This is a genomic window from Streptomyces sp. NPDC013317 (assembly GCF_055563155.1).
Map to the genome: position 1 here is coordinate 680,983 of NZ_JBVHDX010000001.1, position 229,160 is coordinate 910,142.

Consider the following 229,160-nt stretch of genomic DNA (forward strand, 5'->3'; position numbering starts at 1 on the left):
TCGGCGAACCCGACCCCAACACCCGTGCCTACGTGCTCGATGCGGCGCTCCGCCTCGTCCCCGTCGGCACCGAAGGCGAGCTGTACGTCTCCGGACGCGGCCTCGCCCGCGGCTACCTGGGCCGGCCGGGCCTCACCTCCGAGCGCTTCGTCGCCGACCCGTACGCCGACGAGCCCGGCGCGCGGATGTACCGCACGGGCGACCGCGTCCGCTGGAGCGCCGACGGCAACCTGGAGTTCCTGGGACGCGCCGACGGCCAGATCAAGATCCGGGGCCACCGCATCGAGCCCGGCGAGATCGAGAGCGCCTTCATGGCCTGCCCCGGCGTCGCCCAGGCCGCCGTCCTCGTCCGTGAGGACCACCGGAGCGCCAAGCGGCTCGTCGCCTACCTCGTCGCGGAGGCCGGTACGGACCCGGAGGCCTCCGTCGCCGAGGCGCGGGCCCGGATCGCCGGGACACTGCCCGACTACATGGTCCCCTCCGCCGTCGTCCGGCTCGACGGGCCGCTGCCCCTGACGCCCAACGGCAAGCTCGACAGCCGCGCCCTGCCCGAGCCCCGCTGGACCGCGACGGCCGGTGGCGACGCGCCCACCACCCCGGCCGAGACCGCGCTCGCCGCGCTCTTCGCCGAGGTGCTCAGTCTGCCGTCGGTCGGGGTCCACGACAGCTTCTTCGAACTGGGCGGCGACAGCATCGTCGCGATCCAGCTCGTCAACCGCGCCCGTGAGGCCGGGCTCGTGATCACCCCGCGCGACGTCTTCCGGCAGCGGACCGTGGCGGCGCTCGCCCGGTCCGCCTCGGACACCGCCGAGGCGGCCTCCGAGGCCCCCCGGGCCGTGGAGCTCGACGCGGACGCGCTGCCCGTCTCCCCGCTCCAGGAAGGTTTCTTCTTCCACGCCGAGTTCGACCGGGAGGCCGCCGACCTCTACGTCGTCCAGGAACTCCTCGACCTCGAGGGCACGGTCGACCCCGACCGGCTCAGGCAGGCGCTCCAGCTGCTCCTCGACCGGCACGCGCTGCTGCGCGCCTCCTTCCGCCAGCTCCCCGGCGGCGAGGTCGTCCAGCGGATCTCCGACCGCACCGACCTGCCCTGGCGCGAGGCCGACACGGCCCGCACCCCGGTGGCGGACATCCTGCGGGACGACCGTGCCGAGGGCTTCGACCTCGCCCGGCCCCCGCTGATGCGGGCCACCCTGATCCGGGACGGGCAGCGCCACCGCCTGCTGCTCACGCTGCACCACATCATCGCCGACGGCTGGTCGGTCTCGGTCCTGCTGCGCGAACTGACCGCCGCCTGCGCGGGCGACGCCCTGCCCGAACCGCCCGCCCCGGACGCGTACCTCGCCTGGCTCGCGAGCCGGGACCTCGACGCCGCCCGCGACGCGTGGCGCCAGGCCCTGGCCGACCTGGACGGTCCGACCCGGCTGCCCGCCCTCGCCTCCGCCGTGGGCGAGCAGGCGGCGCCGGCCGCCCGGCCCGAGCACGTCGACGTCCGGCTGCCCGAGTCGCTCACCGCCGACCTCGCGGCCCGCGCCCGCAGCCACGGGCTCACCCTCAGCACCGTTCTGAACGGCGGCTGGGCCCTGCTCCTCGGTGGTCTGACCGGCAGCCGGGACGTGGTGTTCGGCACCACCGTCTCCGGACGTACGACCGAGGTCAGGGGGCTGGACTCGGCGGTCGGCCTGTTCATCAACACCGTCCCCGCCCGGGTCACCCTGCACGGTGGCGAGACCCTCGTCGAGCTGCTGCGGCGCCTCCAGGACGAGCACGCGACCCTCCTGGACCACCAGCACCTCGGGCTCGCCGAGATCCAGCGGATCGCCGGTGGCGGAGAACTCTTCGACACGCTCGTGGTGTTCGAGAACTTCCCCTCCGGCGAGCTCTCCCCGGCACCGCGCCAGGAGACGCTGCGCGTCACCGGCGCCGAGGTCTTCGACGCCGTCCACTACCCGCTCGCGCTGATCGTCGAGCACGACGGCGACCACCTCGCCCTCAGGTTCAAGTACGACGCGGCCCGGCTCGACCAGCTGACCGTGGCCGTCGTCGCCCACCGGTTCGAGGCACTGCTGCGGACACTCGTCGACGATCCGGCCCGGCCCGTCGCCCGTGTCGGGACGCTCTCCGGCCGGGAGGAGGAGCGCCTCGCCGGGCTGAACGCCACGACACACCCGCTCCCCGACCCGGACGCCACCCTGGCCTCCCTCTTCGCCGCACAGGTCGCCCGGACGCCGGACTCCCCGGCCGTCGTCTTCGAGGGCACCACGCTGTCCTACGCCGAACTCGACCGGCGCGCCGAGGCGCTGGCCCGACGGCTGCGGGCGCGGGGCGCCGGCCCCGAACACTTCGTCGCGGTCGCGGTGCCCCGCTCCGCGGAGCTCATGGTCGCGCTGCTCGGCGTCCACAAGGCGGGCGCCGCCTACCTGCCCCTCGACCTCGACTACCCCGCCGACCGGGTCGCGTTCATGCTCGCCGACTCGGGTACCCGTACGGTCGTCACCACCGCCGCCGCGTCCGTCCGGCTGCCCGACGTCCCCGGACTCGCCCACGTCCTGGTGGACCGTGACGAGGAGACGGCCGGCACACCGACCGCGCACGCGGGTCCCGACCACCCCGCGTACCTCATCTACACCTCGGGGTCCACCGGCCGCCCCAAGGGCGTCGCGGTCACCCACCGCGCGATCGTCAACCGGCTCGCCTGGATGCAGGACGAGTACGGGCTCACCGTCCACGACCGCGTGCTCCAGAAGACGCCGTCCAGCTTCGACGTCTCCGTCTGGGAGTTCTTCTGGGCCCTCGTCGAAGGCGCGACCGTCGTCCTCGCCCGGCCCGACGGCCACCGCGACCCGGCGTACCTCGCCGAGCTGATCGCCACCGAGCGGATCACGACCACGCACTTCGTGCCCTCGATGCTGGCCGCGTTCGTCCAGGTCATGGAGGCCGCGCAGGAAACCCCCGAGTGGGCCAGGAGCCTGCGCCGCGTCTTCTGCAGCGGCGAGGCCCTGACCGGAGCCGACGCCCGCCGCTGGGCGGAGCTGACCTCCCGCCGAGGCCACGGCCCGGTGCCGCTGCACAACCTCTACGGCCCCACCGAGGCCGCCGTCGACGTCACGTACTTCCCGTACGAAGGGGACGACGAACTCGCCGTTCCGATCGGCCGCCCCGTCTGGAACACCCGCCTGTACGTCCTCGACGCCTTCCTGCGCCCCGTCCCGGACGGCGTCCCCGGCGAGCTGTACCTCGCCGGCGTCCAGCTGGCCCGCGGGTACCACGACCGGCACGGGCTGACCGCCGAGCGGTTCGTCGCCGACCCGTTCGGGGAGCCCGGTGCCCGCATGTACCGCACCGGCGACCTGGTCGCCCGGCGCCCCGACGGCGCCGTCGACTACCTCGGCCGCACCGACCGCCAGGTCAAGGTGCGCGGCAACCGCGTCGAACTGGGCGAGATCGAGGCCGCCCTGGCCGCGCTCCCGGGGGTCGCCCGCGCCGCCGTCGTCGTCCGCGACGGCACGCTCCTCGGCTACGCCGTCCCGGCGCCGGGCGGCTCCGGCGCCGTGACCGCCCTCGACGGCGAAGCCCTCCACGCGGCGCTCGCCGACGCGCTGCCCGCCGCGATGGTGCCGGCGGCCGTCATGGCCCTCGACACGCTGCCGCTGACCCCCAGCGGCAAGCTCGACCAGAACGCCCTGCCCTCGCCGACCGTCGCCCCCAGGGCCGGCGGACGCGCGCCCCGCGACGAACGCGAGCGCGCCCTCTGCGAGATCTTCACCGACGTCCTCGGTATCGCCGGGATCGGTGCCGACGACGACTTCTTCGTCCTGGGCGGCGACAGCCTCACCTCGATCGCCGTCGCCACCCGGGCCCGTGAAAGGGGACTGACCATCAGCCCGCGCGATGTGTTCGAGCACCGTACGCCCGCCGCGCTCGCCGCGACGGCCGCGGAGGTGCCGGACGGACCCGCCGTCGAGACCGCTCCCGAAGTGCCCGCCGCCGGGGTGAGCATGTCCGCCGCCGACGCCGGGCAGGCCGCCGCCGCCCTCCAGGCGATGCTCGCCGCGCAGGCGCAGTCCGGCGCCGCCGTCGACCCGGCCCTCCAGGCGCTGCTCGCCCAGCTGACCGCCGGCGCCCCCGCCGAGCCCCCGGCCCCGGCGCCGCTCGGCGGCCTCGAACTGACCGCCGAGGAGACCGCCCGCGTCGCAGCCGTCGCGGGACTCCCGGTCGCCGACGTCTGGCCGCTCTCCCCGCTCCAGGAGGGCATGTACTTCCACGCCACCTACGACACCGGCGACGCCCTCGACGTCTACCTGTCGCAGGAGACCCTGGACTTCGACCGCCCTCTGGACGCCGACCGGCTGCGCGCCGCCTGCCGGGCGCTCCTGGAACGCAACGCGAGCCTGCGCGCCGGGTTCACCAGCGACGGCCTGCCCCGGCCCGTCCAGTTCATCGCCGACGGCGCCGAGATCCCGCTGACGGAGACCGACCTCTCCGAGCTGTCCGCCGAGGAGCGGCGCGCCCGGGTGGACGCGCTCCTCGCCGCCGACCGCCGGCAGCGCTTCGACCTGTCCGCCCCGCCGCTCTGCCGCCTCCAGCTGATCCGGCTCGGCGACGGGCGGGACCGGCTCGTCGTCACCCACCACCTCATCCTGTGGGACGGCTGGTCCGCCTGGCTCTTCCTGGAGGAGCTGTTCACGCTGTACGAGCGGGCCGGCGACACCACCGGTCTGCCCGCGCCCGGCTCGTACCGCGACTACCTGGCCTGGCTCGACCGGCAGGACACCGGCCAGGCCCTCGACGCCTGGCGCGGCGCGCTCGCCGGCTTCGACGAGCCGACCCTCGTCGCACCGACCGGCCGCGACGCGGGCCCGGTCATCCCGGCCGACTTCGACGCCGTACTCACCAAGGAGACCAGCGACCGCCTCCGCGCGCTGGCCCGGCAGCACGGTCTCACCCTGAACACGGTGCTCAACGCCGCCTGGGGCCTGGTCCTCTCGGCGATGACCGGCCGTGGCGACGTCGCCTTCGGCACCGCGGTCGCCGGCCGCCCCGCGGACGTACCGGACGTCGCCGGCATCATCGGCATGTTCCTCAACACCATCCCCGCGCGTGTCGCGTTCGCCCCGGACGAGCCGCTGCTGGACCTGCTGCGCCGGATGCAGTCCGAGCGCGCCTCGGTCATGCCGTACGAGTACGTCGGCCTCGGGACCCTCCAGCAGGAGACCGGCCACCGGCGGCTGTTCGACACCCTCTTCGTGCTGCGCTCCGCCGACGGCGAGGACCGTGCCGCGGAGCTCCGGCAGCGGCACGGCATCACCGACGTCTCCAACGTGGACGGCACCCACTTCCCCCTCACCCTGATCGTCACTCCCGAGACCCGGCTGCGGGTCACGCTGGCGGCGCGGCCCGACCTGTTCGACGCGGAGGCCGCGCACACGATCCTCGGCCGGTTCACCACCGTCCTGGAGCGGCTCGGCGAGATCCTCGCCCGCCCGGACGCCGTCACCGCCCGCACCGTCGGCGTGGACCTCCTGCTGCCGTCCGAGCACGCCGCCCTGGCGGCCGAGGTGGCCGGCAGCCGGGAGCCGGTGCCGAACGAGACCATCGCCGACATGCTCACGGCCCAGGTCGCCCGCACCCCGGACGCGGTGGCGCTCGTCTTCGGCGAACGCGCCCTCACCTACGCCGAACTGGACGCGCACGTCAACCGGATCGCCCGGCTGCTCCTCGCCAGGGGAGCGGGCCCGGAGAAGGTCGTGGCGCTCGCCCTGCCCCGCTCCATCGACATGGTCGCCGCGCTCTTCGCCGTCCTGCGGACCGGCGCCGCCTATCTGCCGCTCGACCTGGACCACCCGGCCGACCGGCTCCGCCTGATGGTCGAGGACACCGGACCCCTCTGCCTGGTCACCACCACCGCGGTCGCCCCCGCACTCAGGGCACCCGAGGGCCCCGTCGCCCCCGAACTCCCGCTGGACGACGAGACCGTGGCCGCCGAACTGGCCGCCCTCCCCGGCGGGGAGATCACCGACGCCGAGCGGCCCGCCTTCGCCCACGACGTCGAGGACCGGCTCGAACACCCCGCGTACGTCATCTACACCTCCGGCTCCACCGGCCGGCCCAAGGGCGTCGTCACCCCCTACCGGGGTCTGACGAACATGCAGCTCAACCACCAGAAGGAGATCTTCGACCCGGCCATCGCCTCTGCCGGAGGCCGGCGACTGCGCATCGCCCACACCGTCTCCTTCGCCTTCGACATGTCCTGGGAGGAGCTGCTCTGGCTCGTCGAGGGCCACGAGGTCCACGTCTGCGACGAGGAGCTGCGCCGCGACGCGGAGGCGCTGGTCGCCTACTGCGACCTGCACCGGGTCGACGTCGTCAACGTGACCCCCACGTACGCCCAGCTGCTCATCGAGGAGGGCCTCCTCGACCACGACGAGGCGGCCGGGAAGCACCGCCCCGCGCTGGTCCTGCTCGGCGGCGAGGCCGTGTCCGACACCGTGTGGAGCACGCTGCGCCGCACCGAGGGCACCTACGGCTACAACCTCTACGGGCCGACCGAGTACACCATCAACACCCTCGGCGGCTCCACCACGGACAGCGCGACCTCCACCGTCGGCATGCCCATCCGGAACACCCGCGCCCACGTCCTGGACGCCATGCTGCGCCTGGTCCCGCCCGGCTGCCCCGGCGAGCTGTACATCGCCGGCACGGGCCTGGCCCGCGGCTACCACGACCGGCCCGGCCTCACGGCCGAGCGGTTCGTCGCCGACCCGTTCGGCGAGCCGGGGGAGCGGATGTACCGCACCGGCGACCTCGTACGGCAGCGGCCCGACGGGCTGCTCGACTTCCTGGGACGCACCGACGACCAGGTGAAGATCCGCGGCTACCGGATCGAACTCGGCGAGATCTCCACGGCTCTGTCCTCGCACCCCGAGGTCGCCCACGCGGCCGTCGTCGTCAACGAGAGCACCGGCACCAAGCGTCTCGTCGGCTACTTCGCACCCGAGGACGGCACCGCGCCCGGCGAGGAGCTGCTCCAGCGGCTCCGCGACCACCTGAAGGCCGCGCTGCCCGACTACATGGTCCCCTCCGCGCTCGTCCCCGTGGACACCCTCCCGCTCACCGTCAACGGCAAGCTCGACGTACGAGCCCTGCCCGCACCGGACTTCGCCGGAACCGGCACGAGCCGCGCCCCGCGCACGCCGCGCGAGGAGACGCTCTGCGCGCTCTTCGCCGAGGCGCTCGGCCTGCCGGAGGGCAGCGTCGGCATCGACAGCGACTTCTTCGAGCTCGGCGGCCACTCGCTGCTCGCCACCCGGCTCGTCAGCCGGGCCCGTACCGCGCTGGACGCCGAACTCGCCATCCGCGACCTCTTCGAGGCACCCACGGTGGCCGAGCTGCTCGAGCGCGCGGACCGCTCCGGCGGCGCCGCACGGCCGGCTCTGACCGCGGGGGAGCGGCCCGACGAACTCCCGCTCTCGCACGCCCAGCAGCGCCTGTGGGTCATCCAGCAGATCGAGTGCACCTCGGCCGCGTACAACTTCCCGCTGGTCATGCGGTTGCGCGGCGCCCTGGACGTGGCGGCGTGGGAGACGGCGCTCGCCGACGTGACCGCCCGGCACGAAGCCCTGCGGACGGTCTTCGTGGAACACGAGGGTCAGGCCGTCCAGCGCGTCCTGCCCGTCGACGAGGCCCGTCCCGTCGTGGAGCGGCTGCACGCCACCGAGGACCAGGTGCCCGACCTCGTCGAGGCCGCCGTCAACCGGCCCTTCGACCTCGCCGCCGAACTGCCCGTGCGCGCCACGGTCGTCGAGCTGGCAGCCGAGGACCACGTGGTCGTCCTGCTGCTCCACCACATCACCACCGACGAGTGGTCGGACCGTCCCTTCCTCCGCGACCTGGCCACCGCCTACGCGGCCCGCGTCGACGGCGAGGCCCCGCAGTGGGAGCCCCTGCCCGTCCAGTACGCCGACTACGCCCTGTGGCAGCAGCGGCTGCTCGGCGACCCGGCGGACACGGAGAGCCTGGCCGCCCGCCAGCTGGAGTACTGGCGCACGACCCTGGAAGGCGCACCCGAGGAGCTGGAACTGCCCACGGACCGGCCCCGCCCGGCCCGGCCGGCGTTCACCGGCGCCGAACTGGACATCGCCTTCGACGCCGACGTCCACGAAGGCCTGAAGCGGCTCGCCCGCGAGACCGGCGCCAGCATGTTCATGGTCGTCCACGCGGCCGTGGCCGCCCTGCTGCACCGCATGGGCGCCGGTACGGACATCTCCGTCGGCTCGCCCATCGCCGGGCGCGGCGACGAGGCCCTCGACGACCTCGTCGGCTTCTTCGTCAACACCCTGGTGCTGCGGACCGACCTGAGCGGCGACCCGAGCTTCACCGAGCTGCTCGCCCGGGTGCGGGAGACCGACCTCGCCGCCTTCTCGCACGCGGACGTTCCCTTCGAGTCCGTGGTGGAGAAGCTCAACCCGACCCGTTCCCTCTCGCGGAACCCGCTGTTCCAGGTGATGGTCGGCTACCACGCCCGCACGGGCGACGGCCTGGAACTGACCGGTCTAGGCGTCGAGTACGTCCCCTTCCGCATCCGCTCGGCCAAGTTCGACCTCGTGTTCAGCTTCACCGAGCACACGCCCGCCGACGGCGGCACCGGCTCCCTCGGCTGCCGTCTGGAGTTCGCCACCGAGCTGTTCGACCACCGGACCGCCGAGCGTCTCGGCGAGGGCCTCCGCACCCTCGTCGCGGCCCTCGTCGCCGCGCCCGGGCAGCCCGTCTCGCGGGCCGAGATCCTCGGCGACGACGAGCGGCGGCTGGTCCTGGACGGCTTCAACGCCACCTCCCGCGAGGTCGACGAGGAGTCCTTCCCGGCACTGTTCGCCCAGCGGCTCGGCGAGCGCCCCGACGCCGTCGCCGTCGTCGACCGAGACCGGTCCGTCACCTACGCGGAGCTCGACGCCCGCGCCAACCGCCTCGCCCGACTGCTCGCGGCACGCGGAGCCGGTGCCGAGAGCGTGGTCGGCGTGGCCGTCCCCCGCTCGGTCGACATGGTCGCCACGGTGCTCGCCGCGCTGAAGCTGGGCGCCGCGTTCCTCCCGCTCGACCTGGTCCACCCGGCCGACCGCCTCACGTACATGATCGAGGACTCGCGGGCGGCGCTCGTCGTCGGCACCGAGCCGGTCGCCGGGAAGATCCCCGAGGTGGCGGGCGTGCCGGTGGTGCTGCTCGACGAACCGTCGGTGGCCGCCGAGCTGGAGACCCTGCCGGAGACCGCGGTCGGCGGGCGGCCGGTCCTTCTCGACCAGGCGGCGTACGTCATCTACACCTCCGGCTCCACCGGACGGCCCAAGGGCGTCGTCGTCCCGCACGAGGGGATCTCCAGCCTCGTCGCCACCGCCGTCGACCGCATGGGGCTCGAACACGACAGCCACGTCCTGCAGTTCGCCTCGATCGGCTTCGACGTCTTCGCCTTCGAACTGTCCATGGCACTCTGCCACGGCGGCCGGCTCGTCCTCATCACGGACGAAGCACGGGTCGCGGGACCGGCGCTCACCGACTTCCTCGCGGAGCAGCGGATCACCCACATGATCCTTCCGCCGTCCCTCGTGTCGGCCCTGCCTCCCGGCTGCGAGCTCCCGGAGGGGTCGACCGTCCTCGTCGGCACGGAGACCGTGCCGCCGGACGTCTTCGAGCGGTTCGGTGCCACGGCCCATCTGATCTGCGCCTACGGACTCACCGAGGCGACGGTCAACTCCACGCTCTGGCCCTCGCGCGAGCACGGAGGCCGCCCGTCCGGCCGGGTGCCGATCGGCCGGCCCGACCCGAACACCCGCGCCTACGTCCTGGACGAGCACCTGCGGCCGGTCCCGCCCGGCGTCGTCGGCGAGCTGTACGTCTCCGGACGCGGCCTCGCCCGCGGCTACCTCGGCAAGACCGCGCTGACCTCCGAGCGGTTCGTCGCCGACCCGTACGCCACCGAGCCCGGCGCGCGGATGTACCGCACCGGCGACCGCGCCCGCTGGCGCGCCGACGGCAACCTCGACTTCCTCGGCCGCGTCGACACCCAGGTCAAGGTGCGCGGCTTCCGCATCGAGCTGGGCGAGATCGAGGCGGCCCTCGCCGGTCACCCCGCAGTCGCCCAGGCAGCCGTGCTGCCCGACCGCGACGGCGACATCGTCCGCCTCGTCGGCTACGCCGTCCCGGAGGCGGGGGAGTCCGTGGAGCTCGACCCGCAGGAGCTGCGCGCCCACGTGGCCGGGCTGCTGCCCGAGTACATGGTCCCCGCGCTCGTCGTGCCGCTGGACGGCCCGCTGCCGCTGACCCCGAACGGCAAGCTGGACCGCAAGGCGCTGCCTACACCCGACTGGGCGTCGATGACCGGAGACGCGTCGCCCGTCAACGAGACGCAAGCCCGGCTGGCCGCCCTGTTCGGTGAGATCCTCAAGCTGGAGCGGGTGGGCGTCCACGACAACTTCTTCGCGCTCGGCGGCCACTCCATGGCCTCCATGCGGCTCCTGGGCCGCATCCGGGCCGAGTTCGGCGTCGAGCTCAGCATCAGGGACGTCTTCGACGCGCTGACCGTCGCCGGCATCGAGGGCAAGCTCAAGGGAGCGTCGACGGCCCGCCCGGCACTGCGCCCGGCGGAAGTCCGGCAGGAGTCGCACCGACGGGAGGGCCACCGTGAGGAGGACCACCGCCAGGAGGAACTCCTCGCCGCGCCCGTCCAGCGCTGGCAGTGGGACGCGTACCGCCGTACCCCCCGCTTCGACCACGCGCTGGTGCTGCGCGCGCCCGGAGGCCTGGACGCGGACGTGCTGTCCGCGGCCCTCGCCGACGTGGCGGCCCGGCACGAGCCCCTGCGCACGGCGTTCACGGAACGCGGCCGCACGCTCCACCACCGGGCCGTCCAGCCCCCGGTGCTCGTCCTGGAGGAGTGCGCCGACCTGGACGCGCGCCTGACCGAACTGGCCGGCGGAGCACCGGATCCCGGCCGTGCGGCACCGTTCGGCGCCCGCCTGCTGACAGCGCCCGACGGCGCGCAGGCGCTGCTGCTGACCATGCACTACCTCGCCGTGGACGAATGGTCGGTGGTCCCGCTCTTCCGTGACCTGACGGCGGCCTACACGGCGCGTTCGGAAGGCCGCGCCCCCGCGTGGCGGCCGCTGCCCGTGTCGTACACCGACTACGCCCGGTGGGCCCGCGAGGTCCTGGGCGACCTCGACGCCCCGGGCAGCCGCGGCGGCCGGCAGCTCGCCTACTGGCGCGAGACGCTGAAGGACGCACCGGCCGAGCTGGCCCTCCCGGCGGACGGCCCGCGCTCCTCCACGCCCGGTGCGGACCATGTGGGCTTCGTCCTGGACGAGCGGCTGCACGCCGCCGTGGACGAGCTCGCCCGGACGACAGGCACCAGCATGTTCATGGTGCTGCACTCCGCCCTGGCGGCCCTGCTCACCGCCCACGGCGCCGGCACGGACCTGCCCATCGGCACCCTGGTCGCGGGTCGTACGGACGACCAACTGGCCGACCTGGTGGGCTGCTTCTTCAACACGGTCGTGCTGCGCACCGACACCGCGGGTGACCCGACCTTCGCGGAGCTGCTCTCCCGCGTACGGGAGGCCACGCTCGGCGCCCTCGACCGGCAGGACGTGCCGTTCGACGAGGTCGTCCGGGTTGCCGGACTGCCCCAGGAGGGCCCGCAGGTCATGGTGATCCACCATGAACAGGCGGACCTGGAGCAGCTGGAGGGCGGGGTCGGCTCCCTCGAAGCCGTACCGACCGGGTCCACCAGGGCGCGGCTGACCCTCAGCTTCTACGAGCCGCAGGGTGACGGGCCCGTCCACTGCGGACTGATCCACGCGACCGACCTGCTCGGCACCGCGAAGGCGCGGCGACTCGCCGACGAACTTCAGAGGCTGCTGCACGCCGTGGCAGCCGACCCCGGACAGCCGCTCTCCGAGCTGTTCACCGCCATGACCGCGCGTTCGACAAGGAGTGACAACGCATGAGCACCAACCCGTTCGAGGACCCGCAGGGCCGCTTCCTGGTCCTCGTCAACGACGAGAACCAGCACTCGCTGTGGCCCTCGTTCGCCGAGGTACCGGCCGGCTGGCGGACGGTCTTCGGCGAGGAGACGCGTGAGGCGTGCCTGGCGTACGTCGAGGAACACTGGACGGACCTCCGCCCGGCCAGCCTGGCGGCCCAGCAGTCCTGACCGTCACGACCCGACGCCGCCGCCCCGGAGCCCCGCTCCCGGGGCGGCGGCGTTTGGCCGTGCGCCGCCCCCTCGCCTTGTGGGCAATCGTCCCGCAGGGCGGGACGACTGGGCACACGGGACGGCGCCCCTGCGGGCGCGTTCCGCACATGGCCCCCCGGTACCGACGAGGCCGTCGCCTTGACCAGGGACCCACGCGGTGAACGCAGGGGCACGGGGCGGACGGGCCCGCAAGGGCGCCGTCCCGTTGTGCCCACCCTCCCCGACTTCGTCCGGGGGACCCCCACGCCCCAGCGGAACGATTGCCCACAACGCGCAAGGCTCCCGCCCGGAGATCCCGGGAGGGAGCCTTCTTCGACGCGGCGCGCAGCCTACGCCGGGACCGACGGTTCCCGGCGGCTGTCCGACCAGGCCGACCACAGCTCCGCGTACCGTCCGCCCGCCGCGACCAGTTCCTCGTGCGTGCCCGTCTCCACGACCCGCCCCCGGTCCAGGACCACGACGCGGTCGGCGGTCGCCGCCTGGGGGAGGCGGTGGGCCACCATCAGGCCCGTACGGCCCTCCAAGGCGCGCAGCGCGGCCGTCTCGAGGACGCGGGCGCCCGCGCTGCCGGCGTCGGCGGTTGCCTCGTCGAGGATCGCGATCGGCGGGTCCGTGAGGACCAGCCGGGCCAGGGCCAGGTGCTGGGCCTGGGTCACCGTGAGGCGGTGGCCGCCCTCGCCCACGACCGTGGCCGCCCCCTCGGGCAGCGCGTCGACCCACTCCAGGGCGCCGACACGGTCCAGCGCGGCGCGCAGCTCCTCCTCCGTCGCCCCGGGGCGGGCCAGCCGCAGGTCCTCGGAGAGCGGTCCGGCGAAGACGTGGACCTCCTGGCTGATCAGGGTGACCGCCCGCCGGACCCCGGCCGGGCCCAGCTCCCGGGAGTCCACGCCACCCAGGGAGATCGCGCCGGTCGACGGGTCGTGCACACCCGCGATCAGCTTCGCCAGCGTGGTCTTGCCCGCGCCGCTGGCACCGACGAGGGCCACCCGCTCGCCCTCCCGGACCTCCAGGTCCACCGAGGCGAGCACCGGGTGGCCGTCCACGTACGCGTGGCCGAGGTCCGTCACCTTGACCGAGCCGTCGACCGGCACGGCGGCCCGCTCGTCGGTCTCCCGCTCGGCCGGGAGGCTCGACACGCCGACCAGGCGGGCGAGGCTCGCGCCGGCCGACTGGGCGTCGTCGATGAGGAAGAGCGCGGCGTTGATCGGGTTGAACAGACCGTGGAAGTAGAGCGCCGCAGCCGTCGCCGTACCGATGCTCACCGCGCCGTTGTCGACCAGGAAGAACCCGGTGACGAGGATCGAGGTCATGCCGATGAACTCGGCGATGTTGAGACGCGAGAAGAACCCCGAGACCAGGCGCATACCGCGCGCCGCCAGGTCCACCGCCGTCTGCGAGCGCTGCTCCAGGAGTTCCGCGTGCCGGCCGTTGAGACGGAACGCGCGGACCGTACGGACGCCGCCGATGCTGTCGAGCAGCTGGTGCTGCAGCGCGCCCGTCGCCACCCGGTGCTCGCCGTAGATGCTCGCGGCGCGCGGGATGTACCAGCGCACGGTGAGGACGTGGACCGGGACGGCGATCAGCACGGCGAGCAGGAAGCGCCAGTCGAGGACGGTCAGACCCACGAGGGTGAGCACGATCGTGAGGAAGGCGCCGGCGAACTCGGGAAGCGCCTGCCGTACCGCCCGCGCGATCAGGGTCACGTCGCCCGTCACCCGCGAGGTGAGGTCGCCCGAACCGGCCTGCTCGACCCGTTCGAGCGGCAGCCGCAGTGCCCGGGCGATGAACCGTTCCCGCAGGTCCGCCAGGACCGTCTCGCCGAGCCTGGCGACGAGCGACTTGCCGATCGCGGTCGCGATGCCGCGGGCGACGGCGACCGCGAGGAGGAGCAGCATCGGGACGGTCAGCGCGGACGCGCCGCGCTTCTCCACGACGAGGTCCACGATCCGGCCCAGCAGCGGCGCCGTCAGCAGCCCGATGGCCGTGCCGACGACGAGGACGGTCACCGCGCCCACGGCGAGGAGCCGGTGACGGCGCACCAGCTCGCGGACGACGGCGAGGGTCCGGGCGCCGCTCGCGGTGGGCAGCAGCTCGCGTTCGGGTGTGCCGGGTCCGCTCATCGTCCGTCCTTCGTCCTGCGGGTCTCGGTCCTGCGGGTCTCGGTCCTGGCCGGCCCGGTCCGGGGCGGTCGTCATGCCAGCACCGCCGAGCGGTACGTCTCGTGCTCGGCGACCAGCTCCGGGTGGCTGCCCTCGGCGGTCACCCGGCCGTCGTCGAGCATGACGACCACGTCGGTCCCGGCGAGCAGCGCGGGGCTCGTGGTGACCAGGACCGTGGTGCGGCCGCGGCGCAGGTCCCGCAGCCGGCCGGCGATGCGGGCCTCGGTGACGGTGTCGACGGCCGTGGTCGGGTCGTGGACGACGAGGACCGGCGGGTCGGCGGCGAGAGCCCTGGCGAGCGCGACGCGCTGGCGCTGACCGCCGGAGAGCGACTTGCCGCGCTCGGTGAGGACGGTGTCCACGCCGTCGGGCAGCGCCTGGGCGACGTCGTCGGCGGCCGAGGCGGCGAGTGCCGGACCCAGGTCCGCGCCGTCGAGCTCCGCCCCGGCGCGCACGTTGGCGAGCAGGCTGTCCTCGAACAGGTCGGCGTCGTGGTGCGCGACCAGGATCGCGCGGCGGGCGTCGTCCGGGCCGAGGTCGGTCAGCGGTACGCCGTCGAGCTCGACGCTCCCCTCGGCGGGGTCGAGTTCGCGGCCCAGACAGAGCAGCAGGTCGTTCGCGGCGGCCGCGTCACGGGCGACCACGCCGACGAGGCTGCCGGGCGCGATGTCGAGGTCGACCCCGCGCAGCGCGCCCTGGGTGACCCCCCGGAGCCGCAGCCGCCCGGCGACCGGGTCGGCCAGGGTGACCGTGCCCGCGGGGACGGCGGGCGGCGAGGCGAGGACCTCGGCGATCCGCTCGGCGGAGGCCCGGCCCTGGGCGAACTCGCCGTTGACGTAGGTGAGGAGCTGGAAGGGGCCGAGGAGGTACTGGGCGAGGCCGACGGCAGCCACCAGCTCGCCCACGGTGATGCTGCCGTTCATCGCGAGGTGCGCCCCGACGAGCCCGATCGCCGCGATGAAGATGCCCGTCAGGGCGAGGATCGCGCCGTCGTGCCACGCCCGGCTCGTCGCGGCGCGCAGCGCCGAGGCCAGCGAGCTGCGGCTCGTCTCCCGGTACCGGGAGACCGCCGCCGCCTCGGCCCCGATGCCCTTCAGCACGCGCAGGCCGGCGACCAGGTCGGCGGCGACCCCGGAGGCGTGGGCGGCGTGCTCCTGCTCCGCCTCGCTGCGCCGTTCGAGCGGGCGGCTGATGACATGGCCGAGCCACAGCAGCGGCGGGACGCCGAGGAGGACCAGCAGGCCGAGCGGTACGGAGATGCGGAGCAGGGCCACGGCGCTGATCGCCAGCCCGGCGACGGCGGACAGGGTGTACGGGAGCGCGGCGGCGACCGATCCGACCCGCTTGGCGTCGCCGGTCGCGACGGCGGTCAGCGCTCCGGGCAGCCGCCCGCTGTCGGCGCCGCCCCGTGGGTCGAGCACCCGGGCGGCGAGGTCCTGCCGGATGCGGTGCGCCGCCGACTCGCCGGCGCCCTCGGCGAGCCGTGCCGAGTTGCGGTAGCAGGTGGAGAGTACGAGGAAGAGGCCGGCGAGCACGAGCAGCCACCGCAGCAGGGCGCCGGAGGAGCCGGTCGCCACCGCCTCGTCGATGACCAGACCGATGACGACCGGGACGAGAGCCTCGCACACCTGATGCGCCATGCCGAGGAGCGAGGCTCCGGTGACACGGCGCCGTTGATCGGCGAGTGCTCTGCGGAGGACGAAGCCTCCCGTTGGTCCTCCAGCGGGCATGCGACGCCTCCACAGAAACAGAGCTGGATTATTAGGTAAGGCTACCTTAAACACCGCCGGTGCCAAGGGTGCCCGGGGGCTCTCCCGGCGCGTGCGCGTGTGGCTGAAATGCCATGCTGCGCAGCCACGTTGACCTCTTCACGGCTGTACGGTTAGGCTCACCTAAGTTCGATTGGCGGTGTGTCATGTCGCGTGCCGCACCACCGTGTTCCACGCTTCGCGCCGCTCGCGGAGCGCTCGATTCCGCCGCCAGGGGAGTGGTCGTTGTCCGTCGAAACCCGGGCGGCGCCCGGAAGCGAGAGCGCGGGTCCCGCCGATCCGGTCGCGCCCACGGCGCGTCCGGCCGCGATGGCCCTGCGGAGCCTCGGACTGCTCGTGTCGCTCGGCGCACTGGTCCTCGTCTCGCTGCTCAGTGTCTGGGTGGGCACCCGCGGCATCCCGTTCGCCGCGACCTGGGACCTTCTCTGGGCTCCCGACACCTCGGAAGCCGCCACCATCGTCCATGAGTACCGGATCCCCCGGACCCTCCTCGGACTGCTCGTCGGCGTGGCCCTCGGGCTCTCCGGGGCCCTGATGCAGGCACTGACCCGCAACCCGCTCGCCGACCCCGGACTGCTCGGCGTGAACCTGGGCGCCTCCGCGGGCGTCGTCGTGGCCGTCGCCTTCCTCGGTGTCGCCCAGCCGCTCGGCTACCTGTGGTTCGCCCTCGCCGGCGCCGCCGTCGCGTCGGTCGGCGTCTACCTCCTCGGCTCCTCAGGGCGGAAACTGGCCACCCCCGACCGGCTCGTCGTCGCGGGCGCGGCGGTCACCGCCGTCCTGTACGCCTTCAACTGGGCGGTCCTGCTCTTCGATCCGGAGGCGTTCGACCAGTTCCGCTTCTGGACCGTGGGGTCCCTCGCGGGCCGGTACTACGACATCGTCCTGCTCGTCGTGCCGTTCGTCGTCGTCGGGCTGGTCGTCGCCTTCCTGCTGGCCCCCTCCTTGAACGCCCTGGCCATGGGCGACCAGATGGGCCGCGCCCTCGGCGTCCACGTCGGCCGGACCCGCGTGCTCGCCGCGGTCGCCGTGATGCTGCTCTGCGGGGCGGCCACCGCGGCCGTCGGTCCGATCAGCTTCGTCGGCCTGGCCGTCCCGCACATCGCCCGCTTCATCGTGGGGGCCGACCAGCGCTGGGTGTTCGCGTACTCGATGGTCCTCGCCCCGGTCCTGCTCATCGGCTCGGACGTCATCGGCCGCGTGCTCGGCGCGCCGGGCGAGGTGCAGGTCGGCATCGTCACCGCCTTCATCGGGGCCCCCTTGTTCATCGCGCTGTGCCGTCGTCGAAAGCTGGTCATGCTGTGAGCGCCGTAGGGGAGTCGACCGGCTCCGTGCCCGTGTCCACCAAGGACCACGCCCCCCGGGCCCCCCGGGTCATCAGCGGCCGCGTCGTCCGGACGGGCGCGGTCTCGCTCCGCGTCCAAGGCCGCACCCTCGCCGTCACCACCCTGCTGGCCGCCCTGCTGGTCGTCGTCATGGGCATCACCCTGACCACCGGCGACTTCCCGCTCACCGTCGGCGAGGTCGTCGGGGCGCTGACCGGAAACGGGTCCGGCGCCGCCGACTTCGTGGTCAACACCTTGCGGATGCCGCGCCTGCTGACCGCGGTCTTCGTCGGCGCGGCCCTCGCCGTGAGCGGGGCGATCCTGCAGAGCCTCACCCGCAACTCCCTCGGCAGCCCCGACATCATCGGCTTCACCAACGGCTCGGCCGTGGGCGCGCTCGTCGTCATCATCCTGCTCCACGGCAGCATGACCCAGATCGCGTTCGGCGCGCTCGTCGGCGGCCTCGCCACGGCCCTCGCCGTCCATCTCCTGATGATCGGCCGCGGGCTGCAGGGCTTCCGGCTGATCGTCATCGGCATCGGCGTCAGCGCCCTGCTGCTCGCCGCCAACTCGTACCTGATCACCCGGGCGACCTTCCAGGAGGCCCAGGAGGCCCAGGCCTGGCTCATCGGCAGCCTGGGCAACCGGCTCTGGACGCACGCCAACGCCATCGGCATCGCGCTCGCCGTCCTGCTCCCGCCGGCCCTCCTGCTCTCGCGCCGGCTCGCCATGGTCGAGATGGGCGACATCACGGCGACGGCCCTCGGCGTCGACGTGGCCCGCACGCGCACGGTCCTCCTCGTCATCGGCGTCGCCCTCGCCGCGTTCGCCACCGCCGTCACCGGCCCCATCTGGTTCATCGCCCTGGCCGCGCCGCAGGTCGTCCGCAGACTCACCGCGTCCTCCGCGCCCTCGCTGCTGTCCTCCGCCTTCATGGGCGCCCTCCTGCTCGTCGTGAGCGACCTCGTCGTGCAACGGGTCTTCGCGCCCGCGCTCCTCCCGGTCGGCACGGCGACAGGCGCCATCGGCGGGCTCTACCTCATCTGGCTGCTGATCACCGAGTCGCGAAAGAGCCGCGCATGACTGGAACCAACGCCCCGCAGCCCCGGCTCCGCGCCGAGGAGCTGACGCTCTCCTACGACCAGCGGACCGTCGCCTCGTCCCTGAGCGTCGACATCCCCGACCGCTCCTTCACGGTCATCGTCGGACCGAACGCCTGCGGCAAGTCGACGCTGCTCACGGCGCTCGCGCGGATGCTCAGGCCCAAGGCCGGGCAGGTCTACCTCGACGGCGCGGCCATCGCCTCGTACCGCTCCCGCGAGGTGGCCCGGCGGCTCGGTCTGCTCCCGCAGACCTCCAGCGCTCCCGGCGGCATCACCGTCGGCGACCTGGTGGCCCGCGGCCGCTATCCGCACCAGCGGCTCCTGAAGCAGTGGTCCGCCGAGGACGAGACGGCCGTCGTCGAGGCGATGCGCCAGACCGGTGTGCTGGAGCTCGCCGACCGCCCCGTCGACGACCTCTCCGGCGGTCAGCGGCAGCGCGTCTGGCTCTCCATGGTGCTGGCGCAGCAGACGTCCATCCTGCTGCTCGACGAGCCGACCACCTTCCTCGACATCGCCCACCAGGTCGAGGTGCTCGACCTCTGTGCCGAGCTGCACGCCCGCAAGGGCCACACCGTGGTCGCGGTCCTGCACGACCTCAACCAGGCGTGCCGCTACGCGACGCACCTGATCGTGATGCGACCCGGCGGAACCATCGCCGCCGAGGGCGACCCGGCCACCGTCATGACCGCCGACCTCGTCGAGGACGTGTTCGGCCTGCCGTGCCGGATCATCGACGACCCCGAGACCGGAACCCCGCTCATGATCCCGGCCGCGCCCCGGCGCTTCGAGCCCGAGCCCGACGCCGCCCCGGCCTGGGACGCGGCCGACGACGCCGTACTCGCCGAGACCCCCTAGGACGGACTGCGCATGATGCTCTGCACGAGGCTGACGAACGCGCGCATCCTCACCATGGACCCCGACCACCCCGTCGCCCACGACCTGGGCATCTGGCAGGGCAGGATCGTGGGCCTCGACGAGGCCGTGACCTCCCTGCCGGCCCGTGAGGTCGTCGACCTGCAGGGCGCCACCGTCCTGCCCGGCTTCATCGACAACCACGTCCACCTGTCCTGGACCGGCCTCAGGGCGAGCTCCCCGAGCATCGCGGGCCTCGACCGCGTCGAGGACGTCCTCGACGTCGTGGCGGAGGCCGCCTCCCGCAGGAACACCCCCGGCGCGTGGGTCAGCATCGGCGGGTACGACCAGCGGACCCTCGGGCGGCACCTGACGGCCGAGGACCTCGACCGGGTCGGCCAGGGCCACAAGATCTTCGTGATGCACGACTCCGGTCACGCCTGCGTCGTCAACAGCGCCGTGCTCGACCTGCTCCCGCCGGAGGTGCCGCACGACAACGGGGTCCTCGTGGAGAGCGCGATGGGCGCCGTACGCAGGCTCCGGCTGCCGTACGCGCAGGAGGAGCTCGCCGACGCCATCGAGTACGCGGCCCGCGTGTGCCTCGCCGAGGGCGTCACCGCCTGCGCCGAGGCCGGGATCGGCGGGGGCCTGCTCGGGCACAGTCCGGTCGAGCTCGGCGCGTACCAACTCCTGCGGGACCAGGGCCGTCTGCCGCTGAGGGTCCAGCTCATGCCCGGCGGCGACACGCTTCGGCCGCAGGGCGCGCACGAGCGCGACGGCATCCCGCGCGCGCTCGACCTCGGCCTGCGCACCGGGTTCGGCGACGACTGGCTCTCCGTCGGCGCCCTGAAGATCTACACCGACGGCGGCATGATGGCCCGTACGGCCGCGCTCACCGCCCCGTACGAGGGCATGGACCACACCGGCCAGCTCCAGGACGACCCCGAGCGCCTCACCTCCCTCATCGTCGACGGCCACCTCGCCGGATGGCAGCTCGCCGTCCACGCCATCGGCGACCGGGCCGCCGACCTCGCCCTGGACGCCGTCGAACGGGCCCAGGAGCTGCGACCCCGCACCGACGCGCGCCACCGCATCGAGCACGCCGGGCTCATCAGGCCCGACCAGCTCGCGCGCTTCGCCCGGCTCGGGCTCAGCGCCGTCGTCCAGCCCAACTTCCTGCGCTACTTCGGCGACGACTACGCGACGATCATGGGCCCCGAGCGTGCGCCCTGGATGTACCGCGGCCGGGGCTTCCTCGACCACGGGGTGACGCTCGTCGGCAGTTCCGACCGGCCCGTCACCGACGGATCGCCCCTGCGGGCCGTCCAGTTCATGGTCGAACGTGCCTCGGTCTCGGGGCGGCTCATCGGCCCCGACGAGGCGATCACGGTCGACGAGGCGCTGCGCGCCTACACTGTCGCCGGTGCGTACGCCTGCCGCTGGGAGGACAGCGCCGGCACGCTCAGCCCCGGCAAGCGCGCCGACCTCGTCGTCCTCGGCGACGACCCGCACCGCGTCGACCCCTCGCGGATAGGCGACATCGAGGTCCTCGCGACCTTCGTGGACGGACGAGAGGCGACGGAGGGGCGGAAGCTGTGAACAGGCGGACCGACGCCCTGGCAGTCCACTCCGACCTGTGGGAGGTCCCCGCGGTTCCGCCCCGCTGGGTCGTCTGGCACGTCCGCGAGGGTGAAGTCCTCGTCTTCGACCGTGAGTTGAACATTCCGGTCGACGTGGACGACGCCGCTCTGGCGGAGGTCGTCCGCCGGATGCGCGAGGCCGGTGCGCCCGAGAGCCACGACTACCCGGGCCGTCCGTGCTGACCGGGGCGACCCCGGCCCGCCTGGGCGAGGACCCGCTGCCGGGACCCTGGCGGTCCGGTCAGGGGCCGCGGCTCTGGATCGTGCCCGTGGGCGCGTACGGGCCGCGGGCGGACGACCTGCGCGAGCTGCTCGACGAGGGCGAACGGACCCGCCTCCAGGGCTTCGTACGGGCCGCCGACCGCGCCCGCTACCGCGTCGCCCATGTCGCTCTGCGGCAGCTCCTCGGCGCGTACCTGGACACGGACCCGGCGAAGGTGGGCTACGTCCGCGAGGCGTGTCCCGGGTGCGGCGGCCCGCACGGCCGCCCGGCCGTGGCCCCCGCCCTGCGGTCCGTTCCGCTCCACTTCTCGCTCTCCCACTCCGGCGACGTCGTCCTGCTGGGTTTCGCGGACACGGCGGTGGGTGTCGACGTCGAGGCGGTACCGGCCCCGGACGTGGCGGCCGAGGTCGCCGGGCTGCTCCACCCGGTCGAGCGGGCGGAGCTCGCGGCCCTGCCGGAGCCGGCCCGCGCCGTCGCCACAGGGCGCTGCTGGGCCCGTAAGGAGGCGTACCTCAAGGGCGTCGGCATCGGCCTCGGCGAGGATCCCTCCGTCACCCGCGTGGGGGCGGGGGCCGCTCCCGCCGCTGTACCCGGCTGGTCGGTGAGCGACGTGCCCGTGCTTCCCGGATACGCGGCGGCGTGCGCCGTCCGGTCGGCGGGCGGGCCGGCTCCGGACGCGTCGACTTGGTCCTCAACTTAGCCAAGGCTACCCTTAGTTCGACTGTTCCACCGGGTTGGGCGGCGACCCCACCGCCCCTTCGCGCACGGTGGAACCGAGGAAGGAAAGCCTTGACCACGGCCCCGCCGCGCCAGGCCACGCTGTCGCCTCGCGTACCCGCCACTCCCGGCCATCCCCCGCTCTCCCTGCGACCCGCCCGGCCCGAGGACGCCTCCGCACTCGCCGCGCTCTCGCGGCCCTTCGTCCGCTCCGGAGCCCTTCGCGCCCGCCCGCTCTCCCTGTACGCCGACCGGGCCGCCGACTTTCTCGTCGCGGAGACCCCCGGCGGCACGCTCGACGGCTGCATCGGCCTCCGCGCCCACCCGCTCGGGGCGGGCGTCCTGTACAACTTCTGCGTCGCCGGCCGCCGTCAGGGATGCGGCCTGGGAGCACGGCTGCTGACGGCCGCCCTCGCGCGGGCCGGGAACGAGTCCCTCCGATCCCTGTTCACGGCCACGACCGGCGGGGGCCATCTCTTCCTCCGCCACGGCTTCGCGCCGTCCCGCGCGGACCTCGCACCGGCGGCCTGGGCCCGCTCCCTCGACCCCCGCCGCAACGCCCGGATCCTGGCCCGCGCCGTCCGGTCCGATCCCTGACGTCACTGCTTGGGGGCGCACGACGCCACCGGCTTGGCCGCGCCGAGGAGTTTCAACGGCACCGGCACCTCGCCGCTCTCCGTCTTGAGGACCAGCGTTCCCCCGGTGATCCGCACCACCGTCCCGCAGGTCGTCGTGGAGCCGTGTTCGACGCGCAGCGCCGGCTCGTCACGGGGCGGCCCGTACCAGGTGGTGGCCACCGCTGCGACGAGCAGCGCCGCGCACGCGGAGGTGGCGACGACGCCGCGCCTGAGCGCGACCACCGAGTCCAGTGCCTCTGAGTGGGCGCGGACGGCGGCAGGTGGCAGGTCACGCAACGGGACGACGCCGAAGCGGCCGTGTGCCGCCCGCAGCAGCAGGGCCGCACCACAGCCGCCGCAGGCCAGCGCCGCGAGGAGCATGGCGCCGACCGCCTCGGACCAGCCCTCGGCGAGCTGGCCGACGTCGGACCGGCCCTTCACGAGGCCGAACCCGACGAGCCCGGCGAGCAGGGCTCCCAGGCCGTTGCGCCACGCGAGGGCGGCGGACCTGATGCGGGGCAGTTCGCCGCGGATCAGCTCCTCCCGCTCCTCGGCGCGGCGCAGGTCCTCGGGTGTCGCGGCGGGGCCCGGCCTCGGTCGGCGGGTCACAGCAGGAAGTTCCAGTAGGCACCGCATCCGGTGCGGCCGTCCGGGCGTCCGGGGTGTTCCTCGCGGCAGTCGCAGACCACCAGCAGAGGGTCGGCGCCGCCGACGCCACGGACCACCTCGTCGAAGGCGGGTATCTCCAGGGAGACGCCGCATCGCGGGCACGGCCCGCGAAGTACCGTGGCACCGTCGCCGTAGTCCTCGACGGTGAACACCGCGGCCGCCGTCGAGGCGTAGGAGGGATCGTTCGACAACTGGTACTGCAGGGGAAGATGGCTCACGCTTCAAGGTCCTGTGTGGGTGAAGGGGATCCAGACGCTCGGCCGGTCGCGGTGGCGGTCGCGCAGCCGGACGAGGGCGGAGTGCAGTGCGCGGGCGGCGGCGTCCGTGTCCAGCCCGTCGTCCCGCTTCAGCTGTCGGTACACGTGGTCGGAGACGAATGCAGCGGCCGGGTCGTACACGGACCAGAGAGTGGCGATCACATGCCTGCATCCGGCGTGGTGGAGCGCCGCCGCCAGCGTGATCATCTCGTCGGAGAGCCACACGCCACCGGTCGCGGTCTTGCACGCGGACAGGAAAGCGAGGTCCGTCTCCAGAGGGCCCGCCAGCAGGTCGGTCACCGACAGCATGCCATCGGCGAGCAGGAGCCCGGCGCGGGACGGCATGTTGAGATTCTGGGTGCCGTGACAGCTGAAATGGACGTACTGATGAGTCCTCAGGTTCGCCAGGACCTCCCCGGTGACGGCCTCCGACTGGCTGAGGACCGTGCACCGGTTCTCACCGAAAAGGCCTCTCAGCAGAGCCCGTTCGGATGCCACGTTGGGGAGCGGGGCCTGTCCCGGCGTCTGCTCCATCGCGACGACGAGCATGCGACCGCCGTCCGCCACCCCACGCCGCCTGGCATGGTGCAGCGCACGTAAGGACGGCGTGTACGAGGATACGACCGAGTCGAGCACACTACGACCGGGCTGGTCGTGATGACCGGCCGCGTGGAGCGGGAGGAGCGCGAGCTGTCCGGTGGGGCACCACCACAGCCGGGGCGGAGTCCCGTCCGGTCGGGCAGCGAGCCGCAGGCCGGCCAGGACCGGGCCGGCGACCCGGTCCCACAGCCGGCCGAGAGTGCCCCGCAGGCCCGCCTCGGTCACGAGCCGCAGCTCTGCGAGTACCCGCTGGGCATCCTGATACGCGTGCAGGTCCTCCGAAGCCGGAACACCCTCCAGCAGTCGGCGACGCAGGGACGAGACCTCTGCCTGCGCTCGTTCCAACCCCTGCACCATGCGCAGATAGTCCAGGGCTTCCCGCTCCACCTCGGCACGGGTCAGTCCCGGCAACTCCAGGGAACGCACGCCGTCGCCGGACACGACGAGGGCGTCACAGCGCTCGCGTCCGACATTCAGAATGACCACCGGCCCGTCGGCCGCGGGTCTCAGCGTGTCGATCCGCAGCGGCCGCAGGAAGTTCTCCAGCCCTTCCACACCGCGGATCTCCCCGAGCAGCGCCTCCCACTCGGCTGCTGCCGCGATCCGGTCGTCCAGCTCTTCGCTCATTGGCCCACGCTCCCCCCAAGCGGCCCGCTACAAAAGAACATTACGGCCCGAGGCCGGACAAGGACGGGGGATTCGTCATGACGTACTCCGATGAAAACGGCGAACTCAGCGAAGCGGCGTTGCTCTCGGGCGAAGGCGCGGCCGCCTTCGCCCGCTCACTGGAGAGCGGCGACCCCGCACAACTGGTGGAAGCCGTCGCGAGCTTGGACCGCGCGGCTCGTCTGTGCACCGAGGACGATCCCGCGCGGTCGACGGTCTTCCACAACCTGAGCCAGGCCCTGCACACCTGCCACCGCGCTTTCGGCGAGCCGGTCATGCTGGCCAGGGCGGTGTCAGCGGCTCGCGCGGCGGTGAGCCACCTCGACGACCATGACCCGACCGCCGGTCTCGTACTCACCCATCTCGTGCGCGTCCTTGGGGTGTCGTTGTCTACGGGGACGAAACAACCGAGGGTGCTGAGTGAGGCGCTGCGCGCCGCCCGGCGGGCGGTACGCCTCACTCCCGCCGACTCGCCGCACCTCGCCGCCCGCCTCGAGGACCTCGTACGGCTGCTGTACGTCGCTGTTCGAGACGGGGGCGGCAACGACGTCCGTGCCGAACTCGTCGCCGCGCTCGGTCGACTGCTCGACGCCCTGCCCGCTTCCCATGCCCACCGCCCAGCCGTCCTCGCCCCACTCCTCCAGGAGTTGAGGAGGCAGTACGAGATCACGAAGGATCCGGCCGCCCTCGAGGCAAGCATGCCGGTGGGAAAGGAACTCGCATACGGGTTAAGGGAGTCCGCCCCCGAGCGGTACGCGGCCGCATTGAGTCTCGTGGCCGTCACCGCCGGGGACCTCTACCGCACCACCGGGCTCCGTCCGTGGCTCGTCGAATCCATCGCCCTGTGGCGCGAGACCCTCGCCGCAGCACCCGAAGGACCGCACACCGTGGTGGGCCACATGGAGCTCTGCGCGCACCTCGTGGAGTCGGGGCGTCTCGACGACGACCGCGAGGCGTTGGAGGAGGCGGTCCGAGCCGGCAGGAATGCCGTGGCGGGCGGTGGCGGTGCGGAGGCGAGTGGGCGGCTTGGCGCCGCCCTGGCCGCGCTCGGCGATCCGACAGCCGCCCAGCGGCACTACCGTGACGCGATCCGCGCGAGTGGCACAACAGGCGCGCACACCGCCCGGTGGCGGTCCGAACTGAGCGAGCTCATGGCCGAGTCTGGTCAGGGGGACGCGGCCCTCGGTCTCGCCCGTGCGGCTGCGGAAGGGTACCGGGGCCGGCTCGGCGAAGTCGTCGCGCTCGCACGGCTGACCGGTCTGCTCAGCCGGCTGGCACGCGAACGCGATGATGTCGGGCTGATGAGGGAGGCCACCGCCACGGCCCGGCGGATGGCCGCTCTCGTACCGGCGGAGCAGCCCGGCAGGATGACCACGCTGCACGAACTCGGGCAACAGCTGTTCCTGCACTACAAGTCGGAGCCGGACCGGGCGCTGCTCGACGCTGCGGTGACCGCCGGGCGGCAGGCTCTGGAGGCGTATCGGGGCGAAGTGCCGGGCGAACAGGCTCCCGTCGCTGTCGTCGAGGCAGGGCTGGGCCGCTCGCTGCATCTGCTCGCCCGGCTCACCAAGGACGAGCAGCTGCTCGACGAAGCGGCCGGACTCCTGCGTGAGGCCATCGCCACCCTCAAGGCCGGACATCCGCTGCTCACCTCTTTCCGGGCGGAGCTGGCCACGGTGCTGGCCGGGGCGGCGGACGGCTCGCTCCGTGAGGAACACCAGATCCGGGAGGCCGTCGAGGTGGCACGGGTGGCCGCCCTGGAGGGCGGCGTCGAGGGACTCAACGCCCTCGGTGGAGCCCTGACCCAACTGGCGCGGGCCACGCACGATCAAGCCGTCGTGGACGAGGGGATCGACGTGATCACGCGCGCCATGAGCGTCCACAACCGCGCGTCGTCGGGACGCGCGGGGCACAGCGTGCAGGGGGGTGCACTGCTCGCTCCGTGCGGACCTGCGCGTCCTCCGTTACGAACACACCAACGCCACGGCGGATCTGAACGCCGCTGTCGACGGGTACGAGGAGGCCTCCGCCATCGTCCCTCGGGACCATGTGAGCCGGCCGTACCTGGCGGCGATGCGCTGCTCGCTGTCGGGACAGAGGTGGGCCGTCGCGGGGAGGTCGGAGGACGAGGAGAAGATGCTCCGTGCCGGACGCGAGGCGCTCGCGCTCACCACCGATCCCCACCTGTCGTCATCACTGCGGTGCGCTCTCTCCGACGTACTCCAGCACAGGAACAGCCGCACCGGCGATCCCGGCGACCTGGACGCCGCCATCGACCTGTGCGAGAAGCCCCTTTCCCTCGGCGGTCTTCCGGACGCCGCCCGGCTGCCGCTCCACGCACAGTTGTGCTACCTCCTGCGGGTCAAGTACAGCCGGACCGGGGCCCGCGCCGACATCGACGAGGCCGTGGCCCACGGTCAGGCGGCCGTCGCCTTCCAGGGCGAGGCACCCGCGGAACTGCCCCGCTGGCGGTCGTACCTGAGCGCCGCGCTGCGCGAGCGGTCCGAGAGCACCGGCTCTCACGCGGACATCGACGAAGCTATCGAACAGGGCCGGATGGCGGCCGAAGGCGGAGAGACGGACGGCGTGGGTCACCACGGCTCGGCGGTGCTCCAGCGGTACCGGACCCTCGGGAAGCTCGACGACCTGCACCGAGCCGTCCTGCTCGCGCGCGAAGCCGTGACAAGCGTCGATACGGACGCGGGGGCGGCTCTGTCCAATCTCGGCTCCTGCCTGGCCCAGCGGCATCAGGAGATGGGCACCTCGGAGGACCTGGACGAGGCGATCGCCTCGTTCCGAGAGGCGGTGGAACGGACCGACCCGCAGCACCAGGCCCGGCCCAACCGGCTGATCAACCTCGCTCTGAGCCTGAGCGAGCGCTATCGGCAGCAAGGTGCCGAGGCCGACTTCCGGTCTGCCGAGGCTGCTGCGCGCGAGGCCGTCGGCCTCGCCCCCACCGCCCACCCGCTCAAGGCCCGCGCCTTGGACACGCTCAGCCACGTCGCGGCACAGCGGCATTCCAGAACCGCTTCTCCGGCCGCCCTGGACGAGGCGATCTCGGCAGCTCGCAGGGCCCGGGACGTCAACGACCATCCGGCCCTGGGACAGATGGTGCACAACCTGGCCGTCTACCTGCTCTCCCGGTTCAACCTCACCAGGGCCGTGGAGGACCTCGACGAATCGATCGACCTGTGCAGGGAAGGGCTCGAATTCGATTCCCAGGCCACGGTGAACCTGCGCTACACCCTGGGGCAGGCGCTGGCCGCACGGTCCGACCTCACGGGCGACGCCGACTCGGCACGGGAGGCGATCGAGGTGTGGCGCGCAGGGGCCACGGCACCCACGGGACGGGCCGAGGCACGTCTGGCCGCGGCGGTCGAATGGGCCCGGTTCGCCGAACGACGCTCGGACGCCTCGGCCTTGGAGGCATATGGCCAGGCCATCGCCCTGCAAAGGATTCTCGTCTCACTGGGGGCGGCCCGCTCCGACCGCGAAAGGTTCCTCACCCGATGGCGCGGACTCGCCGGAGACGCGGCAGCGGCGGCCCTCGACGCGGAGCGTACCGAGACCTCGGTCGAGCTGCTGGAGCAGGGGCGCAGTGTCCTGTGGTCCCAGTTGCTGGATCTGCGCTCCGACCTCACCGAGGTGCGGGAACGGGCCCCGGAGCTCGCCCGGCGCCTCATCGCGGTCCGTGAGCGGCTCGACCGTCCGCCCAGTCGCCCCTGATCACCGCTCGCGGGCGGCGCCCCCGCCGGCCGGTACGGCTCAGGGCCCGCCGCCCGCGTGCAGGTGGCGCGGTGGGCGTCAGGCGGCGTCCAGGATCGACGGGAACGCCTTCACCAGCTGGTCGACCTGGTGCTCCGTCACCGTCAGGGCGGGAGCGAGGCGTACGAGGCCCGGTCCCGCCGCGTTGACCAGGAACCCGGCGTCCCGCGCGGCCCGTTGGACGGACGCGGCGACCGGCTCGGTGAGGACGACCGCCAGGAGCAGGCCCGCACCCCGGACCTCGGCGACCCGGGGATGCGCCGCCGTCTCGATGCCGCGGCGCAGCCGCTCACCCGTCCGTACGACGCGGGCGAGCAGCCCCTCGGCCTCTATGGCGTCCAGCACGGCCAGACCGGCCGCGCACGCCACCGGGTTGCCGCCGAACGTCGAACCGTGCTGCCCGGGCTCCAGCAGCTCCGCGGCCCGGCCGAAGGCGACGGTCGCGCCGATCGGAAGCCCGCCGCCGAGCCCCTTGGCGAGGGTGATCACGTCCGGATCCACCCCCGCGTCCGCCTGGTGCGCGAACCAGCGGCCCGTGCGGCCGATCCCCGTCTGCACCTCGTCGAGGACGAGCAGGCTCCCGGCCGCCCGGGTGATCTCGCGGGCGGCCCGCAGATACCCCTCCGGTGCCGGGACGACTCCGGCCTCGCCCTGGACCGGTTCGAGCACGACCGCCGCGGTGTCCCGCGTCACGGCGGCGCGCAGCGCCTCGACGTCCCCGAACGGCACGTGCGTCACATCGCCGGGCAGCGGCAGGAAGGGTGCCTGCTTCGCCGGCTGGCCGGTGAGAGCCAGCGCCCCCAGCGTGCGCCCGTGGAAACCGCCCTGCGCGGCGACGAGGTGAGGGCGCCCCGTCCGGCGGGCGATCTTGAAGGCGGCCTCGACCGCCTCCGCACCGGAGTTGGCGAAGAACACCCGTCCGCGCTCCCGCCGGCCCAGGAGGGCGAGCAGCCGTTCGGCCAGCGCCACCGGCGGCTCGGAGACGAACAGGTTCGACACGTGCGCCAGCCGTCCGACCTGCGCCGTGACGGCCGAGACGACGGCGGGGTGCGCGTGGCCGAGCGTGGTGACCGCGATCCCGCCGGTGAAGTCCGTGTAGGCGCCGCCCGACTCGTCCCAGACCGTGCTGCCCTCACCCCGGACGAGCGCCAGCGGCGGCGTGCCGTAGGTGTCCATCATGACCTCGCTCCAGCGGTGCGCGAGGGGTGCGGCGCCGTCGGCGGTCGTCATGCGCGGGCCTCCTCGGTCACCCGGGTCTCCCCGGACGGCTGTGACGTCTGGAGCTCCTCGGCCCCGGCGACGGGGTCGGGGACGATCGTCGTACCCGGTGCCGCCTCCGCGAAGACGCCGCACAGCAGCGCGTGCGGCACCCGGCCGTCCAGGACATGGGCCCGGCGGACCCCTTCGCGGACCGCTCGCAGGCACCCCTCCATCTTGGGGAGCATCCCGCTCGTGAGCCCGGGCAGCAGGGCGCCCAGTTCGGCGGCCGTGAGCCGGGAGATCACCTCGGTGCTGCGCGGCCAGTCCGCGTACAGGCCCTCGACATCGGTCAGCACCACCAGCCGCTCGGCACCGAGCGCGACGGCCAGTGCCGAGGCCGCGAGGTCGGCGTTGACGTTGTAGATCTCCCCGTCCACGCCGCGTGCCACCGGTGAGACCACCGGGATGCGGCCCTCGTCGAGCAGCGTGCGTACGGTTCCTGGATCCACGGCGACGACCTCACCCACGAGGCCGATGTCCACGGGGCGTCCGTCCACCCAGGCCGGGCGTCGCACCGCCGTCATGGTGTGCGCGTCCTCGCCCGACATGCCCACCGCGAACGGCCCGTGGGCGTTGAGGGCGCCGACGAGGTCCCGCTGGACCTGGCCCGTCAGCACCATGCGGACCACCTCCATCGTCTCGGGCGTCGTGACGCGTAAACCCGCCTCGAAGCGGGTCTCGAGGTCGAGCCGGTCGAGCATCGCGCTGATCTGCGGCCCGCCGCCGTGCACGACGACCGGGCGCACCCCCGCGTGCCACAGCTCCACCACGTCCTGGGCGAACGTCCGGTGGAGCGCCGGGTCCACCATGGCGTTGCCGCCGAACTTGACGACCACCGTGCGGCCCTGGAGCTCCTCGAGCCAGGGCGTCCCGGCGGCACGCGGGCCGGTAGCCGTGCCGGTCGTCCGGCCGGCGGGCGCGTCGGCGCGCTCCGGGGCGAGCGATCTCATCCGTGTGGTCCCCTGCCCCTTCATGAGCTGTACGCGCTGTTCTCGTGGACGTACTCGGCGGTGAGGTCGTTGGTCCAGATCACCGCCGATGAGTCGCCGGCGCGCAGGTCCACCGTGATCGTGATCCGCCGGCCCGACAGGTCGACCTTGTCCCTGGCCTCGCCCGCCGCGCCGCTCCGGCACACCCAGACGTCGTTGATCGCCACGTCCAGCCGGTCGGGATCGAAGGCCGCCGACGTCGTACCGATCGCGGAGAGCACCCGGCCCCAGTTCGGGTCCTCCCCGTGCAGCGCGCACTTGAGGAGGTTGTTGCGTGCCACGGAGCGCCCGACCTCGACGGCGTCCTCCTCCGAGGACGCGCCGACGACCGTCACCTCGATCTCCTTGGACGCCCCCTCGGCGTCCGCCACCAGTTGCCGGGCGAGATCGAGGCAGACGGCGTGCACGGCCTCGGCGAACTCCGCGAGGCCGGGGGCGACCTCCGAGGCGCCCGAGGCCAGCAGCAGCACGGTGTCGTTGGTGGACATGCAGCCGTCGGAGTCCACCCGGTCGAACGTGGTGCGCACCGCCCGGCGCAGTGCCGCGTCGAGCGCGTCCGCGCCGAGGTCTGCGTCCGTGGTGAGGACGACCAGCATCGTGGCGAGACCGGGCGCGAGCATGCCCGCACCCTTGGCCATGCCGCCCACCGTCCAGCCGTCCCCGGACACCACGGCCGTCTTGTGCACGGAGTCCGTCGTCCTGATGGCGACGGCTGCGTCCTCACCGCCCCCGTCCGTCAGCCGGTCCACGGCGGTGTCGATGCCGGCCGTGACCCGCTCCATCGGCAGCCGGACGCCGATGAGGCCGGTGGAGCACACGGCCACGTCGTGCGGGTCCACGTCCAGCGCCCGCGCGGTGCGCTCGGCCATCAGCAGCGCGTCGACCGCGCCGGCCTGACCCGTACAGGCGTTGGCTCCGCCGGAGTTGAGGACGACGGCCGTGAGCCGGCCGTCCGCCAGGGCGCGGCGGGACCAGCGTACGGGCGCTGCCTGTACGCGGTTGGAGGTGAAGACGCCGGCGGCGGTGCGCGACGGCCCTCGGTTCACCACGAGGGCGAGATCGCGATCACCGGACTCCTTGATGCCTGCGGCCACGCCGCTCGCAAGGAATCCACGGGCAGCGGTCACACTCACGGAGCCACTCCATTCGTGGGCAGGCCGAGCCACTCCGGCAGGCCGAGGGCGAGATTCATGCACTGCACCGCGGTGCCCGCGGTGCCCTTCACCAGGTTGTCGATGGCGCTCACACAGATCAGGCGGCCCGCGTCCGGGTCCACGGCGATCTGCACCTGGACGGTGTTGGAGCCGAGCACGGCCGCGGTCGAGGGCCACTGCCCGGGCGGCAGCAGACGGACGAAGGGCTCGTCGGCGTACGCGGCCTCGTAGACCGCGCGCACCACGTCCTCCGGTGCGGCCGCCGCGTCGGGGCGGAGCCGGGCCGAGCCGGTGGCGAGGATGCCGCGCGGCATCGGGGCGAGGGTCGGAGTGAAGGAGACGGTGACGTGCTCGCCGGCCACCAGGGAGAGGTTCTGGGTCAGCTCGGGGGTGTGGCGGTGGCAGCCGCCCACTCCGTACGGACTCATGGACCCCATCACCTCGGCGCCGAGCAGGTGCGTCCGGAGCGCGCGTCCGGCGCCCGACGTGCCGCTGGCCGCGACGACGACCGCCTCCGGCTCCACCAGGCGGGCCGCGTAGGCGGGGAAGAGCGCCAGGGTGACCGCCGTGGGGTAGCAGCCGGGCACCGCGATCCGGGTGGCGCCCTTCAACTCCTCGCGCACCCCGGGGAGTTCCGGCAGTCCGTAGGGCCAGGTGCCGGCGTGGGCGGAGCCGTAGAACCGCTCCCAGGCCGCGGGGTCGCGGAGCCGGAAGTCCGCTCCGCAGTCCACGACCACCGTCTCGGGGGCGAGCTCCCGCGCGAGGGCGGCCGACTCTCCGTGCGGCAGGGCCAGGAAGACCACGTCGTGCCGGCGCAGGGTCTCCGCCGAGGTCTCGTCGAGAACCCGCTCGGCGAGCGCGGCCAGCTGCGGCTGTACGGACGAGAGCGGGCGGCCCGCGCTGCTGTGCGCGGTGAGCGCTCCGATCTCCACTCCGGGATGGGCGTCCAGCAGGCGGAGGATCTCTCCGCCCGCGTAGCCGCTGGCACCGGCCACGGCGACCCGTACGGTCATCTTCTTCGTCTCTCCCTGTGCGTGTGGGGCTGCGGTGACAGAGTCGGCGCCGCAGGTCGCCGTCAGGGGGACCCGGTCACGCGTCCCGGTGAACGGCTGGTGGAACCCTGTTGAGCAGGAGGTCGCGGAGCATGGCCTCGGTCGTGCAGACGACACCGCTGCGGGCGGCCCAGCGCAGCGCCATGGCGTGTTCCTCGGGGGAGAAGTCCGCCACGGCGTCCGCGACGACGAAGGGCTGGATGTCGTTCATGAAGGCGTCCGCGGCGGTCAGCAGGACGCCGAGATGGGCGTACACCCCGCAGACGATCAGCTGGTCGCGGCCCTCCGAACGCAGCAGCCTCCCGAGATGGCTGCGGAGGAAGGCGTTCTGACGCACGTTGGGGAGCAGATGCTCGCCCGTGCGGGGGGTGAGCGGCGCGATGATCGCGGCCGCGTCGGGCTCGTCGCCGATGCCGGGACCCCAGATGTCGGCGACGAGCCCGCGCTGGCCGGGCCGCTGGGCGGCCGGCTCGGCGCTGAAGACGACGGGCATGCCGAGGGCCCCGGCGAGCTCGCGCAGGGCCGCGATGTTCTCGACGAGTTCCACGACCGGGCTCTGTCCGGCCGGGAACACCTCCACGAAGTGGTTCTGCATGTCGTGGACCAGGAGCGCGGCGCGGCCGGGGTCGACGGACCAGGAGGCGCAGGACCGGGGGAGGGCCGCGCGGTCGGGCAGGGGGTAGGGGCCGACGGTCGGCAGGCCCATGGTGGTTCCTCCCCCCGGATGGCGTGCGCGTGTCAGCGCCACCACCGCTCGCTCTGTGGTTTGCTTAGCCTAACCTAAGTTCAACTAGGAGGGTGAGGCAACTGAGCTTCAGCTGTGCCGAGTTGGCGTCACGGCCTCGTGGAGGGGCGCCGGTGATGCGAGCAGGAGGGGGTCGTCAGAAGTCGCCGCACCTGCTCCCCGGCCTCGGCCGCGTCCCGCGCCTCGACGGGGAACTGCAGGCGGAGGTCGCAGTGTCCTTCGCGGTACTCGCAGCGCAGGGTGATGCCGTGCCGGTCGACGGCGAGCGGAAGGGCCCGGACCACGCCGAAGGGAAGGCGCGAGCCGGCGAGGACGATCAGATCCGCGACCATGTCCTCGTGCGCGTCGGCGAGATGTGTGAGCATCGCGGCCTCCTGGACGGCGATCGGGTCGGGCTGCGCGAGCGTGAACCGGTCGAGATCGACGTCCTGGGTGCCGGCCGGGGTCCGCAGGGTGACGCGCGCCAGGTCGAGCCGGAGGCCGCCCTCGCCCTCCGGTCCGGCCGGGGTCAGCCAGCCCGAGATCGTCACCCTGGCCCGGACCCGGTCGCGCAGGGGCGTCGGTGCGATGTCGGTGAACTCCAGGAGGGCGGCGAGGCTGCCGCGGGGGGCGGAGGCGACCTGTGCCTCCAGGGGGCTGTCCGGCTGAGGGGTGAGGGTGATCCCTCCGTTGCGGTCGATCGCGTGCATGCCGATGAGGTCGTAGCACTGCGCGTCCGTGGTCAGGGACAGGGAGACCGCCCGGGCCAGCACGGAGCGGACCAGCTCCGCCGCGGACTGCTCGTGCGGGACGGTGTCGGTGGCGGCGTTCAACGGAACTCCTCGCGGGACGGTGGGCGTCGGGGCACGTCCGGCACGGACGGACCGCTCGGACTAAGGTAAGGCTAACCTAAGTCACTCCGATGAGAGGTGTCCAGCCCCCGGGCGTGTCCGGCGATCCGTCGGAACCTGGCCGGATCACCCCTCTCCGTCGGCGCCCCACGCCCGGAGCTTCTCCGGGTTCCGGACCGCCCAGATGTGGGTGACGCGTGCCTCGGTGACGTCGAACGCGGCCACCGTCACGGTCACGCCCGCGTGTTGGGCGACCAGGCCGGGACGGCCGTTGACCGTCCGTTCCAGGAGTGTCAGCCCGGGCGCCTTGTCGGCGATGTGGATCAGGTACTGGGCGATGCGCGCGGCGCCCTCGACCGGCCGTAGCACGGTCCCGACCAGGCCGCCGCCGTCGGCGGTCATCGTGGCCTCGGGGTCGAGGAGGGTGACGAGAGCCCCGATGTCCCTGGCCTCCCACGCCTCCTTGAAGTGCCGCACCAGCCCGGCCTGCCCGGCCGTCGCGGCCGCCGGGGCGCTCGCGGCACGGACGCGCCGCCGGGCCGACGACGCCAGCTGCCGGCAGGCGGCGGGCGTCCGGTCGACGATCGCCGCGACCTCGGCGAAGGGATAGCGGAAGACGTCGTGCAGGACGAACGCCACGCGTTCGGCAGGCGTCATCGACTCCAGGACGACGAGAAACGCCATGCTCACCGACTCGTCCAGGGTGATCCGGTCGGCGGGGTCCGCCGATTCGGCCCCGTCGTCCCCGGCCCGCCCGCCGACCCACTCGGTATGGTCGGGCACCGGCTCGGGTATCCACGCGCCGACGTACCGCTCACGCCGGGCCCTCGCGGAGCCGAGCACGTCCAGGCAGACCCGGCCGGCCACGGTCGTCAGCCAGGCGCCGGGCGACTCGATCGCCTCCTGCTGGCGCCGCGACATCGCGTACCAGCGGGCGTACGCCTCCTGCACGGCGTCCTCCGCCTCGGCGACCGAACCGAGCAGCCGGTAGGCCAGGTTGATCAGCCGGCGCCGCTCGCCGACGACCGCGCCCTGCTCCAGCTCGACCGGTGTGCTGCTCATGCTCGTGCGCTCCTCGCCACCCCGGGCGGCTTCCGCTCCCGCCGCCCCCGCCTCTCCGACGACACACCGCCTCACATTTCGCGGGGCCACGTCGTCGAACAGTCGAGACAGTACCGATCAAGTGCCGAGAGGCAGACAAGGGGTTGGCGACATGACCACAGCCACGGTGACGGCGACGCGGCGGGACGGCACCGCCTTCGTGAGGACCGCGATCGCCCTGCAGACCCTCTCCCTCTTCTTCCAGGCGGCAACCGCCGGAATGCTGCTGTCCTCATCGCACGGAGAGGTGCTGCACAGCGTGGGGGCGCGCGTGATGTACGGGGCCTCGATGCTGTACGTGCTCGCCGCCGTCCTGGCGTGGCGGCCCGGCGGCGGGTCGCCACGCCCGATCCTGTACGCGAGCGGCTTCCTCGTCCTCGCGTCGGTGCAGGTGGTGCTGGGCATCGCCCACATGCCCGCGCTCCATGTTCCGCTGGGCACCCTGATGTTCGCCCTCAGCGTGCTGGCGCTCGGTCAGGCCGTCAGCGAGCGGCTGAAGGGTCCGGGCCGGGACCTCACGTCGCGCTGAGGGCGATCGTCCGATCGGACTGCCCGGGCTCGCTCGGACCTGCTCCGGACCTGCCGAGGCCGGCGGCCCCCGGAGGGTGCCGCCGGCCCGTGTGGCCTTTCCGCGCGGGCTAGAAGACGCTCACGCCGTACGCGCTCAGCGCCTCCGTCACCGGCTGGAAGAACGTGGTCCCGCCGCTGCTGCAGTTGCCGCTGCCGCCCGAGGTGAGCCCGAGCGCGGTGGTGCCCGAGAACAGGGCGCCGCCGCTGTCGCCCGGCTCGGCGCAGACGTTGGTCTGGATCAGGCCGTACACGATGTCGCCGCCGCCGTAGTTGACGGTGGCGTTGAGGCCGGTGACCGTACCGCCGCGCAGCCCGGTCGTGCTGCCGCTGCGCTGCACGGACTGACCCACGGACGCGTTGCCGGCGCCGGTGATGTCGCGGTAGCTGCCGTTGTAGAGGTAGACCCGGCCGTCGGCGGCCGAGGCGTTGGAGTGCCGGATGATGCCGTAGTCGTTGGTCGGGAAGCTGGAGCCGGCCCGGGTACCCAGCACGGTGGTGTTCGCCGAGTTGGTGTACCAGGTGCTGCCGATGTTGGTGCAGTGGCCGGCGGTCAGGGCGTAGTAGGTCGAGCCGCTGCGGACGTTGAAGCCGAGCGAGCAGCGTCCGCCGCCCGCGTAGATGGCCTGGCCGCCCGCGATGAGCTTGTTGAACGTGCCCGGGGTCCGCTTGATCTCCAGGTCGGCGGCACGGTCGCCCGCCGCCTTCCTGATCTTGGCGATCTCGGCGGCGGAGACGGTGGAGTCGGCGGTGACGACGACCTTCCCGGTCGCCGCGTCCGTGTACCACGCGGTGCCGGGCACGTCGGCGCCGCGTACGGCCTGGTCGGCGGCGGCGAGCTGGGCGGTGGTGGCCCGGCCGTCGTCGACCGTCGCCGCGGACGACATGGGGGCGGCAAGCGCTGAGGCGGCGAGGAGCGCGGAGGCCACGGCGATCAGCCGTGCGCCCTTCGCTACGCCGCCGAGGGGGGACAGGCGCTTGAGGTTCACTACATCCTCCGGTGGGGGAGTGGTGGGGGGACCCGCTGGGTGGGCGGACCCTTGCCGCGGAGCCGGCAGGTTCAGGGGCGGCGGGTGGGCACCCGGGATCTCCGCCATGGACCTGTCAAGCTCGACAAGGGGAATCCTCGAGTCCGAACGCGTCGGCGACAAGCCTGCCTTTCGGCCGATCTACGCGCGTTCATGTGGTCCGGAGTGTGAGCGGAGTAGGTGTGAGGGTGCGGCGGCGCTCGTCGCCGGGCTGCAGGAAGCAGCTGCTGCAAATGCTTGCGACAGTTTACTGATGGGCTTTCAGATTTGTTTATGCGGCAACGATTTGACGTCGCGAGGGTGCGATCCGGAAGTGGAAGATGTCGCACCGTTTCTCCTGCTCACCCACCCGGGGTCCCTCGTTCCGCGTCCGGAGCGCGCCCGGCGGCGGCGTACCGGCCGACGGGCCCTCGGTCGTGCGCGGGAGCGGTAGCGGCCGCACAGATCCGGCCGCGGATCGACTTGGGGCCGCAGACGAGAACGATCGGGGACGGTGCGGGTGCGCGGCGGTGGGACGGTCCTTCCCGGACCGGTGGGCGTCGGGTGGTACACGTGCCCGGTGCCCCCCAATGCCGCAATCGTTCGTTCCGTCCCCCCGACCCGATGTCCGGATTCCGTGTCTTGCCGTCAGAGCGCCTCGTAGACGGCGGTCACCAGAGCCATCTTGCGGGGGTCGTCCGCGATGGCCGGGCCCATGCGGTTCATCACGTACCCCAGCGAAATCCCCGACTCCGGGTCGGCGAGGCCGCAGGAGCCGCCGAAGCCGTCGTGCCCGAAGGCCCTCGGATTGGGCCCGTACGAGCCGTTGGGGCCGCTCAGCCACAGCCCGAGGGCGCACTCCGTGTCGTGGGCGAACCCCGCACCGAGCACCAGGTCGCGGCCGGCCCCCTGTCCCTCGCGGGCGCGTTCGACGGCCGGTCCGGAGAGGACGCGGTGCTCGCCCAGGAGGCCGCGCCCCGCGAACACGCCGTAGAGTTCCGCGACCGCCCGGGCCGTCCCGTGCCCGTTCGCCGCGGGCAGCTCGGCGGCGCGCCACTCGGGGCTGTTGGCGTGGTCGGCGCCGACGAGCGGGTTGGCCAGCGCGGCCTGTGCGGCGGGCTCCAACTGGGCGAAGACCGCCGCCTGTTCGCTTGCCGACGAAGTCCGCGGATGCACCAGCTCGGCCACCCGGACCGCTTCTCTCTCGGGCAGGCCGATGGTGAAGTCGATGCCGAGCGGTCCGGTGATCTCCCGCCGGAGGCAGGCGCCCGGCAGCTCGCCGGTGATCCGCCGGATCACCTCGCCGACGAGGAAGCCGTACGTCATCGCGTGGTATCCGGAACGGGTTCCCGGCTCCCACCACGGCTCCGTCGCGGCGAGGCGGGCGGTCGTCACCTCCCAGTCGTAGAACTCCGCCAGGCTGAGCGGTTCGCGCAGGCCGCACAGCCCCGCGCGGTGGGAGAGGAGGTGGCGCACGGGGAGGGTCTCCTTGCCCGCGGCGGCGAACTCCGGCCAGTACGAGGCGACCGGCGCGTCCAGGCCGAGCAGCCCGCGGTCCGCGAGCAGATGGGCGCAGAGCGCGGTCACGCCCTTGGTCGTGGACCACACGTTGACCACGGTGTCGCGTTCCCAGGGGCGCGTGCGGGCGGAGTCCGCCCAGCCGCCCCACAGATCGACCACGGTCTCGCCGTGAAGGCGGACCGACACCGCGGCGCCGAGTTCGTCCCTCGTGCGGAAGTTGGCCTCGAAGGCCTCGCGTACGGCGCCGAAACGGGGATCGCAGTGCCCCTCGATCGCGGGGGCCGGCGAGCGGAGCGGTTCGGGCGCGGGCATGACGTCCTCCTGGGGTCCGGCGGTTGCGAGCAACATACCGACTGGTCGGATCGGTGGGAAGGGAGCCGCCGCCGAGGGAGCCGCCGCGGCCCGTTCGCCCGCTCGGTCGGCTCCTGTTGCCGAACCGGGCCGCTGCGGGTTGCGTGGGACCGAGACGGCGCGCGGCACCGGAACGCCCGGCCGCGGCGGAAGCGAGGTCCCGGGTGCCCGGCTATCCACCGATCGCGGACCACGGCCTGATCGGCGACCTCCAGTGCGCGGCCCTCGTCTCCGCCGGCGGCGCCGTCGACTGGTTCTGCGCACCCCGCTTCGACTCGCCGAGCATCTTCGCCTCCCTGCTCGACCAGGAGCGCGGCGGCCACTTCACCATCGCTCCCGTCGCGGACGACGTGACCGTCCGCCAGCTCTACCTGCCCGACACGGCCGTCCTGATCACCCGGTTCCTCACCCCGGAGGGGGTGGGCGAGGTGGTCGACTTCATGCCGGTGAACGAGCAGCCCGACGTGGCGACCGACCGGCACCGCGTGGTGCGCGCGATGCGCGTGGTGCGCGGGACCCTGACCTTCCACGTACAGTGCCGGCCGCGCTTCGACTACGGCCGCGCACCGCACACGCTCAGCCTCGACGGCGCGGCCGCCACCTTCCACGGCCCTGGCCTCGACGTGCACCTGCGGGGCACCGTGCCGCTGGAGGCCGACGGCCAGGACGTCCGTGCCACCGTCACCCTCCGGCAGGGCGAGATCGCCGGAATCGCGCTGGAGACCACCTCCTCCGGAGCGGAGCCCTCCCCCGTCACCGAACGGACGCTGGAGGCGGACGTCAAGGAGACCCACGCCTTCTGGCACCGCTGGATCCGGCGCTGCCGCTACCGGGGGCGCTGGCAGCACATGGTCAACCGCTCGGTCATCACCCTCAAGCTGCTCATCTACGCTCCGACCGGCGCGCCGATCGCCGCCGCCACCATGGGCCTGCCCGAACAGGTCGGCGGGGAGCGGAACTGGGACTACCGCTACACCTGGATCCGTGACGCGTCCCTCTCCGTGCGCGTCCTGCTCGACCTCGGCTTCGTCGAGGAGGCCGACTCCTTCCGCCGCTGGCTCGGCCTGCGCGCCCACTCACCCCGCGCGCCGGGCTCCGAGCCGATGCAGATCATGTACCGCATCGACGGCGACCCCCATCTCTCCGAGGAGACCCTGGACCACCTCTCCGGCTACCGCGACTCCTTTCCCGTACGGGCCGGGAACGGCGCGGCCGAGCAGCTGCAGCTCGACATCTACGGCGAGCTCGCCTACGCGATGACCCACTCCCCGGATCTGGCGGACCTCGCCGGCTACGAGGGATGGCAGCGGTTCGCCGGGCTCCTCGACTGGCTCTGCGACCACTGGGACCGTCCGGACGAGGGCATCTGGGAGACCCGCGGCGGCCGGAAGGACTTCACATACAGCCGGGTGATGTGCTGGGTCGCCCTCGACCGCGGCATCCGCCTGGCCAACGAGTACGCCCGCCCGGCCGACCTGGCGCGCTGGACCGCGCAGCGCGACGCGATCCTCACCCAGGTGATGGAGCGGGGGTGGAACGCCGGGCGCGCGGCGTTCGTCCAGCACTACGACAGCGAGGTCCTCGACGCGTCACTGCTGCTCATGCCGCTGGTCGGCTTCATCTCCCCGAAGTCGTCCCGGTGGCTCTCCACGCTGGACGCCATGGACCGCGAACTCGTCACGGACAGCCTCGTCTACCGCTACAACCCCGAGGCGTCCCCCGACGGTCTGCGCGGCTCCGAGGGCACTTTCTCGCTCTGCAGCTTCCTCTACGTCGAGGCGATGGCCCGGGCCGGCCGCCTGGACAAGGCCCGGTACGCGATGGACAAGATGCTCACCTACGCCAACCATGTCGGGCTCTTCGCCGAGGAGATCGGTCCGTCGGGAGAGCAGCTCGGCAACTTCCCCCAGGCGTTCACCCACCTCGCCCTGATCACGGCGGCGATGGCCCTCGACGAGGAGCTCGACAGGGATGCCGACCGCGTCTGACGCCCGGAGGGCCGTTGCCCAACGCTTCGGGCTGCGGTGACCGCAGGGTGAGCCGCGTCTCACCCGGGCGGTCACGCTTGCCTATGCAACGAATTGCATAGAAGGATTCGGGTGTGGCGATCGAACACGCGATTCTTGTGTCCCTGCTGGAGAAGCCCGGTTCCGGCTACGAGCTGGCCCGGCGCTTCGAGCGGTCCATCGGGTACTTCTGGACCGCGAGCCACCAGCAGATCTACCGCGTGCTCAAGCGGATGGAGAGCGAGGGCTGGGTCGACGTCCGGGACGTGCCGCAGCAGGGGCGCCCGGACAAGAAGGAGTACTCCGTCGCGGCCCTCGGACGGACCGCCCTGGCCGCCTGGCTGCACGAGCCCATCGAGCCCGAGAGCATCCGGCACGACCTGGCGGTGAAGATCCGCGGCGCGGCCTTCGACGACCCCGCCGCGCTGATCGGCGAGGTCGAGCGGCACCGCCAGGCGCACACCGAGCGCCTCGCCCGCTACCTCGCGGGCGAGGAGCGGGACTTCACGGGACCCGACGCGCCCGGTGCGGCCGACGAACCGGGCGACGACCCGTCCGATGCCGGGAGGGAGCTCCAGCACGTCGTGCTGCGCGGAGGCATCGCGTACGAGCGGATGACGCTCGCCTGGCTCGACGACGTCCTCGCCACCCTCCACCGGCTCGGTTCCGGGCGCTGACTCCCGCGACCGTCCGCGCCACCCTGCCCACCGCACCCTCAACGGACCGAAAGACGGAGCCCATGGCCGACTCGCTGCTCTTCAACCCGCACACCTACGACCCGGCGCACTTCGATCCCGAGACCCGCCGACTGCTGCGCGCCACCGTCGACTGGTTCGAGCAGCGCGGCAAGCGCCGGCTCATCGAGGACTACCGGACCCGGGCCTGGCTGGGGGACTTCCTCGCCTTCTCCGCGAAGGAAGGCCTCTTCGAGACCTTCCTGACGCCCTCTTCCGAGACCGGCGAGGGGCAGCGGGACAAGCGCTGGGACACCTCCCGTATCGCCGCCCTCAACGAGATCCTCGGCTTCTACGGGCTCGACTACTGGTACGCCTGGCAGGTCACCATCCTCGGCCTCGGCCCGGTCTGGCAGAGCGACAACGCCGCCGCCCGCGCCCGCGCCGCGGAACTCCTCTCCCAGGGCGAGGTGTTCGCCTTCGGTCTCTCGGAGAAGACCCATGGCGCCGACATCTACTCCACCGACATGCTCCTGGAGCCCGACGCCGCGGGCGGCTTCCGGGCCACCGGCTCCAAGTACTACATCGGCAACGGCAACGCGGCCGGGCTCGTCTCCGTCTTCGGCCGCCGCACGGACGTCGAAGGCCCCGACGGCTACGTCTTCTTCGCCGCCGACAGCCGCCACCCCGCGTACCACCTGGTGAAGAACGTCGTCGACTCCTCGAAGTTCGTCAGCGAGTTCCGCCTGGAGGACTACCCCGTCGCCGCCGAGGACGTCCTGCACACCGGCCGCGCCGCCTTCGACGCCGCGCTCAACACCGTCAACGTCGGCAAGTTCAACCTGTGCACCGCCTCGATCGGCATCTGCGAGCACGCGATGTACGAGGCCGTCACCCACGCCCAGAACCGCATCCTCTACGGCCGTCCCGTCACCGCGTTCCCGCACGTGCGCCGTGAGCTGACCGACGCGTACGTCCGTCTCGTCGGCATGAAGCTCTTCAGCGACCGCGCGGTGGACTACTTCCGCTCCGCCGGTCCCGACGACCGCCGCTACCTCCTCTTCAACCCGATGACGAAGATGAAGGTGACCACGGAGGGCGAGAAGGTCATCGACCTGATGTGGGACGTCATCGCCGCCAAGGGCTTCGAGAAGGACAACTACTTCGCCCAGGCGGCCGTCGAGATCCGGGGCCTTCCGAAGCTGGAGGGCACCGTCCACGTCAACCTGGCGCTGATCCTCAAGTTCATGCGGAACCACCTGCTGGACCCGGCGGCGTACGAGCCGGTACCGACGCGCCTGGACGACGCCGACGACACGTTCCTCTTCCGCCAGGGCCCGGCCCGCGGTCTGGGTTCCGTCCGCTTCCACGACTGGCGTCCGGCGTACGACACGTACGCGCACCTGCCCAACGTCGGCCGCTTCCGCGAACAGGCCGACGCCCTCTGCGAGTTCGTCACCACCGCCGCACCCGACGAGGCGCAGAGCCGCGACCTCGACCTGCTCCTCGCGGTCGGCCAGCTGTTCGCGCTCGTCGTCCACGGCCAGCTGGTCCTGGAGCAGGCACGCCTCACGGACCTCGACGAGGACGTGCTGGACGAGCTCTTCGCCGTCCTCGTACGGGACTTCTCCGCGCACGCCGTCGAGCTGCACGGCAAGGACTCGGCCACCGAGCAGCAGCAGGCCTGGTCGATGGGGGCCGTCCGCCGCCCGGTCGTCGACGCCTCGCGCTCGGAGCGCGTCTGGCAGCGCGTCGAGGCGCTCTCGGGCGCGTACGAGATGGCCGAATAGCCCACCCACCCACCCCCCCATCCACCCGGGCGCGCCTGGCACGGCGCGCCCCGGGCCCTGCCCCGCCCTACCCTGCCCCGCCCTACCCTGCCCCGCCCCGTCACGTCAGCGTCCGCCGGACGTGACGGGGGGACGGGGAGGGGGAGGCATGCGGAGCCGACGTGAGGCCGACCGGCACCCGGCTCAGGTTCCGGGGAGGATACGGCGCGTTTCGTAGGCCCACATCGCGATCTCGACCCGGTTGCGGGCGCCGAGTTTGGCCATCAGGCTGGCCAGATGCGTCTTCACCGTGCTGAGGCTGATGTGCAGAGCATCGGCGATCTCGGTGTTGGTCAGCCCGCGAGCGACGGCGAGGAGCACCTGCTCCTCGCGGGCGGTGACGGGGGAGACCGGCTGGGCCGCGGGCCGGCCGGCGGGCAGGTCCGCGAATGCCTGGAGCAGACGGACGGTGACGCTGGGCGCGATGAGAGCCTCACCGTCGGACGCCGACCGTACCGCCTGCGCCAGAAGGTCCGGTCCCGTGTCCTTGAGGAGGAATCCGCGGGCGCCGGCACGGAGTGAGCCGTAGACGTACTCGTCGAGGTCGAACGTGGTGATGACGACCACGGCCAGCGGGTCGGCGACGCCCGGGCCGGCGACCAGCCGGGTGGCCTCGAGACCGTCGAGTACGGGCATACGGATGTCGAACAGGCAGACGTCAGGGCGTAGTTCGCGGGCCAGACGTACCGCTTCCCGCCCGTCGGCGGCCTCGCCGACCACCTCGATGCCGGGCTGGGCGTTCAGCATGATCCGCAACCCCGTGCGGATGATCGTCTGGTCGTCAGCGACGAGGACGCGAATGGACACCGCTCTCGCTCCTGGCTCTCGGCAGCTCGGCTTCGACGTGCCAGCCCCGGTCGGTACCCGGGCCGGCTCGTAGTGTGCCGCCGAGCAGGGTCGCGCGCTCACGCAGTCCGGTAAGTCCGTATCCGTCGCGACCCCGGCCGGTGCGCCGGCCGTTGTCGCGCACGCTCACCCGTACCGTGTGCCGTTCCGCGGCGACCCGAACGGCGAGCTCGGTCGCGTCGACCGCGTGGCGCAGCGCGTTGGTCACCGACTCCTGCACGATCCGGTAGACGGCCGCGTCCACGGCCGGGGGCAGCGTGTCCAGTTCGCCGTCGAGCCCCAGGTCGACCCTGAGGCGACCGCCCGGGGTGCGCACCAGGCGCTCCAGATCCGCGACTCCGGCAGGGGGCGCCAGCTCGGCGCCTACCCCGCGGTCGCGCAGCGTGGCGACCATGGCGCGCATCTCCTCCAGCGTGCGCGCCCCCTCCTCCTCGACCCCCTCCAGGGCCTCGACGGCGGCGGAGGGGTCGGTGCCCGCGAGCACCCGGCCCGCCTGGGCGATGATCACCATGGCCGACACGTGGTGGGCCACCGTGTCGTGCAGCTCCCGGGCGAGCTGCTCGCGCTCGCGGGAGCGCACCTGCTCCAACTGCCGCTCGCGAGCGGTCCCCCGGAACCGCACGGCAGCCCCGACCACGCCGGGCAGCAGCAGGAAGGCGAGGCCCACGACCTTCTCGACGACCGGGGTCCCGTCCGTGACGACACACACCGCGCCGGCCGCGAGGATCACCGCGCCGCCCTGCACGATCTCGCGTCCCGATCCCCAACGGGGCAGCGCGTACACCAGCACGAGAACGACCGCGCCGGTGTACAGGCCGACGGGCTCGCGCGGTGCGGCGACGAGCGATGCCACCGGAAGCAGGATCACCGAGCCGAACGCCAGCGTCACCATCGCCAGCGGACGGGTCCGGCGCCACAGGAGCAGCAGGCACAGCCATACGGCGAACACCACCGCCACCGGCCGCCACACGACGTCCTCGCGCAGGGTGGCCTCCAGCGCCACACAGGCGAGGCCCGCGGCGAGCAGCGCCCAGTCCCGCCGCACCCGGGCGGGCGCGTCGGGCGGCCGGGGTTCGGTCCACAGGGTTCGCAGGTCGTCTCGGAGCACGGTTCTCAGCCTAGGGACCGCGGCGCGCCGCGCATCGGCCGAAAGAACGGGTCGTCACTCCGCCCCCGGGCCTACGGATCCGCGGCCCGCGAGCCGATGCCGCGGAGCGCCGCGGCGACGAGCCTCGGCATCAGCGGCCGTACACGCAACGGCCGACGAGGTGGTTGGAGGACCCGATGCTCTCGAAAGCCCTGTTGCGCCTGGGCGCAAACGCCGCCCGCCATCCCTGGCGGGTGATCGCGACATGGCTGATCGCCGCCACGCTCGCCGTCCTCGCCGCCGTCGCCTTCGGCGGGCGTACCGCGGACTCGATGACCGCTCCGGGACTGGACTCCCGACAGGCCGCGGAACTGATCGAGCGGGCAGGCACCGGCCAGGACGGGATGACCGCCCAAGTGGTCGTCACCCCCGTCGACGACAATGCGACGTTCTTCGACGACGACGCGCGCACCGCTCTCACGCGGCTGCGGGCCGAGGTGAAGCGGCTGCCGCACGTGCTCGGCACGAGCGACCCGGCGCGGGCACTCGACGCGGGACGGGACACCGCCGTGCGCGGCGGCCTCGTTTCGGCCGACGGACGGATCGCCGTCGTCCGGGTGCAGTACCCCGACCAGAGCCGGCTGTCGGCCGACGACCTCGACGCCCTCGTCGATCTCGGCGACCGGCTGCGCGCCGGGCTGCCCCTGCGCATCGAGATGGGCGGGAACCTCTTCTACGCCTTCTCCGACCCCGACGGCGGCGTGAGCGAGCTGATCGGGATCCTCGCCGCGGCGGCGATCCTGTTCCTGGCGTTCGGTTCGCTCGTCGCCGCCGCGCTCCCGATCGGCATGGCGGTCTTCGGGCTGACCATCGGAGTCGCCACGATGACGGTACTGGCGGGGGTGACACAGGTCCCCACCTTCGCACCGGTGCTGGGCAGCATGGTCGGGCTCGGAGTAGGCATCGACTACGCGCTGTTCGTGCTCGCCAGGCACCGGGAGTACCTCGCGCGCGGGCTCGATCCCCACGAGGCGGCGGGGCGAGCGGTGGCCACGGCGGGGAGGCCCGTGGTCTTCGCCGGCGGCGTCGTCGTCGTATCGATCCTCGGCCTGGCGGTCGCGAACGTGCCGTTCATGACGGTGGGCGGGCTCGCCGTCTCGATCGTCGTCCTGACCATGGTGCTCGCCTCGGTGACGCTGCTGCCGGCCTTCCTCGGCGCGGCGGGCCCGCGTCTGGCCCGGGCCGGCCGGATCGGCCGGGCTCTGCAGACCAGCCGACTCGCCCGGCGGCGGGACACGGCGGCGGGCTCCGCTCCCGCCGCCGGGTGGCGTCGCTGGATCGGGCACGTCGGCCGGCACCCGGTGCCGTACGCGATCGGTGCGGCGGCCCTGCTGGTGACCGCGACGCTGCCCGTGCTCGGCCTGCGCGTCGGCCTGCCGGACGACGGCTCACTGCCGCAGACTCGTACGGAGCGCCGCGCCTACGACCTCGTCGCCCAGGGGTTCGGCCCGGGGACCAACGGTCCCCTCGTCATCGCCGCGGACCCCACCGGTGATCCGATGGTGCTGGACCGACTCGTCGAGGCGGTCTCGGCGGATCCGGGCATCGCGTCCGTCGCGCCGACGCACGTGGACCGGGCCACCGGCATCGCGACCCTCGTGGTGTTCCCGACCACCAGCCCTCAGGACAGGGCCACGGCCGACACCATCGCCCGGCTGCGCACCGAGGTGCTTCCCGCGGCGATCGGGCACGGCCCGGCCAGGGCCCACGTCGGCGGCGCCGCCGCGAGCCTGTCCGATGTGGGCCGACGCACCAGCGAGCGCCTGCCGGCGTTCGTGGCCGCCGTCCTGGCGATGTCGTTCCTGCTGCTGATGCTGATCTTCCGCTCGGTACTCGTACCGCTCAAGGCGGTACTGCTGAATCTGCTGAGCATCGGCGCGGCCTACGGCATCATGGTCGCGGTCTTCCAGTGGGGCTGGGGAGGCGCACTCATCGGGCTGGAAGCGACGGTTCCGATCGTGTCGTTCATCCCGATGTTCCTCTTCGCCATCCTGTTCGGCCTGTCGATGGACTACGAGGTGTTCCTCCTCTCCCGCGTACGCGAGGAGTACCTGCGCACCGGCGACAACGGCACGGCGATCGTGGAGGGCGTCTCGCGCACCGCCCGGATCATCACCTCGGCCGCCCTCATCATGGTGGCGGTCTTCCTGTCCTTCGCCGTCGCCGACGACCCCTCCACCAAAATGTTCGGGCTCGGCCTGGCCACCGCGGTCTTCATCGACGCCACGGTCGTACGCATGGTGCTGGTACCGGCGACCATGACCCTCCTCGGCCGGACCAACTGGTGGCTGCCGAAGTGGCTGGACCGGATGCTTCCCCGCGGCCCGGTCGGCACCGACGAGACCGACGCGGAATCCACGGGTGAGGCCCCGCGTCCGCGGCTGGTCGACCGTTGACTCAACTCCTGCCCCCCTTGGCGTCCGGCGCCTCGGCGTGTCACCTGGGGGGCAGGTCCACCTCCCGGCCGCAGAGGTCGTCCAGCGTCTCCCGCCGTACCAGGAGACGGGCCGTGCCGCCGTCGACCGCGACGACCGGGGGACGGCCGACCAGGTTGTACCTGGAGGCCATGGACAGCTGGTACGCGCCCGCCACCGGGACCGCGAGCAGGTCGCCGGGGCGGATGTCACCGGGCAGTCCGACGTCCGCGGCGAGGATGTCGCCCGCCTCGCAGTGCCGTCCCACCACCGTGGCGGTACGGGTGCCCACGGTGGAGCGGCGGCCGACGAGCCGGGGGGAGTAGCGCACGCCGTACAGCGCCGGGCGCGGGTTGTCGCTCATGCCCCCGTCCACGGCGACGAACACCCGGTCGCCTGTGGTCTTCACGGCGAGCACCCGGTAGAGCGCCACCCCCGCGGGGCCCGCGACGGCCCGCCCGGGTTCGAGGGTGAGCCGGGGTACCGGGAGTCCGGCCGCCGCGCAGCTCGCCGCGAGTTCGGTGCGCAGTCCCCGTGCCAGGGCCGTGAGGTCGAGGGCGGCTTCGCCCGGGCGGTACGCGATGCCGTGGCCGCCTCCCATGTCGAGCTCGGGCAGGACGAGACCGTGGGTGTCGCGGATGCGGGCCATCAGGCCGACCATGCGGCGCAGGGCCGCGACGTACGGTCTGACGGTCGTGATCTGGGAGCCGAGGTGGCAGTGCAGCCCGGCCAGCGGGAGTTGAGGCTGCGTCAGCAGACGGGTGATCGCGTGCCGCGCGCTGCCGTCGGTGAGAGAGAGGCCGAACTTCTGGCCGTCCGTGCCGGTGCGGATCTTCTCGTGCCCGCCGGCCGAGACGCCGGGCACGACGCGCACCAGCACCTTCTGCCGGACGTGCGGGCCCACCGCGGCGGCCAGCCGCGCGATCTCCGACGGGCTGTCGATGACGATCCGGCCGACCCCGAGCCGCAGGGCCGCCGCGATGTCGCGCGGCGACTTCGCGTTGCCGTGCAGGACGATCCGGTCCGGCGGAAAGCCGGCGGTGACGGCGAGTTCGAGCTCGCCCGCCGAGCAGACGTCGAGGCCGAGGCCTTCCTCGCGTACCCATTGGACCATGGTGCGGGAGAGGAACGCCTTGGCGGCGTAGAGCACGTCGGCGTCGGGGAACGCGGCGCGGTAGGCCCGGCAGCGGGACCGTACCTCGCCCTCGTCCAGGACGTACGCGGGGGTGTCGAAACGCGCGGCGACGTCGGCCAGCGACACTCCGCCGACGGCGAGGTCACCGTGGGGGAGCGGGGTCGTGGACGCCGGCCACACCGACAGATCGTCCGCGTCCGCGGCGGTCTCGGCGGCCATCACGACGGTCATGTGTCTCGTCCCTTCTCAGACGGCCCGCAGGACCCGGACCGGGACGAGCCCCGGCGTGCGCGCGGCGCCCCGGGGAACCGCCGGAGCCGACAACGCCGGGTCGACGGTGACCAGGCGCGCGCCGAGCGGCCCGCACAGCGCCCGCAGAACGGACTCCGAGAGCCGGATGTACGGCTGGTGCTCCCCCAGCACGGCGGTCAGTCGCTGTGTGCTGGTGAACCCGACGGCGGTACGCGCACCCAGCGGCGTGCGGAACAGCCGGATCACGCTCCGCGTGCCGCTTCCCGGCCGGACCGGTACGTACAGAGGTCCGGCCGGGACCTGTTCCTCGGGTTCGGGATCGTCGTCGTACCGGAACAGACACATGGTGCCTCCCTGGGGAGCCGTGAACGGTGGGTGGGCCCCCGATCGCCGTGAGGCGGACGCGGGGCCCGCCCCGAAGCTATGCCCGGCGCCGCACCGCCGGGGCGGTTCCCTGACGCCGTCTTGACGGCGATCGGCCGGTTCCGTACACGCCACTGACGGCCTGCGGGTGGGCGTGCCGGACTCCTCAGTCCAGCCCGGAGATGCGGAAGACCGTACGAGCGGTCTCTCGGTCGAGGCGCAGGGCCAGCAGGTCCAGTTCGGCGCCGCCGTGGACCAGCGTGCCGCGGGCCGCGGAGACGCGGGCGTCCGCCTCCAGGCGGTGCCAGAGCGGTGGATTGGCGAAGAAGACGCGTGGATCGACCTCGGCCCGGGTGCCGGTGGTGTCGCAGAGGATCACCCGTTGGGCGACACCGTCGCACCAGCGCACGGAGGTCAGCCGGTCCGTGCGCACCGTCCGCCGCGTGAGCGGGCCGCGGACGGTCAGCCGGCCCGGGACCGCCTCGACCCGCGGCGGCAGCAGGATGGCGAACATCAGGACCGAGAGCCCGCACCACAGCAGGGCGTGGACGGCGTTCAGGCTGCTGTTCCCCGCCTCGACGGCGAGCGACACGCCGAGCAACACCGCCGCGAACCCGACGGCCGCGCGCGCCTCCGAGGGCCAGCCCACGTCGTGGACGGCGTCGGCCGGGTGGTCCTCCGACGGTATGAAGGGGAGTTCCATGCAGGGGACGGTAGGCCGCGGACCGAGTCCCGTCCCGGCGTTTTACGGACTCTCTGCGCGCCGGACGGCCTCACCGGCGCGCTGTCCGTTTTCGCCCGACCATGACGGGAAGGCGACGGGACATGGATCAGTCGAAGACGCCCGTACTCGATGCCCTGGCCGCCTACCACGAGAGCGGTCAGACGCCGTTCACGCCGCCCGGGCACAAGCAGGGCCGGGGCGCCGACCCCCGGGTGCGCGCGGTGCTGGGCGACGCCGTCTTCCGGTCGGACGTGCTCGCCACCAGCGGCCTGGACGACCGGACCTCCTCGCAGGGCGTCGTGGAGGAGGCTCAGAAGCTGATGGCCGACGCGGTCGGGGCCGACCACGCGTTCTTCTCCACCTGCGGAAGCTCCCTGTCCGTGAAGTCGGCCATGCTGTCCGTCGCCGGGCCGCACGAGGAGCTCCTCGTGGGCCGGGACGCCCACAAGTCGGTCGTCTCGGGGCTCATCCTCTCGGGCATCCGGCCCGTCTGGGTGGACCCGCAGTGGGACCCCGAACGCCACCTCGCCCATCCGCCGTCGGCCGAGGCCTTCGCCGCGGCCTTCGCCGAGCACCCCGACGCCCGCGGCGCGCTGGTGACCACGCCGACCCCTTACGGCACCTGCTCCGACCTCTCTGCCATCGCGGAGGTCTGCCACCGCCACGGCAAGCCCCTGATCGTCGACGAGGCATGGGGCGCGCACCTGCCCTTCCACCCTTCCCTGCCGACCTGGGCCATGGACGCGGGCGCGGACGTGTGCGTCACCTCCGTCCACAAGATGGGCTCCGGCCTGGAACAGAGCTCGGTGTTCCACCTTCAGGGCGACCTGGTCCGTCCCGAGGTGCTCAAGAGCCGGGAGGACCTGCTCGGGACGACCAGCCCCTCCGTGCTCGTCTACGCGGCCCTGGACGGCTGGCGGCGCCAGATGGTCGAGCACGGAAAGGCCCTCTACGGCGACGCCTTGGCCCTCGCCGCGGACGTCCGCGAGCGGATCGCGGGCATCGACGGTCTCCGGCCTCAGGGGCGGGAGGAGTTCTGCGGACCCGGTCTGGCGGCGGACATGGACCTCCTCCAGGTCTTCGTCGACGTCAGCGACTTGGGCGTCACCGGCTACCGGGCCGCCGACTGGCTGCGCCGGCACCATCGGATCAACCTCCACGTGGCCGACCACCGGCGGATCAGCGCCCAGCTGACCCATGCCGACGACACGGAGACGACGGGTGCCCTGCTGGCGGGGCTGACCGAACTGGCCGCCAAGGCCCCGCGGCTCCGTACGGGACAGCCAGTCGACGTGCCGTCACCGTCCGGGCTCCGGCTGGAACAGGCGGCACTGCCCCGCGACGCCTTCTTCGGGCCGACCGAGCAGGTGCCCTGGGAGCAAGCCGAAGGCCGGATCGTCGCCGATATGCTCACCCCCTACCCGCCCGGAATCCCCGCCGCGCTGCCCGGTGAACGGCTCGACAAGGCCGTGCTGCGCTATCTGAGGTCCGGGGTCGACGCCGGCATGGTCGTGCCCGACGCGGTCGACACCGCGGTCACCAGCATCCGGGTCCTGCGCGAGGACACGTGAAGCCGAGGGCGCCTGTGAACTCGAAGCTGACGGCTGTGACGGCTGTGACGGCTGTGGTGGCCCTGGGACTGTGACGGCTGTGGCGGCTCTGCTCTGCGGAGGTGACGGCGTACACCGTGCCGAAGCCGTCGGCCGAGGCTGTCAGAGGTCGTCGGGATCCCGTCGTTCCAGCGGCTTCAGTGCGGGCCCCTGCAGGATCTCGCCGTCGATGCCGAAGCGGGAGCCGTGGCAGGGGCACTCCCAGGTCCGTTCCGCGTTGTTGAAGGCGACAAGGCAGCCCATGTGCGTGCAGACGGCGGACACGGCGTGCAGTCCGCCCCGGTCGTCGCGGTGCACGGCACACGGCCGCCCTCCGGCCCGTACGACGGTGCCCTCACCCGCAGGCAGCTCGTCGACGGGCCCGTTGGTGCCGTCGCCCAGCGTCTCCAGGCGGTCCTTCACGAAATGCTTCCCCGTGTCCCACTGTGTCTTGAGGAGCGCGGGCGCTGAGCGGAGGGCGGAACCGATCCTGGCGGGGTCGTAGAGCGCGGACCACGGCTCGCGGCCGCCCGTGACGAGGGAGGCGATGAGACGTCCGGCCAGGACGCCCCCCGTCATCCCCCACCCGGCGAACCCTGTCGCCACGTAGACGTTCTTCCCGGCCGTGGGCAGGCCCCCGATCAGGGGCAGAGCGTCGGTCGAGCTGTTGTCCTGCGCCGCCCACCGATGCGTGATCCCGACGCCCGGGAAGCGCTCGGCGGTCCAGGCGGTCAGCCGCTCGTAGCCGGCTTCGGTGTCCTCGCCGCCACCGGGGGTGAACGCCTCCCCGGTGACGATGAGTAGACGGGCGCCGTCCGCGAGCGGCGCTGTGCGGACCGACCTCTTGCCGCCCTCCTCGGTGATGTACATGCCGCCCGGGTCCTGACCGGTGGGCAGTGGCCCGGCGATGACCAGGTCGCGGTGCTGCGTGAGCCGGGCGGCCAGCAGGGCGTGGTCGAAGAGCGGATGGTGCGTGGCCACGACCACGTGACGGGCCGAGACGCCGACCCCGGAGGCCGTGGTGACCCGGCACGGCTCGCCCCCGTGCACACCGGTGACGCGCGTGTTCTCGTACAGCCGGACGCCGCGCGCGACGAGACCGTTCACCAGGCCCCGCAGGTAGGCCACGGGGTGGAACTGTGCCTGGTCCTCGACCCGGACGGCGCCGGCAACGGGGTAGGGGAGACCGGTCTCGGTGACGAAGGAGGCGTCGAGCCCCGCTGCCCGGGCGGCTTCGGCCTCGGCCCGCAGCGCCTCGGCTCCGTCGGGTTCCTCGCAGTAGGTGACGGCGGGGCGGCGTTCGAGCGAGCAGTCGACACCGAGTTCCTCGGCCACCTCGACGACGCGGCGCATCGCGGCGCTCTGGGAGGTCGCGTACAGGCGGGCGGCCTCCGCGCCGTGCTTGGTGCGCAGCGTGTCGTAGACGGCGGTGTGCAGCGCGGTGACCTTGCCCGTGGTGTGGCCCGTCACGCCGCCCGCGAGGCGATCGGCTTCCAGAACGACGACGTTCAGGCCCGCGCCGGCGAGTTCCCAGGCCGCGCTGAGCCCCGCGATGCCGCCGCCGACGACCGCCGCGTCCGCTTTCACGGCGGCCGTCAAGGGGTCGAACGAGGGGAGGTGAGCCGTATGGGTCCAGTAGGAGCCGGGGGCGATGGCGTTCATACCCGCGCGGCTGCCCTGAAACACGGCCACGATGCGCGGGACGGCGGCCGCGATGCGCGGTCCGTGTGCGCGGCCGATCGCGGGCGGTGCCCGCGCGAAACGCGGGTGGGAAATCCTGGCTCTTCCCGGTTCGGCCGCACCGCGTCGGGCAGGCGCCGCGAAGGGAGCGTCGGGCATCTGCCGCGAATCCCCGCTGGTGCGGGTGAGACCTGATCCGGCCCCGTTTGGCAGGTGAACCCTCCCGGCCATTTCTGATACGTCCGCCGAACCACCTTGGGAGAGACCATGACCACCCAGTCTGCCGGTACGCGACCGACCCCGGACGACGGCGACGTGCCGGGTAAGCCCGGTCCGGTCTCGCCCGACGTGGCCGAGCCCACGCGGCCGACGGGGCCGCTCCCTCCGAAGGCGGACCAGAGCGGACCGGAGACCGTGAGCCCGACCGGTCAGGCCACCGGGGCCGAGCAGACCCGCATGGCGCAGAGCGGCGCCCATCTGACGACCGCGCAGGGCGCGCGGCTGTACGAGACCGACCACTCGCTGAAGGCCGGAGCGCGTGGTCCGGTGCTGCTCCAGGACCACCATCTGCGCGAGAAGATCACGCACTTCGACCACGAGCGGATCCCGGAGCGGGTCGTGCACGCCCGCGGCGCCGCCGCGCACGGCGTCTTCCTGGGATACGGCAGCGCCGGCGGGGTGAGCAAGGCGGCCTTCCTGGCCAAGGACGTGGAGACCCCCGTATTCGTACGCTTCTCCACCGTCCTCGGCTCGCGGGGCTCGGCGGACACGGTGCGGGACACCCGGGGTTTCGCGACGAAGTTCTACACCGAGGAGGGGACGTTCGACCTCGTCGGCAACAACATCCCCGTCTTCTTCATCCAGGACGCGATCAAGTTCCCCGACGTCATCCACGCGGGCAAGCCGCACCCCGACCGCGAGATCCCGCAGGCGCAGAGCGCCCATGACACGTTCTGGGACTTCGTGTCGCTGCACACCGAGGCCACCCACCACACCCTCTGGAACATGTCCGACCGGGGCATCCCCCGGTCCTACCGGATGATGGAGGGTTTCGGGGTCCACACCTTCCGGCTGGTCGACTCCGGCGGGGACACCGTGCTGGTGAAGTTCCACTGGAAGCCGAAGCTGGGCGTGCACTCCCTCGTCTGGGAGGAGGCCCAGCTGATCAACGGCATGGACCCGGACTTCCACCGGCGGGACCTCTTCGACGCCATCGAGTCGGGGGCCTTCCCCCAGTGGGAGCTCGGCATCCAGGTCTTCCCCGACACCCCCGACCAGACGTTCGAGGGGATCGACCTCCTCGACCCCACGAAGATCGTGCCGGAGGAGCTGGCCCCCGTGCAGCCCGTCGGCCTGATGACGCTGAACGCCAACACCAGGAACTACTTCGCCGAGACCGAGCAGGTCGCCTTCCACCCCGGCCACCTGGTACCGGGCATCGACGTGACGGACGACCCGCTGCTCGCGGGCCGGCTCTTCTCCTACCTCGACACCCAGATCAGCCGGCTGGGCGGCCCGAACTTCGGCCAGATCCCGGTCAACCGGCCGCACGCGCCCGTCAACGACATGCTCCGTGACGGCATGCACCAGACCGCCGTGCACACCGGCGTCGCTCCGTACCGGCCCAACAGCCTGGACGGCGGCTGCCCCTTCCTGGCCGGCGCCGACACGGGAGCGTTCGTCGAGACGCCCGTCGCGGTGCCCGAGGCGAGGAAGGTCCGGGAGGCGCCCGCCTCGTTCTCCGACCACTTCACGCAGCCCAGGCTCTTCTGGCTCAGCATGACCCCGCCGGAGCGTGAACACATCATCGCCGCCTACACCTTCGAGCTGAACAAGTGCTTCGAGCAGGCGGTCAAGGAACGCGCGCTCCAGGTGCTCGCCAACATCGACCCGCAGCTGTGCGAGCAGGTCGCCGCGGGCCTCGGACTGCCCGCGCCGGAGGCCACGGTCCCCCTCGCGGAGCCGGACGCCAGTCCGGCCCTCTCCCAGCTGGGCGGGACATGGCCCACGGAGGGCCGCGTCGTCGGGATCGTCGCCGACGGGTCGGCCGACCTCGACGGGGTGCGCTCCGCCCGGCAGGCCGTCCTGGAGCGAGGCATGGTGCCGCTGGTCATCGCCCCGGCCGGTGGCACGCTCGACGCGGACGGCGACCCGATCACGGTCCGCCGGACCTTCGCCACGGCCCGTTCCGTCGAGTTCGACGCCCTCCTGTTCGCCGGGGCGCCCGCGCCCGCCGCCGACGCCCACGGCGCCCGCGACGCGAAGGCAGGGACCCCCGGACGGCGCGACATCGACCCGCGCGTCCTGCTGCTGCTCACCGAGGCGTACCGGCACGGCAAGGCCGTCGGAGGCTGGAACGGCGCCCGGGCCGTCCTCGACGCCGCCGGCATCGAGGACGGCGGGCCCGGCGTCGTCGTGGGGGAGAGCGGTACGGCCGCCGTGACCGCGGCCGCCGCGGCGCTGGCGGAGCACAGGGCCTGGGACAGGTTCCCGCCCGCGGTCTGAGGCGCGAGCACCGCGCGCCTCAGACCGCGGGGGGCGGCCGGGGACGGAGTCCGGCATGCTCGAAGCGCGGGAGGGCAGACGTAGGGGCGTACCGGCCGGGTGACTCTAGGTGGCGGCATGCGCAGCGTAGGCGTGGAAGAAGAGCTCATGCTGGTCGACGCGCGCAGCGGAGCGCCGCTCGCCGTCTCGGGGGCGGTCCTCGCGGCCGCCGACCGCCAGGCGTGGCGGCGGTCGGACGGGGACGGCGAGAAGCCCCACGAGTTCGAGGGGGAACTTCAGAAGGAGCAGTTGGAGTTCGCCACCAAGCCGGTCACGGATATGGGCGAACTCCAGGACGAGATCACCCGCATCCGGGGCGAGGCCGCCCGCCACGCGGCGCACTCCGGCGCCCTGGTGGCGGCCCTCGCGACATCGCCCCTGCCCGTGCGGCCCTCGCTGAGCGCGGGCAGGCGGTACCAATGGCTGGGGGAGCAGTTCGGGATCACCGCCCAGGAGCAGCTGACGTGCGGCACGCACGTCCACGTCTCCGTCGACTCCGACGAGGAGGGCGTCGCCGTCCTGGACCGCATCCGCCCCTGGCTGGCCGTCCTGCTCGCGATGAGCGCGAACTCGCCGTTCTGGCACGGCGAGGACAGCGGGTACGGCAGCTACCGCAGCCGGGTGTGGAACCGGTGGCCCTCCGCGGGCCCGACGGAGGCCTTCGGCTCGGCCGACCACTACCACGCGCAGGTACGGGCCATGATCGGGACCGGCGTGCTGCGGGACGAGGGCATGGTCTACTTCGACGCCCGGCTGTCGGCCACGTATCCGACGGTGGAGGTCCGGGTCGCGGACGTGTGTCTGGACGCGGAGACCCCCGTCCTCCTGGCGGCGCTCATCCGCGCCCTGGTGGAGACCGCGGCGCGCGCGTGGCAGGACGGTGAGCCGCCGGCCCGGGTCGGCACGAGCCTGCTGCGGCTCGCGTCCTGGCGCGCCGGCCGCTCGGGCCTCGACGGACCGCTGCTCCATCCGGCGACGATGCGGGAGACGTCCCCCGCCCACGCGGTCGACGTGCTCCACCGGCACGTGCGGGAAGCGCTGGCCGACCACGGCGACGACGAGCGGGTCCGCCAGGGAATCGCCCACCTCCACGAACGCGGCAACGGCGCCCGCGTCCAGCGGCGGCTCCTCGCGAGCGAAGGCGGCCTCGCCCGGATGGTGACCCGGTGCGCGCGGCTGACCACCGGCGGCTGACCACGGGCGGCTGACCGCCAAGGGCTGACCCCCGAGGGCTGACCCCTGAGGCCTGACCCCTGAGGCCTGACCGCCGAGGGCTGACCCGCGAGGCCTGACCGCCGAGGTCTGACCACGCAGGGCTGACCCGGAAGCTGTTGCCCCGGACCGTCGTACAAGACGCGTCAAGAGCGTGCTGAGCGGCGTATGGGAGCCGTTAACGAAGGCCGGGCCCTGGCTGAGAAGCGGTTTCCTCGTCACGTCAGAGAAACCGTTCTTCACTCAGGAGCCCACGATGGCCGACATGGCCTTCGTCCTCGCCACGGTCGCGGTCTTCGCGCTGGTGGCCTTCATCGCCAAGGGGGTGGCCAAGCTGTGACTGCCGAGAACGTCGTCGGTCTGATAGTGGCCGCCGCCCTGCTGGGCTATCTCGTCCTCGCCCTCGTCAAGCCGGAGAGGTTCTGAGTACGACCATGAGTCCCGTTCTTGCTGGTGTGCTCCAGCTCCTCGCGCTGGTCGGCGCCCTCGGTCTGGCCTACCGGCCGCTGGGCGACCACATGGCCAGGGTCTACTCCTCGGAGAGGCACTACAGGCCCGAGAAGTGGATCTACAAGGCCATCGGCGCCGATCCGGACGTGGAGATGCGCTGGCCCGCCTATCTGCGCGGTGTCCTCGCCTTCTCCGCGGTGAGCGTCCTGTTCCTGTACCTGCTCCAGAGGGTGCAGGGCTCGCTGCCCGGCTCGCTGGGCTTCGCCTCGATCGACCCGGACCAGGCGTTCAACACGGCCGCCTCGTTCGTGGCGAACACGAACTGGCAGTCGTACTACGGCGAGCAGGCCATGGGCCATGTCGTACAGACCGGCGGCCTGGCCGTCCAGAACTTCGTCTCCGCCGCCGTGGGCATCGCGGTCGCGGTCGCGCTCGTGCGCGGTTTCGCCCGGTCGCGTACCGGGGAGCTGGGCAATTTCTGGGCCGACCTGGTCCGGGGCACGGTACGCGTCCTGCTGCCGATCTCGGTCGTGGGCGCGCTCGTCCTGGTCGCCTGCGGTGCGATCCAGAACTTCGTCGGCATCCACGAGGTCGGCCGGTTCACGGGCGGCACGCAGCAGTGGAACGGCGGGGCGGTGGCCTCGCAGGAGGTCATCAAAGAGCTGGGCACGAACGGCGGCGGTTACTTCAACGCCAACTCGGCCCACCCCTTCGAGAACCCGAACGGTCTCTCCAACCTCTTCGAGATCTTCCTGATCCTCGTCATCCCGTTCGCGCTGACCCGCACCTTCGGCCGCATGGTCGGCTCCCTCAAGCAGGGCTACGCGATCCTGGCGACGATGGCGACGATCTGGCTCGGGTTCACCGCGCTGATGATGTGGACCGAGTTCCACCACGGAGGTCCGGCCTTCGACCTCGCCGGCGGCGCCATGGAGGGCAAGGAGACCCGGTTCGGCATCGGCGGCTCGTCGATCTTCGCCGTGGCCACCACGCTGACCTCCACGGGCGCGGTCAACTCCTTCCACTCCTCCTTCACCGGCTTCGGAGGCGGCATCACCATGCTGGGCATGCAGCTCGGCGAGATCGCCCCCGGCGGTGTCGGCTCCGGTCTCTACGGCATGCTGATCATGGCGGTCGTCGCGGTGTTCATCGCCGGGCTGATGGTCGGCCGCACGCCCGAGTACCTGGGCAAGAAGATCGGCACCCGCGAGATCAAGTTCGCGGCCTGCCACATCCTCGTCACCCCCGCGCTGGTGCTCTGCTTCACGGCGGCCTCGTTCGTCCTGGACACCCCCGCGAACTCGATGACGAACTCCGGCGCCCACGGCTTCTCCGAGATCCTCTACGCCTACACCTCCGGCGCCAACAACAACGGCTCGGCGTTCGCCGGCCTGAACGCCGACACGCAGTGGTTCAACTCGACGATCGGCATCGCGATGCTGCTCGGCCGCTTCCTGCCGATGGTGTTCGTCCTGGCACTGGCCGGTTCGCTGGCCGAGCAGAGCCCCGTGCCGGAGACCGCGGGCACCCTGCGGACCGAGAAGCCGCTCTTCACCGGGCTCCTGGTCGGCACGATCATGATCATCGCCGGTCTCACCTACTTCCCGGCCCTCGCGCTGGGCCCGCTCGCCGAAGGGCTCGCGGCATGACCACCGACGTAGAGAACCACGAGGACACCATGTCCACCACCGCCACCACCCCCGCGCCCCCGGCCGAAGGGCCGCACGGCGACCTGACCGGCGGTCCCAAGGAGGCCGGGCGGGTCGGAGGGGGTCTGTTCGACCCGAAGCAACTGCTCAGGTCCCTCCCGGACGCGCTCAGGAAACTCGACCCGCGCGTGATGATCAAGTCGCCCGTGATGTTCGTCGTGCTGATCGGCTCGGTGGTCACCACCGTCCTCGCGGTCAGGAACCCGGGGGACTGGTTCGGCTGGGCGATCACCGCCTGGCTCTGGCTGACCACGGTCTTCGCCAACCTGGCGGAGGCGGTCGCCGAGGGCCGCGGCAAGGCGCAGGCCGACACCCTGCGCAAGGCCAAGACCGACACCGTCGCCCGCCGCGTGATCGGCGCGAGCGAGGAACGCGTGCCGGGCACGGAGCTGCGCGTCGGCGACCTGGTGGTCTGCGAGGCAGGCGACATCGTCCCCGGCGACGGTGACGTCGTCGAGGGTGTCGCGAGCGTCGACGAGTCCGCCATCACCGGCGAGTCGGCCCCCGTGATCCGAGAGTCGGGCGGCGACCGGTGCGCGGTGACGGGCGGTACGAAGGTCCTTTCCGACCGGATCGTCGTCAAGATCACGACGAAGCCCGGCGAGACCTTCATCGACCGGATGATCAGCCTGGTCGAGGGCGCGGCCCGGCAGAAGACCCCGAACGAGATCGCACTCAACATCCTCCTGGCGTCCCTCACCGTCGTCTTCCTGCTGGCCGTCGTCACGCTGAAGCCCTTCGCGATCTACGCCGGCGCCGACGAGCAGACCTCTCTCGTCGTCCTCACCGCGCTCCTCGTCTGCCTCATCCCGACCACGATCGGCGCGCTGCTGTCCGCCATCGGCATCGCCGGCATGGACCGGCTCGTCCAGCGCAACGTGCTCGCGATGTCGGGCCGCGCCGTCGAGGCCGCCGGCGACGTGAGCACCCTGCTGCTGGACAAGACGGGCACGATCACGCTCGGCGACCGCCGGGCCGCCGCGTTCGTCCCCGTACACGGGACGACGGAGGCCGAACTGGCCGATGCCGCACAGCTCTCCTCGCTCGCGGACGAGACGCCCGAGGGCCGCTCGATCGTGGTCCTCGCCAAGGAGAAGTACGGACTCCGCGAGCGCCACCAGGGCGAGCTCACGCACGCCGCCTGGATCGAGTTCACCGCCCAGACCCGGATGTCCGGCGTGGACGTGGACGGCAGGAAGGTCCGCAAAGGAGCGGCCGGGTCGGTCGTGGCCTGGGTGAAGGAGCGCGGCGGCCATGTCCCGGACGACGCGCAGGCGCTCACCGACCGGATCTCCCAGGCCGGCGGCACGCCGCTGCTGGTGGCCGTGGAGGACGACAAGGGCGCGCGTGTCCTCGGTGTCGTCCATCTGAAGGACGTCGTGAAGGACGGCATGCGGGAGCGGTTCGAGGAACTGCGCCGTATGGGCATCAGGACGGTCATGATCACGGGCGACAACCCGCTCACCGCGAAGGCCATCGCCGAGGAGGCGGGTGTCGACGACTTCCTCGCCGAGGCCACCCCCGAGGACAAGATGGCGCTGATCAAACGGGAGCAGGCCGGCGGCAAACTCGTCGCGATGACCGGCGACGGCACCAACGACGCCCCGGCCCTCGCGCAGGCGGACGTCGGCGTGGCGATGAACACGGGCACGTCGGCCGCGAAGGAGGCCGGCAACATGGTCGACCTCGACTCCGACCCGACCAAGCTCATCGAGATCGTCGAGATCGGCAAGCAGCTCCTCATCACCCGGGGCGCGTTGACGACCTTCTCGATCGCCAACGACGTGGCGAAGTACTTCGCGATCATCCCCGCGATGTTCGCCGTGGCCCACCCGTCGCTGGACAGGCTCAACATCATGGGCCTGACTTCGCCCGAGTCCGCGATCCTCTCCGCGGTCGTCTTCAACGCGCTGATCATCGTCGCGCTGGTGCCGCTCGCCCTCAAGGGCGTCCGCTACCGGCCCACCAGCGCCGACAGGATGCTCCGTCGCAACCTCGGGATCTACGGCCTCGGCGGCCTGATCGCCCCGTTCATCGGCATCAAGCTCATCGACGTGCTCCTCACCCTCATCCCCGGAATCGGCTGACCACGATGAACAACTCCGCAGGAAACGCGGGACGTCTGATCTGGGCCGGGCTCCGCGCCCTGCTCGTCCTGACCGTGATCACCGGCGTCCTCTACCCGCTGGCCGTCACCGGGATCGCCCAGGTCGCCTTCCACGACAAGGCCAACGGCTCCGAGATCAAGAGCGAGGGGAAGGTCGTCGGCTCCGAGCTCATCGGTCAGACGTACAACCTGCCACTCAAGGACGGGGAGGAGACAGCGGCCCCGGACCTGAAGTGGTTCCAGCCCCGTCCGTCCAACGGCCTCGGCTCCAACAGCGTCAACACCCAGTACGCGCTCATCCTCTCCGGCGCGACCAACCGGTCGGGCGACAACGAGGACCTGATCCAGTGGGTCAAGGACGCCAAGGCCGCCGTGGTCAGGGACAACTCGGTGAGCGGCCACACCGTGAAGCCGTCCGACGTCCCCGCCGACGCGGTCACCTCCTCCGGCTCCGGCCTGGACCCGCACATCTCCCCCGAGTACGCGAAGCTCCAGGTCCACCGGGTCGCCGAGACGAACCACCTCACCGTCGCCCAGGTCGACAGGCTTGTCGCCGACCACACCGACGACCGCATCCTCGGCTTCGTCGGTGAGCCCCGCGTCAACGTCCTCCAGCTCAACATCGCCCTCCAGCGACTGGCGGACAAGGGCTGACGGGCCTGACGGCCCGACTCGACACACCGTCGGGGGGGGGGGGGGGCGGGGGGGGGGGGCCCCGGGGGGGGGGGGGGGCCCCGGGGGGGGGGGGCCCACCCCCCCCCCCCCCCCCCCCCCCCCCCCCCCCCCCCCCCCCCGCGGGCCGCACAGGGGGGGCGGGCCGGCCCGCCCCCCCCCCACCCCCCGGCGGCCCGGCCCCCGGGGCCCCGGCCCCGACGGTGTGCGTGAGAGACCGTCAGGAGCGGTCGAGAACGGCCGCGAGCACCGCTCGCAACTCCGCCTCCGGATCGGCCGACGCCCCCTCGGAGCGCCACGCGACGAACCCGTCCGGGCGCACCAGCACCGCCCCGTCCGTCGCCACACCGTGGACCTCCGCCCAGTCCCCGCTCTCGGGCGACAGCTCCAGATCCGAACCGTCACCGATCCGGTACGAGTCCAGGGGCACCGACAGCTCCTCCGCCACCCGGACCGCCGCGGTGTGCCACGCCCCGCTGCCGTCCCCGGAACTCAGGAGCACCAGGGACCGCTCGTACAGATCCAGGGTGGAGACCCGGGCCCCCGCGCGGTTCAGCCACATGTGGGGCGCCCGGCTCCCGGGCTCACCCGTCAGTCGCACGCCGTCCGGCACGACCGGCACCGTCACGTCGGCACCGAACACCGCACCCTGCGGATAGCGGTAGCCGAGCGCCACGTTGAGGATCCCGCCCTTCCGCCCGCCGGGACCGCCGGCGCCCGGCTCGGGGGCGTACCCGGGGTGGCTGTGTTCCACCGAACGCGACGAGGCACGGGAACTCGTCTCCTCCGCGACCGGTCGGCGCTCCACGTCGTACGACGCCAGCAGACCGGGACCGGCCCAGCCGCCCAGCACGGCGGCCAGCTTCCAGGCGAGGTTGTGCCCGTCCTGGATCCCCGTGTTGGAGCCGAACGCCCCGGTGGGCGGCATCTCGTGGGCGGCGTCGCCGACGAGGAACACCCGCCCGTCCGCGTACCTCCGGGCGACCCTCTGCGCGGCGTGCCAGGGCGCGCGGCCCATGATCTCCACATCGAGATCCGGCACCCCCACGGCACGCCGGATGTGCTCCGCGCACCGCTCGTCCGTGAACTCCTCCAGCGTCTCCCCGCGTTCGGGGTGCCAGGGCGCGTGGAACACCCAGCGCTCCCGGTTGTCGACGGGCAGAAGCGCCCCGTCGGCCTCCGGATTCGTCAGGTAGCAGACGACGAAGCGCCGGTCACCGACGACATCGGCGAGGCCCCGCGACTCGAACATGACGCTCACGTTGTGGAACAGGTCGCCCGGGCCCGTCTGACCGATGCCGAGCTGTTCGCGTACGGGGCTGCGCGGGCCGTCCGCCGCGACGAGGTAGTCCGCCCTGATGGTGACGTGCTCGCCCGTCTCGCGGTTCTTCACGCGTGCGGTCACCCCCTCCGGGTCCTGCTCGAACGACATCAGCTCCGAGGAGAACCGCAGGTCCCCGCCCAGCTGCCGCGCGCGCTCCAGGAGCACCGGTTCGAGATCGTTCTGGCTGCACAGGCACCAGCCGGCCGGGCTGAAGCGGGCGAGCCCGCCGCCCGGGTCGATCTCCTTGAACAGCCATTCGCCGACGTCGCCGACCAGGCTCGGCGTCTGCAGGATGCCGTTGTTCCTCCCCAGGACGGACGCGGCCGCCTGGATCTGCGGCTCCACACCGGCTCCCCGGAACAGCTCCATCGTCCGGACGTTGTTGCCACGCCCCCGCGGGTGGATCGAGGTCGCCGCATGGCGCTCGACGAGGGTGTGCGGCACACCGAGTCGCCCCAGGAAGAGCGATGTGGACAAGCCCACCAGAGAGCCGCCGACGATGAGGACGGGCGTGCGGTGAACAACCTCGCCGGCGTCTTCGGATCGGTTCATTTAAAGCCTCCAGCGTCTTGTGCGACGCGAGTCAGGGGTGGGATGCAGATCCATTCCCTCCGGGGAGCACCGCGCGCGCTCGGAGCACCCGATTGACGCGGGGTTCACTCGTCCGCCCCGTGGGGCTCGCGTCGATCGGGGCGCCCGCCGACGATCGGCACATGACGACCCCGGCGCCCTCCTCGGGCACGGCGGTCCCTCCCGACCCTCCCGTGAAGAGAGAAGAGGTGCGCCGGATGACGAACTCGGGACGCATATCTCAGTCCGCTTTCGACGGTTCCAGGCTGCGGGTGATCCTGCTCCTCGACCTGTACGAAGGCGCCCAGGAGCAGTTCCTGGACGCGTACGAGCTGATGCGCAAGCAGGTCGCCTCCGTCCCCGGACACATCAGCGACCAGCTCTGCCAGTCCATCGAGAACCCCTCGCAGTGGCTCATCACCAGCGAGTGGGAGAGCGCCCCGCCCTTCCTCGCCTGGGTGAACAGCGAGGAGCACGTCGAGACCGTCCGGCCGATGCACAGCTGCGTCCGTGACACCCGTTCGATGCGCTACAGCATCGTCCGCGAGACCGGTCCCCGACAGCCGCAGGCGCAGGAGACCGTGGCGCGGCGCGAGCAGGTCGCGGCCCGGGTCGGCGACGGCGTCGCACGCCACGCCCTCACCTTCACCGTCAAGCCGGGGTCCGAGTCGAAGGTCGCGGAACTCCTGGCGGGCTACCAGTCGCCGAAGGCCCAGGTCGACGAGAACACCCGGCTGCGCCGCACCTCGCTCTTCATGCACGGCAACCGCGTCGTACGCGCCGTGGAAGTGGAGGGCGACCTCCTCGCGGCCCTGCGTCACGTCGCCCGCCAGCCCGAGGTACGGGCGGTCGAGGAGGCCATCAACCCGTACCTGGAGCAGGACCGGGATCTGACCGACCCCGAATCGGCCCGTGTCTTCTTCACCCGGGCGGCCCTCCCGGCCGTCCACCACGTGGTCTCCGCCCGGCCGGCCCCGGACGGGCTGCGGCGTCACGCGCTGTACTACCCGGCGAAGGAAGGCCGCGGCATGGACCTGGCCCGCCTGCTGGCACAGCAGGACGAGGCCGCTGCGGAGGACCCCGAGAACCCGGTGTGGGGCAGCACCGTCTTCCAGCGCGACGACATCGTGGTGCGTCTCATCGACATCACCGGCGACCTCGATCTCGACCCCGTCGCCTCCCTGGGACTCAAGGGCACCCGCAAGGCGGCGGTGCTCGAGCGTCTCCTCGACGGCGCCGCGATCGGCGTCGAGGGCTCCCTGGACTCGGAGCGCAACATCAACCGGCTCCTGTCGCACGCCGACATGCTGCCCGTCACCGACCGCAGCTCGGCGGACTCCTGACGTACGGCCGTGGCCCCGGCCGCGGCCGTCCCCCGCACGTCACTGCCACACTCGGAGGTATCAGAACCATGCTCAAGCAGCGTCCACGCATCGTGACCCTGAGCGAGACGGAACCCAACCGCAGGCGCGGAGGTGATCTGCGTGCCATGCTCACGCCGGCCACCGTGGGCTCCACCAGCGGCTTCATGGGGCTGGCCATCGTGCAGCCCGGCGAGCGCATCGGGGAGCACTACCACCCGTACTCCGAGGAGTTCGTGTACGTCGTCTCGGGCGCTCTGGAAGTGGACCTGGACGGCGAGACGTACGGGCTCCAGCCCGACCAGGGGCTCCTGATCCCCATCGACATGCGGCACCGCTTCCGCAACGTCGGCCACGTGGAGGCCCGCATGGTCTTCCACCTCGGCCCGCTCGCCCCGCGTCCCAGCCTCGGCCATGTCGACACGGAGGTCACCGAGGAGGGCGAGCTCGCCGCGGCCGGTCCGCACCTGACCGTGCACGACCCGGCCCAGGTGTCCGAGCGAAGCGGGGCCATCGAGTGACCCGGCGAGTGGCCGTCACCGGTATAGGTGTGGTCGCTCCGGGCGGCACCGGAGCGAAGGCGTTCTGGGACCTCCTCTCCAACGGCCGTACCGCGACCCGAGGCATCACGCTGTTCGATCCGACCGGCCTGCGCTCCCGCATAGCCGCCGAGTGCGACTTCGACCCGATGGCGCACGGCCTCGACCCGGAACTGAGCCTGCACGCCGACCGGTACATCCAGTTCGCCGTCGTCGCCGCCGGAGAGGCCGTACGCGACTCCGGGCTCGACACCGGCGCGGAGGACCCCTGGCGGGTCGCCGTCTCCCTGGGCAGCGCCGTCGGCGGCACCACCCGGCTCGAACACGACTACGTCCTGGTCAGCGAGGGCGGACGGCGCTGGGACGTGGACCACCGCGCGGCCGATCCCAAGCTGCACATGGCGTTCTCGCCGAGCACCCTGGCCTCCGTCGTCGCCGAGCAGTTCGGCGCCCGCGGGCCGGTGCAGACCGTCTCCACGGGATGCACCTCCGGCCTCGACGCCGTCGGCTACGCCTTCCACACCATCGAGGAGGGCCGGGCGGACGTCTGCATCGCCGGGGCGTCCGACTCGCCGATATCGCCGATCACCATGGCCTGCTTCGACGCCATCAAGGCGACGTCACCCGACAACGACGACCCCGAGCACGCCTCCCGGCCCTTCGACGACCACCGCAACGGGTTCGTCATGGGCGAAGGCGCGGCGGTCCTCGTCCTGGAGGAGTACGAGCACGCCAGGGCCCGCGGTGCGCACGTGTACTGCGAGATCAGCGGCTACGCCACGTACGGCAACGCGTACCACATGACCGGCCTGACCAGCGAGGGGCTCGAGATGGCCCGGGCGATCGACACCACGCTCGACCAGGCCCGCCTCGACCCCACCCTGATCGACTACGTCAACGCGCACGGCTCGGGCACCCGGCAGAACGACCGGCACGAGACCGCCGCCGTGAAGCGGTCCCTGGGCGCGCACGCCTACGACACGCCCATGAGCTCCATCAAGTCGATGGTGGGGCACTCGCTCGGCGCGATCGGCGCGATCGAGGTCGTCGCCTGCGTCCTCGCGCTCCAGCACCAGGTGGTGCCTCCGACGGCGAACTACGAGACCCCCGACCCCGAGTGCGACCTGGACTACGTGCCACGCACCGCCCGCCCGCGGAAGCTGAGGAACGTCCTCTCCGTCGGCAGCGGATTCGGCGGCTTCCAGTCCGCGGTCCTGCTCACCGGGGCGGGTGGGAGGTCACGATGAGTACTGAGCGCCCGCAGCGGGCGGTCGTCACCGGCATCGGTGTGATCGCCCCCAACGGACAGCACGCGGACGCGTACTGGAAATCCGTCCGGGAAGGCCTCGGCGTCCTGGACCTGATCACCCGGGAGGGATGCGACCAGCTCCCGCTGAAGGTCGCGGGCGAGGTACGGGGCTTCGACGCCTCGACCCTGATCGAGGAGCGGTTCCTCGTCCAGACGGACCGCTTCAGCCACTACGCGATGGCCGCGGCCTCCCTGGCCCTCGACGACGCCGGTCTCGCCCGGGACGACCCGGAGGAGCCCTTCTCCATCGGCGTGGTCACCGCCGCCGGCTCCGGAGGGGGCGAGTTCGGCCAGCGGGAGCTGCAGAAGCTCTGGGGACAGGGGTCCAAGTTCGTCGGCCCCTACCAGTCCATCGCCTGGTTCTACGCGGCGAGCACCGGCCAGATCTCCATCCGGAGCGGCTTCAAGGGCCCCTGTGGCGTGGTCGCGAGCGACGAGGCCGGCGGCCTGGACGCCGTCGCCCACGCCGCCCGGGCCGTACGGCGCGGCACGGGCGCGGTGATCGTCGGCGCCGCCGAGGCGCCCCTCGCCCCGTACTCGATGGTGTGCCAGCTCGGCTACCCCGAGCTCAGCACCGTCGAGGAGCCGGACCGGGCCTACCGCCCCTTCACCGCCGGAGCCTGCGGCTTCGTCCCGGCGGAGGGCGGCGCCATGCTCGTCGTCGAGGACGAGGCGCGCGCCCGCGACCGGGGAGCGGCCGTCCGGGCCGTCGTGGCCGGGCACGCCGCCACGTTCACCGGCGCCTCCCGCTGGGAGGAGTCCCGGGAGGGACTCGCCCGCGCGATCCGGGGCGCCCTCGACGAGGCCGGCTGCGCCCCCGAGGAGATCGACGTCGTCTTCGCCGACGCCCTCGGCGTACCGGAGGCGGACCGTGCGGAAGCGCTGGCGATCGCCGACGCCCTGGGTCCGCACGGCCGCAGCGTGCCGGTCACGGCACCCAAGACCGGCATCGGCCGCGCGTACTGCGGGGCGCCCGTCCTCGACGTCGCGGCCGCGGTCCTCGCCATGGAACACGGCGTGGTGCCCCCCACCCCCAACGTGTTCGACATCTGCCACGACCTCGATCTGGTGATGTCGCGCGCTCGCCCCGCCGAGCTGCGCACGGCCCTCGTCCTCAGCAGGGGACTCATGGGATCCAACGCGGCGCTGGTCGTGCGCCGCGGCGGCGACTCCGCCCGGTAGGACCGGGCGGGAAGGAGAACACACATGATCACCACCGCACTGACCTTCGACGACCTCGCCACGCTGATGAAGCAGGCCGCCGGCGTGACGGTCGACCCCAAGGAACTGGCGAAGGCGCCGGACGCGCCCTTCAACACCATCGGCCTCGACTCGCTCGGCCTGCTCGGCATCGTCGGCGAGCTGGAGAACCGCTACAGCGTGGCGCTGCCCACCGACGCGGAGCGCTGCAAGACGCCCGCGGAGTTCGTCGACATGGTCAACACCACCCTCAAGACGGGAGTCTGACGTGTCCGGTCACACCGACAACAGCATCACCATCGACGCTCCGCTCGACCTCGTGTGGGACATCACCAACGACATCGAGAACTGGCCGAACCTCTTCAGCGAGTACGCGTCCGTCGAGGTGCTCTCGCGGGAGGGCGACTCCACGACGTTCCGCCTGACCATGCACCCGGACGACAACGGGAAGGTCTGGAGCTGGGTGTCGGAGCGCACCGTCGACCGTCCGAAGCGGACCGTCCGCGCCCACCGCGTCGAGACCGGTCCGTTCGCCCACATGGACATCCGGTGGGAGTACGAGGAGACGCCGGCCGGCGTCCACATGCGCTGGGTGCAGGACTTCGCGATGAAGCCCGAGGCTCCGGTCGACGACGACTGGATGACGGACAACATCAACCGCAACTCGCGCACCCAGATGGCGCTGATCCGGGACCGCATCGAGCAGGTCGCCCGCGACCGCCGGAGCGCCTCGGTCCTGCCCGGCTGACATCCGTACCCAGGGCGCCCGCACCCGGGCGCCCGTACACCGCACACCCAGGAAGGACGCTCGATGCACCACGCCCTGATCGTCGCCCGCATGGCGCCAGGCTCGGCACCGGCGATCGCCGACGTGTTCGCCGCCTCCGACCGCGGCGAACTCCCGCACCTGGTCGGCGTCACCCGGCGCCGTCTCTTCCAGTTCGGCGACGTGTACCTGCACCTCATCGAGTCCGAGCAGGACCCGGCGCCCGCCATCGCGAAGCTCGCGGGGCACCCCGAGTTCCGGGACGCCAGCGAGAAGCTGTCGGCGTACGTCAGCGCCTACGACCCGGCGACGTGGCGCAGCCCCAAGGACGCCATGGCGCAGTGCTTCTACCGCTGGGAGCGCGACGCGGGTTCCTGAACCCCGAGCGCCCGCACGACAGCGAAACCCGAGGCCGCCCGCCCCGCGAACCCAGCGGAGCGGGCGGCCTCGGGTTTCCGGTCGTCCCGTCAGGCGGGGACGGTGCACTCGAAGGCGTGGAGATACGCGTTGACGGGGCGGATCTCGCCGATGACGAGCCCCGCGTCCGTCAGCCGGTCGACCATGCTCTGGCGGGTGTGCTTCGCACCCCCGACGTTGAGCAGGAGCAGCAGGTCCATGGCCGTGGTGAACCTCATCGACGGAGTGTCGTCCACGAGGTTCTCGATCACGATCACGCGCGCCCCGGGCCGCGCCGCCTTCCGGACGTTGGCCAGCGCCCGGCGGGTGCTGTCGTCGTCCCATTCGAGGATGTTCTTGATGATGTACACGTCCGCCTGGACGGGGATGTCCTCACGGCAGTCCCCGGCGACGACACGGACCCGCGGGCCCAGAGCCTTCGCGTCCCGCAGACGGGGATCGGCGTTCTCCACCACGCCCGGCAGATCGAGCAGGGTGCCGTGCAGGGCAGGGTGCCTCTCCAGCAGACTCGCCAGGACGTGCCCCTGACCGCCGCCGATGTCCGCGACCGAGCCCACCCCCTCCAGGTCGAGCAGGTCGGCCACGTCCTGCGCGGACTGCCGGCTCGACGTCGTCATGGCCCGGTTGAACACGTACGCGGACTCGGGGGCCTCTTCGTTGAGGTAGGTGAAGAACTCCCTCTCGTACACGTCCTCGAAGACGTTGCGACCGGAGCGCACCGCCTCGTCGAGCTTCGGCCAGACGTCCCACGTCCACGGCTCGGTGCACCACAGCGCGATGTACCGCAGGCTGTGCGGGTCGTCCTCGCGCAGCAGCCGGGACATCTCCGTGTGCGCGAAGGTGCCGTCGGGGTGCTCCGTGAAGACGCCCTGGCAGGACAGCGCGCGCAGCAGCCGGCGCAGGGTCCGCGGCTGGGTCTTCACCGCCGCCGACAGGTCCTCCACGGTCATGGGCGTGTCGTCCAGGGCGTCCGCCACACCGAGACGGGCGGCCGCACGTACGGCGGCGGCGCACGCCGCCCCGAATACGAGCTCCCTCAGCCGCATGGGCGGCGGGGGAGCAGGATCAACAGTCGTCATCTGTCGCCTTCTCTGTGCTGTGGTGCCGTGGTTGGGGGAGCGGAGCCGACCGTTCAGCACATGCCCGCGGGCTCCGAGACTCCACAGGTGTTGCGGCTGAAGGTGTTGCCCTTGCCGGTGTCCCGGTTGGCCAGGTCGGCCGCGCCGTTGCGGAGCACGACGTTGTCGCGGATCTCGTTGCGCTCGTTGAGGGCGCCGACGAAGCTCTTGAACAGCACGATGCCGCCGGAGAGCGGCGAGGTGCCCACGTTGTCCTCGATGCGGTTCTCCGCCACCAGCGTCTCCTCGGCGCCGGTGAGGACGATGCCCGAGCCCTGCAGGAAGGGCAGCCGGGGGGTCTTGGGACAGTGCTTGTTGTTCTCGTGGATGTAGTTCCGGCGCAGGGTCATGGCCCCGGCGCGCGGAGTGGACTCGTCGCCCACCACGAACACCGCAGCACAGTTCCCGGTCGCCTCGTTCCGCTCGACGGTCAGGTTCCGCAGGCGCCGCACCGTGACGCCGATCCGGTTGCCGGACACACGGTTGTGGGAGATCACCGTCCCCCGCGCGTCGACGGCACCCGCCTCCGTGTCGGTGGTGTTCGACACGAAGAGACCGGCGTCGCCGTTGTCCCGGGCGACGTTGTGACTCAGCACGCTCCGTACGGAACGCTCCTGGGCGATGCCCCAGGTGCCGTTCTTCTCCGCCGTCACCCTCTGCACCTTCAGGCGGTCTGTCCGGGAGGCCCACAGGCCGTTCTTGGCGAAGCCCCGGACGGTCAGGGAGCGCACGGTGACGCCCTCGACGGGGCTGCCGTCCGCGCCGGTCACGCAGATGCCGTGGCCGGCCTTGGCGCACGTGTCGGTGGCGGCGGTGTCGGGCACGAGGACGGAGGGGAAGACGATCGAGCCCCGCAGGGTCACGTTCGGCGTGGTGATGCGGACGCTCTCGCGGTAGGTGCCGGGAGAGAGGACGACCGTGTCCCCCGGCTTCGCGGCGTCCACGGCTTGCTGGATCGATTCGCCGGGCTTGACCCGGTGCACGGTTCGCTTCTCGGCCGTCGGTGCGGCGGCACCCACTCCCGAGGCCACGAGCGCCACGGTGCATGCCAGGTAGGCGATCTGTCGTTTGGTCATATGCCGAAGCTATGAGGGGGCGTTCCGGCCCGCCACCGCTGATCCCCCGGCCGGGCAGCGCTTCCCCCGAACGTCGGCGGCGCCCCCCGCTCCGCCGCCGCGGCTAGCCCGTTCGCCTCCCGCGAGCGGTCGATCGTGCCGCGCCGGGTCCGCCACCGTGACCTGCGGTGACGGGGCGACAGATCGTGATCACGCCGCCGACCGGGCGACACCCGCGCGGGCCGCTCGCGTTGCGGGGACCGTGGGCCGGCGCTTGCCTCGTGCACGGAGCACAGCACAGGCGCCGCGCAGACACGCCGGCCGAGAAGGCTCCGCCGAAGGAGAAACCATGCGTCTCGCACGTACCGGCCCCGTGGTCGCCCTGATCATCGCCGCGCTCGCCCTGTCCGCCCCCATGGCCTCGGCCGCGGAGGGGGAGTCCACCGCGGAAGCGTCGGCGAACGTCCGCATCACCCCGGGGAAGGTGTCCCCGGGCACCACCGTCACCGTCAGCACCTCGGCCTGCGGCAAGGAGACCTACGGCAAGGGCGAGTCGGAGCTCGCCGGGCAGTTCCACCTCTTCCCGGGGGACCGCAAGGGCGTCCTCGTGGGCGAGTTCCAGGTGCCGGACGGCGCCGCCTCGGGCACGGACACCGTGACCCTCAAGTGCCCGCCGCGGGTGAAGCTGACCGCCACGTACCAGATCGCCGGCCGTCCGAACGGTCCCGTCGACGCCGGCTTCGGAGGAAGCGCCGACAAGGAGACGGAGTCCGGCCTCGGCTGGCTGCTGCTCGGCGGCGCGGTCGCGGGCGGAGCGATCGTCCTGCGCCGTCGTGCGTCGGCCGCCAGGACGTCGGCCTGACCGTATGCCGGGACACGACCGTGCCACCCCGGCCGAGCGTACGTCCGCACCGCGCCTCCGTCCCCCTGCCTCGCGAGGAGGCCTGGGGACGGAGGCGTTCGGGCGCCGAACGAAGGCACCACGACCATGAGAAGAGACTCCGGGAGGACGCCCGCCGCCCCGCCGCCGCGCGCCGCCCCGTCGTTCGGGTGGCTGGTCTGGGCCGCGCTCGCCGGAGCCCTGCTGCTCGCCGACGCGACGCGCGACGACGAACCGCCGCGCCCGACGGCCGGCACCGGGCAGCCCGCCGCACGGATCGCCGGCGGAGTCGGGACCGCCGGGGGAGACGCCTCCGGCCGTCCGGCTCCCGAACCGCTCTCCGCCTCACCGCCGGTACGGATCCGGATCCCGGCCGTCGGCGTCGACGCCTTCCTGACGGACCTGGCGCTGGACGCGAAAGGGGTGCTCCAGCCGCCACCCGCGACGGCCCCCGCCTTCGCCGGCTGGTACGCCGACGGGACCCCGCCCGGTGCGCTCGGGACCGCCGTCGTGGCGGGTCACGTGGACACTCCCGGGGGCCCCGCCGTCTTCCACCAGCTCGGTGCGGTGAAGCCGGGTGCCCGGATCGAGGTCGACCGCAGGGACGGCCGTACGGCCGTCTTCACGGTCGACGCGGTGGAGGAGCACGAGAAGGGCCGGTTCCCGGACGACAAGGTGTACGGCGACTCGGGCCGCCCGGAACTCCGGTTGATCACCTGCGGCGGCGCCTGGTCCCAGGGCACCGGATACCAGGCCAACACCGTCGTCTACGCCACGCTGACCGCGACGAGGCGGATGGGCGAGACATCGGACGGTTGACACGCAAAAGTGTGAGTGATTGAGTACTCACATGAAGAGCGAACGTCCCCGTCAGTTGTCCACCGCCGAAGAGCGTCGCGAGACGGTGCTGAGCACCGCCATCGGCGCCTTCGCCGCCCGGGGCTACTGGGGCACCACCACCACCGAGGTGGCCAAGGCGGCCGGCATCTCGCAGGCTTACGTCTACCGCCTCTTCCCCAACAAGGAGCTGCTGTTCACCGCAGTGGTCGAGCACTGCTTCGTGCGGGTGAGGTCGAGCCTGGAGCAGGCCGCGGCCGAGGCGCGGGGCAGCTCGGCGGAGGTGGTCCTCGCGGCGATGGGGGACGCCTACGCCCAGCTCATCAGTAACAACGACCTGATGCTGATCCAGCTGCACGCGCAGGCGGCGGCGGTGTCCGAGCCGGCCGTCCGTGAGACGGTCCGCCAGGGGTACGCCCGGCTGGTCGAGTACGTCCGGGGCGCCTCCGGCGGTACCGAGCGGCAGGTCCAGGAGTTCTTCGCGACCGGGATGCTCTGCCATCTGATCGTCTCCATGGGGGCCGACGAGGTCGACGCGCCCTGGACCCGGACGCTCGCGGCCGGTATCACGCACTACTGAGGCCCGTCGCGGCAGCGCGACGGGCGGACCGGCGGGGCCACCGGGCCCCGTCCTTCTTCAGGGCGTTTTTGTGAGTGGTCAACCACACAGGGGGGAATCGATGAAATCCCACGTCATCAGCAGCCGCAGTCCGGGAGTCGCTCTCGCGGCCCTGGCCGGGGCACAGTTCACGGTCATGCTGGCCACCTCGATCGTGAACGTGGCCCTGCCCGGGATCCGCGCCGGCGTGGGACTCTCCGACAGCGGAACCCCCTGGGTCGTCAACGCCTACGGACTCGCCTTCGGCGCCCTGCTGCTGGCGGGCGGCCGGGCGGCGGACCTGCTCGGACGGCGCCGGGTCCTGCTCGCCGGGCTCGCGGTGTTCGCGCTCTCCTCGGTCGCGGCGGGCCTGGCCGCCTCGCCGGCCGAGCTGATCGCGGCGCGATCCGTACAGGGGATGGGCGCGGCGGCCATCGCCCCCGCCTCGTTGGCTCTGGTCATGGGGCTGTTCCCGCCGGGAGCCGGCCGAGGACGGGCGCTGGGCGTCTGGGGAGCGGTCTCCGGCGCGGGAGGCGCGGCAGGAGTCCTCCTCGGCGGTGTCCTGACCCAGGCGTGGGGCTGGCCGTGGATCTTCCACGCGGTGGCCGCCGGCGCCCTGGTCGTCCTGGCCGCCACCGCCGCGAGCGTGCCGCCCGCCCCCGTCACGGAGACCGGTGGTCGGTTCGACCTGCCAGGCACCCTCACCGTCACCCTGGCGCTCACCGCTCTCGTGTGGGGCCTGACGGCGGCCCGCGGCTCGGGCTGGACGGATCCCACGGTCCTCGGCGCGTTCGGCCTGGCCGCCCTCCTGCTCGCCCTCTTCGGCCTGGTCGAACGCCGCCACCCGAACCCGCTGGTCCCGCCCCGCCTGTTCCGCACGGGGCGGGTCGCCGCCGGCAACGTGCTGATGGCGCTGCTGGGTTCGGTGTGGATCGCGCTCTTCTTCTTCCTGCCCCTCCACCAGCAGCAGGTTCTCGGCCTGAGCCCGCTCGTCACCGGAGCCGGCCAACTCCCGCTGGCCTTCGCCATCATGCTCGGCTCCGCCCTCGCACCCCGGATCTCCCGCCACGCAGGACCCACCGCTACGGTCACCGGCGCGCTGCTGGCGGAGGCCGCCGGACTGCTGTGGCTGGCCAGGATCGGCGTCCGCGGCGGCTATCTCGCCGACGTCCTCGGCCCCAGCATCCTGATCGGCCTGGGCCTGAGCGTCGCCTTCGTCCAGCTGACCGCCCTGGCCGTCGACGACGTCCCGGAGCGGGACGCCGGCCTGGCCGGCGGTCTGGTCAACACCACCCGTCAGATCGGGGGAGCGGTCGGACTCGCCGTCCTGGCCACCCTGGCCGGCGCCACGACCGGCCGGGCGGAGGCCGCCCACCAGCCGTACCTGGAGGCACTCACCGCCGGTTACCGCACCGCCTTCGCCGTCTCCGCCGCCGTACTCGCGGCGGCCGCGGGCCTCGCTCCGCTCCTCGCCCGCCGCGGGCCCGCCACTCCCCTCGGCGAAGCGGGGCCACGCCGGACACCCGCAACGGACCACTGACGCACCGACACGCACCCGCCGACACGCACCCACACGACCCTGCCCGTCGACCGAGCACCGACCGAGAGGAACGAACGCCATGTTCACCATCGACGAGACCGCCCCCGTCATCGCCCGCCTGTCCATCGTCATCGACGCCCCGCTGGCGCGCGTCTGGTCCCTGCACACCGACATCGACGCCTGGGCGGACTGGAACGCGGACATCGACCGGGCCGAACTCGACGGCCCGCTGCTGCCCGGCAACTCCTTCGCCTGGCTGACCCACGGGATGGACATCACGTCCACCATCCGCGAGGTCGTGCCCGGCGAGCGCGTGGTCTGGGGCGGCCCCGCCCTCGGCATCGAGGGCATCCACGTCTGGACCTTCGAGCGGACCGGGGACGAGGTCACCACCGTGCACACCGAGGAGTCCTGGAGCGGCGCCCCCGTCGACGCCGCCACCGAGGAGCTCGGCCAGGCCCTGAACGCCTCGCTGACCAGCTGGCTCGCCGGTCTCAAGGCACGCGCCGAGCAGCGCGACTGAGGTGCCTGAGTCCGCCTTGGCTCCCCCTTCCGACCCCGCCCGAGCCACCCGCACCCTCCCTGTCCTCCCTGCCACGGAATCGAGGCTCCTGTCATGACCGTGCACACGAACACCGAGAAGCCCTACCTGATCGGCCACCACACCCCGGCCGTGGACGAGATCACCGCCACCGGGCTGACCGTCGAGGGCACCCTGCCGCCGGAGCTGACCGGCCGGCTGATCCGTAACAGCCACAACCCCAAGCCGGGTGTCACCCCCACCCACTGGTTCAAGGGCAGCGGCATGGTCCACGGCATCCGGCTGAGCGAGGGCCGCGCCGAGTGGTACCGCAACCGGTGGGTCCGCACCCCGGCCCTCGACGGCGCGCCCTACATGACCGAGCACGGCCCCGACCTGACGGCCAGCACCGCCGGTACGCACGTCATCGAACACGGCGGACGGCTGCTGGCCCTGTGTGAGGCGAACCTCCCCTTCGAACTCACCAGGGACCTGGAGACCGTCGGTGCCTACGACTTCGGCGGCACGCTGCGAGGCGCGATGACGGCTCACCCCAAGGCCGACCCGGTCACCGGCGAGCTGCACTTCTTCGGTTCCTCGCCCTTCCCTCCCTTCCTCGTGTACTACGTCGCCGACGCGAGGGGCGAGGTCACCCACACCGCCGAGATCCCCGGTGCGAGCCCGGCCCTCAAGCACGACTTCGCCCTCACCCGCCACCACGTCGTCTTCGTCGAGGGCTCCGTCACGTTCGACCCCACCGAGCGCTCCGGGATCCCGTACGCCTGGAGGGGCGACCAGCCCGCCCGTATCGGCGTCATGCCCCGTGGGGCCGACGGCGCCGGCGAGATCCGCTGGTTCCCCATCGAGCCCGGGAGCATGCTCCACGCCGCCAACGCCTACGAGGACGCGCAGGGCCGGATCGTCCTGGAGGGGCCCACCGTCGACCGGGAGGGCTTCCAGCTCTCCTGGAACTGGTGGGTCGGCGCCCCGGAGCGCGGCACCGAGCCCAACACCCGTTCGTACACGCGTCGTTGGGAGATCGACCTGGCGACAGGCAGCGTCGACGAGCGCATCGTCGACGACCTGGCCGTCGAGTTCCCGACCCTGAACGAGGACCTCCTCGGCTCGGAGCACCGCTATCAGTACGCGGTCTCCTTCCCCGACCAGCGAGGCTTCGGCGGCTACGGCATCGTCAAGTACGACCGCGCCTCCGGTGCCCGCCGGATCCACGAGGCCGGCGACGCGCGCCTGCCCAGCGAGGCGGTCTTCGTGCCGGCGGCGGGCGGCACCCGCGAGGACGACGGCTACCTGCTGACGGTCGTCTCCGACCTCAAGCAGGACGCGTCCCAGCTCCTGGTCCTGGACGCCTCCGGGCTCGACCGGATCGCCACGGTGCATCTCCCGCGCCGGGTGACGGCCGGCATCCACGGCTCCTGGATCCCGGACGCCGCCCACTAGCCACCGGACCGGCCGGGTCCCGGGGAGTACGCTCCCCAGGCCCCGGCCCTCCCATGTCCGGCACCGGGTCACGCCGCCGTTGCGCTGCTCAGTCCCCGGCCGTCAGAGCGGCGCGTGCCCTGGTGAGGATCTCGTCCGAGAGCGGGGAGCCCGTCGTGGCGCGGGACAGGATGAGGGCGCCGACCATCGTGCAGAGGCGGGCGATGCCGTCGTGGTCCTCGGTGGCGAGCCAGTCGGCGAACTCCGCCACCCCCTCGCGGTAGGCGCGGTGGGCCTCGCTGTCTCCGGGATCCCGTGCCATGTCGGTGGCGAGGCCCGCGGCCGGGCAGCCCCGCGCGGCGTTGTCGCGGTGCGCGGGGGAGAGGTAGGTGTCGATGAGGGCCTGCCGGGCGGTGTCCGGTTGCTCCGGTCCGGCGAGGCGACGCTGTGCGAACTCCTCGAAGGCCTGGACCGTGGCTTCGTCGATCAGCGCCTCCTTGGAGGCGAACTGCTTGTAGAAGCCGCCGTGGGTCAAGCCGGCCGCCTTCATGAGGTCCGCCACGCTGACCTGCGTGCCCTGCTCCCGGAACATCCGGGAGGCGGTCGCCACGACCCGCTTGCGGTTCTCCTCGGCCTGCGCCTGCGATACGCGCCCCACCGGCCACCTCCATATTGGATGTCGATTGACATCTATCCTACCCCCGACTTAGATTGTCACCATCATCTAACGTGCGTCCGGTCGCTGCCGGACCCGCAACGCCGGGAGTCGGACATGGAACTGAAGGACGCCGTCGCCGTGGTCACGGGTGCCAACCGGGGGCTGGGCCGTCATCTGGCCGAGCAGCTCCTCCAGCGGGGGGCGAAGGTCTACGCGGCCGCCCGCCGCCCCGAGACCGTCGACCTGCCGGGTGCCGTCCCGCTGCGGTTGGACGTGACGGACGCGGAGTCGATCCGCTCCGCCGTCCGCACCGCGTCCGACGCGACGCTGCTCGTGAACAACGCGGGGATCTCCACCTCCACACCACTGCTCGCGGGCGATCTGGATGCCGTTCGCCTGGAGATGGAGACGAACTTCTTCGGTCCTCTCGCCGTGACGCGCGCCTTCGCCCCGGTCATCGAGCGAAACGGCGGCGGCGCCGTGCTCAACGTCCTCTCCGTACTGTCCTGGCTCCACCCGGCCGACCTCGGGTCCTACGCGGCGGCGAAGGCGGCGGCCTGGGCCCTGACCGGCGCGGCCCGGGAGGAACTGGCACCCCACGGCATCACCGTCTCCGCGCTCCATGTCGCCTACATGGACACCGACATGGCCGCCGCGGTCCCCGCCGAGCAGAAGACCGACCCCGCCGACGTCGCCGCCCAGGCGCTGCTCGGCATCGAGGCGGGCGTGACCGAGATCCTCGCCGACGAGACCACCCGGTACGTGAAGCGGAGTCTGGCCGCCGCGCCCGCTGCGGCATGAAACCGCACACGGCTGCGACCGTGCCCAGGTCTCCCAGTCCCAGCAGCCGAAGTACGCCGGCGTCCCCGTGCGGCGGGCTTCCATCACGGCTGTGAGCCGGGCGAAGCCTGGGGCGGCATGAGCGGACGCCACTCCGGCAGCGGGCGGGCGCGGACCTCGGCGTACTCCTCGGGCGGGAGCCAGGTGCGGTCGGCGGCCATTCTCGCGGTCTCCCTCAAGGGTCAGGGGCGGAGGGCGTAGAGACGGAGCACGTCGAGATCGGCGGTGCGTACCAGCGACCAGCCGGCGGTGAGCGTCTCGGCCTCCGCGGCCGTGATCCCGAGGCCACGCTCCGTCAAGGGGTCGTCCTCCCCGCGGCGGCCCGCGATCTCGGTGACGACCCAGAAGGTGCCGCCGGGAGCCAGGAGCCGTCGAACACGGTCGAGGAAGGCGGGCTTGTCCTCGATCCACCGGTAGACCAGACGGCAGGAGACGACCGCGTACGCCGGGTCCGGCAGGCGGTCGGGGCCGTCGGCGGTGATGTCCAGGCACCGCCAGACCGGGCCGGGACCGTGTCCCTCGTCGAGCGCGGTGGCGAGGGCCACGGCGCTCGGGGCGCAGTCGACGCCGGTCGTGCGGTAGCCGAGCCGGTGGTGGAGGTGGCGGGCCAGCGTGCCGTCGCCGCTTCCGATGTCCAGCGCCGGACGCCCGCGGCCGGGCCCCACGTGCCCGGCCAGCAGCCTGAACTCGTCCTCGCAGGGCTGCCGGTAGCGTCGGCCCTCCGCCCACCGCGCCTCCCAGTCGGTGGCGGGCCGTGCGTCGCGGTGCGGTTCTTGGTGCGTCTGGGCCGAGGTCAACGGAGCCCCCTGGGCGGTCGCGGCTGGGTCGTCCGGTTCAACGACTCCACCGCGATTTCGAACGCCTGTTTTTCGGTCGGAGCGCCGTTGGCCGAAACGCCGACACCCGCACCGCGCGGGTCAGCCCCGCAGCCCCGTGACCTCGGCCACGTGCCGCAGGCTCGGGTCGAGCAGGATGCCGTGCAGCCGCTGGAAGGTCTGCCGGGCGGCCACCGCGTTCCAGTCCGCCGGGAGCAGCTCGGTCGGCAGCCCCGGGTCCAGGTACGGCAGCCGCCGCCACTGGGTGAGCATCGGAACGTAGTGGCGGAACGCCTCCGCCGGACCGGGCTCCGCCTCGGCCGCCGCCCACCGGGCGGCCACCGGCGCGTACGTGTCGGTGAACGCCGCGTACTGCTTCTGGATCGCCGGGAAGTCCCACCACGAGCTCACCGTGCCCGGCAGATCGCTGAAGGCCGCGTACTCGGCCGCGAACAGGTGGACGTAGTCGCTGAGACCGAGCCGTACGAGCATGGCGCGCGCGTCGTCCAGGAGCCGGCCCGGCGCCAGCCACACCCCCGGCGCGATGTTGCCGAAGCCGAGCCACGTCAGGCGCGTGCGCAACTGGTGGCGGTGGGCACGTTCCGACTCCGGCACGGAGAACACCGCCATCGCCCAGCCGTCCGCCAGGTCGGCCGGCTCCAGGCTGGCGAAGATCCGGCGGTCGCCCTCGTCGAACACGGGAAGGACGGCCGGGCTCAGCCGGTAGCCGGTGGCGCCCCGGCGCTCCGGTTCGAGGACTCCGCGCTTCTTCAGCCGGGAGATCGCCGAGCGGACCGCCGGGCCGTCGACGTCCAGTTCCCCCATCAGCGTGATCAGGTCGGCGATGGAGATCCAGCCGCCGAGGCGCCGCAGGAACGCCCCGTAGACCGTGTTGATCAACGAGCTGGGCCTGAGGGGGCTGTCCGACATGATCGCCTTCCGTTGTACGCGGTCGCGATCATATCGAGGCCCCCTCGAGGCCCGTCCGGCTCAGGCGTACGCCCCCGAGAGCAGGTGCCCGGCACCGGGGGCCACCGCGCTCAGACCGAGGGTGCGCAGCATCTGGTGGGCGGTGCACACGGCGGCCGACACGACGGGCTTGCCCAGGAGCTGTTCGGTCTCCTCGATCACCCCGAGCGAGGGCATCTGGACACAGGCGGAGAGGACGACCGCGTCGGCGTCCGCGTGGTCGAGCGCGCGGGCGAGACCGGGCAGCCTGGCCGGGTCGTGGGCGGCCACGGCCAGGTTGTCCGGGATCTCCAGGGCCCGGTGGTCGAGGACCTCGATGCCCTCCCGGACGAGGTAGTCCACGACGGTCCGCGTAAGCGGCTTCATGTACGGGGCGAGCAGGGCGATCTTCCTGGCGCCGATGGTGTCCAGCCCGTGGACGAGAGCCCCCGCGCTGGTGACGACCGGCGCCGGGGCGCCGTTCTCGACCGTACGCAGGTGCAGTCGCTCCTCGGAGACCCGGTGGTATCCCGGACCCATGCTCATGATGGCGACGAGACAGGCGTAACCGAGCACGTCGACCCGTGCGTCGGAGAGTTCCACGGCGCAGCGGTCGGAGTCGGCGTCCATGGCCTTGAGCTGCTCCGGTGTCACATGGGTCATGCGCATCCGGCTGGAGTGGAAGGTGAAACGCTCGTCCGGCGCGACGGCGGCGCGGGCGCGCAGGATCGCGGGGACCTCCGTCTCCATGGTGACGTTCGAGCTCGGCACGATCTGGCCGATGCGGTAGGTGCGGGGGGACACGGGTGCTCCTCGGTTCTCGTACGGACGTGTCCGACGCGTCGGCGGGACGTCCACGACCGGGTCAGCGGGCGTCGACGACGGCGTCGGCGGGCGTCGGCCATCGGGTCAGCGGGCGTCGACGACGGCGTCGGCGGGCGTCGGCCATCGGGTCAGCGGGCGTCGACCACGGGGTTGGTCAGGGTGCCGATCAGCTCGACCGTGGCCTCCACCGTGTCACCGGGCGTGAGGAACTCCGGCGGGACCATCCCGGCCCCGACCCCTGAGGGCGAACCCGTGGCGATGACGTCGCCGGGCTCCAGGGTGACGCCGGAGCTGATGTCGGCGATCAGGCGGGCGATCGGGAAGAGCATGTGACGCGTGTTCGACTTCTGCTTGGTGACGCCGTTGACGCGCAGCGAGAGGTCCAGATCCATCGGGTCGGGGATCGCGTCGGCGGTGACGACCACCGGGCCGAAGGGCGCGTACGAGTCCTGCCCCTTGGAGAAGAACCACTGACCGGAGCGGCGCTGGTCCCGGGCGCTGATGTCGTTGACGATGCTGAAGCCGAAGACGTGGTCGTACGCCTCCTCCTCGCTCACCCGGTACGCCGTCCGGCCGATGACGACCGCGAGTTCGCACTCCCAGTCCAGCTGGGTGGTGAGGTCGGCGTTGTGCAGGATGGGCGCGCCCGGACCGGTGACGGCGGTGGCGGGCTTGCCGAACAGCACCGGGCGGGGCGGGAGTTCCCTGTCCGTGTCGAGACTGCGGCTGGACTCCTCGACGTGTTCGACGTAGTTGAGACCGACGCCGATGATCTTGCCCGGGCGGAAGGGCGCGCTCAGGCGGACGTCCTCGGTCCGGTGGACGGCGTGCGCCGGCAGGTCGCCGTCGAGCAGTCGGCGAGCGGTTGCCAGCCCGTACGGGCCGGCCTGGACCAGGCCGAGCAGGTCGTGCGGGAGCGGTACGCCCGCGTGGTCGGCGAGGGCGGCGAGGTCGAGGACGTGGCCGTCGGTCTCGGCACCCGGCCGGGGATCGGCGCAGGTGGTGGTCGTGAAGGTCAGCAGACGCATGGCAGGTGCTCCTTGCGGGTCGGACGGAGGGCGGACGGCGTTTCAGCCGACGGCGGAGGCAGCGGCGGAGGCGGCGGTTCGCAGGGCGGTTCAGCCGGCGGGGGAGGGGGCGACGGGCTGGTGGCCGCCGTTGTCCGGGTACGCCTCCTCCCGGTGGAAGCCGAGCGAGCGCATGACGGGGAAGTCGTCGAAGGAGAAGAGACAGGCGTCCTCGGACGCGTCGAGGTTCTCGTGCTCGTGCCAGGCCCAGGACGGCACGCAGAAGATGTCCCCCTCACGCCACTCGAACCGCCGTCCGGCGATCACCGACGCGCCCCTGCCCTTGGCCACGGTGTAGATCACCGAGCCGGTGTGCCGGTGGGCCGCGGTCGCCTGCCCGGGGCGCAGGAGCTGCATGTGGGCGCCCATCGTCGGCATCACCGAGCCGCCGGTCACCGGGTTGGTGTACTCGGCGATGACCCCGTCGTACGGAGAGCCCTCGGTCGCCCGTGCGAGGCCGCACAGCGCCTCGTACGTCGGTTCCCACGGGTAGGCGAGGAGCGGTGAGCAGGGCCGGGTCCACTTCTCCGCGCCGTACGGGAGGAGGGTGCCGGAATAGGTGAGGACGGAGGCGTTCACCACCTTCCCCGGCGTCTGGTGGAGTTCGGGGTGCACCTCGTAGAACCCGGCGTCCAGCGCGTTGACCAGGGGGATGTCCAGGCCGTCCTGCCAGATCACCGGGGCGTCGGTCCCCTCGTTGCCGTGTTCGTGCCAGGTCCCGTTCGGGGTGATGGCGAAGTCGCGCGGCCCGACCCTGAGCTTCTCGCCGTCGACGATCGTCCACGCGCCGGTGCCCTCGTGGACGAACCGCAGCGCGGCTGCCTGGTGGCGGTGAGCGGTCATCGCCTCACCCGGGCCCATGATCTGGAGGCCGGTGTAGAGGAGTCCGGCGGCGGCGCTGACGTCCCTGCGGCCGGGGTTGACCAGCATCACGACCCGGCGGCCCGCGTCGTCGGCGTCCACGAGCCCGAGGGCCTTGTGGACGAGCGGTCGCAGCTCCTCGTAGCGCCACAGCACGGGAACCGACCGTGGCCGTGGATACCAGGGTTCGATGTCGTTGGCGACGGTCCACAGGGCGCCGGCGTCCAGCGCCTCCAGTTCGCCGTAGTAGCGCCGGAGTTCGGGGGTGTCGGAGACCCGGGCGCGGCCGGGCATCGTGTCGTCCTGCTCGATGGTCATACGTCCTCCTCAGGTGCGGTGGTGGTCGGGGAACCCGTCGGCGGCACGGTGAACGTCACCGGCCGGCGCGGGGTGTTGTCGACTTCGAGGCGGAAGACGTCGAAGCGGTTGTAGTGGCCGGTGATGTCGTGCATCTGCTTGGGCTGGATGCAGCGGCCGAGGTCGATCTCGCCGTAGACGATGCCCTCGTCGTCGACGAGCGGCTCGGTCACGGGACGGCCGTCCGGGCCGAAGACGCCGGAAAGGGCGCTGCGCGGGCGCCGGAACAGCGCGCGCAGTTCCTCGTCGTCCCCGGCGAGCGTGTCGACGATCTCCGGGGAGACGGTGGAGCATGCGACGACGGAGAAGACCTTGCCCTCGAAGCTGTGGGCGGCGGTGCGGACGGCGATGGCGTCGGCCATGTCGTAGTCGGCCGGGGCGACGGGCAGCGCGATGTAGCAGGAGGCGTGCACGAGTTCGCCCTGCGCCAGGAGCGTGAAGCGGGCCAGGGTGTTGGTGTTCTCCCCGCAGGCGAGGGCGCCGAGCGGACCGACGGGCGTGCGATGGACGCGCAGCGAACTTCCGTCGCCGCCGGTCCAGGTGAGCTTCTCGGCCCAGGTCGGCACCAACTTGCGGTGCACGCCCAGGAGTTCACCGTCAGGGCCGATGGTGAGCAGGGTGTTGTGAAGGACGCCGAGGCTGTGGGCGGCGCGTTCGTTGACACCGATGACCAGGACCACGCCGTACTGGCGGGCCGCCGCGCGCAGCGCGTCGACGTGCGGGCCGGGGATGTCGACCGAGGCGCGCTGGAGACGCTCGAACCACGGCGAGCCCTGGACCGGGTTCATCGTCCAGTTCCAGTACGGGTATCCGGGGACGAACACCTCCGGGAACACGACCAGCCGGGCCCCGTTCCCGGCCGCCTCGGCGATCAGGGCGACCGCCTTGTCGACGGTGGCGGCGGGGTCGAGATAGACCGGTGATGCCTGGACGGCGGCGGCTGTGAACCGGGGAAGGTGGTCAAGCGGCTGTGATGACAAGGAAGTTCTCTCCTTCCGGCAGACGGGCGAGGTGGCGGCTTTCAGCGTGCGAGCGAGGCGGAGGCATCGGCCGGCCCGCCACCGGCCGCGACGGCTCCGGCGGCGGCGCGCGGCAGCCACCGCTGGTGCACGGGCGCGGCGGGCCGCCGCAGGAGTTCGAGACGTGGCGGCACCCGGTCCGTACGGGCCGCCGGCGGCCGGCCGCTGCCCGCCCTCCAGGACGGTGCCCACGGCGCGGCCGGGCCGCGGTAGCCCTGGGCGGCGGCCGCGTGCAGGGTCCACAGCGGGTCGTGGAGCTGGGCCCGGCCCACACCGCACAGGTCGGCGCGGCCCGCCAGGATGATCGAGTTCACGTCGTCGTACGTGGAGATGGCGCCGACCGCGATGGTCGGGACCCCGGTGGCGTTACGGATCAGGTCCGCGTACGGGGTCTGGTAACTGCGCCCGAACCGTGGCCGCTCGTGGGCGACGACCTCGCCGGTGGAGACGTCGATGGCGTCGGCGCCCGCCCCGGCGAGGGCACGCGCGATGCCCACGGCGTCCTCCTCGCTCAGCCCGCCCTCGGCCCAGTCGGCGGCCGAGATCCGGACCAGCAGCGCCTTCCCGGCGGGCCACGACTCCCGCACACGGCGCAGCACTTCGAGGGGGAAGCGCAGCCGGCCGGCCAGGCCTCCGCCGTACTCGTCGGTGCGCCGATTGGTCAGCGGTGAGAGGAACCCGGACATGAGATGCCCGTGCCCGTACTGCAGCTCCAGGGCGTCGAACCCCGCCCGGTCGGCCCGCTGGGCCGCGCGCACGAAATCCCGTACGACCAGGTCCATGTCGCCCCGGGTCGCCTCGCGTGGCACCGGACCCCCCGCTTCCCAGGGCAGCGGCGACGCGGCGACGAGCCGACCGGCGGCCGCACGGCGCCCCGCGTGGGTGAGCTGGAGGCCGAGGCAGGTGTCGCTCTGGCCGTGCACGAAGCCGGTGATGCGCCGCCACGCGGCCTCCTGGTCGTCGTTCCAGAGTCCGGGGCAGCCCTGGTCAGGGCGGGCGTCGGCGCTGACGGCCGTCATGCCGGCGACGACCAGGCCGGCCCCGCCGAGGGCCTGCGTGCTCAGATGGACGAGGTCGAAGTCGCCCGGGACGCCGTCACGGGCCGTGGCGAGCGCGGTGGGTGGGACGACGACACGGTTGCGCAGGTGCAGCCCGCCGACGCGGAAGGGCCGGAACATCGGCGGCACGGACGCGGTGCCGTTGACGGCCGTGGTGAAGGCCTCGTCGCGGACGCGCAGATTGTCGTACGTGACGCGACGGCTGCGGGTCAGCAGGTTGAAGGCGAACTGGTGCGGGTCCTGACCGGTGTAGCGGTCGATGTTCTCGAACCACTCGAGACTCGCCTGCGCGGCCCGCTGGGTGGACTCCACGACCGGACGGCGCTCGTCCTCGTACGCGGCGAGCGCGCCGGGGATGTCCGCCGGATGCTCGTGCAGACAGGCCGCGAGGGCGAGGGCGTCCTCCATGGCGAGCTTGGTGCCCGAGCCGATGGAGAAGTGGGCCGTGTGGGCCGCGTCGCCGAGGAGGACCACGTTCTCGTGCCGCCAGGTGCGGTTGCGCACCGTCGTGAAGCGGAGCCACTTGGAGTTGTTGGGGAGCAGCCGGTGTCCGTCCAGGTGCCCGGCGAGGATCTCCTCGCACACCCGGATGCTCTCCTCGTCGCTCGCCCCCGGCGGGGACGCCCGGTCGGCGGAGTCGGCGAACCCGGCGCGGTGCCAGGCGTCCTCGTCCAGTTCCACGATGAAGGTGGAGCGCGTGTCGTCGTAGGGGTACGCGTGCACCTGGAGGGTGCCGAACTCCCGCTCCTCCACGATGAACGTGAAAGCCTCGAAGACCTTGTCCGTGCCGAGCCACATGTACCGGCCCGAGCGCTCGTCGAGGTCCGGGCCGAACGTGCCGGCGTAGGCGGCCCGGGTGGCCGACCGGACTCCGTCGCACGCCACCACCAGGTCGTACGCGGCGGCGAGCCGGTCCGCGGCCGGCGCCTGCGTGCGGTAGCGGACGTCCACGTCGAGCTCGGCGCAGCGGTCCTGGAGGATCCGCAGCAGACTCCGTCGGCCGAGGGCGGCGAAGCCGTGGCCGCCGGAGGTGAGGGTCCGGCCCCGGTAGCGGACGTCGATGTCGCTCCAGCGGGCGAACTCCGCGGACATGGCGGCGTGGACGACCGGGTCGGCGCTCGCGATCCCGTCGAGCGTCTCGTCGGAGAAGACGACGCCGAAGCCGAAGGTGTCGTCGGGCGCGTTGCGCTCCCAGACCGTGACCTCCCAGTCCGGGGAGAGCTGCTTGGCCAGCGCCGCGAAGTACAGGCCGCCGGGCCCTCCTCCGATGACCGCTACGCGCACGGGGTACCTCCAGTGGTTCCGGTGATGAGCTCGGGGGCCTGCGGGCCCGCCATGGTGAGGACCTCGCGCACGTCCGCGGGCCAGGGTGAGGTGCCGGTGGCGCGGGCCGCCGAATGGGCGACGACCATGCGGCCGGTGGCGGCCACCGTCCCTTCCGCGCCGCGGACGGTGAAGGCGTAGTGCAGGGAACTCGTACCGACCTTCGTGACGCGCAGCTCCGTACGGACGGCCTCGCCGAACCAGAGCCGGGCGCGGTAGTCGGCCTCGAAGTGCACCCGGGGCGTGCTGCCGAAGAGATGGGACAGACCCAGGCGGCGCAGCAGCACGGCCTCGGCCGCCTCGACCCAGCGCACGACGGTGGAGTGGTGGTAGTGCCCGGCGGCGTCCGTGTCCGGCCATTCCACCCGGCGCTCCACCGTGACACCGGGCAGGCGCGGGGACGGCGGCACGGCGGCTCCGGCGGAGCGACCGCCCTCGGCGGCGCGGCCGGCCCGGGCCTCGGCCCGTGCGCGCTGTCGCAGTTCTCCGCGCTGGAGCTTGCCGTTGGCCGTCCTCGGCAGTTCCGCGACGAACTCGACGGCGCGGGGGTACTTGTACGGAGCGATGGCCTGCTTGACGTGGGCCTGGAGCTCCCGGGCGGTGGCCTCGGCCGCGCGGGTGCCCTCGCGCAGGACGACGTACGCCTTGACGATCATGCCGCGCCCCACGTCGGGAGCGCCGACGACACCGCACTCCTCGACGTACGGATGGGCGGCGAGGGCCTTCTCGACCTCAGGGCCGGCGATGTTGTACCCGGAGGAGACGATCATGTCGTCGCTGCGGGCCACGTACCAGAAGTACCCGTCGGCGTCCCGTATGTAGGTGTCGCCGGTGATGTTCCAGCCGTTCCTGACGTACGTGGTCTGCCGCGCGTCGGAGAGGTAGCGGCAGCCGGTCGGCCCCGTCACGGCGAGCAGCCCCGGCTGCCCGTCCGGCACCGGATCGCCCCGGTCGTCGACCACGGCGGCGCGGTATCCGGGGACGGGCCGGCCCGTGGAGCCGGGCCGGATGTCCTCGTCGGCGGCGGAGATGAAGACGTGCAGCATCTCCGTGGCACCGATGCCGTCGATGATGCGCAGGCCCGTCGCGGCGTGGAACTCCTCCCATACCGTGGCGGGCAGGGGTTCTCCGGCGGATACGCAGCGGCGGAGACCGGACAGCTTCCCGGTCGCCCCGGCGGCCATGATCGCCCGATAGGCGGTGGGCGCGGTGAACAGGACGGTCACCCCGTGCGCGGCGACCAGTTCGGCCAGCTCCTCGGGGGCGGCCTGTTCGACCAGCAGGGTCGCGGCGCCCACGTGCATCGGGAAGACCACGAGTCCGCCGAGGCCGAACGTGAACGCGAGCGGCGGCGTGCCGGTGAAGACGTCGTTCGGGCCGGGCTTCAGGACGTGCCGGGAGAACGTGTCCGCGTTGGCGAGGACGTCCCGGTGGAAGTGGAGGGTCGCCTTGGGGCGGCCCGTCGTACCCGAGGTGAAGGCGATCAGCGCCACGTCGTCCGCGGCCGTCTCGACCGCGGTGAACCGGCCTTCCTTCTTCGCGCAGAGGGCGGTCAGATCGGCGTCGCCCGGGCCCCCGTAGGAGATGACGGGCATGCCCGGCGGCCCGGGACTTCCCGGAGGATCCGGCGGAGCCGCGGCGGCGAGTTCCGCGACGTAGCGGTGGTCGCACAGGGCGACCGACGGCCGGCTGATCTCGCACAGCTCGGCGAGTTCGGCGGCGCGCAGCAGCGGCATCGTCGTGACGGCCACACCGCCGGCCTTGAGGACGCCGAACCACGCGGCCACGAGCCAGGGGTTGTTGGGGCCGCGCAGGAGTACGCGGTTTCCGGGTCGGAGCCCGCGATCCTCGGTGAGCACCTGGGCGACCTGATCGGCGCGCCGCTGGAGCTCGCCATAGGTCCAGCGTCCGGTCGGGGTCAGCAGACAGGGCCGGTCGGGGCCCCAGCGCTCGACCGCGTCGTCGAGCAGGCGGCGTGCGCAGTTGAGGCGGTCGGGATAGGCCAACTCCGGCAGATCGAAGTGGAGTTGAGGCCAGAGCGAGAAGTCGGGAAGCCGGTCGCGGCAGAAGGGGTCGGCATGCGCCGAGGGGGAGAGCTCCATGGGGCGGCACCTCAATCAGGGAGCAGCGGGAGATGGGGCAAGTATCTCGATAATTTGGCGGCCGTCAACTTTCCGCGATAAATCTGAACCCCCTCGGCGCCCTCGGAACCCCCCTCGCCGCGCCGCGGCCGGCTCATGCGAGCGGCAGCCGCACCCGCACGCACTTGCCCAAGTCGTGGGCGATGACGAGGAGTTCGCCGCCCGCCTCGGCCGTCAGCAGCTGGATCAGGAGCAGGCCCCGCCCGCACTCGGCGTCCGGGTCGACCTCGGCGGGTTCGGGCAGGCGCGGCGGAACGGCCGCTCCGTCCGCGACCTGCAGGCACAGCCAGCCCTCGCCGCGTGAGACGCCGACGCGCATGCGGTCCGTCGCGGCGGCGGCGTGCCGGACGACGTTGCCGACGAGCTCGCTGACGGCGAGCAGGAAGGTGTCCGCGACGTCGGAGGTGATGCGCCACCCTTCGAGCAGAGTGCGGACGCGCGAGCGGACCACGGGGACGGTCGCGGCGGTGGGATCGGGGACCCAGCGGACGAAGGCCTGAGTGGGGAGCGGGGTCCGGGCGCGTTCCGACGGGCGGCTCGGCGCGTGGGGCGTCGAGTGAGGCATCGGGTGAGGGGCCGAGTGTGGCGTCGAGTGAGGCGTCGAGTGGGCCGGCGTATGGCCGGAGGCGTGCGCGGCGGCCGGAACGCGGGGCGCGGGACGGGCGGTGGCGGTGAGCATGACGTGCTCCCAGAGGGGCTGCGCAACGCGACCGCTCGGTCACTCGTGTAACTAACTCGAGAGTCGGACAGCCGTTGGGCTTGTCGTCGGCGGAAACGCGTCGCTAGAGTTTTGATAACACGTGTAACACGTTACGTCTCCCCGGGCTCCGGGCGCAAGCATTTCGGACAAAGCGCTACGAATCCCGGGGCCGGCAGAAGGGCCGCAATGACGCAATCCCACCCGGCCGAGTTCGACCTGGCCGACATGACCTGGCCGCCCCCGCCCTACCAGTCCCCGGTCCCGCCCGTCAGGGACGAGCACGGGGTACGCCACTTCCACGGGGTCACGTACGCCACCACGCCCGGGTACCGCCCACGCCTCCTCGATGTCCAAGTGCCCGCGGGCGAAGGGCCGTTCCCTGCCGTCGTCTGGATCCACGGCGGCGGCTGGCTGGACGGCGACCGCCGCTACCCGCCGCCGACCGTCCCGGCGCCCCTGCTGCACGGATCCGTCCTGGCCGCCGGGCTCGCGCTCGTCTCCGTCGACTACCGGCACAGCCTCGAAGCCCCCTTCCCGGCCCAGCTGCACGACGTGAAGGCCGCGATCCGTTACGTTCGCCGGTTCGCCGACGCCCTCGGCATCGACCCGGACCGGATCGCCGTCTGGGGCGAGTCGGCGGGCGGCCACCTGGCGGCCCTCGCCGGCCTCGTCGGCCCCCACAGCGCCGACGCCGAGGCGCTGGAGGGCGCGCACGGGGTGGGTGCCGGGGACACCGGTGTCAGGGCTGTCGTCGACTGGTACGGAGTCTCCGACCTCGCCGCACTTGCCGGTCAGCCCCTGCCGGGAATGCCTTCCGGCGGCGACTTCCCCGACCCGTACGAAGCCCTCCTCGGCGGCACCGAGGCGGAGCGCCCGGCGCTGGCCCGGGTCGCGAGCCCGGTGACGTACGCGGCGGGTTCCAACCCGCCGCCGTTCCTGCTGGTCCACGGCACGGGAGACGGTCTGGTCCCGTACAGCCAGAGCGAGGCGCTCGCCGAGGCCCTCGCGGGGGCGGGCGGCGAGGTGACCCTGCGCGCCGTCGAGGGCGCCGACCACATCTTCCTGGGCTCCGCGGACATCCCGGGGATCGTCGCGGAAAGCGTCGCTTTCCTGGCCCGGCACCTGGACGCGAAGGTCTGAGGGCCACGGGGGAGGGGCGGGTCGGCCCGGGGCCCGAGGCTTTCCCGTGCCGGTACGCCTCAGGTCATGCCTGAGGTTCTCGTGCCGGTACGCCTCAGGTCATGCCTGAGGTTCTCGTGCCGGTACGCCTCAGGTCAGGCCCGAGGCTCCCGGCGCCCGGTACGCCTCCGGTGAGGGCTCCGAGGCTCCCGGCGCGGTACGCCACCCCTACCCGTTCCCCCTCGCCCTTGCCCGCCCCCTTCCCAGCCCCGTTCCGTCTCCTCCCTTTCCGTATACCCCTCCCCTTTCCGTTCCCGTCGGCACTGCTCGTGCGCCCGAACAGGCGGTCCCTGTACGGCCCTTCGGAGTCGCCGACCCCCCCAGAGCCGCTGGCATCCCCGCGGCCGCGAGAGGCACACCCATGTCCACGACACCGGTCACCCCTTCCCCGCACTCCGAGAGACCGCCGCGCACCGAGACGTCGGCAGCGCGCAATCAGGGCGTCCTCGCCGCGGGGTTTCTCCTGCTCGGGTTCGCCACGCTGCCGGCCTTCGCGGTCCGGCCCGACCCGGTGAACCCGCCGTTCCAGGCCCTCGACGACCGATGGCTGGCATGGATGGGCGGCCCGCACGACGGGCCGTACGCCGTCCTCGCCGCCGTCCTGAACTGGTTCGGAGGGCCGCTGGGTGTCGTCGTACCGCTGGCCCTGCTGTTCTTCCTGCTCCTGCGCCGACGGTGGGTCTCGGCCGGTTTCCTGCTCGGCGTCTACCTCGTGGGCAATCTGCTCGTCGTCCAGGGACTCAAGCACCTGGTGGACCGGCCCCGCCCGGCGAACCCGCTGGTCCGCGTCGACCACGGCTCGTTCCCGTCCGGCCACGCGGCCGGAGCGGCTCTGCTCGTCGTGCTCGTCGGGGTGCTGCTGGTCCCGGCTGCCAGGCGGCGGGCGTGGTGGCTCGGTGGCGTGGTGTTCACGCTGGCCATGATGTGGAGCCGTACGTGGCTTCACGCGCACTGGCTCACCGACACCGCGGCCGGTGCGGCCGCAGGTGCGGGGGCGGGTCTGTTGGCGTGGTGGCTCTGTGCCCCCGCGCTCGCCCGGGAGGCCGCCCGCGACCGCCGGGGGGCGGCCGCGACGGTCCCGGACGCCGCCCCCGCGCTTCCGTAGCCGACGCGTCGCGTGTGCTTCGGTCGAGCATGCCTGACCGAAGCACGCGCAGCCCGAGCGCACGCGCTCAGGCGGGCGCGGTCCGCGGTTACGCGGCGGGGGCGCGGCACGGTCCGAAGCGGCACGGTCCGACGCCGCGTGGTCCGGCGGCGGTGGCCGATGAGACGGAGGCCGTCGAGCACGCAAGGCGCGCTCGACGGCAGCCCGGACGCGGGCGGCGGCCGGTGTCCGACGACGCGCGGTCCGGTATCGCGCCGTCAGGCGGTCCGGCTCGGTGTCGTGCGGTCCCGGACCGCGCGTTCAGGCGGTCTGGCCCGTATCGCGAGCGGTCCGGAGCTGAGCGGTTCGGAGCCGAGCGGTCCGGCGTCGTGCTGTTCAGTCGCGCGCGCTGCGGTGAGCACGGCTGCGTGCCTCGCGGTCGGCAACGCCCGGCCTGCGGGTCCAGCGATCAACGGCGCCGCGGCCGCAACCCGGCCCCGGCTGGCTTCGACGAGGCCGGCGCCCGGATCGGAGCGCAAGCGCCAGCGCGCCCCCGGCAGCGCGGCGACGGTGGCTCGCTGTCCCGGGCCGCTCGCGCCGGAAGCCGTCGTGCGACCGGCTCAGGACGTCTGGCGGTGGACGAGTACGGCCTCTATGGCCGGGAGGGGCGCGGTCGACCCGGTCTCGATCAGCTCGTGCAGCGCGTCCGCGACCTGCGCGGGCGTGGCCAGGTCCAGGCGGACCGTCGTGAGCGCGGGCTGCTGGAGACCGGACAGGACGAGGTCGTCGGAGCCGACGATGGCCACGTCGTCCGGGACGGCGATCCCCTCGGCCTGGAGCGCGTGCATCAGCAGCGCGGCGTACTCGTCGTTGTAGGCGAAGACGGAGTCGAGACCCAGACCCGCCCAACGCCGGGCGAGCGCGGTGGCCGACTCCCGGGAGTAGGCGAGCTCCAGCGGGGTGACGGTGGCCATGTGCCGGGCGGCCACCGACTCCGCTCCCGCGAGTCGGGGCGCGGCGAGCACGCCGAGGCCGCGCTCCTGGGGCATGACGACGCCGATCCGGCTCCGGCCGCGGGTGATGAGGTGCTCGGCGGCCGCCGCGCCGATGTGGGCGTGGTCGAAGCCGATCGTGTGGACGCCGGGCACCGGTCGGGAGGCGAAGGCCAGCACCCCGCGTACTCCGGCGCGGCGCAGCAACTCGGCGGCGTCCCGTGTGAGTCGGTCGCCGTCGAGGGCGACGACCGCCGCCGGGCGCAGTTCGGCCCACGCCCGGGCGGCGTCGACGGCGTCCGTGAAACGACCCGCGTGGAGGACGGCCGTGTAGCCGTGGCGGTCGAGTTCGCTGTGCAGGTCGTCGACCCAGTCGCTCACGAGCCGGCCGATCGCGGAGATCGACGCAGGCATCAGGACGAGGTTGGTGCGTCCCGCGCGCAGGGACCGGGCGGCGGCGTGCGGGACGTAACCGAGCCGGTCGGCCGCGTCGAGGACGCGGGCACGCGTGTTCTCGCTGACCCGGTGCCCGGGGGTGTTGTTGAGGACGAAGGAGACGGTGGCGCGCGACACGCCCGCAAGGCGTGCCACATCGGCGCTCGTGATCGAGGCGGGGACGGGGGTTTCTTCTGCCATGACGTCCCGTGACGCTCCTTGCGAGGCTCGTGTCTGCGCGGATGCCTTCCGTAGCCCCAAGGTTACACGAGTTAGATCACGAGCATGGTGGGTCGCGTGCGACATTCACGCGACCCCTCCATGCGCCGCCTCCTTCACGCTCCCTCTCTCTTACGTCGCCAAGCCTCACGTGCTTACGTCAGCGGGCCTCGCGTGGCCGCTCCGTGCAGACGGCGCGTGTCACCGGCGAGGTCCCCGACGGCGGTCACCGTCGAGGCGAAGCGCATCGTGGTGCGCGTCGCCGTCTCGTACGGGTCCCACGCCGGCATCTCCGCATGGTCGGGGTCGCCCGTACGGGCGAAGGCGATCCATGCCCGGTGCATGGCGCGCGCGAGGCGGTCACGGACCGCGGGGTCGAGCCCGTTCAGGAACGGCGCGTGAGCCCACCGGTCGAAATTGGCGAAGACGAAGGGGAGTTCGAGACAGTGGGCGGCGCCGAGACGGCCGTCGTACGCGGGCGTGGGCAGGTCGAACTGGTACGCCCTGACCGGCCGCCCGGCCTCCGCCCTGCCCTCCGCGAGTCTCAGGGCGGGCACACGGAAGAGTTCGTCCGTGATCAGGTCCATCAGCACGTCGGCGGGGCGAGCGCCGGGGCGGGCCCGCTCGTACGCCGCGTACACCTCGGGCGCGGCGTCCGCCCCGAAGGTCTCGGCGATCCGGGCGGTCACCCGCTCCCGGTCGGCGGCGGCGTACCCGGGGTCGAGGGCGAAGCCGAAATTGGCCTCGTCGCGGGTCCAGCCGATCATCACGTCGATGCCGGTCGCCGCGCCGTGCAGCAGGGCCTCCACGGGGTGGCGTGTCAGGGTGACCCCGTCGATGACGGGCAGGAACGGGGTCGGCCAGTAGCCCCAGCGCGTCGTGTGGGCGAAGAGCCCCGCGGTCGCGCCGATCAGCGCCTGCCAGGGCAGCTCGCGCAGTTCGGCGACGGTCTTGACGCCCGCCAGTTCCATGAAGGCGGCGGTGCGCTCCGCGTACGCGTCCGGGCCCGGGAGGTCGAGGCCGAAGGGCGGGCTCTGCAGGATCACGCGCTTGATCAGCCCCTGCGCCTCGGGAAGTCCGGCGAGTGCGGCGGTGGAGACGGCGCCGCCCGACTGTCCGGCGACCGTGATGTTCTCCGGGTCGCCGCCGAAGGAGGCGATGTGTGCCGCGATCCAGCGGAGCGCCGCCAGCTGGTCGCTGAGCCAGGGGTTGCCGGCGCCCGCGGGGTTGCCCTCCTCGGGTCCGGTGTAGAGGTAACCCAGCGGCCCGATGCGGTAGTTGACGCTCACCATCACGAGGTCGCCGTCCCGGGCGAAGGTCTCGCCGGAGTAGTTGGGGAGCGATCCCGACCCCGATACGAAGCCGCCACCGTGGATCCACACGAGCACCGGCCGCCGGGCCCCGTCGGCCGCCGGGGTCCAGACGTCGAGAGTGAGGCAGTCCTCGTCGAAGGGCGGCGATCCGTGCCCGCCGAGCACGGGGTCCCCGCCCTCCATGTAGGGCTGTGGAGCGCTGGGGCCGTCGGCGGTCGCGTCCCTGGTGCCGGCCCAGCCCGGGTGCGGCCGGGCCGGGCGCCAGCGCAGGTCGCCGACCGGGGGAGCGGCGTAGGGGACGGCACGGAACACGGTGATCCCGCCCTCGACGGCGCCGCGCAGGTGCCCTGAGGGGAGGTCGACCAGCGTCCGGTCCGGGTCCGGGGTGAGAGCCATGAGCCAATCCTTCCTGGATCGCGCGCCGAGCACGCGCCGACCCGCCGAGAGTATTGCGGAAAATCGACGACCGTCAATTGTTCTCCATATAGCGCCCGTTCGGGGTTCGCCCTGTCACAGCCAGAGGCTGTTGTCGGCCGACCGCTCGGCCTCCGTTCTCAGCAGGGGCGCGAAAGCCCGCCACAGCACCAGGCACGTTCCGGCTCCCGCCACCGCGCCGACCAGGGTGTCGCTGAGCCATTGGGCGTGCAGCCAGGTGCGGCTCCACATCATGGCGACGACGTAGGAGGCGCCGACGGGCCACCACCAGCGTCGCGCGCGGGGCGGGAACAGCACGATCGCGGCCGCGACCACCAGTGTCACGGCGCTGAAGACCTGGCCGGAGGGGAACGAGCCGTCGTTGACGAGGACCCAGGGGTGGGGCGGTCGCGGGCGTTCGACCAGGTGCTTGAGCGGCAGCACCACGACGACGCTGGAGGCGACGGCGGCCGAGCAGACGAAGAGCGCCGAGCGCCAGCGGCCGTAGACGCACAGGCAGGCGCTCACGATGAGTGGGAGGACCACCCCGATCGGGCCGCCGAGCCGGTCGAGGACGGTGGCGAACCCGGTGGCCGCGTCGACGCGTGAGCCGTTCATGGCCGCCGCCCAGCGATCGTCGAGTGCTTGGGTGAACGGGCGGTCGCCGGCCAGGAGCAGCAGCCCGAACAGCAGCGACGCGGCGAGCAGCGCGAGACCGGCGGTGAGCGCGTGGCGTGGCGGCGCTGACGGGAGGTGGTGGACGGGGAGAGAGGGCGGGGCGCTGGGGAGACGGGCGTCGGACGGACGCGACATGGCGGGCCTTTCACGGTCGTTCACCCCGGGCGGTGGGGGCACGCGGGAAGGCGGTCGCGGGGTGCGGGGTGTGGGGTGTGGGGTGCGGGAGTGCGGTGAGTAGGAGTGCGGCAGTGCGGTGAGCGGGGGTGCGGCAGTACCGGATTTGCGGTGAGTGGCAGCGCGGGGCACGGGGTGCGGTGGTGCACCCAAGGGGGTGGCGTGGTGCACCGAAGGGTGTGCGGTGCGCGACAGCGCCGACGGCGGTACGAGTCGGCTTGAGTGCCGGGGCCGTGGGGGCCCTCGCGGTGGGGGCGGCGCGATGGTGCCGCAGTGATGGGCACGGAGTATTGCGGATGCGTGACCGCCGCCACAAGGGCAAGAGGGTTTCGGGACGCGATCTCCCTGGTCAGTGCGGCGCCAGGTTGGTTACACGTGCTCGACGTGCGCATCTCTCGTCGGTCACGATCCGTGCAACGACCCTGCGAAAGCTCTAGCCGAGTCCGGAAATGGGTGCTACACAGTGTCCAAGCGCTGCGGGTAACACGTGTAACAACATCATGTTGCCGCAGCCGCCGGCGGCGGCTTCCGGTGACACCGCGGTCCCGCGCGACCGCTCACGCGGCCTCCCTCCTCACCGGGACCCACCGCTCACCCGCCTATCCGGAACCGGTGCGGTGCCCGCCCGTACCGCGCGTCCCCGTACTCCGTTTCCGCACCACAGCCGGTCCCGCACACCTCCACCTCCCCACTCCGTCCTCCCAGGAGTCGTCATGGCCACGAACGAGCTGACCGATCCGATCGATCCGCCCACGCCCGGCACCGGGGCCCCCTCGGCCACCGCCTCGGAACCGGAAGCTCCGCGCCAGCGCGCGCTGATGTTCCTCCTGCTGGTCGCCAACTCCGCCATGATGGCGGTGTACATGGGAGTCGGCTCCGTCCTCCTGCCCACCCAGGTGGCAGCGATCGCACCGGACGACAAGGTGGCCGTCCTGGGCCTGATCGGGGGCATCAGCGCCGTCTTCGCCACGGCCTTCAATCCGATCGCGGGCGCACTCTCCGACCGCAGCGGGCGCCGCAACCCCTGGATCCTCGGCGGCGCCCTCGGCGCGCTGATCAGCCTGGCCGTCCTCGGCAGCGTCTCCACCGCGCTGTTCGTCGGCATCGGCTGGTGTCTGGTCCAGGCGACGATGAACACCTTCCAGGCGGCGGTCACCGCGATCGTCCCCGACCGGGTGCCCGCCGCCCGCCGCGGCACGGCCTCGGCGCTGGTGGGGCTCGGGATGCCGATCGGCGGTACCGCCGGCGTCCTCGTCGCCTCGCAGACCGTGACCCACCTTCGTACCGGATACCTGGTCTTCGGCGCGATCGTCGCCGTCGCCGCCCTGCTGCTTTCCGTCTTCTGCCGTGACGTTCCCCGCGCCGAGCCCGTGACGAAGGCCCCCAAGGGATCCCAACTCGCCGCCTTCCTCTCCGCGTTGGCGAACCACGACTTCCGGTGGGCCTTCATCGGCCGCGCGCTGATGGTGCTCGGCTACTTCTCCGTCGTCGGCTACCAGCTGTACATCCTGGGCGACCACGTCGCGCTGCCCGCCGGGCTCACCCCGCCCGCGGCGATGGCGATCCTCACCCCGGTGTCGATGGTCGCCGTGGCGCTGTCCACCGTCGTCGGTGGCCTGCTGTCCGACCGCTGGGACCGGCGCAAGGTCTTCGTCGGCGTGTCGGCCGCGCTGGCCGGACTGGTGATGGTGGTGCCGGTCGTCAGCCCGACCTGGACCGGCATGCTCGTGTTCAGCGCCCTCAACGGCCTCGCCTTCGGCTGCTTCATGGCCGTCGACACCGCGCTCGTCACGCTCGTCCTGCCCCGGGCGGAGGACGCGGCCCGCGACATGGGCGTCCTCAACATCGCGAACGCCGGCCCGCAGATCATCGCCCCCTTCGTCGCCTCCGCCATCGTCACCGGTCTGGGCGGCTACACCCCGCTCTTCCTGGCCGGCGGCGCCCTCTCGCTGATCGGCGCGCTCGCCATCCTCCCGATCCGCAGCGTGCGCTGACCCCTCCCGGCCGGCCCGCTACGGGCCCACCTTGCTCCGGCGGGCACCTGCCGAGGGTCACGTGCCCGCCGGTAACAGCACCACCACCCTCGCTCCACCTGCACCACCCCGCACCACCACCCTCGCCTCGCACCACCACCGGCACCTCCCTCCCTCTACCTAGGAGCCTTCTGTGAGACGCAAGCGAGTTCTGCCTCCGGCCATGCTGATGCTGTGTGCGGCGGCCCTCGCCGGCACCGCGCCCGCCGTCGCCTCGCCGCAGACCGCCCCCCAGGCACCCGCGCGGCCCGCCGCCCCGCTGCGGATCCTGCTCACGAACGACGACGGCTACAACGCGCCCGGCATCCGCAAGGCGTTCGAACGGCTCACCGCCGCCGGACACGACGTCACCATCGTCGCCCCGCTCACCAACCAGAGCGGCACCGGCACGAAGATGTCGAACGCCCCCACCATCACGGTGAAGCACCCGGAGCCCAAGGTGTGGGCCGTCGACGGATCCCCCGGCGACTCGGTGGCCTTCGGCCTCTCCGAGGTCTTCGAGGGCCGCGCCCCTGACCTGGTGGTGTCCGGTACCAACTTCGGGCCGAACGTCGCCGGGCTCGCCACCCACTCCGGTACGGTCGGCGGCGCCGTGACCGCCCTGGAGTCGGGCGTGCCCGCCATCGCGCTGAGCACGGGCGGCGTTTCGGTACCCGACCCCGTCACCACGGTCAACGCCATGGGTCCGACCCTCGACTTCGCCGTCAAGCTCATCGACCGGCTGCGCGCGCGGGCGAAGTCGGGCCCGCTGCTGCCCGAAGGGGTCGGCCTGAACGTCAACCACCCCGTCGTCGGGGCCGACGGGCGGGGCACCGCCGCCGGGGTGTCCGCGACCTTCCAGGACGCGCAGACGATTCTCGAACCGGACTTCACCGACTCCGGCGACGGCACCTGGAAGGTCGACGTGAAGGTCGACCTGGGCTCACCCGCGAAGGGAGGCGACCTGGAGGCCGTCAGCGGCAACCGGATCGCCGTCAGCCCGATGAGCGGCGACTGGAACACCGGCCCCGCCGACCACGCCATCGCCTCCGCCCTGATCGTCGGTCTGCGGCCCTGACCACCTCGTGCCACCAGCCCATTCAGGAGGACGGATGAAGAGGCCCGGAGAGCGGCCCACTTCGGCACGATCCCTGCTCGGTACGGCGCTCGCGCTGCTGGCGCTGTTCACGGCGACGGCCCCCGCGTCGGCGGCCACCACCGCCGTGGGCGCGGCGCCGCGCCCCGTGGTCACCGTCGCGCAGGGCAAGCTGCGTGGCCAGAACCACGATGGGGCGCAGGAGTTCCTCGGCGTTCCGTACGCCGCGCCCCCGATCGGCGAGGCCCGGCTTCGGGCGCCCCGCGAGCCGCGCCGCTGGAGCGGCGTGCGCGAGGCGGACAGCCAGGCTCAGGCCTGTGTGCAGTTCTCGCCGTTCGGCCTGGCGGACCCGTCCGCCGCCGGCGAGGACTGCCTCTACCTGGACGTGTACCGGCCCCGGGGAGCCGGGGCGGGATCCCGGCTCCCGGTGATCCTGTGGATCCACGGGGGTGCGTACAGCCAGGGCACCGGAACCCAGTTCGGCGGCCGGACGATGGCCGACCTCACGAACAGCGTCGTGGTCAGCATCAACTACCGCCTGGGGCAGCTGGGTTATCTGGCGCTCCCCGAAGTCGTACGGGAGGGCCCGCGGCGCTCCGGCTCGTTCGGCCTGCTGGACCAGGTCGAGGCGCTGCGCTGGACGCGGCAGAACATCGCGGCGTTCGGGGGAAACCCCGGCAACGTGACCGTAGCGGGGCAGTCGGCGGGCAGTGGTTCGGTGTGCGGACTGCTCGCGGCGCCCTCTGCGGCGGGTCTGTTCCACCGCGCCGTGCTGCAGAGCGGCCCGTGCACGATGATCCGCACGCCAGACAGCGCGCGGGCCGCGGCGCAGGCGCGGGAGTTCGCCGAGGCGGTCGGCTGCGCCGATCCGGCTCGGGCGGCCGTGTGCCTGCGCGCCGCCCCGGTCGGCGCGCTGGTCGAGGCGGCGCGCACACGGCCGACCTCGGGTCCCGCCTCGGGTGACGGGCTGCTTCCGGTGGATCCGGCGGAGGCGATCGGAACCGGGGAGTGGAACAGGGTGCCCGTGCTCATCGGGAGCACGCGCGCGGAGTCCCGGCTGTTCGTGGCGTTCTCGCAGCCACGACTGACGGAGGCCGAGTACACGGCACAGATCCTCGCGGGGTACGGGACGGCGGGTCCTGAGGTGCTCGCGCACTACCCGGTCTCGGCGCACGGCTCGCCGTACCTCGCGCTGTCGGCGGTCATGACCGATTCCTCCTTCGCCTGTCACACGGCCTGGACGACGCGGCTGTTCGCCTCGCAGGTGCCGACCTTCGCCTACGAGTTCGACGACCCCGAGTCGCCGACTCTGGCGGGTGCGCAGGTTCCCGGGCTCGACATGTCGAACGCGCACAGCGCCGAGCTGGCCTACCTGCACGACTTCACGGCGGGCGACCGGCCGCTGACGCCGGTCCAGACGGCGCTCGCGACACGGATGAAGCGCTACTGGGGAGCCTTCGCCCGCTTCGGCGCGCCGGCCGTCCCGGGCCAGACCGCCTGGCCCGCGACCGGCATCGGACCCGCGACCGGCATCGGAAAGGGGGAGGGGGAGGGGAGCGGACGCGGAACCGGGCCGGTCACGGTGCTGACGCTCGATCCGGAGGCGACGCGGCCCAGCTCGTCGTTCGAGACGGACCACCAGTGCGCCTTCTGGCGGACGCACCCGAGCGGACCGCCGCTGTAGTCACGACGGCAGTAGCGACACGGCAGTGACGACACGGCAGTCACGACACGCCGGGCATCGCGCACCCGCTCCCGGTGCGCGATGCCCCGGCGTGGCGCCCGCATGGCTGCCGTACCACTGCGACACCTGTGGGCCGCATGAAGCGGCATGAAGCGGCACCAAGCGGCACGAAGCCGCATGAATGCGCACCCCACGGGTAGCCGCCGCCCGTGGCGGCAGGAGCGCGTTCCCGGCACCGGTCGCCCGCGAGGCGAGTGGTCGGTGGAGACGAGCGATGTGTCGCCGGACTCGGGGTGCGCGGCACGTCATGCGGTTCGCGGAGGCGAACGATGAGTTTTCCCTTGCCCGACAGTGTCGATGCCCTCAAGAGCATGATCGAACGGGAGATCTCCTCCCTGCGCGGGGCGGTGCGCCGTACCACCGGGAGCCAGCTGCGCGGCCCGGCCGCCAGAGAGCTGGCCTCACCCGTGCAGACTCTGGCCCTGCTGCCGCCCCACGTCGGCGCGGACGGGGCCCCACGGTGTCTGTGCAGTACGCATGAGCCCGGCGGCAGCGGAGTCTGTACGGTGCTCCCGGCGATCCCCGCGTCGGCCGTGCTGCTCGAACCCGTGTGGGACGAGCTGGACAGCGTCCTGGACTTCCGGATCGTGGCCGGCAACCGCGTGCGGTCGGCGGACTGGCTGGAGCCCCCGGACCATCTGGTCGGACAGCGGTTCCTGGAGGCGCGCCCCGGCGCGGCCCACTCCGGGCTGCTGACCGCTCTCGCGGACGTGGTGGACACCGGCAGGCCTCTGGACGGGCGGGTGGTCGACTACACGGAGGAGCGCCTCGGCCGGATCCACCGGACTCCGCTGCTCTACTCCGCGGCCCGCTGCGGCGAACAGATCCTCGCGACCTGGCGTCCCGTGCAGAGCCAGGCGGAACTGCTGACGATCGACGCGCAGTACCTGGCGTCGCTGGGGTGGGGCAACTGGGACCTGCTCTCGGGGAAGGTGACCTGGTCGGAGGGGCTCAGCCGGATCTTCCACGCCGAGGTGCGCATGCCGTGGTCGCTTGAACAGCTGTGCGACGCGCTGCTGCCGGACGATCTGACGGCGTTCTCCGAATTCCTCACCTCCGTCCTCGCGGGCGAGGAGCCCGCCTGGACGAGGATCCGCTTCCTCGTGCTGGGCGAGGTCCGCACGCTCGACCTTCTGGGGCGGCCGGTCGCCGGTACGGACGGCAGACCGTGGGCCGTCAATCTCGTGGCGCGCGACCTCACCCCGCAGATCCGCAGCCGACGGAGACTGGCCGAGACGGAGCGGGAGTCGGACTGGCTGCGGCGCCGGACGGAGGCGGAGCGGAAGGTCGCGGACGCGCTGCGCGAGGCGATTCTCCCCACCGTCCCGGAGGCGCTGGCGGCGGTCGGCCTGACGGTGGCGGCCTCCTACCGGCCGGCGGAGTCCGACGCGGCGGTGGGCGGCGACTGGTACAAGTGCCGGCTGCTGCCGGACGGCCGGGTGTTCGTCGCGATCGGCGACGCCTCGGGGCACGGCCTGGAAGCCGTGGCGCGTATGGCGCAGCAGCGGCACGCCCTGGCGGGTCTGGCACAGACCGGCGCCTCCGCCGGCGAGATCACGACCTGGCTGAACGAGCTGGTGTGCAGTGATCCCGCCGGGCAGACGGCCACGGTCGTGGCCGGCCACATCGACCATGACAAGACCCTGCGCTGGGCCGACGCCGGGCATCCCGCGCCGCTGCTCCTGCGCGACGGCGGCGTGGAGCCACTCGTGACCGACCACCGCGGCCCGCTGCTCGGAGCGTTGCCGGGGTACGCGTACGAGACCTCGTCGATCCCGCTGCGCTCGGGCGACGTGCTGGTGCTGTACACCGACGGCATGGTCGAGCGCCGGGACGAGGACGTGAGCGTCGGGATCGACCGGCTGGAGCGTGCCGTGGCCGCCTCGGCCGCGCTGGACCCACCCCAGCTCGTCGACACACTGGTGGCCGACCCCGAGATCGCGGGCCAGGAGGACGACGCGTGCCTGCTGGCGGTCCGGGTCGACTGAGCGCCCGTACCCGGAATCGGGTCGTCCACCGCCCACGGCGACCTCGCACCGCCGGCGGGATCCACGCCGCGGTCCGCGCGCCGAATCGAGGACGGCGCTGCATGATCGGAGAGCCCGGGTCGTGCCGCGCCCGGCGTGGAGCCGGAACGAAGGAGTGCCGCACGGTGCGCATCCTCATGGTGGGGGCGGGAGGTGTGGGCACGGCGATCACCAGGATCGCGGCCCGCCGCTCGTTCTTCGAACACGTCGTCGTCGCCGACTACGACCCGGCCAGGGCGGATTCGGCCGTCGCCGCCCTCGGGGCGGACGAGCAGCGGTTCACGGCGGCCCGGCTCGACGCCTCGGACACGGGCGCGGTACGCGCGGCCCTGACCGAGCACCGCTGCGACGTCCTGCTCAACGCCACCGATCCCCGCTTCGTGCTGCCCCTCTTCGAGGCCGCGCTCGCCGAACGCGCCCACTACCTCGACATGGCCATGTCCCTGTCCCGGCCCCACCCCGCGCGCCCGTACGAGGAGTGCGGCGTGAAGCTGGGCGACGAGCAGTTCGCCCGTTCGGCCGAGTGGGAGGCGGCCGGCCGGCTCGCGCTCGTGGGCATGGGCGTGGAGCCGGGCCTCGCGGACGTGTTCGCCCGGTACGCGGCCGACGAACTCTTCGACGAGATCGAGGAGATCGGCGTCCGCGACGGCGCGAACCTCACCGTGGAGGGCTACGACTTCGCGCCGTCCTTCAGTATCTGGACGACGATCGAGGAGTGCCTCAACCCGCCCGTCGTCTACGAGGAGGGCCGCGGCTGGTTCACCACGACGCCCTTCAGCGAGCCGGAGGTCTTCGACTTCCCCGAGGGCATCGGGCCGGTGGAGTGCGTGAACGTCGAACACGAGGAGGTGCTGCTGGTCCCCAGATGGCTGAAGGCCCGCCGCGTCACCTTCAAGTACGGTCTCGGCGACGAGTTCATCGGTGTCCTGCGCACCCTCAACAGACTCGGACTGGACCGCACGGAGCCGGTGACCGTGAACGGAGCGGACGGCAGGGTGGCCGTTTCGCCGCGTGACGTCGTCGCCGCCTGTCTGCCCGACCCGGCGACCCTCGGCGACCGGATGCGCGGCAGGACCTGCGCGGGCACCTGGGTCAAGGGGACCAAGGACGGCAGGCACCGGGAGGTCTACCTCTACCACGTGGTCGACAACGAGTGGTCGATGCGCGAGTACGGCTCCCAGGCCGTCGTGTGGCAGACCGCCGTCAACCCCGTCGTCGCCCTCGAACTCGTCGCCTCCGGCGCCTGGCAGGGCAGGGGCGTCCTCGGCCCCGAGGCACTGCCGCCGCAGCCCTTCCTGGATCAACTCACGGAGTACGGGTCGCCATGGCACATGCGCGAGCAGTGACGGGCCGCCCGGCCGCTCCTGCGCATGCAGGGGCGGACCACCCTCCCTACGATGTAGGCGTAGGTCTCGCTGTTCTGTCTGGCTCGACGGGAGCGAGGGAACATGGCCGCTGAGGATGGAGCGCCCACGGGGCGCCCCGTGGGCCTGAAGGCCAACGCGATCGGCTTCGTCGACGCGCTCGTCATCGGGCTCAACTCGACATCACCCGCGTACTCGCTCGCGGCCGTCATCGGCCCGATCGTCGCCCTGGTCGGCATCTACGCCCCGGGCGTGATGTTCGCGTCCTTCGTGCCGATGCTGCTGATCGCATCGGCGTTCTACTACCTGAACAAGGTCGACCAGGACTGCGGTACGACCTTCTCCTGGGTCACGCGCGCGATGGGTCCCTGGGCCGGCTGGCTGGGCGGCTGGGCCATCGCGATGACCGGCGTCCTGGTCGTCGGCTCGCTCGCCGACGTCGCCGTGAGCTTCGCCCTGCTCGCGTTCGGACTCGACAGCTGGGTGGACAACACCTTCGTACGCCAACTGCTCACCGTGCTCCTCATCCTGGTGATGACGGCCGTCTGCGTCATCGGCACCGAACTGTCGGCCAAGGTGCAGAACGTCCTCATCCTGGCCCAGGTCGCCTGTCTGCTGATCTTCGTGGGGGTGGCGCTCTACAGCGTCTACGCGGGCACGAGCAAGTACCCCGCGATCGATCCCCAGTTCAGCTGGCTGAATCCGTTCGGCGCCGGCGGCGCCGCGCTGAGCGGAGGCCTGCTCCTGGGCGTCTTCATCTACTGGGGCTGGGAGTCGGCGGTCAACCTCACCGAGGAGGTCGAGGACTCCGCGACCGCCCCGGGGAAGGCCGGACTCTGGTCGACCGTGATCCTGCTCGTGACGTACGTGTCCGTCGGCTTCGCGGTCGTGGCCTACGCCGGGCCGACCTTCCTGGCCGAGAACGCCGGCGAGGAGGAGTTCATCTTCGCCCAGCTCGCCGGGGACGTGATGGGCGGCTGGGACTGGATCCTGCTCCTCGCCGTCTCCACCTCCGCCATCGCCTCCACCCAGACGACGATCATCCCGGCCTCGCGTACCGCGCTCTCCATGGCGCGCCGTCAGGCGCTGCCCGCACACTTCCGGCACATCAACCCGCGCTTCCGCACCCCTGACGTGAGCACGTGGTGGGTCGCAGGGATCGCCATCGCCTGGTATCTCGTGGTGAGCCAGATCAGCGAGAACGCGCTCTTCGACTCGCTCACCGCGCTCTCCCTGCTCATCGCCTTCTACTACGCGCTGACGGGGCTGGCCTGTGCGGTCTACTACCGCCGCCATCTCTTCGAGAGCGTCCACAACTTCCTGCTCATCGGCCTGGGCCCGCTGGTGGGCGCCGGGCTGCTGACCTGGCTCCTGGTGAAGTCCGTGATGGACATGTCGGACCCGGAGAACTCCTACAGCGGCACGTCGTGGTTCGGCCTCGGACCACCGCTCGTCATCGGGATCGGCATCGCCGTCGTCGGTGTGATCATCATGCTGGTATGGCGTCTGCGGGCGCCCGCGTACTGGCGGGAGCGCCCCGGCGTCGCGGACCCCGAGCTGGTCCACGGCCACGGATCCGGGCACGCCGCCCCGGGCAAGGAGACCTGAGATGTCGGTCGTCCTGGGTTACGACGAATCCCCCGGCGCCGCCCGTGCCCTGCGCATCGCGGTCGAGGTGGCCGCCGCCTTCGACGAGCGTCTCGTTCTGGTCTACGGCGCGGCGGCCCCCGGCCCCACGGGCGAGGAGACCGCGTCCCACCGCGAGGCGGTCCGCCAGGCCGGCCGGATCGGTCTGGAACACGCGGTCACGGAGGCCGACCGCGCGGGTGTCCCGACCACGGTCGAGGTGATCGACGACAAACCCGCCCCGGCCCTGATCGACGCGGCGAACCGCCATGGGGCACGCGTGATCGTGGTGGGCAGCTGGGGCGAAAGCCCCATGCGCGGCGCCCTCCTGGGCTCGACGCCCCACAAACTGCTGCACATGTCGACCGTCCCGGTGCTCTGCGTCCCGCCGGAGGAGTGAGCACCGGGCGTCGAAGGCGGCGGGCACGCGAGGCGAAGGCGGCCCGGACTCCGTACGGATGCGCCCGATGAGTTCCGGCGTGATCCACGGTCATAGATCATGGCTGGTGACGAACGAGCCCGCCGCGAAGCCGACGAGATACCGAGGAAACCATCATGCGTACTCTGATCAGCACCGCCTTCATCTCGCTCGACGGCGTCGTCGAGGCCCCGGGCGGCGAGCCCGGCTACCGGAACTCCGGTTGGACCTTCAAGGACATCGACTTCGTCCCCGAGGCGTATGAGATCAAGGGTCGTGAACAGAAGGAGGCCGCGGCGATGATGCTGGGCCGGACCAGCTACGAGGCCTTCAGTGCGGTGTGGCCCGGCATGGCGGAGTTCGCCGACTACAAGGTGATGCCGAAGTACGTCGTCTCCACCACGCTCACCGAGGACGACCTCGTCACGAACTGGGGCGACACCACGATCCTGCGCACGCTCGACGACGTCGCCGCGCTCAAGGAGACCGAGGGCGGCCCGATCATCGTTCATGGCAGCGCGTCCCTCAACCAGGCTCTTTCCGACGCCGGCCTGATCGACCGCTACCACCTGCTCGTCTTCCCGCTCCTGCTCGGCGCGGGCAAGCGCCTCTTCAGCGCCACGGACAAGGACGCCCAGAAGCTGAAGCTCGTCGAGCACGAGGTGTACGCCAACGGCCTGCAGAAGAACGTGTTCGACGTCGTCCGCTGACCGGGCGCGCCGCCTGCGGCCCCGCTCAGGCTCCCTGTTTCTTCAGGGAGGTCAGGTGGGCGAACACGACGACGTTGGCCGAGTAGCCGTGCTTCTTGTCGAAACGCCCGCCACAGGTGATGAGCCGGAGCTCCGGACGGCCGACGTGCCCGTACACCTTGCTGTTGGGGAACTTGTCCTTGGTGTACGTCTTCACCTCGTCGACCGTGAAGACCGCGACGCGTCGGTCCGCCCGGGTGACCTTCACCGCGTCGCCGCGCCGCAGCATCTTGAGATTGAGGAAGATCGCCGGGCCGGTGGCGGTGTCACGGTGCCCCACCAGCACGGCCGTTCCCGCATCCCCGGGCGACGGGCCGTGCCGGTGCCAGCCCACCGTCATGGGCGCGCTCAGCGACGGAGCGCCGAGCTGCCCCTTCTTGTCGAGGCCGAGCGGGGTGACCGCGGCCTCGATGAAGATGGCCGGGACGGCGACCTTGACCGGCCGCGAGCGCACCTGGGGTGCGTGCGCGGCCGGTCGGACCGGCGTGGCGCCGCCGCCCGCCGCATCATCTGCGGGGACGGCGGCGACCACCGGTCCGGTTTCCTCGGACGGTCCCGAACAGGCCGACACGATGCCGGTCAGCAGCGTGAACGTCACGGACAGCGTGATCGTGAGTCGGCAGGCGCGGCTCGGTCCACGCCTCCGGGGCCGTCGGTGGGGCCGGGGCCGTGGGCGGGGCGAGCTATGCCTCGTTGCGGGCACGGCGCCGGGCGGATCGGCGGACCAGGACCAGCGCGGCGAGCCCGGCCACGCCGGCCGTCACCGCAGCCGCCGTCCCGACGCCGGACTCGCTCTCGGCGGCGCTGAGGTTCTCCAGGTCCGGAACACCGCCGGCACCCGCGGGCACCGCACCGGACGGCTCGCGGTACGTGGTCCCGGGGTCGATCTCCTGCGCCGGGCCGTTGCTGGGACGGCTGCTGGGACGCTCGGCCGACGGCCGGTTCGGGCCCTGGTCACCGGCGCGCGTGGCGCAGTCGACCTTGAAGGTCCTGTTCTTCGTGCCCGCCGGGACCGTCCACACCAGCTGGTAGGTGCCCTCGGGGAGCAGGTACCGCTCGCTCACCGCCGCGCCGTTGACGAGCGGCAGCGTGCTGACCAGGGTGTCGCCGGGCGGAACCGTCGGCGGCTGCGCGGTGATCGTCCATGGGACCGCGGGGAAGGACTCGAAGTTGCTTGCGACGAGAGTGAACGCACAGACCTCGACTCCGTCCTGGCCTCGCGAGTGCCACCCGGCCGAGCGGATGTTGAGGTCGCCGCTGTCTCCGGGAGCCGCGTGCGCGGCGGGCGCGCCTACCAGGGTGGCTCCGGCGGCGGCGACGAGTGCGGCCACCGTGGTACCCGTGCGGATGCTCCGCAGGCGCAGGGGAGTGGACAGGATCATGCTGAACTCCTTGAAGCCGGGGTGATTGTCGTACTTATCGACCGCCGCCCATCAGAATCCAAAGATCTTCCGAAACGCGGTAGGCGGTCCGTGCCGACACGCGCAACCACCTGCCTGGCCGATAGCCCCGCCCGCGGCCCCGACCGGTCGACTCCCGGTGCCGGGATGGCCCACCGCCGGGAAACGTGCAGCTAGGAGGCCTGTCGGCCGCCGGTATCGAGCTCGCCGAGCCGCCGTCCCCGGCCCACCGAGCGCGCGATGCCCCGGCGTGTCGCACGTCCCACCGGCCCCGCGGTCCCGCCCGGCGCGGTCAGCGCGTGCCGTTCTCGTCACCGCGGCGGGGCCAGACCGCCACGGCGAGGAGGACGGCAGCCCACACTCCCAGCGGGGCGGCCGGCCAGTAGTACGTCAACTCCCCCTGGTGCAGGCAGCGGACGCCCCACACGGCCGACATGATCACCAGCCCGCCGAGCCAGTACCGCCACTCCGCGAGCCACTCCGCCATGTCCTTGCGGTCCCTCTCGGCCCGGGTCGGGCTCGGAGCCGGCAGGTCGGCGGTGAGGGGGCCGAGGTCGTCGGCGGTGCGTGCCCGCAGGGCCGCCTGGGCCCTGCTCGCGTGTTCCGGCGCGTCGAGCCGGCCTTCGGCCAGCGCCGCGGCCAGGATGCCGAGGGCCCGGTCGCGGTCGGCGTCCGAGACGCGCACCGCGGGTGCGGCGGGTTTGCCGTGGTCGTCTTCCATCGTCTTCCCCGTTCGTCGTCGCCATCGTTAGAATACGACTGTATCTCAAAGAGGGAAGGTGGCCATGCCGAAGACGGTCGACCGACCGGAACAGCGCCGGCAGATCGGCGCCGCGCTGCTGCGCCTCGCGGCCGAGCGCGGCCTGGACCAGGTCAGCGTGCGCACCGTGGCCGCGGCCAGCGGCCGGTCCGCCGGGGCGGTGCAGAAGTACTTCAACTCCAAGGAGGAGATGCTGGTCTTCGCCGCCGAGCTCGCCGGTGAGCGTGTCGAGGAGCGCATGGCGCTCGTGGACACCGGTCTTCCGCCGCGCCGGGCGTTGCGCGAGCTGATCCTCACCACGCTCCCGCTGGACGAGGAGCGCCGCGCCGAGGCCGCCGCACAGCTCGCCTTCGCCGTGCAGGCCGCCCATCACCCCCGCCTGGCCGCGATCCGACGCCAGGTCGACCACGACGTCAGGCAGGTCCTGGCGGCATGGCTGGACGGCGTCGGCTGCCCCGGTGCCGGAGCCACCGCCGACGCGGTGATCGCGCTCAGCGACGGAATCGCACTGCGGATGCTCTACGCGCCCGCCGAACAGGCCGCACTCCTCGGGGCTCTGGACCACGCACTCGACGCCCTGACACCGGACGAGCCGTGGGCCGGGCGATCCCGGTCGGACAGTCGGTGATCCCGCGCCGGGCGGTGAGCCGCCCGGCGGGCGGGCGGTCGGGCGGCTCACCGGATCGGAGCCGGGCGGGCCTCAGCGGCGCGCGTTGAGTTCCGCCACGATCGAGGCGGGGTTGTGGCCGCTGTTGTCCGACAGCCGGTGGAAGTCGACGGAGACGAAGTTCGGGTCGCGGCCACCGGCCGCGGGCCGGCACTGCTCGGCGATCCGGTTCCTCAGCTTGGCGCCGTTGTCGAGGGCCGCCGTGAGGACCGTGGGCACGTTGCGGTGGTGGCTCATCGTGAACAGCCTCCGGAAACCCGGCTCCTGACGGTCCAGCGGGACGTCGGGCCAGCGGGTGACGCACGCCAGGTCGTTGCCCATGTCGCCGAGGCTCCAGTAGTTGCTGACCGTCCACGACCGGTCGTACATGACGCCCAGGTGCTCACGGTCGGGGCGGTCGGAGAAGATCAGCAGCCGCTTTCCGGCCGTGACCAGGTCGGCCACCTTGGGCCAGCCCTGTTGGCGCACGTTCCACGCGTCGGGCCGGAACAGCAGCTCGGGCAGCCCCCGGACCCTGCTGAGGGAGTTCCGCAACTGGTCGGCGCTGACATAGTCCTCCAGGAAGACGGTCACGACCTCCTGGGGGTGCGCCACGAGGAAGTCCACCACGGTCTGCATCGTGCCGTGGAAGGACTGCCGGGGCAGGGCGTAGGTCGCTCCGGCGAAGGTCTTGCAGTCGCCGTGGCACAGATACACGTCGCTGGGGTAGCAGTCGCTGCCGAAGCTGATGACGCAGAGCCAGGTGCTGCGCTCGTACCAGTGCGTGTCCAGGCTCAGACCGCGGACGCCGTTGTCCAGCTGGGCGCGCACGGACTCGGACTGGTTCACCGAACTCCATCGGGAGTCCTGGTAGTTGGTGAACGCGTTGTGGGTGGTCAGGAAGGAGACCTCGTCCAGCCGGCGGTCGCTCCAGCGGGCGTCGGCCGGGGTGGCCCCGGCGGAGGGGGCGGCCGCCGGGACCGAGGAGGCCGATGCGGCCGACATGGCCGGAGGGGCGGTGGGGGCCGAGGCGGTGGCGAGGGTCGGGGTGCCCAGGAGGGTCAACAGGAGGAGGAGTACGAAGGAGTAGCGCCCGGTTCTTCGCGGGGGCGCGGCGTGGACGGCCGAACGGCCCGGTGTCGGTGCGGTGTTCGGGGAGCGCCAAGGGGCTCCCATCCGCAGCATGCTCATGCCAATCATGCGCCGGAGGGTAGCGTGAAGGCCGTGGATTAGCCCCCCCAGCGGACCGGCACGGCCGATATCCGACGTGCGACGAGCCGCGACCCGGGGGCGGGTACGTATGCCGAGCCACCCCGTCCGGGTCAGACGGCGCCGAGTGCGCGCCTCCGCCCCAACCACCCGTCCAGGACGGCGAAATCGGCGTCGGTGAGCCCCCGCCGTGCATCCACCCGATGCAGCAGCGCATCACCCTGATGCTGCGCGGCGACCCACGCACGATCGCGGTCGCCGATCTCGTCGTCGACCCAGACGAACGGGCGCCCCGCCGCCCAGTGGACCAGAGCACGGGTCTTCCAGTGCAGACCGTTCCGCTCGTCGCGCTCGTCCTCCACCGACGGCTCCGGCCACTCCACCACAGGCAGCGGGGGCAGGCCCAGACGTGGCGCGACGGCGTCGTTCGCATCGTCCATCCAGGTCGTGGCCCACACCAGCGTGCACGGCAGCGCCGCCAGCCGGGGCCCGTGCGAGGGATCGATCCTGGCCAGCAGCGGGTTGGCCCCGGTCTCCCGCTGCGCGGGACCGTCCTCGTACGCCGGACACGCCGGCGGCGGCCCGCCGAAGGGAATGAGCGGTCCGTCGACGTCGAGGAAGAGCAGGGGTTGTCCGGGGCCGGTCACGACACCACCGTATTCCTCCCACCGCGCACGCCTCGTGCGGTGGATCCGGCCGCGAGGACCGGGTGAGCCGTCACGGTTCCGGCGGTGTGCCGGCGCTCTCGGCGTCCTTGCGTGCCCCGAGCTCGCCGGTGATCCGCTCCAGGTCCGTCACCAGCGCGTCCAGCCACGACACGGCCGCGTAGAACTGCCACGGCGCGCCGGGCGGTTCGGCCGAGAAGTCGTCGAACGTCCGGGCGCGCAGCGGCACCGTGGTGTCCGGGGTGTCACCGGTCGGATCCAGCCGGGCGGAGACCAGGAGCATGCCCGCCGCCACCCGGTCGCCGATCCGGGTGACCGCCTCGGTCGGACCCCGTTCCAGGGGCGGCACCTCGACCGGTTCGGGTGGTACGAGCATCCGGTCGGCGCCCCACAGCGTGTGATGGCCGGCCATGAGCGTGGCCTGCCAGTCGTACCGGCCGGACGGCACCCCCAGTCCCTTCGGCTCGCTCTGGTACTGCGCGTACGCCGACTCCGCCATGATCAGCGCGTGCTGCAGCGACCTGTGTCCCGGAGCGGTCAGCAGCGGTACGCGCGTCCCGCCCGCCGCGACCTGGGCCGTCGTGTCCACCGCCGTCTCCGCGGCGTGGCGCAGCAGCGCCGCCGCCGCGCGCCGCAGCTCGTCATGGGCGCCCCGGGGCCAGGCGAGCAGCCCGAACACGGCGCCGATCGCGCTGCCGGCCATCACGTCCAGGAGCCGGAACTCCGCGAGCCGCCAGGTGGCGGGCGCCAGCTGCGCGAAGACCAGGGCGACGACGACGGTGAACATCGCCTGCGACCACCCCACTCCCCTCACCGGCCCCACGGTGAAGGTGACCAGCATCAGCGGGGGCAGCACGGCCGCGTACACCTCGATGTCCGTCCCGACGAGCGCCAGCAGCGTCGCGGCGACGAGCGCTCCGGCCAAGGTCCCGATGAGCGCCACCCGCACGGTGGACCGTGTCCCCCGAGCCGTCGTGCGGGTGAGACTGAGCGTGGCGAGAAGCAGCCAGAAGCCGTGCGGGAGGGTGTCGATGCCGGCGATCGCCCGGGCCGCCGCCAGCGCCAGGCTGATGCGTACCGCGTTCTGGAAGAACACGGACCGTTGCCCCAGGTGTCCCGACAGCCGCCGCCACCACAGCTCGGGCGCCCGCATCCGCGCGTACCAGAACCGCCCGGGCGCCGCGGTCACCGCGCCCGCCCGGCCCCGTACGGCGATGTCCGCGGCGGTGGACATCGCCAGCGCGGCGTCCGCCACCTCGAGGGCCGCCGCATGGCGGCGCAACACGACGGGCACGGCGGCTCCGTCCGGCGGGCCCGCGGCCAGGGCCTGCCGCACCCGCCACAGCTCGGCGTGTGCGGCCGTCCCGGCCTGACGGCCGCGCAGACGGTCGGCCGTCTCCCGCGAGCTGTCCCGGACCGCGCGCAGCACGTCGAGCCCGGCGCCCGGCGCGGTGGGGCCGCCGGACAGCGGCGGCAACAGCGCCAGCCGGGCCAGCAGCGTGCGCGCCGCGAGCCCGGTGTGGGCCAGGGCCCGGTCCCGTACGCTCGGCCCCGCCGGCCGGTCGGCCTCCGGAACCTGCGAGGACCGCAGATCCTTGCTCAGCGGCCGCGCCGTGCGCACGGTCGTGTCGGACAGCGCGTACGGGGGCGAGGACAGCGCGTCGGCGAAGCGCTCCGCGCAGTCGGCGGCCCGGGCGGCGCGCTCCGGGTACGGGACGGTCTTCGGGTGATCGGGCAGCAGGAACGCCTCGGCGAGGATCAGCAGAGCGAGACCCACCGTCGCGCCCACCAGCCGCTCGCCGAGCGAACCGGGGTCGTAGGGCGGGAAGGACGGCAGGATGTACATCAGCTGCAGCCCCGGCGCGGCGCCCGCCGGCCGGGGACCGCCCACCGCGGTGAAGGCGAGCACGAAACCGATGACCAGCATCCCGACGGCGGCGCTCCACGTCCGCACGGAGAGGTACGTGCCGATCGTGATCAGCACCCAGCAGGCGGGCACCACCGGGATCAGGACCCTGGCCCGCTGCCGGCCGGTGCCGGGGATGTGCGACAGACCGGCCATCGAGACGGCGGCGAAGAGCGCGTACGTGGCGGCGACGGAGGAGTCGAAGCCGTACAGGAACAGGTAGAAGCCGGCGCTCGCGGCGAGCGTGACCCGCACGGACCGCCGCGCCGTCGCCGCGTAGGCGGTCGGCAGCCGCAGTCTGGGAACGCCACCCATACCACCAGCATCACCCGCCCCGGCGCGCCCGGCACGCGGCGCGCGGCGCACCGGGCGGGTTCCGCGGCCGCGCCCGCACCCGACCGCTGCCGCCCCGGGTCCGTGAGCGGTCGCCTAACATGCCAGGTCATGGCGATGTTCGTGCACGTGACGTCCGCGGCGAACGCGCCGCGCATCAGGCGGTCCGGAATCCGGGCGGTGAGCCACGGACAGGGTGACGCGCGCGGTGTCTACTGCTTCCCGGTGCTGCCCTCCTACGCCCTCACCCATCAGTGGCTCCGTGAGCTGGCCCGCTTCGGCAGCAGGGGCGGGCTCGTGGCCGTCCACGTACGGCTGGACGACGACGAGGACGTGCTGGTCGGGCACTACGCCGACCGGGCGCGCAACACCCAGTCCACCCTCCCCGCCGCCCAGGCGGTGCGGCGGATCGCGGAACTGGACGATCCGCGCGGGTGGGAGGTGTTCGTGCCCCGGGCGATCCGGCCGCGCGAGGTGCACCGCATGCGCACCGCGCCGCAGGTGGCGGGCTGGCGGTACCGGCCGGACGCCCACGGCACGCGGCCCTGCACCTGCTTCGGCTGCCGGGTGCGCGGAGGGTACGGTGCGCGGCGGCTGCGCGAACGGTTGCCGCACCCGCTGGACGGCCCGCCGCCACCGGTCCGCGTGCTGCTCGCCAGGATCGCGGCGGCGGGGGAGCCGGGGGACCCGGTCGTGCTGCGGGAGGTGCTCCACTGGTTCGGCATGCGCCGACGGGGCCCGCTCGACCGACTGACCCACCTCGCCGCCCACCCCGACCACGGCGTGCGGGAGGACCTGGTGTGGGCGGTCGCCGGCTGGTCCACCCCGGGCGTCGGCGAGCTGCTGAACGCCATGGCGGACGACCCCCGGGACGACGTCCGGGACGCGGTGCAGGCGGTGCGGGAGCCGGGTGAGCACGAGGACGCCTGACAGCCACGACCCGAGGCCTCGCGGTGCCTGACGTGTGCTGGGCGGCCCGAGGCCTCCCGAGACCCGACCGTACCCGTCACCGTCGCCCCGACGGGCTTCCCGGGCACGGGGGAGCGTTCCCGGGAAGCCCTGGCCGGCGGCGCCCTCGACGCGTGACCGGTGCGACGTGAGGCCGGTGCGACGTGTGACCGGTTAGACGTGGGACCGGTCGACGGGCCGTCAGGCGGTGTGCAGTGTCAGCCCGTAGCGGCCGAGGATCTCGTTGACCGGCTGGAACCACGTCTCGCCGCCGGACGAGCAGTTGCCCCATCCGCCGGACGTGACGCCCTGCGCCTGGTCCCCGCTGATGAACGCGCCGCCGGAGTCGCCGCCCTCGGCGCAGACGCTGGTCTTGGTCATCTGGTGGACGGCGCCCTGGCTGTAGTTGACGGTCTCGTTCATCGCCAGGACGGTGCCGCAGTGCCACCGCGTCGTGGAACCCGAGCGGCAGATCGACGAGCCGACCGGAGCCACCGCGGAGCCGCGCACGAGCCGGTCGGGGACGGTGCCCCAGCCGAGCACGACGGGCACGGTCCACCAGCCGCTGTGGATGCTCACATAGGCGTAGTCGTTGCCGGGGAACGACGAACCCTGGAATGTGCCCATCGCGGAGCCGTCCCAGCCGCGCACCGCGGCGCCCGCCTGTCCGCAGTGCCCGGCCGTCACGAATCCGCCGTACACGGAGAAGCCGATGGAGCAGCGGACGTTACCGGTGTAGTACGGGTCGCCCCCGACCGTGCCGGCGGCGTACGTGCGCGGCGCCTGCGCCGTCTCGGCGACGGTGACGGGGGCGCTCGAACGGGCCTGCTCGACGAAGGCGCGAACGGCGGGTGCGGAACGCTCGGAGCGCACGACCGTGACGACGACGCTGTTGGCCCGGGGGTCGACGTGCCAGCCGGCGACGCCCGTGGGGGCGGCGAGCGCGTCCAGCCGGGACTTGGCCCGGTCCAGCGCGGCGGCGCTGTGCCGGACCTGCCGGGTCTCGGCGCCGAGGGCGCGTACCTCGGCCTCCTCCGACCGGTCGGTGAGCGCGACGACGAGCCGCCCGGCCGCCGGATCGAACCACGATCCGCCGTAGTCGGCGCCCGCGGCCCGACGGGCGTCCTGCTCGACAGCCGCCGCGGACTTCTCGGCCCGCAGCCGCTCCTCGGCCTGCTCGGCCGTGAGGCCGAGGTCCTCCTGCATGGCCTCCAGGAGCCCGGCGGAGGCGGAAGGGGGTACGGGCGGGGGGACGGCCTGGGCCGGCGGTGCGTGTGTGGCGCCTAACCCGACGGTGATCAGCAGAGCCGCGAGGGCGGCGGGCAGGGGGAAGGTGGTGCGTTTCACGAAGCCTCCAGATGTGGGGGAGTCGAACGCATGAGAGCGCTCTCAGAACGCTTCCGGAGGTCACGCTAACGGGGATGGGTTGTCAGGTCCATACCAGGAGACGTCGATCTGTCGACAAGCCGTCGGGGACGGCGGTCATCGGGGGCGCGGTGCGACGTTCAGCGATGCGACGTTCAGCGACGTTCAGCGATGCGATGAGTCGAAGCTCTGCCGGGCGGGGGGTCGGCAGCCCGAGTGGACGCCGTCCAGCGGGTGTTCGGGGCAGGATGGGGCGGGGCCGTGGGGCGGAGCACCGGACGGTGGCCGGGGAGATCGGACGCGTGAACGCCCTCAACACCCCACAAAGGAACGGGCACATGACTCGGGACACGAGCCCGCCATGCCGCCCCTCATGGCCTGACGGCCCGGCCGTCTCTCGCGCCGGGTGTGGGGTCGGTCGGTCACCAGGTCGTGGGCACTCCGTCGTTCACGTCGGGCGGCGTGGACGGGCCGCCGCCCAGGACGGCGATGAGGACGAGCCCCACGAGGGCGACGACGACCAGCGCGACCGCTATCACGAGACGCGCGCGATGTCGCGGCGCGCGGACCTCGCCGGGCGGTGCGGACGGTGTGGGCTGCCCGGGGAACTGCTTGTTCAGCGCGTCCACCAAGGCCACGAGTGCCGGGTCGTCGCGACTGAGGTCATGCTCGATCTCGGCAAGTATGCGCTGGTCATCCGCGGGGTGACTCATGGCGACCGCCTCAATACCGCTCCGGGTCCCAGGGGGCGAGTGCTTCGCCTCCGTTCCCCCGCCTCCTCAAGTATTCACGCTCGGCCGCATGCTGTCCTGATCGCGCGCGGGGCGCACGACCGTCTGCCGGGAAATGGCGCGGGCGTCAGCGAGGGGCGGCGGAGTCGCCGCCCTGGGAGGCCCCGTGGGGACCGTGGCCCGCAGCGCCGCCGGAGCCCGTCGAGCCCGTGGAGCCGCTCGTGGTGGGCGTGCCGCTCCTGCCCGGGCCGCTCGGGGTCTTCTTGGGCGTCGTGCCGTGTGCCACCGACAGCGGCTCGGCGATGTCCTCCAGGGAGCGACGTTCCGCCTTCACGGCGAGGAAGGCGGCGACGAGCCCGGCCGCGCACATCAGCCCTGCGCCGATCTGGAAGGCCAGCACGGTCTCGGAGGGGACGCCGGACTCGGTGAGGCTCGCGAAGATGAGGGGGCCGCTGATGCCGCCGGCGGCCGTACCGATGGCGTAGAAGAACGCGATGGCCATCGCCCGGGTCTCCATCGGGAAGATCTCCGACACGGTCAGGTACGCGCTCGACGCGCCGGCCGACGCGAAGAACAGCACCACGCACCAGCAGGCGGTGAGCGTGGTCGCCGTGAGCACGTCGCGGTCGAAGAGCCAGGCGGTACCGAACAGCAGCAGGCCGGACAGGATGTACGTGGACGAGATCATGATGCGGCGCCCGGCCGTGTCGAACAGCTTGCCCAGCAAGAGGGGCCCGAGGAAGTTTCCGGCGGCGATGACGGCGAAGTAGTACCCGGTGCTGCCCGTGGGAACGTCGTAGAACGTGATCAGGATCGTGCCGAAGCCGAAGGTGATGGCGTTGTACAGGAACGCCTGGCCGACGAAGAGCGACAGACCGAGGACGGCACGGCGCGGATAGCGGGCGAAGACCGTCTTCGCGATCAGACCGAACCCGATGCTGCGGCGCTGCTGGATGGTGATCTCGCTCTGCGGCGGCGGGAGCGGCCGACCGTGCTCCCGCTCGATGTCCCGCTCGACGGCGGACACGAGTTTCTCCGCGTCGTCGCCACGGCCGTGGATGAACTGCCATCGTGGGCTCTCCGGCACGTTCCGCCGGACCAGCAGGATCACCAGCCCGAGGACGACTCCGAGCGCGAAGCTGAGCCGCCAGCCCATGTCGATGGCGAAGATGTCGGTGTCCAGCATGACGATGGAGAGCAGGGCGCCGCCGATGGCTCCGAGCCAGTAGCTGCCGTTGATGATCAGGTCGACGCGGCCGCGGTACGTGGACGGGATCAGCTCGTCGATCGCGGAGTTGATGGCCGCGTACTCGCCGCCGATGCCGAAGCCGGTGAAGAAGCGGCAGAGGAAGAACCACCATGACTCGAACGACAGCGCGGTGAGCGCGGTCGCCGCGAGATACACCACGAGCGTCACCATGAAGAGCTTCCTGCGGCCGTAACGGTCGGTCAGCCAGCCGAAGAACAGGGCGCCGGAACACGCGCCCGCCACGTAGAGGGCGGCGGCGGTTCCGGTGACCTGGGCGGCGGTGATGTCCAGACCGCTGCCCTCCTCGGCGAGGCGGCCGGCGATGTTGCCGACGATCGTGACCTCGAGTCCGTCCAGGATCCAGACGGTGCCGAGGCCGATCACGATCATCCAGTGCCAGCGAGACCACGGCAGGCGGTCGAGCCGGGCCGGAACGGCGGTGGTCACGGTGCCTGTGGAGGCCGGCACGGAGGCCGGCTTCGATTCCCCGCTCATGTCTCCCTCTCCCGGTCGAGATGCCTCTTGCGAGTGCCCCGGCCGGGAGGGAACACACCTCCAGCAGCCGGGGCGGCACGTCCACGGTGCCCGCCTTCTCTCGCCGCGGCACCTCGGGAGCCGGGGTCAGAGGGCGGTGAAGAAGTGCTCGGGTACGTCGTCGAGGACGAAACCGTTGTCGAGGCGGACGCGCACCGTCACCCGGTCCTTCTGCCTCAGGTGCGCCTGCCAGGCCGGTTCCAACGAGGCGATCTGCTCGTCCAGTTGCCCGCGGCTGCCGGGAGGCATCTGGTGGCCGAAGTCGTCGCGGAGGGAGGTGAGCCGGAGGTACTCGCGGACCTCGTGACTCTGCTCGTTCTCGTACGAGTCGACCCGCTCGACGGTGCCTTCGACCCCGGCCGCGAGGCCCAGCGAGCCGGTGACGGCGACCGCGCCCGCCGGCGAATCCGCGCCCGCCTCGGTCTCGCGGACCGGAACCGGCGACCCGGTCAGCCTCAACTCGGCCGCCAGCCGCACCCGGCGTCCCTCATTCAGCGTCATGGATCCTTCATCGCTCCTGGTCGGTCGGGCCGCGCCGCCCTGCGCCCGAGGCGGCCCGGTCCTGCCATTAGGCCACACCCCCGCACCGAGCGAGCCCACCGGCCCGGGGCTTACGGCTGATCCGGCGCTGTGCCTTCGGGAACCGGCGACGATTCGATCCGCCGGGCGCGCCGGGATCTTGTTCGCCAGGCTCCGCGGCGATGACCGCCCTCTGGTGGGCGTCGACGGACCGACGGACGAAGACCCGCCGAGGTGATCGTCCGCTCGTGCGGGGCGGGTGCGTGCGGGGCGGAGGCCCCTCGGGGCGGGCCGGTAGTGTCAGGGGTATGACCGAGTTGTACGGCGCTTCCGTCGTTCTCCGTCCCGCCGTCGCCGAGGACGTTCCCGCCCTCGCGGCCATCCGGGCGACGCCGGAGGTACGGGAGCGCTGGCGCGGCGACGACGATCTGGCGGCGGAGGTCGCCTCCGATCTGGAGGACCCTGACGTACGGTGCCTGACCATCCGTCACCAGGGGGGGATCGTCGGGATGATCCAGTGGTACTCCGAGGACGAGCCGGACTACCGGCACGCCGGGATCGACCTCTTTCTCGACCCGTCGGTGCACGGCAGGGGCCTGGGCACCGACGCCGTGCGCACCCTCGCCGCGTACCTCGTCGACGCCCAGGGCTACCACCGGCTCGTGATCGATCCGGCGGCCGACAACGCGGCGGCGATCCGCTGCTACACGAAGGTCGGCTTCCGTGAGGTCGGGGTGATGCGCCAGTACGAGCGCGGCGCGGACGGAACCTGGCACGACGGCCTCCTGATGGACCTCCTCGCGGCCGAACTGGTGCGCTGACGCTCCACGGCGCCCGTCCGGGCCGCTGCGCGACCCGACAGGCTCCGCGGGCGGAGCAGTGCTCCGTCGCCCTCATTGGGTGGCGCCACATCTGGCGTCATGTCCGGTGCCAGCGGGCGAGATGCGGTCCGCCGCTTCGTGTCCGTCATGAATTCCGCAGGGCTGGCGCCAGGGCTGAATGCCCATTTAGCTGCGACGTTGGGTGCCAATGGGCGGTTCCCCGCTCGCTCGGCGCCAGAAGTGACTCGCCATGGCGCCATTCATGCGCCATGATGGCATCATGCATGCGCGCTCCGGCCACGCAGGTCGCGGTCGCGCGCTTGGTGGGGTGGGTCGACAGAGGGGGCGGACCATGGAGACAGCACAGGGCCAGTGCCGGCAGCAGACGGCACCCGGCGCCTTCGCGGCCTTCGCCCGTTTCGTACTCTGCGGGGGCGGCGTGGGGCTCGCCTCCAGCTTCGCCGTGGTGGCCCTCGCCTCCTGGATTCCCTGGGTCCTGGCCAATGCCCTGATCACCGTGGTCTCCACGCTCCTCGCCACCGAGCTGCACGCCCGCTTCACCTTCGGCGCGGGCAGGCGCGCGACACGGCGCCAGCACGCGCAGTCGGCCGGATCCGCGGCGGCGGCGTACGCGGTCACCTGCATGGCGATGCTCGTCCTGCGGCACCTGGTGGCGGACCCCGGCGCGGTGGTCGAACAGGCCGTCTACCTGTCCGCCTCCGCGCTCGCCGGGGTCGCACGGTTCGCCGTACTGCGCCTGGTCGTCTTCGCCCGCACCCGCTCGCGGTCCGCGCCCACCGTCCACGCCCTACGTGTGCCCGCCACCGTGCCCCGCACCACGCCCCCCACCGACCCCGCGGCACTCTGCCGTGCCGCCTGAGGTGTCCTAGAAGCCGTCCAGGCCGGCGTCCTCCCGCGCCACCTCGTGCCCGAGCAGGTGCAACGGACCCGCTTCGACACCCGCCTTCTCCATTCCCCGCCAGTACGCCTGCGCCAGCCGGGTGTCCACCAGGCCGTGGACCAGGGGGAGTCCGGGGTCGGCCGCGTGGAGCAGGGACTCAAGTCGGCACGAGGCGATCGTGTCCGGAAGCCACGTCCGCGCCGCGTACCCCTCCGCTGCCGCCGGCGGCAGCCCCGGAGCCGTACGGCGTTCGACCGGGCCGACGGACAGCAGGCCGCCGCCCACGATGAGGACGTCGCGCCGCTCCCGCATCCGGGCGAGGGCCGTCGTGGTGTCGAAGCAGTGCGGGAAGGAGTCGTCGACGACGATCGCACCGGGCCGGAGCCTCGACACGTCCAGTACCGAGCCGCCCCCGCTCACGGCAGTGACCAGGAGGTCGGCCTCGTACACCGCCGCGGGGAGGGCCGGATCCGCCTCGTGGACGACGACGTCGCGCGCCAGACCGCGGGCCACCAGGTCATCCGCCAGCCTCCGCAGGCGTGGCGCGCTGCCCTCGACGTCGCACAGGAGCAGCCGGGCGGGCGGCTCGGACGCGAGGGTCAGGAGCAGTTCCAGGGACGAGCCGCCGATGGAGCCCAGGCCGGCCACGGCGACGACGAGATCGGCGAGTTCACGGCCGGTCCGCGCGAGCGCGGCGTGCACGGTCTTCACCACGGACACCACGGTCGCCGCGTGCCCCGTCGTGACGGCCGTCGTACGGGCCGTCCGGGTCTCCGTCTCGCGCAGGACCCCGAAGCCGTACGCGGTGAGCGACGGGATCATGCCGGCCAGCGAGACGCAGCGCGCGCCCAGGGACGACGCGTACTCGACGGCTCGGGCCGTGCGGGCCGCGAGGCCGGACGTCGACGCCAACTCGTCGGCGAACAGCGGAAGGCAGACGAACCCGGAACGGCCGAGCGGCGTGCCGATCTCCTCCACGAGTCGCGGGCGTCCGTCCGGGAACAGCATCCGACGCAGGAGTTCACGCGAGTCCGCCTCGGTCGCCGGACCTCCTGGACGGCTGATCGAGCTCTGCGGTCCGTGCGACGCGAGCGCCAAGAGCTGAGCGGGCGGCGGGAGGTACCCGACAAGCGCGGAGTCCAGGACGCTCACCACTGGCTTCGCCCCGTGCGGGGCCGTCGTCCCGCGCGGCTGTGCCCCGGCACGCGCCGCCCCGGCCAACTCGCTCCGTAGCGCGTCGGTGAACGCGACGAAGGCCGACTCGCCGGGGAAGGCGGCCGTGGACGCGCGCAGCGTCACCCTCAGCTCCCCTTCACCGACCGGCCGCACCGCGAGGAACGTGTCCGTTCCCACAGGAGGCGGCGCGAGGACCGCGTCGCCGTCGTCCCACCTCATGCTCAGCGTGTCCCCGCGCAGCGGGCCGAGCGCCGAGAAGTCCAGGAACGTGAAGAAGAACTGGCCCGCGGGCGGCAGCCCCCCGCCCTGCGGCGGCGCGTGGTCTCCGTGCGCACGGGCCGCCTCGGCCTCGGCCACGACCGCGCGCAGGTCCTCGTCGAACGTACGGCCCGTCCGCTCGACAGACGGATCACCCGGCCGTATCGGCACGGCGGCGGCGTACGGGCCGAAGACCCGGTGGGCGTCCGGCTGAGCGTCGTCGCGCCCGGAGACCGCGAGGCCGAGGATCAGATCCTCCTGTCCCGTCACTGCGGCCAGCGTCCGGTAGTACGCGGTGAGGAGCGGGGCGAAGAGCGTCGTGCTCGCCGCGGTGGCGACCCGGCGCAGGCTCGTGACCTGCTCCGCGTCCAGCGTGAAACCCGTCGAGTGGTACGGGCGGACAGCACGGCCCTGGCCGGGCGCACCGGAGCCGCGCAACCCGAGAGCCGGTCGGCGGTACGGCGCGTCGACCCGGGCCCTGGAGGTGGTCCCGGACGATGCCATGCGTTCCCGAAGGGCCACGTGGTCACGGAAAGTGCCCTGCAGCGGAAGGAGTTCGGCGGACTCACCCCGTATGAGCCGGTCGTAGACGGCGAGCAGCTCCCGCCCGAGCAGCGCCACGCTGTAACCGTCGCCGATCAGGTGGTGGGCGTGGACGACGAGCGCGTGCTCGTCGGGCCCGAGGGTGAGCAGCCGCAGTCGCAGCAGCGGCCACGCCCAGGACTCGATGCGCCGTTCGCGCTCCTCGGCGAGCCGTGCGTCGAGGAGGCCGGGATCGGCGAGTGTCTCGAACTCGACGGGGAGTCGCAGAGTGGGCGGAAGTTCCTGCTGGACCGGTGGGCGCGCGCCGGCGGGGAAGACGGTCCGCAGCATCGGGTGGCGCGCGACCGCGGCGTCGACGGCCCGCTGGAACAGCTCGGGCCGCAGGGGGCCGTCGACCCGCAGACAGGCGAGCCACGCCGTGTGCGAACCGGGCGCCATGGCCTCCGCGAGGAGGAACCCGCGCTGGGAGGGGGCCAGGGGGAACGGGGAAGGACCGTGTGCGGCGTCTGTGGCGGCCCCGGCCGGTCGGGTGGTGTCGTGATCCATGGCCGCGCGGTCGATGGCCGCGGCGAGCGCTGCCAGCGTGCGATGGGTGTACACGGCCGTAGGCCTCGGCAGGACCGGGATCTCCTCCCGCAGCCGGGCGAACACCTGAAGCACCAGCAGGGAGTCGCCCCCCAGCGCGAAGAAGTCGTCCTCGCGCCGGAGTTCGTCACCGTCGAGGAACTCGGACCAGACACGGGCCAGCACGACCTCGGTCGGCGTCGCGGGAAGCGTCCGCCCGGAAGTGATGTCCACGGGTGCCGTGGTGTGGACGGTTGCCGTGGTGTCGGCGGGCGGCGGCGCGGGCGTCCCTGAAGAAGCCGGTGCCGTCAGCCGGCCGCGGTCGATCTTCCCGGTCCCCGTCAGGGGGAGGTCGTCGACCAGGTGGATGCGGGCCGGAAGCATGTACGGCGGCAGTGTCAGCGCCAGATGGGCACGGAGCGCCGTGGAGTCCGGTGCCGCGACGCCCGGCCTGCACTCGACGAACGCGCTCAGCCGTTCGTCCCTGTGGACCACCGCTGCGCGCGCCACCGCGGGATGTGTCAGCAGTACCGATTCGATCTCGCCCAGCTCCACCCTGTGCCCGCGGATCTTCACCTGGTCGTCGAGCCGCCCGAGGAAGTCCAGGACGCCGTTCTCGTCCTGCCGGACCCGGTCACCGCTGCGGTACCAGCGGCGTCCGTCGCGCTCGGTGAACGCGGCGGCGGTCAGCTCCGGTTGGTGCAGGTAGCCCGGTGTGAGCCCCACGCCCCCGATCAGCAGCTCACCGGGCTCACCCGGTGCGCAGCGCCTGCCGTCGGCCGCCACCACGTCGATCTCCGTGCCGGTGAGGGGCGTGCCGATCGGCAGCGCCCGCACGTCGTCGGCGGGGCGCTCGTCGACGATGTGGAACGTGGCGTTGATCGTGGCCTCGGTCGGCCCGTACAGATTGGCCATCCGGGTCCCCGGCCCGAACAGGTCGTACCAGCGGCGCACATGGGAGGGCGGAAGCGCCTCACCGCCCACGTGGATCCAGCGCAGCGCCGAGAGGTCCGGCGCCGGCGCGCCGCCCCGTACCCGTGTCTCGGCGGCTTCGAGGAGCCGTGACCAGAGGCTCGGAACCGAACTCCACACCGAGATCCGTGCCTGCTCGACCCGGTCGAGCAGCGTGTCGGGGTCCCGCAGGAGTTGGGGCGAGAAGGGGACCACCGTGGCCCCGACCAGCAGCGGCGCGAGGAGCTGGCGTACGGACGCGTCGAAGCAGAGCGACGCCGTCTGGGCGAGCCGGTCACCCTCGCCGTACCCGAAGGCGGAGAGCGCCCAGTCCAGGTAGTTGGTCATCGAACGACGCGTGATCGAGACCGCCTTGGGGCGGCCCGTCGAGCCGGAGGTGAAGATCACGTACGCCACGGAGTCCGGACCGGGGTCATGAACCGTGCGCCCGGGACCGTCGGACCCGTCACGTACCTGCTCGGGCTCGGGCGCCGGCCCGGGGGTGGGGGCAGAGGAGGGTGCGTCGGCCGCGACGAGGGTGACACCGGCGTCCGAGGCGAGCTCCGACGCCGTCGTTCGCGTCGCCGCGTGACAGACCAGCGCGCGGGTACGTGACCGCTGCAGCTGGTCCGCCAGCCGTGCTCGGGGATGGGCGGCGTCGAGCGGAACCCAGCCCGCCCCGGCCCGCAGGATGCCGACCACGCCCGCCACGGCGTCCGCGCCCGGCTCGGTCAGCAGGCCCACCAGGTCACCGGGTGCGACGCCGTCGGCCCGCAGTCGGTCGGCGAGCGCAGCGGACGCCCGGTCCAGTCCGGCGTACGTGAGGACGGACCCCTCGCCCATGTCGACGGCCGCCCGGTCCGGGGTCGCGGCGAACTGCCCGAGCAGGCGGGCGACGATGTCCGACGCTCCGGGAGCAGGGACGGACTGGGACGGGGCCAGCGGAATCCGCGCAGCGCGGGCGGGCACGGCGACGGCGATGCCGGCGTCGGCGGTCGCGGCCACGAGTTCGGCCAGGTGCTCGTCGGCCAGCCGGGCGACCGTGACCCGGTCGAAGAGCCGGGCGGGGAAGTTCCACGAGAACGAGAGCGCTCCGTCGGACTCCCAGCACAGCAGGCTGAGCCGGGTGGCGGCGGAGGCCGTTCCGGCTGCGGTCGGGCGGACCTCGACCGGGCAGTCGGGGTCCAGGGAGACCGGGAACCGCGCGAAGCTGAACGAGGCGTGCCCCGCCGTCCGGGGTCCCGCCCCGTCCGGGGGCAGCAGCCGGGCGAGGTCCAGACTCGTGAGCCGGCCGTGTCGCTCCGCTTCGGGCCACGCGTCGCGCAGCCGTGCCGCGAGCGTGTGCACCGAGTCGTGCGGTCCGACGTGGACGGGGATCGGCAGGGTGTCGGCAAGCGGTCCGACCAGCCGGTCGATCCCGTTCAGCCTGATGTCGCGGCGTGCTCGCGCGACGTTGACGGACACGTCCTGCCGTCCGCCGCCCCAGCGGGAGAGACAGCGGGCGTAGGCCGCGAGAAGAAGGTGGAACAGGGACACGTCGTGCGCGGCCGCCGATGCGCGCAGTGCAGCCGTCAGATCGTGACCGGGGGCTGTCTGGTGGGCGACGAGAGGGGGTTCGGGGAGGGCCAGCGGATCTCCGTCGTACGGCAGCGCGAGCGGTTCACCTCTGCGGGCGAGCACCTCGCGCCAGTACGCCCGGTCCTCGGCGAGGGCGGACTCGGACCGTTCCGCCTGTTCGCGCGCGGCATACGCGGCGAAGTCGGTCGTGGGTGCGGGGAGTTCCGGGGAGCGCCCTCGGGCCAGGGCTGTGTAGAGCGTCCAGAGCTCCTCGCCGAGCAGGTTCAGGCTGAACCCGTCGGCGGCGGCGTGATGCACGACGAGTACGAGATGGGCGGTGTCCCGGTCGGCGTGGGCGTTCGCGGTCCGGGCGAGCACGGCGCGTACGGGAGCCTCGACGGCGAGGTCGGACGGGCGGTTGCACAGGGCCTCTTCGAGCTGCCGCAGCTCCTCCTCGACGGAGTGGACGCCGGGCAGGTCGCGGACCTCGTACCAGTCCGGTGTCCGCTGGCCGCCGTCGGACTCCACGGCTTCCTGCGTGGGCGTGGGCGTGGACGTCGGCGTGGGCCTGGACGTCGGCTGCTGTCCGGGGTGGATCCGTATGCGGAGCATCCGGTGGCGGTCCGCGAGCAGACCGAGCGCCACGCCGAGAAGGCCCGGGTCGAGAGGGCCGCGGACCTCCTGCGTCACGTACCCGTAGGCGGCGACGTCCGGGTACAGCCGGCTCTGGGTGTGGAAGGCGAGCTGGACCGGCGTCAGAGGGAAGGCACGGCCTTCGACCGCCACCACCTCCTCCGCCTGCGACGTCGGGGCCCCCGGCACGGCGGAAGGCTCCTCCGAGCCGAGCCGGCGGGCGAGTTCACCCAGCGTGCGATGCTCGAAGAAGAGGGTGATGGGCAGGGAGCGATCGAGCTCCTTCTCCAGCCGCTTGACGAGGTCGACGGCCATGAGGGAGTCCAGACCCAGGCCGAGCAGTGGTACGTCGTCGCCGAGGTCGTCCGGCGACACGAGCAGCGCCTCGGAGAGCAACCGCCGCAGCACGTCCGACAGACCGGTGCGGTCCGATCCGGTGCGTGGGGCGTGGGCGGTCGTGGCCGCGAGCGCCCGCGGGTTCCGGGGCGGCGCGGGTACCGGTACGAAGCGGTGGGCGTCGGCCGGGGTACGGAGCGAGGGGGCCGCATCGAGGTCGGCCACCAGCAACCGGGCCGCGTCCGTGCCACAAGCCCGCCGAAAGGCCTCCAGCGCCGCGCCCGTCTCCAGCGGCGCGGGCCCGCGCCCGACGCCACCCGCACCATCCGCACCGTCTCCCGCACGGGTGGCCGGCCCCGCGGCGGCTGCCAGGCCTTCCCCGGCGAGCGCCGCGAAGTTGACCGCCTGCCACGGCCGGCCGGCCGCGCGTTCGGCGGAGGCGAAGGCGTCGAGGTAGGCGTTTGCGGCGGCGTAGTCGCCGATCGCGCCCGCCAGGCCCGGAAGCACGGAGGCGACCGAGGAGAAGGCGACGCACAGGGCCGGGCGGAGGTCGTACGCGCGGAGGCCCTGGGCGAGCAGTGCCGTGCCGCGCGTCTTGGCGGCCAGGACCTCGGCCACCTCGTCGGGCGTCTTCGCCCGCAGGCTGCCCGGCCGGACCACCCCCGCCGCGTGCACCAGCACGTCCAGGCACGGCAGACCGGCCAGCAGGGTGTCGACGTCGGCCTCGCGGGAGACATCTGCGGCGCGGTACTCCACGGTGGCGCCGAGCGATCGCAGTTCTGCGAGCAGCCCGGTCGGCGGCACCGCCGAGCGGCCGGTCAGCACCAGGGTCGGGCGCCCGCGTGCCGCGAGATCGCGGGCGAGCGCGCGCCCGACCCCACCGGCGCCCCCGGTGATGAGGTACACGCCGTCCGTCGGCAGCGCCTCCGGCCGCGCCTCCGACTGAGCCGAGTGCGGTGCGCCCGGGCCGCCGCGATCCCGCGACCGCGATGCGGCGCCGGTGGCGACCGGCTCGGTGGTCCGGCCGAGGCGCCGTCCCGCACGCCACGCGACGGCCGCCTGGCGGACACCGTCGCCCGACGGCCCTGGACGGGCGGCGAGTTCGAGGTCGAGCGCGTCGAGACGGTCGTCGACCGTGTCCAGGGAGGACAGGTCGACGCTCCGGGCCGCGACGCCCGGCGACTCCTCGGCCAGTGCCAAGGTCAGCCCGGTCAGGACCGCCTGAGCGGGGCGAGGGCGTTCCGGCCCCGCATCGGTGACATGGACGTCCTCCGTGACGACGAGCACCCGCGGGCGGTGGTGCGCGAGGTGGGGCAGCACCTCCTGGAGCCCGGCCACCATGGTGCGGTGCGCCGCGTCGAGCGCGGTGGTGGAGTCCGGCTCCACGGCCGGGCCCGCGATCAGCACGGCCGCCGCGGGAGCCGGCGCGCCACCGCCGGCCGGCGCGTCCCCGGCCCGCAGAACCATGACACCCCGCCCGGTGAGCCGGTCCGCGAACGCGCGGGCGAGCGGCGAGTCCGGGCCGGCCAGCAGGACCACGCGCGGTACGGACCCGACGGTCAGCGGGGCGTCGTCCCAGACGAACCGGTGGAGCAGCGGTCGGGGCGCGGGAGCGGCGGCCGGCCAGTAGCGGCGCCGCTGGAAGGGGTACGTCGGCACCGCGGTCCTGGCCCGGCCGGCGTCCATGGCCGTACGGTCCAGAGGCACTCCGCGCTGCCAGAGCCGGCCCACCGTCGCGAGCAGCCCCCGCGCGCCGTCCTCGTTCCCGGCGGTGAGCGCGAGCGCCCCCGCTCCGCGCGGGTGCGCCGCCGCGACCGCACGGACGGAACCGCGCAGGGAGGCGGCGCCGAGTTCGACGAACGTGTCGTACCCGTCGTCGAGAAGGCGCTCCACGGCCGCGCCGAACCGGACCGGCTGCCGGGCATGGTCACGCAGATGAGCCGGATCGAAGACCGGCTGCCATCCTGCGGTGACCGTACTCATCAGTGGTGTCACCGAGGGCCGGAGGGTGAGGGCTCCGGCGGCTTCGGCGAGCGGGGCGAGCGCCGGATCCATCAAGCCGGAGTGGAAGGCCCGGGACACCGCGAGCCCGCGTGCCGCGATTCCGCGGGCGGACAGCTCGGCGACCACGCGCTCCACGGCCGCCCCGGTGCCCGCCAGGACGACCTGGTCGGGGCCGTTGACCGCCGCCACGCTCAGCGCGCCGCGCGAGCCGGCCACCAGGGCGGCGACCGCCGCCTCGTCACCGCGCACCGCCGCCATGGCGCCGGGGGCGCACAACTCCGCCATCAGACGCCCGCGTTCCGCGGCGAACCGTACGGCGTCGGCGAGCGAGAGGGTCCCGGCGACGCATGCGGCGGCGATCTCGCCGACGCTGTGGCCCGCGACGGCGTCCGGAGTGATCCCCCACGCCCGCACCTGGCGGGCGAGGGCGACTCCGTAGGCGACGAGGAGCGGCTGGGCGATGTCCGTGCCGGCGATCGCCTCGGCGGAGACATCGGAGTCGAGGCACCAGGCGGCGAGCGTGCGCCCACCGATCAGGCCCACGTGGTCGGACGCCTCGTCGAGCGCCTCCCGGAAGGCGGGCGCGTCCGCGTACAGGGCGCGGGCCCGGCCGTGCGGCCGCACGCCCTGGCCGGGAAGGAGGAGGACGAGGCGCGCCCGGGAGCGGACGCCGCCGGCCGGACCGTCACGCAGGTCGTCACGCAGGTCGTCACCCAGGCTGTCACCGAGGGCTTCGAGGCGGGCGGCGAGATCTCCGTCGGCGACGACGGCGAGCCGGTCGGGCCCTTCGTCACGGGCGGCGGCGACGGCGGCGCAGACATCGCCCTCGTCGAGACCGGGGTGGTTCCGCAGATGGGTCGCGAGGGCGGAAGCCGCGGTGCGCAGCGCTTCGGGTCCGTGCGCCGAGAGGGTGAGCAGCCTTGGACCCCGCGACGGCGACCGCCTCTCCTCGGGCCTGACGGGCGCCTCCTCCAGTACGGCATGGGCGTTGGTGCCGCCGAAGCCGAACGCGTTGACCCCCGCCACGAGCGGGCCCGGCTCGTCCCAGTCCCGTACCTCCTCCACCAGGGCGAAACCGGCACCCGCCAGATCGAGCGCGGGCGCGGGGGAGCCCTGGAGCGGCGACGGCGCCAGACGCCGATGACCGAGAGCGAGGACCACCTTCACCAGACTCGGCATACCGGCGGCGTTGAGCAGATGTCCGACATTGGTCTTGACGGAGCCGAGCAGCCGGGGACGCCCGTCGGCGCGCGGCGGAAACGCGTGCGCGAGCGAGCGCACCTCCACCGGATCGCCGATCGGCGTTCCCGTCCCGTGCGCCTCCACGTACGACACGCTCTCGGGGTCGACACCCGCGTCGCGGTACGCCTGCGTGATGACCTCACGCTGCGTCAGGGGATTGGGGGCCATCAGACTCAGGGAGCGGCCGTCGTTGTTCACGGCGGTGCCGCGCAGCACCGCGAGGACCGGATCTCCGGCGCGCTCCGCCTCGTCGAGCCGGGTCAGGACGAGCGCCGCCCCGCCCTCTCCGGGGACGAAGCCGTCGGCTGCCGCCCCGAACGCGTGACAGCGGCCGGTCGGGGACAGCGCCTGTGCCTTCTCGAGGAGGGAGTATCCGGTCGGCGTCATGTTGAGGTGGACGCCCCCGACGACCGCGACATCGCACTCCCCGGCCTGCAGGCTGCGGCGCGCCAGGTGCAGGGCGACCAGCGCGGAGGAGCACGCCGTGTCGACGGCGAGCGCGGGTCCGGTCAGATCGAGACACTGCGCGACGCGGGCGGCGAGCATGTTGGGGAGGTTCCCGGTCAGCGCGGCGACGGGCAACTCCGTTTCATCGTAAGTCTGTTCGAGTACCTGCCGGTAGGCGATGTCCCCGGCCGCGACGAACACGCCCACCCGGCGGCCGCGCCGTCGTGAACCCGCGTGGCCGGCTCGCTCCAGCGCTTCGTGCGCGAGTTCCAGAAGGATCCGCGCCTGAGGATCGGTCGCCAGGGCCTCGTCGTCTCCGATGCCGAAGAACGTGGCGTCGAAGCCCGCCGGCTCGTCGAGGAACGCGCCCCGGCGGCCGTCGCCGTCCGACGGATCCGGCCACCGTCCGTCCGGTACGGCGGTGACGGCGTCGTAGCCCTCGACGAGCCGCTCCCAGAACGCCTCCGGGGAGTCGGCACCGGGGAACCGGCAGGCCAGGCCTGTGACAGCCACGACCGGGCCGGCGGCGGGGACCGTCGGTGCCGCGGGGAGCGCGGGGAAGCGGGCGGAGCCGTCCGCCCTGGTGTCGCGTGCGAGGATCAGCCCGGTGAGCGCGTCCACCGTGGCGTGGTCGCGCAGGTCGGACGGACGCAGAGCCACGCCGAACTCGTCCTCCAGGGCGGCGAGTACCTCCATCGCCTTGAGCGAGCCGCCGCCGAGCGCACGGAAGTCGTCGTGCGGGGCGATCGCCCGCACGGGCAGCCCGAGTACCTGACCCCAGACGCGGAGCACGCCGGTCTCGACGTCCCGTCGGGACCGCGGCGCGGGCGACGGCGCGGGCGACAGCACGACGCCGTCCCGCGTGGCGCCGTTCTCCACGTGGCCCTCACCACCATGACCGTGGTCGTCACCGCCACCGTCACCGCGAACCACCGTCGGCAGGGACCCCGTCACCCCGGTGGCCCGCCGGCCCGCGATCTCCGGGTACTCCCCGGCCTCGAAGCGCTCGCGCAGGACACCGCGCCGGACCTTCCCGCTGGTCGTTCGCGGAATCCCGCGTACGGGCATCGCCAACACCCGTACGTCGTCGTGTCCCAGCGCCTCGCGCACGCGCGCGCCGACCTCCCGCAGCAACGCCCGGGACACGGCGGCGAGAGGCGGCGCGGGCGCGAGGAAGACGACCACCCGCTCACCGCCGTCCGCGGGGTCGGTGGAGCCCACGACCGCGACCGGGCACCGTCCGAGGCCCGGTGTGCCGGCGGCCACCTCCTCGAGATCCGCCGCGTGGAACGTACGCCCGTCGACGAAGACGACGTCCTTGGACCGCCCCGTCACGCAGAGCCGCCCCTCGCGCAGGAACCCCAGGTCGCCGGTGCGCAGCCAGCCGTCGGCGAAGGCGCCCGCCGTCGCCTCCGGCGCGCGGTGGTACCCACGGGCCACCTGCGGACCCCGGACCTCGACATGGCCGACGCGACGGTCCTCGACCGCCTCACCGTCGTCGCCGGCGATCCGCACGGCGCATCCGGGCACGGGGACGCCGACGTCCATCAGCTCGACCGCGTCCGGCCCGGGCGAGGTGTCGACCGCCCGCCCGCGGCTGAGCGCGGCCCGGTCCAGGACGAGCGGTCGCGCCACCTCGCCGGACGGCGGGAACGTCACGGCCAGCGTCGCCTCGGCGAGGCCGTACACGGGCTGGGGCGCGTCCGCCGCGAGGCCCGTGGGCCGCATCCGCCGGACGAACGCGCGCCACACGGCCGGGGAGATCGGTTCCGCGCCGACAAGGATCATCCGTACCCGCGTCAGATCGAGACGGGCGAGCGTGTCCTCCGGTACGCGGCGTTCGACGAGCGCCAGCGCGAAGTTCGCCGCCGACAGGAGGGTCGCCCCGTGCCGCGCCGCCGCCTCCAGCCACCGCGCGGGCCGCTTGGCGAACGTCAGCGGTTCGAGCCGGACCTGCTTGATCCGGGCGGACAGCGGGACCAGGTGCGTGCCGATGAGGCCCATGTCGTGGAAGTACGGCATCCAGGTGGCCAGCACGTCCCGGGAGGTGATGCGGGCGGCGGCACGGATCTGCGCCAGGTTGGCCAGCACGGCCGCGTGGGTCAGTTCGACCCCCTTGGGCGCGCCCGTGCTTCCGGAGGAGAACTGCAGGAACGCCACGTCGTCCGGCGCGCGCTCCGGCAGCCGTCGCGGGACGGAGTGGGCGCGCAGCCGGTCAAGCGTCAGAGAGCGCACGGAGTCGGGCAGGGCGTCGAGCAGCGGCGCCGTGGACGCGCCGACGGCCACCGGCGCGCGGCCCAGGAACTCCCAGACGGGCAGCACCCGCCGCACGTCCGGGGCGAGCGGCACGGGTACGAGTCCGGCGGCGACGGCACCCCAGAAGAGCGGCAGGAACTCCTCGCTCCGGTCCGCCGGCAGCACCACGGGGCTGCCCGGCGCGAGGTCCGCGTCGAGGAACCCGCCCGCGACGCGCAGCGCGTCGGCGAGCAGCGCGCGATGGGTGACGGTCCGCTCGCCGCCGTCACCGTCCACATAAACGATCCCCCGGTCGGGTGCCGCGCCGGCCGCACCGGCCAACACGTCCAGCAGTACCTTCTCGCCGTCGCCCCGCATCAACGCCCCCGTGGATCTGCCCGACGACGGGCCGCCCCGCACCGAACGCGGGAACGACCACCCGCCCCCGGCCGGTCTGGTCTGCGGCAATGATGACGGAGGCGGGAGCCGCACGACCGGTCGGGGGTCGCCGGCCGGCGACCGGAAGACGTGACTCTCCCGGCTCGCCTCGGCGCCGGGGCGGTACGGTCGCGAGCATGGTCGACCACGATTCCCTCACCGCCACCCGCGACGCCTACGACGCCGCCGCCTCCACCTACGCGCGGCTCTTCCGCGACTCGCTGGCCGACGCTCCCCTCGACCGCGCGATGCTGGGAGCCTTCGCCGAGGCCGTACGGGCGGGTGGAGACGGTCAGGTCGCGGACCTGGGGTGCGGACCCGGCCACGTCACCGCCTACCTGTCCGAGCTGGGCCTGAACGCCTTCGGCGTCGACGCCTCTCCCGCGATGATCGCGTCGGCTCGACAGGCCTGCCCTGACCTGCGGTTCGACGTGGGCTCGATGGCCGCGCTGGACATCGCCGACGGTGCGCTCGGCGGCGTGCTCTCGCGCTGGTCGATCATCCACACCCCGCCACGCGAACTCCCCGTCATCCTCCGTGAGTTCCACCGTGTGCTGGCACCCGGCGGACACCTGCTGATCGGCTTCTGGGCGGGCGACGATCCGTCTCGTCCGACGGAGGTCCTCGACCACGCGGTCGCACCGGCCTACCGGTGGTGTCCGGATCACCTCGCCGCTCTGCTGCGCGAGGCCGGGCTGTCGGAGGCGGCCCGCATGGTCCGCGAACCCCTGCCCACCGACCGTCGGCAGTTCCAGGAGGTCCACCTCCTCGCCCGTAAGCTCCAGCGAGAGCGGGCGGGCCGGGCAGCCAAGGCCGGGCAGGCAGTCCAGGCAGACGGGCCGCCACCTGAGCCGAAAGCGTTGGACAGGTCTCCGGCGCTCGGGTGAGCATCTGCACGATGAACAACGAATCGCTCTCCCTTCCCCAGCGCGTCCGCTTCGTCGAGCTCAGCCCCCTGGCGCTGCGTGCGCTCGCGGACGGCGACCTCGCGGCCGGCAGCGCCGAGGCCGGTGTCCTTCTCGACGACTACTTCGTCGGCGAACGCGCCCGCTGGATATTCGGCTACCGCGCCGATCAGATCGCCACGGACCCCTCGGCCGCGCCCTGGATCGCCCGGGCGGCGGTCTCCGAGCCGGACGGCACCGTCGTCGGCGACGCCGGGTTCCACGGGCCGCCGGACGAGGCCGGTGTGGTCGAAATCGGCTACACCGTGGCGCCCCAGTACCGCCGCCAGGGCTATGCCCGCGCCATGGTGAGGGCGCTGCTCGTCAGGGCGGCCGGGGAACCCGGCGTCAGGACCGTGCGGGCCACCATCCGGTCCGACAACAGCGCCTCCCTGGCCACCATCGCGGGCTTCGGCTTCACCCGCGTCGGCGAGCGGGGGAACGAGCACGACGGACTCGATCTCGTCTTCGAGCTTCCGGTCGAGGCGATCCGGCCGGAGTAGCCCGGCGAAGGTCGTGCGGCGTGGCACCGGAAGCGCCTTACGGGTGAGGCGAGTTGGGCGGCAGGGAAACCTGGGCTGGGGTCGGCTGTCCGTGTCCGGGCCCGAGGGGACCGAAATCCTCTCGACACCCTCGCTGCCCTGCGGCACACTTCCCGCGATGACTCGACGAACCGATACGCCTCCCGCCTGGGACGAGCGCACTCAGCTGGCCACCTTCCTCGACTACGCCCGTGACACGGCGCGCGCCAAATGTGAGGGCGTGTCGGCGGAGGACGCCCGCAAGGCTCCCCTCCCTCATTCGCCGCTGATGACGATCTGCGGGCTGATCAACCACCTGCGGTGGGTCGAGCACTACTGGTTCGACGTGGTGTTCCTCGGCGGGGAACTCGCGGGGCCGCTCACCGAGGCGACCGACGACGACCCCGATCCCGAGATGCGCGTCGCGGTGGACATCCCGCTCGATCAGCTCCTCGCGGAGTACGAGGAGCAGAGCGCCAGGTTCCGTGGCGTGGTCGCCGAGCACGACCTCGACGCGAAGGCCGAGCGCCCCATCCGCAGTGGCGATCACGTCGACCTCCGCTGGGTGATCCTCCACCTCGTCGAGGAGACCTCCCGCCACAACGGCCATCTCGACATCGTGCGTGAACTCGTCGACGGTCGGACCGGCGTCTAGCAGCGCCCGGCCCCGAAGCGACGGCGCGCCGAAACCCCGGCGCGCCGGCTGCACACAGGACCCGACGTGCAGGACCCGACACGCCGGACCCGACACGCCGGACCCGACGTGCAGGACCCGACACGCCGGACCCGACGTGCAGGACCCGACACGCCGGACGCGTCACCCCGGCCCCGAACGCCGACTGCCGACACGCCGGTATCGCGGCGGCGGTACTCCCCTTGAGGGCGACCCGATCGGCCTCGGCGCGCGGCTCGGTGCATGATGTGCACCAGCAGCGGTCGAGTTCCTGTCTGGAGGCCGAAAGAGTGAACGGTGGCAACGGGAGACGGCGCCTCACCATCCGCGCCTCAGCCGGACAGGGCACCACGGTGCACCGTTCGGCCGGGGCGCGCGGGCGGCTCGGCAGCCGGACCGGGGGCGAGGTCCCCCTCGACCGTCTCACCACACGCGGCCGGCTCGCCTGGCTGAACTCCGCAGGGTCCAGGATCGGCACCACCCTGGACCTGGAGCGCACCGCCCAGGAGCTGGCAGAGTTCACCGTGCCCGGCTTCGCCGACGGGGCCGCCGTCGACATCCTGGAGAGTGTCCTGCGGGGCGAGGAGGGCTCGCGCTGGACGGGTACGGGCGTCCCGCTCATGCGGGCCACCGCGCTGTCCGCCGTGGAGTCGCTGTCCTCCCTGGAACCGACCCCGGTGGGCGAGACCTTCGCCCGGACCGAGGAGACTCACGAGACGCTTCTCCACCGGTACTGCCTGCGTCAGGGCAGGCCGGTGCTGGTGAGCCGGATGCGGGACGCCGACTTCGCCAAGGTCGCGCCGACGGCGAGCGCCGCCGCGTCCATGCGCGCCGCGGGGGTGCACAGCTACCTCGCGGTGCCGCTGATCGCCCGCGGGCTGCTGCTCGGCAGCGCGGACTTCGTACGCGGCCCCGGAACGCGGCCTTTCTCCACGACGGACCTCGCGCTCGCGGAGCAGCTGGCCTCCCAGGCCGCCGTCTACATCGACAACGCCCGGCTGTACGGGCGCGAGCGCGAGCACGTCGTCACGTTGCAGCGCACTCTGCTGCCGCGCGCGACGCCGGTGACTCCGGGGCTGCGCGTCCACGCCGAGTACGCGCCGTCGACGGCCCACCACGGGGCCGGCGGCGACTGGTACGACGTGATGGCCCTGCCGGGGGGACGTACGGCTCTCATGGTCGGTGACGTCATGGGCCACGGGCTGCCCGCCGCCGCCACCATGGGGCGCCTGCGGGCGGTCGCCCGGACGCTGATGACCCTCGACATGGCCCCGGAGCGCGTACTGGCCCGGCTCGACCTCGCCACGCGTGACCTGGAGGACGAGCAGGTCGCCACGTTCCTCTGCGCCGTCTTCGATCCGGCGGACGCCACGTACACCCTCGCCAGCGCCGGGCATCTGCCGCCGCTGCTCCTCGACGGACAGGGCTCCGCCGCGTTCGTGGACGTGCCGATCGGCGCACCGCTCGGCGCGGGAGTGATCCCGTACGACCCGGTCGTCCTCGAGGTCCCGGCGGGTGGCCAACTGGTCATGTACACCGACGGCTTCGTCAAGTCCCGGCACGCGGACCTGGACCATCAGCTGGAGCGTCTGCGGGCGGCGGCACGTGCCCTGACGCCCGAGGCCCTCGAAGCGGGCGGACTGATCGGATGCGCTCCCGCCGGCACCGCCCGTTTCGACGAGGCCGTGCATCTCGTCGCGACGACCGCCGCCCGCACCCCGGGCGACCTGCGTGAGTGGCAGCTGCCGCGGGAGGGACGCGCGGCCTCCGTCGCCCGTGGCCTGGTCACGGACCAGCTCGCCGCATGGGAGCTGACGGAGCTCGCCGACGCCTGCGAACTCGTCGTCTCCGAACTCGTGGGCAACGCGCTCCGCTACGGCAACGGCCCGGGCCGGCTACGGCTCCTGCGCGGCGAGCGCCTCGTCGTGGAGGTCTCGGACACGGGCCCGGACCTGCCCCAGATCCAGCACGCGGACCTGAGCGACGAGGGCGGCCGCGGGCTCCAGCTGATCAACATGCTCTGCCGCAGATGGGGCTCCTGCCGCACCGTGACCGGCAAGGTCGTCTGGGCGGAGCAGAACCTGCCCTCCTAGTACGGCACGGGCCCCTCCCCCCGGATTCGGGGGGAGGGGCCCGTGCCCTCGCGGTCTACAGCTCCTTCACCCGGATGTTGCGGTACGAGATGACGTCCGTCGTCCCGTGGACCTGGAGCCCGACGTAGCCGGAGGCGTAGCGCCTGCCGTCCGTGCCCGGGTCGTCGCCGCGCGGGGGCTGGAACACCTGGCCGCCGGTGTTGTCGAACTCGTTGATCAGCTTGCCGTTGCGGAAGACCGAGTAGTGCTGGCCCTCCACCCGGATCTCGTAGTCGTTCCAGGTGCCCTTGGGCGTCACCCCGGCGCCGGCGAGGCCGACGCGGTCGAAGCCGTAGACCGAGCCCGTCTTGTACATGTCGCCGTCGGGCCGGTCGAGGACCTGGATCTCATGGCCGTACTTGATGGCGACCCACTCGGGACGGGTCTCCTCGGGGTTGTCGTGGACGTACGGGAAGCGCACGAAGACACCGCCGTTGGCGTTCCCGGCGCCGGGGGCGTCGTCGCGCCACTGCAGCTTGAGCGAGAAGTCGCCGTACTGCCGCTGCGGGAACCACAGCATGCCCATGCCCGGCACGGTGGTGCTGCTGGTCATGGCCCCGTCCGCGCCGAGGGCGAACCGGCCGCCGCCGACGTGCTGCCACTTCGAGAAGCTCGCCGCGGTGCCGTCGAACAGGTCGCGGTAGCCCTCGGTCTGGCCCGGCTTGCCGATGCCTGACTGTTTGGCGGCGCGGTAGATCTTCCTGTGCTCGCGCGTGTCGATGACACCGTCGGCGAGGAGCCGGTCGATCACCGTGTCGACGTGCTTGAGGAACAGCGCGTGCGACGCCCAGTCCTTCTCGTCCTCGATGAGCTCGTTGACGGTGCAGCGGCTGTTCGTCATCCGGTTCGGGACGCCGGTGTCGACGGTCCCGACGATGACGGTCGACCGCTCGTCGAACTCGGGGCAGTTCGGCGCGGGCACCCCGCCGCCCTCGGCGACGGTGAAGGCCATGCTCCCGGCCGCGGAGGTGTTGCCCGCCTTGTCCGTCGCCCGGTACAGCACCGTGTGGTGGCCGACGCGGTCGACGATCACGGGCGTGGTGTACGCGAGGTACGGGCCCCCGTCGAGCGAGTACTCGATCCGGTCGACGCCCGAGTCCGCGTCCGTCGCCGACAGGGTGACCGTGGCGCTGGTGATGTACGCCCCGTCGGAGTTCCGTACGCCGGCGACTGAGGCGGAGGCCACGGGGGCGGTGGTGTCGGGGTCGGGCTGCGTGACGACCGTGAAGTCGACGGACTTCTCGGCCGCAGCGTTGCCGGCCTTGTCGGTCGCCTTGTAGCGGACGGTGTGGGCGCCCGCCTCGTGCACCATCACGGGGGCGGTGTACGGCGTCCAGGCGCCGTCGCCGACCGCGTACTCGATGGTGTTGACGCCCGAGCCGGTGTCGGACGCGGTGACCGTCACCGTGGCCATGTCGAGGTAGCGGCCCTGCGCGTCCTGTTCCCCGGTCACGGTCGCCGAGGTCTCCGGCGCCGTCGTGTCGTCGGTGGGCGGGGCGACGACGGTGAACGCGGCGGTCTTCTCGATGGCCGTGTTGCCCGCCTTGTCGCTCGCCCGGTAGCGGACCGTGTGCGCGCCGACCTGGTCGACGACGACGGGAACGGTGTACGGCTGCCAGGGGCCGTCGGCACCGACCGCGTACTCGACCTTGTCGACGCCCGAACCGGCGTCCGTCGCACCGAGTGTGACCGTCGCCTGGCCGATGTAGGCGCCGTCGGCGTTGCGGTCACCCTCGACCTTCGCGGTGGTCTCCGGCGCTGTGGCGTCCTCGCCGCCGCCCTCGGTGACCGTGAGGATGCCCTGCATCTGACCGTGACCGGGAATCGTGCACTTGAAGAGGTACCGGCCCGGGGTCAGCGTCACCTCGGCGGTGTGCCGGCCGCCGTTCGCGTCGCCGGGGTTGGCCAGGATGTTGAGCGGCACGTCGTTGTTGTACTCGGGGTCCGAGACGTCGAACGTCAGGGTGTGCGGCATGCCGGTGGTGTTGCCGGTGGCCGCGCTGTTCTCGAAGACGATGGTCGTCGCACCGGCCACCGCCGTGGTCGGGAACTCCAGATAGCGGTCGATCGGGTCACCCGCCTTCCAGGTCAGCACCTGGGCCGCGGCGGACCGCCGTCCGTCGTCGGACCTGCCGTAGGCCGATGCCGAGGTCAGCCCGACGACCATCGCCACGGCGGCCAGCAGGGCCGCCCAGAGCCTTCCGCCTCTGCGTCTCATGATCGTCGTCACCGCGTCGCCCTCCTTGCCAGCCGGTCCGCGGCCGGCGTGGGCCCGCCGCCCTTGTAGGTCACGCGCCAGAGCGCGGAGTCGGGGTGCGAGGTGAAGAAGCCCCGCCCGTAGTCGAGGACGTACAGCGAACCGTCGGGGGCGAACTTCCAGTCCATCAGGTTGCGGATGCCGCCCTGCCCGACCGGGATGATCTTCTTCAGGGACTCGGCGTGGACGGGCAGACCGCCCTTGCCGACGGTCTTCGGGTCGGTCAGCACGGCGTGCCGCGGCTGCTCGCCGTCGTAGAAGTCACCGACGAACCACTTGCCGTCCCAGTACGACGGCCACTTGACGGCCGACTCGCTCGCCGCGTCGTAGCGGTACAGCGGGCCGTTCATGGTCGCCTGCCCGCCGCCCTTGAGCCAGGGGAGGAGCAGCTTCTGCTCCTCCTGCTTGTAGCTCGGGACCCCGTTCGCGTCGCGCGGGTAGTCGACGCCGCCGCCCTGGGGCGAGTACCAGATCGTGTTCGACGTCACCGGCGGCAGGTTCACGAGGCCGTCGTTGTTCGGCGACTCGTTCTTCGGCGCGTCGCAGTCGTACCAGCCGAGCGGCTTGCCCGGATCCGTCAGGCCACGGTCCCGGTACGGCTGCTTGTTGCCCATGCAGTACGGCCAGCCGTGGTTCCCCGCCTTGGTGATCGCGGCGAACGTGTCGTACTTGGCCGGGCCCCAGGTCGTCGACGGCGCGCCCGCGTCGGGGCCCACCCAGCCCGCGTAGAGGATGTCGGTCTTCCTGTCGACGGAGATGCGGGCGGGATTGCGCACACCCATCACATAGATCTCGCCACGGGTCTTGCCCCCGCCCTCGTCGGTCTCCTCGCCGGTGAAGAGGTTCCCTTCGGGGAGCGTGTAGGTGCCGTCGTCCTCGGGGTGGATCCGCAGGATCTTGCCGTTGAGGTTGTTGGTGTTGCCCGCGGTGCGGCGCGCGTCAGCGAAGGAGACGCCCTGGAAGTTCGGGGCGGGGTTGTTGCCCGAGTAACCACCGCTGGAGCCGCTGGAGTTGGTGTCGCCCGTCGCGATGTAGAGGTTGCCCTTGGAGTCCCAGGCCATTCCGCCGCCCGCATGGCAGCAGCTGTGGATCTGGACCGGCCAGCTCAGCAGCACCTTCTCGCTCGCCAGGTCGAGCCGGTTCGTCGCCAGGTCGAGGGTGAAGCGGGAGACCCGCCGCTCGCCCATGTGCGCGGCCCGGTCGATCCGGGAGTGCGGGGTGTAGTGCAGATAGACCCAGCCGTTGGTCATGAACTCGGGGTCGAGTTCGATGCCGAGCAACCCCTCCTCGTTCTTGACCAGCTCGTCGCCGCCGCCCTTGTTGCCGAAGACGGTGAGCGCGCCGGCCTTGGTGACCTGCTTCGTCTCCGGGTCGTAGACGTGGATCTCGCCGTTGCCCTTGCCGATGTCCGGGTTGTTCCAGTCGGTGACCACCGGAACGCTCGAGTCGGCGCCGCCGCGGCCGATGTAGAGGACGCGCCCGTCGGGCGCGGCGACCAGGCCGTGCGGTTCACCGATCTGGTCGTTCTGGCCGGGCTGGTTGGGCCGGGTGACCCGCTCGGCGGTGTAGTTGGCGTCGATGGTCGCCTTGCAGTCCGCCTGGGAGATGCGGGACGTCCAGGCGATCGCGCCACGGAGATGGTCCCGGAAGTCCGTCTCGGCGTAGCTGTCGACGGTGCCGCCCATGGCGGTGTAGAAGGACCGGCCGCCGTCGTAGTCACGGCACCATGACACCGGGTGGTCCCAGCCGTTCGGCCTCGCCGCAGGCTGGTACGAGGCCTCCCGGACGCGTGCCACGGTGTGCACGGTGCCGGACGGGTTGCGGTCCCAGTTGAACCACCTGTCCGGTCGCTTCCACTCCAGCGGAAGGGACTTCGTGGCCGGATGCTGTCGGTCGCCGACCTCCACCACCGCACGCTGGGTGCCGCTCGGGGCGCCGGTGGGCCGGGCGCCGACCAGGCCGGTGAACCAGCTGGAATAGGGCTCGGTGCGCGCCGCCTCGTGGACTCCGACGAAGCCGCCGCCCGCCTCCATGTAGGCCTCCAGGCCCGCTTCCTGCTCCGGGTCGAGCACGTCGCCGCCCCCGGTCAGGAACACCACGGCGTTGAAGCGGCCGAGCCTCCTGGTGTCCGTGAAGACCGCCGGGTCGTCGGTGGCCTCCGTTCGGAAGCGCCCGGCGGCCGGACCGGTCAGCCCGATGCTCTCGACGGCCGCGATGCCCGCGTCGACCGTCGGCGACTCCGCGGTCGCCGAGCCGTGGAAGACGAGGACGCGGACGTTGGCGCCGCCTGGCGGAGACGGTAGGGACAACGTTGTCGAGGCGGAGGTCGACGGTGGATCCGGATACGGTCTGGCCGAGGCGGGGTCGCCGCCGAGCAGGGAGGCGGTCAGGGCTGCCGCCCCGAGTGCCGCCACTGCGAGGCCTGTTCTTGATCTCGACCGGTGATGTGGTGTGCGCTTCATGGGTCACCCATCCCTCTGAGGTCACAACAACAGCCGTTGAAGCTAGACCCCTTTGGCTGGTTCGCCAAGGGCTATGACCGCAACTGGACGAACTTTGTCCTGGACGTGGATAAACGAGGGCCGTCCCGCTACCGTGTGGGCCGTCCCCAGGGGCCCTTCACCCCGTCAATCTCCACCGACGACCGGAGAGTTCGACATGGACAGACGCAGCTTCAACCGTCGCCTGCTCGCGGGCGGGGCCGTCGCCGCGACCGGCGTGACATCGTTGTCTATCGCCTCCACCTCAAGCGCCGCACCCGGCACGGCCGCCACGGCCGCCACACCGAGGACTGCCCCGGCCGGCGGGCAGGTACGCCATCTCCGGCTGTTCGCCGAGAAGTTGGCCGACGGGCGGATGGGGTACGGCCTGGAGAAGGGCAAGGCAACCGTGCCCGGCCCGCTCATCGAACTCAACGAGGGAGACACCCTTCACATCGAGTTCGAGAACCTGATGGACGTCCCCGTGAGCCTCCACGCGCACGGCGTGGACTACGACATCGACAACGACGGTACGAGGATGAGCGGCAGCCATGTCGAACCGGGCGCCACCCGCACGTACACCTGGCGCACCCATGCCCCGGGCCGGCGCTCCGACGGCACATGGCGCCCCGGCAGTGCCGGGTACTGGCACTACCACGACCACGTCGTGGGCACGGACCACGGGACCGGTGGCATCCGCAAGGGTCTCTACGGCGGCCTGGTGGTACGCCGCAAGGGCGACATCCTGCCGGACAAGCAGTTCACGATCGTCTTCAACGACATGACGATCAACAACCGTCCTGCGGCCGACCCGCCCAACTTCCCCGCCACGGTGGGCGACCGGGTGGAGATCGTCATGATCACCCACGGCGAGTACTACCACACGTTCCATATGCACGGTCACCGCTGGGCGGACAACCGCACGGGTCTGCTCGCCGGCCCCGACGACGTGAGCCGGGTCGTCGACAACAAGATCACGGGCCCCGCGGACTCCTTCGGATTCCAGATCATCGCGGGCGAGCACGTCGGGGCGGGGGCGTGGATGTACCACTGCCACGTCCAGAGCCACTCCGACATGGGTATGGCCGGCCTGTTCCTGGTGGCCAAACCGGACGGCTCGGTCCCGGGCCACGACGGCCACGGAGCACATCACACGGCCGCCGCGGAGGAGAGACCGCGGACCGGCCCTTCCACCGACGGTCCCCACGACCACTGACGGGGCGCCCCCGGGCCCCCGGCAGCGGTCCGCCCTCGCGTCCGGGCGGCCGCGCGGTGGGTGGTGGTCGACGTAGCCGCGGCGGTGTCAGTGGCGCCGCGTAGCGTGTGGTTGTCGATCAGCACCACGGGGAGACGGGCGCACATGGGCACGCGTGTCGAAAAGAACGGCTACACAGCAGAGCTGACGGATGATCTGGAGGTCGTCTACCGCAACCCGCGGGGGCGGAAGCTGAAGGAGTGTCCCGGTGCCCTCGCCGGGGCTCCGGGACTCCCCGCGCTGCACGAGGCGCGGAGGCATCTGCGGAATCAGCGCGAGGAGTGCCGTCAGCGGGCACAGGAGTGGGCGCGGGGCGGGGTGGGCGTGCCGCGTGCGCTGGCCGACGCCGATCCCCTGTGGCGGGAGGCGCTGGAGGCCGAGCAGGTCGAGCTCACGGACGAGCGGGGCGAAGGCGGGCTGTGGGCCCGCACGTACACCGGCTTCGACGGCCGCACGCTGACCCAGCTGCTCCCCGAGCAGCTCATCCCGTACCGCGACCGCCTGATGCGTGAGCAGCACTGGGAGCCGGACGGCTTCTTCTCCACCGGCGTACCGGACCCGTCCGACGGCGCGCTGCCCTTTCCCGAGCGGATCATCGCCGCTCACCCGGGCCGCGAGGAGCTGGCGACCGAGAAGGTCATCGCCCTGGAGGGGCATACGGGCGAGTGGCGGTACCTCTTCAAGGCCGAGATCGACAGCGTCCTCCACGGAGTGGAGGAGTCGGCTCCCGACCTGCTGATCACGCTGCTCGACGAGATGGCCGACCTGGCCCTGCGGCGGAGTGAACCGGCGATGGCCACGGCCTGGTTCGGGCGGGCCCGGACCGCCGAGCGTGTGCAGGCGCGCAAGGTCGACGGCGAGTGGCTGCTGGGCCGCTACCTGGCGTTCGCCGACGGCGCCGCCCTCTCCGCCACGGTGCTGCGTGCCTGGGCCCGCGATCTGGCGGTCAAGGGGGTGGCGACCCGGACGGACGTCGACCGCTTCCGTACGGTCGCCGTCCGGCGGCTCCGGGCGTCGTCCGAGGTGTACCCGCAGCTCGGCGCCGACCTGCGCAAGATCGCCAAGGCCGCCGGTCTGGAGCCCGAGAGGGAACTGGCCACGCTGCTCGGGGAGATCTTCGCCGCCGGCGGTCCCTCCCTGACCGACGACAAGTTCTGGACCGACTGCCTCAAGGGCTCGGCCATGGACCTCCTGGGCGAGCACGCCTCCACGGCGGTCGAGCAGGTGCTGAAGCTGAGCCCGAGGTCCTTCGGCCACAGCGCCACCCTGTGGCGGGAGTTGCTGGAGCGCACCGGCGCCCTGGCACAGCTCACCGGTGAGGCCGAGGGCCTGCCCGACGGCGAGGCCGCTGCCTGGCTGGCCCGGTGCGTCCGGTCGAACAGCAAGCAGAAGGGCCCCTGGCCCGTCATGTACGAGATCGCGGAGAAGCTGGCGCCGCGCCTGGCGGCCGACGGTGTCCCCGTGCGGTTCCGCTATCGGAAGATCGGTGAGCGGGGCGACGGCGTGACGCCTCTCGACCTGATCGACCTCCTGCTGGAGCACGGTGCGCCGGTCGCCGACCCGCCGGAGCTCCTCGGCCCGACACCGCTGTACGCCCTCGCGTTCGGCCGCCGACCGAAACTGGAGCACCTCCAGGCGGACGCGCGCTTCGCGCACGCGCTGCGCGCGCGGGTGCGTGCCGATCTGGAGATGACCACCAAGGACCTGGCGTCCAACGCCTGGTACCAGCCGCACGAGACCAAGGGCTGGCACGCGATCCCCGCCCTCTTCGACAATCCGCTCGGACACGAGGAGATCCGTGCCTGGTGCGGCCGCGAGCGGGCGAAGCTGCGGGCAGGTGTCGACTTCGAGGGGCTGGTCCTCCTCCTCGGCCGGTTCGTCCATGTGGGCGTGGCGGTGGAGCTGCTCCTCAAGGACCCGGACGCCGCGGCGGATTTCGCGGCGGTGGACGTCATGCCGCTGCTGATGGCCGAGCTGCCGGACACCGTCACGCGCGCCGAGGTGGAGGCCGCGATGGTCGGACTCCAGCCCTGCGGCGTCGAACGCGAGGGTGTCCGAGGTCCTCATCGCGGACCGATCATGGAAGCGCTGCCACAACTGGGGGAGCCGGTCACCAGCCGTGCCGCCCGCGCCGTGGTCATGGCCGTCAACTGCCGTGCCGGCCTTGAGCGGCTCGTCCGCCGCCTCACCCCCGGTGAGGGCGACGCCGGTCCGGCCTCCGGTGCCGGGCCTGTGGAGCCCTTCACCCGGATAGCCCGTCAGATGATGACGCTCGCGGCCCAGGGGACGGAGGTCTGGGGCGGCGATCTCGAGCAGCCCAGCACCTCGTTCGACTTGTCCTTCCGGCACGACCACTTCATGGCGGCACACGCCTTCGCCGTGCCGCTCGCCCTGAGCGCCGTCTCCTCCAGGCCACGCGGCTCGGCCGCCCCCGCACTGCTGCCGTACGCCGCCCACCCCGTCGCCTCCGGCGAACCGGGGAAGTGGCGACTCGTCCGCTGCGAGGCGCCCGAGAGCCGTGCCCTGGTCCGCGCACCGGCCTACGGGAAGGTCTACCGCACGGCGACGTCCGTCTCCTTCGTACTGGCCAGTCGAGGGAAGAACCCCCAGCGGACGCTGTGGGAGTACGCTCCCGACGGTTCCTTCGCCGAGGACGGCCCGCTGGCGTCCGCGGGAGTCGAGCTCACGCATGCCGAGGTGCTGGAGCCGGTGCGCCCGGCCGCCTGGTTCGCCCGGTTCGCCGAGCTGTACCGGGAGCACGGCCCGGCACCGGCCCGCCCGGACCTGGCCCACACCTTCGCGGAACAGCTGGGGCTCACGCCGGTCGAGGCGACCGTGCTGCTGACGGCGCACGTCCGTTGCGCGCCACACCAGCTGGAGACGCAGGGCAACTACCGCTCCCGTCAGGGCTCCTACGACCTGGAGCCCTGGAAGGTCCGGCGGGCGGAGGCGGACCAGGCGGCGGACGGGCTGCTGTCCGATCTCGGCCCACGCTTCGTCGCCACCCTCTACGACAGGCTCCTCCCCGACGACCCCGAGAAGCTCTGGACCACGGGGCCCGACGTGGACCGCGCCGCCGCCTGGTGGCGGGAGGAGCTGGGCACTCCTCTGCCCGTGCCCACCGCGCTGCTGCCCCTCGCCACCAAGGAGACGCTGCTGCCCAAGGGCGAGGCGGCCCTGTCCCGGGAGCTGCTCAAGGGGAACCCGGCCTGGTGGCCCAGTCTGCGGCTGCCCGCCCTGCTCGGTCGCCTCGCCCTGGGGGAGAGGTGTCTCGACCGGCACCGGGCCGGCCTGGCGGGTGAGCCACAGCTGCCGGCCCTGCCCAGGCTCGCCGCCTGGATCGCGTACCGCACTCCGGCCGGTGATCCGTTGCGCCCCGCGGTCGGCGCGGCGATCGCCAGGCTGTGCGAGGAGAGGTCCTCGGTCTCCGGACCGCTCCGGCTCTTCTCCCTGCAGAGCAACTACCTGATGGGCGCGCCCCCTTCCACCGACGCGCTCACCGCACATCCGGCGGTCACCGAAGTGGCGGACGCGGCGCACGACATGCGTCACGTGTGCGTGGAGCCCGCGGCGCTCAAGGGGCCGGACGATCCGGTGCTGGAGACGCTGGACGCGTACCTCGACTCCGTACTGCCCTCCCAGTGGCTGCCCAGCCCTTCCGGGCTGCCCGCCCTCGCGGACCTGCGGCTGGTGCTGAGCGACGACTTCGCCGCACTCGGCGAACACCTCGCCGCCGACGGCGAGCGGCCCCCGGGCTGGGAGCAGGACCCCACGCGCTCCGTTCCGCAGCTGGTCGAGGAGTGCGCCCGGTCCTTCGGACTGGGCGAGGACGCCGCCGCGCTCTACCTCATGCTGCTCGCCCTGCCGGATCCGACGGACCGCAACGTCAAGGTGTGGACGGGGTGGAAGCCCGCCCGTTTCAAGGCCGCCGATGCCGAACTCGGTTCCTCGGGACGTGTGGTGCGCGCGACCCGTCCACGCGCGGGCCGCTCACTCTTCCTGCCGGGAGCATGGCAGGAGCGCAAGCCGCCGCGCCTCCCGATCGAGGCGGCCAAGCTGGGCCTGCTGCCGCTGGCAAGGGAGCACCGTTCGACGACCCACCTGGCCGCGGTGCCCTCCACACCGCTGCCCCTGCTGTTCACGCGGGCATGGGAGGGCCGTACGAACTGATCTGCCGCCATGCCGTGTCCGGTGGGGGAGGGGGACGCTGTCCCGCCCCCACCGGGGCGCCGTGCGCCTCTCGGGACTCATCCGTCGGCTGCCGGGTGGGTCTTGGCGAGGGTGCAGACACCGTCCACGCACTGGCGTTCCAGCCGGCCGCGGGAGATGGTCTGCGCCAGGCCGACCATCCAGCACGTGGGGCAGCCGCGGAAGGCGATCAGCGCCAACGGGGCCGCCAGCAGGGAGACCGGGCCGACGACGGGGACCAGGGCGATCGAGGCGATGATCAGCCCGAAGCCGATGACGCCGCGCGCCAGGTGGCGCGGGACGGATGTGCTGGCGAAGTCCGGTGGCGCGGGCCGGGTGGGCTTCTCGGTGTGCACGGTGGTCAGGGTGTTCACGGTCGGGACTCTCCTTCGACTGGTCGGTCCACGGCCTGATCGGTTGTTTCGAGTGAGTGGCGCAGGGCGGCACGCGCTCGGTGCAGCCGGGACTTCATCGCCGCGCTGCTCAGACCGAGCGCATGGGCGACGGCCTTGCCCGGCAGGCCCTGGACGTCCCGCATGATCAGGACCTGCCGCTGGTCACGGGGCAGGGCCCCGACCGCGGCCGCCAGCCGCGCCACCTCCAGCCTGTGCAGGGCCGCCTCCTCGGCCGAAGGCTCCGGCGGCGTGTCCGCTTCGGCCGACGCCTCGTCGCTCCGCGCGACGAGCAGCCGTACCTGCCGGAGGCACTCGTTGCGCACGATCCGGAACATCCACGAGGCGAGCGCGCCGCTGGCCCGCAAGGTGCCGATCTTCCGGTAGAGGATGATCAGCGCCTCCTGTGCCGCGTCCTCCGCATCCTGCGGCGAGGCGCACAGGGCTCTGGCGAACTTGCGCACGTGCGGCTGCGATTCCATGACGACGGTGGTGAGCGAGGTGAGGTCGCCGTCCTGAGCGGCTCTGATCAGCCGCTCGTCCGGCCAGGAGAAGCGTGGGTTCATGGTGCTCGTTTCCGGAAGGGTCCGAGGGCGGGTCTGGTCAGCTGCGGCTCTTGTAACGGCGCATCAGGTGCCAGCTGCACGCTCCCACCAGCAGCACTCCGATCACGACGAGGCCCGTAACCATCATGGGTGTTTCCCTCACTGTTCTGCCGGCGCGTTCGGCCGGTACGCAGATAGGAGGCGGGAAGACCCGGAGAGGATTCACCTCCGGCCGAAGTTTTTCCCGCACCCCTGCGCCTGGCCCCCGTCCGCCCTGGCGCGCACGCCCGTAGACTTCGGCATCGATCTCATGCGACCCGCCTGCCGGCCGACCCGGTCCTCGCCCGCCGACAACAGGAGCTGACCCATGACCACACCGCGCGACATACTCTTCACCGCCCTGGACGCGGCACCCGGTCGCACGGTGGACCGGGGCGAGCTGTCCCTCGGGCTCGCGGGGGCCGAGCTGATCGATCTGATCGCCGCCCGGGCCGTCGAACTGGTCGGCGATCACATCGTGCCCGCCGACGAGCGCGTACCCGACGACGCGCTGCTGCAGGCCGCCGCGTCGGCGCTGGTACGGGAGGAACCGTACGAGACGGTGGAGGACTGGCTGTGGCGGCGGGGCCGTGACCTGGCCGCGGTCTACCTGACGGCGCTGGAGGCGGAAGGCCTGCTCACGCGGCAGCGCAGCCGCTGGACGCCGTTCCGGGCCGAGGGCGAGCCGGAGCTCCTCGATTCCCCCGCCCGCACTGGTGCGACCGAGCGTTGGACCGCGCGCGAGCCCGTGCTCACCGCTCTCGCGACGGCCGTCGGGGTCCTCGACGAGGCGGCGGTGGACTCCGGGGACCTGCCGGACGGAGTGGAGGCGGTGGTCGCCGCCGTCGGCGAGGCGGAGTTGGAGCTGGCGGCCGAACGGCAGCGCCGGGACGTCGAGCAGGCGGCCTTCGACAACATCTGGCGAGCGGTCTGACGGGCCGGGTACCGGCGCCGCCCCCGGCCGGCCCGGCTACGCCGAGTCGTCTCGCCCGCCCGGCTGCGGGGGCGGCAGAGAGGTGATCGCCCAGCGGACGGCGGCGGTGATCGTACGCCCCCCGGGCCGCGCGAGCGGCAGCATGACGCGCGTGGTCCGGGGCGGATCGAGCCACTCCCTCGTCCACGCAGGCAACAGGTCGACCGCCGCGGCCGCCAGGAAGCCGTAGGGAAGCCGGGCCGGGGCCGGCAGCGGAGGCCGGGAGAGCAGATAGCGGGCGGCCTCACGGGATTCCGGGGTGGCGCGCAGCTCGGGGCGGTACTCGGCGAGCCGGGCCGTGAGTTCGGCGCGCGTCTCGGGCGGGCGCTCCGCGCCCAGGGAGCGCGCGACCCGGGCCATGTCGGCCACGTATCCGTCCTCACCGGACGGGTCCAGCGGTTGCCGGCCGTACCGCTGGTAGGCCCGCAGGAAGCACTCCGTCTCCGCGACGTGCACCCAGGCCAGCAGGTGCGGATCCGCGGCGCTGTACGGCGCCCCGGCCTCCGTCCTGCCGTGGATACGCCCGTGCACCTCCCTGACGCGGACCACCGCTCGTTCCGCGTCCGCAACCGTCCCGAAGGTCGTCACGGCCAGGAACGTGCTGGTCCGCTGGAGCCTGCCCCACGGGTCCCCCTGGAACCCGGAGTGGGCCGCGACCGCCGCCATGGCGATCGGGTGCAGGGACTGGAGCAGGAGCGCGGCGAGGCCGCCGATGTACATCGACGCGTCCGCGTGCACGAGCCGTACCGGCCGTTCGGGACCGAACCAGCGTGGGCCGGGCATGCCGTGTATGCGCGCACGCTTCTGGTGCGCCTCGGGGCCCGCGACCCGGTAGAGCAGGGACTCGCCGGCTCGCTCGCGCAATCTGCCGAGGTACGGCGTTGGCCGGAGCACAGGTCCAGTATGTCTCGCCGCACCGACAGAACATCCCGGCATGGACGGCATGCGCGCGGGCACGCGTAGGGGCATGAGTGGAATGGTCACGACCATGCACAGGCTGTCCACGGCTCCGTCCGCGGCACGGTCCGCGGCACCGGCCTCGACGCTGCCGACGACTGCTCCGGGGCGCGAATCGAGCGAGGTGCTCCTCATGGGCACGCCTCCCAACGATCCCGTACCACCGAGCCCCACCCCGGCGCCCGGCCCGGGCCCCGGGCCCCAGCCGGGTCCGGTCCCCGGGCCCGTATCCCCGCCGGGCGGACCGGACCCCGTCCCGCCGGCACCGCCGAGGCCGGAACCCGACCCGCGGCCGCAGCCCGGACCGCGACCGGAACCCCAGCCGCACCCCGGGCCCCTTCCCGGCCCGCTGTCGCCCCCTGAACCCGTCACCTGACCCGCCCCGCGCATCATCACGCCCAGAGCGGGCAAACGCAGCAGCGCGAGGAAGGACAGAAGCGCCGGGAAGGCGGAAGTGCGAGCCAGGACAGGAGGCAGACATGGCTTCACACACGGGACAGGACCGGCGGAGCGCGGCTCTGTTCGACCTCGACGGCACGCTCGTGGACACCACCTACCTGCACACGCTCGCCTGGTGGCAGGCCATGAGACAGCACGGACACGACGTTCCGATGGCCCGGATCCACCGGGCGATCGGAATGGGCGCCGACCGGATCCTCGACGCCCTCCTCGGCTCCGGCCGGTCGCGCTCGCAGGACGAGTCGCTCGCCGACGCCCACGGGACGCTCTACGCGGTCTGGTACGACGTCCTGCGGCCCTTCGACGGCGCGGCGGACCTGCTGCGCGCCACGTCCGCCCGGGGCTGGACCGTGGTCCTGGCCAGCTCCGCGTCCGAGAACGAGGTGGCGGCGATCCGCCGGGCGCTGGACGCCGACGAGGTGATCGCGGCGGCCACCGCCGGCAGCGACGTGGACACCACGAAACCCGCCCCCGACCTGGTGGAACAGGCTCTGGAAGAGGCTGGCGCCGAGGCGGAGGACGCCGTTTTCGTCGGCGACACGGTGTGGGACGTGGAGGCCGCAGGCCGGGCCGGCGTGCCCTGCGTCGCCCTGCTCACCGGCGGGACGTCCCGCGAGGAGCTGGAGAAGGCGGGAGCGGTCGCCGTGTACGAGGACGCGGGGGAACTGCTCCGACGGGTCGACACCAGCCCGCTGGGGCGCCCGAGCAGATCGGATTCCTAGGTTCCGATTCTGGGTCCGGGGTAGGTGCTGAAAGAGAGACTTCGAGGGAGGACCGGCATGAGTGCCAAGGAGAAGGCAAAGGCCAAGGCCGAGCAGGTCACCGGCAAGGCCGTGAGGAAGGTCGCGAACGCGAGCGGCGACAGGACCACCGCCGCGAAGGGCGCGGCCCTGGAGTCGCGCGGAAAGGCGCGGGAGGCCAAGGAGAAGGGCAAGGACGCCTTCAAGGGCTGACCGTCCTGCCCTGAACGGAATTCGAGAACCTGCGCTGAACGGCATTCGAAAAAGAGAAAGGTGAGTGTCATGGCCGGAGGCAAGAAGGCCAAGAACATGGCGAAGACGACCAAGGGCAAGGTCAAGGAGACCACGGGGAAAGCCGTCGGTAACGAGAGCCTCGAGATGAAGGGGCGGGCCGAGCAGGCCAAGGGTGACGCGAAGCAGACAGTCCAGAAGGCCAAGGACACCCTGAAGCACTGACCGGTCCGAGGGCGGCACAGGAATCCCCGGAACAGTCCCCGGAAGGGCGCACATGGCGGAGGAGCGGCTCCCCCAAGGAGCCGCTCCTCCGCCATGTGCGCCCTCGCCTCAGCGCCTGCGTCGGCGGCGTGGGGGCGTCTCCTCCTCTTCCTCGGCGTCCTCAGGCTCTTCCTCCTCTTCCTCAGGCTCTCCCTCTTCCTCGTCCTCATCCTCGTATTCGTCCTCGTACTCCTCGTCCTCCGGCTCTTCCTCGCCGTCGACTTCGTCGTCCTCTTCCTCGGGCTCGTCCTCCTCCCCCTCGTACGCGCCCTCGGGCTCCTCGCCTTCCGCGTAGTCGCCGTCCTCCTCGCCGCCTCCGCCTTCCTCCTCTTCGTTCTCCGCTTCCTCCTCCTCCATCGCCTCTTCGTGACTGCGGACCACTTCACTGTCACGGATCTCGCCGCGCCACCCTTCCGGCTCGTCGTCGGTGAGAGTGACGTAGCGGCGGAAGTGCTTCAGGTCCAGGCGAAGGCGCCGGCCCTGGGCCCGCCACAGGTTGCCCGTCTTCTCGAAGAAGCCCGAGGGGTAGTACTCGACGGTGAGGAGGATCCGTGTCAGGGACGGGCTCAGTTCGTGGAAGCTGACGCAGCCTCGCGTCGAGCCCTTGGCCCCTTCGGAGGTCCAGATGATGTGGTCGTCGGGCACCTGCTCCTGGACGGTCGCCTTCCAACTGCGGGTCGACGGGCCGACCTTGACCTTCCAGTCGCTGGTGGTCTCGTCGCCCTGCGAGACGTCGCGCACACCCTTGGTGAATCCGCTGAAGTCCTCGTACTGGGTCCAGTGGTCGTAGACCCTGCGGAGCGGCGCGCCCACATCGACCGTCTCGACCATGCTGGTGAGCTTCTGGCTGCCGCTCTTGCGTTTGCCCTTGCCTGAGCCGAAGAGGTTCGACGCCGTGTCGGTGACCTTGTCCTTCAGATCGCCGAACTTCTGGCCCACGATCGCCTTGACCGGGGAGTCGCCCTGGAGCAGCCTTCCGCCGATGTCCGTGAGCTTGCCGCCGTTCTCCGCGACGTCGTAGAGCTGGTCGGTGACGTCCCCGAGCTTGTCCGTGGCCTTCTCGGCCAGTTGGCCGGTCTGGGCCGAGAGGAAATCGCCCAGCTCGCCGAGCAGGCGGTCCAGGCCGGATCCGGACTCCTTCTCTTTGCTGCGGTCTTCCGGTGCCATGACCTACCTCCGCGTCGACGGCTTGCGCGCTGCCGTCTTCTTCGCTGCCGACTTGCGTGCCGGGCTCTTGCGCGCCGTGGTCTTCTTCGCGGGCGCCTTCTTGGCCGCGGACTTCTTGGCGGGTGCCTTCTTCGCCGTCGTCTTGCGCGCCGCCGTCTTCTTCGCCGAACCGGATGTCGTCTTCTTCGCGGGGGCGGACTTCTTGGCGGATGCGGTCTTCTTCGCGGGAGTGGTCTTCTTGGCGGCCGCCTTCTTGGCCGCGGTCTTCTTGGCGGGTGCCTTCTTCGCGGGAGTGGCCTTCTTCGCGGGCGCCTTCTTCGCCGGGGCAGCCGACTTCGTCTTCGGTGCGGCCGATTTCGCCGCGCCGCGACCCTGGGACGTCGTGCGGGATGGCCGACGTGCACGTGGCTTCTCCGGCTCTTCCTCGGCCTCAGGCTCCTCGGGTTCCTCCTCCTCCCACTCCTCCTCGTCCTCCCCCTCGTCCTCCTCGGGCTCTTCCTCCTCGTCCTCCGCCTCCTCGTCCTCGTACTCCTCCTCGGGCTCCTCCTCGTCCTCGTAGCGCCCTTCGTCCTCGTCCGCGTCTTCGTCTTCGCTCTCGCCCTCCTCCTGGTCCCCACTGCCGATCGCCAGCGTGCGCGAGTGGAGCGAGTCGGCGAGGTCCGCGAGCTTGCGGTTGGCTGCCGCGGAAAGCGCCTGACGGCCGGCGTCGAGGGCCTCTCCCCGGAGCTGGTCGCCTATGTCGGCGACCTGTGGAATGTCCTTGAGGGCGGTGAGCCCCTGCGTCACAAGCTGCTTCGGGTCGAGCCCGAAGCGCCGCCCCGCCAGGTACGTCGCGATGCTGAAGGCAACGCGAGCCTTCTTCGTCCGTCCCAGTACGTAACCCCCGGCCACCGCGGCCGCCAGGGCGATCTTGGTCGTGTCCTCCATGACCTACGTCCCTTCACCGGGTGCCTGCGGCCTCACCGTCGCCTCGAAAGGAACAACCGACCTTGGCCGCGCTCTCGCACCGTCGCCCACGAAGGCCGCAGCTCGGGCGTTAGGAGCCTGCACTCCCGGGCATGACACTTACCCCTATATGATGAAATTCTAGCGGTATATGGCGGTACGTTCTCTGGAAGTGACTTATGGCCGCAGCAGATCCGGCTCGCCCTCGGCGGGCGGCGTCGCGCGCTGGCGAGGGACGCGAGAAGCGTCCACCCGCTCGGCGACGATCGACGTCGAGCGGAGCGAAGACCGTCGACGCAGCCACGGCGATGAGTTCGGCCGCCGGCCAACTCGCCAAACTCCTCGGGAGACCGCCCGAATCCGTCTCCTCGCTCAAACCGACCGAGTCGGGATGGGAAGCCCAGGTGGAGGTGCTGGAGCTGGAACGGATCCCCGACACGACCAGCGTGCTCGCCAGCTACAGAGTCGAGTTGGACGAGGAAGGCGCGTTGATCTCCTTCGAACGAACCCGTCGCTACAACCGCGGAATGATCGATCGGCCGACCTGAGACCCGGTCCGCCGTGAAAGGAGGCGCCATGACCATGGTGCCGCAGAGCGGCAGTGCCGTCAGCACCGGCGGCAGGGGCTCCAGCAGCAGTCTCTACGACGTGCTCGAGCTGATCCTGGACCGCGGTCTGGTGATCGACGTCTTCGTCCGCGTGTCGCTGGTGGGAATCGAGATCATCAAGATCGACGCCAGGATCGTCGTGGCCAGCGTGGACACGTACCTGCGCTTCGCCGAGGCGTGCAACCGACTCGACCTCGAAGCGGGCCGCAAGGCACCTGCCCAGCTTCCCGAGGTCGTCGGAAACATGGTGGAGGGCGGTGCCCACGACAAGTCCAAGGGAGCGCTCAGCGGGGCGGTCGACGCGGTCAAGGAGTCCCTGACAGGCGGGTCCGGAAGCGACGAGGACCCCGACGAGGAAACGGAGGAGGAACCCGAGGAAGTGGAAGACGAGGCGGACGAGGAAGAGCCGGAGAAGGAGCCCGCTCCCCGACGGCGGCGGCCGGCCCGACGGCCGACGCGCCGGGAGAAGGAGTGACCGATGGCCCTCTACGTCTACGCCATCACCGCGCAGAGCCACCCGCTCGACCTGAGCGGACTGACCGGCGTCGGATACGACCCGTCTCCCGTACGCGCCGTCGCCGCCGGGTCGCTGTGCGCTGTGGTCAGCGACATCTCCGAGGAGATCCGGCCCAAGCGGCGTGACCTGCTGACGCACCAGGAGGTGCAGGAGCGGCTCATGCGGGACGGGCCCGTCCTGCCGCTGCAGTTCGGGTACACCGCCGCCGACGACTCGTCGGTGGAGGAGGTGCTCCGCAGGGACGCGGACGGCTATCGCGACACCCTCGAACGGCTCGACGGATGCGCCGAGTACCACCTGAGAGCGTCGCAGGACGAGGAGGTCCTCCTCCGGCAGATCCTGTGGGAATCGCCCGAAGCCCGAGAGCTCAACGAGCGGATCCGGGCCGGGGATCAGGATCCCCAGCTGCCGCTGGCCCTCGGTCAGCTGGTCTCGGCACAGGTTCAGGGCAGGCAGGAGGCCCTGGCGTCCGGGCTGGTCGAGGCGCTTCTTCCCTTCGCGCGTGAGCACACGCTCCGGCCCGCCTCCGGCCCCGACTTCCTCAACGTCTCCCTGCTGATCCCGGACGACCGCAAGGACGATTTCCTGACGGCTCAGTCGAACATCGCCCGCGAGATCGACGGCGGCGTCGAGTGCCGGCTCAGCGGCCCTCTGCCACCGTACAGCTTCGTACAGTGACGACCTCCGCAAGGGTGCGGGACGCGATGCCCGAGCAGGAAGGAGTGAGCGACACATGGGACTGCTGACACAGCTGTTGACCCTTCCCCTGGCCCCGGTGCGCGGTGTCGTCTGGGTCGCCGAGCGGGTGACGGAGAAGGCCGAGGAGGAGTACTACGACCCCGCTCCCATCTGGCGTGAGCTCGCGGAGCTGGAGAGCCGGCTCGTGAGCGGGGAGATCGATCAGGACACCTTCGACCGGCGCGAGGACGAGCTGATCGACCGGCTCGAGGAGATCACCGCCTATCGGCAGCGGATGCCATGACCCGGAATCGAGGACGGTCACGTGTCTGAACCCCTACCCGACCGGTTCGGGTCCGTTCCCTCCCGCGCGGCACCGGCGCCGTACGGGCCGAGTTCGTCCGCCAACCTCGCGGACATCCTCGAACGCGTCCTCGACAAGGGCATCGTCATCGCCGGGGACATCCGCATCAACCTGCTCGACATCGAACTGCTCACGATCAAGCTGCGGATCGTGGTCGCGTCCGTGGACAAGGCGAAGGAGATGGGGATCGACTGGTGGGAGCACGACCCTTCCCTCTCGTCGAAGCACACGGGCAGCCCCCTGGCGGAGGAGAACCGGCGGCTGCGCGCGGAGTTGGAGGCGCTGCGGCGCGACTCGCTCGCCGCCGGCCGCGAGCCGTCCGACACCGATGAGGACGCGGGCACCCGGACGGAAGCCGACGAAGTGTTCGGGTCAGAGGGCCCCGCGCCCCGCCGCCGGGCACCCCGAGGGCGTGAGGCATGAACGGCCGGGACGGACTCACCTACGTCTACGCCGTGGCCTCCGACACCCCGGCGCTGCGCGCGTCCCTCGACGGCGTCCCAGGGATCTCAGGAGTACCCGTGTTCCTCCTCGGCGGTCAGCGGCCGGAGGGGGGTACCGACACCGTCCAGGGCGGCGGCCCTGATGCCGTCGCGTTCGTCGCCAGCCGTGTGCCGACGGACGACTTCGACGAACCGGCCCTGAAGGAACGGTTCGAGGACCTGGAGTGGCTCGAGGGCGTCGCCCGCGCCCATCACGAGGTCGTCCAGGCCGTCGGCCGCCACGGCACCGTCCTGCCACTGCGGATGGCCACCGTCTACCAGAACGACGAACGCGCCCGGCAGGCCCTCGCCGCCCAGCGCCAGGCGTTCGCCGAGCGACTCTCGCTGCTGCACGGCAGCAGTGAGTTCGGCGTCAAGCTGTACGTCAGCCCCGTGGTGCCTCCGGAGGGCGGTGGCAACCCCGCCGATTCCCCTGACGCATCGTCACTCAGCCCGGGGAAGGCCTATCTGCACAGCCGCAGAGCCCAGCACCGCGCACGCGAGACCCGCTATGAGCCTGCCGAGCGCGCCGCCGCGCGGGTGGAGGAGCTGGCCTCCCGGTTCAGCACCCACCGCGTACGTCACCCGGCTCAACGGGGCGCGCTGGCAGGCCCGGAGGAGAACGTCCTCAACGACGCCTACCTCGTCCCCGCCGACCAGGCCGACGAGTTCAGGAGCGCGCTCGCCGGGGCCGTGGAGGGCGTCGACGGCGTACGCATGGAGGTGACCGGGCCCTGGGCCCCGTACTCCTTCGCCATGCCGCCGCCGCCCACGTCCGAGCCCGCAACCTCCGAACCCCCTGGCTCCGAACCTGCCACCTCCGAACCCCCTGGCTCCGAGGGCTCCGAACCTCCTGCCTCCGAACCGCAGGCCGCGCAGCGGTCCGTCGAGAGGGACGGGCGAACACCATGACCGTCGCACGGTCCACCGAGTCCCTGCCCGGCCGTCAGGTCGCCCTGGTCGACCTGCTCGACAGGCTGCTCAGCGGGGGAGTGGTCCTCTCCGGGGACATCGTGCTGTCGATCGCCGACATCGACCTCGTCCGCATCTCGCTCAGGGCCCTCATCGTCTCCGTGGACGCGGAGTCGGACCCGTTCACGACGGTGGACCGGGGGCAGGCGTGACGAGCGACGGCCCGGCACGGAAGAAGCGAGAAGCCTCCCCGGACGGAGGCGCGCGCCCCGACGCCTCCGCCCCCCTGCGCGAGGTCGGCCCTGCCCTGAGCAACGCGTTCCGCCTCCTCCAGGCACCGCCCGCCCGGGCCGGCGAACCGCCGCGCCCCGCACGCCGGATCCGCGCCGACCGCGAGTCCGTCGAGGAGGACCTCCTCAAACTGGTCCTCACACTGGTGGAGTTGCTCCGCCAGCTCATCGAGAGGCAGGCGCTTCGCCGCGTCGACGCGGGAGACCTCACCGACGCACAGGAGGAGGAGCTGGGCGCCACGCTGATGGCCCTGCACGACGCCCTGGCGGACCTCTGCGCCGAACACGGCTACACGCTGGCAGACCTCAACCTGGACCTCGGCCCACTCGGCCCCCTGCTGCCGCCCCGGGACTGACAGGATCCGTCCACCTCACCGCCGTCCGGAGCGGACGCGTACACGGCCTCCGGGCTCACCCCAGTCCGGCCGGGAGCCGTTCGATCGCCGACGCGAGGTCCGTGCCCGCAGGCAGCGTGCCGAAGGCCAGGCCACGGTCGCCGGCCAGCCTCGAGGCGCAGAAGGCGTCCGCCACCGGTGCGGGGGCGTGCCGTACGAGCAGGGAGCCCTGGAGTACGAGGGCGAGGCGCTCCACCAGCCGCCGGGCGCGCAGTTCGGCGTCCTCCGGCCGGGCCAGCTCGCCGAGCACCTCCCGCCACGCCGCGTCGAGCCGGGCGTCGGCGCCCGCCGCCGCCTCCACCTCGGCGCGGAAGGCCTCCAGCGACTCCGGTTCGCGGAGCAGGGCGCGCAGTACGTCGAGGGCGTTGACGTTCCCCGAGCCCTCCCAGATGCCGTTGAGCGGAGCCTCGCGGTAGAGCCGGGGCATGCCGGAGGCCTCGTCGTAGCCGTTGCCGCCCAGGCATTCCAGGGCCTCGGCGACGGCCGCCGGCTGGCGCTTGCAGACCCAGTACTTGCCGACGGCCGTGGCCAGGCGGAGGAACGCGCGCTCGCCCGCGTCACCGCGATGGGCGCGGTCGGCCGCGCCCGCGACCCGCAGGGCCAGGGTGGTGGCGGCCTCCGACTCCAGGGCCAGGTCCGCGAGCACGTTGCGCATCAGGGGCTGGTCGACGAGCCTGGCGCCGAACACCGAGCGGTGGCGGGCGTGGTGGGCGGCCTGCGCGAGGGCCGCGCGCGTGCCGGACGCCGAGCCGAGGATGCAGTCGAGCCGGGTCATGGTCACCATGTCGATGATGGTCCGCACCCCCTTGCCCTCCTCGCCGACCAGCCAGGCCACGGTGTCGTCGAACTCGGGTTCACTGCTGGCGTTGGAGCGGTTGCCGAGCTTGTCCTTGAGCCGCTGGATACGGAAGGTGTTGCGAGCGCCGTCGGGCAGCACACGCGGGACGAGGAAGCAGGACAGCCCGCCCGGCGCCTGGGCGAGGAGGAGGAACAGGTCGTTCATCGGGGCGCTGGTGAACCACTTGTGGCCCCGCAGCCGCCAGCTCCCGTCGGCCGTCGGCACCGCCGTCGTGGTGTTGGCCCGTACGTCGGTGCCGCCCTGCTTCTCGGTCATGCCCATTCCGGCCAGGAGGCCGCGCTTGGCGCCGGGGGCCCGCAGGACCGGGTCGTAGGCGCGGCTGGTCAGCAACGGCTCGTACCGCGCCGCGAGTTCGGGGGAGTGACGCAGGGCCGGCACCACGGCGTACGTCATCGACACCGGACAGCCGTGTCCCGCCTCGGCGGAGCTCCACACCATGAAGCCCGCCGCGCGCGCCACATGGACCCCGGGCCGTTCGTCGGCCCAGGGCGCGCCGGCCAGGCCCTCACCGATCGCGACGTCCATCAGGGAGTGGTACGACGGGTGGAAGTCGACCTCGTCGACGCGGTGGCCGTAGCGGTCGTGGGTGCGCAGCACCGGCTCGTACCGGTTGGCCTCCTCGGCCCATCGCTGGACCTCCTCGCTGCCGGCGCGCCGGCCGATCCGGTGCAGGTCGTCCACGTACCACGCGGCGCCCTCTCGTCGTACGCCCTCCAGCAGGACCGGGTCCTCCGCGACATCGTGGCCGACCAGCGGAGGCGCCTGGTTCGTCACCTCGTGGGTGCGGGCGGTGGGGTTGCTGACCGGGCGCGCGTCGGCGGTGGTCGTCATGATGATCGAGTCCTTCGCAGTCGTCGGGAGGAGTGGCGGGGCGTCGGGACGGGCAGTGCGATCGTGATGCGTGCGGGGCGGTGACGAGCCGGTCAGCCGGCCGGGGCCTGCCCGGCGCCCAGGCAGCGCAGCGACATGGCGGTCAGCTCGGCGATCAGCCCCTCCGTGGAGTCCCCGTCGGAGGCGCCGAGCGGGTCGACCAGGACCTCGCCGATGGCGCCGGTCAGGGCGGCGGCCGTGACCTCCGCGTTCTGCGGCGGCAGTGCGCCCGAGGCGACCCCCTCGCTCACGACCTCGGCGAAGAGCGTCCGGTACCGGCGGCGGAACTCCAGGCGTTCGGCACCGACCGCGGGCTCGGCGGGCGCCGCGAGCAGGGCGTAGGCCAGTCCCCGGCGTTCGAGCGACCGGCGGGCGAACACCTCGACACCCCGGGTGAGTCGCCCGACGGGGTCACCCGGGCTGCGCAGCACCTCGCCCAGCACCTCGACCTCAAGGCCGGAGGCGCGCCGGAAGACCTCGACGGCGAGCGCCGCCTTGGACGGGAAGTGCTGGTAGACCGAGCCGGCCGCGATGCCGGCCGCGGCGGCGACGGCGTTCACCGACGCCTGCGCCCATCCCACGTCGGCCACGACGTCGGTGGCCTGCTGCACCAGATGCTCGCGAGCGCTGCTGAGGCGGGCCAGCTCGGCGGGGGTCTTCCGGTATGCCATGGAAGTAGTGAATCACCGTTCAGACCTTCACGCCAGACGTGCGGGCGCGCCGGATCCTCCCCCCGCGTGGCCGGATTGGATGATCATCCTCGTCGCCCGTAGGGTCAGGGCATGGTCGACGAGCGGGCGGGGCGGGGCGGCGGGCGAGGCCCGGGGCGGCCCCGGGAGGAGCGGGTCACCCGCGCGGTGCTGGACGCTGTCGTCGCGCTGGTGGCCGAGCAGGGCATGGGCGCGGTCACGATGGACGCGGTGGCCGCCCGGGCGGGGGTGAGCAAGCCGTCCATGTACCGGCGGTGGCCGACCAAACAGGACCTCGTCATCGCTGCCGCCGAGTCGAGGGTCGGACCCTTGTCCATTCCGGACATGGGGAGCTTCCGCGACGAGCTGCGGGCCGTGCTCACGGCGCGTCTGGAGGCGTACCGCGTTCCCGGGGTCGACCGGCTGCTGGCCGGCGTGATCGCCGCCGCGGCCGAAGTGGACGCCGAGCGGGGCCCTTACGGGGAGTACACGGCGCGTGTCACGGGGGAGATGCGGAACATCATCGAGCGGGGGATCGTGCGGGGCGACGTCCGGCACGGTATCGACGTGGACGCGGCGGTGACGCTGGTGGCCTCCTCGCTGGTGTTCCGGATGATCGCCGAACAGCGGATGCCGGACGAGCGGCTGGTGGACTCGGTGGTCGACCTGATCGGCCGCGCCGTCGACACCGCTCCCTGACCGGACTTCCCCGACCGGAACCCCTGACCGGACTTCCCGGCGCTGGACTTCCCGGCGCTGGACTTCCCGGCGCCCGACTTCCCGGCACCCCGCTCCCCGGCGTTCGCCCGGCGGTTCCTTCTGGGCCCGGCGGTTTCGTTACCGGCAGTTTTGAATTCGATGGCCACAACCCCTTGCCGACGGCGTCGACGCATATCAATACTGCCGGTATCGAATTTCCGAGCCGTTCGGAGGGATCATGGACGCCGTCGTCTCCCCCAAGCCCGTACTCGACAAGCCCCTGATGCACTACGGCACACGTGTGCTGGACCGCGTGTCGCCCGGCACGCCGGAGAGCCGGTACGAGCTCCTCGACATCACCCCGCTCACTCCGCACTTCGGCGCCGTGCTCGGCGGCGTCGACCTCACCCGGGGGATCGGCGAGGCTCTCGCCGAGGAGCTGCGGCAGGCGCTGCTGGAGTGGAAGGTGATCTTCTTCCGCGGCCAGACCGGCTTCACGGCCGAACACCACCTCGCGCTGGCAGGCGTCTGGGGTCCGCCGGAGCCCAACCCGTTCTTCCCCGGCACCGAGCACGCCGGGGTCTCCCGCCTCGCCAAGGACGCCAAGTCCCAGGGGAACAAGAACATCTGGCACAGCGACCACTCCTTCATGGCCAACCCGGCCCTCGGCTCGGTGCTCCGCGCCATCGAGGTGCCGTCCGCCGGCGGCGACACGATGTGGGCGGACATGGGCGCCGCGTACGACAACCTCTCGGCGGAGCTCAAGGAGCGGATCGAGGGCCTCACCGCGGTCCACGACTGGGAGCCCAGCTGGGGAGCCCTGATGAACGACGCGCAGAAGGCGGCCTTCCGCGCGAACTGGCCGCAGGTCGAGCACCCGGTCGTCGTGCGCCACCCGCGCAGCGGCCGCCGGACGCTCTACGTCAACGAGCCCTTCACCACCCGCATCGTCGGCCTGTCGGACGCCGAGAGCCGTGAACTCGTCGACGAGCTGGTGCTGCAGGCCCGTATCCCGGAGTACCAGGTCCGCTTCCACTGGGAGGCCGACTCGATCGCCATCTGGGACAACATCGCCACCCAGCACTACGCGATCAACGACTACTACCCGCGCCGCCGGGTGATGGAGCGCATCGCGATCGAAGGCGTTCCCTTCTCCTGACCGGACGCCTCACCGGTCCGGGGCCGACCCCGGACCCCGGACCCAGGCCCCCGGACCTCGGACCCAGGCCCCCGGCCCCAGGCCCCCGGCCCCCGGCCCCCGGCCCCCGGACCCAGGCCCCCGGCCCCAGGCCCCCGGCCCCAGGCCCCCGGCCCCAGGCCCCCGGTCCCCGGACCGCGATCGCGGACCCCGGGCCTCGATCGCGGCCCCCGATCTCGGACCTCGATCGCGGACCTCGGACCGCGATCCCGTCGGCCCGCTCGTGCTCCATCCGCCCCTGGCCCCTCGCCGCTCTCCCCTCCCGCCCTCCCCGCCCGGCGACGACGCCGGCCGCACCCCCTCCGGAGGATCCGTGACCGCCGCTGACACCACGTCGAGGCAGCTCGGCGACGCGACGCCGGAAGACCGCAGCACCAGGTCCCGTGCCTGGACCGTCACCGGTCTCCTCGTCGTCTTCATGATGATCAACTTCGCGGACAAGTCCGTGCTGGGACTGGCGGCCGACGAGATACGTGCCGATCTGAGCCTCAGCGCCACCCAGTTCGGCCTCGCCAACAGCGCGTTCTTCCTGCTCTTCTCGGTCGCCGCCGTCGTGGTCGGCATGTACGCCGACAAGGTCCGGCCCACCACCGTGATCCTGATCATGGCCCTGCTGTGGTCGGTGGCCCAGGTGCCGCCCGCGATCGGCGGCGGACTCGCCGTGCTGATCGGCTCCCGGATCATGCTCGGCGCCGCCGAGGGCCCCGCGTTCCCCGTCGCCCAGCACGCCACGTTCAGTTGGTTCCCCGATCACCGGCGCAATCTGCCCGGCGCCCTGGTCACCCTCGGCATCACCCTCGGCGTGATCACCGCGGCCCCCGGACTCACCTGGATCATCGACCACCACCACTGGCGCACGGCCCTGTGGGTGCTCGCCGCCGTCGGGTTGCTCTGGGCGGTGGCCTGGTACTTCCTCGGCGGCACCGGAGCACATCGGACCGCCGAAGCCCCGGCCGGAGATACCGCCACCCCCCTGGTCCCCGGCGCGCCCGTCCCCTACCTGCGCATCTTCTCCACCCCCACCTGGCTCGCCGTCACCGCCGCGTACTTCACCTGCTACTGGGGCGTCGCGCTGATGCTCGTCTGGCTGCCGTCCTACCTGCACAACGGACTCGGCTACTCCTCCGCCGAAGCCGGCCGGCTCGTGGTGCTCCCGTGGGTGATGGGCGCGGTCGTCCTCCTGACACAGGCCGGCATCACCGGATGGCTGATGCGGCGCGGCGTCGGCACCCGGTGGGCACGCGGCGGTGTCGGCGGTGCGGCGCTCGGTCTGGGCGGGCTCGTCTGCCTCTGCGTGCCGCTCGCCGACGGTGCCGGCGCCAAGACCGCGCTGCTGGCCGTCGGACTCGGCCTGGCCGGTTCGTACGCCGCCGTCGCGGCCACCACCGTCTCCGAACTCGCCCCGCCCGCCCGTGCCAGTGGGGCCCTCGGAGTGATGAACGCCGTGGTCACCACGGCGGGTCTGGCGGCTCCCGCCATCGTCGGCGTCATGGTCGACAAGCAGGGCACGGACGGCTACCAGAACGCCGTCGTCATCACCGGCGCGATGCTGCTCGTCGGTGGGCTGCTCTCCGCCACCCTTGTCGACCCGTCCCGCGACCGGGCACGGCTGCGCACCTGAGACCCGTTTCCGCAGCTCGACCCGCTCACCCCCCCTCGATCAGGAGTTGAAGCCCCATGACCTCCGTCTCCGCCATCGACACCGCCCACCTCGACCGCGCCGTCGCCGACCTGCGGGCAGGTGCCGAGACCTGGGCGGCCACCCCGATCGAGGAACGGACAGCGCTGCTGGAGCGCCTGCTCCCGAGGATCGCCGCCCGCGCCGCGGCGATGGTCGCGGACGCCGCCGGGGCCAAGGGCTTCGCTCCCGACTCCCCGTGGGCCGCCGAGGACTGGATCGGTGCCCCCTGGGCCCTCGCCCAGGGGGTGAGCGCCCAGCTGCACGTCCTGCGCCGGATCGCAGCCGGCCGGCCTCCCGTCGACCCGGGCGCCGTGCGCGAGCTCGGCGGGCGCGCCGTCGTGGACGTCTTCCCCGCCACCGCCTGGGACACCCTGCTCCAGAACGGGACCACGGCCCAGGTGTGGACCAGGCCCGGCACCACGGCGCGGCAGGTCCTCGACCGCGCAGCCGGGGAGTACCGCGGACGTGCCGGCCGCCCCGCCGTCGCGCTGGTCCTGGGCGCGGGGAACGTCGCGGCCATCACACCGCTCGACATCCTGTACAAGCTCTACGCCGAGGGACAGACCGTCCTGGCCAAGATGAACCCGGTCAACGACTACCTCCGCCCCCACTTCGCCCACGTCTTCGGCGAGTTCGTCGACCAGGGCTGGGTGCGCTTCGTCGACGGCGGGGCCGACGTCGGCGGGTACCTCGCCGCCCACGACCACGTCGACACCATCCACGTCACCGGAAGCGAGCGCACCCACGACGCCATCGTGTGGGGTACCGACGAGCAGGCCGCCGAGCGCCGCCGCTCCGGCACACCCCTGAACGCCAAGCCCTTCAGCAGCGAACTCGGCGGCGTCACGCCGTGCATCGTGGTGCCCGGCGACTGGAGCGCCGCCGACTTCCGGTACCAGGCCGAACACATCGTCACCAGCAAGATGAACAACTCCGGCCACAACTGCGTCGCCAGCCAGATCCTGATCCTGCCCCGCGACTGGGAGGGCGGCGACCGGCTGCTCGGCGAGATCCGCCGGGTGCTGAGCGAACTGCCGCCGCGCGCCGACTACTACCCGGGTGCGGAGACCAGGCTGAACGCGGTCCTGGCCGCCCATCCGCGGGCCGAGGTGCTCGGCGACGGGACGTGCCGCGTGCTCGTACCCGACGTCACCGCCGAGGACGACGTCCTGCTCACCGACGAGGTCTTCGGGAGCGCGCTCGGCGTGGTCAGGCTGCCGGGCGCGACCCCGGAGGCGTTCCTCCGCGCGGCCGTCGACTTCGCCAACGACAGGCTGCCCGGCACCCTGGGCGCGACGCTCATCGTCCACCCCGCGACCGAGCGCTCCCACCGCGCGGCCGTCGAGTCCGCCGTCGAGGAACTCCGCTACGGCACCGTCGGTGTCAACGCCTGGTGTGCGATCGGCTTCCTGCTCGGGTACACGCCCTGGGGCGCGTACCCCGGCCACACCCGGCAGGACATCGGCAGTGGCATCGGCTTCGTCCACAACGCGTTCCTGCTGGAGGACGTCGAGAAGACGGTGCTCCGCTCGCCGTTCGCACCCGCCCCCCGCGGCCTGTTCACCGGCTCGCCCTCACTGGCGCCGCGTCCGCCGTACTTCGTGACCCACCGCACTGCCCTGACGACCCTCGAACGGCTGACCCGCTTCACGGCGGCCCCCTCCGTCGCCAGACTCCCGGGTCTCTTCGCCTCCGCCCTGCGAGGCTGACCCCGCCGCACCCGCCCGAACGGACCCGAAAGGCGCCCCATGAACCTCGCCGACATCCTGCTCCGCACCGCCGCCGAACACGGCCCCCGCACCGCCGTCGAACTGGGCGACAGCGCCCTCACCTACGCCGAACTCGACACCGCCTCCGGCCGGGTCGCCGCGCTGCTCGCCGACCGCGGCGTCAACCCCGGTGACCGTGTCGGGGTGATGCTGCCCAACAGCCTCGACTTCCCCGTCCTGTACTACGGCATCCTGCGGGCCGGCGCCGTCGTCGTCCCGATGAATCCGCTCCTGAAGTCCCGGGAGATCGCCCACTACCTGCGGGACTCCGGAGCGGTGCTGCTGTTCGCCCACGAGATGTGCGCCGCCGAGGCGGCGCGTGGCGCCGAGGACACCGCGGCGAACGTGATGGAGCTCGCCGCCGGGACACTCACCGAACTGCTCGCCGACTACGCGGAGCCGATCGGTCCGCGGCCCTGCGCCGACGACGACACCGCCGTACTGCTCTACACCTCCGGCACCACCGGCTCCCCGAAGGGCGCCGAACTCACCCACGCCAACGTGCTGCGCAACTCCGAGATCTCCGCGCGCTCGCTGTTCCGCCTCACCTCCGACGACGTGATTCTCGGCTGCCTTCCGCTCTTCCACACCTTCGGCCAGACCTGTGCCATGAACACCGCCGTCACCGCCGGCGCGCGGCTGACCCTGACGGCCCGCTTCGACCCGGCGGACGTGCTGCGGACCGTTCAGGACCGGGGCGCCACCATCTTCGCCGGGGTGCCCACGATGTACGCCGCGCTGCTCGCGGCCCGTACGGCGCACACCGAGGCGTACGACACCTCCACCCTGCGTCTCTGCGTGTCCGGCGGCGCCTCCCTGCCCGTCGAGGTGTTGCACGGGTTCGAGAAGGTCTTCGACGTGCCCGTCCTGGAGGGCTTCGGGATGTCCGAGACCTCGCCCGTCGCCTGCTTCAACCACCTCGACCGCGCGCGCAAGCCCGGCTCGGTGGGCACTCCGATCGAGGGTGTCGAGCTGCGCCTGATCGACGTCCGCGACGGTGTCGGGGAGCTGTGCGTGCGCGGCCACAACGTGATGAAGGGCTACCTGGGCCGTCCGGAGGCGACGGCCGAGGCGCTCCAGGACGGCTGGCTGCGCACCGGCGACCTCGCGCGCGTCGACGAGGACGGCTACTACTACATCGTCGACCGGAAGAAGGACCTCATCATCCGCGGCGGATTCAACGTCTACCCGCGGGAGGTGGAGGAGGTGCTGTACGAGCACCCCGCCGTCGCCGAGGCGGCGGTCGTCGGCGTGCCCCATCCGACCCTCGGCGAGGAGGTCGCGGCCGCCGTCACGCCACGGCCCGGGGCGGACGTGACCGCCGACGAGCTGCGGGAGTTCGTACGGGAGCGGGTGGCGCCGTACAAGTACCCGCGGGAGATCCGGCTGGTGGAGGCGCTGCCGAAGGGGGCCACCGGCAAGATCCTCAAGAGGGAGATCACCTTCGGCGACGCGTGAGCCGTGAGCCGTGAGCCGTGAGCGTGACGGTGCGGGTGGGGGTGCGGGAAACGCTGCGTCAGGTAAAGCTGAGAATTGTTCACTTTCCATTGACAGGGCGGAGTTCGGGGCCCGAAAGTGCCGTGTGCGACCAGCACCCCGGCGATCGAAGCGAGTCCCCATGACAGCGCCCGTACCCGCGTTCCCGCCCGGCTTCCTCTGGGGAGTCTCCGCCTCCGCCTTCCAGATCGAAGGCTCCCTCACGGCCGACGGCAGGGGTCCCTCGTCCTGGGACGCCTTCACCGGGGAGCCGGGACGCGTCAAGGACGGCTCGCACGCGGGGGTGGCCACCGACCACTACCGGCGCTACCGCGAGGACGTGGCGCTGATGGCCGGACTCGGCGTCGACGCCTACCGATTCTCGGTCTCCTGGTCCCGCGTCCTGCCCGACGGTCACGGGCCGGTCAACGACAAGGGGCTCGACTTCTACGACCGGCTCGTCGACGAGCTGTGCGCCTCGGGGATCGCCCCGGTGCCCACGCTCTTCCACTGGGACACCCCGCTCGCGCTGGAGGAGGGCGGCGGCTGGCTCGACCGCGACACCGCCGAGCGGTTCGCGTCGTACGCCTCGGTGGTCGCGGAGCGGCTCGCCGACCGTGTGCCCATGTGGATCACGATCAACGAGCCCGCCGAGGTCACCCTGCTCGGCTACGGCCTCGGCGAGCACGCCCCGGGCCGGCGACTCGTCTTCGACGCCCTGCCCGCGGCCCACCACCAGCTCCTGGCGCACGGCCTGGGCGTGCAGGCCCTGCGCGCCGCCGGCGCCCGTCAGATCGGCATCGCCGTCTCCCACAGTCCCGTCTGGACCGCCGGGGACAGCGACGCCGACCGGGAGGCCGCCGCTCTGTACGACACCCTCACGAACCGCCTCTTCGCCGACCCCCTCCTCACCGGCGTCTACCCCGATGAGGGCCTGGCCGCGCTCCTCCCCGGCCCGGTGGCCGAGGACCTGAAGGCGATCTCGACGCCCCTGGACTGGTACGGCGTCAACTACTACAACCCGATGCTCGTCGGCGCCCCCCGGCCGGCCACCCACGCCTCCATCTCCACCTCCACCTCCTCCTCCTCCTCCTTCGGTGGCATCGACATACCGGCCGACCTCCCCTTCGACATCCGGCAGATCGAAGGCCGCGAACTCACCGACTTCGGCTGGCCGGTGGTCCCGGACGGGCTGCGCGAACTGCTCGCCACCCTGCGCGAGCGCTACGGAGACCGGCTGCCGCCCGTCTACATCACCGAGAACGGCTGCTCGTACGGTGACGGGCCGGACCCCGAGACCGGGCGGATCGACGACGCACGCCGGATCGCCTACCACGACGGTCATCTGCGCGCGCTCCACGAGGCGATGGCGGAAGGTGCCGACGTCCGCGGCTACTTCATCTGGTCGATCCTCGACAACTTCGAGTGGGCGGAGGGGTACCGGCAGCGGTTCGGGCTCGTCCACGTCGACTACGAGACGCTGGCGCGGACGCCCAAGGAGTCGTACGCCTGGTACCGCGACCTCATCAAGAGCGGCAGATGACCGCCGAGGGGACGGCGGAGGAAGGCCCCGCGGCCGAGCCCGCGCAGCCCGCCGCGCTCGCCAGGCCGGCCGCGCCCGCCACGCCCGGCAGCCCGGTCGGCGGGCGGTGGGTGAGCGCGCTGTCCCTCGCCAACCTCGGGGTGTGGGTGGGCTGGTTCGGCCCCCTGCAACTGCTCCTCGCCCGCCAGGCCGAGCACCTCACACCCGACCACAAGGCCTCCACCCTCGCCCTGGTGACGGGGGTGGGAGCTGCCGTGTCGATGGTCGCCAACCCGGTCTTCGGCGCGCTCTCGGACCGGACGTCCGCGTCCGTCGGCCGGCGCGTCCCCTGGGTGGCCGGCGGGGTGACGGGCGGGGCGGCCGGGCTGGTCGTCCTCGCCGGGGCGCAGAGCGTCGCGACCGTGATCGCGGGCTGGTGCCTGGTCCAACTCGCCCTCAACGCGGCCTTCGCCGCTCTCACGGCCGCCGTCCCCGACCAGGTGCCCCCGCGGCAGCGTGGTCTGGTCGGCGGATGGCTCGGCGTCTCCCAGGTCGGCGGAATCCTGGCGGGAACGGCGCTGGCCACGGTCGCGGGCGGGTTCACGGCCGGATATCTGGCCTGCGCGGTCTTCTCGGTGCTCGCGGCCGTTCCGTACGTACTGATGCGGCGCGACACCCCGCTCCTCGCCGCCGACCGGCCGGTCTTCCGGTGGCGGGCGTTCCTCGGCGGCTTCTGGATCGACCCGAGGCGCCATCCCGACTTCGGCTGGGCCTGGCTCACCCGGTTCCTGATGAACCTCTCGTACTCCATCAGCACGATGTACCTGCTCTTCTACCTGACCGACGCCGTGCGCTACGAGGGGGACGCGGACAACGGCGTACTGATCCTCACGGCGCTCAACGCGCTCACCCTGCTCTCCACGGTCGTGATCAGCGGCATCCGGTCGGACCGCAGCGGCCGGCGGAAGCCGTACGTCATCTGGTCGGGTCTCGTCATCTCCGCGGCCACCCTGCTGCTCGCCGTCTGGCAGACCTGGACGGGCGCAGTCGTGGCGTCGCTCGTGCTCGGTCTCGGCTTCGGCGTCTACACGGCCGTGGACTTCGCGCTGCTCACGGACGTGCTGCCGACGGCGGAGGACCGGGGGAAGGACCTGGGCGTCATCAACATCGCCAACGCGCTGCCCCAGGTGCTGGCCCCCGTGATCGCCGCCCCGGTCGTCACCCACGCCGGCGGGTACACGGCCCTGTACGCGCTCGCGGGCGCCCTGGCCCTCGCGGGATCGGTCCTGGTGCGCCGCATCCGCTCGGTCGCCTGACACGGACGGGGCGTCAGGGAACGTACTGCCCGCCGATGCCCTGGGAGTCGGGCTGCTGTGCGAGCACCCGGCGGGCCGGATCGGTGAACTCACGGTCGACCGACTCCTGCAGCATGCTCAACTGCGCGCGCAACGCGGGGTGTTGTCCCGCCGGCAGCGAGTCGAGCAGCTCGTCGAGCATGGCTCGGAGCCTGCGACAGATCTGTACGGACGAGCCTCCGTAGTCGAGGATCTCGCAGACGGCGAGCTGGACGTAGTTGTCCCAGTCGCGCCCCGGCAGCACGAGCCGCGCGTCGCCCCGGCCGTCGGCCAGGACATAGCGACCGGGGAGATGCGTCCTGCCCACCGTGTGCAGCAACCACTCGACGTAGTTGATCACCTGCACGGCGGTCGTCGGGTCGTTCACCGCCGGGGAGAGCGCGCGGATGGCGATGTCGACGAGGACCCGCAGGGCGAACGCGGGGTCCTGTTCGATGGTGCGCTCGGGCCCGAGGGCGACCAGACCGGCCACCCGCTCCGGATCGGGTTCCGACCTGCCACCATGGACCTCGACGAGCACCGAGCCGGGCGGAACGAAGTCTCCGACCAGCCGGGTCACGACGAAGACGCAGTCGTGGCGCGCCGCCTCCGCGACCAGACCGGGCACGTCGAAAGCCTGGATCGCGCCTCCCCGTGCCGTACGGAGGCGCATCACCGGAGGGCCGGAGGGTACGGTTGCGGGCTCCCGGGGCGTGGCTCCCCGGATCGCCGCGACGCCCCTCGTGAAGACGGCCTCTCCCATGTGCGCCACGAGCTCGGCGATGGCGACGGGCCGCAGACTGTGGGTGAACCGGTTGAGGTAGACGAGCAGCAGCACGAGACTGACGGCCACGGCCGCGCCGGCCAGCGTCACGCCGAGGTCGGGAACCGAGTCGGATTCGATGCTGCGCAGCAGGGAGAAGGCGAACGCGAACGTCCCCGTGAAGGTCGCCAGGACCGCCTTCTGCAGCCGGTCCCGGTACCAGAGGCGCATGTACCGGGGAGAGAGGGTTCCGGTGGCCTGCTGCACCACGAGCACGCCGATCGTGACGACGAACCCGAGCAGCGCCACCATCGCGCCCACGATGGCGGCGAGCACCCCGCTCGCGGTCGTGGCGGAGTAGTGCCAGCCGCTCGGCGGCCAATCGGTCCGGTCGGCGGCGAGGGCGAGCTCAGCGAGAAGGACGCCGAGGACGAGACCGAGCATCGGCACGATCCACAGGCTTGCCTTGACGTACTGCCGCAGCCTGAATCTGGCGGCCCAGGACGTCATGACACTCACGCCACGCCCCCTTCGCGGGAGGATTCAGGTGCGCTCGCGGCACACGCGACGGACGGTTCCCGCGCCACGGGACCGCCCTCACCTCACGGTAGGGCGATTCCCGCCCCCGCGCACCGGCAGCACCGATGCCACCCACCCGTACGACGTCCGTGCCAGGACCGGCCCGTGCGTCCCTGCCAGGACGGACAGGCATCGGCGCCCTAAGCTGATCGAGTGGCGCCCGGCGCACTTCGGCCGCGTCGTGACGGTGCTCCGGGTGTGGTCGACCGGGGCTGAAAGGGGTCCACGATGGACGACTACCCCCTGATCGAGGACCACGGCCTGATCGGTGATCTGCAGACGGCAGCGCTCGTGACGACCGATGCGACGATCGACTGGTTCTGCTGTCCGCGCTTCGACTCGCCCAGCGTCTTCGGAGCTCTGCTCGACCGCGCCAAGGGAGGCCACTTCAGCGTGCGGCCGGCCGCGGGCACGTACACCACCAAGCAGCTCTACCATCCGGACACCGCGGTGCTGGTCACCCGGTTCATGACCGAGGCAGGCGCCGGGGAGGTCGTCGACTTCATGCCGGTGACCGGGACGACCGCGACCGACCGGCACCGTCTCGTCCGCATGCTGCGCTGTGTGCGCGGCAGCATGACGTTCGAAGGGGAGATCGCCCCGCGCTTCGACTACGGCCGCAAGCCCCACGAACTGCACCTCACGGAGCACGGGGCGGTGTTCACCTCCGAGGACCTGGACCTCGCCCTGCACGCCGTGCGTGAGCCGCAGGACGTACGCCTGCTGAACATCCTCTCGGCCGACGAGAACGACGTGCGCTTCTCCCTGACCCTCCAGGCGGGCCAGCAACGCGGCCTGATCATGGAATCCTCGCCCGCAGGACCCCCGCAGGAGGTCCGCGCCGAGGAGTTCGAGCGCCTCTTCCACGAGACGGTCCGTTACTGGCGAACCTGGCTGGGGCAGTCCACCTACTCCGGACGCTGGCGGGAGGCGGTGGAGCGCTCGGCCGTGACGCTGAAGCTCATGACCTACGCGCCGACCGGCGCCCTGGTCGCGGCCCCCACGACGGGACTTCCCGAACAGCTCGGCGGAGAGCGCAACTGGGACTACCGGTTCACCTGGATCCGCGACGCCTCGTTCTCGGTGTACGCCCTGCTGGGCCTGGGATTCAAGGAGGAGGCGTCCGCCTTCATCAACTGGCTGCACGACCGGGTCAAGGAGAAGGTCGGCCGGACGAACGGCTCCGGCCCGCTGAACATCATGTACCGGGTCGACGGCTCCGCCGACCTGGTCGAGGAGACCCTCGACCACTGGGAGGGGTACCGCGGATCGGCCCCGGTCCGCATCGGCAACGGCGCCGCGACCCAGCTCCAGCTGGACATCTACGGCGAGGCGCTCGACAGCATCTACTTCGCGCACGAACACGGCATGCATCTCGACCACGGGGGCTGGAAGGCGCTGCACACTCTGCTCGACTGGCTGGTCGACCACTGGGACCAGCCTGGCGAAGGACTCTGGGAGACGCGTGGCGGCCGGAAGGACTTCACCTACGGTCGCGTGATGTCCTGGGTAGCCTTCGACCGCGCTCTTCGGATGGCCCACGACGACGGCCGTCCCGCGGCCGGCGGACGCTGGGTGGAGGCGCGGGACGCGATCTACCGGCAGGTGTTCGACCGGGGGTGGGATCCCACGAAGCAGGCCTTCGTACAGCACTACGGCGACGACGTGCTCGACTCGGCGCTGCTGCGCATGCCGACGGTCGGCTTCCTCACGCCCGACGACCCGATGTGGAAGACCAGCCTGGACGCGATGGAGAGAGAACTGGTCAGCGACAGCCTCGTCTACCGCTACAACCCCGAGGCGTCCCCCGACGGGCTGCGGGGCTCCGAGGGAACCTTCTCCCTGTGCACGTTCATGTACGTCGACGCCCTGGCACGGGCCGGACGCACCGACATGGCCCGCCTGGTGCTGGAGAAGATGCTCACGTACGCCAACCACCTGGGTCTGTACTCCGAGGAGATCGACCTGACGGGGCGCCAACTGGGCAACTTCCCGCAGGCGTTCACCCATCTGGCGCTGATCGACGCGGCGATCACGCTGGACTCGATTCTCCGGGAGGAACGGCGTGACGAGGCGTAGCCCGCGGAGCCGGCGCGCGAGTCCTCAGAGCGGGGGAGTGGTCGCCGCGGCCGGTGCGGGGCCGAGGAGGACGAGCGTGTCCCCCGCCTGAGGGGCGCTCTTCCGCGTCTCCGTGACCGGGTCCAGCTGGTGGTCGGCCCGCACCACGAAGAGCGTGTCATGCTCCGGTGGCAGGGGGGCGGCGGCCGGGTGTACGACGAACCGGGCGCCCCGCGCGTAGCGCTCCGCGAGCACGTGGCGGACCAGGGGGTGGCCGAAGAGGATGTCGCCGCCGGTGTACGGAGCGACCACCCCGTGGCTGTCCGGCGGCGGCCCCACCCGGTAGACGGGCCCGTCGACGTTGTCCTGCATCACGATCGAGGCGAGCGCGTTGAAGTCGTCGTCGTCGGTCGCCAGGAAGACGGCCGTCACGCCCTCCAGACGCGCCCCGGGGTTGATGGCCGTCGCCAGCAGGTCGCCCTTGGCCAGGCCGAGACCCGCCGCCTTGATCCGCTTCCGCTGCTCGTCGACGCCCGCCCACATCAGCATGTCGAGGCCGGCGGAGCGCAGGGCCTTGCCCAGGTCGACCACCCATGGCTCGCCGCCCACCAGGAGGACGCGCGTTCCCGTCGTCTTGACGACGCCCAGCCGTCTGGCCACCGGGGCCGCCGTCAGTGCGTAGAGGAGAACCGTGCCCACGATCACCAGGAACGTGACGGGAAGGATCTTCGCCGCCCCCGACACCCCCCGCTCGACCAGACCGGCTGAGAAGGTCGAAGCCGTCGCCGCCGCGACGATGCCGCGTGGGTCCATCCATCCGACGAAGGCGCGCTCCCCCCGGGAGAGATCGGAACGTGCCGCGGCGCCGAAGGCCACGACCGGCCGGACCACCAGGACGAGGATCGCGATCAGGCCGAGCGCGGGAAGGAGCACCGGCACCAGGGACGCCGGGGTGACCGTCGCGGAGATGGAGATGAAGAGAAGCCCGATGATGAGCTGGACCAGGGTCTCGAAGAAGGGCCGGCGCGCGGGCATGTCGAAGCCGCGGATGTTGGCCACGGCAAGTCCCGTCACGATCGCGGCGATGAGTCCCGTATCGTCCCGTACGACATCGCAGACCGCCGACACGCCGATGACGACGGCGAGTTGCGCCAGCGTCCCCAGGGTCTCCCCGAGCCGGAGGGTGCGCAGGGCGAACCACAACAGCGCGGTGCCCACGACCCCGCCCGCCAGTCCGACGGCGAGGCTGATCAGGAACTGACCCAGCTGGTAGCCCCGGCCGATGTCGACCTGGTGCGAGGAGGCGACCGCGTGGAAGGTGAGGGCCCCGAGGATCGCGCCGATCGGGTCGGTCAGCGTTCCTTCCCAGATGAGGATGCGCCGCACCTTGTCGCTCGGCCGCACGAAGTCGAGGATCGGCCCCACGACGGTGGGACCCGAGACGACGAGGATCATGCCGAGCATCGCGGCCACGCGCAGCGGCATGGCGAACATCGCCGGTGCCACCGCCGAGACGACGAGGAAGGTGAGCAGGAGGCCGTACACGAGCAGCCTGCCCACGATCCCGCGCGTGTGGTGGGCGAGTTTGCGCAGGTCGAGACCCAGGCCGGCATCGTAGAGGATCACCGCGACGGCCAACGACACCAGGGCCGAGAAGTCCTGTCCCAGCAACTTGTCCGGGTGGACGACGTCCGTCATCGCACCGGCGGCGAAGCCGACGGGAAGCAGGATGATCAGGGCCGGGACGCGCAGCTTGCTCGCCAGGATCTGCGAACCGGTGGCGAGCACCACCGTCAGGGCGAGCCCGATGAGGATCTCGTCGTCGGTCACGGCTGCTTCCTTCCGGCGGAGTCCGGGCGCGAGGGGGTGTCCAGGACGCGTACAGGCGGGCGGTCAACTGTCGGGTGCCGCGCCGTCACCGGCCGTCCGGCCTCGCCCGCGCAGCTCGGAGTCGGTGAGCTCCTCCAGCTCGCCGTGCGAGTCGAGCCAGTAGAGGAGGACGACGGCCGGCACGACGACCACCAGCGCCACCAGGGTGACGATCGCCAGCCACGTCAGCGTGGACGGTGCGCCCGCGGCGTCGGCCACGGTCAGCGAGGTGGGGAGCAGGTAGGGGCGTTGGGCCATGCCCCAGGCGATGATGGCGGACGCGACCACGCCGACAGCCGTGACGCGCACCCACGTTCCGGCCGCCCGCCACAGCAGCCAGGCGGTGGCGACGGCGGCCACCCCGGCGAAGATGACGAACAGGAGTCCCAGGCCACGAGTGAGGCCATGCCAGATGTAGGGGGCGTCCTCATGGGTGACCCAGCCGGTGACCACCGCCAGGACGGTGAGCACGGCGAGGCTGCCGAGCGCCCGCAGCCTGAAGTAGCCGACCAGGTCGGGGGCGTCGAACCTGCGGGCATCGCCCATGAGGAAGACCGCCCCGAGGAACGCGGTGGTCGCGATCGCGACCAGTCCGAAGACGAGCGAGGTGGGGCTCGTCCAGACGTCCGCCGAGGCCTCCGTGCCGGGAGAGACACGTTCCGACGCGATCCCGCCGACGGCGGCGCCGAGGAAGAACGGTGTGACGAGTGAGGCGACCGCGAACACGGCACCGTACAGACGCCGGCCGGCGAGCCGCCGGGTGGGCTTGCGCAGGGCGAAGCCGGCGCCCCGGAGGACCATGCCGACGACGGCCAGGGCCAGCGGGAGCCACATCGCGGAGAACACGCTCTGGAACAGGACGGGGAAGCCGGTCCACATGATGACCAGGACGAAGATCAGCCAGACGTTGTTCACCTCCCACACGGGAGCCATGGCGTGGTCGATGAGCCATCGGGGGCGCCGGCCGCGCTCCGTCCCTCCGGCCGTCAGGTCCCAGAAGCCCGCCCCGTAGTCGGTGCCGCCCGCACAGGCGTACGCGGTGACGGCCAGCAGCAGCACCACGGCGATGAGGTCGGCGGTCATGGGCCGTCACCCCCGCTGCGGCCCGCCCTCGGGCCACCGGCGGGCACGTCGTCCGCGGGACGGGACGCCCGCGGCCCGTACGGGATGTCGGCCTCCGGTGTGGGGGTACCCCCGGCGGCCTGCTCCGCGTCGGCGAGCCGCCAGCGCGTACGCATCTTCAGCAGGACGACGAGGAACGAGCCGAAGAGGAAGACGTACACCACCATCACCACCCCGAGCATGATCCACAGGCTGGTGGAGCGGGTCGAGGTCACGGCCTCGGCGACCCGCATGTTCTGGTAGACGATCCAGGGCTGGCGCCCCACCTCCGTGGCGATCCAGCCGCACTCGACGGCCACGACCGAGCCGACGCCGGCACAGGCCGCGGCGCGGTAGAACCACGGCGAGGCCGGCAGACGACGGTGGCGCAGCCAGACGAAGCCGTACCAGAGGGCGAGCAGCACCAGCACGGAACCGATCAGGACCATGAGGTCGAACGCCCAGTGGGCGATGGTCGCCTGCGTCGCCGTGGGCCGCTGGTCCGCCGGAACGGAGGTCAGTCCCACCACCTCGGTGTTCGGACTGAATCCGGCGAGCACGGAGTCGAGCAGCGGGATCTTGATGCCCCCCGAGACCGTGCCGTCCTCGTTCAGTCTCCCGAAGAGGTACTCCGGTACTCGGGTGTCGGTCTTCCAGACGATCTCCAGCGCGGCGAACTTCACCGGCTGCTTGTGGAAGACGGACCGGGCGATGGAGTCGCCGAGGACGAACTGCACCGGCGCGGCGACGGCGGCGATGGTGAACGGAACGGCGAAGCCGAGCCGGTGGTAGCGGTCCCTGCGGCCACGGAGCCAGCCCATGGCGTAGACACCGGACACCATGAAGCCCGCGGTGAGCACCATCGCCACGACGAAGTGCCAGTACTGCGGGCCGAACATCGGCGTGAAGATCGCCTTCCAGACGTCCACGTCGACCGGGTTGCCCTCGGAGTCGAGCGAGAAGCCCTGGGGCGTGTTCATCCAGGAGTTGGCGGCCAGGATGCCGAAGGCCCCGAGCAGGGCGGCGAACGGCAGGGGGAGCCCCAGGAGGAAGTGCGTACGCGGCTTCAGCCGGCGCCATCCGTAGAGGTAGATGGCGATCAGCACCGCCTCCAGGAAGAAGGCCCACGCCTCGACGCCGAATCCGACACCGAAGACGTCACCCCACCGTCCCATCAGGCCCGGCCACAACAGCCCGAACTCGAAGGACAGCACCGTGCCGGTGACGATGCCCAGCGCGAACTGCACCGCCATGACGGCCGACCACCGCCGTGCCAGGAGCAGCGCCGTGGCGTCGTTGCGGCGCAGTCCCCGGTAGTGCATGACCAGGGTGATGAAGGGGAAGGCCACGCCGAGCGGAACCAGGATGATGTGGGAGGCCAGGGTGAAGGCCATGAGTTCCCTGGCCGGCAGGAGCTGGGCCGGGGTCTCCGCCAGCAGGTGGAGCGAGGTGGGCATACGTGCCGTCGCCGTTCGTGGATGTGGAGGGCCGGGACCGGGTCATCCGCCGGTGGCGAAGCCGGGGAAGAGGGTCATGCCTCCGTCCACGTACAGCGTGGTCCCCACCACGTAGTCCATGAGGTCGGAGGCGAGCGCGACGACGGCGTTGGCGATGTCGTCGGGGTCGCCGATCCGGTCGTACGGGATGAGCCGCAGCAGGTCCTTCCTCGCTTCGGGCGTCTCCCAGGCGGCGCGGTTGATCGGCGTCTTGATCGCCCCCGGAGCGACCGCGTTCACGCGGATCTTCTCCGGCGCCAGCTCCTGGGCCAGGGTCTGCATCATCATCTGCACGCCGCCCTTGGAGGACGCGTAGTTCACGTGACCGGCCCAGGGGATGACCTGGTGCACCGAACTCATGCAGATGATCTTGCCGGCGGCACGGGACACCTCGGGGACCACGCCACGGCGCCGGAACTCCTTGACGGCCTCCCGTGCGCAGAGGAACTGGCCGGTCAGATTGACATCGAGGACCTTCTGCCACTGGGCCATGGTCATGTCCGTGAGCCGGGCGTCGCGCTGCAGCCCCGCGTTGGCCACCAGCACGTCGATGGTGCCGAACTCCTCGACCATCCTGTCCATCATGGCGACGACCTGGCCCTCGTCGGACACGTCCGCCTCGTACGCCGCCGAGCGCACCCCGAGCGAGGCGATCTCCGCGGCGACCTCCTCGGCCGCCTCACGGCCCGCCACGTAGTTCACGACGACATCGGCACCGGCCCGTCCCAGACCGATGGCCGTGGCCTTGCCGATGCCCGAGTTGGCACCGGTGACCAGAGCCTTCTGGCCCTGCAGCAGACGCGCCGGGATCACACCCTGCGGTTGTTCCCCAGTGGAGTCCATGCCGTCCTGCCTCCTCGCCGCGCGGATGTGCCGCCCGGCGTCGACCCTGCCGGGCTGCACCACGCAACCACCCGAGGGAGAGGCCGGCATGTCCTGGGAATCGCCCTTAGGCCGTTGGGCCCACCTTCTTCGTCCGGACGGACCAGCGGCCGGGGGTCGCTCAGCCCAGCCGTGCCAGGAGGTGCTCGCCGACGCGGAGGGCGTTGGCGATGGCTGTCAGGGACGGGTTGACCGCGCCGATGCTCGGGAAGAAGCTCGTGTCGACGACGTACAGGTTGTCGAGATCGTGGGCCTTGCAGTTCACGTCCAGCGCGGAGGACGCGGGATCGCTGCCGAAGCGCACGGTACCCGCCTGGTGCGCCGTCGCCCCGATCGGCATGCCCTTGTGCAGGTAGATGCTGTGCGACAGCAGCCGGTGCTCGTGCATGCCCAGGTGGCCCAGCATCCCCTGGAGTTTGTGCCGCAGACGCTTCAGGCCCTCGATGTTGTTCGTCTCGTCGAGGGCGAGCCGGATACGGCCGTCGCCGCCGAGGGTGACCCGGTTGTCCGCGAGGGGCAGGTCCTCGCCGCAGAGCCAGAAGTCGACGGCGTGATGGGCCAGTACCTCGAACGGCATGTCGGGTGAGACGGCACCGGCCCACCGCGGAGCCTCGCCGTGGATCTGTTCGGCGTCCGACTTGCCCAGCATCTGGATGCCGCCCAGCGGGAAGTCCCAGTCGTCCGCGCCCAAGTACCAGTCGTGCAGGGCCAGGGTCTTCTGGAACCGGGTGTCGTTCGGTTCCTTCGACACCGCCATCAGGGCCAGGTTGTTGTGCCGCATGTAGAACCGGCCGACCACGTCCGAGCTGTTCGCGAGGCCACGGGGATGGTGCTCGTTCGCCGAGGCGAGCAGCAGCGCCGCGGAGTTGACCGCCCCGCAGGAGACGACCACCACGTCCGCGGTGAACCGGACCTCCGAACCGTCGGGCAGCCGGCCGACGACCGCACTGACACGGCGCCCGCCGTCGTCGGTCTCCAGGCGTACCACCTGGGTGTGCGTGACCATCTCGACGTGAGGGTGCTCCAGCGCCGGCTCGACGCAGATGACCTCGGCGTCCGACTTGCCGCGCACCAGGCACGGGAAGCCGTCGACCCGGTCGCACCGGATGCAGACACTGGAGTGGGTGGGCCGGCCGCCTTTCTCCTGGGTCAGGTTGACGCCGATCGGCAGATGGAACGGGTGCAGGCCACGCTTCTCGAGGTCGTCGCTCAGCTGCTGGATGCGCGGTTCGTGCTCCACGGGCGGATGGGCGTACTGCGCGCTGACGGGGCCCTCGCCCGGGTCCTCGCCGTGCCGCCCGTGGACCAGGTACAGGTGCTCGGCCTGTGTGTAGTACGGCTCCAGATCCTCGTACCGGATCGGCCAGGCGGGAGAGATCCCGCCGTGATGACGCAGCTCGCCGAAGTCCTCGGGCCGCAGCCGGAAGAGGGCCGCCCCGTAGAACTTGGTGTTGCCCCCGACGTAGTAGTTGACCTCGGGCGGGAACTCGGTGCCGTTCTTGTCGAGCCAAAACTCCGGGGCCCGGTACTTGCCCTTGACGAACACGGCGGTCGAGTCCCAGTTGTCCCGCTCGCGTGGAAGGTGGCCACCGCGCTCGATCAGGAGGACGCGTCTGCCCGACGGCGCCAGGCGATGGGCCAGAGTCCCTCCGCCGGCACCGGTGCCGATGATGATGACGTCGTAGTGTGGGGCGTCGCCCACGGCGACCACCGTCCTTGGGATCACGGCCCCGACCTGGTGTCGGGCACCTCGCGCCCCCGCCGGCCGGGAGGCCGGCGGTCCCACCTCCCTCGAACGTATCCGGCCCCCTCGGGGGCGGCGACCGGAGCGCGGAGCCTCTGCGGACCCTCCGACCGGCCCTCACAGCACCGCGATCGGGTTCACCGGCGACCCCGTCGCCCCGGTCAGCCGCAGGGGCGCGACCACACAGAGGAAGCTCCAGCGCCCGGCCTCCGCGCAGGCAGGGGCGAGGTCCTCGAACCGCAGATAGTCCATGAGGTGGATGCCCATGGCGTGGATGGCGAGCACATGGACGGGAAAGGCCACGTCGCTCACCGCGCTGGGCGCCGTGTCGTTGTTGCCGTCCCCGCCCAGGGCCGTGACCTCGCGCTCGGCCAGGAACTCCACCGCCGTCGGGTGAAGGCCCACCCGCGCCCCGGCCGCCTTCCAGGGCCCCAGTTCGGCACGCCGGAGGCGGTGCCCCACCCGCACGAACAGCAGGTCGCCCGGCCCGACGCGAACCCCCTGCGCGGCTTCGGCCGCCGTCAGATCGCCCGAGGTGACATGGTCGCCCGGTTCCAGCCAGGGCACACCGCGCAGCCGTGGGATGTCCAACAGGACGCCGCGTCCCACGATGCCGTTCCCGAGCCGGTCGACGGAGAGCATGCGGGCGCCCTCGGCCGTCACCGTGCTCGCCGGCACACCGCCGTACAGCTCGCCGTCGAACAGGACATGGCAGAGGGCGTCGAGATGACTGTCCGCGTCGCCGTGCACGTTCATCGAGAAACGGTCCGTGGCGAAGTACAGCCCGTCCGTGCCGATGTCGCCCGCTCGCGGTCCGGTCATCCGGTGCACCGCCGGCTCGGGGTCGTCGGGACCCCGCTCGGTGTCGATCGGAGCGGCCAGCGACACCGTGCGTCCGGTGCGGACCTCCGCGGCGGCGGCCGCCACCCGTTCGGGTGTCAGCAGGCGGAGCGCGCCGCACGGCCCGTCCACCGCCGGCGGAGCCGCCCCGGCCCTCAGCCGCTCGTAGAGCGCCCGGAAGTCGTGCGAGGTCATCCCCCCGGCCCGCGCGCCCCGCGGCGGCGGTTCGGACGGTGTCACGCGTTCCTCCACGGGCTCAGACCCCAGCGGAGCACATGGGTCGCCCCCGGCCGCAGGACGGTGAGGTCCGTACCGCTGCGGAACGCGTCCGCCGGGCAGGACATCGGCTCCACGGCCACACCCCTACGCCGTTCGGGTCCGGGCAGGGTGTCGCCCGTGAACACCTGCACGTACCGGGTTCCCTCACCCAGCCACAGATCGACGCCGTGCAGTCCCGAGGGGTGCGCGAGCCGCACGACCGCTCGCCCGTCCGAGCCGCGGTCGAGTCCGGTGAAGGCCGTGTCCAGGCGCAGATCGCCGATGGGGCGGGCCGTGCTGAAGTCGTACGGGGTGCCGTCGACGGGCTCGCGTCCGACGGGCAGACCCCGGTCGTCGGTACGCAGCAGATACCGGGCGGGGACGGTCAGTACGGCGCTGTCGACGAGGTCGGTGCCGACCGTCAGGTAGGGATGCTGACCGACGCCGTACGGCGCGGGCTCCGTCCCGGAGTTGGTCGCGTGGACGGCGACGGCGAGGCCGTCCGCCCCGAGCCGGTACTCGACACGGACGTCCAGGAGGAACGGATACCCCGACTGGGGGCAGAGCGTGGTCCCGAGCGTCACCGCGTCCTCGGTGCGGGCGAGCGGCTGCCACGGCACCCAGCGGAGCAGCCCGTGGATCGCATTGCCCTTCTCCACCTCGTTCAGGGGGAGTTGCAGGCTCCTGCCCTCGAACCGGTACCGTCCGCCGCCCACGCGGTTCGGCCACGGGACGAGCAGCTGCCCCCGCCCGCCCCCGACGGCGGACTTCTCGGAGAACCCGTCGAGCAGCGGCCGGCCGTCGACGGAGTAGTCGCGCAGGGCGCCGCCCAGCTGGACCACGACGGCGCTCTGATCTCCCCGGACCAGCCTCCAGGAGGTGCCCGTGAGGCTGGGGGACATCATCGCCAGGACCGTCGCGACGACCGCCTCCGGAGGCCGGTCCACCTCCACGACCACCGCGTGCTCGTCGGGCCCGGGCTCCTGGAGAGTCGCGAACTGGCTGTCCGACAGCTCCGCGGGGAAGAAGTGACCGTGCCGCGCGGCCAGCCGGGAGCGCATCAACTCACGTGAGCCGTGCAGGTACACCAGAAGGACCTCGGGGCGCCCTGCCAGCAGCCTGTCCCGGTAGGCACGCTTGAGGGCCGAGCAGCTCACGACGGCCTGCCGGCGGGCCGCGATCACCTGGTCCATCCGCTCCCGCACCGCTCCGAGCCATGGCTCCCGGTCGTGGTCCGACAGGGGATGACCGGCGGCCATCAGGGCGCGGTCGGCATCGGAGTGGAACTCGTCCGCGTCCTCGTACGCCCAGCCGAGCCGCTCCGCGAGAAGACGTCCCACGGTCGTCTTGCCCGACCCGGCGACGCCGACGAGGAGCACCACCTGCGGCAGCCGCCCGTGGGTCGTCATGAGGGGCTCCTCCGTCGTCGCCCGCCGAAGCGTGTCCGCCCCCATGGGGCGGACACTCTCCAATCTGACGCCCGTCGTCCCCCACCGCACGTCGGGGCCCACGGGTCACCGCGTCGGCGGAACCCTCGCCGGACGGCTGACCGACGCGTCCGGTCGCGTGCGCGATCCCTTGACGGCGGCCCCGCTCCCCGCGGCCGCGGCGTGCAGGGCCTTCAGGGCGACCAGGAGCACGCCGATGTCGTCCAGGTAGACCGGGTCCGGGATGAGGTCGATCGGCGAGACCGTGTACACCACCGCCGCCCAGAACAGGGCCTTGGACTGCAGCGGGACACCGGCGTCCACCAGCAGCCTGCGCGCCTGGAAGACGCGTACGAGCAGTACGGCCGCGAACCCCGCCGCCACGAGCAGCAGGACCAGGGCCACGAGGAGCCAGAGGGAACCGTCCATGCTGCTCTCCTACCCTCGTACGGCCCAGGCCGCGCCGGTCGACCGCGACGGTTACGAGGCTACGACGGTTGTCGTGGGTTTGACCGCCCCGGAAGCGGCAAGCCGAACCGTCAGGCGCCCAACAAGCAGTGACGAAAAGCCAGCCAGGAGTCACGATCCAGGAAGGCAGCCATGTCGACCCTGACCACAGTTCTCGTTCTCGCGGCGGTGGTCGCCGCACTACTGGCGGCCGGTCTCCTGCTCCGGGCCCGCATGGGCACGGGCAGCGGCACGCGCTCCCTCAGGCGGCGCTTCGGCCCCGAGTACGACCGCACGCTGGAGAGGTACGGCGGCGACAGCGAGGCCGCCCACCGCGATCTGCGCGAGCGGGTCGAGCGGCACGGCGGTATCCGCCCTCTGCCGCTGGAGCACGCGGTCCGCGAGCACTACACCGCTCAGTGGACGATGCTCCAGGAACGCTTCGTCGACGCGCCGCGGCAGGCGGTCGCCGATGCCGAGGAGCTCCTCACCCGGATCGCCGCGACGCGGGGATTCCCGGAGCCCGAACGGCGCGAGGAACAACTCGCCGCTCTGTCGGTGCACCATCCGCACCACGTGGAGGGTCTGCGCGCGGTACGCCGCGCCGTGCGCTCCGACGCGGCCTCCACGGAGGAGCTGCGTGAGGCGCTGGTGCATGCGCGTGCCCTGTTCGAGGACCTGACGGCGGCCGGGGGCCCGACCGCCACGGAGAGCGCGCGGACCCGACCGGTGGCCGGGCGCGACCGCAGGCATCTCCTCAAGCCGAAGGGAAGTGGTGCGTGATGTCACGCGAGAACCGGGACAGGCGGGCAGCGGGCGGGTCCGAAGGTGACGCGCGGCGCGACACCGCACCCGAGGCCGCGAAGGCCCCGGGCGCGGCGGGCGGCGCCGGCGGACCGGCGCCCACCGGGAACGGGGGAGTACCCTCCGCGGCCGTGCCCTCCCAGCGCACCGGCCTTCCCACGGTGCCGCCGGGCGGCTCGCCCCCGCCGCCGCCCCCGCTTCCCGCCCCGCGCACGTCGGGCACGCCGACTCCGCCTGCCCCGCCCGCCCCGCCGACCCCGGCCGACCCGCCTCCGGCCATGCCGCTGTCGAAGGCGCCCCAGTCCGCAGTCCCGCCCGGCGACCCCGGTGCCACGGGCCGGAGCGGCGGGAGCCGCACGAACGCTCCCGCCGCGACCCCCGCCGCACCTCGCGGACGGGACACGACGGACCGGCCGGGCGACCGGCCGGGCGTCGGCTCCGCGAGCGATACCGGACACGGTGCCGCCGCCGAGGGAGGTCCGTCCGGACAGCTCCTCGGCGAGGGCGAGCGGGACCGCCTCGGGCAGCGCCTGCACCACGCGCTCGCGGGGTTCGTCGACTCGCCCCAGGGCTCGGTCGCCGAGGCGGCCGAGGTCCTCGCCGCGGCGGAGCGGGAGCTCATCGCCGCGCTGCGGGACCGCAGCACCGCGTTGCGGGCGGGCTGGCAGGAGAACGGCGACCCGGACGGGCCGGGCCCCGACACCGAGCAGCTCCGGCTCACCCTGCGGACCTACCGCGAGGTGACGGAACGGCTGCTCCGGGCCTGACCCGGCCCCGCCACCGCGGAGCGCGGAAGCCCCCATGGTCCCCATGGGGGCTTCTGGCGTGTGTGCGGCCCGGCCCGGCCCAGGAGCCACCCGTCGAGGGGTCGTGGCAGCGTATCGAGTACGTGTGCGAAAGTGGCCCGGTGACGACCCCCGAGAAGACCGACCACCGCCTCCTCTTCGGCTGCATGGGCCTCGGGGGAGGCTGGGACCCGGCGCCCCACACGGCCGCCGACATCGACGAGGCGGAGACCGCCGTCGAGGCGGCGCTGGACAGCGGCATCACCGCGTTCGACCACGCCGACATCTACCGGCACGGAAAGTCGGAGGCGGTCTTCGGCGAGGTCCTGGCCCGCTCGGCCGGACTGCGTGAGCGGATCACCCTGCAGACCAAGTGCGGCATCCGCCTGCCCGAAGGGAGCCGGCCCGGCCTGTACGACCTGCGCGGCGCCTCCATCGTCCGCAGGGTCGAGGAGAGTCTGGGGCGGCTGCGCACCGACGTCCTCGACGTCCTGCTCCTGCACCGCCCCGACCCCCTGGCGGACCCCGCCGACATCGCCGACGCCCTGACCTCGCTCCACCGGCAGGGGCTCGTCCGCCGCTTCGGTGTCTCGAACATGAACGCCGCGCAGATCGCCCGGCTCCAGGCGCACATGGACCTGCCGCTCGTGGCCAACCAGCTGGAGATGAGCCTGCACCGGCGCGCCTGGCTGGAGGACGGCGTCCTCGTCAACGCCCCGGAGTCTGCGGCCAACGGCTTCCCCGCCGGCACCGTCGAGCACTGCCTGACCCACGGCATCGAACTGCAGGCGTGGGGGTCGCTCGCCCAGGGGCGCTACACGGGGGCGCCTCCGGGGACCCCGGAGGAGACGGCCACGGCCGCGCTGGTGGCCTCGCTCGCCGAGGCCAAGGGCACCACACCCGAGACCATCGTGCTCTGGTGGCTGCGGCGCCACCCGGCCCGCGTCGCCCCCGTCATCGGCACGTCGAACCCCCAGCGCATCCGGGCCTGCCGGGACGCGGCGACGGGCGAGCCTGACCTGAGCCATGACGAGTGGTACGCCCTGTGGATCGCCGCCCGCGGCGCCGCGCTGCCGTAGCGAGGAACTCGCTCATTCGCAGGGATGTCTGACGAAGTGCGGGGCAAGCGGAGAGCCTGGAGGTGGATAGGAATGGTTCCTCTTCTCTTGGTTCTGCTGATCGTGCTGGTTCTCTTCGGCGCCGGCTTCGCGGTGAAGGCGCTGTGGTGGATAGCCGTGCTCGCGCTCATCCTCTGGTTGCTGGGCTTCGTGGTCCGGCCTCAGGGGCGTACGAGCCGCTGGTACCGCTGGTAGCCCGCACGTCGTGTCCGTGGGCGCCACCCCTCGACGGGGTGGCGCCCACGGCCTTTTGGACGCCCCGCATCGCCTCCACCGGGTGGGCGCGGTGTGCGGCGGGCTCGGAGGGGAATCCGAAGGACAGCGGAAAGGACGACATCATGCGAAGGAGGACGGACGATGGATGAGGCGAACGGCACGGCGAGCGCCGTGCGTCGGCCGTCGCTGTCGGCGAGCGTGGCCTTCGAGGACGCCGACATGGGGGTGAGGACGATCGCGTCGGCCCGCGACTTCGCGGCCGACTTCCTGACCGCCGCGCCTGCCGCCGGAGGCGGACCGGTGCCCCAGGAGCGTGTCGACGTGGCCCGCCTGGTGGTCAGCGAACTGGTGACCAACGCGGTACGGCACGCGCCGGGCCCCTTCCGGGTGCTTCTCGAATGGTTCGAGGACGCCCTGGACATCTCGGTGGCCGACCGGCTCGAGGCCGCTCCGGTCCCCAGACCCCCCGATCCCCAGCGCATCGGCCAGCACGGTCTCGAGATCGTGGTGGCGGTGTGTGAGAGCGTCCGCGTGGAGCCGGAGTTGACCGGGAAGCGGGTCCGGGCCCGGCTCTCACTGGCTTGAAACAATTGACTGAAAGTCGACTGACATGTTCTGAGAAAGTGGGGGTAGGCGGAGCCGGCACGGGGGGTAATCGCTGCCAACGGACGAGAGAAGGTCATCAGAGTGCCGACCGAGGTGACGACGGATACGAGGACTGGTGTCGAGACGGGTACGGAGGACCTTCCCGTACTCGAATCTCCCCGCAAGGTCGCTCCGAAGGACGCGCGGGAGCTGTCGAAGGTGTTCTTCGACAAGCTGGCGGTGTTGGAGGAGGGGACGCATGAGTACCAGTACGCGCGCAACACGCTGATCGAGATGAACATGTCGCTCGTCCGCTACGCGGCCGGCCGCTTCCGGGGGGCCCGCGGCGACGAGATGGAGGACATCGTCCAGGTCGGTACGATCGGTCTGATCAAGGCCATCGACCGCTTCGACCTCTCCCGGGAGGTGGAGTTCACCAGCTTCGCCATCCCGTACATCGTCGGTGAGATCAAGCGTTTCTTCCGTGACACCTCCTGGGCGGTCCACGTGCCGCGCCGGCTGCAGGAAGCGCGGCTGGAGCTGGCCAAGGCCACCGACGAGCTGAGCTCCCGGCTCGGCCGCTCGCCGAGCGTGGCGGAGCTGGCGAGCCTGATGAACCTCTCCGAGGACGAGGTGATCGAGGCACGGATCGCCGCGAACGGATACAACTCCGCGTCGCTCGACGCGGCGATCGGCCCTGACGGCGAGGACGACGCCACGGCGCTGGCCGAGTTCATCGGAGTGGAGGACCCGGCGCTCGAACTCTTCGAGCAGTTCCACACGCTGGCGCCACTGCTGGTGGAACTCGACGAGCGCAGCCGCCGCATCCTGCACCTGCGCTTCGTCGAGGAGCGGACGCAGTCGGAGATCGGCAACGAGCTCGGCATCTCCCAGATGCACGTCTCCCGCCTGCTCTCCCGCAACCTGGAGCAACTGCGCAAGGGCATGCTCGACGAGTCGTAGACGCACGCCCCCCGACGGGAACGGCCTCACCAACCCCCTTCTGGTGAGGCCGTTCCGCGTGCGTGCACTGCTGTCAAGGAACCGTGGGGGAACGCGTGACGACCTGGTGCGTCATCCGCTCGCGCACGAGTCACCCCGCGATCTACCCTCGCGGCCATGACGTCACAGGATGCGCCTGGAAGCTCTCCGACCACTCCCGCCGGTGCCCGGGCGGTGATCCGGCGGGAGACCGCCGACGATCACCGGGATGTACGCGAGCTCCATGCGCGCGCCTTCGGGGACGGCGAGCGGGTTCCCGGGCTCGTGGAGGCGCTGCGCGTCGCTGAGGCCGCATGGGCGCCGATGTCCTTCGTCGCCGTCGTCGACGACCAGGTCGTCGGGCATGCCCTGCTGAGCGCGACGCGGGTGGACGCCCCGCGCGGGATCGTGGACGTCCTGTCGCTGTCACCGCTGGGCGTGGTCCCGGAGTTCCAGCGTCAGGGCATCGGTACGCGGCTTGTCGCCCACGCCCTCGAGGCGGCCGACAGCCAGGGCGTGCCGATGGTGTTCCTGGAGGGTTCGCCGAGCTACTACGGCGCGCGCGGCTTCGAGGCCGCCGGCGCGGTGGGCTTCCGTTCGCCCTCCCTGCGTATCCCCGAGGCCGCGTTCCAGGTCGCCCGGTTGTCCTCGTACGAACCGTGGATGACGGGCACCTTCGTCTACTCGGAGCCCTTCTGGGCCTTCGACTGCGTCGGCCTGCGCGAGCCCGTGGCCACTCGGTGACCCCGCATCGGCCCACCACGCCCTAGGCGTCCCGGGCCGGGAGCGGGGTGGCCTGGTGGTAGTACATGCGCAGGGCCGCCCCTTCGTCCGGCCTGCGCCACAGCGAACTCCGGCGCGCCCGGCGGCCCTCGATCTCGGTCTCGTACGTCAGGTGCACCACGCCCGGAGCCAGCACGGCGCCCGTCATGCCTGACGGCACGTAACGGGGACCCTCGGCCGAGTTGCCGGTCATGGCCGGCAACTCGGCCAGCATCTCCTCGTACGACCACCGTCGGCCGGAGGCGCCGACCTCCACGAACTCCGGGTCCAGCAGCTGCCTGGCCTCCGCCCGTGACGTCCGCACGCCCGGGTCCATGAGCCTGAGCTCACCCCTGATCGCTTCTTCTACCGCGTTCGCCTCATCGTTCACCTCGGTATCATCGCCCGCCTCAGTCCGATCGGTTCGCCCGGCGGCGCGCCCTCCGCTTCAGCGACTGCCGTTCGCCCTCGTCCAGGCCGCCCCACACGCCCGTCACCTGGCGGGAGTCGTCCATGGCCCAGCGCAGGCACTCCTCCCTCACCGGGCAGCGCCGGCAGACCTCCTTGGCCTCCTCGACCTGGATCAGCGCCGGTGCTCCCGTCCCCACCGGGAAGAAGAGGTCGGGGTCGACATCCTGGCAGGCCGCACGTGCGCGCCAGCTGTCCAACATCATGTCCTCCTGTCGTCTTCATGTGTGAGTCCCGTCGCGCGTGATCCGGCGTCTACGGCCGCGCGAACAGTTGCGGGATCTCGGCCGCCCAGACGATCCGGGCGGCCTCCTCTCCCTCGGGCACGGCACCGTACGTCTCGCTCAGCCAGCCCCGCAGACCCGCGCGGTCCACGTCGACTACGGCGAACAGCTCGACCGGGCCGAGCCGCATGCGGACGCGCCCCTCCCTGCCACCGCGGCGCAGGGGCCACAGCCGGACGTCACCCTCGCCGCTGAGCACGCGGGTCCCGGAGCGCAGCAGCTCCCGGGAGAACGTCCAGTCGACGGCCTCGGCCAGCGGGGGCCGGAAGGTGACGCGTACCGCCCAGGGGTCGTCGGGGTCGTAGTGGAACGTCGCCTCTACGGGCAGACCGACCCCTCCGTGGACCCGGCGCGCGGTGGTCCGCCACGACCGCACCTGAGGTGCGGTGGGCGGCTGCGCGGTCTTGTGCCGGCTCGATTCAGACATCGTCACCCGTTCCGTCGGGGGCAGTCGCGGCGCGTCCGAACGGCGCCGTACCCCCGCTCGTAACCCCGGATCGGGATTTCACGCCTGCTCGCTGTGAGAGGGGCGTGAAAGGCATGCCCGGGGCCGGAATTCTCGGTTCCAGGTTCGGTTCGGGTGCACTCGGGCGAATGCGCGGCGCGACTCGGGGCAGACGGAGCCCAGGCGGGGCAGGCGCACCGCCGGGAAAGGCAGACGGAAGTGGAGGACGGCAGCGCTCTGTTGGCCGTCCTCGCCTACCGGAGGAGTTGTTTTCGCGTGACTGAGCAGGTGTGGAGCTACAAGTCGACCGCGGGTCATCTGGCCGGCACGGACCTGACCGGCTACAAGGTCGAGGCGATCGACGGCAGCATCGGGAAGGTGGACAAGCACTCCGACCAGGTCGACGACGCCTACCTCGTCGTGGACACCGGGGTCTGGATCTTCGGCAAGGAGGTCCTCCTCCCGGCCGGCACCGTGGTGCGGATCGACGTGGACGAGCGGAAGATCTTCGTCGACCGGACCAAGGAACAGATCAAGGACGCTCCCGAGTTCCACCGCGACAAGCACCTCGAGGACCCGGACTACCGCCACGGCATCGGCACGTACTACGGCCTGGGCGGCCCGTTCGGCGGCCCGATGATCTGAGCCTCCGCGTGGCGGTACGGCGGGAGGGCCCGGACTCGACGAGTCCGGGCCCTCCCGCCGTACCGACCGGCGCGTGCGGAGGCGATCACCGGAGGGTCTGCGTAGCCTGAGAGCCACGGGCCGTTCCCTGCCGCCGCCCCGCGAGACGTCATGAGGAGAACCGCGGAGGTCGTGTGTCGACGTACGAGGATGTGCTGGCCGATCTGTTGAGCCGCTCGCACCTGCTGTCCGTACGGGAGCTCGCGGGCCTCGTCGACGACGCCGGCCGGTCCATGGGGCTCCAGGGGACGGCCATGTACGTGGCCGACCTGCAGCAGATCCGGCTGATCGCACTGCCCCAGCCGGGTGCCGCACGGCAGGAGACCGCCGACGTCGACGCCTCACTCGCGGGCCTGGCCTACCGTACGCAGCAGGTACAGCGGTCGAGGGACGGCGGAACCGCCTGGCTGCCGATGATCGACGGGATCGAGCGCCTCGGCGTCCTGATGGTGACGGCGCCCTCGCTGGGGGACGCCCTGCTCAGGCGCAGCGAGACGCTCGCCGGTGTGGCTGCTCTGCTCGTGGTGTCGAAGTCGTCCCACAGCGACCTGCTGGTCGAGGTCGAGCGCATGCGGGCGATGACGGTGCAGGCGGAGCTGCTGTGGGCCTTCCTGCCGCCGCGGACCATCGGTACGGCGGAGGTGACCTCCTCGGCGGTGCTGGAGCCCGCGTACGACATCGGCGGCGACACCTTCGACCACAGCCTGGACGACCGAGGCCTCCACCTGACCGTCATGGACTCCATGGGCCACGACCTCGCCTCGGGCGGGGCCAGCGCGGCCGGGCTCGCCGCGTGCCGCGCGACCCGCCGCTCCGGCGGTTCGCTGACCGACATCGTCACCGCGATCGACCGCATCCTGGACCAGTGGTTCGTCGACCGGCTCATGACCGCCGTCGTCGCCCACCTGGACACCGCCGACGGACGGCTGACCTGGATCAACTGCGGACATCCGCCGCCGCTGCTCATCCGCCAGGGACGGGTGCTGCCGCAGGTGCTGGCCCGGGAGCCCGACCTGCCGCTCGGGTGGGCGTTCGTCACCGAGTTCCCGCCCACCGAGCACTCCCAGCGCCTCCAGCCGGGCGACCGGATCCTCCTCTACAGCGACGGGGTCACCGACGCCCGCTCGCGCGACGGGGACCTGTACGGGGAAGAACGGCTGGCCGACACCGTCATCCGCGCCACCGCGGCGGGAGACCCGGCACCCGAAGCCCTCCGCCGCCTGATCCAGAGCCTGCGGCAGCACCAGGGCCACAAGCTGCGCGACGACGCCACCATCCTGCTCACCGAGTGGCACCCCAGCGGGCGCGGTACGACGGCACGGGGCCGGATCGCGACGTCCGCATCCGCAGCCGGTACCTAGGGCGTACGGGCACGGGCCCGGCGCACAGCTGTGCGCCGGGCCCGACGTCACGCGTTCTCCCGGACGGTCCCGTCCGCCCGGGCAGGGTGCCCCTGGCGGTCCCGTTCGAACGTGCGCAGCAGGTCCGCGGCGACGCTCACCGCGATCGTGGCGGGCTCCTTTCCCGAAATCTCGGCGATCCCGATCGGGGTCCTGATCCGGTCGATGGCGTCGTCGCCGTGGCCGCCCTCGGTGGCCAGCCGGTGCCGGAACCGCGCCCACTTGGCGGCCGAGCCGATCAGCCCGATCGGGCCGAGACCGTCGGTGCGCAGCGCGGCGTCGCACAGCGCCGCGTCCTCGGCGTGGTCGTGGGTCATGATCAGGACGTGGGTACCGGGCGGCAGTTCCGCCAGCACCTCCTCGGGAAGCAGCAGCGTGCGGTGCACATGGATCTGCGCCACCGCGTCCGCGAGCACCCCGAGCCGTTCGTCGGCGAGCATGTCGGGGCGAGTGTCGATCATGTGCAGATCGAGGTCGTGACGGGCCAGGATGCGGGCCAGTTCGAGGCCGACGTGCCCGACGCCGAAGAGCGCGACCGCCGGCACCTGCGGCAGCGGTTCCAGCAGGACGCTCACGGCGCCGCCACAGCACTGCACGCCGTGCCGGCCGACGACCTTGTCGTTGAGGGCGAAGTCCATCAGCTCCGGCTCGGCGTCGGGCGTCCCGATCAGCTCGCGGGCCCGGTCGATCGCGACGGCCTCGATGTTGCCGCCGCCGATCGAGCCCCAGGTCTCGGTCCGGCCCACCACGAGTTTGGCACCGGCCTTGCGTGGTGCGTGGCCGCGCACGGTCGCGACGGTCACGAGCACGCCGGTCTCCCGGCGGGCCCGCAACCGTGCGACCGCGGCGACCCAGGTCATGTCAGGCATGGCTCAACGAGGTCGCTTCGGCGGGGACTTCGCGACCGCCGCCCGCCTTGCCGGCACGCGCGGCCTCGACGGCCCAGTACACCGCCTCCGGTGTCGCGGGAGAGGCGAGTTCCACGCTGACCCCGGCCGGTCCGAACGCCGCGGCGGCCTCCCGCAGTGCCTCCCGTACGCAGAACGCCAGCATCAGCGGAGGCTCGCCCACCGCCTTGGAGCCATAGACCGCGCCCTCCTCGGTGGCGTTCTCCAGCAGCGTCACGTGGAACTCCTCGGGCATCTCCGAGAAGCTCGGCAGCTTGTACGTGCTCGCCGCCTGGGTCAGCAGCCGACCGCGGTTCGGTCCCTCCCCGGCGTCCCAGCGCAGGTCCTCCAGCGTCAGCCAGCCCGCGCCCTGGACGAAGCCGCCCTCCACCTGGCCGATGTCGATCATCGGGGACAGGCTGTCACCCACGTCGTGCACGATGTCCACCCGGCGGACGCGGTACGCGCCGGTGAAGCCGTCCACCTCCACCTCGGCCGCGGCGGCGCCGTAGGAGAAGTACTTGAACGGCGATCCCCGGAACGACTTCGCGTCCCAGTGCAGCCCCTCGGTCCGGTAGAAACCGGCCGCCGAGAGCTGAACCCGCTGGAAGTACGCGGTGCGCACCAGCTCGTCCCAGGCCAGCTCCCTGTCGTCGCCGAGGACGCGCGCGACGCCCTCGACGATGCGGACGTCCGATGCGTTCGCGCCCAACTGGGTGCCCGCCACCCGCAGCAGCCGCTCGCGCAGCTGCTCGCAGGCGTTCTTCACCGCCGCCCCGTTGAGATCCGCCCCGGAACTGGCGGCCGTGGCGGAGGTGTTGGGCACCTTGTCGGTACGTGTCGGAGCCAGCCGTACCTTGTGCAGCGGGATGCCCAGCGTGGTCGCGGCCACCTGCAGCATCTTGGTGTGCAGACCCTGCCCCATCTCGGTGCCGCCGTGATTGATCAGGACAGAGCCGTCCTTGTAGATCAGCACCAGCGCGCCGGCCTGGTTGAAGGCGGTGAGGTTGAACGAGATGCCGAACTTGATGCCGGTGATCGCGAGCGCCCGCTTGGTGTGCGCGTGCGACGCGTTGAAGGCCGCGATCTCCCGTCGGCGGTCGGCGAGGCCGGCGCCGTCCTGAACCTGGTTCCAGACGACGGAGATCCGCTCGGGCTGCGTGACCGGCTGCCCGTACGGCGTCGTCTGCCCCTGCCCGGGCCGGTAGAAGTTGCGCTCACGCAGCTCCGTCGGGTCCAGGCCGAGCAGCGGCGCGCACCGCCCCAGGATGTCCTCGATGACCAGCATGCCCTGCGGCCCGCCGAAGCCACGGAAAGCGGTGTTGGAGACCTTGTGGGTCTTGGCGATGCGACCGGCCACGCGCGCGTGGGGAATCCAGTACGTGTTGTCGATGTGGCACATCGCGCGGGCCACCACCGGCTCGGACAGGTCCAGGCTCCAGCCGCCGTCCGCGGTCAGGGTGGCGTCCAGCGCCTGGATGCGGCCGTCGGAGTCGAACCCGATCTTCCATGTGGCTTGGAACCCGTGCCGCTTGCCGGACATGGTCAGGTCCTGGGTCCGGTTGAGCCGTACCCGGACCGGCCGGCCGGTCAGCCTGGCGCCGAGCGCGGCGACGGCCGCGAACCCGTGCGGCTGCATCTCCTTGCCGCCGAATCCGCCGCCCATGCGCAGGCACTGCACGGTCACCTCGTGACTGTGCAGGCCGAGGACGTGCGCGACGATCTCCTGCGTCTCCGAGGGGTGCTGGGTGCTGCTCTGGACGAACACCTGCCCGCTCTCGTCCACGAGGGCCAGCGCCGCGTGCGTCTCGAGATAGAAGTGCTCCTGGTCGGAGAACCGGAACTCCCCGCTGAACACGTGCGCGGAATCGGCGAAGCCGGCGTCGACGTCGCCGGTCACCATGACGGGCCGTGCGCCGTGGAAGCTGCCGGCCTCGATGGCGTCCTGCAGCGTGATCAGGGAGGGCAGCTCGTCGAGCTCCACCTCGACGGCCGCCGCACCGAGGCGGGCCGCCTCCAGCGTCTCGCCGAGTACCCAGGCGACCGCGTGGCCGTGGAACATGACCTCGTCGGGGAAGAGCGGTTCGTCGTGCTTCATCCCGGCGTCGTTGACGCCGGGCACGTCGGCGACGGTGAGCACGCGCACCACACCGGGGACGGCGAGCGCGGGCTCGGTGCGGAGCGCGGTGATCCGGCCGTGGGCCTGCATGACCTGCACGGGGTAGGCGTGCAGCACGTCCTTGGTACGGGAGACCAGGTCGTCGGTGTAGAGCGCGGCGCCCGTGACGTGCAGGCCGGCGCTCTCGTGCGGCAGCGGGACGCCGACGACCGGCTTCTCGGGACGTTCGGACAGATGACTCATGACGACACCGCCTCGGTGGTCTGTGCGTACAGCTTGAGCAGGCTCTGGCCGAGCATCGCGGAACGGTACTCGGCGCTGGCACGGTGATCGTCCATCGGCGTGCCCTGGGCCCGCAGCACCTGGGCCGCGGCCTCGACATGTTCCGCCGTCCAGGGCCGGCCCTCCAGGGCGGCCTCGGTGGCGAGGGCGCGGATCGGGGTCGCGGCCACGCCGCCGAGGCCGATGCGTGCCTTGCGTACGATCCCGTCCTCGATGTCGAGCGCGAAGGCGACCGCCACGCTGGAGATGTCGTCGAACCGGCGCTTGGCGATCTTGTGGAAGGCCGTGACGGGCGAGAGCGGCAGCGGGATGCGTACGGCCCGGATCAGCTCCCCGGGACGGCGCACGCTCTGCCGGTAGCCGGTGAAGTACTCGGCGAGCGGCACGTCGCGCTCACCGCCGGCGCCCGCGAGGACCACCGACGCCTCCAGCGCGAGCAGCACCGGCGGGGTGTCGCCGATGGGGGAGCCGGTACCGAGGTTGCCGCCGAGGGTCGCGCTGTTGCGGATGAGCCGTGAGGCGAACTGCGGGAACAGCTCGGCCAGGAGCGGGACGCGGCCGTCGAGACGCCGCTCGATCTCGGTCAACGTCTGCGCCGCCCCGATCACGACGGAGTCGGGCGCGACGCGCAGCTCCCGCAGTTCGGGCAGCCGGTCGACGGCGACCACGTAATCCGCCCTGCGGGAGCGGATGTTCACCTCCACACCCCAGTCGGTGCTTCCCGCGACGACCACCGCGTCGGGCCGCTCGCCCAGCACACGCAGCGCTTCGGCGAGGGTTCCAGGCCGCAGGAACGTGCTGTCGTTACGGGTGTACTCGGTGGCGACCGGTGCGGGCGGGGACTGCTCGCGGCGCCGGGCCAGCGGGTCGTCCTCGGCGGGCATGCCGACGGCGAACGCGGCGTCGCGGATCGGGCGGTAGCCGGTGCAGCGGCAGAGGTTGCCGCTGAGGGAGTGCAGATCGAATCCGTTCGGGCCGTGCTCGGCGTCGGCACCGCCGGCCGCGTCCGTGTCCGCGTCCACTCCCGCTCCCTGGTCCGGAGCGGCGTGCGCGCCGACGGTCGCGCAGCGGTCCGGCCGGTAGTACTCCGAGGCCATGCTGCAGACGAACCCCGGTGTGCAGTAACCGCATTGGGACCCGCCGCGGACGGCCATCTCCTCCTGCACCGGGTGCAGTGCGGGCGGCATGCCGGGCTCGCGGGGGGTGGCGAGACCTTCGGAGGTGACGACCTCCTGACCGTCGAGCGCCGCGACCGGGACCAGGCACGCGTTGACCGCCACCCAGTCCGTCGGCTTGTCCACCCCGGGACGGGCCACCAGGACCGAACAGGCGCCGCACTCACCCTCGGCGCATCCCTCCTTGGTCCCGGTGAGGCCGCGCTCGCGCAGGAAGTCCAGCACGGTGGTGTGGGGAGCGGCCGGTGAGATCGGTGTTCCGTTCCCGTTGACCGTGATCCGCGCCTCTACCACGGCAGACCCCCGTTCCGGCGCACGGCCGACGTGTACATCCCAGTAGTCATGTCAGAGCTTCCTCGTTCGGTTGCGCAGCGCGATGACCCGGAGCGCGCGCGTCGGCACGCAGCGGCGTGCCGCAGGCGGTGACAGAAATCGAGAGAGACCGGGGCCGCGATCGGGCACGCCGGGAAGGGGGCTGCTAGCAGCCGTGTGCTACGCGCCCGGGAGCCCAGGCGATCTCGTGAGCGAGGCGAATCTGCGCGGAGATGGTCGACATCCGGCATCGCCTCCTTCCATCGGCTCACGGGTGGGTGCGCTGAAAGTACGACGCCGCAGGTCGATCGGTCAACCGGCGCGGGGCGGACGGTGGTCCTGGTGGCCCACGTCGTGGTGCGGGGACCGGGCGGCCGCGACACCATCGAGGTGACCCTGGCAAGCAGGAGGAGACGGAGGCGTCCATGGCGACCGGTTGGGGACCTCGTTCTTCGGTCGACGACGAGGAAGGCGAGTGGCGCCCGCCGCTGGACGTGCCACCGCCGGGGCGGCAGCGCCGGTGGACGGTGCTGCTGCGCTGGCTGCTGCTCCTTCCGCAGTTCGTCGTCGTCCTCCTGCTGTCGATCGCCGCCTTCTTCGTCACGATCGTGGGCTGGTTCAGCGCCCTGGTGCTGGGGCGGCTGCCCGAGCCGATCGCCTCGTTCCTCGGCTCGGTACTCGCCTATCAGACCCGGGTCTCCGCCAGCGCCGCGCTGCTCGTCGACCGCTACCCGCCGTTCGCCTTCGACGCCCCCGACCATCCGGTGCGGATCGAGCTGCGCAGTACCCCGCTCAACCGTCTGGCGGTGTTCTTCCGGCTCATCCTGATGATCCCGGCCGCGATCGTCAGCAGCCTGGCGCAGTCCGGCTGGTTCGCGATCAGCTGGGTGTTCTGGCTGATCGGCATCGTCCTGGGGCGTCTGCCCGAGCCGGTCTTCGGCGCCACGGCGGCGGTCGTCCGGTACCGGATGAGGCTGTCCGCCTACGTGATGATGCTGACGCCCGTGTACCCGAAGGGAATCCTGGGCGACGCCCCCGCCCCCGCCGGAGCCACGGCACACTCCGCCACCCGGCCGCTCCGCCTGGGCACGGGGGCACAGGTACTGGTCTGGCTCTTCCTGCTGCTCGGACTGGCCGGCCATCTGACGTCCGGCACGGTCCAGAGCGACATGGACGACGACCGGGCGGACGCGCCCGCCGTGTCAGTGGCGCGCTGACCTCCGGGCATCCACCCGGCCGGGTCCGGGTGTCCCCTTGACGTCCGCCCATCCGGCCCACGGCGAGGACGGCGCGTCGGTGATCCTGTCGGGCGCCGACGCGTCGACGACGCGGGGCCCGGGTCACTGCTCGCTGATGTTGACCATCCACGTGATGCCGAACTTGTCCTTGCACATGCCGAACACGTCGCCCCACATCTGCTTCTCCAGGGGGACGGACACGGTGCCACCGGCGGAGAGCTTGTCCCAGTAGCCGCGCAGCTCCGCCGCGTCGTCGCCGCTCAGGCTCACGGCGAAGTTGTTCCCGGGCGTGTGCTGGCTCCCGGGCGGGTTGTCCGCGCCCATCAGGGTGAAGCCGCCGGTGCTCTCCAGCATGCCGTGCATGATCTTGTCGGAGTATCCGGGCGGCGCCTCGGAGCCGAAGTCGCCGTAGGTGTTGAGGTTCAGGGTGCCGCCGAGGACCTCCTTGTAGAACTCCAAGGCCTGCTTCGCTTCACCGGAGAAGGTGATGTAGGGATTGAGGCGAGACGCCACAAGAGGCTCCTTTCGTGACGCGTGGTCGGTGCGGGGAGCCTATGCGCGGTCGCGGCGGATTCGAACGACGTGAGGGCCGCGGTCACCCGCCTGGACGCAGGCGGGGGCCGGACGGGGCTGGGCCGGTCAGGCCCCGACGGATCACCTGTTCAGGGACTGTGCCGGGAGCCGCACAACTGGCTCCATGGGGAGGGGCGTCCGCTGTTGCGGCGCCGAACCGATGGCTCTCGTGACGAGGTGATCAGCGTTGGCGACCGACCGGTACGGTCACGACTTGTACAACGGCTCATCAGAGGCCGCCGCGCACCTGGACCGTGCCGTGGAGGAACTGCTCTTCTTCCGCCCCGCGGTGGTCGGTGCCGTCGACGACCTCCTCGGGGCCGCCCCCGGCTCGCCGGTGGCCCAGGCGTTCGGTGCCTATCTGGGAGTCCTCGGCACGGAGCCGGCGGACGCCGCCGAGGCGCGGCGGAGATTCGACGGGTTCGTCTCCGGGCTCGACGTGACCGGGCTGCCCCTGCGGGAGCGACTGCACACGGAGGCCGCCGGCAGTCTGCTCGCGGGTGATCTGCGGCGGGGGAGTGCCGTGCTCGAGGAGCTGACGGTGGCCTTTCCCCGCGACGCGCTCGCGCTCTTCGTCGGGCATCAGCTCGACTTCCTCACCGGTGACGCCCCGCGGCTGCGGGACAGGATCGGCGGCGCCCTCTCCGCCTGGGAGGAGGACGACCCTCACCTGGGCCCGCTCCTCGGCATGTACGCCTTCGGTCTGGAGGAGTCCGGGCATTACACCCACGCCCGGGAGACGGGATCGGCCGCGGTCGAGCGGAACCGGCACGACGTGTGGGCCATCCACGCCGTCGTGCACACCTACGAGATGCAGGGCCGCTTCTCCGAGGGCATCGCGTTTCTCGACGGGCGCAGCGGAGACTGGTCCGGAGGCAACTTCCTCACGGTCCACAACTGGTGGCACTACGCGCTCTACGCCCTGGAGGCGGGCGACACCGGCACCGCGCTCGACATCTACGACGCGGCGCTGCACAACGAGGAGTCCCGAGGGCTGGCCATGGAACTCCTCGACGCGGCCGCCATGCTGTGGCGTTTCCGTCTCGCGGGTTCCGACCAGACCCGCAGGTGGGAGGCGCTCGCGGACGCCTGGTCGGCGCGGTCCGACCCTCCGTTCTACGTCTTCAACGACGTGCACGCCGTCATGTCCTACGTCGGCGCCGGCCGGGACGCGGACGCGCGGCGGCTGATCGCCGACCGGCGGCGCTGGCTGGCGGAACCGGGCGCGGACGTGGTCACCAACCACGCGATGACCGCGAACGTGGGCCTGCCGGTGTGCGAGGCGCTGGTCGCCCACGCCGCCGGGGACCACGACGCCACCGTGGAACTGCTGTGGCCGGTGCGTCGGCGACTCCACGAGTACGGCGGCAGCCACGCCCAGCGCGACGCGATCCAGAAGACCCTCGTCGAAGCCGCCCTGAAGTCCGGGCGGCACGACGCAGCGCGGGTCCTCATCAGCGAGCGGACCGCGCTGCGCCCGCACAGCCCGTACAACTGGCTGAGCAGGGCCCGCCTCGCGGACGCCCTGGGCGATGCCGCGCAGGCAGCCGTCGCCCGCGAGCGGGCCGGCCGGCTCGGCCGGACCGGAGACCTCACGACCGACCGGTTCTGAGGCGGTCGGCATCCTGCCAGGCGGGGACAAGGACCGGCCGGACGGTGGCAGTTGACCCCCGTGCAACACCACCGACCGCCGGCCCCGCCCCCTGCCGTCACTTCACCGAGCCGGCCATCACCCCCTGGACGAAGTGCCGCTGGAAGGCGAAGAAGACCACCACCGGCACGATGAGCGAGAGGAAGGCCCCCGGCGCAAGGACGTCGATGTTGCTGCCGAACTGCCGTACCTGCGACTGCAGTTCCACCGTCAGCGGCTGCGACGAGCTGTCTGCGAAGAGCAGCGCCACGAGCATGTCGTTCCAGACCCAGAGGAACTGGAAGATCGCCAGGCTCGCGATCGCCGGCCGGCCGACCGGGAGTACGAGCCGCGTGAAGATCCGCCACTCGCCGCCGCCGTCCATGCGCGCCGCCTCCAGCATCTCGCGCGGGATGTCCGCGAAGTAGTTGCGCAGCAGGAACACGGCGAACGGCAGCCCGTAGGCGACGTGGAAGAGCACCACGCCCGGGATCGTGCCGAACAGCCCCAGCTGACCGAACAGCTTCGCCACCGGCAGCAGACCCACCTGCACGGGCACCACGAGCAGCGCCACCACGCCCAGGAAGATCCAGTCCCGGCCGGGGAACTCCAGCCAGGCGAAGGCGTATCCGGCGAGCGCCGCGACGACGACGACCAGGACGGTCGTCGGCACCGAGATCAGCACGGTGTTCCAGAAGGCCTGGGTGATGCCCGCGTTGCCCAGGAGGGCGGTGTAGTTGTCCACGGACAGCTCACCGGGGCCGGTCAGGGCCGTCCACCAGCCGCTCGCGGCGTTGTCGCTCGCCGAGCGCAGCGAGGACAGCAGCAGCCCGGCGACCGGGGTCACCCAGATCAGCCCGACGACGGCCAGGAACGCCTGGACCAGACCGTTGCCCAGCCAGCGGCGCAGCCGGCCGCCCGGCATCGTGGCGGTCGCACTCATGACTGACTCCTGCGGAAGCGGCGGACGTTGAACACCATCGCGGGGATCACGAGGAGCAGGAGCAGGACGCCCAGCGCGCTGCCGAGCCCCTGGTCGTTGCCCCCGCCGAAGGACACCAGCCACATCTGGGTGGCCAGTACGGTGGCGTCCTCCTGCACCGGCCCCGGCGCGATGATGTAGATCAGGTCGAAGACCTTCATCACGTTGATCACCAGCGTCACGAAGACGACGGTCAGCACGGGCGCCAGCAGGGGGACGGTGATCCGCCGGAAGACCTGCCACTCGTTCGCGCCGTCCATCCGGGCCGCCTCCAGCGCGTCGCGCGGCAGGGACGAGAGTCCGGCGCCGATGAGCACCATCGCGAAGCCCGTCCAGATCCACAGGTACGCGCCGATGATCGCCGGAGTGACCAGGGCGGGACCGAGCCAGGAGACGCCCTCGTAGGGCGGCGCGAAGTTCTCCGCCGACAGCCGGACGGTGTAGGCCCCCGGCTCCAGGCCGGTGAGGCGGAACGATCCGTCGGCCGCCGTGGTCGCGGTGGCGACGCTCCGCCCGTCGCGTACCGCCTGCACCGTCATGCCGGGCAGTCCCCGCTCCGCGGCGTCGATCGCGCCCGGTCGCCCCCCACCGCCGGGCGTGAAGTCCAGGTACACGGAGCCGGCCACGTCCTGCGGGCCGGCCTTCCCGGCCGCCGCCGGCTCCGCCCCCGCGGGCAGTTCCTTGGGCGGTACGCCGACGAAGCCGAGGGCCAGGCTCTGCCCCGGGGAGACCGTGCCGGACGTTCCGTACGAGCCGTCCGGCCCCCTCTCGAGCCCCTGGCCCTCGCGGGCCCGGGCGGTCGGGTAGGACGCCGCGTCCCGGAACGCGTCGTGCACGCCGACCACGGCCGCGTTCAGCACGCCCTTGTCCGGGTCCTCCTCGTACGCGAGGCGGAAGATGATGCCCGCCGCCAGGAAGGAGACGGCCATCGGCATGAAGAGCAGCAGCTTGAACGCCGTCGCCCAGCGGACCTTCTCCACCAGCACCGCGAGGATCAGCCCGAGGCCGGTCAGCAGGGTCGGTGCGACGACCACCCAGACGGCGCTGTTGCGGATCGCGGTCAGCGTGGCCGGGTCGCGGAACATCTCCGCGTAGTTGTCCCCGCCGACGAAGCGCGTCCCGGACGCGTCGAAGAAGCTGCGGCCCACGGAGAACAGCACGGGGTAGACGACCAGTGCGCCGAGCAGCAGCAGCGCCGGCAGCACGAAGGCGACGGCGGCGACCCGCCGGCGGCGCCGGGCCCGGGCCCGCGGACTGCTGTCCCGCCGACCGTCCCCGGCGGCGTCGACCCGGGGTGGCGGGGGAGCGGTGGCTGTGGACATGACCGCCGCCTCAGTTCTTGTACGCCTTGGCCGCCGCGCCCTCCAGCGCCGCGGCCGTGGCGGCCGGGTTCGACGGGTCGCGCAGGAAGTCCTGGAGGATCTTCCACTCGCCCACGCCCTTGGTGCCGCCGAAGGCCGCCGGGGCCTGGTCCGACATGTCGAAGCGCACCGAATCCCCGGCGTCGATCAGCGACTTGGCCGTCTCGCGCAGCGTGTCGTCGCCGTAGGAGGCGAGGTCGAGCTTCTTGTTCGGCGAGAGGAAACCGCCGGCCTCGGCCCACACGGCCGCCGCCTCCGGCGTCGCGAGGAACTCCAGGAACGCCGTCGCGGCCTTCTGGTTCTTGCCGTCCTTCAGGACGACCGCCGCGTCACCCCCGCTGACCACCGGTGCCGTGCCGCCCGCGACCGCCGGGAAGGGGAAGAAGGCGGCGTCCTCGCCGATCTTCCTGCCGAACTGGTCCTTGGCGATGCCGGCGACGAAGTCGCCCTCGTACACCATGCCCGCCTCCGGCTTCGGTCCGAAGACCTTCTCGACGGAGCCGGGGAAGTCGGTGCCCAGCGCCCCCTTCTGGCCGCCCGCGATCAGCTTCTTGTCGGAGAAGAGCGCCCCGAGGGTGGTCAGGGCCTTCACCACGGTGGGGTCGGTCCACGCGATCTCGTGCCGGGCGAGCCGGTCGTACTTCTCCGGACCGGCCTGGGAGAGGTAGATGTTCTCGAACCAGTCGGTGAGGGTCCAGCCGTCCTCACCGGCGACCGCGAAGGCCGGCAGGCCGGAGTCGGAGACGGCCTGCCCGCTTCTGAGCATCTCCTCGTACGACTTCGGCGGCACCACGCCCGCCTGCTCGAACGCCTCGGGGCTGTACCAGACCGTCGACTTGTGGGCGGCCTTGAAGTACAGGCCGTACAGCGTGCCGTCCACGGAGCCGTAGTTCTTCCACACCGGCGCGTAGTTGGCGTCGACGGACTTCTTCGTGGTCTCGGACAGCGGCCTGAGCCACTTCTGCTCGGCGAACTGCTGGAGCACACCGACCTGAGGGACCATCACCACGTCGGGGGCGTTGCCGCCCTCGATCTTGCTGCCGACGACGGTGGAGACGTTGTCGCCGGTGGACACGAACCGGGTCGTGGCGCCGGTCTTCTCCGTGAAGGCGTCCAGCACCTTCTGGAAGTTCTTCTGCTCGGCGCCCGACCAGACACCGGCCACGTCGAGGGTCTGGCCGGACAGTTCCTTGCTGCCGCCGCCGGCGCTGACGGCTCCTCCGCCGCACGCGGTCGCGGCGAGTGCCAGGGCGAGTGCGGAGCAGCAGGCCGTCGTCATCCGTCGTATGGTCATCGCGGTCCCTCCAGGGTGGTGTCGTCGCTGATCCACCAGGCGGCGGTGGATCCGGGAAGTACGCCGGTCGGGCAGGGCCCGCTGGACAGCAGCGGGGCGCCGGAGACCGGGGCGGGCACCGGAGCGGTGCCGAAGTTGACGGCGCAGACGAGTCCGTCGCCGCGCACGAAGGCCAGTACGCCGGGCGGTGCTTCCAGCCAGCGCAGGGTGCCCTCGCCCAGCTGCGGCAGACCGTGCCGCAGCTGCAGGCCGTCGCGATACAGGTGCCAGAACGAGCGGGTGTCGGCCAGCGCCCGGTCGGTGGCGTGCTCGGCGAACCAGCCGGGCTGCGGCAGCCACGGCTTGGCGCTCTCCGCCCCCGTGCTGAAGCCGAAGGGCGAGGCGTGCCCCGACCACGGCAGCGGCACACGGCAGCCGTCGCGGATCCGGGCCCGGCTGCCGGTGCGCCGGAAGATCGGGTCGGTGAGCACCTCGTCCGGCAGGTCCACGACCTCCGGCAGGCCCAGCTCCTCGCCCTGGTAGATGTAAGCGGCGCCGGGCAGGGCCAGCATCAGCAGGGCGGCCGCGCGCGCCCGGGCGGCCCCGAGCCCGCTGCCCCCGGTGCCGGACTCGCCGTACCGGGTGACCGTGCGCACCTGGTCGTGGTTGTTGAGCACCCAGGTGACGGTGGAGCCGGTGCCCGCGATGTCGCGCATCGCCTCGTCGATGACCTTGCGGAAGGCGTCGGCGTCCCAGGGCGCGCCCAGCAGGTCGAAGAAGAACGCCTGGTGCAGTTCGTCGGGGCGGACGTACTCGGCGTGTTCACGGGCGGTCGGCACCGACACCTCGCCGACGAGGAGCCGCTCGTGCCCGTCGCGGGCCGTGTACTCCTCGCACACCGACCGCCAGTGCCGCCATACGCCGTGCACCTCGGGCCGGTTCCAGGCGAGCGGGTTGACCGAGTCGCGGGTGCGGGCGTCGGCCTCCGGGTCGGGGGAGTCCGGCAGCGCGGGGTGCTTGAAGAGGCCGGCCGCCACGTCGATGCGGAAGCCGTCGACGCCACGGTCGAGCCAGAAGCGCAGGGCGTGGTCGAAGTGGGCGCCGACCTCGGGGTTGCGCCAGTTCAGGTCCGGCTGCTCGGGGGTGAACATGTGCAGGTACCACTGGCCGGGCGCGCCGTCCGGCTCGGTGATCCTGGTCCAGGCCGGCCCCCCGAACATGGCGTGCCAGTTGTTGGGCGGCAGCTCGCCGTCCGGGCCGCGGCCGTCGGCGAAGTGGAAGCGGGCGCGGGCCTCGCTGCCGGGGCCGGCCGTGAGGGCCTCGCGGAACCAGACGTGTTCGCTGGAGCAGTGGTTGGGGACGATGTCCAGGAGCACCTTGACGCCCAGCCTGCGGGCGTCGGCGACCAGCAGCCCGAACTCGGCGAGGTCGCCGAAGACGGGGTCCACGTCGCAGTAGTCGGCGACGTCGTAGCCGTGGTCGTGCTGCGGCGACGGGTAGAACGGGCTCAGCCAGATGCCGTCGACCCCGAGCTTCTTGAGGTACGGAAGACCGGCCCGGACACCGGCGAGATCGCCGATGCCGTCGCCGGTGCTGTCCAGGAAGCTGCGGACGTACACCTGGTAGATCACCGCGTCGCGCCACCAGTGGCGGTGGCTGGGGGCTGTGAGCATCACCCGTTGACCTGTATTTCTGCGTGAAGGGGTGCGCGCCACCCAGAGCGGGTAGCTGTTATGCATGCATGTTAAGTAGGTGTGTCGCGGGAGTGTCAATGAAGCTGCCGAAAAACGGCGCTTGTTGGGGACTTATGCCCTATTTTGTCCCGATCGGGAGACGGTAGAGTTCCGCATACTGATACCTAACAGGTAAGTAGGCCGCAGGCGTGGGTGCGGAGGTGACGAGAGGTGCGGAAGACGTCAGCGACGACGGGCGATGGCCGCGAGCTCGTCCGCGAGCCGGCGTACCGCGGCCTCGGGTGTCTGGTGCTGCGCCATCGCGTCATGGACCACGGCCTGCACGGCGAGGCTCACCTGCTCGTAGTGCGGGCTCTTGGGGCGCGGCGCGGCCGCGAGCACACTCGCCCGCAGCGCGGGCAGATACGGGAAGCGCGCCACCAGCGCGGGATCCTCGTACAGCGCGGCCCGCACCGGTGGCAGGGCGCCCTCGCTCAGTACGCGGCGCTGCACCCGCTCGCTCGTGAGGTACGCGATCAGGTCACGCGCCGACTCCGGGTGCCGGGCGTGGCTGCTCACGGCCAGATTCGACCCGCCCAGCACGCTCGTGCCCGCCCTCCCCGGGCCCGGCAGCGGCACCGCGCCGAACTTCCCGGCGACCTTGGACTGGGTGCCCGAGGCGCCGGCGTACGCGTACGGCCAGTTGCGCAGGAAGAGCAGCCGGCCGTCCTGGAACGCCTGCCGGGACTCCTCCTCCTTGTACGTCAGGGCTTCCTCCGGGATCCAGCCGTCCCGCACACCGCGGGCGAGGAACCCCAGCCCCTCCCGGGCCGCCGCCGAGTCGACCGTGACCCGCTCGCCCTCGTCGCCGAGGATCGTCCCGCCGGCCGAGTACACCGCCTCCGCGGCGTTGACCGTCAGCCCCTCGTACGGCAGGAACTGGCCCGCGTAGCCGCCCAGGCCGTACTCCGGGGCGACGGTCCGGGCCTGCCGCTCCAGCTCCGCCCAGGTCCGCGGCGGGCGCTGCCCCACGCGGTCGAGCACGTCCTTGCGGTAGAAGAGCATCCCCGCGTTGGTCACGTAAGGGACGGCGTACAGCCCTCCGTCGTACGTGGCCGTGTCCACCACCGGCGGCAGGAAACTCTCCAGTGGGAAGCGCCCGCGCTCCAGCGGCGCGATCCAGCCCGCCGCGGCGAACTCCGACGTCCACGCCACATCGATGTTGAGCAGGTCGAACCTGCCCTCGCCGGACCTGAGATCCGTGATCATCTGGGCCCGGGTCTCGTCCGCCGAGTCCGGCAGCTCGACCAGGGTGACCTTCTCTGCCGGATGCGCGCGGTTCCAGCCCTCCAGGACGGGGCCGAGATAGCCGGTGAGATCGCCGGCCGTGGCCAGCGTCATCGGGCCGCGCCCGCCCGCGGGCTCCCCGCCACCGGACGGGACACCGGCAGCGATGTAACCCGTCAGTACGACCGCGAGCGCCAGGAGACCCCTACCCGCGGCACGCATCCACCGCATAGGTTCCTCCCAGAGCACCGCGCCGTACACCTTCGTCCGACGACAGGGCATGTATACCCGTTAGGCATGGGCGATACTAGAGCCCAGATCACACCGGGAGCACGCCAAGGGAGGACAGCACGGGTGCGCCTTCCCCTTCTCGCCCTCCTGGCCAGGGGCCCTGCCCATGGGTACGAGCTCAAGCAGGACCTTGAGCAACTGCTGGGCGCCGCGTACCCTCCCACCAACGTCGGGCAGATCTACGTCACGCTCGGACGGCTGGAGAAGTCCGGGCTGATCGAGGGCGAGGAGATCGCCCAGGAGAGCCGCCCCAACAAGAAGATCTACCGCCTCACCGACGCCGGGCAGGAAGCACTGCGCGGCTGGTTCGACGAGACGGCGGACGAACCGAGGGTCCGCGACGAGTTCTTCATGAAGCTCGCCCTGGCCCCGCGCACCGGTCTCGCCGACCAGATCGCCCTCATCAACAAGCAGCGACGCGAGTACCTCACCACCATGCGCAACCTGTCCAAGCTGGCCGCCACCGAGAACCGGGACAACCGCATCGCCCACCTGCTCATCGAGGGCGCCATGCTGCACCTCCAGGCCGACCTCGACTGGCTGGAGCGCTGCCAGGAGGAACTGGAGGAGCTGCAATGACGGACTCCGCCATACCCGTGCCGCTCGTGCACGCCGAAGGGCTCGTCAAGACCCACCACGGCGAAGGCGCGCCCGCGCACGCCGTGCGCAGCGTGGACCTGACGGTGCGGCGCGGCGAGTTCGTCGCGATCACCGGGCCCTCGGGCGCGGGCAAGTCCACCCTGCTGCATCTGCTCGGCGGCCTCCAGCGTCCCGACAGCGGATCGCTCCGGCTCGACGGCGAGAGCACGGACGGCTGGACCGAGGCGCGCTGGGCGGTGGAACGGCGCCGCCGCATCGGCATCGTCTTCCAGTTCTTCAACCTCGTCTCCAACCTCACCGTCGCCGACAACGTCGAACTCCCCGCCCTCCTCGCCGGCACCTCCGCCAAGCGGGCCCGCGCCGAACGCGAGAAGCTCCTCGCCGAGCTGGGCCTCGACACCAAGGCACGCAGCATGCCCGGCGAGCTCTCCGGCGGCGAACAGCAACGCGTCGCCCTCGCCCGTGCCCTGGTCAACCAGCCCCGGCTGCTCCTCGCCGACGAGCCGGCCGGCAGCCTCGACAGCAAGGGCACCCGCGAGGTCATGCGCCAGCTCGCCAGGCTGCACGAGCGCGGCCAGACCATCGTGCTCGTCACCCACGACGCGCGGCTCGCCAGCGCGGCGGACCGGGTGATCAGCTTCTTCGACGGCCGGATAGCCGACGACGCCGAACTGGGCGGCACACCGCCGCGCGGCACCGGCCTCGCCGGCGTACTGGAACTCAAGGACTGACCGTGCGGGCCACGCTGCGCTGGGCGCACGCCGATCTGCGCACCCACCGGGGCGAAGCGCTGTTCATGGTGGCCGCCACCGCCGGGATCGTCGCCTCGCTGCTGCTCGCCACCGCGCTCTTCGGCTACGCCACCAACCCCTGGCAACGGGTCTTCACCCAGTCGCGCGGGGCGCACGTGTGGATCCACACCGGCTCCGCCGCCGATCCCCGCGCCCTCGCCGGCCTCGACGGCGTCGAGCAGCTCTCCGGCCCCTACCGCACCGCGGTCGGCACCGTCACCTCACGCGGCGCCCGCGCCGACGTGGAACTGCGCGCCACCGGGGCCGAGCCACCGGACAGCGGCCGGCCCCTGCTGACGTCGGGCCGCTGGCTCGACGACGCCGACCCCGAGGGCGTCGTCCTCGAATCCGGCCTCGCCCAAGCCCTGTGGGCCGAACCGGGCGACCGTCTCACCCTGCCGGCCGGCCGCACCCTGACCGTCCTCGGCGTGGCGGACAGCGCGGAGCCCCGCTACAGCCCGGGGGAGCGGTCCGGCACCGTCTGGGCCCTGCCGCGCGCCGTGCCGGACGAACGCGGCGGCGGCCACGTCGTCGGACTGCGCCTCGCCGACCCGGAGGACACCGACTACGCCGTCCAGCGCGCCGTCACCGCACTCGGCGCCGGCGCCGTCACCGACGTCTCCACCTGGCAGCAGGCCCGCGCCGAGGCACAGGGCGACACCAGGCTGCTCGGTCAGGTCCTCGGACTCTTCGGGCTCGGCGCGCTGATCGCCGCCGCCCTCGCGGTGTTCGGCGCGATCAGCACGCGGGTGCGCGGCCACCTGCGGGACATCTCCGTCCTCAAGGCCATCGGCTTCACACCCGGCCAGGTCGTCCGCGCCTTCCTCGGCCAGCACCTCGCCTTCGCCGTGTTCGGAGCGGCCCTCGCCACGGCGGCCGTCCAGGTGCTCGGCGACCGCCTGCCCGGTCGCCTCGGCGACGCCGTGGGCGTCTGGCAGGGGCTCCCGGGCCACACGATGGCCCTGCTCGCCGTACCCGCCGCGGTGGTGCTGTTCATCGGAGCGGCCACCTGCCTCGCCGCGTGGAGGGCCGGACGCGTGGAGCCCGTCCCCGTCCTGCCCGCAGCCGCGGCCACCGGCTGGGGGGCTCCGCGGCCGGCCTCCGGGGCCGGACTCTCCCGGGCCGCCCGGAGCGCGCTCGGCCTGCGCGTGCCGGCGGGCCTGGTCCTCGGCTGGCACCGGGCCTTCGGCCGAGGCCGCCGCGCACCGGCCACCATCGTCCGCCTCGCTCTGCCCCTGCTGCTGGTCACGGTCGCGGTCGGTGCCTGGACCACGCTCCAGCGCTTCGAGACCCACCCCGAGTATCTCGGCCACGCCGCCGCGCTCACCGCCCGCCCCGACGCGACCCTCACCGACCGCGAGGCCGACGCGCTCCTCGGCGCCGACGACCGGATCACCGCCGCCCACCCCGGCCTTGAGGTCGCCGCCCTGGTGCCCGGCCAGACAGGCACGATCGCGCTTCGCGGCCTCGGCACCCGCGCCGAGCCCTACCCGTACTCGATCGCCGAGGGCCGCGCCGCCCACGGCCCCGACGAGGCCGTCGCCGGCCAGGGCCTGCTCGACCTGCTCGACGTTCGCGTCGGCGACTGGGTCCGCGTCACCGTCGGCGGCCACCCACAGGTCCTGCACCTCGTGGGCCGGAGCATCGAACCGGAGAACGGCGGCCGGGTCATCTCCACCTCGCTCGACACCCTGCGCGAGAACGACCCCACGCTGCGCCCCACCCTCTACCAGCTCCGTCTCGAACCCGGCGCCGACCCCCGCGCCGTACGCGCCGGACTCGCCGCCGCCTCCGGGGGCCATCTCGACCTCCACGAGGTCACCACCCCCGCCGACCGGCTCTCCGCCCTGCGCGGTGTCGTCGTCGGCCTGATCACCGTCTTCGCGCTGATCGGCCTGACCGAACTCTCCACGGCGATCGGCGGCAGCATCCGCGACGGCGAACGCGACCTGCTGGCCCTCAAGGCCATCGGCCTGTCCCCACGTCAGATCACCGCGGTCACCGTGACGGCCGTCGGATGCACCGCACTCGCCGCCGCTCTCGCCGCGACCGTCCTCGGAATCCCCTTCACCCGCTGGCTGATCGACCGCGAGGCCGACACCACCGGCATCGGCTCGGGCATCGCCCACACCCCGCCGGTCTGGTACTTCGTGGCGATGTGCGCGACCGCCGTGCTCGGCGCCGTCGCCCTGGCGGCGGTCCCTGCCGCCCGCGCGGCCCGCCGCCGTCTCGCGGACACCCTGAGCGCCGCGGCCTGACGTCCGCCGGCACCCGGCCTCCACGGACCCGGACCGTGCGGCCGTGCCGTGGCGCCGGGCCGCCTACGTGCGCCGCGCGTCCGAGCGGAGGGCGGCGCGGACACCCGTGCTGACCACGACGAGCAGGCACAGGGCGATGATGCTCTCGGCCCAGAAGAAGGCGAACCAGTCCATCACGCAGCCGATCGGAGGCGTGCCGGGCGCGGTGTTGCGGAAGGCGGAGAGCGCGAACAGCGTGGCGGCCATCCAGGCGAGCGCGGGCCAGACCACACCCTCGCCGCGGGTCGTCAGATACCAGGCCCCCAGGAGCACGGATGTCGCCAGGGCCCACATCACGACCATCATGAAGACCGCGAAGACGAGCAGACTGCCCGACCGGGCCAGCGCCAGCCCCACCACGGCCTCCTCGCCCGAGGGCGGCGGTGTCACGGAGACGGCGAAGAGCGTCTCGTTGTTGGAGAAGAGCATCCGCACCGGCACCGGTTCGCCGCCCATCAGGGCCCAGAACTCCAGCTCCGTCCGGTAGGAGTCGAAGGGGTAGTCACCGATCGATCCACCGGTGATCGCGACCTGTACGTCCTTGGGCGCGATGCGCTCGTGCGCCGTGAACGCCAGGTCGCTGAGGGTCGCCGTGGAGGTCTGGAGGCTGAGATCCTCCACCGGGGCGGTCCCCTCCTCCTCTCCGAGGCTCCCGCGCGGGACGACCCGCACCCGCAGGACCAGTTCTCTCGCCGCGGCGTCGACGCTCTGCACCGTGGCGACCACGTCCACCCGGTCGGCCGCCCGGGACCCGACCGTGTGGACCGTGTCGTTGGCCTGCCGCTCGGTGTACTGCAGCCACGACCCGACGGCCACCGCCACCAGGATCAGCACCCCGAGAGGCAGCAGGACCGGCAGCATCGACGCCCCGAAACGGCGTGGGCGGCGCGGGCGCGAGGGCGGGGCCATGGTGACTCCGACGAGGTGAGAGGGCGACGGGCTCCTCCCGCGCGGTGCCGGGAGAGGCCTTCGATCACAGACCGCCACTGTAGGTGTTCGCAGGCCGGTCACCGCGGAGGTGCCGGTGTACGTCTCGCTGAGGACCTCTCGACGGCCGTGTAGCACTCGAGGATGACCCGGTGCCAGCACCGAGACGGACATTGCGTCGCATGCGGAACCCGCGTCCGCGGTCGACGTCTTGCTCCTCGCGTCGGCTTGATCGGCGAGTCGACATGAGGAGGTTCTGATGGCAGGTCAGGTACGTGAGGCCGGGTGGGCGAAGGCGTCGGCGCCGGAGTATCAGGGGGCTCTCGGGTCCCTGTCGGTGAACTCCTCCCTGCCGGAGGTGCTCGCCCGCGGCGTGGAGGAGCTCCGTGCGGCGGAACGGGCCGGAGACCTGCGCGAGGCGGCGCGCTGCGGACTGGCCGTGGCGGAGGCGTGCCGCCGGCTCGGACGGATCGAGGAGGCCGACCGGGCGTGGAAGGCGAGCTTCCGGGCGGCGCGTTCGGCCGGCCACGAGGGGGCGATGGCGTGGGCGCTCTGGAGCGGCGGGACGCTGGCCCGGCAGCGCGGCGCGCTGAGCCTCGCGTACCGGCTGCTGAGGCTGGCGGCCGAGGCGGGTGAGCGGGGCGGCGATGTCGTCGTGCGGGGCTACTCGCTGGCCGGGCTCGCCGAGACGGGGCGGATACAGGGCGACTACGCGGCTGTGGGCAGGCTCCACGAGCAGCTCCTTGCCGAGGCCCGACGGCGCGGCGAGGCCCGGCACACGGTGTGGGCGCTGGAGGGCATCGCGCAGATGCACCGCAACACCGGCTCCTACGACACGGCGCTGGCCCTGTTCGAGGAGGCGGCCGAGACGGCGTCACGCGCCGAGGACCGGCGCGGCTGGGCGTGGGCACTGCGGGGCATCGCCGACGTCGTGTCGGTGCGGGACGGGGATGTGGAGCGCGCGCTGTCCCTGCTGTCGGAGGCGGAGGAGGCGTGCCGCGAGATGCGGCTGTCCAGCGCGCTCGCGTACAACCACAAGATGCGCGGCAACGTGCTGTACCGGGCGGGGCGGTACGAGCAGGCCCGTGAGCTGTACACACGGGCCCTGGAGGAATTCCGCGAGATGGAGGAGCCGCGCGGGACGGCCCTGTCGAGGCTGGGACTGGCCAAGGCCCGCGCCCGGCTGGGCCGCGACGCCGCGGGCACCGCCGTCGAACTGGCCGAGCTGCGCTCCACGCTCGACCGCATCGGGCTGCGCCACGCGCGGGACATGGTGGACAAGGCCGCGGCCGAGCTGGGGGTGGGGCCGCTGCCGGACCACGGCCGAGGGGACGGAGCGCGCGCGGCCGAGCCGGTGCTGCCGGCCGTCGGGGCGGAGGCCCTGAGGACGGCGGACGTGGAGGGGCTGCGGTGAACGCGCTCCCGATGTCGCCCCCGCCGGTCCGCACGTCGGTCCGCACGCCGGGCCGCTCGGCGACCGACGTCCTGGAGCGGTGCCGTGAACTGGTCCGGCCCGCGCTGGTGGAGGCGGTGGGCCGGTTGCATCCCTGGACCGGTGAGATGGCGGCGTACGCGCTGGGCTGGGCCGATACGGCCGGGAATCCGGACCCTGACGGCTCCGAGGGGAAGGGAGTGCGGCAGGCGCTCGCCGTGCTCGGGGCCGAGGCCGTCGGTGCGGACGCCTCCGACGGCGTCCCCGGAGCCGTGGCCGTCGAACTCGTGCACACCTTCTCCCTGCTCCACGACGACATCATGGACGCCGACGCGCTGCGCCGGCAGCGCCCGGCGGTGTGGAAGGCGTACGGGACGGGCCCGGCCGTGCTGACGGGCGACGCGCTCTTCGCCCAGGCCGTGGCCACCCTGGCCGATGCACCGGGCCGGCACACGGCGGCCGCGGTACGGTGCCTCGCCGGGACCCTGAGCGCGCTGGTGGCGGGGCAGGCCGAGGACCTGCGCTTCGAAGACCGGCCCTGGCACGGACCCGACGCGGTCGGGCCGGACCGGTACCGGCTGATGGCCGAGCGGAAGACGGGCGCCCTGCTGGGCGGTGCGATCGCGCTCGGTGCGGTCCTCGGCGGCGCGCCGGACAGGACCGTGACCGCGCTCGAACGGGCCGGGTGCCACCTCGGACTCGCGTTCCAGGCGGTGGACGACATCCTCGGCATCTGGGGCGACCCGGCGGTGACCGGCAAACCCGTCCACGCGGATCTGCGCCAGGGGAAGAAGACGTACCCGGTCCTCACGGCACTGGCGGGCGAGGGCAGGGCCGCGCGCGAGCTGGCGGTGCTGCTCGACTCCGGCCGGCGGGTCGACGGGGAGACGGCCGAGCGCGTCGCGAGGCTGGTGGAGGAGGCGGGCGGACGGACCGCGACCCGCGAGGAAGCGCGCCGACACCTGGACAGTGCGCGCCGCGCCCTGAGAGAGACACCGCTCACGGGCGCCGCCGCGGACGAACTGGACGCGCTGTTCGCCTACGTGCTCGACCGCACCTGGTGATCGCGGGGCGTCGCGGGCGGAGGGGTCGTCGCTCCGCGCACCTTGTGGGTGCTGTGCGGGCGACGGGATCGACGTCGGGTGGACGCCTTTACGACACGTCCCGAGCCTGTCGGGCGATCTGCTCCAGGACGAGCTTCGGGTCGGCGGACGGCGCGACGGCCTTGCCGATGTTGCGCTTGATGGTGTTGCTGACCTGCAGCCAGGACGGTTCGTCGACCGGGTAGAGCTCGGCCGTGCGCAGTGCGGTCAGGAACTGTTCGGCGCTGGGGTCCGCCGCCGCGTACCGGGACGCCTGGGTGGCGGACACCGTCGACGGCAGCAGGTGGTAGCGCGCGGCGAACTCGCTGAGGTTCTTGTCCTCGTAGACGAAGTCCAGGAACGAGGTGACGAGTTCGCGGTTGCCGTCCCGCTTGAAGGCCATCATCCAGTCGGCCACGCCCGCCGTCGGCGGGGTCGTCGCGTCGCCGAGCGTGTCCGACACGGGCATGCGCAGCGTGCCGACCTTCATGCCCTTCTCCCTGGCCTTGTGCAGGAGGGAGGGATAGCCGTTGACCATGCCGACGTCGCCGCGCAGGAACGCGTCGAAGGCGTCCTGCCGGTTGAGCTCGGCAGGGGGGATCGGACCGGTCAGAGCAGGTGTGACCAGGTTGTCCCTGATCCAGCGGAACGTCTGGGTGTTCGCCTGCGACGCGATGCTGTAGCTGCCGGTGCTGTCGGTGTAGCCGCCGCCGTTGCTCAGTTCCCAGATCAGGGCTTCGGCGTGGGCCTCCTCGGGGCCGAGCGGCAGGGCGTACGGGTAGAGCACCCCCTCCTTCTTGAGCGCCTTGGCCGCGGTCTTCAGGTCCGACCAGGTCTTCGGCGGTTCGGCGCCGGCCTCGTCGAACAGCTCCTGGTTGTAGAAGAGCAGCCGGCTGCTGGCCACGAAGGGCAGGCCGTAGAGGGTGTTGTCGACCGAACCCGCCTCCGCGAGGGGCGGGAGGAAGTTCGACTCCGTCTTGATCGACATCACCTCGCCGGCGGAGTAGAGGCGGCCCTGCGCGGCGAAGTCGGAGTACGCGCCCATCAGAGCCACGTCCGGGGCGTCGTCCTCCTCCACCATGCGGGTGACCACCCGGTCGACGTCGGCCCACGGGCAGAGCGTCACCTCGACCTTCTTCTCGGGGTGGGCAGCGGTGAACGCGGCGGCCAGCTTGTCCCAGTACGCCTTGGAGCTGGTCGCCGGGCTGTCCCCGTACTCGGGGGCCACCAGTCGGAGCGTCGTCCCGCCGTCGTCGGACGAGCCGCAGGCGGTCACGAGGGAACCCAGTATTCCGAATGCCGCCACGGAGGCGGTCATGCCGAAGAGTCTTCGTCGCACGGATCTTTCCTCTTGATCTTTTTTTGGACAGTGCGTCCGAAATTCTCTCCTGGTCAGGGGCGTATTCGGCGCTCTGGCGACCAGTTGTGGTGATAGCTCCAACGGCGAAGATTCCGAATGGTGTCTTCCGATGTGCCAGAACTGCATCCGACGCGCGTAGAACCTTCCGCGATGTCCGGAGCGGCCTCGGTCCGGGACGTCCGACGGAACCAAGGGCCGTCGGCCGGCAGTCTGCTCGGGCATGACCTTCCAGCGGATCGCCCACGGGTGCGCCCAGTTCTGGCGCTTCGGGCTCGACCAGGTGCGCGCCGTCGCGTTCGCCGTCACGCTCGTCGGCGGCATCGGTGCCTCCCGGCTGCTGCCCGGCGATCTGCCGGTCGCGCGCTACGACCTGCTCCTGATCTACGGCGTGGCCCTGACGGTCCTGGCCCGGAAGGCCGGCTGGGACGGCCCCCGGGACACCGCCGTGATCCTGGGCTGCCATGCCGTGGGGCTGCTCTTCGAACTCGTCAAGGTGCGCATGGGCTCGTGGAGCTATCCGGAGGACGCCGTCACCAAGGTCGCGGGCGTTCCGCTCTACGGCGGTTTCCTCTACAGCGCCGTGGGCAGCTACTGCTGTCGCGCCTGGAAGATCATGGACCTGTCGCTGTCCCGGTACCGGCCGCGCCTGATGGCCGCCCTTGCCGCCGCGGTGTACCTCAACTTCTTCACCCATCACTGGCTGCCGGACGCACGGCTCGTCCTGGCCCTGCTGATGCTCGGGGCGACGGCCGGCACCTGGGTCCACTTCACGGTGGGGACCGCCCGTCAACGGATGCCACTGGCCCTGGCCTTCGCCCTGATCGGGTTCTTCCTCTGGGTCGCGGAGAACGCGGCCACCTACGCCGGAGCCTGGAGCTACCCCCACCAACTCGACGGCTGGCAGCCCGTACCGCTCACCAAGTTCGGAGCCTGGGCCCTCCTGATCAGCGTCACCTTCGTCCTCGTCGCGCGCACCAGGGGCGGCTCGACGGGGACGGCGGCGAGGTTTGCGTGGCACCACACCGGTCAGCAGCCGAAGGGAAGGGCCGTCTCGGCCGGCGAAGGACCGTGACCAGAGGAAGGTGAGCAGTATGCGCACTCCGGGCGATCCCGAGGAGACGGCGGAGCCGCTTCCCCGCGACCCGCAGAACCAGCAGTCGGCGGAGGGCGAGGACCCCCTGGCGATACCGGTACCGGACTGGCCCGACAGCGAGCTGCCCCGCACCGACGTGGCGGGCACCGCGCGCCGGGACCGGGCCGAGGGCGACGGCTCCGACCAGGAGGCGAAGGAAGGCTCCGCCGTCGACGAACCGGTGGACTGACACCCCCGTGGCACGGCGGCGTCAGCCCACGGGCGGGGCCCAGGGCGGCCTGTCTCAGTCGACGTCGGCCCGCGTCGTGCCCATCTTCAGGCCGTCGACCCAGTGGATCGACTCGACGTCGAAGATCGTGGATCCGTACGAGCCCCAGCGCGGCACGTTGCCCTGGAGGTCCCACGTGCGTGCGTTCCGGCGGTCGGCGACCACCTGCCCGTTGACGTACAGGGTGAACGAACCGCTGGTGGAGGTCTGGGCGTCGATGCCCAGCTCGATCTTGTTCCAGGTGCCCGGCGTCCAGGCCACGTCGCCGACGGAGATCCACTGCTCGCCCGGGGCGACGTACCAGATCTTCAGCCGGCTGTCCTCGACCTTCATGATCACCGGGTAGTTCTGGTCGTGCGCGTCACCGGTGCCCCAGGACTTCCACTGGAAGACCGTCTGGGCGTTGCCGGTCTTGGTCATGGACTCCCAGCCGAACCAGTAGGCCCTGCCGGACGTGAGGGTGCGGCCGGCCATGCCGTGCCCCTCGCACCGCTCGGAGCCCGCCGCCTTGGTGAAACCGAAGATCTTCCCGCGGCCGTCGTTCCAGTCCGGCTGGTACACGGAGGACGGGGAGTCGCAGAGCACCGAGGCGAACACAGCTGTGCCGCCGTTGTCCGCGTCGCCGTTCCACTCGACCGACGCGTGCGCGGGTGTCGCCAGGAGAAGCGAGAGAGCCGCGGCCGGTGCCGTGAAGGCGAACGGCCGTCCTCGCCGGGGCCGGGACGTCCGGAGCCGGGAGAAGCGTGAGGTGGTGCCCTGGTCGGTGCCGTGACGCATGGGTTCCTCCGGTGGGGGGAGAGGGCGGGTTCTGCAGGAGAGGCGCACCCCGGTGAGGTGGGGGGAGGTGCGGCCTCGCGGCGGGGGAGGCGCCGCCCTGGCGTGCGTGCACGCGGGACGGGCCGGCGCCCCCTGGTCCTCGGATCAGCCGAGGCGTACGGTGATCTTCTGGGGCGCCCCGGCCTGGCCGGTGAGGTCGCCGAACGTGAGCTTCAGCGACGAGCCGGTCGTGACGGCGGTGACCGTGGCGGGCTTCGAGAGCACCCGGCTCACCTCGCGGTTCCAGACGACGTGCAGCGAGGTGGCCTGCCGGGCGGGGTCGGAGACGACGATCGTCGCCGTGCCGTTGCGGTGCTCCCGGACGAGGACGGAGGCGGGGCCGCCCGCCTGGATCCGGTCGACGGTGCCTGCCGTCCAGAAGTTCACCGCGGTGAAGCCCAGTTTCGGGACCCGCACCCCCTGCTGATCGGCGGAGTTGGCGAGGATCCGCAGCCACCCCCTGTCGCGGGCGCGGTGGGCCGTGGTCCTGGCGCTCGCCCCGGGCAGGAGGACGTAGGCGTAGTCGCCGTCGGCCGGATCGACACCGTGGTCGGTGAAGAGCGTCAGATACCGGCGGGTGATCGGGTCCGGGGTGCCGCCGGTGTTGATCTCCTTCCAGGAGCCGGTGCGCTCCTCGCGCACCGCGCCGATCCTGGCCCCACCGGGGAACACGTACCCCGCCTGCCCGGCGATGTGGGCCCACTCGGCGTTGTCGAAGGTGCCGGCCCAGCCCTGCGTCACCGGCTGCGCCCTGCCGTCGACGGTGAGGACCGGGGCACCGGTGCCCCCGAGGGCGCGGTTGTCGACGGTCGTCTCGACGGCGTGACCGTCGGCGGAGGTGATGCCGGCCCCGAGACAGACGATGGAGTCGTCGAGGCAGAACCAGGACTTTCTGGCGTCCATGGTGCTGGAGATGCCCTTGAGGTGCTGACCGACGGCCGCGTACTCGCCGTCGGTGGTGCCGCCCACCCAGGCGGCGTCCGGCATCGGCTGCCCCCAGTTGCCGCCCTCGCCGTCGGCGAGGGGCTTGCGCGAGGCGGTGATCCCGGGCAGACGGTACGGGTCGACGGTGGGCCAATAGGCGTCCGAGTACTGCTCCAGGCCGAAGTCGCCGCCCCACCAGGAGAGCCAGCCGGCGCCGGTGTGGTACCCGCGGGCGTGCTCGCCGTTCCCGAACTCGTAGTGGGCGATGCGGTTCGAGGCCATGGAGAGGGAGGCCGCCCAGCCGCGACGGCGGTGGGTGGCCCGCGCCATCTCGGGGAAGAGCCGGTGCTCGACGGGCTCGGGGGCGGCCTTGACGCTGGTGTCGTCCTGGAGTGCCTGCAGGAGCGAGGCCCTGATCAGGCTCAGTCCGGGGTTCTTCAGTGCGGGGTAGTAGTAGTCGCGCTGCAGCCAGCCCTTGACCATCGCGCGCCAGCGGGCGTTCTCCTCGGGGCTCGCCCCCTGACCCACGAGCAGGATGGTCGCCATGAGCCCGTGCGCCCGCTGGTGCTCGTTCGTCCCGACGCGGCTGATGCCCCGACTGCTGACGTTGTCCATCATCAGGCCGTTGTAGATGAACGGTGCGACGGCCTTCTCGATCGTGTCGAGGAAGAGCTGGGTACCGGCGTCCTTCACCTCCCAGCTCGACCCGCGCAGCAGGGCGAGCAGCCGGCCGACCCCGTCGTGCAGGACCGCTCCGTACCCGCCGATGTAGGGGACGTTGCGGTGCTGGACGAACGATCCGTCGGCGTAGAAACCGTCGCCCGAGGTGACGTAGGGGAAGACCGGGGCCAGCGCCCGGGCGGCCAGCGCGATCCTGCCCGCGTCCTTGCCGACGATCCCGCGCAGGAGCACTCCACGGCACAGGTCGACCCGGTTGGCGCCCGTACTGGTACCCGTGTAGGAGGCGAAGACCGAGTCCGGCACGAACGCGTCGACGGCCCGGCAGTAGGCGGCGATCTGCGCGGCCGACAGGTGGTCGTACATCAGGACGCAGGTGTCCATCAGCGCCTGTGGTGCGCCGATCTGCCAGTTGTACCAGTTGCCGTACCGCGCGGTGGTCTCGTTGTAGACCTCCGCGTGGAGGTGGTCGAGGCCGGCGACGACGGCGTCACGGAGCCCGGCGTCCCCGGTCAGCCCGGTGCCCGGCTGGGAGTAGGCCTCGGCCATGGTGCGCAGCCGGTTGTAGCTGTCGTTCATGACCGCCGAGAAGGCGTAGGACTCCGCGTCGAGGTCGGGTTCGGGGTCGGTCCAGGTGCGGCCCGGCCAGAGGGAGCCACCGGCCGGGGCCATGGTCGCCCGGTAGCCGGCGGCGGTGGTGCCGAGGTTGGTGAGGATGGTCCGGAACGGCTCGGCGGTCGGGCTGAACCCCGTACCGAGGATGAGGGCGCGCCACTTTCCGCGCAGCGCGTCGTACTCGGCGTCGGTCGCGGCGGACGATGTGCCGTCCGGATCGTCCGCTGCGGCGGACGGGTGCGCGAGCGTTCCGTTGAGTCCGAGGGCGAGCGTGCCCCCGCCCGCGGCCTGGAGGAACCTGCGGCGACGCCAGGGAGATGGCATGGGAGACGACCTTTACGGGAGGAGCGCGTCGTTGCCTCGGCGCTGTCGCTGGCTCGTGAGCGTGGGGTTTCTAACACGCAGAAAAGCAGGACAGCAACAGTTTGGACAGGAACAGCCAGGCATTGTTCGTTCGAACTCAAACAGACAGAAACGATCGGAGGGTCGCTACACTGCTCGTGAACTGGGGTGTCGTCGGAGGGGAGCGCGGCAGTGCACGCGGAACACAGGCATCAGGCGATCCTGCGGAGACTGCGGGAAGAGGGCTCGCTCCGCGTCAGCGACTTCGCGGCCGAGCTGGGGGTCTCCCCGGTCACCGTCCGCCGGGATGTCGAGATCCTCGCGGACCGCGGTCTGGTCGCCCGGGTGCACGGCGGGGCGATGCTTCCCGAGACCTGGGCGGAGACCGCCACCGCCGAGGCGGCGCCCGCCGCGTCGCCGCGGGGCGGCCGGGAGCGTGTCATCGGTCTGATCGTGCCGTCCGCCGACTACTACTACCCCGAGGTGATCAAGGGTGCGCGGGAGGCCGCTGCCGCCCGCGGCATCCGGCTCGTGCTGGACATCTCGGGGTACGACGCGGACGAGGAGCGCGCACAGGTCGAACGGATGGTCGGCGACGGGATCGACGGACTGCTCGTGGTCCCGTCGGGGCCACGCGCCTGGTACGAGCAACTGCCCGTTCCCGTCGTGATCGTGGAGCGCCGCCCCGAGGCGGACGAGGTCGCCGGGATCGACCATGTCGTGTCCGACCACGTCCACGGAACACGCCTCGCCGTGCGGCATCTCGTGGAGGCCGGCCGCCGTCGCGTCATGCTGCTCGTCCGCGGGACCAGCCCGACCGCACAGGGGATCGTCGAGGGCTTCCAGGCCGGAGTTCGCGCCGCCGGGCTCGAGACCCCCGGCTCGGTGTCCGTCGTCGACATCGGGGACGCGGGGGCTGGGAGCCGGGAGTACGACGGCCCCCTCGCCGAGCTGCTCGACGCCGCGGCGGAGGGCCGCGTCGACGCCGTCATCGCCCATCCCGACCCGGAGGCGCTCGTCCTGCTGAGGCGGTTGCGCGCGCGGTCGATCCAGGTTCCCGGCGACGTCGCGATCGTGGCGTACGACGACGAGGTGGCGGGGCTCGCCGACATCCCGTTGAGCGCGATCGCCCCCGCGAAGTACGAAGTCGGTTCGTCCGCAGTGGAGTTGCTGGTCCGCCGGCTCGACCAGCCGGACGCTCCGAGGCACCGGCTCTTCGTCCTCCCGAGGCTCCGGGTGCGCTCGTCCAGCGGCGGTTGAGCCGCGGCTGATCGGCGACGGAGCCTCGATCGCCCACGGCCGCACGAGGCTCGGGCGGCTCGACGCGGGCAGCCGCGCTCAGGCTGCCTCGACTCGGGCTGCTGCCTCGACCTGGAACCAGACCCACTTGCCGTGGTCGCCCACGGTGGCGACACCCCACGCCCCGGCCACGGCGTCCAGCAGATCCAGCCCCCGGCCCGTCTCCAGCTCGGTCTCCGCGGTGTCCGGCTCGTCCCGGCTCGACCGTGCCCCCGCACCCATGCGGGGGTTGGTGTCGAAGACCGCCCCGGTGACGACACCGGCACAGCGGTCGTAACCGATGGCGACCTCGATCGCCGGCCCGTCCGCGTGCCGGACCGCGTTCGAGACGACCTCGCTCAGCAGCAGGGCGGCCATGTCCACCTCGTCGTGTCCGTCGGGCGTGATCCGGTCCAGGACGTCACGGGCGTCCGCGGCGGCGCGCGGGTGGCGGGGCAGGACGGCGATTCCGCTGTGTGCGTTCACGATGAACTCCAGGTCCGGGTGCGCCCCCCGACGGGCGGAACGGTCCCCCACCACCCCCGTCGTGGGCGGCTCCGCCCTGCCGAGGAGGGAAGGAGGAGGGCGGTGCCGCGCCACTCCTCCATCGTCCCGGCGATTTCCGGCCCACCAAGGTGCCTATGGTCGGGCTTCGGACTGACGAAAGTAGGGGGTCCACCGGCCGCGCCGCCGAGTCAGTCCGTGTCCAGCCCCGCGCGGTACGCCACGCGCGCGGCCTGGACACGGCTCTCCGCGCCCAGTTTGGCCAGCACGGCGCTCACGTACCCCTTGACCGTCCCCTCCGTGGTGTCGAGCTCGGCCGCGATGCCGCTGTTCGTGAGCCCCCGCGAGAGCAGCCGGAGCACGTCGAGCTCGCGACCCGTGAGGGAGTCGAGCCGGTCCCGCTCCTCGGGAGCGAGCGCGGCGGAGCTCCGCGCGAGACCGTCCACCAGACGCCTGGCCACCGGGGGGCCGAGGGCGGCCCTGCCGCCGTGGACGTCGCGGATCGCGCGCAGTAGCTCCTCCGGCGGGGTGTCCTTCAGCAGGAAGCCCGAGGCCCCGGCACGCAGCGCGGTCCGTACCTGCTCGTCGTCGTGGAACGAGGTGAGCATCAGCACCCTCGGCGGCTCCGGCAGCGTCAGCAGCCGGGGGAGCGCCGCGAGCCCGTCGACGCCGGGCATACGGATGTCGAGGAGCACCAGGTCAGGGCGGGTCTCCTCGGCCCGGGCGAGGGCCTCGTCCCCGTCCGCCGCCTGACCGCACACCTCGATGTCACCGCTGGCCTCGATGATCCACAACAGTCCGCGCCGGGTGATCTCGTTGTCGTCGGCGACCAGGACACGGACGCTCATGGTGCTCCTCGTGGGGGTGCTCCCCGGCGGTGGGGGATGAAGGCCGAGAGCAGGAAACCGCCGTCCTGAGGCCCCGCGGTCAGTGTCCCGCCGAGCAGCGCGACGCGCTCGGTCAGGCCGACGACGCCATGACCGCCGCTGGGCAGATCGGGCGACAGGGGACGCGTGGCGGCGGTGTTGGCGACAGCGAGGTGCACACCGTCCGCGCGGCAGGCGACGTCCACCCGCACCGCCGCCCCGGGAGCGTGTTTCGCGGCGTTGGTCAGGGCCTCCCGCACGATCCGGTGCAGGGCCCGCTGCACCGGGAGCGGCAGGATCTCCGGATGGCCGTTCACCCGCAGCTCCACCTCCTGCCCGCGCACGCGGGCGTGCGTGACGAGGTCGGACAGCTCCTCCGCGTCCGGCCCGGACGGCGCCGCGGCCCGAACGGCCGCCGGTCTCCCGGACGGCTCCCCGGCCGCGACACGAGCGGGAGCGAGCACGCCGAGGATCTCGCGGAGCTCCTCCAGCGCCTGCCGGCCGTCGGACCGGATCAACTCCGCCGTACGGGCCGCCTCCGGCACCCCCGAGGCAGGACCCGACTCCAGGGCACCCGCGGCCAGCACCATGTTGCTCACCCGGTGGCCGACCACGTCGTGCATCTCCCGGGCGATCTCGGCCCGTTCCTCCGCCCGCGCCCGCTCTTCCATGAGCCGGTTCTCACGCTCGAGGTCGGCCACCCGGGCCTGCACGGCCGCCGTCAGATCACGGCGCACACCGACCGCGTAACCGACGGCCAACGGGCCGACGATCGCGGCGAGCGAGTACGCGGCCTCCCGGATCCCGGCGTCCGGCAACCCTCCGCGCAGCCCCGCGAGCCCGGCGACGAACCCGGCCACGCCGTACGCGCAGAGCACCTTCAGCCGCCGGTCCAGACTGCCGACGGTGTACATCGCGACGGCCAGCGCCACCGGGGTGAAGGACACCACGTGCATGACCGTCACGAACACGGCCACGAGATGGGGCCGGCGTCTGCGCCACCACAGGCTGAGGCCGACCGCCGCCGAACAGGCCGCGATCACCGGGGTCGGCAGGCCCGTCAGCAGACCGCTGGACGGCTTCACCCAGGAATCGGCGATGCCGAGCGCGACGACCACCAGGGTGACCAGGGCGTCGACGCGCCGCGCAGACCAGCGGGAGAGCGGCGTAGCGACCATGCCGCCACGCTAGTCAGCGAGGGTGCCCCGGGCGCGGCGAGCCGCCGCGGCCCTCACCCGTACGGGCCGTCCCGATCGCCCGCCCCGTCGCCCGCCTGCGCGATCCGGGCGAGGATGGCGGCATGAGGCGCTGCCCATGATCACGGTCCTTGTCGCGGACGACGACACCGCCGTGCGCGACGGGCTGCGGGCGATCATCGACTCCGCACCGGACCTGCGCGTGGTCGCGGAGGCGTGGGACGGCCACTCCGCGGTCGACCTGGCGCGCCGTCTGCTCCCGGACATCGTGGCGATGGACGTGCAGATGCCCGGCATGGACGGGATCGCCGCGACCCGGCGGCTCGGCGAACTGCCCAGCCCGCCCGCCGTGCTCATCCTCACGACCTTCGGCCGCGACGAGTACGTCGAGCAGGCCCTCGCGGCCGGCGCGGTCGGCTTCCTCGTCAAGGACACGCCGCCGGCGGAACTGCTCGGCGCCCTGCGCGGCGTCGCCGAGGGGCACGCGGTGTTCGGCTCCTCGGTCACCGGTCATGTCATCGACCTCACCACGAGGCACGGGGACCGCACGGCCGCCGAGGGCGACCCGCGCGTCGCCTCGCTGACCGCCCGCCAGACCGACGTGCTGCGGCTGCTCGGACGGGGACTCTCCAACGCCGGCATCGCGGCGGAACTGGGCATGACCGAAGGCACGGTCAAGGCGCACGTCACCCAGCTCCTGGCCCGGCTGGAGGTCTCCAACCGGGTCGAGGCCGCCCGGATCGCGTACCGCTCCGGCCTCTCCACCGACGACGCCTAGGGCGTGTTGCGAAAGTAGCGCCGTCCGCCCGAAGGGCGGGCCCCGCGGCGTCTGGTGCGTGCGATCGCAAGGCGGAGGGTCGTCCTCGTACCGGGTGTACTCGGACGATCCCGACAACGCAGCGAGCGTGCGTGCCAGGCGTCGCGGGGCAGGCGGGACTTTCGCAACACGCCCTAGGGCCTGTCCGGCCGATCATGTGGCTGGTCCTGTACCGGTTTGATCCGGGAGGTCGGGAGGGACACAAGGAAGCGCCGGGCCGGAGGATTCTTGGCGCGCTGACCCTGGTAAACAGTGACCGGTGGGTATCCAAGAGCGTGAACGCAAGATGTACCGGCCGCTGCGGCGGGCCGGCCTCGAGGTGATCCCGGACGCCGTGCCGGACGGCACGATGCCGTTCGTCTCCGGATACCGCCCCGAGGACATCGTCGGCGGCTTCTCCCACCCGTACAAAACCCCACGGCTCGTCCAGCGTCTCAACGAGGACTGGTACGACCTGGCGGTCTCCTCGGGCCTTCTCGACCACCAGCGCGAGTTCCTCGTCCTGCTTCCCCACGGCACCCACACGCACCATGCCCTCCTGCCGAAGGAGCACTTGCACTATGGCCGCCATACCCCATCGCCGGTCTGGACCCGGGTCCGGCTCCTCGACCGCTGGGACATCATGGGCCGGGGTGCGGCATCGGCGTTCCTCGGCATACGTGCGGGCCACCCGGGTTTCAGCATGATGGCGCTCGACAGCAGCGTGTACATCAGCTGCTCGACAGGCGAGATCGGCGTCGACGTGAGGGCGGTAGCCCACCCGGCCCACTCTGAGAACATCCTGCAAGACCTGGAGTGGTACGCACATTGGGACTATCCCCGCACCGACAAGGAGTTGCAGAAGCGGATCGCTGCCTGGCTCGCGGGCCGCGGATCGGGGACCGCCAGCCGTTCCAAGTGATGATCACGCGGGCCCCGGCGGCGAGGCCGGCGAGCTCGTCGCCGTCCAGCTGATCATGTGACTACTCCGTGCCCGAGTCGTTCCTCTGGGCATGGGGCGGGGTGATCTGAGCGATGCCGAGTGGGAACAGCTGCGGCCGTTCCTGCCCGTGAGCAACGGGTGTTGTGGCAGATGGCCGCCGGCTCCGGCCTCAAAGGGGGCCGCAGCAGTAGAACACCAGGGCGAGACGCGGTGGCAGAGCCTCGTCGCCCACCTGGCGGAGGTGGTGCATTAGGTGAGGGCCCGGGCCGCTCGCGGGGCCGGTTCACGACCAAGATCCATCTGAGTGCGGACGGCCGCTGCCGCCCGCTGTCCCTGATCGTCACACCGGGACAGCGGGCGGACTGCACGCAGTTCGAGCCGGTGTTGGAGAAGATCAGTGTCCCGAGGATCGGGCCGGGCAGGCCGCGGAAGAAGCCTGACAGCCTCGCGGCGGACATGGCCTACAGCAACGGGCCGTGCCGTGAGTACCTGCGGCGCCGGGGCCTCCGGCACACCATCCCGGAGAAGATCGACAGCCAGGCCGCCCGCCTGCGCAAAGGCTCAGGCGGCGGACGGCCACCGGGCTTCGACGAGGAGCGGTACAAGAAGCGCAACACCGTCGAACGGGCCATCAACACGCTCGGGCACGCCCGGACTGTGGCCACCCGCTACGACAAGCGCGGCTACATCTTCCCCGGGACCGCTCCTGCCGCAGGCCTCGTCATCTGGCTCCGCGCATGACCGGTCGGACAAGTCCTAGGCGTGGTGCCCCCGGCGGGTTCCTAGCGGGCCGTCTGGCCGGCGCCCCGGGCCCACCACCGGCGGCGGGGGCGGGGGTGGACGGCACGGCCCATACGGCGACCGATGAGAAGGTAGCCCAGAAGCGCGCCGACCGTGTTGAGGAGCACGTCGTCGATGTCGAAGGCGCGTCCCGTGATGAGGGCGCCCTGGACCAGTTCGACCAGCAGCATCGTCCCGACCACGAGCAGGCACACGCGCAGCGAACCGCGCGTCCTGCGGGAGAGCAGCGGCAGGAGAACGCCGAACGGCACGCCGAGCGCCACGTTGCCCCCGAGCTGCTTGACGGTGTCCACGAAGCCCGGCTGCTGGAGGTAGGCGCGGATCGAACTGCCCGGCGTCAGGTTGCTGTGGGTGAGTGGCACCGACGCGGGGGACGCGTTGAGCGTGAGCCGGGCCAGGACGATCGCGAACGCGACCATCCCCGCCAGGGCCACCAGCGCCACCAGCACCCGGACC

General features: G+C 72.4%; 185 protein-coding genes and 2 pseudogenes (2 of these 187 only partly in view). 99 read left to right on the forward strand and 88 right to left on the reverse strand.

Going from position 1 to position 229,160, the window contains the following annotated elements; genetic code table 11:
* Both ACZ3IJ_RS02930 and ACZ3IJ_RS02935 read left to right on the forward strand, forming a co-directional pair.
* Positions 1 to 11,996 carry the 3' portion of an amino acid adenylation domain-containing protein gene (locus ACZ3IJ_RS02930; RefSeq protein ID WP_467465882.1) on the forward strand. It extends 2,311 nt beyond the left edge of the window, so only the last 11,996 of its 14,307 coding nucleotides appear in the window; the start codon falls outside the window, past its left edge; it ends in the stop codon at positions 11,994 to 11,996.
* Positions 11,993 to 12,202, forward strand: coding sequence for an MbtH family protein (locus ACZ3IJ_RS02935; protein ID WP_467465883.1), 210 nt, complete (start codon positions 11,993 to 11,995; stop codon positions 12,200 to 12,202). The genes ACZ3IJ_RS02930 and ACZ3IJ_RS02935 overlap by 4 nt, the downstream gene beginning before the upstream one ends.
* A gap of 371 nt (positions 12,203 to 12,573) precedes the next feature.
* Here ACZ3IJ_RS02935 and ACZ3IJ_RS02940 read toward each other — a convergent pair whose 3' ends face one another.
* Together ACZ3IJ_RS02940 and ACZ3IJ_RS02945 are read right to left on the reverse strand one after the other, a co-directional pair.
* Positions 12,574 to 14,439, reverse strand: a complete 1,866-nt coding sequence (locus tag ACZ3IJ_RS02940; RefSeq protein ID WP_467465884.1) for an ABC transporter ATP-binding protein — start codon at positions 14,437 to 14,439, stop codon at positions 12,574 to 12,576.
* On the reverse strand, positions 14,436 to 16,133 hold the full coding sequence (locus ACZ3IJ_RS02945) for an ABC transporter ATP-binding protein (RefSeq protein ID WP_467465885.1): 1,698 nt from the start codon (positions 16,131 to 16,133) through the stop codon (positions 14,436 to 14,438). Before ACZ3IJ_RS02945 ends, ACZ3IJ_RS02940 begins: the two co-directional genes overlap by 4 nt.
* Positions 16,134 to 16,397: 264 nt before the next feature.
* Between ACZ3IJ_RS02945 and ACZ3IJ_RS02950 the strand changes: the two genes are divergently transcribed.
* The 7 genes from ACZ3IJ_RS02950 (at position 16,398) to ACZ3IJ_RS02980 (ending at position 22,626) form a co-directional block, all read left to right on the forward strand.
* Positions 16,398 to 17,474 (forward strand): FecCD family ABC transporter permease, encoded by a 1,077-nt coding sequence (locus ACZ3IJ_RS02950; RefSeq protein ID WP_467465886.1) that lies wholly within the window; start codon positions 16,398 to 16,400, stop codon positions 17,472 to 17,474.
* A complete protein-coding gene (locus ACZ3IJ_RS02955; RefSeq protein ID WP_467465887.1) occupies positions 17,471 to 18,577 on the forward strand; it encodes a FecCD family ABC transporter permease in 1,107 nt (368 codons plus the stop codon). Before ACZ3IJ_RS02950 ends, ACZ3IJ_RS02955 begins: the two co-directional genes overlap by 4 nt.
* Positions 18,574 to 19,452, forward strand: a complete 879-nt coding sequence (locus ACZ3IJ_RS02960) for an ABC transporter ATP-binding protein (protein ID WP_467465888.1) — start codon at positions 18,574 to 18,576, stop codon at positions 19,450 to 19,452. Before ACZ3IJ_RS02955 ends, ACZ3IJ_RS02960 begins: the two co-directional genes overlap by 4 nt.
* Positions 19,453 to 19,467: 15 nt before the next feature.
* Positions 19,468 to 21,048 carry an amidohydrolase gene (locus ACZ3IJ_RS02965; RefSeq protein ID WP_467466258.1) on the forward strand — a complete coding sequence of 527 codons (1,581 nt, stop codon included), beginning with the start codon at positions 19,468 to 19,470 and terminating at the stop codon, positions 21,046 to 21,048.
* Complete coding sequence (locus ACZ3IJ_RS02970; protein ID WP_467465889.1) at positions 21,045 to 21,272, forward strand: hypothetical protein; 228 nt, start codon at positions 21,045 to 21,047, stop codon at positions 21,270 to 21,272. The genes ACZ3IJ_RS02965 and ACZ3IJ_RS02970 overlap by 4 nt, the downstream gene beginning before the upstream one ends.
* A complete protein-coding gene (locus ACZ3IJ_RS02975; RefSeq protein WP_467465890.1) occupies positions 21,266 to 22,012 on the forward strand; it encodes a 4'-phosphopantetheinyl transferase family protein in 747 nt (248 codons plus the stop codon). The genes ACZ3IJ_RS02970 and ACZ3IJ_RS02975 overlap by 7 nt, the downstream gene beginning before the upstream one ends.
* Positions 22,013 to 22,101: 89 nt before the next feature.
* Positions 22,102 to 22,626, forward strand: a complete 525-nt coding sequence (locus ACZ3IJ_RS02980; protein WP_467465891.1) for a GNAT family N-acetyltransferase — start codon at positions 22,102 to 22,104, stop codon at positions 22,624 to 22,626.
* Positions 22,627 to 22,628: 2 nt separating this feature from the next.
* Here ACZ3IJ_RS02980 and ACZ3IJ_RS02985 read toward each other — a convergent pair whose 3' ends face one another.
* From ACZ3IJ_RS02985 to ACZ3IJ_RS03005, 5 genes are all read right to left on the reverse strand, one after another.
* Positions 22,629 to 23,255, reverse strand: coding sequence for a hypothetical protein (locus tag ACZ3IJ_RS02985; RefSeq protein WP_467465892.1), 627 nt, complete (start codon positions 23,253 to 23,255; stop codon positions 22,629 to 22,631).
* Positions 23,252 to 23,533, reverse strand: coding sequence for a hypothetical protein (locus tag ACZ3IJ_RS02990; RefSeq protein WP_467465893.1), 282 nt, complete (start codon positions 23,531 to 23,533; stop codon positions 23,252 to 23,254). Before ACZ3IJ_RS02990 ends, ACZ3IJ_RS02985 begins: the two co-directional genes overlap by 4 nt.
* A gap of 3 nt (positions 23,534 to 23,536) precedes the next feature.
* The gene (locus tag ACZ3IJ_RS02995) at positions 23,537 to 24,799 is read right to left on the reverse strand and encodes a CHAT domain-containing protein (RefSeq protein ID WP_467465894.1); all 1,263 of its coding nucleotides are present in this window, start codon (positions 24,797 to 24,799) and stop codon (positions 23,537 to 23,539) included.
* Between the two features lie 332 nt (positions 24,800 to 25,131).
* On the reverse strand, positions 25,132 to 25,446 hold the full coding sequence (locus ACZ3IJ_RS03000) for a hypothetical protein (RefSeq protein WP_467465895.1): 315 nt from the start codon (positions 25,444 to 25,446) through the stop codon (positions 25,132 to 25,134).
* Between the two features lie 120 nt (positions 25,447 to 25,566).
* On the reverse strand, positions 25,567 to 26,664 hold the full coding sequence (locus ACZ3IJ_RS03005) for a hypothetical protein (protein ID WP_467465897.1): 1,098 nt from the start codon (positions 26,662 to 26,664) through the stop codon (positions 25,567 to 25,569).
* A gap of 100 nt (positions 26,665 to 26,764) precedes the next feature.
* Between ACZ3IJ_RS03005 and ACZ3IJ_RS03010 the strand changes: the two genes are divergently transcribed.
* Positions 26,765 to 28,564: a coiled-coil domain-containing protein gene (locus ACZ3IJ_RS03010; protein ID WP_467465898.1), complete on the forward strand. Its 1,800-nt coding sequence runs from the start codon at positions 26,765 to 26,767 to the stop codon at positions 28,562 to 28,564.
* A 78-nt stretch (positions 28,565 to 28,642) separates the two neighbouring features.
* On the opposite strand, the gene ACZ3IJ_RS03015 is transcribed toward ACZ3IJ_RS03010, so the two are convergent.
* From ACZ3IJ_RS03015 to sigJ, 7 genes are all read right to left on the reverse strand, one after another.
* On the reverse strand, positions 28,643 to 29,833 hold the full coding sequence (locus tag ACZ3IJ_RS03015; protein ID WP_467465899.1) for an acetylornithine transaminase: 1,191 nt from the start codon (positions 29,831 to 29,833) through the stop codon (positions 28,643 to 28,645).
* On the reverse strand, positions 29,830 to 30,813 hold the full coding sequence (argB, locus tag ACZ3IJ_RS03020; protein WP_467465900.1) for an acetylglutamate kinase: 984 nt from the start codon (positions 30,811 to 30,813) through the stop codon (positions 29,830 to 29,832). Before argB ends, ACZ3IJ_RS03015 begins: the two co-directional genes overlap by 4 nt.
* Positions 30,814 to 30,833: 20 nt before the next feature.
* Positions 30,834 to 31,985, reverse strand: coding sequence for a bifunctional glutamate N-acetyltransferase/amino-acid acetyltransferase ArgJ (gene argJ, locus ACZ3IJ_RS03025; RefSeq protein WP_467465901.1), 1,152 nt, complete (start codon positions 31,983 to 31,985; stop codon positions 30,834 to 30,836).
* Positions 31,982 to 33,019, reverse strand: a complete 1,038-nt coding sequence (gene argC / locus ACZ3IJ_RS03030) for an N-acetyl-gamma-glutamyl-phosphate reductase (RefSeq protein WP_467465902.1) — start codon at positions 33,017 to 33,019, stop codon at positions 31,982 to 31,984. The genes argJ and argC overlap by 4 nt, the downstream gene beginning before the upstream one ends.
* A gap of 76 nt (positions 33,020 to 33,095) precedes the next feature.
* Positions 33,096 to 33,764, reverse strand: a complete 669-nt coding sequence (locus ACZ3IJ_RS03035) for an isochorismatase family protein (protein ID WP_467465903.1) — start codon at positions 33,762 to 33,764, stop codon at positions 33,096 to 33,098.
* A 128-nt stretch (positions 33,765 to 33,892) separates the two neighbouring features.
* The gene (locus tag ACZ3IJ_RS03040; RefSeq protein ID WP_467465904.1) at positions 33,893 to 34,615 is read right to left on the reverse strand and encodes a DUF2470 domain-containing protein; all 723 of its coding nucleotides are present in this window, start codon (positions 34,613 to 34,615) and stop codon (positions 33,893 to 33,895) included.
* A 144-nt stretch (positions 34,616 to 34,759) separates the two neighbouring features.
* On the reverse strand, positions 34,760 to 35,695 hold the full coding sequence (sigJ, locus tag ACZ3IJ_RS03045) for an RNA polymerase sigma factor SigJ (RefSeq protein WP_467465905.1): 936 nt from the start codon (positions 35,693 to 35,695) through the stop codon (positions 34,760 to 34,762).
* Between the two features lie 151 nt (positions 35,696 to 35,846).
* Between sigJ and ACZ3IJ_RS03050 the strand changes: the two genes are divergently transcribed.
* The gene (locus tag ACZ3IJ_RS03050) at positions 35,847 to 36,263 is read left to right on the forward strand and encodes a hypothetical protein (RefSeq protein WP_467465906.1); all 417 of its coding nucleotides are present in this window, start codon (positions 35,847 to 35,849) and stop codon (positions 36,261 to 36,263) included.
* A gap of 109 nt (positions 36,264 to 36,372) precedes the next feature.
* Here the strand turns inward: ACZ3IJ_RS03050 and ACZ3IJ_RS03055 are convergent, their stop codons facing one another.
* On the reverse strand, positions 36,373 to 37,290 hold the full coding sequence (locus tag ACZ3IJ_RS03055; protein ID WP_467465907.1) for a S1 family peptidase: 918 nt from the start codon (positions 37,288 to 37,290) through the stop codon (positions 36,373 to 36,375).
* Between the two features lie 666 nt (positions 37,291 to 37,956).
* Entirely contained in the window at positions 37,957 to 39,141 is a 1,185-nt protein-coding gene (locus tag ACZ3IJ_RS03060; RefSeq protein WP_467465908.1) for a serine hydrolase domain-containing protein, read from the reverse strand.
* Between the two features lie 203 nt (positions 39,142 to 39,344).
* Here ACZ3IJ_RS03060 and ACZ3IJ_RS03065 point away from each other — a divergent pair, with 203 nt between their 5' ends.
* The 3 genes from ACZ3IJ_RS03065 to ACZ3IJ_RS03075 all read left to right on the forward strand — a co-directional run bounded on the left by ACZ3IJ_RS03065 (position 39,345) and on the right by ACZ3IJ_RS03075 (position 43,650).
* The gene (locus ACZ3IJ_RS03065; RefSeq protein WP_467465909.1) at positions 39,345 to 41,168 is read left to right on the forward strand and encodes a glycoside hydrolase family 15 protein; all 1,824 of its coding nucleotides are present in this window, start codon (positions 39,345 to 39,347) and stop codon (positions 41,166 to 41,168) included.
* Between the two features lie 113 nt (positions 41,169 to 41,281).
* Positions 41,282 to 41,863: a PadR family transcriptional regulator gene (locus ACZ3IJ_RS03070; RefSeq protein WP_467465910.1), complete on the forward strand. Its 582-nt coding sequence runs from the start codon at positions 41,282 to 41,284 to the stop codon at positions 41,861 to 41,863.
* Positions 41,864 to 41,925: 62 nt separating this feature from the next.
* Entirely contained in the window at positions 41,926 to 43,650 is a 1,725-nt protein-coding gene (locus ACZ3IJ_RS03075; RefSeq protein WP_467465911.1) for an acyl-CoA dehydrogenase family protein, read from the forward strand.
* A 183-nt stretch (positions 43,651 to 43,833) separates the two neighbouring features.
* On the opposite strand, the gene ACZ3IJ_RS03080 is transcribed toward ACZ3IJ_RS03075, so the two are convergent.
* Both ACZ3IJ_RS03080 and ACZ3IJ_RS03085 read right to left on the reverse strand, forming a co-directional pair.
* A complete protein-coding gene (locus ACZ3IJ_RS03080; protein WP_147977719.1) occupies positions 43,834 to 44,496 on the reverse strand; it encodes a response regulator in 663 nt (220 codons plus the stop codon).
* On the reverse strand, positions 44,471 to 45,643 hold the full coding sequence (locus tag ACZ3IJ_RS03085) for a sensor histidine kinase (RefSeq protein WP_467465913.1): 1,173 nt from the start codon (positions 45,641 to 45,643) through the stop codon (positions 44,471 to 44,473). The genes ACZ3IJ_RS03080 and ACZ3IJ_RS03085 overlap by 26 nt, the downstream gene beginning before the upstream one ends.
* 176 nt (positions 45,644 to 45,819) lie before the next feature.
* Between ACZ3IJ_RS03085 and ACZ3IJ_RS03090 the strand changes: the two genes are divergently transcribed.
* Positions 45,820 to 48,078: an MMPL family transporter gene (locus ACZ3IJ_RS03090; protein ID WP_467465914.1), complete on the forward strand. Its 2,259-nt coding sequence runs from the start codon at positions 45,820 to 45,822 to the stop codon at positions 48,076 to 48,078.
* 40 nt (positions 48,079 to 48,118) lie between these two features.
* Here the strand turns inward: ACZ3IJ_RS03090 and lysA are convergent, their stop codons facing one another.
* The 3 genes from lysA to ACZ3IJ_RS03105 all read right to left on the reverse strand — a co-directional run bounded on the left by lysA (position 48,119) and on the right by ACZ3IJ_RS03105 (position 50,549).
* Positions 48,119 to 49,462, reverse strand: a complete 1,344-nt coding sequence (gene lysA, locus ACZ3IJ_RS03095; RefSeq protein WP_467465915.1) for a diaminopimelate decarboxylase — start codon at positions 49,460 to 49,462, stop codon at positions 48,119 to 48,121.
* 15 nt (positions 49,463 to 49,477) lie between these two features.
* Positions 49,478 to 49,828, reverse strand: coding sequence for an SAV_915 family protein (locus ACZ3IJ_RS03100; RefSeq protein WP_467465916.1), 351 nt, complete (start codon positions 49,826 to 49,828; stop codon positions 49,478 to 49,480).
* A gap of 184 nt (positions 49,829 to 50,012) precedes the next feature.
* Positions 50,013 to 50,549: a hypothetical protein gene (locus tag ACZ3IJ_RS03105; RefSeq protein WP_467465917.1), complete on the reverse strand. Its 537-nt coding sequence runs from the start codon at positions 50,547 to 50,549 to the stop codon at positions 50,013 to 50,015.
* A gap of 122 nt (positions 50,550 to 50,671) precedes the next feature.
* Here ACZ3IJ_RS03105 and ACZ3IJ_RS03110 point away from each other — a divergent pair, with 122 nt between their 5' ends.
* A complete protein-coding gene (locus ACZ3IJ_RS03110; protein WP_467465918.1) occupies positions 50,672 to 52,141 on the forward strand; it encodes an aminotransferase class I/II-fold pyridoxal phosphate-dependent enzyme in 1,470 nt (489 codons plus the stop codon).
* A gap of 141 nt (positions 52,142 to 52,282) precedes the next feature.
* Here ACZ3IJ_RS03110 and ACZ3IJ_RS03115 read toward each other — a convergent pair whose 3' ends face one another.
* On the reverse strand, positions 52,283 to 53,821 hold the full coding sequence (locus tag ACZ3IJ_RS03115) for an FAD-dependent oxidoreductase (protein ID WP_467465919.1): 1,539 nt from the start codon (positions 53,819 to 53,821) through the stop codon (positions 52,283 to 52,285).
* A gap of 285 nt (positions 53,822 to 54,106) precedes the next feature.
* Between ACZ3IJ_RS03115 and ACZ3IJ_RS03120 the strand changes: the two genes are divergently transcribed.
* The 7 genes from ACZ3IJ_RS03120 to ACZ3IJ_RS03150 all read left to right on the forward strand — a co-directional run bounded on the left by ACZ3IJ_RS03120 (position 54,107) and on the right by ACZ3IJ_RS03150 (position 62,515).
* The gene (locus ACZ3IJ_RS03120) at positions 54,107 to 56,344 is read left to right on the forward strand and encodes a catalase (RefSeq protein ID WP_467465920.1); all 2,238 of its coding nucleotides are present in this window, start codon (positions 54,107 to 54,109) and stop codon (positions 56,342 to 56,344) included.
* A gap of 117 nt (positions 56,345 to 56,461) precedes the next feature.
* Entirely contained in the window at positions 56,462 to 57,577 is a 1,116-nt protein-coding gene (locus ACZ3IJ_RS03125; RefSeq protein WP_467465921.1) for a glutamate--cysteine ligase, read from the forward strand.
* Between the two features lie 172 nt (positions 57,578 to 57,749).
* Entirely contained in the window at positions 57,750 to 57,935 is a 186-nt protein-coding gene (locus tag ACZ3IJ_RS03130) for a hypothetical protein (RefSeq protein ID WP_467465922.1), read from the forward strand.
* Positions 57,932 to 58,021, forward strand: coding sequence for a K(+)-transporting ATPase subunit F (kdpF, locus tag ACZ3IJ_RS03135; RefSeq protein WP_311578313.1), 90 nt, complete (start codon positions 57,932 to 57,934; stop codon positions 58,019 to 58,021). The genes ACZ3IJ_RS03130 and kdpF overlap by 4 nt, the downstream gene beginning before the upstream one ends.
* A gap of 8 nt (positions 58,022 to 58,029) precedes the next feature.
* Positions 58,030 to 59,694 carry a potassium-transporting ATPase subunit KdpA gene (gene kdpA / locus ACZ3IJ_RS03140; protein ID WP_467465923.1) on the forward strand — a complete coding sequence of 555 codons (1,665 nt, stop codon included), beginning with the start codon at positions 58,030 to 58,032 and terminating at the stop codon, positions 59,692 to 59,694.
* A gap of 29 nt (positions 59,695 to 59,723) precedes the next feature.
* The gene (gene kdpB, locus ACZ3IJ_RS03145) at positions 59,724 to 61,841 is read left to right on the forward strand and encodes a potassium-transporting ATPase subunit KdpB (protein WP_467466259.1); all 2,118 of its coding nucleotides are present in this window, start codon (positions 59,724 to 59,726) and stop codon (positions 61,839 to 61,841) included.
* Positions 61,842 to 61,846: 5 nt separating this feature from the next.
* Positions 61,847 to 62,515: a potassium-transporting ATPase subunit C gene (locus ACZ3IJ_RS03150; protein WP_467465924.1), complete on the forward strand. Its 669-nt coding sequence runs from the start codon at positions 61,847 to 61,849 to the stop codon at positions 62,513 to 62,515.
* A 238-nt stretch (positions 62,516 to 62,753) separates the two neighbouring features.
* Here ACZ3IJ_RS03150 and ACZ3IJ_RS03155 read toward each other — a convergent pair whose 3' ends face one another.
* On the reverse strand, positions 62,754 to 64,409 hold the full coding sequence (locus tag ACZ3IJ_RS03155; RefSeq protein WP_467465925.1) for an FAD-dependent oxidoreductase: 1,656 nt from the start codon (positions 64,407 to 64,409) through the stop codon (positions 62,754 to 62,756).
* A gap of 236 nt (positions 64,410 to 64,645) precedes the next feature.
* On the opposite strand from ACZ3IJ_RS03155, the gene ACZ3IJ_RS03160 reads away from it, so the two are divergent.
* The 7 genes from ACZ3IJ_RS03160 to ACZ3IJ_RS03190 all read left to right on the forward strand — a co-directional run bounded on the left by ACZ3IJ_RS03160 (position 64,646) and on the right by ACZ3IJ_RS03190 (position 69,980).
* Entirely contained in the window at positions 64,646 to 65,770 is a 1,125-nt protein-coding gene (locus tag ACZ3IJ_RS03160) for a SchA/CurD-like domain-containing protein (protein ID WP_467465926.1), read from the forward strand.
* 68 nt (positions 65,771 to 65,838) lie between these two features.
* Positions 65,839 to 66,309, forward strand: a complete 471-nt coding sequence (locus tag ACZ3IJ_RS03165; protein ID WP_467465927.1) for a cupin domain-containing protein — start codon at positions 65,839 to 65,841, stop codon at positions 66,307 to 66,309.
* A complete protein-coding gene (locus ACZ3IJ_RS03170) occupies positions 66,306 to 67,574 on the forward strand; it encodes a beta-ketoacyl-[acyl-carrier-protein] synthase family protein (protein WP_467465928.1) in 1,269 nt (422 codons plus the stop codon). The genes ACZ3IJ_RS03165 and ACZ3IJ_RS03170 overlap by 4 nt, the downstream gene beginning before the upstream one ends.
* A complete protein-coding gene (locus ACZ3IJ_RS03175; RefSeq protein ID WP_467465929.1) occupies positions 67,571 to 68,818 on the forward strand; it encodes a ketosynthase chain-length factor in 1,248 nt (415 codons plus the stop codon). Before ACZ3IJ_RS03170 ends, ACZ3IJ_RS03175 begins: the two co-directional genes overlap by 4 nt.
* Before the next feature lie 24 nt (positions 68,819 to 68,842).
* Complete coding sequence (locus tag ACZ3IJ_RS03180; protein ID WP_467465930.1) at positions 68,843 to 69,103, forward strand: acyl carrier protein; 261 nt, start codon at positions 68,843 to 68,845, stop codon at positions 69,101 to 69,103.
* 1 nt (position 69,104) lies between these two features.
* Positions 69,105 to 69,584, forward strand: a complete 480-nt coding sequence (locus tag ACZ3IJ_RS03185) for an SRPBCC family protein (protein ID WP_467465932.1) — start codon at positions 69,105 to 69,107, stop codon at positions 69,582 to 69,584.
* A gap of 63 nt (positions 69,585 to 69,647) precedes the next feature.
* Entirely contained in the window at positions 69,648 to 69,980 is a 333-nt protein-coding gene (locus ACZ3IJ_RS03190; RefSeq protein WP_467465933.1) for a TcmI family type II polyketide cyclase, read from the forward strand.
* An 89-nt stretch (positions 69,981 to 70,069) separates the two neighbouring features.
* Here ACZ3IJ_RS03190 and ACZ3IJ_RS03195 read toward each other — a convergent pair whose 3' ends face one another.
* Both ACZ3IJ_RS03195 and ACZ3IJ_RS03200 read right to left on the reverse strand, forming a co-directional pair.
* Positions 70,070 to 71,098, reverse strand: a complete 1,029-nt coding sequence (locus tag ACZ3IJ_RS03195; protein WP_467465934.1) for a methyltransferase — start codon at positions 71,096 to 71,098, stop codon at positions 70,070 to 70,072.
* Positions 71,099 to 71,151: 53 nt separating this feature from the next.
* Positions 71,152 to 72,213, reverse strand: a complete 1,062-nt coding sequence (locus ACZ3IJ_RS03200; RefSeq protein WP_467465935.1) for a right-handed parallel beta-helix repeat-containing protein — start codon at positions 72,211 to 72,213, stop codon at positions 71,152 to 71,154.
* 328 nt (positions 72,214 to 72,541) lie between these two features.
* Here ACZ3IJ_RS03200 and ACZ3IJ_RS03205 point away from each other — a divergent pair, with 328 nt between their 5' ends.
* The 6 genes from ACZ3IJ_RS03205 to ACZ3IJ_RS03230 all read left to right on the forward strand — a co-directional run bounded on the left by ACZ3IJ_RS03205 (position 72,542) and on the right by ACZ3IJ_RS03230 (position 78,025).
* The gene (locus ACZ3IJ_RS03205; protein WP_467465937.1) at positions 72,542 to 73,054 is read left to right on the forward strand and encodes a sortase; all 513 of its coding nucleotides are present in this window, start codon (positions 72,542 to 72,544) and stop codon (positions 73,052 to 73,054) included.
* 126 nt (positions 73,055 to 73,180) lie between these two features.
* Entirely contained in the window at positions 73,181 to 73,891 is a 711-nt protein-coding gene (locus ACZ3IJ_RS03210; RefSeq protein ID WP_467465938.1) for a class F sortase, read from the forward strand.
* 31 nt (positions 73,892 to 73,922) lie between these two features.
* Entirely contained in the window at positions 73,923 to 74,489 is a 567-nt protein-coding gene (locus ACZ3IJ_RS03215) for a TetR/AcrR family transcriptional regulator (protein WP_467465939.1), read from the forward strand.
* Positions 74,490 to 74,589: 100 nt separating this feature from the next.
* Positions 74,590 to 76,047, forward strand: coding sequence for an MFS transporter (locus ACZ3IJ_RS03220; protein WP_467465940.1), 1,458 nt, complete (start codon positions 74,590 to 74,592; stop codon positions 76,045 to 76,047).
* 79 nt (positions 76,048 to 76,126) lie between these two features.
* Positions 76,127 to 76,570, forward strand: coding sequence for an SRPBCC family protein (locus ACZ3IJ_RS03225; RefSeq protein WP_467465941.1), 444 nt, complete (start codon positions 76,127 to 76,129; stop codon positions 76,568 to 76,570).
* A 93-nt stretch (positions 76,571 to 76,663) separates the two neighbouring features.
* Positions 76,664 to 78,025, forward strand: coding sequence for a carotenoid oxygenase family protein (locus ACZ3IJ_RS03230; protein ID WP_467465942.1), 1,362 nt, complete (start codon positions 76,664 to 76,666; stop codon positions 78,023 to 78,025).
* Positions 78,026 to 78,113: 88 nt separating this feature from the next.
* On the opposite strand, the gene ACZ3IJ_RS03235 is transcribed toward ACZ3IJ_RS03230, so the two are convergent.
* Positions 78,114 to 78,662: a TetR/AcrR family transcriptional regulator gene (locus tag ACZ3IJ_RS03235; protein ID WP_467465943.1), complete on the reverse strand. Its 549-nt coding sequence runs from the start codon at positions 78,660 to 78,662 to the stop codon at positions 78,114 to 78,116.
* Positions 78,663 to 78,776: 114 nt separating this feature from the next.
* Here ACZ3IJ_RS03235 and ACZ3IJ_RS03240 point away from each other — a divergent pair, with 114 nt between their 5' ends.
* Positions 78,777 to 79,463, forward strand: coding sequence for an SDR family oxidoreductase (locus tag ACZ3IJ_RS03240; RefSeq protein ID WP_467465944.1), 687 nt, complete (start codon positions 78,777 to 78,779; stop codon positions 79,461 to 79,463).
* Between the two features lie 221 nt (positions 79,464 to 79,684).
* Here the strand turns inward: ACZ3IJ_RS03240 and ACZ3IJ_RS03245 are convergent, their stop codons facing one another.
* From ACZ3IJ_RS03245 to ACZ3IJ_RS03290, 10 genes and pseudogenes are all read right to left on the reverse strand, one after another.
* Positions 79,685 to 80,299: a class I SAM-dependent methyltransferase gene (locus ACZ3IJ_RS03245; protein WP_467465945.1), complete on the reverse strand. Its 615-nt coding sequence runs from the start codon at positions 80,297 to 80,299 to the stop codon at positions 79,685 to 79,687.
* Between the two features lie 120 nt (positions 80,300 to 80,419).
* Positions 80,420 to 81,247 (reverse strand): PaaX family transcriptional regulator, encoded by an 828-nt coding sequence (locus tag ACZ3IJ_RS03250; RefSeq protein WP_467465946.1) that lies wholly within the window; start codon positions 81,245 to 81,247, stop codon positions 80,420 to 80,422.
* A gap of 60 nt (positions 81,248 to 81,307) precedes the next feature.
* Positions 81,308 to 82,015 carry a maleate cis-trans isomerase family protein gene (locus ACZ3IJ_RS03255; RefSeq protein WP_467466260.1) on the reverse strand — a complete coding sequence of 236 codons (708 nt, stop codon included), beginning with the start codon at positions 82,013 to 82,015 and terminating at the stop codon, positions 81,308 to 81,310.
* Positions 82,016 to 82,218: 203 nt separating this feature from the next.
* Positions 82,219 to 83,118 (reverse strand): fumarylacetoacetate hydrolase family protein, encoded by a 900-nt coding sequence (locus ACZ3IJ_RS03260; protein WP_467465948.1) that lies wholly within the window; start codon positions 83,116 to 83,118, stop codon positions 82,219 to 82,221.
* Between the two features lie 90 nt (positions 83,119 to 83,208).
* Entirely contained in the window at positions 83,209 to 84,336 is a 1,128-nt protein-coding gene (locus ACZ3IJ_RS03265; protein WP_467465949.1) for a cupin domain-containing protein, read from the reverse strand.
* Entirely contained in the window at positions 84,333 to 85,355 is a 1,023-nt protein-coding gene (locus ACZ3IJ_RS03270; protein WP_467465950.1) for a carbon-nitrogen hydrolase family protein, read from the reverse strand. The genes ACZ3IJ_RS03265 and ACZ3IJ_RS03270 overlap by 4 nt, the downstream gene beginning before the upstream one ends.
* 41 nt (positions 85,356 to 85,396) lie before the next feature.
* The gene (locus tag ACZ3IJ_RS03275) at positions 85,397 to 87,736 is read right to left on the reverse strand and encodes an oxidoreductase (RefSeq protein WP_467465951.1); all 2,340 of its coding nucleotides are present in this window, start codon (positions 87,734 to 87,736) and stop codon (positions 85,397 to 85,399) included.
* Complete coding sequence (locus tag ACZ3IJ_RS03280; protein WP_467466261.1) at positions 87,727 to 88,185, reverse strand: acyl-CoA thioesterase; 459 nt, start codon at positions 88,183 to 88,185, stop codon at positions 87,727 to 87,729. Before ACZ3IJ_RS03280 ends, ACZ3IJ_RS03275 begins: the two co-directional genes overlap by 10 nt.
* 33 nt (positions 88,186 to 88,218) lie before the next feature.
* Positions 88,219 to 89,877 (reverse strand): annotated as a pseudogene (locus ACZ3IJ_RS03285) (AMP-binding protein); the annotation flags it as partial.
* Between the two features lie 133 nt (positions 89,878 to 90,010).
* Positions 90,011 to 90,481, reverse strand: coding sequence for an ATP-binding protein (locus ACZ3IJ_RS03290; RefSeq protein ID WP_467465952.1), 471 nt, complete (start codon positions 90,479 to 90,481; stop codon positions 90,011 to 90,013).
* A 321-nt stretch (positions 90,482 to 90,802) separates the two neighbouring features.
* On the opposite strand from ACZ3IJ_RS03290, the gene ACZ3IJ_RS03295 reads away from it, so the two are divergent.
* Both ACZ3IJ_RS03295 and ACZ3IJ_RS03300 read left to right on the forward strand, forming a co-directional pair.
* Positions 90,803 to 91,756 carry an alpha/beta hydrolase fold domain-containing protein gene (locus tag ACZ3IJ_RS03295; protein ID WP_467465953.1) on the forward strand — a complete coding sequence of 318 codons (954 nt, stop codon included), beginning with the start codon at positions 90,803 to 90,805 and terminating at the stop codon, positions 91,754 to 91,756.
* 400 nt (positions 91,757 to 92,156) lie between these two features.
* Positions 92,157 to 92,900 (forward strand): phosphatase PAP2 family protein, encoded by a 744-nt coding sequence (locus ACZ3IJ_RS03300; RefSeq protein WP_467465954.1) that lies wholly within the window; start codon positions 92,157 to 92,159, stop codon positions 92,898 to 92,900.
* 599 nt (positions 92,901 to 93,499) lie between these two features.
* On the opposite strand, the gene ACZ3IJ_RS03305 is transcribed toward ACZ3IJ_RS03300, so the two are convergent.
* The 3 genes from ACZ3IJ_RS03305 to ACZ3IJ_RS03315 all read right to left on the reverse strand — a co-directional run bounded on the left by ACZ3IJ_RS03305 (position 93,500) and on the right by ACZ3IJ_RS03315 (position 97,065).
* Positions 93,500 to 94,507 carry a LacI family DNA-binding transcriptional regulator gene (locus tag ACZ3IJ_RS03305; RefSeq protein WP_467465956.1) on the reverse strand — a complete coding sequence of 336 codons (1,008 nt, stop codon included), beginning with the start codon at positions 94,505 to 94,507 and terminating at the stop codon, positions 93,500 to 93,502.
* A gap of 173 nt (positions 94,508 to 94,680) precedes the next feature.
* The gene (locus ACZ3IJ_RS03310; RefSeq protein WP_467465957.1) at positions 94,681 to 96,234 is read right to left on the reverse strand and encodes a carboxylesterase/lipase family protein; all 1,554 of its coding nucleotides are present in this window, start codon (positions 96,232 to 96,234) and stop codon (positions 94,681 to 94,683) included.
* A 114-nt stretch (positions 96,235 to 96,348) separates the two neighbouring features.
* Positions 96,349 to 97,065 (reverse strand): phosphatase PAP2 family protein, encoded by a 717-nt coding sequence (locus ACZ3IJ_RS03315; protein WP_467465958.1) that lies wholly within the window; start codon positions 97,063 to 97,065, stop codon positions 96,349 to 96,351.
* A gap of 752 nt (positions 97,066 to 97,817) precedes the next feature.
* On the opposite strand from ACZ3IJ_RS03315, the gene ACZ3IJ_RS03320 reads away from it, so the two are divergent.
* The 8 genes from ACZ3IJ_RS03320 (at position 97,818) to ACZ3IJ_RS03355 (ending at position 108,101) form a co-directional block, all read left to right on the forward strand.
* The gene (locus tag ACZ3IJ_RS03320) at positions 97,818 to 99,098 is read left to right on the forward strand and encodes an MFS transporter (protein ID WP_467465959.1); all 1,281 of its coding nucleotides are present in this window, start codon (positions 97,818 to 97,820) and stop codon (positions 99,096 to 99,098) included.
* A gap of 172 nt (positions 99,099 to 99,270) precedes the next feature.
* Positions 99,271 to 100,194: a 5'/3'-nucleotidase SurE gene (gene surE / locus ACZ3IJ_RS03325; protein ID WP_467465960.1), complete on the forward strand. Its 924-nt coding sequence runs from the start codon at positions 99,271 to 99,273 to the stop codon at positions 100,192 to 100,194.
* Between the two features lie 34 nt (positions 100,195 to 100,228).
* Complete coding sequence (locus ACZ3IJ_RS03330; RefSeq protein WP_467465961.1) at positions 100,229 to 101,896, forward strand: carboxylesterase/lipase family protein; 1,668 nt, start codon at positions 100,229 to 100,231, stop codon at positions 101,894 to 101,896.
* 341 nt (positions 101,897 to 102,237) lie between these two features.
* The gene (locus tag ACZ3IJ_RS03335) at positions 102,238 to 103,944 is read left to right on the forward strand and encodes a PP2C family protein-serine/threonine phosphatase (RefSeq protein WP_467465962.1); all 1,707 of its coding nucleotides are present in this window, start codon (positions 102,238 to 102,240) and stop codon (positions 103,942 to 103,944) included.
* A gap of 164 nt (positions 103,945 to 104,108) precedes the next feature.
* On the forward strand, positions 104,109 to 105,329 hold the full coding sequence (locus ACZ3IJ_RS03340) for a saccharopine dehydrogenase family protein (RefSeq protein WP_467465963.1): 1,221 nt from the start codon (positions 104,109 to 104,111) through the stop codon (positions 105,327 to 105,329).
* 102 nt (positions 105,330 to 105,431) lie between these two features.
* Entirely contained in the window at positions 105,432 to 106,955 is a 1,524-nt protein-coding gene (locus tag ACZ3IJ_RS03345) for an APC family permease (protein ID WP_467465964.1), read from the forward strand.
* A 1-nt stretch (position 106,956) separates the two neighbouring features.
* Positions 106,957 to 107,373, forward strand: coding sequence for a universal stress protein (locus ACZ3IJ_RS03350; protein WP_467465965.1), 417 nt, complete (start codon positions 106,957 to 106,959; stop codon positions 107,371 to 107,373).
* Positions 107,374 to 107,528: 155 nt separating this feature from the next.
* On the forward strand, positions 107,529 to 108,101 hold the full coding sequence (locus ACZ3IJ_RS03355; RefSeq protein WP_467465966.1) for a dihydrofolate reductase family protein: 573 nt from the start codon (positions 107,529 to 107,531) through the stop codon (positions 108,099 to 108,101).
* Between the two features lie 25 nt (positions 108,102 to 108,126).
* On the opposite strand, the gene ACZ3IJ_RS03360 is transcribed toward ACZ3IJ_RS03355, so the two are convergent.
* The 3 genes from ACZ3IJ_RS03360 to ACZ3IJ_RS03370 all read right to left on the reverse strand — a co-directional run bounded on the left by ACZ3IJ_RS03360 (position 108,127) and on the right by ACZ3IJ_RS03370 (position 110,261).
* Positions 108,127 to 108,738, reverse strand: a complete 612-nt coding sequence (locus tag ACZ3IJ_RS03360; protein ID WP_467465967.1) for a class F sortase — start codon at positions 108,736 to 108,738, stop codon at positions 108,127 to 108,129.
* An 85-nt stretch (positions 108,739 to 108,823) separates the two neighbouring features.
* Positions 108,824 to 109,522 carry a hypothetical protein gene (locus tag ACZ3IJ_RS03365; RefSeq protein WP_467465968.1) on the reverse strand — a complete coding sequence of 233 codons (699 nt, stop codon included), beginning with the start codon at positions 109,520 to 109,522 and terminating at the stop codon, positions 108,824 to 108,826.
* Between the two features lie 310 nt (positions 109,523 to 109,832).
* A complete protein-coding gene (locus ACZ3IJ_RS03370) occupies positions 109,833 to 110,261 on the reverse strand; it encodes a DUF1707 SHOCT-like domain-containing protein (protein ID WP_467465969.1) in 429 nt (142 codons plus the stop codon).
* A 64-nt stretch (positions 110,262 to 110,325) separates the two neighbouring features.
* On the opposite strand from ACZ3IJ_RS03370, the gene ACZ3IJ_RS03375 reads away from it, so the two are divergent.
* Positions 110,326 to 110,928 carry a TetR/AcrR family transcriptional regulator gene (locus tag ACZ3IJ_RS03375; protein WP_467465970.1) on the forward strand — a complete coding sequence of 201 codons (603 nt, stop codon included), beginning with the start codon at positions 110,326 to 110,328 and terminating at the stop codon, positions 110,926 to 110,928.
* A gap of 72 nt (positions 110,929 to 111,000) precedes the next feature.
* Here the strand turns inward: ACZ3IJ_RS03375 and ACZ3IJ_RS03380 are convergent, their stop codons facing one another.
* The 3 genes from ACZ3IJ_RS03380 to ACZ3IJ_RS03390 form a co-directional block, all read right to left on the reverse strand.
* The gene (locus ACZ3IJ_RS03380; RefSeq protein ID WP_467465971.1) at positions 111,001 to 112,146 is read right to left on the reverse strand and encodes a PI-PLC domain-containing protein; all 1,146 of its coding nucleotides are present in this window, start codon (positions 112,144 to 112,146) and stop codon (positions 111,001 to 111,003) included.
* Between the two features lie 122 nt (positions 112,147 to 112,268).
* Complete coding sequence (locus ACZ3IJ_RS03385; protein ID WP_467465972.1) at positions 112,269 to 112,802, reverse strand: HAD domain-containing protein; 534 nt, start codon at positions 112,800 to 112,802, stop codon at positions 112,269 to 112,271.
* Between the two features lie 70 nt (positions 112,803 to 112,872).
* Positions 112,873 to 115,041: an FUSC family protein gene (locus ACZ3IJ_RS03390; protein ID WP_467465973.1), complete on the reverse strand. Its 2,169-nt coding sequence runs from the start codon at positions 115,039 to 115,041 to the stop codon at positions 112,873 to 112,875.
* A gap of 129 nt (positions 115,042 to 115,170) precedes the next feature.
* Between ACZ3IJ_RS03390 and ACZ3IJ_RS03395 the strand changes: the two genes are divergently transcribed.
* Positions 115,171 to 115,989, forward strand: coding sequence for a HEAT repeat domain-containing protein (locus ACZ3IJ_RS03395; protein WP_467465974.1), 819 nt, complete (start codon positions 115,171 to 115,173; stop codon positions 115,987 to 115,989).
* A gap of 219 nt (positions 115,990 to 116,208) precedes the next feature.
* Here the strand turns inward: ACZ3IJ_RS03395 and ACZ3IJ_RS03400 are convergent, their stop codons facing one another.
* From ACZ3IJ_RS03400 to ACZ3IJ_RS03415, 4 genes are all read right to left on the reverse strand, one after another.
* The gene (locus ACZ3IJ_RS03400) at positions 116,209 to 117,354 is read right to left on the reverse strand and encodes a S1 family peptidase (protein WP_467465975.1); all 1,146 of its coding nucleotides are present in this window, start codon (positions 117,352 to 117,354) and stop codon (positions 116,209 to 116,211) included.
* Between the two features lie 440 nt (positions 117,355 to 117,794).
* Positions 117,795 to 118,085: a DUF3040 domain-containing protein gene (locus tag ACZ3IJ_RS03405; protein WP_467465976.1), complete on the reverse strand. Its 291-nt coding sequence runs from the start codon at positions 118,083 to 118,085 to the stop codon at positions 117,795 to 117,797.
* Positions 118,086 to 118,230: 145 nt separating this feature from the next.
* Complete coding sequence (locus tag ACZ3IJ_RS03410; RefSeq protein WP_467465977.1) at positions 118,231 to 119,847, reverse strand: MFS transporter; 1,617 nt, start codon at positions 119,845 to 119,847, stop codon at positions 118,231 to 118,233.
* 126 nt (positions 119,848 to 119,973) lie between these two features.
* Positions 119,974 to 120,387, reverse strand: coding sequence for a hypothetical protein (locus ACZ3IJ_RS03415; protein WP_467465978.1), 414 nt, complete (start codon positions 120,385 to 120,387; stop codon positions 119,974 to 119,976).
* Between the two features lie 326 nt (positions 120,388 to 120,713).
* Here ACZ3IJ_RS03415 and ACZ3IJ_RS03420 point away from each other — a divergent pair, with 326 nt between their 5' ends.
* Both ACZ3IJ_RS03420 and ACZ3IJ_RS03425 read left to right on the forward strand, forming a co-directional pair.
* Complete coding sequence (locus tag ACZ3IJ_RS03420) at positions 120,714 to 121,226, forward strand: GNAT family N-acetyltransferase (RefSeq protein ID WP_467465980.1); 513 nt, start codon at positions 120,714 to 120,716, stop codon at positions 121,224 to 121,226.
* Between the two features lie 352 nt (positions 121,227 to 121,578).
* Complete coding sequence (locus tag ACZ3IJ_RS03425; RefSeq protein WP_467465981.1) at positions 121,579 to 122,106, forward strand: GtrA family protein; 528 nt, start codon at positions 121,579 to 121,581, stop codon at positions 122,104 to 122,106.
* 6 nt (positions 122,107 to 122,112) lie between these two features.
* Here ACZ3IJ_RS03425 and ACZ3IJ_RS03430 read toward each other — a convergent pair whose 3' ends face one another.
* Complete coding sequence (locus ACZ3IJ_RS03430) at positions 122,113 to 134,451, reverse strand: amino acid adenylation domain-containing protein (RefSeq protein WP_467465982.1); 12,339 nt, start codon at positions 134,449 to 134,451, stop codon at positions 122,113 to 122,115.
* Between the two features lie 197 nt (positions 134,452 to 134,648).
* Here ACZ3IJ_RS03430 and ACZ3IJ_RS03435 point away from each other — a divergent pair, with 197 nt between their 5' ends.
* The 4 genes from ACZ3IJ_RS03435 to ACZ3IJ_RS03450 all read left to right on the forward strand — a co-directional run bounded on the left by ACZ3IJ_RS03435 (position 134,649) and on the right by ACZ3IJ_RS03450 (position 138,742).
* Entirely contained in the window at positions 134,649 to 135,398 is a 750-nt protein-coding gene (locus tag ACZ3IJ_RS03435) for a class I SAM-dependent methyltransferase (RefSeq protein WP_467465983.1), read from the forward strand.
* Positions 135,399 to 135,409: 11 nt separating this feature from the next.
* A complete protein-coding gene (locus ACZ3IJ_RS03440) occupies positions 135,410 to 135,958 on the forward strand; it encodes a GNAT family N-acetyltransferase (protein ID WP_467465985.1) in 549 nt (182 codons plus the stop codon).
* Between the two features lie 157 nt (positions 135,959 to 136,115).
* Complete coding sequence (locus tag ACZ3IJ_RS03445) at positions 136,116 to 136,631, forward strand: DinB family protein (protein ID WP_467465986.1); 516 nt, start codon at positions 136,116 to 136,118, stop codon at positions 136,629 to 136,631.
* A 308-nt stretch (positions 136,632 to 136,939) separates the two neighbouring features.
* Entirely contained in the window at positions 136,940 to 138,742 is a 1,803-nt protein-coding gene (locus ACZ3IJ_RS03450; protein WP_467465987.1) for an ATP-binding SpoIIE family protein phosphatase, read from the forward strand.
* Positions 138,743 to 138,797: 55 nt separating this feature from the next.
* Here ACZ3IJ_RS03450 and ACZ3IJ_RS03455 read toward each other — a convergent pair whose 3' ends face one another.
* A complete protein-coding gene (locus ACZ3IJ_RS03455) occupies positions 138,798 to 140,999 on the reverse strand; it encodes an OmpL47-type beta-barrel domain-containing protein (protein ID WP_467466262.1) in 2,202 nt (733 codons plus the stop codon).
* A gap of 8 nt (positions 141,000 to 141,007) precedes the next feature.
* Positions 141,008 to 143,500: a ThuA domain-containing protein gene (locus ACZ3IJ_RS03460; protein ID WP_467465989.1), complete on the reverse strand. Its 2,493-nt coding sequence runs from the start codon at positions 143,498 to 143,500 to the stop codon at positions 141,008 to 141,010.
* 196 nt (positions 143,501 to 143,696) lie between these two features.
* On the opposite strand from ACZ3IJ_RS03460, the gene ACZ3IJ_RS03465 reads away from it, so the two are divergent.
* Together ACZ3IJ_RS03465 and ACZ3IJ_RS03470 are read left to right on the forward strand one after the other, a co-directional pair.
* Positions 143,697 to 144,734, forward strand: a complete 1,038-nt coding sequence (locus tag ACZ3IJ_RS03465; RefSeq protein WP_467465990.1) for a multicopper oxidase domain-containing protein — start codon at positions 143,697 to 143,699, stop codon at positions 144,732 to 144,734.
* Between the two features lie 144 nt (positions 144,735 to 144,878).
* Complete coding sequence (locus ACZ3IJ_RS03470; protein ID WP_467465991.1) at positions 144,879 to 148,943, forward strand: hypothetical protein; 4,065 nt, start codon at positions 144,879 to 144,881, stop codon at positions 148,941 to 148,943.
* 77 nt (positions 148,944 to 149,020) lie between these two features.
* Here ACZ3IJ_RS03470 and ACZ3IJ_RS03475 read toward each other — a convergent pair whose 3' ends face one another.
* Positions 149,021 to 149,335 carry a hypothetical protein gene (locus ACZ3IJ_RS03475; RefSeq protein ID WP_467465992.1) on the reverse strand — a complete coding sequence of 105 codons (315 nt, stop codon included), beginning with the start codon at positions 149,333 to 149,335 and terminating at the stop codon, positions 149,021 to 149,023.
* Positions 149,332 to 149,919, reverse strand: coding sequence for an RNA polymerase sigma factor (locus tag ACZ3IJ_RS03480; protein WP_467465993.1), 588 nt, complete (start codon positions 149,917 to 149,919; stop codon positions 149,332 to 149,334). The genes ACZ3IJ_RS03475 and ACZ3IJ_RS03480 overlap by 4 nt, the downstream gene beginning before the upstream one ends.
* Before the next feature lie 346 nt (positions 149,920 to 150,265).
* Between ACZ3IJ_RS03480 and ACZ3IJ_RS03485 the strand changes: the two genes are divergently transcribed.
* Entirely contained in the window at positions 150,266 to 150,871 is a 606-nt protein-coding gene (locus ACZ3IJ_RS03485) for a GPP34 family phosphoprotein (protein WP_467465994.1), read from the forward strand.
* Between the two features lie 36 nt (positions 150,872 to 150,907).
* Here the strand turns inward: ACZ3IJ_RS03485 and ACZ3IJ_RS03490 are convergent, their stop codons facing one another.
* The gene (locus ACZ3IJ_RS03490) at positions 150,908 to 151,846 is read right to left on the reverse strand and encodes an oxygenase MpaB family protein (RefSeq protein WP_467466263.1); all 939 of its coding nucleotides are present in this window, start codon (positions 151,844 to 151,846) and stop codon (positions 150,908 to 150,910) included.
* A gap of 500 nt (positions 151,847 to 152,346) precedes the next feature.
* On the opposite strand from ACZ3IJ_RS03490, the gene ACZ3IJ_RS03495 reads away from it, so the two are divergent.
* The 3 genes from ACZ3IJ_RS03495 (at position 152,347) to ACZ3IJ_RS03505 (ending at position 153,522) form a co-directional block, all read left to right on the forward strand.
* Positions 152,347 to 153,048: an HAD family hydrolase gene (locus ACZ3IJ_RS03495; protein WP_467465995.1), complete on the forward strand. Its 702-nt coding sequence runs from the start codon at positions 152,347 to 152,349 to the stop codon at positions 153,046 to 153,048.
* Between the two features lie 57 nt (positions 153,049 to 153,105).
* Positions 153,106 to 153,279, forward strand: coding sequence for a hypothetical protein (locus ACZ3IJ_RS03500; RefSeq protein ID WP_467465996.1), 174 nt, complete (start codon positions 153,106 to 153,108; stop codon positions 153,277 to 153,279).
* A gap of 69 nt (positions 153,280 to 153,348) precedes the next feature.
* A complete protein-coding gene (locus ACZ3IJ_RS03505; protein WP_391796207.1) occupies positions 153,349 to 153,522 on the forward strand; it encodes a CsbD family protein in 174 nt (57 codons plus the stop codon).
* Positions 153,523 to 153,630: 108 nt separating this feature from the next.
* Here ACZ3IJ_RS03505 and ACZ3IJ_RS03510 read toward each other — a convergent pair whose 3' ends face one another.
* Together ACZ3IJ_RS03510 and ACZ3IJ_RS03515 are read right to left on the reverse strand one after the other, a co-directional pair.
* Positions 153,631 to 154,728, reverse strand: a complete 1,098-nt coding sequence (locus tag ACZ3IJ_RS03510) for an SRPBCC family protein (RefSeq protein WP_467465997.1) — start codon at positions 154,726 to 154,728, stop codon at positions 153,631 to 153,633.
* Positions 154,729 to 154,731: 3 nt separating this feature from the next.
* Positions 154,732 to 155,655 carry a histone protein gene (locus ACZ3IJ_RS03515; RefSeq protein ID WP_467465998.1) on the reverse strand — a complete coding sequence of 308 codons (924 nt, stop codon included), beginning with the start codon at positions 155,653 to 155,655 and terminating at the stop codon, positions 154,732 to 154,734.
* Positions 155,656 to 155,852: 197 nt separating this feature from the next.
* Here ACZ3IJ_RS03515 and ACZ3IJ_RS03520 point away from each other — a divergent pair, with 197 nt between their 5' ends.
* From ACZ3IJ_RS03520 to ACZ3IJ_RS03555, 8 genes are read left to right on the forward strand one after another with little or no spacing between them, the layout of a single operon-like run.
* Positions 155,853 to 156,221 carry a gas vesicle protein GvpO gene (locus ACZ3IJ_RS03520; protein ID WP_467465999.1) on the forward strand — a complete coding sequence of 123 codons (369 nt, stop codon included), beginning with the start codon at positions 155,853 to 155,855 and terminating at the stop codon, positions 156,219 to 156,221.
* Positions 156,222 to 156,249: 28 nt separating this feature from the next.
* Positions 156,250 to 156,756, forward strand: a complete 507-nt coding sequence (gene gvpJ / locus ACZ3IJ_RS03525; protein WP_467466000.1) for a gas vesicle protein GvpJ — start codon at positions 156,250 to 156,252, stop codon at positions 156,754 to 156,756.
* A 3-nt stretch (positions 156,757 to 156,759) separates the two neighbouring features.
* On the forward strand, positions 156,760 to 157,476 hold the full coding sequence (locus tag ACZ3IJ_RS03530; protein ID WP_467466001.1) for a GvpL/GvpF family gas vesicle protein: 717 nt from the start codon (positions 156,760 to 156,762) through the stop codon (positions 157,474 to 157,476).
* A gap of 55 nt (positions 157,477 to 157,531) precedes the next feature.
* Positions 157,532 to 157,780: a gas vesicle protein GvpG gene (locus ACZ3IJ_RS03535; RefSeq protein WP_467466002.1), complete on the forward strand. Its 249-nt coding sequence runs from the start codon at positions 157,532 to 157,534 to the stop codon at positions 157,778 to 157,780.
* A 21-nt stretch (positions 157,781 to 157,801) separates the two neighbouring features.
* Entirely contained in the window at positions 157,802 to 158,263 is a 462-nt protein-coding gene (locus ACZ3IJ_RS03540; RefSeq protein WP_467466003.1) for a gas vesicle protein, read from the forward strand.
* A complete protein-coding gene (locus ACZ3IJ_RS03545; RefSeq protein WP_467466004.1) occupies positions 158,260 to 159,234 on the forward strand; it encodes a GvpL/GvpF family gas vesicle protein in 975 nt (324 codons plus the stop codon). The genes ACZ3IJ_RS03540 and ACZ3IJ_RS03545 overlap by 4 nt, the downstream gene beginning before the upstream one ends.
* The gene (locus ACZ3IJ_RS03550) at positions 159,231 to 159,446 is read left to right on the forward strand and encodes a gas vesicle protein (RefSeq protein ID WP_352186722.1); all 216 of its coding nucleotides are present in this window, start codon (positions 159,231 to 159,233) and stop codon (positions 159,444 to 159,446) included. The genes ACZ3IJ_RS03545 and ACZ3IJ_RS03550 overlap by 4 nt, the downstream gene beginning before the upstream one ends.
* Entirely contained in the window at positions 159,443 to 159,880 is a 438-nt protein-coding gene (locus ACZ3IJ_RS03555) for a gas vesicle protein K (protein ID WP_467466005.1), read from the forward strand. The genes ACZ3IJ_RS03550 and ACZ3IJ_RS03555 overlap by 4 nt, the downstream gene beginning before the upstream one ends.
* A gap of 55 nt (positions 159,881 to 159,935) precedes the next feature.
* Here the strand turns inward: ACZ3IJ_RS03555 and ACZ3IJ_RS03560 are convergent, their stop codons facing one another.
* Both ACZ3IJ_RS03560 and ACZ3IJ_RS03565 read right to left on the reverse strand, forming a co-directional pair.
* The gene (locus tag ACZ3IJ_RS03560; protein ID WP_467466006.1) at positions 159,936 to 161,609 is read right to left on the reverse strand and encodes an acyl-CoA dehydrogenase family protein; all 1,674 of its coding nucleotides are present in this window, start codon (positions 161,607 to 161,609) and stop codon (positions 159,936 to 159,938) included.
* 92 nt (positions 161,610 to 161,701) lie between these two features.
* The gene (locus ACZ3IJ_RS03565; RefSeq protein WP_467466007.1) at positions 161,702 to 162,319 is read right to left on the reverse strand and encodes a TetR/AcrR family transcriptional regulator; all 618 of its coding nucleotides are present in this window, start codon (positions 162,317 to 162,319) and stop codon (positions 161,702 to 161,704) included.
* Between the two features lie 111 nt (positions 162,320 to 162,430).
* On the opposite strand from ACZ3IJ_RS03565, the gene ACZ3IJ_RS03570 reads away from it, so the two are divergent.
* The 7 genes from ACZ3IJ_RS03570 (at position 162,431) to ACZ3IJ_RS03600 (ending at position 171,998) form a co-directional block, all read left to right on the forward strand.
* Positions 162,431 to 163,036, forward strand: a complete 606-nt coding sequence (locus ACZ3IJ_RS03570) for a TetR/AcrR family transcriptional regulator (RefSeq protein WP_467466008.1) — start codon at positions 162,431 to 162,433, stop codon at positions 163,034 to 163,036.
* Positions 163,037 to 163,274: 238 nt separating this feature from the next.
* Positions 163,275 to 164,195, forward strand: coding sequence for a TauD/TfdA dioxygenase family protein (locus ACZ3IJ_RS03575; RefSeq protein WP_467466009.1), 921 nt, complete (start codon positions 163,275 to 163,277; stop codon positions 164,193 to 164,195).
* Positions 164,196 to 164,547: 352 nt separating this feature from the next.
* Positions 164,548 to 165,855, forward strand: a complete 1,308-nt coding sequence (locus ACZ3IJ_RS03580) for an MFS transporter (protein ID WP_467466010.1) — start codon at positions 164,548 to 164,550, stop codon at positions 165,853 to 165,855.
* A gap of 56 nt (positions 165,856 to 165,911) precedes the next feature.
* A complete protein-coding gene (locus ACZ3IJ_RS03585) occupies positions 165,912 to 167,624 on the forward strand; it encodes an aldehyde dehydrogenase family protein (RefSeq protein WP_467466012.1) in 1,713 nt (570 codons plus the stop codon).
* Positions 167,625 to 167,663: 39 nt separating this feature from the next.
* Complete coding sequence (locus ACZ3IJ_RS03590; RefSeq protein WP_467466013.1) at positions 167,664 to 169,142, forward strand: long-chain-fatty-acid--CoA ligase; 1,479 nt, start codon at positions 167,664 to 167,666, stop codon at positions 169,140 to 169,142.
* A 160-nt stretch (positions 169,143 to 169,302) separates the two neighbouring features.
* On the forward strand, positions 169,303 to 170,703 hold the full coding sequence (locus tag ACZ3IJ_RS03595; protein WP_467466014.1) for a glycoside hydrolase family 1 protein: 1,401 nt from the start codon (positions 169,303 to 169,305) through the stop codon (positions 170,701 to 170,703).
* Complete coding sequence (locus ACZ3IJ_RS03600) at positions 170,700 to 171,998, forward strand: MFS transporter (protein WP_467466015.1); 1,299 nt, start codon at positions 170,700 to 170,702, stop codon at positions 171,996 to 171,998. Before ACZ3IJ_RS03595 ends, ACZ3IJ_RS03600 begins: the two co-directional genes overlap by 4 nt.
* A 13-nt stretch (positions 171,999 to 172,011) precedes the next feature.
* Here ACZ3IJ_RS03600 and ACZ3IJ_RS03605 read toward each other — a convergent pair whose 3' ends face one another.
* Positions 172,012 to 173,289 (reverse strand): DUF2254 domain-containing protein, encoded by a 1,278-nt coding sequence (locus tag ACZ3IJ_RS03605; protein WP_467466264.1) that lies wholly within the window; start codon positions 173,287 to 173,289, stop codon positions 172,012 to 172,014.
* A gap of 297 nt (positions 173,290 to 173,586) precedes the next feature.
* On the opposite strand from ACZ3IJ_RS03605, the gene ACZ3IJ_RS03610 reads away from it, so the two are divergent.
* The gene (locus ACZ3IJ_RS03610; RefSeq protein ID WP_467466016.1) at positions 173,587 to 175,437 is read left to right on the forward strand and encodes a glycoside hydrolase family 15 protein; all 1,851 of its coding nucleotides are present in this window, start codon (positions 173,587 to 173,589) and stop codon (positions 175,435 to 175,437) included.
* Positions 175,438 to 175,461: 24 nt separating this feature from the next.
* On the opposite strand, the gene ACZ3IJ_RS03615 is transcribed toward ACZ3IJ_RS03610, so the two are convergent.
* The 8 genes from ACZ3IJ_RS03615 to ACZ3IJ_RS03650 all read right to left on the reverse strand — a co-directional run bounded on the left by ACZ3IJ_RS03615 (position 175,462) and on the right by ACZ3IJ_RS03650 (position 185,462).
* Positions 175,462 to 177,246, reverse strand: a complete 1,785-nt coding sequence (locus ACZ3IJ_RS03615; protein WP_467466017.1) for a cation:proton antiporter — start codon at positions 177,244 to 177,246, stop codon at positions 175,462 to 175,464.
* 63 nt (positions 177,247 to 177,309) lie between these two features.
* A complete protein-coding gene (locus ACZ3IJ_RS03620; protein WP_467466018.1) occupies positions 177,310 to 178,368 on the reverse strand; it encodes a cytochrome d ubiquinol oxidase subunit II in 1,059 nt (352 codons plus the stop codon).
* Positions 178,365 to 179,843, reverse strand: a complete 1,479-nt coding sequence (locus tag ACZ3IJ_RS03625; RefSeq protein ID WP_467466019.1) for a cytochrome ubiquinol oxidase subunit I — start codon at positions 179,841 to 179,843, stop codon at positions 178,365 to 178,367. Before ACZ3IJ_RS03625 ends, ACZ3IJ_RS03620 begins: the two co-directional genes overlap by 4 nt.
* Positions 179,844 to 179,885: 42 nt before the next feature.
* The gene (locus tag ACZ3IJ_RS03630; RefSeq protein ID WP_467466020.1) at positions 179,886 to 180,725 is read right to left on the reverse strand and encodes an SDR family oxidoreductase; all 840 of its coding nucleotides are present in this window, start codon (positions 180,723 to 180,725) and stop codon (positions 179,886 to 179,888) included.
* Between the two features lie 160 nt (positions 180,726 to 180,885).
* Positions 180,886 to 182,466: a GMC oxidoreductase gene (locus tag ACZ3IJ_RS03635; RefSeq protein ID WP_467466021.1), complete on the reverse strand. Its 1,581-nt coding sequence runs from the start codon at positions 182,464 to 182,466 to the stop codon at positions 180,886 to 180,888.
* Between the two features lie 159 nt (positions 182,467 to 182,625).
* Positions 182,626 to 183,543 carry a cyclase family protein gene (locus ACZ3IJ_RS03640; RefSeq protein ID WP_467466265.1) on the reverse strand — a complete coding sequence of 306 codons (918 nt, stop codon included), beginning with the start codon at positions 183,541 to 183,543 and terminating at the stop codon, positions 182,626 to 182,628.
* Between the two features lie 41 nt (positions 183,544 to 183,584).
* Positions 183,585 to 185,015, reverse strand: coding sequence for a gluconokinase, GntK/IdnK-type (locus ACZ3IJ_RS03645; protein WP_467466022.1), 1,431 nt, complete (start codon positions 185,013 to 185,015; stop codon positions 183,585 to 183,587).
* A gap of 105 nt (positions 185,016 to 185,120) precedes the next feature.
* On the reverse strand, positions 185,121 to 185,462 hold the full coding sequence (locus tag ACZ3IJ_RS03650; protein WP_467466023.1) for a YkvA family protein: 342 nt from the start codon (positions 185,460 to 185,462) through the stop codon (positions 185,121 to 185,123).
* A gap of 171 nt (positions 185,463 to 185,633) precedes the next feature.
* Between ACZ3IJ_RS03650 and ACZ3IJ_RS03655 the strand changes: the two genes are divergently transcribed.
* The 7 genes from ACZ3IJ_RS03655 (at position 185,634) to ACZ3IJ_RS03685 (ending at position 190,713) form a co-directional block, all read left to right on the forward strand.
* Positions 185,634 to 186,263 carry a hypothetical protein gene (locus tag ACZ3IJ_RS03655; RefSeq protein ID WP_467466024.1) on the forward strand — a complete coding sequence of 210 codons (630 nt, stop codon included), beginning with the start codon at positions 185,634 to 185,636 and terminating at the stop codon, positions 186,261 to 186,263.
* Between the two features lie 152 nt (positions 186,264 to 186,415).
* Positions 186,416 to 187,051 (forward strand): hypothetical protein, encoded by a 636-nt coding sequence (locus tag ACZ3IJ_RS03660; RefSeq protein ID WP_467466026.1) that lies wholly within the window; start codon positions 186,416 to 186,418, stop codon positions 187,049 to 187,051.
* Between the two features lie 140 nt (positions 187,052 to 187,191).
* The gene (locus ACZ3IJ_RS03665) at positions 187,192 to 188,148 is read left to right on the forward strand and encodes an aldo/keto reductase (RefSeq protein ID WP_467466027.1); all 957 of its coding nucleotides are present in this window, start codon (positions 187,192 to 187,194) and stop codon (positions 188,146 to 188,148) included.
* A 72-nt stretch (positions 188,149 to 188,220) separates the two neighbouring features.
* A complete protein-coding gene (locus ACZ3IJ_RS03670) occupies positions 188,221 to 188,382 on the forward strand; it encodes a hydrophobic protein (RefSeq protein WP_391796177.1) in 162 nt (53 codons plus the stop codon).
* A gap of 162 nt (positions 188,383 to 188,544) precedes the next feature.
* The gene (locus ACZ3IJ_RS03675; protein ID WP_467466028.1) at positions 188,545 to 188,988 is read left to right on the forward strand and encodes an ATP-binding protein; all 444 of its coding nucleotides are present in this window, start codon (positions 188,545 to 188,547) and stop codon (positions 188,986 to 188,988) included.
* A 102-nt stretch (positions 188,989 to 189,090) separates the two neighbouring features.
* Entirely contained in the window at positions 189,091 to 189,951 is an 861-nt protein-coding gene (locus ACZ3IJ_RS03680; RefSeq protein ID WP_467466029.1) for an RNA polymerase sigma factor SigF, read from the forward strand.
* Positions 189,952 to 190,164: 213 nt separating this feature from the next.
* Positions 190,165 to 190,713 carry a GNAT family N-acetyltransferase gene (locus ACZ3IJ_RS03685; RefSeq protein WP_467466266.1) on the forward strand — a complete coding sequence of 183 codons (549 nt, stop codon included), beginning with the start codon at positions 190,165 to 190,167 and terminating at the stop codon, positions 190,711 to 190,713.
* Positions 190,714 to 190,735: 22 nt separating this feature from the next.
* Here ACZ3IJ_RS03685 and ACZ3IJ_RS03690 read toward each other — a convergent pair whose 3' ends face one another.
* The 3 genes from ACZ3IJ_RS03690 to ACZ3IJ_RS03700 all read right to left on the reverse strand — a co-directional run bounded on the left by ACZ3IJ_RS03690 (position 190,736) and on the right by ACZ3IJ_RS03700 (position 191,910).
* A complete protein-coding gene (locus ACZ3IJ_RS03690; RefSeq protein WP_467466267.1) occupies positions 190,736 to 191,068 on the reverse strand; it encodes a nuclear transport factor 2 family protein in 333 nt (110 codons plus the stop codon).
* Between the two features lie 73 nt (positions 191,069 to 191,141).
* Positions 191,142 to 191,402: a WhiB family transcriptional regulator gene (locus ACZ3IJ_RS03695; RefSeq protein WP_391797005.1), complete on the reverse strand. Its 261-nt coding sequence runs from the start codon at positions 191,400 to 191,402 to the stop codon at positions 191,142 to 191,144.
* A 52-nt stretch (positions 191,403 to 191,454) separates the two neighbouring features.
* The gene (locus tag ACZ3IJ_RS03700) at positions 191,455 to 191,910 is read right to left on the reverse strand and encodes an SsgA family sporulation/cell division regulator (protein WP_467466030.1); all 456 of its coding nucleotides are present in this window, start codon (positions 191,908 to 191,910) and stop codon (positions 191,455 to 191,457) included.
* A gap of 294 nt (positions 191,911 to 192,204) precedes the next feature.
* Between ACZ3IJ_RS03700 and ACZ3IJ_RS03705 the strand changes: the two genes are divergently transcribed.
* Both ACZ3IJ_RS03705 and ACZ3IJ_RS03710 read left to right on the forward strand, forming a co-directional pair.
* Positions 192,205 to 192,573, forward strand: a complete 369-nt coding sequence (locus ACZ3IJ_RS03705) for a PRC-barrel domain-containing protein (protein WP_467466032.1) — start codon at positions 192,205 to 192,207, stop codon at positions 192,571 to 192,573.
* Positions 192,574 to 192,746: 173 nt separating this feature from the next.
* Positions 192,747 to 193,973, forward strand: coding sequence for a PP2C family protein-serine/threonine phosphatase (locus ACZ3IJ_RS03710; RefSeq protein ID WP_467466033.1), 1,227 nt, complete (start codon positions 192,747 to 192,749; stop codon positions 193,971 to 193,973).
* 47 nt (positions 193,974 to 194,020) lie between these two features.
* On the opposite strand, the gene xdhC is transcribed toward ACZ3IJ_RS03710, so the two are convergent.
* Genes xdhC through ACZ3IJ_RS03725 form a run of 3 tightly spaced genes read right to left on the reverse strand, consistent with a single transcriptional unit; the run spans position 194,021 to position 198,769 of the window.
* On the reverse strand, positions 194,021 to 194,872 hold the full coding sequence (gene xdhC, locus ACZ3IJ_RS03715) for a xanthine dehydrogenase accessory protein XdhC (protein WP_467466268.1): 852 nt from the start codon (positions 194,870 to 194,872) through the stop codon (positions 194,021 to 194,023).
* A 1-nt stretch (position 194,873) separates the two neighbouring features.
* The gene (gene xdhB / locus ACZ3IJ_RS03720) at positions 194,874 to 197,261 is read right to left on the reverse strand and encodes a xanthine dehydrogenase molybdopterin binding subunit (protein WP_467466034.1); all 2,388 of its coding nucleotides are present in this window, start codon (positions 197,259 to 197,261) and stop codon (positions 194,874 to 194,876) included.
* The gene (locus tag ACZ3IJ_RS03725) at positions 197,258 to 198,769 is read right to left on the reverse strand and encodes a xanthine dehydrogenase small subunit (protein WP_467466035.1); all 1,512 of its coding nucleotides are present in this window, start codon (positions 198,767 to 198,769) and stop codon (positions 197,258 to 197,260) included. The genes xdhB and ACZ3IJ_RS03725 overlap by 4 nt, the downstream gene beginning before the upstream one ends.
* Positions 198,770 to 199,212: 443 nt before the next feature.
* Here ACZ3IJ_RS03725 and ACZ3IJ_RS03730 point away from each other — a divergent pair, with 443 nt between their 5' ends.
* Positions 199,213 to 200,004, forward strand: coding sequence for a DUF4389 domain-containing protein (locus ACZ3IJ_RS03730; RefSeq protein ID WP_467466036.1), 792 nt, complete (start codon positions 199,213 to 199,215; stop codon positions 200,002 to 200,004).
* A gap of 123 nt (positions 200,005 to 200,127) precedes the next feature.
* Here the strand turns inward: ACZ3IJ_RS03730 and ACZ3IJ_RS03735 are convergent, their stop codons facing one another.
* On the reverse strand, positions 200,128 to 200,538 hold the full coding sequence (locus tag ACZ3IJ_RS03735) for a VOC family protein (RefSeq protein ID WP_467466038.1): 411 nt from the start codon (positions 200,536 to 200,538) through the stop codon (positions 200,128 to 200,130).
* 247 nt (positions 200,539 to 200,785) lie between these two features.
* Here ACZ3IJ_RS03735 and ACZ3IJ_RS03740 point away from each other — a divergent pair, with 247 nt between their 5' ends.
* The gene (locus ACZ3IJ_RS03740; protein ID WP_467466039.1) at positions 200,786 to 202,210 is read left to right on the forward strand and encodes a tetratricopeptide repeat protein; all 1,425 of its coding nucleotides are present in this window, start codon (positions 200,786 to 200,788) and stop codon (positions 202,208 to 202,210) included.
* 97 nt (positions 202,211 to 202,307) lie between these two features.
* Here the strand turns inward: ACZ3IJ_RS03740 and ACZ3IJ_RS03745 are convergent, their stop codons facing one another.
* The 5 genes from ACZ3IJ_RS03745 to ACZ3IJ_RS03765 all read right to left on the reverse strand — a co-directional run bounded on the left by ACZ3IJ_RS03745 (position 202,308) and on the right by ACZ3IJ_RS03765 (position 209,035).
* Complete coding sequence (locus ACZ3IJ_RS03745; RefSeq protein WP_467466040.1) at positions 202,308 to 203,171, reverse strand: carbohydrate ABC transporter permease; 864 nt, start codon at positions 203,169 to 203,171, stop codon at positions 202,308 to 202,310.
* On the reverse strand, positions 203,168 to 204,532 hold the full coding sequence (locus ACZ3IJ_RS03750; protein WP_467466041.1) for an ABC transporter permease subunit: 1,365 nt from the start codon (positions 204,530 to 204,532) through the stop codon (positions 203,168 to 203,170). Before ACZ3IJ_RS03750 ends, ACZ3IJ_RS03745 begins: the two co-directional genes overlap by 4 nt.
* 10 nt (positions 204,533 to 204,542) lie before the next feature.
* Positions 204,543 to 205,865, reverse strand: coding sequence for an ABC transporter substrate-binding protein (locus ACZ3IJ_RS03755; protein WP_467466042.1), 1,323 nt, complete (start codon positions 205,863 to 205,865; stop codon positions 204,543 to 204,545).
* Positions 205,862 to 207,517: a glycoside hydrolase family 13 protein gene (locus ACZ3IJ_RS03760; protein WP_467466269.1), complete on the reverse strand. Its 1,656-nt coding sequence runs from the start codon at positions 207,515 to 207,517 to the stop codon at positions 205,862 to 205,864. The genes ACZ3IJ_RS03755 and ACZ3IJ_RS03760 overlap by 4 nt, the downstream gene beginning before the upstream one ends.
* Positions 207,518 to 207,760: 243 nt before the next feature.
* Complete coding sequence (locus tag ACZ3IJ_RS03765; protein WP_467466043.1) at positions 207,761 to 209,035, reverse strand: ABC transporter substrate-binding protein; 1,275 nt, start codon at positions 209,033 to 209,035, stop codon at positions 207,761 to 207,763.
* 123 nt (positions 209,036 to 209,158) lie between these two features.
* Between ACZ3IJ_RS03765 and ACZ3IJ_RS03770 the strand changes: the two genes are divergently transcribed.
* Genes ACZ3IJ_RS03770 through ACZ3IJ_RS03780 form a run of 3 tightly spaced genes read left to right on the forward strand, consistent with a single transcriptional unit; the run spans position 209,159 to position 212,744 of the window.
* Positions 209,159 to 209,674 (forward strand): PadR family transcriptional regulator, encoded by a 516-nt coding sequence (locus ACZ3IJ_RS03770; protein ID WP_391796163.1) that lies wholly within the window; start codon positions 209,159 to 209,161, stop codon positions 209,672 to 209,674.
* Positions 209,671 to 210,426, forward strand: coding sequence for an ABC transporter ATP-binding protein (locus ACZ3IJ_RS03775; RefSeq protein ID WP_467466044.1), 756 nt, complete (start codon positions 209,671 to 209,673; stop codon positions 210,424 to 210,426). Before ACZ3IJ_RS03770 ends, ACZ3IJ_RS03775 begins: the two co-directional genes overlap by 4 nt.
* Before the next feature lie 2 nt (positions 210,427 to 210,428).
* Positions 210,429 to 212,744: an ABC transporter permease gene (locus tag ACZ3IJ_RS03780; RefSeq protein ID WP_467466045.1), complete on the forward strand. Its 2,316-nt coding sequence runs from the start codon at positions 210,429 to 210,431 to the stop codon at positions 212,742 to 212,744.
* Positions 212,745 to 212,807: 63 nt separating this feature from the next.
* Here ACZ3IJ_RS03780 and ACZ3IJ_RS03785 read toward each other — a convergent pair whose 3' ends face one another.
* The gene (locus tag ACZ3IJ_RS03785) at positions 212,808 to 213,692 is read right to left on the reverse strand and encodes a DUF4436 family protein (RefSeq protein WP_467466046.1); all 885 of its coding nucleotides are present in this window, start codon (positions 213,690 to 213,692) and stop codon (positions 212,808 to 212,810) included.
* 277 nt (positions 213,693 to 213,969) lie between these two features.
* Here ACZ3IJ_RS03785 and ACZ3IJ_RS03790 point away from each other — a divergent pair, with 277 nt between their 5' ends.
* Positions 213,970 to 215,124 (forward strand): tetratricopeptide repeat protein, encoded by a 1,155-nt coding sequence (locus tag ACZ3IJ_RS03790; RefSeq protein WP_467466047.1) that lies wholly within the window; start codon positions 213,970 to 213,972, stop codon positions 215,122 to 215,124.
* 11 nt (positions 215,125 to 215,135) lie between these two features.
* Positions 215,136 to 216,206 (forward strand): polyprenyl synthetase family protein, encoded by a 1,071-nt coding sequence (locus ACZ3IJ_RS03795; protein ID WP_467466270.1) that lies wholly within the window; start codon positions 215,136 to 215,138, stop codon positions 216,204 to 216,206.
* An 88-nt stretch (positions 216,207 to 216,294) separates the two neighbouring features.
* Here ACZ3IJ_RS03795 and ACZ3IJ_RS03800 read toward each other — a convergent pair whose 3' ends face one another.
* Positions 216,295 to 217,542, reverse strand: coding sequence for an extracellular solute-binding protein (locus tag ACZ3IJ_RS03800; protein ID WP_467466048.1), 1,248 nt, complete (start codon positions 217,540 to 217,542; stop codon positions 216,295 to 216,297).
* Between the two features lie 262 nt (positions 217,543 to 217,804).
* Here ACZ3IJ_RS03800 and ACZ3IJ_RS03805 point away from each other — a divergent pair, with 262 nt between their 5' ends.
* Together ACZ3IJ_RS03805 and ACZ3IJ_RS03810 are read left to right on the forward strand one after the other, a co-directional pair.
* Positions 217,805 to 218,656, forward strand: coding sequence for a DUF817 domain-containing protein (locus tag ACZ3IJ_RS03805; protein ID WP_467466049.1), 852 nt, complete (start codon positions 217,805 to 217,807; stop codon positions 218,654 to 218,656).
* 19 nt (positions 218,657 to 218,675) lie between these two features.
* A complete protein-coding gene (locus tag ACZ3IJ_RS03810; protein WP_467466050.1) occupies positions 218,676 to 218,906 on the forward strand; it encodes a hypothetical protein in 231 nt (76 codons plus the stop codon).
* Positions 218,907 to 218,960: 54 nt separating this feature from the next.
* On the opposite strand, the gene ACZ3IJ_RS03815 is transcribed toward ACZ3IJ_RS03810, so the two are convergent.
* Positions 218,961 to 219,722, reverse strand: a complete 762-nt coding sequence (locus ACZ3IJ_RS03815) for a heparin lyase I family protein (protein ID WP_467466051.1) — start codon at positions 219,720 to 219,722, stop codon at positions 218,961 to 218,963.
* A 144-nt stretch (positions 219,723 to 219,866) separates the two neighbouring features.
* Positions 219,867 to 222,302, reverse strand: a complete 2,436-nt coding sequence (locus ACZ3IJ_RS03820) for a polysaccharide lyase 8 family protein (protein ID WP_467466052.1) — start codon at positions 222,300 to 222,302, stop codon at positions 219,867 to 219,869.
* Positions 222,303 to 222,512: 210 nt separating this feature from the next.
* Here ACZ3IJ_RS03820 and ACZ3IJ_RS03825 point away from each other — a divergent pair, with 210 nt between their 5' ends.
* The gene (locus ACZ3IJ_RS03825; protein ID WP_467466053.1) at positions 222,513 to 223,580 is read left to right on the forward strand and encodes a LacI family DNA-binding transcriptional regulator; all 1,068 of its coding nucleotides are present in this window, start codon (positions 222,513 to 222,515) and stop codon (positions 223,578 to 223,580) included.
* Between the two features lie 78 nt (positions 223,581 to 223,658).
* Here ACZ3IJ_RS03825 and ACZ3IJ_RS03830 read toward each other — a convergent pair whose 3' ends face one another.
* From ACZ3IJ_RS03830 to ACZ3IJ_RS03840, 3 genes are all read right to left on the reverse strand, one after another.
* Positions 223,659 to 224,084: an ATP-binding protein gene (locus ACZ3IJ_RS03830; RefSeq protein ID WP_467466055.1), complete on the reverse strand. Its 426-nt coding sequence runs from the start codon at positions 224,082 to 224,084 to the stop codon at positions 223,659 to 223,661.
* 209 nt (positions 224,085 to 224,293) lie between these two features.
* The gene (locus ACZ3IJ_RS03835) at positions 224,294 to 224,950 is read right to left on the reverse strand and encodes a response regulator (RefSeq protein ID WP_467466056.1); all 657 of its coding nucleotides are present in this window, start codon (positions 224,948 to 224,950) and stop codon (positions 224,294 to 224,296) included.
* Entirely contained in the window at positions 224,947 to 226,146 is a 1,200-nt protein-coding gene (locus ACZ3IJ_RS03840; RefSeq protein ID WP_467466057.1) for a sensor histidine kinase, read from the reverse strand. Before ACZ3IJ_RS03840 ends, ACZ3IJ_RS03835 begins: the two co-directional genes overlap by 4 nt.
* A 136-nt stretch (positions 226,147 to 226,282) precedes the next feature.
* Here ACZ3IJ_RS03840 and ACZ3IJ_RS03845 point away from each other — a divergent pair, with 136 nt between their 5' ends.
* The 3 genes and pseudogenes from ACZ3IJ_RS03845 (at position 226,283) to ACZ3IJ_RS03855 (ending at position 228,644) form a co-directional block, all read left to right on the forward strand.
* Positions 226,283 to 226,942, forward strand: coding sequence for a response regulator (locus ACZ3IJ_RS03845; protein WP_467466058.1), 660 nt, complete (start codon positions 226,283 to 226,285; stop codon positions 226,940 to 226,942).
* 298 nt (positions 226,943 to 227,240) lie between these two features.
* Positions 227,241 to 227,882, forward strand: a complete 642-nt coding sequence (locus ACZ3IJ_RS03850) for a hypothetical protein (RefSeq protein WP_467466059.1) — start codon at positions 227,241 to 227,243, stop codon at positions 227,880 to 227,882.
* A gap of 91 nt (positions 227,883 to 227,973) precedes the next feature.
* Positions 227,974 to 228,644 (forward strand): annotated as a pseudogene (locus tag ACZ3IJ_RS03855) (IS5 family transposase).
* 41 nt (positions 228,645 to 228,685) lie between these two features.
* Here the strand turns inward: ACZ3IJ_RS03855 and ACZ3IJ_RS03860 are convergent.
* Positions 228,686 to 229,160, reverse strand: the 3' portion of a protein-coding gene (locus ACZ3IJ_RS03860; protein WP_467466060.1) for a VanZ family protein. The gene runs 107 nt beyond the window's last position; the window shows 475 of its 582 coding nt (coding positions 108–582); the start codon falls outside the window, past its right edge; its stop codon occupies positions 228,686 to 228,688.

What these genes read in the sequence shown, in the direction of transcription:
- ACZ3IJ_RS03395 (WP_467465974.1), top strand. Translation starts at nt 115,171, where the DNA reads ATGGCGATGTTCGTGCACGTGACGTCCGCGGCGAACGCGCCGCGCATC.
- ACZ3IJ_RS03515 (WP_467465998.1), bottom strand. Translation starts at nt 155,655, where the DNA reads ATGGAGGACACGACCAAGATCGCCCTGGCGGCCGCGGTGGCCGGGGGT.
- ACZ3IJ_RS03380 (WP_467465971.1), bottom strand. Translation starts at nt 112,146, where the DNA reads ATGATTGGCATGAGCATGCTGCGGATGGGAGCCCCTTGGCGCTCCCCG.
- ACZ3IJ_RS03000 (WP_467465895.1), bottom strand. Translation starts at nt 25,446, where the DNA reads ATGGGAAGCGGGCAGGGCGTCGAGCAGTCGACCGAGCGCGGCGACGAG.
- ACZ3IJ_RS03205 (WP_467465937.1), top strand. Translation starts at nt 72,542, where the DNA reads ATGCGTCTCGCACGTACCGGCCCCGTGGTCGCCCTGATCATCGCCGCG.
- ACZ3IJ_RS03240 (WP_467465944.1), top strand. Translation starts at nt 78,777, where the DNA reads ATGGAACTGAAGGACGCCGTCGCCGTGGTCACGGGTGCCAACCGGGGG.
- ACZ3IJ_RS03220 (WP_467465940.1), top strand. Translation starts at nt 74,590, where the DNA reads ATGAAATCCCACGTCATCAGCAGCCGCAGTCCGGGAGTCGCTCTCGCG.
- ACZ3IJ_RS03330 (WP_467465961.1), top strand. Translation starts at nt 100,229, where the DNA reads ATGAAGAGGCCCGGAGAGCGGCCCACTTCGGCACGATCCCTGCTCGGT.
- gvpJ (WP_467466000.1), top strand. Translation starts at nt 156,250, where the DNA reads ATGACCATGGTGCCGCAGAGCGGCAGTGCCGTCAGCACCGGCGGCAGG.
- ACZ3IJ_RS03805 (WP_467466049.1), top strand. Translation starts at nt 217,805, where the DNA reads ATGACCTTCCAGCGGATCGCCCACGGGTGCGCCCAGTTCTGGCGCTTC.
- ACZ3IJ_RS03190 (WP_467465933.1), top strand. Translation starts at nt 69,648, where the DNA reads ATGCACCACGCCCTGATCGTCGCCCGCATGGCGCCAGGCTCGGCACCG.
- ACZ3IJ_RS03110 (WP_467465918.1), top strand. Translation starts at nt 50,672, where the DNA reads ATGGATCAGTCGAAGACGCCCGTACTCGATGCCCTGGCCGCCTACCAC.
- ACZ3IJ_RS03655 (WP_467466024.1), top strand. Translation starts at nt 185,634, where the DNA reads ATGTCGACCCTGACCACAGTTCTCGTTCTCGCGGCGGTGGTCGCCGCA.
- ACZ3IJ_RS03590 (WP_467466013.1), top strand. Translation starts at nt 167,664, where the DNA reads ATGAACCTCGCCGACATCCTGCTCCGCACCGCCGCCGAACACGGCCCC.
- ACZ3IJ_RS03445 (WP_467465986.1), top strand. Translation starts at nt 136,116, where the DNA reads ATGACTCGACGAACCGATACGCCTCCCGCCTGGGACGAGCGCACTCAG.
- ACZ3IJ_RS03670 (WP_391796177.1), top strand. Translation starts at nt 188,221, where the DNA reads ATGGTTCCTCTTCTCTTGGTTCTGCTGATCGTGCTGGTTCTCTTCGGC.
- ACZ3IJ_RS03060 (WP_467465908.1), bottom strand. Translation starts at nt 39,141, where the DNA reads ATGCCCGCGCCCGAACCGCTCCGCTCGCCGGCCCCCGCGATCGAGGGG.
- ACZ3IJ_RS03455 (WP_467466262.1), bottom strand. Translation starts at nt 140,999, where the DNA reads ATGAGACGCAGAGGCGGAAGGCTCTGGGCGGCCCTGCTGGCCGCCGTG.
- ACZ3IJ_RS03520 (WP_467465999.1), top strand. Translation starts at nt 155,853, where the DNA reads ATGGCCGCAGCAGATCCGGCTCGCCCTCGGCGGGCGGCGTCGCGCGCT.
- ACZ3IJ_RS03310 (WP_467465957.1), bottom strand. Translation starts at nt 96,234, where the DNA reads ATGGCTCTCACCCCGGACCCGGACCGGACGCTGGTCGACCTCCCCTCA.
- ACZ3IJ_RS02935 (WP_467465883.1), top strand. Translation starts at nt 11,993, where the DNA reads ATGAGCACCAACCCGTTCGAGGACCCGCAGGGCCGCTTCCTGGTCCTC.
- ACZ3IJ_RS02995 (WP_467465894.1), bottom strand. Translation starts at nt 24,799, where the DNA reads ATGAGCGAAGAGCTGGACGACCGGATCGCGGCAGCAGCCGAGTGGGAG.
- ACZ3IJ_RS03785 (WP_467466046.1), bottom strand. Translation starts at nt 213,692, where the DNA reads ATGGCCCCGCCCTCGCGCCCGCGCCGCCCACGCCGTTTCGGGGCGTCG.
- ACZ3IJ_RS03105 (WP_467465917.1), bottom strand. Translation starts at nt 50,549, where the DNA reads ATGGAACTCCCCTTCATACCGTCGGAGGACCACCCGGCCGACGCCGTC.
- ACZ3IJ_RS03460 (WP_467465989.1), bottom strand. Translation starts at nt 143,500, where the DNA reads ATGAAGCGCACACCACATCACCGGTCGAGATCAAGAACAGGCCTCGCA.
- ACZ3IJ_RS03585 (WP_467466012.1), top strand. Translation starts at nt 165,912, where the DNA reads ATGACCTCCGTCTCCGCCATCGACACCGCCCACCTCGACCGCGCCGTC.
- ACZ3IJ_RS02940 (WP_467465884.1), bottom strand. Translation starts at nt 14,439, where the DNA reads ATGACGACCGCCCCGGACCGGGCCGGCCAGGACCGAGACCCGCAGGAC.
- ACZ3IJ_RS03440 (WP_467465985.1), top strand. Translation starts at nt 135,410, where the DNA reads ATGAACAACGAATCGCTCTCCCTTCCCCAGCGCGTCCGCTTCGTCGAG.
- ACZ3IJ_RS03605 (WP_467466264.1), bottom strand. Translation starts at nt 173,289, where the DNA reads ATGACGTCCTGGGCCGCCAGATTCAGGCTGCGGCAGTACGTCAAGGCA.
- ACZ3IJ_RS03120 (WP_467465920.1), top strand. Translation starts at nt 54,107, where the DNA reads ATGACCACCCAGTCTGCCGGTACGCGACCGACCCCGGACGACGGCGAC.
- ACZ3IJ_RS03430 (WP_467465982.1), bottom strand. Translation starts at nt 134,451, where the DNA reads ATGCGGGGCGACGGCGAGAAGGTACTGCTGGACGTGTTGGCCGGTGCG.
- ACZ3IJ_RS03565 (WP_467466007.1), bottom strand. Translation starts at nt 162,319, where the DNA reads ATGGCATACCGGAAGACCCCCGCCGAGCTGGCCCGCCTCAGCAGCGCT.
- ACZ3IJ_RS03320 (WP_467465959.1), top strand. Translation starts at nt 97,818, where the DNA reads ATGGCCACGAACGAGCTGACCGATCCGATCGATCCGCCCACGCCCGGC.
- ACZ3IJ_RS02965 (WP_467466258.1), top strand. Translation starts at nt 19,468, where the DNA reads ATGCTCTGCACGAGGCTGACGAACGCGCGCATCCTCACCATGGACCCC.
- ACZ3IJ_RS03165 (WP_467465927.1), top strand. Translation starts at nt 65,839, where the DNA reads ATGCTCAAGCAGCGTCCACGCATCGTGACCCTGAGCGAGACGGAACCC.
- ACZ3IJ_RS03815 (WP_467466051.1), bottom strand. Translation starts at nt 219,722, where the DNA reads ATGCGTCACGGCACCGACCAGGGCACCACCTCACGCTTCTCCCGGCTC.
- ACZ3IJ_RS03800 (WP_467466048.1), bottom strand. Translation starts at nt 217,542, where the DNA reads ATGACCGCCTCCGTGGCGGCATTCGGAATACTGGGTTCCCTCGTGACC.
- ACZ3IJ_RS03840 (WP_467466057.1), bottom strand. Translation starts at nt 226,146, where the DNA reads ATGGTCGCTACGCCGCTCTCCCGCTGGTCTGCGCGGCGCGTCGACGCC.
- ACZ3IJ_RS03465 (WP_467465990.1), top strand. Translation starts at nt 143,697, where the DNA reads ATGGACAGACGCAGCTTCAACCGTCGCCTGCTCGCGGGCGGGGCCGTC.
- ACZ3IJ_RS03150 (WP_467465924.1), top strand. Translation starts at nt 61,847, where the DNA reads ATGAACAACTCCGCAGGAAACGCGGGACGTCTGATCTGGGCCGGGCTC.
- xdhC (WP_467466268.1), bottom strand. Translation starts at nt 194,872, where the DNA reads ATGACCTGGGTCGCCGCGGTCGCACGGTTGCGGGCCCGCCGGGAGACC.
- ACZ3IJ_RS03295 (WP_467465953.1), top strand. Translation starts at nt 90,803, where the DNA reads ATGACGCAATCCCACCCGGCCGAGTTCGACCTGGCCGACATGACCTGG.
- xdhB (WP_467466034.1), bottom strand. Translation starts at nt 197,261, where the DNA reads ATGAGTCATCTGTCCGAACGTCCCGAGAAGCCGGTCGTCGGCGTCCCG.
- ACZ3IJ_RS03570 (WP_467466008.1), top strand. Translation starts at nt 162,431, where the DNA reads ATGGTCGACGAGCGGGCGGGGCGGGGCGGCGGGCGAGGCCCGGGGCGG.
- ACZ3IJ_RS03485 (WP_467465994.1), top strand. Translation starts at nt 150,266, where the DNA reads ATGACCACACCGCGCGACATACTCTTCACCGCCCTGGACGCGGCACCC.
- ACZ3IJ_RS03125 (WP_467465921.1), top strand. Translation starts at nt 56,462, where the DNA reads ATGCGCAGCGTAGGCGTGGAAGAAGAGCTCATGCTGGTCGACGCGCGC.
- ACZ3IJ_RS03370 (WP_467465969.1), bottom strand. Translation starts at nt 110,261, where the DNA reads ATGGAAGACGACCACGGCAAACCCGCCGCACCCGCGGTGCGCGTCTCG.
- ACZ3IJ_RS03115 (WP_467465919.1), bottom strand. Translation starts at nt 53,821, where the DNA reads ATGAACGCCATCGCCCCCGGCTCCTACTGGACCCATACGGCTCACCTC.
- ACZ3IJ_RS02945 (WP_467465885.1), bottom strand. Translation starts at nt 16,133, where the DNA reads ATGCCCGCTGGAGGACCAACGGGAGGCTTCGTCCTCCGCAGAGCACTC.
- ACZ3IJ_RS03425 (WP_467465981.1), top strand. Translation starts at nt 121,579, where the DNA reads ATGGAGACAGCACAGGGCCAGTGCCGGCAGCAGACGGCACCCGGCGCC.
- ACZ3IJ_RS03765 (WP_467466043.1), bottom strand. Translation starts at nt 209,035, where the DNA reads ATGCGGTGGATGCGTGCCGCGGGTAGGGGTCTCCTGGCGCTCGCGGTC.
- kdpB (WP_467466259.1), top strand. Translation starts at nt 59,724, where the DNA reads ATGTCCACCACCGCCACCACCCCCGCGCCCCCGGCCGAAGGGCCGCAC.
- ACZ3IJ_RS03225 (WP_467465941.1), top strand. Translation starts at nt 76,127, where the DNA reads ATGTTCACCATCGACGAGACCGCCCCCGTCATCGCCCGCCTGTCCATC.
- ACZ3IJ_RS03775 (WP_467466044.1), top strand. Translation starts at nt 209,671, where the DNA reads ATGACGGACTCCGCCATACCCGTGCCGCTCGTGCACGCCGAAGGGCTC.
- ACZ3IJ_RS03255 (WP_467466260.1), bottom strand. Translation starts at nt 82,015, where the DNA reads ATGGAGACGGAGGTCCCCGCGATCCTGCGCGCCCGCGCCGCCGTCGCG.
- ACZ3IJ_RS03755 (WP_467466042.1), bottom strand. Translation starts at nt 205,865, where the DNA reads ATGACCATACGACGGATGACGACGGCCTGCTGCTCCGCACTCGCCCTG.
- ACZ3IJ_RS03790 (WP_467466047.1), top strand. Translation starts at nt 213,970, where the DNA reads ATGGCAGGTCAGGTACGTGAGGCCGGGTGGGCGAAGGCGTCGGCGCCG.
- ACZ3IJ_RS03535 (WP_467466002.1), top strand. Translation starts at nt 157,532, where the DNA reads ATGGGACTGCTGACACAGCTGTTGACCCTTCCCCTGGCCCCGGTGCGC.
- ACZ3IJ_RS03175 (WP_467465929.1), top strand. Translation starts at nt 67,571, where the DNA reads ATGAGTACTGAGCGCCCGCAGCGGGCGGTCGTCACCGGCATCGGTGTG.
- ACZ3IJ_RS03180 (WP_467465930.1), top strand. Translation starts at nt 68,843, where the DNA reads ATGATCACCACCGCACTGACCTTCGACGACCTCGCCACGCTGATGAAG.
- kdpA (WP_467465923.1), top strand. Translation starts at nt 58,030, where the DNA reads ATGAGTCCCGTTCTTGCTGGTGTGCTCCAGCTCCTCGCGCTGGTCGGC.
- ACZ3IJ_RS03495 (WP_467465995.1), top strand. Translation starts at nt 152,347, where the DNA reads ATGGCTTCACACACGGGACAGGACCGGCGGAGCGCGGCTCTGTTCGAC.
- ACZ3IJ_RS03200 (WP_467465935.1), bottom strand. Translation starts at nt 72,213, where the DNA reads ATGACCAAACGACAGATCGCCTACCTGGCATGCACCGTGGCGCTCGTG.
- ACZ3IJ_RS03480 (WP_467465993.1), bottom strand. Translation starts at nt 149,919, where the DNA reads ATGAACCCACGCTTCTCCTGGCCGGACGAGCGGCTGATCAGAGCCGCT.
- ACZ3IJ_RS03290 (WP_467465952.1), bottom strand. Translation starts at nt 90,481, where the DNA reads ATGCCTCACTCGACGCCCCACGCGCCGAGCCGCCCGTCGGAACGCGCC.
- ACZ3IJ_RS03550 (WP_352186722.1), top strand. Translation starts at nt 159,231, where the DNA reads ATGACCGTCGCACGGTCCACCGAGTCCCTGCCCGGCCGTCAGGTCGCC.
- ACZ3IJ_RS03405 (WP_467465976.1), bottom strand. Translation starts at nt 118,085, where the DNA reads ATGAGTCACCCCGCGGATGACCAGCGCATACTTGCCGAGATCGAGCAT.
- ACZ3IJ_RS03250 (WP_467465946.1), bottom strand. Translation starts at nt 81,247, where the DNA reads ATGTCGGACAGCCCCCTCAGGCCCAGCTCGTTGATCAACACGGTCTAC.
- ACZ3IJ_RS03530 (WP_467466001.1), top strand. Translation starts at nt 156,760, where the DNA reads ATGGCCCTCTACGTCTACGCCATCACCGCGCAGAGCCACCCGCTCGAC.
- ACZ3IJ_RS03795 (WP_467466270.1), top strand. Translation starts at nt 215,136, where the DNA reads ATGTCGCCCCCGCCGGTCCGCACGTCGGTCCGCACGCCGGGCCGCTCG.
- ACZ3IJ_RS03075 (WP_467465911.1), top strand. Translation starts at nt 41,926, where the DNA reads ATGGCCGACTCGCTGCTCTTCAACCCGCACACCTACGACCCGGCGCAC.
- ACZ3IJ_RS03210 (WP_467465938.1), top strand. Translation starts at nt 73,181, where the DNA reads ATGAGAAGAGACTCCGGGAGGACGCCCGCCGCCCCGCCGCCGCGCGCC.
- lysA (WP_467465915.1), bottom strand. Translation starts at nt 49,462, where the DNA reads ATGACCGTCGTGATGGCCGCCGAGACCGCCGCGGACGCGGACGATCTG.
- ACZ3IJ_RS03645 (WP_467466022.1), bottom strand. Translation starts at nt 185,015, where the DNA reads ATGACGACCCACGGGCGGCTGCCGCAGGTGGTGCTCCTCGTCGGCGTC.
- ACZ3IJ_RS03560 (WP_467466006.1), bottom strand. Translation starts at nt 161,609, where the DNA reads ATGACGACCACCGCCGACGCGCGCCCGGTCAGCAACCCCACCGCCCGC.
- ACZ3IJ_RS03435 (WP_467465983.1), top strand. Translation starts at nt 134,649, where the DNA reads ATGGTCGACCACGATTCCCTCACCGCCACCCGCGACGCCTACGACGCC.
- ACZ3IJ_RS03015 (WP_467465899.1), bottom strand. Translation starts at nt 29,833, where the DNA reads ATGACGACCGCCGACGGCGCCGCACCCCTCGCGCACCGCTGGAGCGAG.
- ACZ3IJ_RS03820 (WP_467466052.1), bottom strand. Translation starts at nt 222,302, where the DNA reads ATGCCATCTCCCTGGCGTCGCCGCAGGTTCCTCCAGGCCGCGGGCGGG.
- sigJ (WP_467465905.1), bottom strand. Translation starts at nt 35,695, where the DNA reads ATGAGCAGCACACCGGTCGAGCTGGAGCAGGGCGCGGTCGTCGGCGAG.
- ACZ3IJ_RS03700 (WP_467466030.1), bottom strand. Translation starts at nt 191,910, where the DNA reads ATGTCTGAATCGAGCCGGCACAAGACCGCGCAGCCGCCCACCGCACCT.
- ACZ3IJ_RS03630 (WP_467466020.1), bottom strand. Translation starts at nt 180,725, where the DNA reads ATGGACTCCACTGGGGAACAACCGCAGGGTGTGATCCCGGCGCGTCTG.
- ACZ3IJ_RS03810 (WP_467466050.1), top strand. Translation starts at nt 218,676, where the DNA reads ATGCGCACTCCGGGCGATCCCGAGGAGACGGCGGAGCCGCTTCCCCGC.
- ACZ3IJ_RS03675 (WP_467466028.1), top strand. Translation starts at nt 188,545, where the DNA reads ATGGATGAGGCGAACGGCACGGCGAGCGCCGTGCGTCGGCCGTCGCTG.
- ACZ3IJ_RS03155 (WP_467465925.1), bottom strand. Translation starts at nt 64,409, where the DNA reads ATGAACCGATCCGAAGACGCCGGCGAGGTTGTTCACCGCACGCCCGTC.
- ACZ3IJ_RS03845 (WP_467466058.1), top strand. Translation starts at nt 226,283, where the DNA reads ATGATCACGGTCCTTGTCGCGGACGACGACACCGCCGTGCGCGACGGG.
- ACZ3IJ_RS03050 (WP_467465906.1), top strand. Translation starts at nt 35,847, where the DNA reads ATGACCACAGCCACGGTGACGGCGACGCGGCGGGACGGCACCGCCTTC.
- ACZ3IJ_RS03355 (WP_467465966.1), top strand. Translation starts at nt 107,529, where the DNA reads ATGCGTACTCTGATCAGCACCGCCTTCATCTCGCTCGACGGCGTCGTC.
- ACZ3IJ_RS03545 (WP_467466004.1), top strand. Translation starts at nt 158,260, where the DNA reads ATGAACGGCCGGGACGGACTCACCTACGTCTACGCCGTGGCCTCCGAC.
- ACZ3IJ_RS03390 (WP_467465973.1), bottom strand. Translation starts at nt 115,041, where the DNA reads ATGGGTGGCGTTCCCAGACTGCGGCTGCCGACCGCCTACGCGGCGACG.
- ACZ3IJ_RS03760 (WP_467466269.1), bottom strand. Translation starts at nt 207,517, where the DNA reads ATGCTCACAGCCCCCAGCCACCGCCACTGGTGGCGCGACGCGGTGATC.
- ACZ3IJ_RS02960 (WP_467465888.1), top strand. Translation starts at nt 18,574, where the DNA reads ATGACTGGAACCAACGCCCCGCAGCCCCGGCTCCGCGCCGAGGAGCTG.
- ACZ3IJ_RS03410 (WP_467465977.1), bottom strand. Translation starts at nt 119,847, where the DNA reads ATGAGCGGGGAATCGAAGCCGGCCTCCGTGCCGGCCTCCACAGGCACC.
- ACZ3IJ_RS03500 (WP_467465996.1), top strand. Translation starts at nt 153,106, where the DNA reads ATGAGTGCCAAGGAGAAGGCAAAGGCCAAGGCCGAGCAGGTCACCGGC.
- ACZ3IJ_RS03620 (WP_467466018.1), bottom strand. Translation starts at nt 178,368, where the DNA reads ATGACCGCCGACCTCATCGCCGTGGTGCTGCTGCTGGCCGTCACCGCG.
- ACZ3IJ_RS03035 (WP_467465903.1), bottom strand. Translation starts at nt 33,764, where the DNA reads ATGGGCCTGCCGACCGTCGGCCCCTACCCCCTGCCCGACCGCGCGGCC.
- ACZ3IJ_RS03160 (WP_467465926.1), top strand. Translation starts at nt 64,646, where the DNA reads ATGACGAACTCGGGACGCATATCTCAGTCCGCTTTCGACGGTTCCAGG.
- ACZ3IJ_RS03350 (WP_467465965.1), top strand. Translation starts at nt 106,957, where the DNA reads ATGTCGGTCGTCCTGGGTTACGACGAATCCCCCGGCGCCGCCCGTGCC.
- ACZ3IJ_RS03090 (WP_467465914.1), top strand. Translation starts at nt 45,820, where the DNA reads ATGCTCTCGAAAGCCCTGTTGCGCCTGGGCGCAAACGCCGCCCGCCAT.
- ACZ3IJ_RS03730 (WP_467466036.1), top strand. Translation starts at nt 199,213, where the DNA reads ATGGCGACCGGTTGGGGACCTCGTTCTTCGGTCGACGACGAGGAAGGC.
- ACZ3IJ_RS03490 (WP_467466263.1), bottom strand. Translation starts at nt 151,846, where the DNA reads ATGCCGGGATGTTCTGTCGGTGCGGCGAGACATACTGGACCTGTGCTC.
- ACZ3IJ_RS03415 (WP_467465978.1), bottom strand. Translation starts at nt 120,387, where the DNA reads ATGACGCTGAATGAGGGACGCCGGGTGCGGCTGGCGGCCGAGTTGAGG.
- argC (WP_467465902.1), bottom strand. Translation starts at nt 33,019, where the DNA reads ATGACCGTACGGGTCGCCGTGGCCGGTGCCAGCGGCTACGCGGGCGGA.
- ACZ3IJ_RS03260 (WP_467465948.1), bottom strand. Translation starts at nt 83,118, where the DNA reads ATGCGTCTGCTGACCTTCACGACCACCACCTGCGCCGATCCCCGGCCG.
- ACZ3IJ_RS03505 (WP_391796207.1), top strand. Translation starts at nt 153,349, where the DNA reads ATGGCCGGAGGCAAGAAGGCCAAGAACATGGCGAAGACGACCAAGGGC.
- ACZ3IJ_RS03305 (WP_467465956.1), bottom strand. Translation starts at nt 94,507, where the DNA reads ATGGCAGAAGAAACCCCCGTCCCCGCCTCGATCACGAGCGCCGATGTG.
- ACZ3IJ_RS03575 (WP_467466009.1), top strand. Translation starts at nt 163,275, where the DNA reads ATGGACGCCGTCGTCTCCCCCAAGCCCGTACTCGACAAGCCCCTGATG.
- ACZ3IJ_RS03375 (WP_467465970.1), top strand. Translation starts at nt 110,326, where the DNA reads ATGCCGAAGACGGTCGACCGACCGGAACAGCGCCGGCAGATCGGCGCC.
- ACZ3IJ_RS03365 (WP_467465968.1), bottom strand. Translation starts at nt 109,522, where the DNA reads ATGATCCTGTCCACTCCCCTGCGCCTGCGGAGCATCCGCACGGGTACC.
- ACZ3IJ_RS03315 (WP_467465958.1), bottom strand. Translation starts at nt 97,065, where the DNA reads ATGTCGCGTCCGTCCGACGCCCGTCTCCCCAGCGCCCCGCCCTCTCTC.
- ACZ3IJ_RS03690 (WP_467466267.1), bottom strand. Translation starts at nt 191,068, where the DNA reads ATGGACCCGGGCGTGCGGACGTCACGGGCGGAGGCCAGGCAGCTGCTG.
- ACZ3IJ_RS03230 (WP_467465942.1), top strand. Translation starts at nt 76,664, where the DNA reads ATGACCGTGCACACGAACACCGAGAAGCCCTACCTGATCGGCCACCAC.
- ACZ3IJ_RS03745 (WP_467466040.1), bottom strand. Translation starts at nt 203,171, where the DNA reads ATGAGTGCGACCGCCACGATGCCGGGCGGCCGGCTGCGCCGCTGGCTG.
- ACZ3IJ_RS03470 (WP_467465991.1), top strand. Translation starts at nt 144,879, where the DNA reads ATGGGCACGCGTGTCGAAAAGAACGGCTACACAGCAGAGCTGACGGAT.
- ACZ3IJ_RS03345 (WP_467465964.1), top strand. Translation starts at nt 105,432, where the DNA reads ATGGCCGCTGAGGATGGAGCGCCCACGGGGCGCCCCGTGGGCCTGAAG.
- ACZ3IJ_RS03510 (WP_467465997.1), bottom strand. Translation starts at nt 154,728, where the DNA reads ATGGCACCGGAAGACCGCAGCAAAGAGAAGGAGTCCGGATCCGGCCTG.
- ACZ3IJ_RS03195 (WP_467465934.1), bottom strand. Translation starts at nt 71,098, where the DNA reads ATGACGACTGTTGATCCTGCTCCCCCGCCGCCCATGCGGCTGAGGGAG.
- ACZ3IJ_RS03610 (WP_467466016.1), top strand. Translation starts at nt 173,587, where the DNA reads ATGGACGACTACCCCCTGATCGAGGACCACGGCCTGATCGGTGATCTG.
- ACZ3IJ_RS03265 (WP_467465949.1), bottom strand. Translation starts at nt 84,336, where the DNA reads ATGACCATCGAGCAGGACGACACGATGCCCGGCCGCGCCCGGGTCTCC.
- ACZ3IJ_RS03420 (WP_467465980.1), top strand. Translation starts at nt 120,714, where the DNA reads ATGACCGAGTTGTACGGCGCTTCCGTCGTTCTCCGTCCCGCCGTCGCC.
- argB (WP_467465900.1), bottom strand. Translation starts at nt 30,813, where the DNA reads ATGAGATCGCTCGCCCCGGAGCGCGCCGACGCGCCCGCCGGCCGGACG.
- ACZ3IJ_RS03215 (WP_467465939.1), top strand. Translation starts at nt 73,923, where the DNA reads ATGAAGAGCGAACGTCCCCGTCAGTTGTCCACCGCCGAAGAGCGTCGC.
- ACZ3IJ_RS03835 (WP_467466056.1), bottom strand. Translation starts at nt 224,950, where the DNA reads ATGAGCGTCCGTGTCCTGGTCGCCGACGACAACGAGATCACCCGGCGC.
- ACZ3IJ_RS03625 (WP_467466019.1), bottom strand. Translation starts at nt 179,843, where the DNA reads ATGCCCACCTCGCTCCACCTGCTGGCGGAGACCCCGGCCCAGCTCCTG.
- ACZ3IJ_RS03650 (WP_467466023.1), bottom strand. Translation starts at nt 185,462, where the DNA reads ATGGACGGTTCCCTCTGGCTCCTCGTGGCCCTGGTCCTGCTGCTCGTG.
- ACZ3IJ_RS03600 (WP_467466015.1), top strand. Translation starts at nt 170,700, where the DNA reads ATGACCGCCGAGGGGACGGCGGAGGAAGGCCCCGCGGCCGAGCCCGCG.
- ACZ3IJ_RS03750 (WP_467466041.1), bottom strand. Translation starts at nt 204,532, where the DNA reads ATGTCCACAGCCACCGCTCCCCCGCCACCCCGGGTCGACGCCGCCGGG.
- ACZ3IJ_RS03300 (WP_467465954.1), top strand. Translation starts at nt 92,157, where the DNA reads ATGTCCACGACACCGGTCACCCCTTCCCCGCACTCCGAGAGACCGCCG.
- ACZ3IJ_RS03640 (WP_467466265.1), bottom strand. Translation starts at nt 183,543, where the DNA reads ATGACCTCGCACGACTTCCGGGCGCTCTACGAGCGGCTGAGGGCCGGG.
- ACZ3IJ_RS03100 (WP_467465916.1), bottom strand. Translation starts at nt 49,828, where the DNA reads ATGTGTCTGTTCCGGTACGACGACGATCCCGAACCCGAGGAACAGGTC.
- ACZ3IJ_RS03595 (WP_467466014.1), top strand. Translation starts at nt 169,303, where the DNA reads ATGACAGCGCCCGTACCCGCGTTCCCGCCCGGCTTCCTCTGGGGAGTC.
- ACZ3IJ_RS03695 (WP_391797005.1), bottom strand. Translation starts at nt 191,402, where the DNA reads ATGTTGGACAGCTGGCGCGCACGTGCGGCCTGCCAGGATGTCGACCCC.